Annotated in this window: 195 protein-coding genes, 1 tRNA gene, 1 riboswitch and 1 other annotated feature (1 of these 198 cut by a window edge); of the genes, 80 read left to right on the forward strand and 116 right to left on the reverse strand. The window is 55.2% G+C overall.

All coding sequences use genetic code 11. The annotated features are described in order from the left end of the window. Window positions 1-113: 113 nt before the first annotated feature. The 4 genes from dacD to DD597_RS07305 form a co-directional block, all read right to left on the reverse strand. The gene (gene dacD, locus DD597_RS07295; RefSeq protein ID WP_047740833.1) at window positions 114-1,286 is read right to left on the reverse strand and encodes a serine-type D-Ala-D-Ala carboxypeptidase DacD; all 1,173 of its coding nucleotides are present in this window, start codon (window positions 1,284-1,286) and stop codon (window positions 114-116) included. A gap of 889 nt (window positions 1,287-2,175) precedes the next feature. Further along, window positions 2,176-3,261, reverse strand: a complete 1,086-nt coding sequence (locus tag DD597_RS07300) for a hypothetical protein (RefSeq protein ID WP_129256057.1) — start codon at window positions 3,259-3,261, stop codon at window positions 2,176-2,178. 15 nt (window positions 3,262-3,276) lie between these two features. After that, window positions 3,277-3,693, reverse strand: coding sequence for a hypothetical protein (locus tag DD597_RS25000; RefSeq protein WP_219822831.1), 417 nt, complete (start codon window positions 3,691-3,693; stop codon window positions 3,277-3,279). 19 nt (window positions 3,694-3,712) lie between these two features. Next, a complete protein-coding gene (locus DD597_RS07305; RefSeq protein ID WP_219822832.1) occupies window positions 3,713-4,702 on the reverse strand; it encodes an MBOAT family protein in 990 nt (329 codons plus the stop codon). A 1,147-nt stretch (window positions 4,703-5,849) separates the two neighbouring features. Here DD597_RS07305 and sbcB point away from each other — a divergent pair. Next, a complete protein-coding gene (gene sbcB, locus DD597_RS07310) occupies window positions 5,850-7,274 on the forward strand; it encodes an exodeoxyribonuclease I (RefSeq protein WP_126297258.1) in 1,425 nt (474 codons plus the stop codon). Between the two features lie 122 nt (window positions 7,275-7,396). Here sbcB and plaP read toward each other — a convergent pair whose 3' ends face one another. The 4 genes from plaP to DD597_RS07330 all read right to left on the reverse strand — a co-directional run bounded on the left by plaP (window position 7,397) and on the right by DD597_RS07330 (window position 10,822). Next, complete coding sequence (gene plaP, locus DD597_RS07315; RefSeq protein ID WP_003859499.1) at window positions 7,397-8,755, reverse strand: putrescine/proton symporter PlaP; 1,359 nt, start codon at window positions 8,753-8,755, stop codon at window positions 7,397-7,399. Further along, window positions 8,745-8,807 (reverse strand): membrane protein YoeI, encoded by a 63-nt coding sequence (gene yoeI, locus DD597_RS07320; protein ID WP_099458931.1) that lies wholly within the window; start codon window positions 8,805-8,807, stop codon window positions 8,745-8,747. Before yoeI ends, plaP begins: the two co-directional genes overlap by 11 nt. 219 nt (window positions 8,808-9,026) lie before the next feature. Then, window positions 9,027-9,956 (reverse strand): LysR substrate-binding domain-containing protein, encoded by a 930-nt coding sequence (locus DD597_RS07325; protein WP_003859497.1) that lies wholly within the window; start codon window positions 9,954-9,956, stop codon window positions 9,027-9,029. A gap of 41 nt (window positions 9,957-9,997) precedes the next feature. After that, a complete protein-coding gene (locus tag DD597_RS07330) occupies window positions 9,998-10,822 on the reverse strand; it encodes an SDR family oxidoreductase (RefSeq protein ID WP_058648556.1) in 825 nt (274 codons plus the stop codon). A gap of 172 nt (window positions 10,823-10,994) precedes the next feature. Between DD597_RS07330 and hisL the strand changes: the two genes are divergently transcribed. The 9 genes from hisL (at window position 10,995) to hisIE (ending at window position 18,211) form a co-directional block, all read left to right on the forward strand. Then, window positions 10,995-11,045 carry a his operon leader peptide gene (gene hisL, locus DD597_RS07335; protein ID WP_099516347.1) on the forward strand — a complete coding sequence of 17 codons (51 nt, stop codon included), beginning with the start codon at window positions 10,995-10,997 and terminating at the stop codon, window positions 11,043-11,045. Further along, window positions 11,021-11,144, forward strand: a sequence feature (His leader region). It overlaps the preceding gene by 25 nt. A gap of 45 nt (window positions 11,145-11,189) precedes the next feature. Then, window positions 11,190-12,089 carry an ATP phosphoribosyltransferase gene (gene hisG / locus DD597_RS07340; protein ID WP_003859492.1) on the forward strand — a complete coding sequence of 300 codons (900 nt, stop codon included), beginning with the start codon at window positions 11,190-11,192 and terminating at the stop codon, window positions 12,087-12,089. Window positions 12,090-12,094: 5 nt separating this feature from the next. Continuing rightward, window positions 12,095-13,399 (forward strand): histidinol dehydrogenase, encoded by a 1,305-nt coding sequence (gene hisD / locus DD597_RS07345; RefSeq protein ID WP_003859490.1) that lies wholly within the window; start codon window positions 12,095-12,097, stop codon window positions 13,397-13,399. Further along, the gene (hisC, locus tag DD597_RS07350) at window positions 13,396-14,457 is read left to right on the forward strand and encodes a histidinol-phosphate transaminase (protein WP_032103469.1); all 1,062 of its coding nucleotides are present in this window, start codon (window positions 13,396-13,398) and stop codon (window positions 14,455-14,457) included. Before hisD ends, hisC begins: the two co-directional genes overlap by 4 nt. Continuing rightward, complete coding sequence (hisB, locus tag DD597_RS07355) at window positions 14,454-15,521, forward strand: bifunctional histidinol-phosphatase/imidazoleglycerol-phosphate dehydratase HisB (RefSeq protein ID WP_129256058.1); 1,068 nt, start codon at window positions 14,454-14,456, stop codon at window positions 15,519-15,521. Before hisC ends, hisB begins: the two co-directional genes overlap by 4 nt. Beyond that, window positions 15,521-16,111: an imidazole glycerol phosphate synthase subunit HisH gene (gene hisH / locus DD597_RS07360; protein ID WP_015572396.1), complete on the forward strand. Its 591-nt coding sequence runs from the start codon at window positions 15,521-15,523 to the stop codon at window positions 16,109-16,111. Before hisB ends, hisH begins: the two co-directional genes overlap by 1 nt. Next, window positions 16,111-16,848, forward strand: a complete 738-nt coding sequence (gene hisA / locus DD597_RS07365; RefSeq protein ID WP_032654196.1) for a 1-(5-phosphoribosyl)-5-[(5-phosphoribosylamino)methylideneamino]imidazole-4-carboxamide isomerase — start codon at window positions 16,111-16,113, stop codon at window positions 16,846-16,848. The genes hisH and hisA overlap by 1 nt, the downstream gene beginning before the upstream one ends. Then, entirely contained in the window at window positions 16,830-17,606 is a 777-nt protein-coding gene (hisF, locus tag DD597_RS07370; protein WP_032659326.1) for an imidazole glycerol phosphate synthase subunit HisF, read from the forward strand. The genes hisA and hisF overlap by 19 nt, the downstream gene beginning before the upstream one ends. Continuing rightward, entirely contained in the window at window positions 17,600-18,211 is a 612-nt protein-coding gene (gene hisIE, locus DD597_RS07375; protein ID WP_072139444.1) for a bifunctional phosphoribosyl-AMP cyclohydrolase/phosphoribosyl-ATP diphosphatase HisIE, read from the forward strand. Before hisF ends, hisIE begins: the two co-directional genes overlap by 7 nt. A 38-nt stretch (window positions 18,212-18,249) precedes the next feature. Here the strand turns inward: hisIE and wzzB are convergent, their stop codons facing one another. Next, window positions 18,250-19,230 carry an LPS O-antigen chain length determinant protein WzzB gene (gene wzzB, locus DD597_RS07380; RefSeq protein WP_129256059.1) on the reverse strand — a complete coding sequence of 327 codons (981 nt, stop codon included), beginning with the start codon at window positions 19,228-19,230 and terminating at the stop codon, window positions 18,250-18,252. A 192-nt stretch (window positions 19,231-19,422) separates the two neighbouring features. Here wzzB and DD597_RS07385 point away from each other — a divergent pair, with 192 nt between their 5' ends. After that, the gene (locus DD597_RS07385; protein WP_045896131.1) at window positions 19,423-20,427 is read left to right on the forward strand and encodes an NAD-dependent epimerase; all 1,005 of its coding nucleotides are present in this window, start codon (window positions 19,423-19,425) and stop codon (window positions 20,425-20,427) included. Window positions 20,428-20,476: 49 nt separating this feature from the next. Here the strand turns inward: DD597_RS07385 and ugd are convergent, their stop codons facing one another. From ugd to DD597_RS07545, 32 genes are all read right to left on the reverse strand, one after another. Next, window positions 20,477-21,643: a UDP-glucose 6-dehydrogenase gene (gene ugd, locus DD597_RS07390; protein WP_045343191.1), complete on the reverse strand. Its 1,167-nt coding sequence runs from the start codon at window positions 21,641-21,643 to the stop codon at window positions 20,477-20,479. A 224-nt stretch (window positions 21,644-21,867) separates the two neighbouring features. Beyond that, window positions 21,868-23,274 carry an NADP-dependent phosphogluconate dehydrogenase gene (gene gndA / locus DD597_RS07395; protein WP_045896134.1) on the reverse strand — a complete coding sequence of 469 codons (1,407 nt, stop codon included), beginning with the start codon at window positions 23,272-23,274 and terminating at the stop codon, window positions 21,868-21,870. A 135-nt stretch (window positions 23,275-23,409) separates the two neighbouring features. Continuing rightward, window positions 23,410-24,492, reverse strand: coding sequence for a DUF1972 domain-containing protein (locus DD597_RS07400; RefSeq protein WP_059356479.1), 1,083 nt, complete (start codon window positions 24,490-24,492; stop codon window positions 23,410-23,412). Window positions 24,493-24,525: 33 nt separating this feature from the next. After that, complete coding sequence (locus DD597_RS07405) at window positions 24,526-25,344, reverse strand: glycosyltransferase family A protein (RefSeq protein ID WP_072050905.1); 819 nt, start codon at window positions 25,342-25,344, stop codon at window positions 24,526-24,528. Next, on the reverse strand, window positions 25,341-26,396 hold the full coding sequence (locus DD597_RS07410) for an EpsG family protein (RefSeq protein ID WP_061856585.1): 1,056 nt from the start codon (window positions 26,394-26,396) through the stop codon (window positions 25,341-25,343). The genes DD597_RS07405 and DD597_RS07410 overlap by 4 nt, the downstream gene beginning before the upstream one ends. Before the next feature lie 28 nt (window positions 26,397-26,424). Continuing rightward, a complete protein-coding gene (locus DD597_RS07415) occupies window positions 26,425-27,261 on the reverse strand; it encodes a polysaccharide pyruvyl transferase family protein (RefSeq protein ID WP_049126683.1) in 837 nt (278 codons plus the stop codon). Next, window positions 27,254-28,381 (reverse strand): hypothetical protein, encoded by a 1,128-nt coding sequence (locus tag DD597_RS07420; protein ID WP_126501384.1) that lies wholly within the window; start codon window positions 28,379-28,381, stop codon window positions 27,254-27,256. The genes DD597_RS07415 and DD597_RS07420 overlap by 8 nt, the downstream gene beginning before the upstream one ends. A gap of 47 nt (window positions 28,382-28,428) precedes the next feature. Then, the gene (gene rfbC, locus DD597_RS07425; RefSeq protein ID WP_045896139.1) at window positions 28,429-28,965 is read right to left on the reverse strand and encodes a dTDP-4-dehydrorhamnose 3,5-epimerase; all 537 of its coding nucleotides are present in this window, start codon (window positions 28,963-28,965) and stop codon (window positions 28,429-28,431) included. 3 nt (window positions 28,966-28,968) lie between these two features. Next, window positions 28,969-29,847 carry a glucose-1-phosphate thymidylyltransferase RfbA gene (rfbA, locus tag DD597_RS07430; protein ID WP_045896140.1) on the reverse strand — a complete coding sequence of 293 codons (879 nt, stop codon included), beginning with the start codon at window positions 29,845-29,847 and terminating at the stop codon, window positions 28,969-28,971. Window positions 29,848-29,899: 52 nt separating this feature from the next. Continuing rightward, window positions 29,900-30,799: a dTDP-4-dehydrorhamnose reductase gene (rfbD, locus tag DD597_RS07435; RefSeq protein WP_129256060.1), complete on the reverse strand. Its 900-nt coding sequence runs from the start codon at window positions 30,797-30,799 to the stop codon at window positions 29,900-29,902. Continuing rightward, window positions 30,799-31,884, reverse strand: coding sequence for a dTDP-glucose 4,6-dehydratase (rfbB, locus tag DD597_RS07440; protein WP_045896142.1), 1,086 nt, complete (start codon window positions 31,882-31,884; stop codon window positions 30,799-30,801). The genes rfbD and rfbB overlap by 1 nt, the downstream gene beginning before the upstream one ends. Window positions 31,885-32,242: 358 nt before the next feature. Further along, a complete protein-coding gene (gene galF / locus DD597_RS07445; protein WP_017383282.1) occupies window positions 32,243-33,139 on the reverse strand; it encodes a GalU regulator GalF in 897 nt (298 codons plus the stop codon). A gap of 174 nt (window positions 33,140-33,313) precedes the next feature. After that, window positions 33,314-34,705 (reverse strand): colanic acid biosynthesis protein WcaM, encoded by a 1,392-nt coding sequence (wcaM, locus tag DD597_RS07450; protein WP_129256061.1) that lies wholly within the window; start codon window positions 34,703-34,705, stop codon window positions 33,314-33,316. A gap of 12 nt (window positions 34,706-34,717) precedes the next feature. Beyond that, on the reverse strand, window positions 34,718-35,938 hold the full coding sequence (gene wcaL, locus DD597_RS07455; protein WP_023324940.1) for a colanic acid biosynthesis glycosyltransferase WcaL: 1,221 nt from the start codon (window positions 35,936-35,938) through the stop codon (window positions 34,718-34,720). Further along, a complete protein-coding gene (gene wcaK, locus DD597_RS07460) occupies window positions 35,935-37,215 on the reverse strand; it encodes a colanic acid biosynthesis pyruvyl transferase WcaK (protein ID WP_006811234.1) in 1,281 nt (426 codons plus the stop codon). Before wcaK ends, wcaL begins: the two co-directional genes overlap by 4 nt. Window positions 37,216-37,230: 15 nt before the next feature. Further along, the gene (gene wzxC, locus DD597_RS07465) at window positions 37,231-38,709 is read right to left on the reverse strand and encodes a colanic acid undecaprenyl disphosphate flippase WzxC (protein ID WP_129256062.1); all 1,479 of its coding nucleotides are present in this window, start codon (window positions 38,707-38,709) and stop codon (window positions 37,231-37,233) included. A 1-nt stretch (window position 38,710) separates the two neighbouring features. Further along, the gene (gene wcaJ, locus DD597_RS07470; protein ID WP_032659376.1) at window positions 38,711-40,105 is read right to left on the reverse strand and encodes an undecaprenyl-phosphate glucose phosphotransferase; all 1,395 of its coding nucleotides are present in this window, start codon (window positions 40,103-40,105) and stop codon (window positions 38,711-38,713) included. Between the two features lie 128 nt (window positions 40,106-40,233). Next, entirely contained in the window at window positions 40,234-41,604 is a 1,371-nt protein-coding gene (gene cpsG / locus DD597_RS07475; RefSeq protein WP_003863524.1) for a colanic acid biosynthesis phosphomannomutase CpsG, read from the reverse strand. A 109-nt stretch (window positions 41,605-41,713) separates the two neighbouring features. Continuing rightward, complete coding sequence (gene cpsB / locus DD597_RS07480) at window positions 41,714-43,150, reverse strand: mannose-1-phosphate guanyltransferase (protein WP_003863522.1); 1,437 nt, start codon at window positions 43,148-43,150, stop codon at window positions 41,714-41,716. 3 nt (window positions 43,151-43,153) lie between these two features. Continuing rightward, window positions 43,154-44,377: a colanic acid biosynthesis fucosyltransferase WcaI gene (wcaI, locus tag DD597_RS07485; protein ID WP_129256063.1), complete on the reverse strand. Its 1,224-nt coding sequence runs from the start codon at window positions 44,375-44,377 to the stop codon at window positions 43,154-43,156. Continuing rightward, entirely contained in the window at window positions 44,374-44,853 is a 480-nt protein-coding gene (locus DD597_RS07490; RefSeq protein ID WP_003863519.1) for a GDP-mannose mannosyl hydrolase, read from the reverse strand. Before DD597_RS07490 ends, wcaI begins: the two co-directional genes overlap by 4 nt. Before the next feature lie 2 nt (window positions 44,854-44,855). Beyond that, entirely contained in the window at window positions 44,856-45,821 is a 966-nt protein-coding gene (locus DD597_RS07495) for a GDP-L-fucose synthase (RefSeq protein ID WP_015572377.1), read from the reverse strand. Window positions 45,822-45,823: 2 nt separating this feature from the next. Continuing rightward, window positions 45,824-46,945, reverse strand: a complete 1,122-nt coding sequence (gmd, locus tag DD597_RS07500; protein WP_003863514.1) for a GDP-mannose 4,6-dehydratase — start codon at window positions 46,943-46,945, stop codon at window positions 45,824-45,826. A 24-nt stretch (window positions 46,946-46,969) separates the two neighbouring features. After that, window positions 46,970-47,518, reverse strand: coding sequence for a colanic acid biosynthesis acetyltransferase WcaF (gene wcaF / locus DD597_RS07505; RefSeq protein WP_127675434.1), 549 nt, complete (start codon window positions 47,516-47,518; stop codon window positions 46,970-46,972). A gap of 16 nt (window positions 47,519-47,534) precedes the next feature. Then, window positions 47,535-48,281 (reverse strand): colanic acid biosynthesis glycosyltransferase WcaE, encoded by a 747-nt coding sequence (wcaE, locus tag DD597_RS07510; RefSeq protein ID WP_129256064.1) that lies wholly within the window; start codon window positions 48,279-48,281, stop codon window positions 47,535-47,537. Window positions 48,282-48,297: 16 nt separating this feature from the next. Further along, window positions 48,298-49,518: a colanic acid polymerase WcaD gene (gene wcaD / locus DD597_RS07515; protein ID WP_003863508.1), complete on the reverse strand. Its 1,221-nt coding sequence runs from the start codon at window positions 49,516-49,518 to the stop codon at window positions 48,298-48,300. Beyond that, entirely contained in the window at window positions 49,493-50,710 is a 1,218-nt protein-coding gene (wcaC, locus tag DD597_RS07520; protein WP_129256065.1) for a colanic acid biosynthesis glycosyltransferase WcaC, read from the reverse strand. Before wcaC ends, wcaD begins: the two co-directional genes overlap by 26 nt. Continuing rightward, the gene (gene wcaB / locus DD597_RS07525; protein ID WP_003863505.1) at window positions 50,707-51,198 is read right to left on the reverse strand and encodes a colanic acid biosynthesis acetyltransferase WcaB; all 492 of its coding nucleotides are present in this window, start codon (window positions 51,196-51,198) and stop codon (window positions 50,707-50,709) included. Before wcaB ends, wcaC begins: the two co-directional genes overlap by 4 nt. After that, window positions 51,198-52,040: a colanic acid biosynthesis glycosyltransferase WcaA gene (wcaA, locus tag DD597_RS07530; protein WP_017383272.1), complete on the reverse strand. Its 843-nt coding sequence runs from the start codon at window positions 52,038-52,040 to the stop codon at window positions 51,198-51,200. The genes wcaB and wcaA overlap by 1 nt, the downstream gene beginning before the upstream one ends. A gap of 151 nt (window positions 52,041-52,191) precedes the next feature. Then, window positions 52,192-54,354 (reverse strand): tyrosine-protein kinase Wzc, encoded by a 2,163-nt coding sequence (gene wzc, locus DD597_RS07535; RefSeq protein WP_015572374.1) that lies wholly within the window; start codon window positions 54,352-54,354, stop codon window positions 52,192-52,194. A gap of 2 nt (window positions 54,355-54,356) precedes the next feature. Next, entirely contained in the window at window positions 54,357-54,800 is a 444-nt protein-coding gene (gene wzb, locus DD597_RS07540) for a low molecular weight protein-tyrosine-phosphatase Wzb (RefSeq protein ID WP_003862078.1), read from the reverse strand. A gap of 6 nt (window positions 54,801-54,806) precedes the next feature. Then, complete coding sequence (locus tag DD597_RS07545; RefSeq protein ID WP_129256066.1) at window positions 54,807-55,943, reverse strand: polysaccharide export protein; 1,137 nt, start codon at window positions 55,941-55,943, stop codon at window positions 54,807-54,809. Window positions 55,944-56,636: 693 nt separating this feature from the next. Here DD597_RS07545 and DD597_RS07550 point away from each other — a divergent pair. Next, entirely contained in the window at window positions 56,637-58,220 is a 1,584-nt protein-coding gene (locus tag DD597_RS07550; RefSeq protein ID WP_023314474.1) for a TerC family protein, read from the forward strand. A 113-nt stretch (window positions 58,221-58,333) separates the two neighbouring features. On the opposite strand, the gene asmA is transcribed toward DD597_RS07550, so the two are convergent. From asmA to udk, 3 genes are all read right to left on the reverse strand, one after another. Continuing rightward, a complete protein-coding gene (gene asmA / locus DD597_RS07555) occupies window positions 58,334-60,184 on the reverse strand; it encodes an outer membrane assembly protein AsmA (protein ID WP_032659393.1) in 1,851 nt (616 codons plus the stop codon). 23 nt (window positions 60,185-60,207) lie between these two features. After that, window positions 60,208-60,789: a dCTP deaminase gene (dcd, locus tag DD597_RS07560; protein ID WP_013097886.1), complete on the reverse strand. Its 582-nt coding sequence runs from the start codon at window positions 60,787-60,789 to the stop codon at window positions 60,208-60,210. Between the two features lie 91 nt (window positions 60,790-60,880). Beyond that, the gene (gene udk / locus DD597_RS07565; protein WP_000130320.1) at window positions 60,881-61,522 is read right to left on the reverse strand and encodes a uridine kinase; all 642 of its coding nucleotides are present in this window, start codon (window positions 61,520-61,522) and stop codon (window positions 60,881-60,883) included. Window positions 61,523-61,864: 342 nt separating this feature from the next. Between udk and DD597_RS07570 the strand changes: the two genes are divergently transcribed. Next, complete coding sequence (locus DD597_RS07570) at window positions 61,865-65,194, forward strand: diguanylate cyclase (RefSeq protein WP_129256067.1); 3,330 nt, start codon at window positions 61,865-61,867, stop codon at window positions 65,192-65,194. Here the strand turns inward: DD597_RS07570 and alkA are convergent. Continuing rightward, window positions 65,159-66,031 (reverse strand): DNA-3-methyladenine glycosylase 2, encoded by an 873-nt coding sequence (gene alkA / locus DD597_RS07575; protein WP_047055230.1) that lies wholly within the window; start codon window positions 66,029-66,031, stop codon window positions 65,159-65,161. The two genes, DD597_RS07570 and alkA, sit on opposite strands and share 36 nt — an antisense overlap. A 130-nt stretch (window positions 66,032-66,161) precedes the next feature. Here alkA and yegD point away from each other — a divergent pair, with 130 nt between their 5' ends. The 11 genes from yegD to yegS all read left to right on the forward strand — a co-directional run bounded on the left by yegD (window position 66,162) and on the right by yegS (window position 83,694). Beyond that, entirely contained in the window at window positions 66,162-67,514 is a 1,353-nt protein-coding gene (gene yegD / locus DD597_RS07580) for a molecular chaperone (RefSeq protein WP_129256068.1), read from the forward strand. 216 nt (window positions 67,515-67,730) lie between these two features. Continuing rightward, entirely contained in the window at window positions 67,731-68,933 is a 1,203-nt protein-coding gene (locus DD597_RS07585) for an MdtA/MuxA family multidrug efflux RND transporter periplasmic adaptor subunit (RefSeq protein ID WP_129256069.1), read from the forward strand. Beyond that, entirely contained in the window at window positions 68,933-72,055 is a 3,123-nt protein-coding gene (locus DD597_RS07590) for an MdtB/MuxB family multidrug efflux RND transporter permease subunit (protein ID WP_022651491.1), read from the forward strand. The genes DD597_RS07585 and DD597_RS07590 overlap by 1 nt, the downstream gene beginning before the upstream one ends. Then, window positions 72,056-75,133, forward strand: coding sequence for a multidrug efflux RND transporter permease subunit MdtC (gene mdtC / locus DD597_RS07595; protein ID WP_023324948.1), 3,078 nt, complete (start codon window positions 72,056-72,058; stop codon window positions 75,131-75,133). Beyond that, a complete protein-coding gene (locus DD597_RS07600; RefSeq protein WP_003862087.1) occupies window positions 75,134-76,549 on the forward strand; it encodes an MFS transporter in 1,416 nt (471 codons plus the stop codon). Then, window positions 76,546-77,949, forward strand: a complete 1,404-nt coding sequence (baeS, locus tag DD597_RS07605) for a two-component system sensor histidine kinase BaeS (RefSeq protein WP_006811258.1) — start codon at window positions 76,546-76,548, stop codon at window positions 77,947-77,949. Before DD597_RS07600 ends, baeS begins: the two co-directional genes overlap by 4 nt. Continuing rightward, window positions 77,946-78,668: a two-component system response regulator BaeR gene (gene baeR / locus DD597_RS07610; protein ID WP_015572364.1), complete on the forward strand. Its 723-nt coding sequence runs from the start codon at window positions 77,946-77,948 to the stop codon at window positions 78,666-78,668. The genes baeS and baeR overlap by 4 nt, the downstream gene beginning before the upstream one ends. Before the next feature lie 606 nt (window positions 78,669-79,274). Further along, window positions 79,275-80,636 carry a tRNA 5-hydroxyuridine modification protein YegQ gene (gene yegQ, locus DD597_RS07615; RefSeq protein ID WP_022651495.1) on the forward strand — a complete coding sequence of 454 codons (1,362 nt, stop codon included), beginning with the start codon at window positions 79,275-79,277 and terminating at the stop codon, window positions 80,634-80,636. Between the two features lie 409 nt (window positions 80,637-81,045). Next, window positions 81,046-82,011 (forward strand): hypothetical protein, encoded by a 966-nt coding sequence (locus tag DD597_RS24825; RefSeq protein WP_048210183.1) that lies wholly within the window; start codon window positions 81,046-81,048, stop codon window positions 82,009-82,011. A 7-nt stretch (window positions 82,012-82,018) separates the two neighbouring features. After that, window positions 82,019-82,624 (forward strand): hypothetical protein, encoded by a 606-nt coding sequence (locus tag DD597_RS07625; protein WP_050871419.1) that lies wholly within the window; start codon window positions 82,019-82,021, stop codon window positions 82,622-82,624. Between the two features lie 170 nt (window positions 82,625-82,794). After that, window positions 82,795-83,694 (forward strand): lipid kinase YegS, encoded by a 900-nt coding sequence (yegS, locus tag DD597_RS07630; RefSeq protein ID WP_003859233.1) that lies wholly within the window; start codon window positions 82,795-82,797, stop codon window positions 83,692-83,694. 397 nt (window positions 83,695-84,091) lie between these two features. Here the strand turns inward: yegS and fbaB are convergent, their stop codons facing one another. Further along, window positions 84,092-85,144, reverse strand: a complete 1,053-nt coding sequence (gene fbaB, locus DD597_RS07635) for a class I fructose-bisphosphate aldolase (protein WP_000129585.1) — start codon at window positions 85,142-85,144, stop codon at window positions 84,092-84,094. A gap of 248 nt (window positions 85,145-85,392) precedes the next feature. Here fbaB and DD597_RS07640 point away from each other — a divergent pair, with 248 nt between their 5' ends. The 3 genes from DD597_RS07640 to DD597_RS07650 are packed head-to-tail and all read left to right on the forward strand — an operon-like array spanning window position 85,393 to window position 88,621. Beyond that, window positions 85,393-86,670, forward strand: a complete 1,278-nt coding sequence (locus DD597_RS07640; protein ID WP_003859236.1) for a nucleoside permease — start codon at window positions 85,393-85,395, stop codon at window positions 86,668-86,670. Next, on the forward strand, window positions 86,667-87,671 hold the full coding sequence (locus DD597_RS07645; protein WP_003859238.1) for an ADP-ribosylglycohydrolase family protein: 1,005 nt from the start codon (window positions 86,667-86,669) through the stop codon (window positions 87,669-87,671). The genes DD597_RS07640 and DD597_RS07645 overlap by 4 nt, the downstream gene beginning before the upstream one ends. Continuing rightward, window positions 87,668-88,621, forward strand: a complete 954-nt coding sequence (locus DD597_RS07650) for a PfkB family carbohydrate kinase (protein WP_045337646.1) — start codon at window positions 87,668-87,670, stop codon at window positions 88,619-88,621. Before DD597_RS07645 ends, DD597_RS07650 begins: the two co-directional genes overlap by 4 nt. Here DD597_RS07650 and DD597_RS07655 read toward each other — a convergent pair. From DD597_RS07655 to thiM, 3 genes are read right to left on the reverse strand one after another with little or no spacing between them, the layout of a single operon-like run. Then, on the reverse strand, window positions 88,595-89,341 hold the full coding sequence (locus tag DD597_RS07655) for a GntR family transcriptional regulator (protein ID WP_129256070.1): 747 nt from the start codon (window positions 89,339-89,341) through the stop codon (window positions 88,595-88,597). The two genes, DD597_RS07650 and DD597_RS07655, sit on opposite strands and share 27 nt — an antisense overlap. Before the next feature lie 42 nt (window positions 89,342-89,383). After that, window positions 89,384-90,184: a bifunctional hydroxymethylpyrimidine kinase/phosphomethylpyrimidine kinase gene (gene thiD, locus DD597_RS07660; protein ID WP_129256071.1), complete on the reverse strand. Its 801-nt coding sequence runs from the start codon at window positions 90,182-90,184 to the stop codon at window positions 89,384-89,386. Further along, the gene (gene thiM, locus DD597_RS07665; protein WP_003859245.1) at window positions 90,181-90,951 is read right to left on the reverse strand and encodes a hydroxyethylthiazole kinase; all 771 of its coding nucleotides are present in this window, start codon (window positions 90,949-90,951) and stop codon (window positions 90,181-90,183) included. Before thiM ends, thiD begins: the two co-directional genes overlap by 4 nt. Window positions 90,952-90,986: 35 nt before the next feature. Beyond that, window positions 90,987-91,083, reverse strand: a riboswitch (TPP riboswitch). 615 nt (window positions 91,084-91,698) lie between these two features. Here thiM and DD597_RS25290 point away from each other — a divergent pair. The 4 genes from DD597_RS25290 (at window position 91,699) to DD597_RS07685 (ending at window position 96,555) form a co-directional block, all read left to right on the forward strand. Next, window positions 91,699-92,754, forward strand: coding sequence for a YadA-like family protein (locus DD597_RS25290; RefSeq protein WP_129256072.1), 1,056 nt, complete (start codon window positions 91,699-91,701; stop codon window positions 92,752-92,754). Between the two features lie 184 nt (window positions 92,755-92,938). Then, window positions 92,939-93,382 (forward strand): hypothetical protein, encoded by a 444-nt coding sequence (locus DD597_RS07675; RefSeq protein WP_003859249.1) that lies wholly within the window; start codon window positions 92,939-92,941, stop codon window positions 93,380-93,382. Window positions 93,383-93,693: 311 nt separating this feature from the next. After that, window positions 93,694-95,070: a diaminobutyrate--2-oxoglutarate transaminase gene (locus tag DD597_RS07680; RefSeq protein ID WP_003859250.1), complete on the forward strand. Its 1,377-nt coding sequence runs from the start codon at window positions 93,694-93,696 to the stop codon at window positions 95,068-95,070. An 18-nt stretch (window positions 95,071-95,088) separates the two neighbouring features. Next, window positions 95,089-96,555, forward strand: a complete 1,467-nt coding sequence (locus DD597_RS07685) for an aspartate aminotransferase family protein (protein WP_129256073.1) — start codon at window positions 95,089-95,091, stop codon at window positions 96,553-96,555. Between the two features lie 44 nt (window positions 96,556-96,599). Here DD597_RS07685 and DD597_RS07690 read toward each other — a convergent pair whose 3' ends face one another. Genes DD597_RS07690 through DD597_RS07700 form a run of 3 tightly spaced genes read right to left on the reverse strand, consistent with a single transcriptional unit; the run spans window position 96,600 to window position 100,386 of the window. Further along, complete coding sequence (locus DD597_RS07690; RefSeq protein WP_129256074.1) at window positions 96,600-98,798, reverse strand: polysaccharide biosynthesis tyrosine autokinase; 2,199 nt, start codon at window positions 98,796-98,798, stop codon at window positions 96,600-96,602. Further along, a complete protein-coding gene (locus tag DD597_RS07695) occupies window positions 98,798-99,247 on the reverse strand; it encodes a protein-tyrosine-phosphatase (protein ID WP_003859256.1) in 450 nt (149 codons plus the stop codon). The genes DD597_RS07690 and DD597_RS07695 overlap by 1 nt, the downstream gene beginning before the upstream one ends. Beyond that, window positions 99,247-100,386 carry a polysaccharide export protein gene (locus tag DD597_RS07700; protein ID WP_045331179.1) on the reverse strand — a complete coding sequence of 380 codons (1,140 nt, stop codon included), beginning with the start codon at window positions 100,384-100,386 and terminating at the stop codon, window positions 99,247-99,249. The genes DD597_RS07695 and DD597_RS07700 overlap by 1 nt, the downstream gene beginning before the upstream one ends. A gap of 481 nt (window positions 100,387-100,867) precedes the next feature. On the opposite strand from DD597_RS07700, the gene DD597_RS07705 reads away from it, so the two are divergent. Next, complete coding sequence (locus DD597_RS07705; RefSeq protein WP_003859260.1) at window positions 100,868-101,200, forward strand: RcnB family protein; 333 nt, start codon at window positions 100,868-100,870, stop codon at window positions 101,198-101,200. Continuing rightward, complete coding sequence (locus DD597_RS07710) at window positions 101,151-101,630, forward strand: GNAT family N-acetyltransferase (protein WP_032609688.1); 480 nt, start codon at window positions 101,151-101,153, stop codon at window positions 101,628-101,630. The genes DD597_RS07705 and DD597_RS07710 overlap by 50 nt, the downstream gene beginning before the upstream one ends. An 89-nt stretch (window positions 101,631-101,719) precedes the next feature. Here the strand turns inward: DD597_RS07710 and apbC are convergent, their stop codons facing one another. Continuing rightward, entirely contained in the window at window positions 101,720-102,829 is a 1,110-nt protein-coding gene (gene apbC / locus DD597_RS07715; protein ID WP_003859263.1) for an iron-sulfur cluster carrier protein ApbC, read from the reverse strand. A 137-nt stretch (window positions 102,830-102,966) separates the two neighbouring features. Between apbC and metG the strand changes: the two genes are divergently transcribed. Further along, entirely contained in the window at window positions 102,967-105,000 is a 2,034-nt protein-coding gene (metG, locus tag DD597_RS07720; RefSeq protein WP_015572338.1) for a methionine--tRNA ligase, read from the forward strand. Window positions 105,001-105,109: 109 nt separating this feature from the next. Here the strand turns inward: metG and DD597_RS07725 are convergent, their stop codons facing one another. Genes DD597_RS07725 through DD597_RS07735 form a run of 3 tightly spaced genes read right to left on the reverse strand, consistent with a single transcriptional unit; the run spans window position 105,110 to window position 108,025 of the window. After that, window positions 105,110-105,580, reverse strand: a complete 471-nt coding sequence (locus DD597_RS07725; RefSeq protein ID WP_003859267.1) for a DUF1456 family protein — start codon at window positions 105,578-105,580, stop codon at window positions 105,110-105,112. A 46-nt stretch (window positions 105,581-105,626) separates the two neighbouring features. Further along, window positions 105,627-106,346, reverse strand: coding sequence for a two-component system response regulator BtsR (gene btsR / locus DD597_RS07730; protein WP_003859268.1), 720 nt, complete (start codon window positions 106,344-106,346; stop codon window positions 105,627-105,629). Further along, entirely contained in the window at window positions 106,340-108,025 is a 1,686-nt protein-coding gene (locus tag DD597_RS07735; protein WP_003859271.1) for a sensor histidine kinase, read from the reverse strand. Before DD597_RS07735 ends, btsR begins: the two co-directional genes overlap by 7 nt. A gap of 218 nt (window positions 108,026-108,243) precedes the next feature. Here DD597_RS07735 and mlrA point away from each other — a divergent pair, with 218 nt between their 5' ends. Both mlrA and DD597_RS07745 read left to right on the forward strand, forming a co-directional pair. After that, on the forward strand, window positions 108,244-108,984 hold the full coding sequence (gene mlrA / locus DD597_RS07740) for an HTH-type transcriptional regulator MlrA (protein ID WP_003859273.1): 741 nt from the start codon (window positions 108,244-108,246) through the stop codon (window positions 108,982-108,984). Window positions 108,985-109,053: 69 nt separating this feature from the next. Continuing rightward, window positions 109,054-109,167, forward strand: coding sequence for a protein YohO (locus DD597_RS07745; protein WP_022648678.1), 114 nt, complete (start codon window positions 109,054-109,056; stop codon window positions 109,165-109,167). On the opposite strand, the gene DD597_RS07750 is transcribed toward DD597_RS07745, so the two are convergent. The 5 genes from DD597_RS07750 to bglX all read right to left on the reverse strand — a co-directional run bounded on the left by DD597_RS07750 (window position 109,142) and on the right by bglX (window position 115,327). Next, entirely contained in the window at window positions 109,142-109,879 is a 738-nt protein-coding gene (locus tag DD597_RS07750) for an ABC transporter permease (RefSeq protein ID WP_129256075.1), read from the reverse strand. The genes DD597_RS07745 and DD597_RS07750 overlap by 26 nt on opposite strands. Then, window positions 109,863-110,813 carry an ABC transporter ATP-binding protein gene (locus DD597_RS07755; RefSeq protein ID WP_003859280.1) on the reverse strand — a complete coding sequence of 317 codons (951 nt, stop codon included), beginning with the start codon at window positions 110,811-110,813 and terminating at the stop codon, window positions 109,863-109,865. The genes DD597_RS07750 and DD597_RS07755 overlap by 17 nt, the downstream gene beginning before the upstream one ends. Then, on the reverse strand, window positions 110,806-111,963 hold the full coding sequence (locus tag DD597_RS07760; protein ID WP_003859282.1) for an ABC transporter permease: 1,158 nt from the start codon (window positions 111,961-111,963) through the stop codon (window positions 110,806-110,808). Before DD597_RS07760 ends, DD597_RS07755 begins: the two co-directional genes overlap by 8 nt. Before the next feature lie 12 nt (window positions 111,964-111,975). Next, entirely contained in the window at window positions 111,976-112,893 is a 918-nt protein-coding gene (locus DD597_RS07765; protein ID WP_003859284.1) for an ABC transporter substrate-binding protein, read from the reverse strand. Between the two features lie 136 nt (window positions 112,894-113,029). Continuing rightward, window positions 113,030-115,327 (reverse strand): beta-glucosidase BglX, encoded by a 2,298-nt coding sequence (bglX, locus tag DD597_RS07770; protein WP_003859286.1) that lies wholly within the window; start codon window positions 115,325-115,327, stop codon window positions 113,030-113,032. Window positions 115,328-115,516: 189 nt separating this feature from the next. Here bglX and dld point away from each other — a divergent pair, with 189 nt between their 5' ends. Together dld and DD597_RS07780 are read left to right on the forward strand one after the other, a co-directional pair. Next, the gene (dld, locus tag DD597_RS07775; RefSeq protein WP_003859288.1) at window positions 115,517-117,274 is read left to right on the forward strand and encodes a D-lactate dehydrogenase; all 1,758 of its coding nucleotides are present in this window, start codon (window positions 115,517-115,519) and stop codon (window positions 117,272-117,274) included. 102 nt (window positions 117,275-117,376) lie between these two features. Further along, window positions 117,377-117,931 (forward strand): GNAT family N-acetyltransferase, encoded by a 555-nt coding sequence (locus DD597_RS07780; RefSeq protein WP_003859289.1) that lies wholly within the window; start codon window positions 117,377-117,379, stop codon window positions 117,929-117,931. A gap of 96 nt (window positions 117,932-118,027) precedes the next feature. Here DD597_RS07780 and pbpG read toward each other — a convergent pair whose 3' ends face one another. Then, window positions 118,028-118,951, reverse strand: coding sequence for a D-alanyl-D-alanine endopeptidase (pbpG, locus tag DD597_RS07785; RefSeq protein WP_129256076.1), 924 nt, complete (start codon window positions 118,949-118,951; stop codon window positions 118,028-118,030). A gap of 167 nt (window positions 118,952-119,118) precedes the next feature. Next, window positions 119,119-119,706, reverse strand: coding sequence for a Yip1 family protein (locus DD597_RS07790; RefSeq protein WP_003859296.1), 588 nt, complete (start codon window positions 119,704-119,706; stop codon window positions 119,119-119,121). A 157-nt stretch (window positions 119,707-119,863) separates the two neighbouring features. On the opposite strand from DD597_RS07790, the gene DD597_RS07795 reads away from it, so the two are divergent. Beyond that, window positions 119,864-120,436: a DedA family protein gene (locus DD597_RS07795; RefSeq protein WP_045340718.1), complete on the forward strand. Its 573-nt coding sequence runs from the start codon at window positions 119,864-119,866 to the stop codon at window positions 120,434-120,436. Window positions 120,437-120,492: 56 nt separating this feature from the next. Here the strand turns inward: DD597_RS07795 and DD597_RS07800 are convergent, their stop codons facing one another. From DD597_RS07800 to dusC, 3 genes are all read right to left on the reverse strand, one after another. After that, window positions 120,493-121,257, reverse strand: a complete 765-nt coding sequence (locus tag DD597_RS07800) for an SDR family oxidoreductase (RefSeq protein WP_129256077.1) — start codon at window positions 121,255-121,257, stop codon at window positions 120,493-120,495. A gap of 50 nt (window positions 121,258-121,307) precedes the next feature. Then, on the reverse strand, window positions 121,308-122,726 hold the full coding sequence (gene mdtQ / locus DD597_RS07805) for a multidrug resistance outer membrane protein MdtQ (protein WP_129256078.1): 1,419 nt from the start codon (window positions 122,724-122,726) through the stop codon (window positions 121,308-121,310). 332 nt (window positions 122,727-123,058) lie between these two features. Next, window positions 123,059-123,994 carry a tRNA dihydrouridine(16) synthase DusC gene (gene dusC / locus DD597_RS07810; protein WP_003859306.1) on the reverse strand — a complete coding sequence of 312 codons (936 nt, stop codon included), beginning with the start codon at window positions 123,992-123,994 and terminating at the stop codon, window positions 123,059-123,061. 168 nt (window positions 123,995-124,162) lie between these two features. Here dusC and DD597_RS07815 point away from each other — a divergent pair, with 168 nt between their 5' ends. The 4 genes from DD597_RS07815 to sanA all read left to right on the forward strand — a co-directional run bounded on the left by DD597_RS07815 (window position 124,163) and on the right by sanA (window position 127,101). Beyond that, the gene (locus DD597_RS07815; RefSeq protein WP_003859308.1) at window positions 124,163-124,558 is read left to right on the forward strand and encodes a CidA/LrgA family protein; all 396 of its coding nucleotides are present in this window, start codon (window positions 124,163-124,165) and stop codon (window positions 124,556-124,558) included. Beyond that, a complete protein-coding gene (locus tag DD597_RS07820; RefSeq protein WP_003859310.1) occupies window positions 124,555-125,250 on the forward strand; it encodes a CidB/LrgB family autolysis modulator in 696 nt (231 codons plus the stop codon). Before DD597_RS07815 ends, DD597_RS07820 begins: the two co-directional genes overlap by 4 nt. Before the next feature lie 128 nt (window positions 125,251-125,378). Next, window positions 125,379-126,263, forward strand: coding sequence for a cytidine deaminase (gene cdd / locus DD597_RS07825; RefSeq protein ID WP_003859312.1), 885 nt, complete (start codon window positions 125,379-125,381; stop codon window positions 126,261-126,263). Between the two features lie 127 nt (window positions 126,264-126,390). Further along, entirely contained in the window at window positions 126,391-127,101 is a 711-nt protein-coding gene (gene sanA, locus DD597_RS07830) for an outer membrane permeability protein SanA (protein ID WP_039274159.1), read from the forward strand. Window positions 127,102-127,228: 127 nt separating this feature from the next. Here the strand turns inward: sanA and mglC are convergent, their stop codons facing one another. The 7 genes from mglC to DD597_RS07865 form a co-directional block, all read right to left on the reverse strand. Continuing rightward, on the reverse strand, window positions 127,229-128,239 hold the full coding sequence (gene mglC, locus DD597_RS07835; protein WP_003859318.1) for a galactose/methyl galactoside ABC transporter permease MglC: 1,011 nt from the start codon (window positions 128,237-128,239) through the stop codon (window positions 127,229-127,231). A gap of 15 nt (window positions 128,240-128,254) precedes the next feature. Beyond that, entirely contained in the window at window positions 128,255-129,775 is a 1,521-nt protein-coding gene (mglA, locus tag DD597_RS07840; RefSeq protein WP_109949181.1) for a galactose/methyl galactoside ABC transporter ATP-binding protein MglA, read from the reverse strand. A 79-nt stretch (window positions 129,776-129,854) separates the two neighbouring features. Next, on the reverse strand, window positions 129,855-130,853 hold the full coding sequence (gene mglB / locus DD597_RS07845; RefSeq protein WP_017383382.1) for a galactose/glucose ABC transporter substrate-binding protein MglB: 999 nt from the start codon (window positions 130,851-130,853) through the stop codon (window positions 129,855-129,857). 295 nt (window positions 130,854-131,148) lie between these two features. Beyond that, a complete protein-coding gene (gene galS, locus DD597_RS07850) occupies window positions 131,149-132,171 on the reverse strand; it encodes an HTH-type transcriptional regulator GalS (RefSeq protein WP_003859324.1) in 1,023 nt (340 codons plus the stop codon). 155 nt (window positions 132,172-132,326) lie between these two features. After that, window positions 132,327-133,484 (reverse strand): DUF418 domain-containing protein YeiB, encoded by a 1,158-nt coding sequence (gene yeiB, locus DD597_RS07855; RefSeq protein ID WP_032659578.1) that lies wholly within the window; start codon window positions 133,482-133,484, stop codon window positions 132,327-132,329. Window positions 133,485-133,502: 18 nt separating this feature from the next. Beyond that, the gene (folE, locus tag DD597_RS07860) at window positions 133,503-134,171 is read right to left on the reverse strand and encodes a GTP cyclohydrolase I FolE (protein WP_003859328.1); all 669 of its coding nucleotides are present in this window, start codon (window positions 134,169-134,171) and stop codon (window positions 133,503-133,505) included. Window positions 134,172-134,273: 102 nt separating this feature from the next. Further along, complete coding sequence (locus DD597_RS07865; protein WP_003859330.1) at window positions 134,274-135,422, reverse strand: YbfB/YjiJ family MFS transporter; 1,149 nt, start codon at window positions 135,420-135,422, stop codon at window positions 134,274-134,276. Window positions 135,423-135,559: 137 nt separating this feature from the next. Between DD597_RS07865 and fghA the strand changes: the two genes are divergently transcribed. Both fghA and DD597_RS07875 read left to right on the forward strand, forming a co-directional pair. Then, window positions 135,560-136,387 (forward strand): S-formylglutathione hydrolase, encoded by an 828-nt coding sequence (gene fghA, locus DD597_RS07870; RefSeq protein WP_032659588.1) that lies wholly within the window; start codon window positions 135,560-135,562, stop codon window positions 136,385-136,387. A 268-nt stretch (window positions 136,388-136,655) separates the two neighbouring features. Further along, a complete protein-coding gene (locus DD597_RS07875; RefSeq protein ID WP_060580138.1) occupies window positions 136,656-138,641 on the forward strand; it encodes a ligand-gated channel protein in 1,986 nt (661 codons plus the stop codon). Between the two features lie 57 nt (window positions 138,642-138,698). On the opposite strand, the gene DD597_RS07880 is transcribed toward DD597_RS07875, so the two are convergent. Both DD597_RS07880 and yieE read right to left on the reverse strand, forming a co-directional pair. Then, the gene (locus tag DD597_RS07880; protein ID WP_023324971.1) at window positions 138,699-140,165 is read right to left on the reverse strand and encodes an amino acid permease; all 1,467 of its coding nucleotides are present in this window, start codon (window positions 140,163-140,165) and stop codon (window positions 138,699-138,701) included. A 170-nt stretch (window positions 140,166-140,335) separates the two neighbouring features. Further along, entirely contained in the window at window positions 140,336-141,202 is an 867-nt protein-coding gene (gene yieE, locus DD597_RS07885) for a DNA-binding transcriptional regulator YeiE (protein WP_003859337.1), read from the reverse strand. A gap of 97 nt (window positions 141,203-141,299) precedes the next feature. Here yieE and DD597_RS07890 point away from each other — a divergent pair, with 97 nt between their 5' ends. Next, window positions 141,300-142,346 (forward strand): YeiH family protein, encoded by a 1,047-nt coding sequence (locus tag DD597_RS07890; RefSeq protein ID WP_003859339.1) that lies wholly within the window; start codon window positions 141,300-141,302, stop codon window positions 142,344-142,346. A gap of 64 nt (window positions 142,347-142,410) precedes the next feature. Continuing rightward, window positions 142,411-143,268: a deoxyribonuclease IV gene (gene nfo, locus DD597_RS07895; RefSeq protein WP_003859342.1), complete on the forward strand. Its 858-nt coding sequence runs from the start codon at window positions 142,411-142,413 to the stop codon at window positions 143,266-143,268. Between the two features lie 46 nt (window positions 143,269-143,314). Here nfo and fruA read toward each other — a convergent pair whose 3' ends face one another. The 3 genes from fruA to fruB are packed head-to-tail and all read right to left on the reverse strand — an operon-like array spanning window position 143,315 to window position 147,085. Beyond that, window positions 143,315-145,000: a PTS fructose transporter subunit IIBC gene (gene fruA / locus DD597_RS07900; RefSeq protein ID WP_003859344.1), complete on the reverse strand. Its 1,686-nt coding sequence runs from the start codon at window positions 144,998-145,000 to the stop codon at window positions 143,315-143,317. 16 nt (window positions 145,001-145,016) lie between these two features. Then, a complete protein-coding gene (gene fruK, locus DD597_RS07905) occupies window positions 145,017-145,955 on the reverse strand; it encodes a 1-phosphofructokinase (RefSeq protein ID WP_006811313.1) in 939 nt (312 codons plus the stop codon). Continuing rightward, window positions 145,955-147,085, reverse strand: a complete 1,131-nt coding sequence (gene fruB, locus DD597_RS07910; RefSeq protein ID WP_023314548.1) for a fused PTS fructose transporter subunit IIA/HPr protein — start codon at window positions 147,083-147,085, stop codon at window positions 145,955-145,957. Before fruB ends, fruK begins: the two co-directional genes overlap by 1 nt. Before the next feature lie 75 nt (window positions 147,086-147,160). Between fruB and DD597_RS24830 the strand changes: the two genes are divergently transcribed. Together DD597_RS24830 and setB are read left to right on the forward strand one after the other, a co-directional pair. Continuing rightward, window positions 147,161-147,340: a hypothetical protein gene (locus tag DD597_RS24830; protein ID WP_139152746.1), complete on the forward strand. Its 180-nt coding sequence runs from the start codon at window positions 147,161-147,163 to the stop codon at window positions 147,338-147,340. 103 nt (window positions 147,341-147,443) lie between these two features. Next, the gene (gene setB / locus DD597_RS07915; protein ID WP_045331133.1) at window positions 147,444-148,625 is read left to right on the forward strand and encodes a sugar efflux transporter SetB; all 1,182 of its coding nucleotides are present in this window, start codon (window positions 147,444-147,446) and stop codon (window positions 148,623-148,625) included. Here the strand turns inward: setB and DD597_RS07920 are convergent. Further along, entirely contained in the window at window positions 148,622-148,876 is a 255-nt protein-coding gene (locus DD597_RS07920) for a YkgJ family cysteine cluster protein (RefSeq protein ID WP_003859353.1), read from the reverse strand. The genes setB and DD597_RS07920 overlap by 4 nt on opposite strands. A 164-nt stretch (window positions 148,877-149,040) precedes the next feature. Between DD597_RS07920 and yeiP the strand changes: the two genes are divergently transcribed. Further along, on the forward strand, window positions 149,041-149,613 hold the full coding sequence (gene yeiP / locus DD597_RS07925) for an elongation factor P-like protein YeiP (protein WP_003859355.1): 573 nt from the start codon (window positions 149,041-149,043) through the stop codon (window positions 149,611-149,613). Between the two features lie 116 nt (window positions 149,614-149,729). Here the strand turns inward: yeiP and uxuA are convergent, their stop codons facing one another. Next, window positions 149,730-150,920, reverse strand: a complete 1,191-nt coding sequence (gene uxuA, locus DD597_RS07930) for a mannonate dehydratase (RefSeq protein WP_023324974.1) — start codon at window positions 150,918-150,920, stop codon at window positions 149,730-149,732. 205 nt (window positions 150,921-151,125) lie between these two features. Between uxuA and DD597_RS07935 the strand changes: the two genes are divergently transcribed. From DD597_RS07935 to yejF, 9 genes are all read left to right on the forward strand, one after another. Beyond that, window positions 151,126-152,592, forward strand: coding sequence for a mannitol dehydrogenase family protein (locus DD597_RS07935; protein WP_129256079.1), 1,467 nt, complete (start codon window positions 151,126-151,128; stop codon window positions 152,590-152,592). A 123-nt stretch (window positions 152,593-152,715) separates the two neighbouring features. Next, entirely contained in the window at window positions 152,716-153,702 is a 987-nt protein-coding gene (locus DD597_RS07940) for a GTP-binding protein (RefSeq protein ID WP_129256080.1), read from the forward strand. 33 nt (window positions 153,703-153,735) lie between these two features. After that, entirely contained in the window at window positions 153,736-154,449 is a 714-nt protein-coding gene (locus DD597_RS07945; protein WP_003859363.1) for a phosphatase PAP2 family protein, read from the forward strand. Between the two features lie 415 nt (window positions 154,450-154,864). Continuing rightward, the gene (mepS, locus tag DD597_RS07950; RefSeq protein WP_003859364.1) at window positions 154,865-155,434 is read left to right on the forward strand and encodes a bifunctional murein DD-endopeptidase/murein LD-carboxypeptidase; all 570 of its coding nucleotides are present in this window, start codon (window positions 154,865-154,867) and stop codon (window positions 155,432-155,434) included. Between the two features lie 127 nt (window positions 155,435-155,561). Beyond that, on the forward strand, window positions 155,562-157,115 hold the full coding sequence (locus tag DD597_RS07955) for a cyclic di-GMP phosphodiesterase (protein WP_032609708.1): 1,554 nt from the start codon (window positions 155,562-155,564) through the stop codon (window positions 157,113-157,115). Window positions 157,116-157,190: 75 nt separating this feature from the next. Next, window positions 157,191-158,996 carry an extracellular solute-binding protein gene (locus tag DD597_RS07960; protein WP_032609709.1) on the forward strand — a complete coding sequence of 602 codons (1,806 nt, stop codon included), beginning with the start codon at window positions 157,191-157,193 and terminating at the stop codon, window positions 158,994-158,996. A 9-nt stretch (window positions 158,997-159,005) separates the two neighbouring features. Further along, entirely contained in the window at window positions 159,006-160,100 is a 1,095-nt protein-coding gene (locus DD597_RS07965) for a microcin C ABC transporter permease YejB (protein WP_003859369.1), read from the forward strand. Beyond that, the gene (locus tag DD597_RS07970; RefSeq protein ID WP_003859370.1) at window positions 160,100-161,125 is read left to right on the forward strand and encodes an ABC transporter permease; all 1,026 of its coding nucleotides are present in this window, start codon (window positions 160,100-160,102) and stop codon (window positions 161,123-161,125) included. Before DD597_RS07965 ends, DD597_RS07970 begins: the two co-directional genes overlap by 1 nt. Window position 161,126: 1 nt before the next feature. Beyond that, the gene (gene yejF, locus DD597_RS07975; protein WP_003859371.1) at window positions 161,127-162,716 is read left to right on the forward strand and encodes a microcin C ABC transporter ATP-binding protein YejF; all 1,590 of its coding nucleotides are present in this window, start codon (window positions 161,127-161,129) and stop codon (window positions 162,714-162,716) included. Window positions 162,717-162,719: 3 nt separating this feature from the next. Here the strand turns inward: yejF and DD597_RS07980 are convergent, their stop codons facing one another. From DD597_RS07980 to rsuA, 3 genes are all read right to left on the reverse strand, one after another. Continuing rightward, window positions 162,720-163,064 carry a YejG family protein gene (locus tag DD597_RS07980; protein ID WP_003859372.1) on the reverse strand — a complete coding sequence of 115 codons (345 nt, stop codon included), beginning with the start codon at window positions 163,062-163,064 and terminating at the stop codon, window positions 162,720-162,722. 276 nt (window positions 163,065-163,340) lie between these two features. Beyond that, window positions 163,341-164,540: a Bcr/CflA family multidrug efflux MFS transporter gene (locus DD597_RS07985; RefSeq protein ID WP_129256081.1), complete on the reverse strand. Its 1,200-nt coding sequence runs from the start codon at window positions 164,538-164,540 to the stop codon at window positions 163,341-163,343. 15 nt (window positions 164,541-164,555) lie between these two features. Beyond that, window positions 164,556-165,263, reverse strand: coding sequence for a 16S rRNA pseudouridine(516) synthase RsuA (rsuA, locus tag DD597_RS07990; RefSeq protein ID WP_045896180.1), 708 nt, complete (start codon window positions 165,261-165,263; stop codon window positions 164,556-164,558). A gap of 151 nt (window positions 165,264-165,414) precedes the next feature. Here rsuA and DD597_RS07995 point away from each other — a divergent pair, with 151 nt between their 5' ends. After that, window positions 165,415-167,175 (forward strand): DEAD/DEAH box helicase, encoded by a 1,761-nt coding sequence (locus tag DD597_RS07995; protein ID WP_022651520.1) that lies wholly within the window; start codon window positions 165,415-165,417, stop codon window positions 167,173-167,175. Between the two features lie 125 nt (window positions 167,176-167,300). Then, window positions 167,301-167,585, forward strand: a complete 285-nt coding sequence (gene rplY, locus DD597_RS08000) for a 50S ribosomal protein L25 (RefSeq protein ID WP_003859376.1) — start codon at window positions 167,301-167,303, stop codon at window positions 167,583-167,585. Window positions 167,586-167,636: 51 nt separating this feature from the next. Here the strand turns inward: rplY and yejK are convergent, their stop codons facing one another. After that, window positions 167,637-168,644, reverse strand: a complete 1,008-nt coding sequence (gene yejK, locus DD597_RS08005; RefSeq protein WP_017383403.1) for a nucleoid-associated protein YejK — start codon at window positions 168,642-168,644, stop codon at window positions 167,637-167,639. Between the two features lie 134 nt (window positions 168,645-168,778). On the opposite strand from yejK, the gene DD597_RS08010 reads away from it, so the two are divergent. The 3 genes from DD597_RS08010 (at window position 168,779) to DD597_RS08020 (ending at window position 170,936) form a co-directional block, all read left to right on the forward strand. Continuing rightward, entirely contained in the window at window positions 168,779-169,006 is a 228-nt protein-coding gene (locus tag DD597_RS08010) for a YejL family protein (protein ID WP_001135586.1), read from the forward strand. Between the two features lie 19 nt (window positions 169,007-169,025). Continuing rightward, the gene (yejM, locus tag DD597_RS08015; RefSeq protein WP_003859380.1) at window positions 169,026-170,786 is read left to right on the forward strand and encodes an LPS biosynthesis-modulating metalloenzyme YejM; all 1,761 of its coding nucleotides are present in this window, start codon (window positions 169,026-169,028) and stop codon (window positions 170,784-170,786) included. A gap of 73 nt (window positions 170,787-170,859) precedes the next feature. Further along, a tRNA-Pro gene (locus DD597_RS08020) sits at window positions 170,860-170,936 on the forward strand. Between the two features lie 66 nt (window positions 170,937-171,002). Here the strand turns inward: DD597_RS08020 and DD597_RS08025 are convergent. Beyond that, window positions 171,003-171,263, reverse strand: a complete 261-nt coding sequence (locus DD597_RS08025) for a DUF2534 family protein (protein WP_006811332.1) — start codon at window positions 171,261-171,263, stop codon at window positions 171,003-171,005. A 202-nt stretch (window positions 171,264-171,465) separates the two neighbouring features. Between DD597_RS08025 and eco the strand changes: the two genes are divergently transcribed. After that, window positions 171,466-171,975 carry a serine protease inhibitor ecotin gene (gene eco / locus DD597_RS08030; protein WP_032609713.1) on the forward strand — a complete coding sequence of 170 codons (510 nt, stop codon included), beginning with the start codon at window positions 171,466-171,468 and terminating at the stop codon, window positions 171,973-171,975. Between the two features lie 569 nt (window positions 171,976-172,544). Here the strand turns inward: eco and mqo are convergent. Beyond that, the gene (gene mqo, locus DD597_RS08040; protein ID WP_045345849.1) at window positions 172,545-174,194 is read right to left on the reverse strand and encodes a malate dehydrogenase (quinone); all 1,650 of its coding nucleotides are present in this window, start codon (window positions 174,192-174,194) and stop codon (window positions 172,545-172,547) included. A 187-nt stretch (window positions 174,195-174,381) separates the two neighbouring features. Between mqo and DD597_RS08045 the strand changes: the two genes are divergently transcribed. Further along, window positions 174,382-175,677 carry a SulP family inorganic anion transporter gene (locus DD597_RS08045; RefSeq protein WP_063158808.1) on the forward strand — a complete coding sequence of 432 codons (1,296 nt, stop codon included), beginning with the start codon at window positions 174,382-174,384 and terminating at the stop codon, window positions 175,675-175,677. Here DD597_RS08045 and mgtE read toward each other — a convergent pair. The 6 genes from mgtE to DD597_RS08075 form a co-directional block, all read right to left on the reverse strand. Continuing rightward, window positions 175,640-177,076: a magnesium transporter gene (mgtE, locus tag DD597_RS08050; protein ID WP_006811337.1), complete on the reverse strand. Its 1,437-nt coding sequence runs from the start codon at window positions 177,074-177,076 to the stop codon at window positions 175,640-175,642. The two genes, DD597_RS08045 and mgtE, sit on opposite strands and share 38 nt — an antisense overlap. 140 nt (window positions 177,077-177,216) lie before the next feature. Then, a complete protein-coding gene (locus DD597_RS08055; protein WP_003859392.1) occupies window positions 177,217-178,860 on the reverse strand; it encodes a multidrug ABC transporter permease/ATP-binding protein in 1,644 nt (547 codons plus the stop codon). A gap of 76 nt (window positions 178,861-178,936) precedes the next feature. After that, entirely contained in the window at window positions 178,937-179,587 is a 651-nt protein-coding gene (gene alkB / locus DD597_RS08060) for a DNA oxidative demethylase AlkB (RefSeq protein WP_032609716.1), read from the reverse strand. Next, window positions 179,587-180,645, reverse strand: coding sequence for a bifunctional DNA-binding transcriptional regulator/O6-methylguanine-DNA methyltransferase Ada (gene ada / locus DD597_RS08065; protein WP_129256135.1), 1,059 nt, complete (start codon window positions 180,643-180,645; stop codon window positions 179,587-179,589). Before ada ends, alkB begins: the two co-directional genes overlap by 1 nt. Before the next feature lie 72 nt (window positions 180,646-180,717). Continuing rightward, window positions 180,718-181,773, reverse strand: coding sequence for an FAD:protein FMN transferase ApbE (gene apbE / locus DD597_RS08070; RefSeq protein WP_023300605.1), 1,056 nt, complete (start codon window positions 181,771-181,773; stop codon window positions 180,718-180,720). A 114-nt stretch (window positions 181,774-181,887) separates the two neighbouring features. After that, window positions 181,888-182,982, reverse strand: coding sequence for a porin OmpC (locus tag DD597_RS08075; protein ID WP_003859401.1), 1,095 nt, complete (start codon window positions 182,980-182,982; stop codon window positions 181,888-181,890). Between the two features lie 743 nt (window positions 182,983-183,725). On the opposite strand from DD597_RS08075, the gene rcsD reads away from it, so the two are divergent. Together rcsD and rcsB are read left to right on the forward strand one after the other, a co-directional pair. Beyond that, window positions 183,726-186,398, forward strand: a complete 2,673-nt coding sequence (rcsD, locus tag DD597_RS08080) for a phosphotransferase RcsD (protein WP_003859403.1) — start codon at window positions 183,726-183,728, stop codon at window positions 186,396-186,398. Between the two features lie 16 nt (window positions 186,399-186,414). Next, on the forward strand, window positions 186,415-187,065 hold the full coding sequence (gene rcsB / locus DD597_RS08085; protein WP_003859405.1) for a response regulator transcription factor RcsB: 651 nt from the start codon (window positions 186,415-186,417) through the stop codon (window positions 187,063-187,065). A gap of 111 nt (window positions 187,066-187,176) precedes the next feature. On the opposite strand, the gene rcsC is transcribed toward rcsB, so the two are convergent. Together rcsC and gyrA are read right to left on the reverse strand one after the other, a co-directional pair. Further along, complete coding sequence (gene rcsC, locus DD597_RS08090) at window positions 187,177-190,023, reverse strand: two-component system sensor histidine kinase RcsC (RefSeq protein WP_129256082.1); 2,847 nt, start codon at window positions 190,021-190,023, stop codon at window positions 187,177-187,179. 135 nt (window positions 190,024-190,158) lie between these two features. Continuing rightward, entirely contained in the window at window positions 190,159-192,795 is a 2,637-nt protein-coding gene (gene gyrA / locus DD597_RS08095) for a DNA topoisomerase (ATP-hydrolyzing) subunit A (RefSeq protein ID WP_023324986.1), read from the reverse strand. A 146-nt stretch (window positions 192,796-192,941) separates the two neighbouring features. On the opposite strand from gyrA, the gene ubiG reads away from it, so the two are divergent. From ubiG to yfaE, 4 genes are all read left to right on the forward strand, one after another. After that, complete coding sequence (gene ubiG, locus DD597_RS08100) at window positions 192,942-193,670, forward strand: bifunctional 2-polyprenyl-6-hydroxyphenol methylase/3-demethylubiquinol 3-O-methyltransferase UbiG (protein ID WP_003859413.1); 729 nt, start codon at window positions 192,942-192,944, stop codon at window positions 193,668-193,670. 348 nt (window positions 193,671-194,018) lie between these two features. Continuing rightward, a complete protein-coding gene (gene nrdA / locus DD597_RS08105) occupies window positions 194,019-196,304 on the forward strand; it encodes a class 1a ribonucleoside-diphosphate reductase subunit alpha (protein ID WP_003859415.1) in 2,286 nt (761 codons plus the stop codon). Window positions 196,305-196,412: 108 nt separating this feature from the next. Continuing rightward, a complete protein-coding gene (gene nrdB / locus DD597_RS08110) occupies window positions 196,413-197,543 on the forward strand; it encodes a class Ia ribonucleoside-diphosphate reductase subunit beta (RefSeq protein ID WP_023314567.1) in 1,131 nt (376 codons plus the stop codon). After that, window positions 197,543-197,797, forward strand: a complete 255-nt coding sequence (yfaE, locus tag DD597_RS08115; RefSeq protein WP_023324987.1) for a class I ribonucleotide reductase maintenance protein YfaE — start codon at window positions 197,543-197,545, stop codon at window positions 197,795-197,797. The genes nrdB and yfaE overlap by 1 nt, the downstream gene beginning before the upstream one ends. Before the next feature lie 23 nt (window positions 197,798-197,820). On the opposite strand, the gene glpQ is transcribed toward yfaE, so the two are convergent. After that, entirely contained in the window at window positions 197,821-198,873 is a 1,053-nt protein-coding gene (gene glpQ, locus DD597_RS08120) for a glycerophosphodiester phosphodiesterase (RefSeq protein ID WP_023324988.1), read from the reverse strand. An 11-nt stretch (window positions 198,874-198,884) separates the two neighbouring features. Further along, window positions 198,885-200,237 (reverse strand): glycerol-3-phosphate transporter, encoded by a 1,353-nt coding sequence (glpT, locus tag DD597_RS08125; protein ID WP_003859423.1) that lies wholly within the window; start codon window positions 200,235-200,237, stop codon window positions 198,885-198,887. 250 nt (window positions 200,238-200,487) lie between these two features. Between glpT and glpA the strand changes: the two genes are divergently transcribed. From glpA to glpC, 3 genes are read left to right on the forward strand one after another with little or no spacing between them, the layout of a single operon-like run. Next, window positions 200,488-202,116, forward strand: a complete 1,629-nt coding sequence (gene glpA / locus DD597_RS08135; protein WP_015572285.1) for an anaerobic glycerol-3-phosphate dehydrogenase subunit A — start codon at window positions 200,488-200,490, stop codon at window positions 202,114-202,116. Beyond that, window positions 202,106-203,323, forward strand: coding sequence for a glycerol-3-phosphate dehydrogenase subunit GlpB (gene glpB, locus DD597_RS08140; RefSeq protein WP_129256083.1), 1,218 nt, complete (start codon window positions 202,106-202,108; stop codon window positions 203,321-203,323). Before glpA ends, glpB begins: the two co-directional genes overlap by 11 nt. Next, window positions 203,320-204,510 (forward strand): anaerobic glycerol-3-phosphate dehydrogenase subunit GlpC, encoded by a 1,191-nt coding sequence (gene glpC, locus DD597_RS08145; RefSeq protein ID WP_003859431.1) that lies wholly within the window; start codon window positions 203,320-203,322, stop codon window positions 204,508-204,510. The genes glpB and glpC overlap by 4 nt, the downstream gene beginning before the upstream one ends. A 31-nt stretch (window positions 204,511-204,541) precedes the next feature. On the opposite strand, the gene DD597_RS08150 is transcribed toward glpC, so the two are convergent. The 4 genes from DD597_RS08150 to tctD all read right to left on the reverse strand — a co-directional run bounded on the left by DD597_RS08150 (window position 204,542) and on the right by tctD (window position 208,578). Beyond that, a complete protein-coding gene (locus DD597_RS08150) occupies window positions 204,542-205,741 on the reverse strand; it encodes a nicotinamide mononucleotide deamidase-related protein YfaY (protein ID WP_032609731.1) in 1,200 nt (399 codons plus the stop codon). 94 nt (window positions 205,742-205,835) lie between these two features. Beyond that, complete coding sequence (locus tag DD597_RS08155; protein ID WP_003859436.1) at window positions 205,836-206,378, reverse strand: YfaZ family outer membrane protein; 543 nt, start codon at window positions 206,376-206,378, stop codon at window positions 205,836-205,838. A 129-nt stretch (window positions 206,379-206,507) separates the two neighbouring features. Beyond that, on the reverse strand, window positions 206,508-207,917 hold the full coding sequence (locus DD597_RS08160) for a sensor histidine kinase (RefSeq protein WP_039268979.1): 1,410 nt from the start codon (window positions 207,915-207,917) through the stop codon (window positions 206,508-206,510). Then, entirely contained in the window at window positions 207,904-208,578 is a 675-nt protein-coding gene (gene tctD, locus DD597_RS08165) for a transcriptional regulator TctD (RefSeq protein WP_017693014.1), read from the reverse strand. The genes DD597_RS08160 and tctD overlap by 14 nt, the downstream gene beginning before the upstream one ends. Window positions 208,579-208,730: 152 nt before the next feature. Between tctD and DD597_RS08170 the strand changes: the two genes are divergently transcribed. The 3 genes from DD597_RS08170 to DD597_RS08180 are packed head-to-tail and all read left to right on the forward strand — an operon-like array spanning window position 208,731 to window position 211,680. Then, on the forward strand, window positions 208,731-209,711 hold the full coding sequence (locus tag DD597_RS08170; RefSeq protein WP_003859441.1) for a tripartite tricarboxylate transporter substrate binding protein: 981 nt from the start codon (window positions 208,731-208,733) through the stop codon (window positions 209,709-209,711). A gap of 11 nt (window positions 209,712-209,722) precedes the next feature. Beyond that, window positions 209,723-210,154 (forward strand): tripartite tricarboxylate transporter TctB family protein, encoded by a 432-nt coding sequence (locus tag DD597_RS08175; protein ID WP_003859443.1) that lies wholly within the window; start codon window positions 209,723-209,725, stop codon window positions 210,152-210,154. 11 nt (window positions 210,155-210,165) lie between these two features. Continuing rightward, on the forward strand, window positions 210,166-211,680 hold the full coding sequence (locus DD597_RS08180; protein WP_003859445.1) for a tripartite tricarboxylate transporter permease: 1,515 nt from the start codon (window positions 210,166-210,168) through the stop codon (window positions 211,678-211,680). Here DD597_RS08180 and menE read toward each other — a convergent pair whose 3' ends face one another. From menE to DD597_RS08220, 8 genes are all read right to left on the reverse strand, one after another. After that, window positions 211,681-213,042: an o-succinylbenzoate--CoA ligase gene (menE, locus tag DD597_RS08185; protein WP_048210164.1), complete on the reverse strand. Its 1,362-nt coding sequence runs from the start codon at window positions 213,040-213,042 to the stop codon at window positions 211,681-211,683. After that, window positions 213,039-214,004 carry an o-succinylbenzoate synthase gene (gene menC / locus DD597_RS08190; RefSeq protein WP_045337670.1) on the reverse strand — a complete coding sequence of 322 codons (966 nt, stop codon included), beginning with the start codon at window positions 214,002-214,004 and terminating at the stop codon, window positions 213,039-213,041. Before menC ends, menE begins: the two co-directional genes overlap by 4 nt. Further along, window positions 214,004-214,861, reverse strand: coding sequence for a 1,4-dihydroxy-2-naphthoyl-CoA synthase (gene menB / locus DD597_RS08195; protein WP_003859452.1), 858 nt, complete (start codon window positions 214,859-214,861; stop codon window positions 214,004-214,006). The genes menC and menB overlap by 1 nt, the downstream gene beginning before the upstream one ends. Beyond that, complete coding sequence (menH, locus tag DD597_RS08200) at window positions 214,858-215,634, reverse strand: 2-succinyl-6-hydroxy-2,4-cyclohexadiene-1-carboxylate synthase (RefSeq protein ID WP_022651532.1); 777 nt, start codon at window positions 215,632-215,634, stop codon at window positions 214,858-214,860. Before menH ends, menB begins: the two co-directional genes overlap by 4 nt. Continuing rightward, entirely contained in the window at window positions 215,631-217,301 is a 1,671-nt protein-coding gene (gene menD / locus DD597_RS08205; RefSeq protein ID WP_032609736.1) for a 2-succinyl-5-enolpyruvyl-6-hydroxy-3-cyclohexene-1-carboxylic-acid synthase, read from the reverse strand. Before menD ends, menH begins: the two co-directional genes overlap by 4 nt. A gap of 88 nt (window positions 217,302-217,389) precedes the next feature. Next, a complete protein-coding gene (gene menF / locus DD597_RS08210) occupies window positions 217,390-218,685 on the reverse strand; it encodes an isochorismate synthase MenF (RefSeq protein ID WP_003859458.1) in 1,296 nt (431 codons plus the stop codon). An 86-nt stretch (window positions 218,686-218,771) separates the two neighbouring features. Further along, entirely contained in the window at window positions 218,772-219,077 is a 306-nt protein-coding gene (gene elaB / locus DD597_RS08215; protein ID WP_017693006.1) for a stress response protein ElaB, read from the reverse strand. Window positions 219,078-219,127: 50 nt separating this feature from the next. Continuing rightward, window positions 219,128-219,592, reverse strand: coding sequence for a GNAT family N-acetyltransferase (locus DD597_RS08220; RefSeq protein ID WP_023314583.1), 465 nt, complete (start codon window positions 219,590-219,592; stop codon window positions 219,128-219,130). Window positions 219,593-219,663: 71 nt separating this feature from the next. Between DD597_RS08220 and rbn the strand changes: the two genes are divergently transcribed. Continuing rightward, entirely contained in the window at window positions 219,664-220,581 is a 918-nt protein-coding gene (gene rbn, locus DD597_RS08225) for a ribonuclease BN (RefSeq protein ID WP_003859463.1), read from the forward strand. A 64-nt stretch (window positions 220,582-220,645) separates the two neighbouring features. Beyond that, entirely contained in the window at window positions 220,646-221,650 is a 1,005-nt protein-coding gene (locus tag DD597_RS08230; RefSeq protein ID WP_003859465.1) for a chemotaxis protein, read from the forward strand. A gap of 163 nt (window positions 221,651-221,813) precedes the next feature. Here DD597_RS08230 and nuoN read toward each other — a convergent pair whose 3' ends face one another. The 8 genes from nuoN to nuoG all read right to left on the reverse strand — a co-directional run. Further along, complete coding sequence (nuoN, locus tag DD597_RS08235) at window positions 221,814-223,271, reverse strand: NADH-quinone oxidoreductase subunit NuoN (protein WP_003861500.1); 1,458 nt, start codon at window positions 223,269-223,271, stop codon at window positions 221,814-221,816. Window positions 223,272-223,277: 6 nt separating this feature from the next. After that, a complete protein-coding gene (nuoM, locus tag DD597_RS08240) occupies window positions 223,278-224,807 on the reverse strand; it encodes an NADH-quinone oxidoreductase subunit M (RefSeq protein WP_003861498.1) in 1,530 nt (509 codons plus the stop codon). Between the two features lie 75 nt (window positions 224,808-224,882). Continuing rightward, window positions 224,883-226,724, reverse strand: a complete 1,842-nt coding sequence (gene nuoL / locus DD597_RS08245; protein ID WP_003861497.1) for an NADH-quinone oxidoreductase subunit L — start codon at window positions 226,722-226,724, stop codon at window positions 224,883-224,885. Next, window positions 226,721-227,023, reverse strand: a complete 303-nt coding sequence (nuoK, locus tag DD597_RS08250; RefSeq protein ID WP_003861496.1) for an NADH-quinone oxidoreductase subunit NuoK — start codon at window positions 227,021-227,023, stop codon at window positions 226,721-226,723. Before nuoK ends, nuoL begins: the two co-directional genes overlap by 4 nt. Next, on the reverse strand, window positions 227,020-227,574 hold the full coding sequence (gene nuoJ / locus DD597_RS08255) for an NADH-quinone oxidoreductase subunit J (protein WP_003861493.1): 555 nt from the start codon (window positions 227,572-227,574) through the stop codon (window positions 227,020-227,022). Before nuoJ ends, nuoK begins: the two co-directional genes overlap by 4 nt. A gap of 10 nt (window positions 227,575-227,584) precedes the next feature. After that, entirely contained in the window at window positions 227,585-228,127 is a 543-nt protein-coding gene (gene nuoI / locus DD597_RS08260; RefSeq protein WP_003861491.1) for an NADH-quinone oxidoreductase subunit NuoI, read from the reverse strand. Window positions 228,128-228,141: 14 nt separating this feature from the next. Beyond that, window positions 228,142-229,119 carry an NADH-quinone oxidoreductase subunit NuoH gene (nuoH, locus tag DD597_RS08265; protein WP_003861490.1) on the reverse strand — a complete coding sequence of 326 codons (978 nt, stop codon included), beginning with the start codon at window positions 229,117-229,119 and terminating at the stop codon, window positions 228,142-228,144. Beyond that, on the reverse strand, window positions 229,116-230,686 hold the 3' portion of the coding sequence (gene nuoG, locus DD597_RS08270) for an NADH-quinone oxidoreductase subunit NuoG (RefSeq protein ID WP_063158790.1). The gene runs 1,153 nt beyond the window's last position; the window shows 1,571 of its 2,724 coding nt (coding positions 1,154-2,724); the start codon falls outside the window, past its right edge; the stop codon is at window positions 229,116-229,118. Before nuoG ends, nuoH begins: the two co-directional genes overlap by 4 nt.

Raw genomic sequence — 230,686 nt, forward strand, 5'->3', positions numbered from 1 at the left:
CAACAAGGGAAGACCCATATATATACACTGTAAAGCAGAATCGAGATTATCGGCAATCCAGGAGTGTTTATTATGTGAGCAGACTCGCAACACTGCCAGTCTGCCCGAAAAGGTCAGAGTTTATGATGCAGATAATCGCCAAGACGGGAGAAAAGCCCACCCTTTTCAACGCTTTCCAGCGTAACCAATGGCCAGTGCGCGACCACCTTGTCACGATCGTACAGCTGGATCTCCCCTACCCGCTGATGCGCGGCGATCGGCGCTTCCAGCTCTTTTTTATCCATCACGTATTTCGCCTTGATGTTCGGCACTTCCGATTTGGGTAATGCCAGCCAGAAGTCCTGATCCGTGCCCAGCGCGATCTGCTCTTTATCGCCGTACCAGATGCGCTCGGTTCCCACTTTTTTACCGTTATGCAGGATCTGCACCGTATCAAAATTTTGCTGTCCCCAGTGCAGCAGCTTGCGCGCCTGATCTTCACGTCCTTTCGGGCTGTCTGCCCCCATCACCACCGCAATCAGTCGACGCTGACCGTCCACCGCTGAGGCAATCAGGTTAAAGCCCGCGCCCGAGGTGTGTCCCGTTTTCAGGCCATCCACGTTCATGGTCTTATCCCACAGCAGGCCGTTGCGGTTCTGCTGGGTGATGCCGTTCCAGGTCAGGCTCTTCTCGCTGTACATGTGGTAGAACTCAGGCTCGCCGTGAATGATGGCCCGGGAAAGCACGGCGAGATCGTAGGCGGAGCTGTGCTGACCCGGTGCATCCAGCCCGTGTACGGTTTCGAAGTGGGTATCGCGCAGGTTCAGTTTTTCAACATAGTCATTCATCATCCTGACGAACTGCGGCTGACCGCCCGCCACGTGATCCGCCAGCGCCACGCAGGCATCATTGCCGGAATCAACAATCAGGCCGCGGCTGAGATCGCGCACGGAAACCCGATCGCCCTCCTTCAGAAACATCAGCGACGAACCGTCAAAGACCGGATTGCCTTTTGCCCAGGCGTCACGTCCGACCGTCACAATGTCATCGGGGCTGATGCGGTGGCTATCAATGGCGCGATCGACAACGTACCCCGTCATAAGTTTGGTCAGGCTCGCCGGATTGCGCTGCTGATGTTCGTTGCCCGCCGTTAAGATTTGACCCGTGGTGTAATCCATCAATACCCAGGAGCCAGCCTGGATGGCAGGCGGCTGAGGTGAAAAATCCAGCGGCTCGGCAGCCAGCGCGGATGAAATACTCGAAGCGAGTAAAGAAACAGCAATAAACAGACGGCGTTTCAACGGTATATCCTCAGGTCAGTAAAAATCGATGACCTTTTTACGGGAGTTCTGATGTCGTTACCTGTCTTAATTGCAAAAAAATGTGACAGAACGCAGATTTTTTCGGAACAAATCTCGCAAATTTCTTGCCTGACGGTGCTTTTTGTTCGGACTGCTCACCCCAATCGTTTACCATAGAGACGTCAACTTTTAACAGGATGAGATTACTGGAATAAACACCAGGGATTTATTCCATGCCTTGTTGATTTCCCCCTACTTCATTCATTACAATAAGGTGGTGGATAATTGTGTATCGTTGTAAGAAACCTCTTTTAAACGCTCAATAAATCGGTTCTGGGTTAGCTTTCCTGGTTTTAGTTATCGTTCTACCTGAGAAAAAAGTCAAAAATTATTGATTTCATATTACTATTGTTATTCAGACGTCCAGTTAATTTCAAAATACTTGTTCAACAACTCGTGTATTTAGTGAAAAAAATTAACTTTCCATATCGATTTTGGAACTTTCGATAAGGGCTATGGGAAAATACCACTCGAGATTTAATATCTTTAACCATTCGCCACAAGTGAAGGTTTTTTCAACTAATATTATTTGTTTTATTATCACTTCAGCTATTATGAAGCTGGATAACATTCCCCAAATGAAATAGCTTCATTCTGATATACCTGCCTCACCATAAACTTTACTTACGCTGCGTCCCAATTCGTGCACTTTCAAAACAATGCTCAAGGAGTGCATATACGGAAGTTTATTTTTACCTCGACAACCTGCGTCAAGGTTGAAATTATTATATTTGCTTAACAAACATGTTCACAGTCAGATTTATCAATATTTTTAAGCATACTCCCAACTTAAACTACATTAACAGACGCGGTTATCAAACGCATGGAAAAATATTTACAAAGACTTTCTATAAAATGCTGAAAAAGCATCTCTTTCAACTCCAGTTATAAACACATAATCAGGTCTAAAAGCTTTAACAAGATTTTTTATTGTTGAAGCATCAACTTTTCCATAATGAACCTGGAGCGTTTCCTTAAACGCCTGCACCATAAATGGAGACATCGCTGTGCCAAATGAATCACGTAACCATAGTACTTTTACATTATTTAACGCTCCATTTGAAATAAACAGCACTGGTGATGAAGGAGCGCCAATTTGTGAAAATTTTGATTTTGATATAAGCTTACCCGATTCAAAATCATACTTCTTTATAATTAAATTATCAATAGACTTATCTTTGTGCAAAACAACTTGATCCTCGATAAATTTATTAATACGAAGAAATGCAGCTAAGTCACCGGCCCGGCTATGTTTAAGATAGAAATCATTTTCGGTTGGTTCAGCATGAAAATTAAGATCAGATCCATCAAGAGTTTTAACCAAAGCACTGAATGCAACTACCGCACCTAACTCATTCCAGTGAGTATCGGTATGGAAATACATTGGCATAATGAACTTTGATTTAGCAATTTTGAAAGCATCGTAGGTATTAACAAATAGAAGATTTTGCCCCGCAGTTAATGTTTTTAGTATTTTTTTATCACTTTGCCTATTCCAAGCGGGTGTTTTTTCACTATAAACACTGTCCTTATCGGGTCCAATTATAACTCTAAATTCCTTCACTCCGCATCGCTTAAAGAAATTATTCCACTCATACATATTGTTGTGAATTGCATTTATTGTTGAATTTATTTTATCGTCCACACCCCGGATTTTTGTCGTTATTGGGGATGATATGTCATCCCCCAAAAACAACCAACCGTCATGCCCTACAACCACCTTACCTGGGTCAGATGACATGCCAATTGCATATCCTGCATAACCGATAAATGACTCGATTATATCCAGATTATAGAGTTTTTTGAAGGTTTCCGGGAAAGATTTTGGCATAGCATTTCGCCCAAGCGTTAAATTAATTGCAGGAACGATCAATAGAGAAATAAAAACAATAACCACAAATACCCTCAGCCTACATTTCATTCATAACCACCATCTTTAAAAATTAAAATACAAGAAAACCGCACTAGTTGTGTGTAATGTCATATAAAGACCAAGCACTGTAACAAAAGCTGTTTTCATTACTGTATGGTAGCCCAAGCGCGAAGATGTAAACATTTCGATGGAGTTTTTTCTAGATATAATAAAGAAACCAAATAATATTGCCATCATTTGTGTCACATATGCGGCAACCCCCAGAGGCACAAAATCTGCCATATTATCTGCGAGGACTCCTAACGCGGAAAGGTTTTTAATCGGTATATCATTTATAGGGACAGAACTAATCGAATCAATATCAATCATGGCTTTCAAAATATTAATTGCGTCTTGTATCGATGATGCTCTAAAAAAAACCCATGCTGTATTAACGTACAAGAATGTAACTATCCATGCAAGAGGATTAGGCATGCTCATGCCTAATGTTTTCCAGGCTCTATGAATAGCCAAGGCGAGCCCATGTAAGGCCCCCCAAAACAAATGTTATGAAAAGATTGATGTAAACCCTGAAAGTGGGACATCTATTGCCGCCCAAGGGTATATAGAGATAATCTCTCAGGTAACGCCCCAAGGTAATATGCCAACGTCTCCAAAAATCCTTTATATCAAGAGCTTTATATGGAGAGTTAAAGTTTATAGGCAGCCATATATTAAACAAAAGTGCAGCTCCTACAGCCATATCACAGTAGCCGCTAAAATCAAAATATAGTTGAAATGTGTAAGATAAACTCGCTACCCATGCACTAATGAAGTTGTGTTCAAAACCTGGAGCAAAACCTATGTTGGCTGATATAGCAAAAGTATCAGCAATAATTGTTTTTTTAAAAAGGCCTACACCAAATATCATCACTCCCATTATAATATGTCTGTATCGTATGGCATAGGTCCATTTTGACTTAAACTGACTCATCATTTCTTTGTGATGCAATATCGGACCAGCAATCAGATGCGGAAAAAAAGTCACAAATAAAGTATAATTAATAATATCGAATTCTTTAACATAACCTTTATAGTTATCTACCAAGAAGGCTATTTGTGTAAAGGTATAGAAGCTAATTCCTATTGGCAATATTATCGACATAGTATGGAAATCGCTTCCTGATAAAGCGTTTATATTATCCAGGAAGAAATTCGCGTACTTATAATATCCAAGTATGGCTAGGTTACTAATCACACCTACACTTAAGAAAAACTTTTTAGCTCTCCCAGTTTTACTGGATATTAGGACGCCAACAGAATAATTAAATATAATAGATCCAACCATTAAAGGGAGGTATTCTAAGCTCCAATAACTATAAAAATAGAGACTTGCAAGAACAAGGCTAATTTTGGCCAATTTGTGCTTACGAGCCTTATTCAAAGAAAAATATATCAAGAACGTAACAGGAAGGAAAATGAATATAAATTCAGGAGAGCTAAAAATCATTTTATTTCCCAAGAAATTGTAATTTTTTTGAATATTAGCACTGCAATGCAGCATTTTCAATTTTTTATTAGTAGCCTATCAATACCGAACGACTCCGCCACCAAGCAAAACCAGCTATCCCTTTGATTTAAATCATTTATTATGATTAAAATTGACCAATAGGTTTTCTATTGCTCGCAACCAGATGCATGCTAGTAAAGCCAACACTTGTCGTCTTTACTCATTCTAACGGTCATGTCAATAATATAGATGCTCTGCATTATCTAACTTTGGGGTTAAAACATAACGCATTTTTCTCAAAATATAGTTATCATTTCTGAGCTTAATTTGACACTCACAAAAAGAAGCACATAAAACTAAGGCCATCTGAAATGTTTTTGGCTTTTCTTTGGGAAACCTAAATTTTTACAGGTTATAGAATCTATTTGGATAAAAACAACCCCTTTAATATCAACCGCTAAAATTCAGCCAATGAACTGGCGACTACAGATTGAAATAAGTTGAATTGCTAACGAAAGAAAGATACCGAAAAGAAGCGCTTACTTAGTAAGTAATTTTTACTGAGCTAGATTTTAACCATATTAACTTTATCAATATATCCTCCATTATTTTTCCGTCTTCCGGATATAGCTCTCGATAAAGGTTATTCCTGACTAAATTAGCGGATTATTAACCTTACCATTCAGGTTACATGCTTGATGCCCAGAAGTGCTGGAGTCAAGGCTTATGTAAAGTATAAAAGCCTGCGGGCTAAAAAATCGAACTCAGTATCGTAGCAACCAGCAAGCTTCAATGGCAATCTACAAAATACTAAATGATACAAGATTTAAACACCATGAATGTGTTATATGATAAAAAAAAGATAGAGCAAAAAATGCTAATATTAAATCCAGGAGCACAAGCAACCATATATCAGCTTAAATATAGTTTATTATGAACATATGCTTGTTATGGGTCGCTGGTATCATAAATAATTTTTATACATTTAAAAAAACATTTGGCATACAACTTTAAAAAATTATTAGCTGAACAATATTATACAGTTCAAAACTATCTCACGCTCAAGTAAAAGACCAAATGATAATGTCTTTTTTCTGGTAATCAGACGTTGTAAACTGTTGTAAATTAATGTGGACAAAAATAAGTTATGGCAGACACCGAAAAAAAACCAACCTTCCTGTTCCATGATTACGAAACCTTTGGCACCCATCCGGCGCTGGACCGACCGGCGCAGTTTGCGGCTATCCGAACCGATGACGAATTTAACGTCATCGGCGAACCCGAGGTGTTTTACTGTAAGCCCGCCGATGACTATCTGCCGCAGCCGGGCGCGGTGATGGTGACGGGCATCACGCCTCAGGAAGCGCGGGATAAAGGCGTTAGCGAAGCAGAATTTGCCCGTCGCATCCACGACCTGTTCACGGTGCCCAATACCTGCGTGGTGGGTTACAACAACATCCGTTTTGACGATGAAGTGACGCGCAATATCTTCTACCGCAACTTCTACGATCCGTACGCCTGGAGCTGGCAGAACCGTAATTCACGCTGGGATTTGCTGGATATCATGCGCGCCTGCTATGCGCTGCGCCCGGAGGGGATTAACTGGCCGGAGAACGACGACGGCTTGCCGAGCTTCAGGCTCGAGCACCTGACGCGGGCCAACGGCATTGAGCACAGCAATGCCCACGACGCGATGGCAGACGTTTACGCGACCATCGCAATGGCGAAACTTGTAAAAACCGCGCAGCCGCGCCTGTTTGAGTATCTGTTGAGCCATCGCAGCAAGCAAAAACTGATGACACTGATTGACGTGCCGCAGATGAAACCGCTGGTGCATATTTCAGGGATGTTCGGCGCGTGGCGCGGGAACACAAGCTGGGTGGCGCCGCTTGCCTGGCATCCGGACAACCGTAACGCCGTCATCATGGTGGATCTTGCCGGAGATATCTCCCCGCTGCTTGAGCTCGACAGCGACACCTTACGTGAACGGCTCTATACGCCGAAAGAGGCGCTGGGTGACCTGCCAGCCGTACCGGTAAAACTGGTGCACATTAATAAGTGCCCGGTGCTGGCGCAGGCCAACACGCTACGCCCGGAAGACGCCGACCGGCTGGGGATTAACCGTCAGCACTGCCTCGATAACCTGAAAGTGCTGCGCGACAACCCGCAGGTGCGCGAGAAAGTCGTCGCCATTTTTGCCGAAGCAGAGCCTTTCGTGCCGTCTGAGAATGTGGATGCGCAGCTTTATAACGGCTTCTTCAGCGATGCCGATCGCGCGGCGATGAATATCGTGCTGCAAACCGACCCGCGTAACCTGCCCGCGCTGGATATCACCTTCGCAGATAAGCGCATTGAGAAGCTGATGTTTAATTATCGCGCGCGTAACTATCCCGGCACGCTGGATGAAGCAGAGCAGGAACGCTGGTTACAGCATCGGCGCAACGTGTTTACGCCGGAGTTTCTTAATAGCTACGCCCAGGAGCTGGAGATGCTTTACGGTCAGTATGAAGGGAATGCTGAGAAGCAGGCGCTGCTGAAAGCGCTGTTCCAGTATGCGCAAGAGATTGTCTGAATAGCGGGTACAAAAAAGCCGGAGGCGATGTCTCCGGCTTTTTTTTGCCCGATGGCGCTTCGCTTACGCGGGCCTGCGGGGTATTTAGGTCGGGTAAGACGTAGCCGCCACCCGACGCAGTCTTACGCGACGTCTTCGTACTGAGGAACCGGGTTGCGGAAGCTCTTCGTCACACAGGCCAGGTAAACCAGGCCGATACCTGCCCAAATCAGGCCAAGCACCATTGAGCTCTCTTCCAGGTTAACCCACAGCGCGCCCACGGTCATAGCACCACACATCGGCAGGAACAGATACTGGAAGTGGTCTTTCAGCGTCTTGTTACGCTTTTCACGGATCCAGAACTGAGAGATCACCGACAGGTTAACAAAGGTAAACGCCACCAGCGCACCAAAGTTAATCAGCGCCGTTGCCATCACCAGGTCAAAGTTAATCGCCAGAAGCGCGATCGCACCGACCAGAATGATGTTCATCGCCGGGGTACGCCATGTTGGATGCACGTAGCCGAAGAAGCTTTTCGGGAATACGCCATCGCGGCCCATAACGTACATCAGACGCGCAACGCCTGCATGCGCGGCCATACCGGACGCCAGTACGGTGATGGTGGAGAAGATCAGCGCGCCGACCTGGAACGCTTTACCCGCCACATAGAGCATAATTTCCGGCTGAGAAGCATCCGGATCTTTGAAGCGAGAGATATCCGGGAAGTACAGCTGGAGGAAATAGGTCGAGAAAATAAAGATCAGGCCACCAATCAGCGCCGTCAGGAAGATTGCACGCGGAATTACGCGCTCTGCATCTTTCGTTTCTTCAGACAGGTTGCTGATACCATCAAAACCGGTAAAGGAGAAGCACAGAATCGTCGCCCCGGTAATCATCGGGATCACATGCGCATCACCAGACCAGAACGGCTTGCTGCTCGCCAGAGTGCCCGCGCCTTCACCGTGGAACACACCGTAAATCACCATGCCGAGGATCACGGCAATCAGTACAACCTGAAGCACAACGATAACGGAGTTAAAGTTGGCAACGGACTTGATGCTGCGAAGGTTGAAGGCCGTCATAAAGGCCACCAGCGCCACGACGAACATCCAGGATGGAATCGATGGCACCAGCGCTTCAAAATAAATTTTTGCCAGCAGAATGTTGATCATCGGCGCGAACAGATAGTCGAGCAGCGAAGACCAGCCCACCATAAAGCCCACCGTCGGGCTGATGGATTTCTGGGCATAGGTGTAGGCGGAACCGGCAGACGGATAACGGCGCACCAGTTTACCGTAGCTGAGCGCGGTAAAGAGGATCGCAATCAGTGCAAAGCCGTAAGCCGTCGGCACATGACCGTCCGTGAGGCCTGAAACGATACCGAATGTATCGAACAGCGTCATCGGTTGCATATAGGCAAGGCCCATCATGACAACCGGAATCAACGTAAGCGTTTTACGTAATTCCACGCGAGAGGTGTTTGGAGTTGCGTTATGCGACATAGTTATTCTCCTTTACGGTGATAACCGCCACGTAAGCGAAAAATTGCCCCATTTCTTTCTTCCTCAGCGACAACAACTGTCGGATTTTAGTAAGTATCTATCCGGTACGAAGCCCGGCCTCTTGGTTTTTAGTTTCGTTTCGTACATGCAAAAAAAAATAACCGACGCCTTTTATATCGTCGATTATTTATTTGTTTGCAGCGGCGGCATTTTGCCCTATTCAAGATACAAAAGGCAATACATTGAGAAACCTGCCCATAAAATAATTTTTCTAACTGGTTGATTTACCATCATCTGCCTGAGTGTAAACTGTCGCGATAGCACTATTTGCTAAAATTTCGTCTCGCCACCAGGCGCTGGCAAGCCCGGCGGTCTGTTCATTCCAGCCCACCCATACCGATTCGTTACTGCTCTGCGCTAAAACTTGTTTTTCCACCAGCGCTCCGCTGTCAATAAACCGCTGCGCTAAATAACGGGGAAGGTAACCGCACCCCAGGCCGCTTATTTGCAGCTCCAGCTTGGTTTTAAAATCAAAAACGGTGATGGCCTCCTGCTCATCCAGCATCTGCGATGAAATGCCGCACTCGGGGCGAGAACTGTCTCCAACCACAATGGCACGATAGTTTTTAATGACGCGTCGGGTAACCGGCTCCGGTTCATTCGCCAGCGGGTGATGAGGCGCAACGGCAAAAACCTGCTCCAGAACACCCAGCCGCGCAAAACCAAATTCGCTCAACTGGGGAGGCTCATGCAGCGCGCCAACGATGATATCCGCCCTGCCCTGCGTCAGGGCCTCCCAGGAACCGCCCAGCACGCCATTGATAAAAACCAGCCGGGTGACGCTGTGGCGCTGATAGAACGCCTCAATGAGCGGGGTAAGCAGGGAGAAAGGGAATGTATCATCAACCCCAATCACCAGCTCATTTTCCCAGCCCTGGTGAAGCTTAACGGCCTGTTTTTCCAGCTCGCGAACCGTATGCAGCACGTCACGCCCTTTTTCCAGCAGCATCTGCCCTGTACGGGTGAAACGCGCGCGATGCCCGGTGCGGTCAAGGATTTGGATATTAAGATCGCTCTCGAGCTTTTGCACGGTGTAGCTCAGAGCCGAAGGGGTTTTATAGAGCTTCGCCGAGGCGGCGGCAAAGCTCCCCTCTTTTTCCAGCGCATCCAGAATAACAAGAACATCCAGCAGCGGTTTCATCTTCGCCCCCTTGCGGTGTGCGATTGTCTCCGCCGGCGCAATTATTCCATGGGCATTACCAGCGGATCGGGATACTGATATTCAAATCCCAGTTCATGGCAAATACGATTGCCATCAATAATTTTGCCTTTGCGCTCCCCCTGCGCATCACTGAATACCGGAGGCGCCAGGCCAAGCTGGCGCGCCATCAGCGGATAAAAGGTGCTGCGCGGCGGATGCGAAGGCGCACATATATTATAGATGTGCCCCCCTTTCGGAGCCTGTAAAAGCAGTTCTATGGCGCCGATAACATCCTCAAGGTGCACAAGATTAACCCCGTGCTGGCCATCCGGCGCGGATTTACCGGCAAAGAAGCGCCCCGGATGACGCCCCGGCCCCACCAGCCCGGCCAGACGTAAGATATCCACCTGCGTGCCAGGCAGATTGTGCAGCCAGTCTTCCAGCTCTTTCAGTACCCGTCCGCTGGCGGTCACCGGACTGCGCTCGGTGTTTTCTTTCGCCGTACCGTCGATATCGCCATAGACGGAGGTGGAGCTGGTGAAAATGATGCGCGGGATATGGTGCGCCAGGGCGCTGTCGACAATCTCCTGCACCGCCTGCAAGTAAAACGTCTCGCCCGGGCCGCTGCGCCGCGCCGGTAAGGTAATGACCAGCGCGTCCACATTCATCAGTTCATCCAGCTCGTCGGTATCGCAGATAAGCTCGGGTTCGAGACGCAGCTCGACACCATCAATGCCGCACATGCGTGCCGCTTCAACCCCATCTCGGGTGGTCTTACTCCCTGTCACCTGCCAGCCTTTCGCGGCTAATGACATCGCCAGTGGCATTCCTAACCATCCTAACCCGACAATCGCGACCTTTTTCATTACATTCTCCGCTTAACGATGCCTGTTATAAGGCTACGCCAGCCTGGTGGAACGCACAATTCATACCATCAATATGAAATGAATTAATGATCAAAAAAAGCCCTTGCTTTATGGCGTACAACTGGTTTAGGTTAAAAGACATCAAATGCATAAGCATTCAACGAGAATTTATATGACACGCGTTCCTTTTAAAAACCACCATCATCACCATCATCCTGACTAGTCTTTCAGGCGATGTGTGCTGGAAGACGTTTGGATCTTCCAGTGGTGCATGAACGCATGAAAAAGCCCCCGGAAGATCTTCTTCCGGGGGCTTTTTTTTGGACCGCATTCAGACAGGTTAAAACAGGTTAACGAGGAACACAGAATGTTAGATAACTCACGTTTACGCATAGCTATTCAAAAATCAGGCCGTTTAAGCGACGATTCACGCGAACTGCTGGCCCGCTGCGGGATTAAAATCAACCTGCACACCCAGCGCCTCATCGCCCTGGCTGAAAATATGCCGATCGACATTCTGCGCGTACGTGATGACGATATCCCGGGCCTGGTGATGGATGGCGTCGTTGATCTCGGCATCATCGGCGAAAACGTACTGGAAGAAGAGTTGTTAACCCGCCGCGCGCAGGGCGAAGATCCGCGCTACTTTACCCTGCGTCGTCTGGACTTTGGCGGCTGCCGCCTGTCGCTGGCCACGCCGGTCGATGAAGCCTGGGACGGCCCGGCCGCGCTGAACGGCAAACGTATCGCCACCTCTTACCCTCACCTGCTGAAGCGTTACCTCGATCAAAAAGGCGTGCAGTTTAAATCCTGTCTGCTGAACGGCTCCGTTGAAGTGGCGCCGCGTGCGGGCCTGGCCGATGCCATCTGTGACCTCGTCTCCACCGGCGCCACGCTGGAAGCGAACGGCCTGCGCGAAGTGGAGGTGATCTACCGCTCCAAAGCGTGCCTTATCCAGCGCGACGGCGAGATGGCCGACGCCAAACAGCAGCTCATCGACAAACTGCTGACCCGCATTCAGGGCGTGATTCAGGCGCGTGAATCCAAATACATCATGATGCATGCGCCAACCGAGCGTCTGGAGGAAGTGATTGCCCTGCTGCCGGGCGCTGAGCGTCCAACCATTCTGCCGCTGGCGGGCGATCAGCAGCGCGTGGCGATGCACATGGTGAGCAGCGAAACCCTGTTCTGGGAAACCATGGAAAAACTTAAGGCGCTGGGCGCAAGCTCCATTCTGGTGCTGCCAATTGAGAAGATGATGGAGTAACGACCATGAGCTTTAACACAATCATCGACTGGAATACCTGTAGCGACGCGCAACAGCGCGAGCTGCTGATGCGCCCGGCAATTTCCGCTTCGGAGAGCATCACCCGCACCGTGGCGGAGATCCTCGATAACGTCAAAGCCCGCGGAGACGACGCGCTGCGCGAGTACAGCGCGAAGTTTGACAAGACGGAAGTCGGCGCTTTACAGGTTACCGAGCAGGAAATCATTGATGCCAGCAATCGTCTGGGTGATGACATCAAACAGGCGATGGCCGTCGCGGTGAAAAATATTGATACCTTCCACACCGCGCAGAAATTGCAGGCGGTGGATGTGGAAACCCTGCCCGGCGTGCGCTGCCAGCAGGTGACGCGACCGGTGGCGTCCGTCGGCCTCTATATTCCCGGCGGCTCTGCTCCGCTGTTTTCGACCGTCCTGATGCTGGCCACCCCGGCACGTATTGCCGGTTGTCAGAAGGTGGTGCTCTGCTCTCCTCCACCAATTGCCGATGAGATCCTGTACGCGGCGAAGCTGTGCGGCGTGCAGGCGATCTATAAAGTGGGCGGTGCGCAGGCGATTTCTGCCCTGGCGTTCGGGACAGTATCCATTCCTAAGGTCGACAAAATCTTTGGTCCGGGCAATGCGTACGTAACAGAAGCAAAGCGTCAGGTCAGCCAGCGTCTGGACGGCGCGGCGATTGATATGCCTGCCGGTCCGTCTGAAGTGCTGGTGATTGCCGACAGCGGCGCTACACCGGATTTCGTGGCCTCTGACCTGCTCTCGCAGGCCGAGCACGGCCCTGACTCGCAGGTGATTTTACTGACGCCAGATGCCGACATGGCAAAACGCGTGGGCGACGCCGTTGAGCGTCAGCTGGCTGACCTGCCGCGTGCGGAAACGGCGCGTCAGGCGCTATTGGCCAGCCGCCTGATTGTGGCCCGCGATCTTGACCAGTGCATCGCCATCTCCAACCAGTACGGTCCTGAGCACCTGATTATTCAGACCCGTAACGCGCGCGATCTGGTCGACAGCATAACCAGCGCAGGCTCAGTGTTCCTCGGGGACTGGTCACCGGAATCCGCCGGGGATTACGCCTCCGGCACCAACCACGTGCTGCCCACGTATGGCTATACCTCAACCTGCTCCAGCCTGGGGCTGGCGGATTTCCAGAAGCGCATGACCGTGCAGGAACTCTCCCGCGAGGGATTTGCCTCGCTGGCGTCGACCATTGAAACCCTGGCCGCCGCCGAGCGCCTGACTGCCCACAAAAATGCCGTGACGCTGCGCGTTGCCGCCCTGAAGGAGCAAGCATGAACATCGAAGAATTAGCCCGCGAAAATGTCCGTCGCCTGACGCCCTATCAGTCTGCGCGTCGTCTTGGCGGCAACGGCGATGTCTGGCTGAATGCCAACGAATATCCCACGGCGGTGGCCTTTGAGCTCTCGCAGCAGACGCTGAACCGCTACCCGGAGTGTCAGCCGAAAGCGGTGATCGAGAACTATGCGCAGTATGCAGGCGTAAAGCCTGAGCAGGTGCTGGTCAGCCGTGGGGCGGATGAAGGGATTGAGCTGCTGATCCGCGCCTTCTGCGAGCCGGGTAAAGACGCGGTGATGTACTGCCAGCCCACCTACGGCATGTACAGCGTCAGCGCCGAAACCTTTGGCGTGGCCTGCCGCAACGTGCAGGCGCTGGACAACTGGCAGCTGGATTTGCAGGGCATTGCCGATAACCTTGACGGCGTGAAGGTGGTGTTTGTCTGTAGCCCGAACAACCCCACCGGGCAGATTATTCATCCGCAGGATATCCGCACCCTGCTGGAGATGACGCGCGGCAAGGCGCTGGTCGTCGCTGATGAAGCCTACATTGAGTTCTGCCCGCAGGCGACGCTGACAGGCTGGCTTGAGGAGTATCCGCATCTCGTTGTGCTGCGTACCCTTTCCAAAGCCTTCGCCCTCGCCGGCCTTCGCTGTGGATTTACGCTGGCGAATAAAGCGGTTATCGACCTGCTGCTGAAAGTGATTGCCCCGTATCCGCTCTCAACGCCGGTTGCCGATATTGCGGCACAGGCGCTGGCCCCGCAGGGCATCAGCGCGATGCGCGAGCGTGTGGCGCAGATCCTGGAAGAGCGTCAGTATCTTGTTGATGCCCTTAAAACGATTCCGTGCGTGGAGCAGGTGTTCGACTCGGAAACCAACTACATCCTGGTGCGCTTCACCGCCTCAAGCGCGATATTTAAATCGTTGTGGGATCAGGGCATTATCTTACGAGACCAGAATAAACAACCTACCCTGAGCGGCTGCCTGCGTATTACCGTCGGCACCCGTGCAGAGAGCCAGCGCGTGATTGACGCCCTGAAAGCGGAGAAAGTATGAGTCAGAAGTATCTCTTTATCGATCGTGACGGCACCATCATCTCGGAGCCACCCAGCGATTTTCAGGTCGATCGTTTCGACAAGCTGGCCTTTGAACCCGATGTGATCCCGGTGCTGCTGAAGCTTCAGAAAGCAGGCTATAAGCTGGTGATGATCACCAACCAGGACGGTCTGGGCACCGACAGCTTCCCGCAGGTAGACTTTGACGGCCCGCACAACCTGATGATGCAGGTGCTGACCTCGCAGGGCATCGCCTTCGACGAAGTGCTGATCTGCCCGCATATGCCTGCCGACGAGTGCGACTGCCGCAAGCCAAAAGTGAAGCTTGTTGAACGTTATCTGGCGGAAGAGGCGCTGGATAAAGCCAACAGCTATGTGATCGGCGATCGCGTCACGGATATCACGCTGGCGGAAAACATGGGCATTGCGGGCCTGCGCTATAACCGCGACACGCTAAACTGGGCAATGATTGGCGAGCAGCTCACCAGACGCGACCGCTATTCCCACGTTGAACGCAACACCAAAGAGACGCAGATCGACGTGAAGGTCTGGCTGGACCGCGAAGGCGGCAGCAAGATCCACACCGGCGTCGGTTTCTTTGACCACATGCTGGATCAAATCGCCACTCACGGCGGCTTCCGTATGGAGATCACCGTTAAGGGCGACCTGTATATCGACGATCACCACACCGTGGAAGATACCGGCCTGGCGCTGGGCGAAGCCCTGAAGCTGGCGCTCGGCGACAAGCGCGGCATCAACCGCTTCGGCTTTGTTCTGCCGATGGACGAGTGCCTGGCGCGCTGCGCGATGGATATCTCCGGGCGTCCGCACCTGGAATACAAAGCCGACTTTACCTACCAGCGCGTGGGCGATCTCAGCACCGAGATGGTGGAACACTTCTTCCGCTCGCTTTCTTACACCATGGGCCTGACGCTGCACCTGAAAACCAAAGGCAAAAACGATCACCACCGCGTCGAGAGCCTGTTCAAAGCCTTTGGCCGTACCCTGCGCCAGGCGATCCGCGTGGAAGGTGACGCCCTGCCCTCGTCGAAAGGAGTGCTGTAATGAACGTGGTGATTCTGGATACCGGATGCGCCAATCTGAACTCCGTACAGTCGGCGATTATGCGCCACGGCTACGAGCCGGTGGTGAGCCGCGACCCTGACGTGGTGCTGCGTGCGGATAAACTCTTTCTGCCGGGCGTTGGCACCGCCCAGGCGGCGATGGATCAGATCCATGAGCGCGAGCTGGTAGATCTCATCAAAGCCTGTACTCAGCCGGTGCTGGGCATTTGCCTCGGCATGCAGCTGCTTGGCCGCCGCAGCGAAGAGAGCAACGGCGTTGATCTGCTGGGCATTATTGAAGAAGACGTGCCGAAAATGACCGACCACGGCCTGCCGCTGCCGCACATGGGCTGGAACCGCGTTTATCCGAAGGCGGGCAACAGGCTGTTCCAGGGTATTGAAGATGGCGCGTACTTCTATTTTGTTCACAGCTACGCCATGCCCGTGAATGCCTACACCATCGCCCAGTGCAATTACGGCGAGGCGTTCACCGCCGCCGTGCAGAAAGATAACTTTTACGGCGTGCAGTTTCACCCGGAACGCTCCGGCGCCGCCGGTGCGCAACTGCTGAAAAATTTCCTGGAGATGTGATGATAATTCCCGCTTTAGATTTAATTGACGGCACGGTTGTTCGTCTCCACCAGGGCGATTACGGGCAGCAGCGCGACTACGGCAACGACCCGCTGCCGCGGTTACAGGCTTACGCCGCCGAGGGCGCTGAGGTGTTGCATCTGGTCGATCTGACCGGCGCGAAAGATCCGGCGAAGCGCCAGATCCCGCTGCTTAAAACACTGGTGGCTGGCGTGGACGTCCCGGTGCAGGTGGGCGGCGGCGTGCGTACGGAAGCCGATGTTGCCGCCTTACTGGACGCGGGCGTGGCGCGCGTGGTGGTCGGTTCGACCGCTGTGAAAGATCCTGAGACGGTCAAGGGCTGGTTCCGCCGCTTCGGTGCGGATGCGCTGGTGCTGGCGCTGGATGTACGCATTGACGCGCAGGGTAACAAGCAGGTCGCGGTCAGCGGCTGGCAGGAAAACTCCGGCGTAACGCTGGAAGAGCTGGTCGGGATGTATCTCCCCGTAGGGCTGAAGCACGTCTTGTGCACGGATATTTCACGCGATGGTACGCTCGCAGGCTCTAACGTCTCGCTGTATGAAGAGGTTTGCGCGCGTTATCCGCAGGTGGCGTTCCAGTCCTCTGGCGGTATCGGCGACCTGGCGGATATCGCCGCTCTGCGCGGAACCGGTGTACGCGGCGTGATCGTGGGTCGCGCGCTGCTGGAAGGCAAATTTACGGTGAAGGAGGCGATTCAATGCTGGCAAAACGGATAATTCCCTGCCTGGACGTGCGTGATGGTCAGGTTGTAAAAGGCGTGCAGTTCCGCAACCACGAGATCATTGGCGACATCGTTCCGCTGGCAAAACGCTATGCCGAAGAAGGCGCAGACGAACTGGTATTTTACGATATCACCGCCTCCAGCGATGGCCGCGTGGTGGACAAAAGCTGGGTGGCGCGCGTGGCAGAGGTGATTGATATTCCCTTCTGTGTAGCGGGCGGGATTAAATCTGCTGACGATGCGGCGAAAATTCTCTCTTTCGGTGCGGACAAAATTTCGATTAACTCCCCTGCGCTTGCAGATCCGGCGCTGATTACGCGTCTGGCGGACCGCTTTGGCGTGCAGTGCATTGTCGTGGGGATCGACACCTGGTTTGATACCGCGACGGGAAAATATCACGTTAACCAGTACACCGGCGATGAAAGCCGCACGCGCGTCACCCAATGGGAGACGCTGGACTGGGTGCAGGAAGTGCAAAAACGCGGTGCGGGTGAAATCGTTCTGAACATGATGAACCAGGACGGCGTACGCAACGGTTACGACCTCGAGCAGCTGAAAAAAGTGCGCGCGGTCTGCCAGGTTCCGCTGATTGCCTCCGGCGGCGCAGGCACCATGGAACACTTCCTTGAAGCCTTCCGCGATGCGAACGTGGACGGCGCGCTGGCCGCCTCCGTGTTCCATAAACAGATTATCAATATTGGTGAGTTAAAAACGTACCTGGCCGACCAGGGCGTGGAGATCAGGGTATGTTAACAGAGCAACAACAGGCGCAGCTGGACTGGGAAAAAACTGACGGATTACTGCCGGTGGTTGTACAGCATGCCGTTTCAGGCGAAGTGCTGATGCTGGGATACATGAACCAGGAGGCACTGGCAAAAACGCTCGACAGCGGCAAGGTGACGTTTTTCTCGCGCACCAAACAGCGCCTGTGGACGAAAGGGGAAACCTCGGGTCACTTCCTGAATGTGGTCAGCATTACGCCAGACTGCGACAACGACACCCTGCTGGTGCTGGTCAACCCGATTGGGCCTACCTGCCACAAAGGCACCAGCAGCTGCTTCGGCGAGGCGAGCCACCAGTGGCTGTTCCTCTATCAGCTGGAACAGCTGCTGGCAGAGCGTAAATCAGCGGATCCTGAGAGCTCGTACACGGCGAAACTGTACGCCAGCGGCACCAAACGTATTGCGCAGAAAGTGGGTGAGGAAGGCGTTGAAACGGCGCTGGCGGCCACCGTGCATGATCGGGAGGAGCTGACGAACGAAGCGTCGGATTTAATGTATCACCTGCTGGTACTGCTTCAGGATCAGGAGCTGGATTTATCGACGGTGATTGAGAATTTGCGGAAACGGCATAAATAAAAAAGACCGGGGAAACCCGGTCTTTTTTTGTGTGTAAATCAGGCTCTTGGTTTGTAGTTTCTCAGCGCGTTACGGCCGAGGACGACAGCAGAACCGATGACCCCGCCGAGGAGAACGGCAAGGATGAGGGTAATAGCAATTTTCGGGCTGTCGCGTCGGATAGGAAGGTTCGGCTTCATGACGTAACGATAGACGTGAATAGTGTCTGGGTTAACGTTGAGATTCTGAATATCCAGTAAGTTCTGTTTGGTTTGGTAGTAAGCGCCTGAGAAGACCAGCGGACGTGACGCTTCGTTATCAATCATTGATTTCAGCGCTGCTGTCCCCAACAGGAACATAGTTTCTTGAGTCACATCCTGTGTTTGCTGAATCTGGGGTGTAGTAATCTTCGCGGCTTCCGCATTCTTAAATGACTCAGTAATCTGTTTAATACGCAGATCTTTTTGCTCCTGTGCGACTTTCTCCTGGTTCTGGAGGGAGTCGTTCAGGGTTGTGATCTGCTGCTTGAGATTGTCATTGAGGTCAAGCGTCAGTTCTTTTGCTGTCTGTTCATCGATCTGCTGGATAAATTGCGCAAGCTGCTTTTGTGCCGCTTCAGCTGTCTCCCCCTGGTAGGTTACGGTCAAAGGTAAACCTTGACCTTTTACAGTAGGTTCAATAGTCAGTTCTTCGGGGTCTTCCTGATTCTCAAGTGCTTGTGCCAAAGCAGAGAAAGAAGAGTTGAAACGACTGATAGCTCGAGATTGAATGTCCAGCATTGAGGGAGCAGCACCGCCATAGAGAATATTCAACGCATTGGAATAAGTAGCTATTTGAGCAGCATCAGGTTGAGCGATGATAGCCGATGATGTCCATTTCTCTTTAGCAACAGTGATGTAAACAACGGCGAGAACGATAAAAGCAGCAATAACGGCCCCTATTACCCACTTACCACGCCACAGCTGTAGCACTAAATCCAGTAAATCAATTTGCTCCGGGTCATTGTTGCGTGTGACCAGGTTATCGTTGTTGTGCGTCATACAATCCCTAACAGATGAAAAAGGGCAAAAACAATTTTGTTTCCATAGTGTATCTGTTGCTGGCGATTTTTCTATAAGAATACGATGAGTTATATCGGAAAGATGGGTTATGTAAGTGAAGTGCGACGCGCTATCATAGTCGGATTCTGATGTCCTGGGACATCAACAAGAACACTGTGAATGAGGGAAGCTATGAAATTTCTTGTAACGGGCGCCGCGGGCTTTATCGGTTCTCATGTCAGTAAGCGCCTGCTTGATGCAGGGCATGAAGTTGTTGGGATTGATAATCTGAATGATTACTATGACCCTAACCTCAAGCTCGCTCGCCTTGAACTGCTCAAATCCGAGAGTTTCACTTTCCACAAGCTGGACTTAGCGGACCGCGAGGGCATGGCTGCGCTCTTCGCCAATGAAAAATTTGACCGCGTGATCCATCTTGCCGCCCAGGCGGGCGTGCGTTACTCGCTGGAAAACCCGCATGCCTACGCAGATTCTAACCTGGTAGGTCACCTGAACGTGCTGGAAGGCTGTCGCCACAACAAGGTTCAGCATCTTCTGTATGCTTCATCCAGCTCTGTCTACGGCCTCAACCGTAAAATGCCGTTTTCTACTGACGACTCCGTGGATCACCCGGTATCCCTGTATGCGGCAACCAAAAAAGCTAACGAGCTGATGTCGCATACCTATTCGCATCTGTACAACCTGCCGACCACTGGCCTCCGCTTCTTTACCGTCTACGGCCCGTGGGGCCGACCGGACATGGCGCTGTTCAAATTCACCAAAGCCATGATTGAAGGCAACAGCATCGACGTATACAACTACGGCAAGATGAAGCGCGACTTCACCTATATCGATGATATTGCGGAGGCGATTATTCGCCTACAGGACGTTATTCCTCAGGCCGATGCCGACTGGACGGTCGAAGCCGGTTCGCCAGCAACCAGCTCTGCCCCGTATCGCGTGTATAACATCGGTAACAGCTCACCTGTCGAACTAATGGATTACATCACCGCGCTTGAAGAGGCGCTGGGGAAAGAAGCGGTGAAAAATATGATGCCGATCCAGCCGGGGGACGTGCTGGAGACCAGTGCGGACACCAAAGCGCTGTATGACGTTATTGGGTTTAAACCACAAACCTCAGTCAAAGAAGGCGTGAAAAACTTCGTCGACTGGTACCGCAACTTCTATAACGTTTAAAAACAAAAAACCCGGCACAGTGCCGGGTTTTTTTATATCACGATTTTGATCAGTCGCTGCCGAACAAATCGCGGGTATAGACTTTATCTTTCACGTCCGCCAGCTCTTCCGCCATACGGTTGGAGATAATTACATCCGCTTCTTTCTTAAACGCATCCAGATCGCGGATCACACGCGAATGGAAGAACTCATCTTCCTGCATCGCCGGTTCATAAATAATGACCTGCACGCCCTTCGCCTTAATACGCTTCATGATCCCCTGAATGGAAGAAGCGCGGAAGTTATCGGAACCGCTCTTCATGATCAGACGATAAACACCCACCACTTTCGGCTGACGCGCCAGAATGGAATCCGAGATAAAGTCTTTACGCGTGCGGTTGGCATCCACAATGGCGGAAATCAGGTTGTTCGGCACCGCCTGATAGTTAGCCAGCAGCTGCTTGGTATCTTTTGGCAGGCAGTAACCACCGTAACCGAAGGACGGGTTGTTGTAATGGTTACCGATACGCGGGTCAAGACACACGCCCTCGATGATCTGACGGGTGTTCAGACCTAAGCTCTCGGCATAGCTGTCCAGCTCGTTGAAGTAAGCCACACGCATCGCCAGATAGGTATTGGCGAAAAGCTTAATGGCCTCTGCCTCGGTGGAATCGGTGAACAGGACAGGAATATCTTTTTTGATTGCGCCTTCCTGAAGCAACGCAGCAAAACGCTCTGCACGCTCGGAACGCTCGCCAATCACGATACGGGATGGGTGCAGGTTATCGTATAACGCCCTGCCCTCGCGGAGAAATTCCGGCGAGAAGAAGACATTATCAATACCCAACTCTTCTTTAATTGATTTGGTGAAACCCACTGGAATTGTCGACTTGATGATCATCACTGCGTTCGGGTTGATTGCCGTAACGTCTTTGATCACCGCTTCAACGGTTGAGGTATTGAAGTAGTTGGTTTTAGGATCGTAGTCGGTTGGGGTGGCAATGATGACGAAATCCGCATCGCGATAAGCGTCTTCTTTATCCGTGGTAGCGCGGAAATTAAGCGACTTATTAGAAAGGTAATCCTGAATCTCTTTATCGACAATCGGAGACTTCTTCTGATTGAGCATATCCACTTTGGCCTGCACGATGTCCAGCGCAACCACTTCATGGTTTTGTGCAATCAGAATACCGTTCGAGAGTCCGACATAGCCTGTTCCGGAGATAGTTATTTTCATTCGCTAATGACTTCTTTAAGTTAACTGAACAGATGGTCGCCTGACCATCGCGATAAACTTGGCTGTTGGGCTTTGTACCTCCTGCCCGACAGAACTGTCAAGGCAAACCAGGAGTAATCCCCGCGAGAGGACAAACATTCAGACAACTTCGAAACGAATCGTTATTTTTAGCATAAAAAAACCCGGAGAGGTCTCCGGGTTATATTCACAACGAATCAATCAACTCATTCCAGCCATTCGGTGTGGAACACGCCTTCTTTATCAGTACGCTTATAGGTATGCGCACCGAAGTAGTCACGCTGTGCCTGAATCAGGTTAGCTGGCAGAACGGCAGAACGATAGCTGTCGTAGTATGCCACCGCAGCGGAGAAGGTCGGAACCGGGATACCATTCTGCACCGCGTACGCAACCACATCACGCAGCGCCTGCTGATATTCGTCAGCAATCTGCTTGAAGTAAGGTGCCAGCAGAAGGTTTGCGATACCCGCATTTTCAGCATAGGCATCGGTGATTTTTTGCAGGAACTGAGCACGAATGATACAGCCGGCACGGAAGATCTTCGCAATCTCACCGTAGTTCAGATCCCAGTTGTTCTCGTCTGAAGCTGCACGCAGCTGAGAGAAGCCCTGCGCGTAAGAGACGATTTTACCCAGATACAGCGCGCGACGGACTTTCTCAACGAACTCTGCTTTATCACCAGCGGGTTTGGCCTGAGGACCAGACAACACCTTAGATGCCGCCACACGCTGCTCTTTCAGAGAAGAGATATAACGTGCAAATACAGACTCGGTGATCAGGGACAGTGGCTCACCCAGATCCAGAGAGCTCTGGCTGGTCCATTTCCCGGTGCCTTTGTTCGCGGCTTCATCCAGAATCACATCAACCAAGTATTTACCCTCTTCATCTTTCTTGGTGAAGATATCCTTGGTGATGTCGATCAGGTAGCTGTTCAGCTCGCCTTTGTTCCACTCGGTGAAGGTCTTTGCGAGCTCCTCGTTGGAGAGGTTCAGACCGCCCTTCAGCAGAGAGTAGGCTTCAGCAATCAGCTGCATATCACCATATTCAATGCCGTTGTGAACCATTTTCACGTAATGACCAGCGCCATCAGGACCGATATATGTCACGCATGGCTCGCCGTCTTCAGCAACGGCTGCGATTTTAGTCAGGATTGGCGCAACCAGTTCGTACGCTTCTTTCTGACCGCCAGGCATGATGGATGGACCTTTCAGAGCGCCTTCTTCACCGCCGGATACGCCAGTACCAATGAAGTTAAAGCCTTCAGCAGACAGTTCACGGTTACGACGAATGGTGTCCTGGAAGAAGGTGTTGCCGCCATCGATAATGATGTCGCCTTTATCAAGATACGGTTTAAGTGAATCGATAGCAGCGTCGGTTCCTGCGCCCGCTTTCACCATTAACAGGATACGACGAGGTGTTTCCAGAGACTCAACGAACTCTTTAACCGTATAGAAAGGAACCAGTTTTTTGCCTGAATTCTCAGCGATGACTTCTTCGGTCTTATCACGGGAGCGGTTGAAAACGGAGACGGTATAACCACGGCTTTCGATGTTGAGCGCCAGGTTGCGCCCCATCACTGCCATACCGACAACGCCGATCTGTTGCTTGGACATTACATACTCCTGTCAGGTGTGGTCGCCACGCAAAAGACGTGGCTTGAATGTATCAATTATGTTAACTCAAATTAGCCGCAACTGTGTAGTAAAGTTGTGCCTTAAAGGCTTTTCCGCACTGACATTTTTCATGTATCAGTACAGATCTTCATATTGTTTAGTAACATTAATCCAAGTATATCGTTGGTCCGCAATATGCTTTAATTTATTTGCGCAAATCTCATCTTCAGCTGTGTGGAGCACCTGTGATCGTTGTTCCAACAAGTTAACTAGTTCTTTAGAATTTTTAAAGTAAAAGGCTGAATTCTCAGTGGAATACCTATTGAAATCACAATCAAACGCAAAAATAGCCGTATTGAAATGCATTGCTTCTACTAATGAAGGATTTGTTCCCCCAGCAGAATGACCATGAATGTATCCTCGACACTTACTTCTGTACTCAAAGAGAATGTTGATGTCATATATCGGATCCAGCAATTCAATATTTTTGAAAGGACTATATCGATTTCTTAGTTCACGCCCATACGCGCTTGAATTCCAGTTACCTACCATTTTAAAGCAGCTATTTGTCTGGCTGAATGCTTCAAGGATCATTTCAATATTATTTTCTGGCTCTATGCGACAAACTGTAAAGTAATAATTATCCTTATCTTGAGCCACTACTTTATTCCCGATAGCATGATCGCCACCATAAGCTATCACACTACTTTTAACTCCATATTCTTTTAACACATAGTTTGATATCGCTTCGTTATCTGCAATTATAGTATCAGAATAATGAACCGCAATTTTTTCCGAATATTTCAAGAACCATTTTGCAAATTTCCCCCATTTATCACGTCGCCATTCAAGCCCATCAATATTTGTAATAATCTTAGCTGAAGAAAAGAATTTAAAAAGAGGCAAAAAAATACAACCTGAAACACCTAGCACGAGAACAACATCAGGCTTACAGAACATGGATCTCATCAGTGAGAATATATCATAAGGGATACTCGAACTGCCGTTAGCCTTCAATGGTACATATTTAAGTTGAGCGTCTTTATAATTTTTACTTTTTGACTTATAAGACTTTCCAGAGCAATAAATCGTATAATTAATTTTTTCACTTTGATGATCAACAAGATTTTGAACAAGTGACTCAAAACCACCATAACAAGCCGGCACCCCCACAATCCCAATGATATCGATATTTTTTTTTGCATTCTCATTACGCATATAAAACCTAAATCCTTAGCAAGGATATGCATTTCAATTTGATTTGATAAAGTCTTTGAAATTATATCTTTTTCGTATTAAATCAGATAATACACGAGCACTGACAAAAATTAAAGAAAGGGCATACTGGAAAATATGTGATACGTTGTTTTTCCGAAGTAGATTTTCCTTACCTTTAATTTCACCTTTACGCATTTTAATTAAATTACCAGACACCCCGCCAGTAGTACCAATTGCTCGTGGTACCGTAGTATGCACGCTATCACAATACTTAACCCTAGTTGTGGATTCTACATATGATAAAAGAAATGCATAATCTTCCGAATATCTTAATGTTGGATTAAAAAGGCATTTTTTAACTCTAATCACCACACTAGGCGTTACACATGGATTAAGGAGACATATAAACCAGCGAAAATGGAGTAATTTACCAAAAGTTTTAAACCATAAATTTGAGATTTTATTGTACTTTTCGCAACCATCAACGGCATGATATAAAAGATCAATGTCTTGATTCGCTAAAATTTGTAAAAGCCAGTCAATCTTATCAGGGCTAAAATAATCATCTGAGTCGAGGAACGCAACAAACTCAAATGAAGCACGCCTAATCCCTACATTTCTGGAGACCTGTGGCCCTTTATTTGTGCTATTTTTAAAAATACGAATTGGAATATTATTTTTATTATAACGCTGTAACACCGAATAAATATCAAAATCTGAGCAATCATCTACAACTATAATCTCCACCTTTTCTTTTTGACAAGAATCAATTGAATCTACAGCTCTAAGTAAAGTATCAATTCTATTATAAGATGGAATTACAACAGAGATACCAAATTCTCTTGTTTTCATATTATACTCACAAAAGGTATTGCACGCATATGAGCCGAACCACATAACCACAAAATGGTAATAAAGATGTTACCACATGTCACATATGAAAGAAATTTGTACGATTGTTGACTATACCGTTTAACGCTAATATACGTCATTAATAAAAATAAAGGATATACTCCGTAAACCACTCTAAAGCCTAAATATGGCACGATTGAAACTATTGAGCATATAGCAACTATGTTAATAATAACATTTAATGTAAGGACATCTTTTACTAAGAACTTTCTTGCAAAGGACAAATAAACAAAAAAAGTTAGCATTAAATTTATTAGACTAATTAACCTTACGATAAAATCATCACTGGCATATGGCATATATTTATAAATTGAAGCTTTGAAACTTAATACACCTGGCACAAAATCTAGATATGCCGTTCCAAATAATAAGAATATACCCATTACCATTGATGGAACGATTAACTTATAATTTAACCTTGATATTATAAATATAACAATAATTAGTGCAGATGCCTGATGAAAAAGTAGAGATAGTGCAGCCAGGACTCCAAAAGAAACATAGCGTCGTTTGAAATAAAATGAAAAAGATAAAAAAAGTATTGCAATTGAAAACCCTTGCCTCATGGCATTTGTTAATAATTCAATACCAATAAATGAAGAGAAGAGCGTTATTATTATCAGTTTATCAAGCTTAAATACCAGCGTTGTAATGAAAATAATGCTAATAACAAAATACGGCCATAGCCAAATTATCCAATTCACTTCACATCTTTCGGCCATTAAAAAATTCAAAAGGTTAAAGATTATTTTATAGGTATAGTCTAAGCCAGTGTAAGATTCTGGATTTAAACAATAGTCCGTAAATTCATTTAGATAGTTCTTGGTATCAGCACCAAAATATTCATTTTTGAATAAAAATAGCACCAGAAGTGTAAGAAATACAAAAAATGATAAAAATCTATTTAAAACCTGAGAATTTACTTTATTACCTTCAAGATATAACGAAAGGAATTGTAGTAAAAGTAATATTGCGAGTAGTGCTATTAGCATTTAAAAACTCATCTAAGAAGTAGAACAGTTATCGATATTCAGTAGGAAACGCCTTAAGCAAATCTTCTTTACTACGAGTAAATTGGTTACAACGACACTTTGCTAATAAATCTTCAAGCGAATAATTGCCAGCTCCGCTAACGATACATACCTTCGGCGCATTGTTATCAGTGGTACTATAGTAATCACAGAATTTATATTCACCTCCAAGAACTTTGTCACTAAAAGCAACCCAAAGATTAGGTATGCCATAAGTATCTGCGGCTATCAACCCATGTAGTGAGGAGGAAATAATGAATTCGCACTCATTCATTTTATCAATAAATGGTTCAATATCATTCTGAATATCAACCAAAACACAACCGTTTTTGAGTAATGACTGCACCGCAGGCAATTCTTTATCTTTGTAATGTGGAATTACTCCCACTTTGTATTTTTTGGTTATGTGTTTCGCATCATAGAACAGAGGAAGCAACACAGCAGGATCCCCCAGCACATCTGGGCAATTGATACCAAATTCATTCCTCAGACGATTACGAGTTAAAACACCACGTACAGATCTAATATCTAAATCTTTGGTTTTTAACGGGGCATCCTTGGATATAAAACCACTTCCCCATATTATACTTTTTGACGATGCACTGGACAAAACACTACCGATCGCAAGTATATGAGGTGATTGTTTGAAATTATTTTTTACTACCGTTTTCTTCGTTATTTTCTCAATCAAATATTTGTTAAGCTGATCACCCCAATTATTATGTCGAGTGTAATAATTAACAGGCACTTTATCTTTTCCAATTGCTAACAATCGATCTTTGAACTCAGTCGACAGAGCAAAAAATGCCTCAGTATACTTACCCATGTTGTTTTTCCTTTTTAGAAACGATGATCAATGAGAAAACAAATATTAGGAAATTGGCGAGTGCTATCGACTCTACAATGTATTGGAAATCACTATTGTTTTTATTTAACAAAAGATAAGCAAATGATATAAACAGAGACACTAAGTACAATATTAATATCAGTGTGAGATTATATCTTAACTTCATTATTAAAATTGGCATCCGTGAAAACAAATAAAATAATTGTCCCATAGCAAGATAAAAGGCATATTCAAAAACATCAATGTGAATATAAATGGTTATAGAAAGAAAATAGAGTATTAAGTAATTGACAATGATCAAACCTATAGCAACAAATATAAAATGAAAATATTTTTTCCAGATAAATATTTTCTCATCATTGTTGATATTACTTTTGAGAAATATTGAATCGTACAATGTTATCAACATTGTTACAATGCCGAATACATTTTGAGTAATTCTTAACTTTACTAATTCATTTGCTGGAATTTCATTTTTGAAAAGGATAAAAAAGCCTTGGTTAGTGACCCAATAAATGATCGTGATTATTGAGAATACCCCTCCCAGCTTCAAAGAATCCTGAATTATATGCTTGAAAGGATCATTACACACAGCATGGGCTTTGCTTTTTTCTTTGCTTTTGAAGAAAAACGGAACCACTATTAAAAAAGGGAGAAATTTTGCTAGGCAATAGAAATAAACATAGCTAGTCGAATCGAAAGTTATTATTTTAAACCATGCCAAAAGCATCATTACTGTAAATATCGTGGCTGTTGAGATCATTGCGCAACCAGATATCAATGACTTATCAGTATAATAGCAATAACGTTTAAAAAATTCAGAGACAATACCTATAACAAAAAGTGACAGTATCAGAGGTGACTTGAACCAAACAACAATAATAGCAGCAGTAATAACCACAAAGAATAAAAACAACTTTAACCAATAACTATGAGTTTGGTTTTTATATCTTAGCAAAAGATACTGTGTTGTAAAACAAGAACAAAATAATACACATACTAAGGCAATAGACTGAGCGACAACAACCTTTGCCATCTCTGTCCCACTAAGTAAATTTCCGCCAATTGCGATAAAAAGAAATATAAGACCAGAGTCCATAATCTGGTCCACAGTAAAAATGAGGCTTTGTGCTTTTTTATTGTATGTCATAGATCGATAAAATTCGACTGATTAGCATCTTTTGCTGATAAGCTAGGTTTTTCACTTAAAGGCCAATTAATACCAATCGTTGTATCATCCCATTTTATACCACGATCACTATCCGGATGATAATAGTTGGTTGTTTTATATACGAATTCCGCAGTGTCACTTATCACGTAGAAACCATGAGCGAACCCTTCAGGGATCCATAATTGTCGTTTATTTTCAGCAGAAAGATAAAACCCTACCCAGCTCCCATAAGTAGGTGAAGATTTTCGAATATCAACCGCTACATCAAATACTTCCCCAGCGACACAACGCACCAATTTACCCTGTGCGTACGGTTCCAGTTGATAATGCAGACCACGCAAAACGCCTTTACAAGATTTAGAATGATTATCCTGCACAAACTCGACTTTACGACCTACCGCCTCTTCAAATACTTTTTGGCTGAAACTTTCAAAGAAAAAACCACGATCGTCACCAAATACCTTTGGTTCAAAAATCAGCACATCAGGAATATTAGTTTTAATTACGTTCATGTCTTAATAACCTTTAATCATCTTCAGCAGGTATTGGCCATAGGCATTTTTCTTCAATGGTTCAGCCAGCTTCTTCACCTGCTCAGCATCAATAAACCCTTTGCGATACGCAATCTCTTCAGGGCAGGACACTTTCAGCCCCTGACGCTCTTCAATCGTTGCAATAAAATTGCTCGCCTCGATCAGGCTCTGATGGGTTCCTGTATCCAGCCACGCATAGCCACGCCCCATCATCGCAACGGACAAACGCCCCTGTTCCAGATAAATACGGTTAATGTCGGTAATTTCCAGCTCACCGCGTGCAGAAGGCTTCAGGTTCTTCGCCATCTCCACTACATCGTTATCATAGAAATAGAGTCCCGTTACGGCATAGTTGCTCTTCGGCTCCAGCGGTTTCTCTTCCAGGCTAATTGCCGTGCCATCCTTATCGAACTCCACCACACCATAACGTTCAGGATCATTAACGTGGTAGGCGAATACGGTTGCACCATCACCTTTGTTTACTGCGGCTTCCAGCTGTTTCGGCAAGTCATGACCATAGAAAATATTATCGCCCAGCACCAGCGCACAGCTATCGTCACCAATAAACTCTTCGCCAATGATAAAGGCCTGTGCCAGTCCGTCCGGGCTTGGCTGGACTTTATATTGAAGGTTTAACCCCCACTGGCTGCCGTTACCGAGCAACTGCTCAAAGCGCGGAGTATCCTGCGGCGTACTAATGATCAGAATATCTTTAATCCCTGCCAGCATCAGCGTAGACAACGGGTAGTAAATCATGGGTTTGTCGTAAATTGGCAGTAGTTGCTTGCTAACCGCCATGGTCACTGGGTAGAGACGAGTGCCGGATCCGCCGGCAAGGATAATACCTTTTCGTGTAGCCATTATAATTTCTCTATAAACACGAAATGCCCGTAAACGGGCATTTATTTAATGATTAAATGGATTGCGCCGTGAAAAGCTCAGCCAGCATACGCTTCACACCAACATGCCATGCTGGTAATACCAGGTTGAAGTTCTGCTGGAACTTCATGGTATTTAAGCGTGAGTTATGCGGGCGACGCGCAGGCGTCGGATATGCCGTGGTTGGTACAGCATTCAGCTTTTCAATCGCCAACTCAACGCCTGCCTTTTGGGCTTCCTCAAACACCAGCGCCGCATAGCCGTACCAGGTTGTCGTCTCAGAAGCGACCAGATGATAAAGCCCGGCAACTTCTGGTTTCACCATCGCGATACGAATGGCGTGGGCGGTACAGTCGGCTAACAGCTCAGCGCCTGTTGGGGCACCCACCTGATCGTTAATGACGGAAAGTTCTTTGCGTTCTTTCGCCAGACGTAGCATGGTCTTAGCAAAATTGTTGCCTTTACCTGCATATACCCAGCTTGTACGGAAAATCAGATGATTAGGGCAATTATCCTGCAATGCTTTTTCGCCATCCAGCTTCGTCTGACCATAAACATTCAGCGGTGCCGTCGCATCCGTTTCACTCCAGGGGGTTTCGCCATCACCGGGGAAGACGTAATCCGTGGAGTAGTGAACAACCCAGGCGCCGATTTTTGCAGCTTCTTTCGCGATAGCCTCAACGCTTGTCGCATTCAGTAACTGCGCAAACTCAGGTTCCGACTCTGCTTTATCCACTGCGGTGTGTGCGGCTGCATTGACGATCACGTCAGGTTTAATATTACGAACCGTCTCAGCAATCCCTTCCGGGTTGCTGAAATCACCGCAGTAATCTTTAGAATGCACATCAAGCGCAATCAGATTGCCAAGTGGAGCCAGCGCGCGCTGAAGCTCCCAGCCCACTTGCCCTGTTTTGCCGAACAGAAGAATATTCATTATTGACGTTCCCCGTAGTTCTGTTCGATCCAGGTTTTATAAGCACCGCTTTTTACGTTATTAACCCACTCCTGGTTGCTCAGATACCATTCCACGGTCTTACGAATTCCGCTTTCGAACGTCTCTTCAGGCTTCCAGCCCAGTTCCACCCCAATTTTATGCGCATCAATCGCATAGCGGCGGTCATGTCCTGGGCGATCGGCAACATACGTAATTTGGTCGCGGTACGAGCCTTCTTTCGGGACGATCTCATCCAGCAGATCGCAAATAGTGTGCACAACGTCCAGGTTTTGCTTTTCGTTATGACCACCGATGTTGTAAGTCTCACCCGGTTTGCCCTGAGTCACAACGGTGTAAAGCGCACGCGCATGATCTTCTACATAAAGCCAGTCACGGATCTGGTCGCCTTTGCCGTAAATCGGCAACGCTTTACCGTCAAGGGCGTTCAAGATCACAAGTGGGATCAGCTTCTCAGGGAAATGATACGGTCCGTAGTTATTCGAACAGTTAGTCACGATGGTCGGGAAGCCGTAAGTGCGCAGCCAGGCACGAACAAGATGGTCGCTGGATGCTTTGGAGGCAGAGTACGGGCTGCTTGGCGCGTAGGCTGTGGTTTCAGTGAAAAGCGGCAGGTCTGCGGATGCCGGATGTTCATCCGGGTGCGGCAGATCCCCGTACACTTCATCGGTGGAGATATGATGGAAGCGAAACGCTTTTTTCGCTGCGTCATCGAGGGTTGACCAGTAAGCACGTGCAGCTTCCAGAAGCACATACGTCCCAACAATGTTGGTTTCAATGAATGCCGCCGGGCCAGTAATGGAACGGTCAACGTGGCTTTCGGCCGCCAGATGCATTACCGCATCCGGTTTATGTTCAGCAAAAATACGATCCATAGCCGCTTTATCACAAATATCTGCATGCTCAAAAACATAACGTTCACTGGCGCTGACATCGTTAAGGGACTCGAGGTTGCCGGCATACGTCAGTTTATCCACATTGACGACTTCGTCATGGGTATTAGTAATAATATGTCGTACAACCGCTGAGCCGATAAAGCCGGCTCCACCCGTCACAAGAATTTTCACGTTATCTATTCCGTTTTGTAGATATATCGAGATATTGGCGTTCTAAACCCTGGTATTAATTTAGGATTAGAAATTTTGCACGCTACCGCCCCTGGCTTGACAGCTACCAGTGCACTGAGCGAGTGTTGAATATAAGATTGGCTGTCTGATTTCAGACAAAAACTGGCGTTAATTGTCGTCTTAAATGGTCTCGGAAACAAGCACAAATCGTTACAAATCAGCCCAGATTTGAAGCAGGTAACTCTCTGTTATCATGGGAATTAATAATAAAAAGCGGCAGTCATCATTTTTGTTATGTAACAACATAACTAAAATGATGACTGCCGCGCATGAAGACTTTAAGGCTGCGGAAGAAGTATCAGTCGTTAGCCAGCAACTTCTCAATCCGGCTTCTGAACTTCGCCCCTTCCTTCAGGTTACGCAGGCCATAGTTCACAAACGCCTGCATATACCCCATTTTCTTACCGCAGTCATAGCTATCGCCGGTCATCAGCATGGCATCAACGGACTGCTTCTTCGCCAGCTCAGCAATCGCATCGGTCAGCTGGATACGATCCCAGGCACCCGGCTCGGTTTTTTCCAGCTCAGCCCAGATATCCGCATTCAGCACATAACGGCCGACTGCCATCAGGTCGGAGTCCAGGGTCTGCGGCTGATCGGGTTTTTCGATAAACTCAACGATCCGGCTCACCTGCCCTTCTGTCTCCAGAGGCTCTTTAGTCTGAATAACAGAATACTCGGAGAGATCGCCCTTCATACGTTTCGCCAGCACCTGGCTGCGGCCCGTCTCGTTGAAGCGAGCGACCATTGCCGCCAGGTTATAACGCAGCGGATCGGCGGAAGCGGTATCAATAATGATGTCCGGCAGAACCACGATGAACGGGTTATCACCCACTACCGGACGCGCGCAGAGGATTGAGTGGCCCAGACCCAGCGGCTGCGCCTGACGCACGTTCATGATGGTCACGCCAGGAGGACAGATAGACTGAACTTCTGCCAGAAGCTGACGCTTAACGCGCTGCTCAAGCAGAGCCTCGAGTTCATAAGAGGTGTCGAAGTGGTTCTCAACGGCATTCTTCGAAGAGTGCGTCACCAGAACGATTTCTTTGATCCCCGCAGCAACAATCTCGTCGACGATGTACTGAATCATCGGCTTGTCAACGATCGGCAGCATCTCTTTAGGAATGGCCTTTGTGGCGGGCAACATGTGCATGCCCAGACCCGCTACCGGTATGACTGCTTTCAAATTAATCATTATTTCTTCCACCTTAAAATGGTTGACGAATTATAGCTTTTAAACCTGTTTTCGCCAGCATGTTTTGCCGTAAATATGAAGTAATCCTAGGTCACCCCACCACAAATTACAGTAGTTGTAATCTGAATAGATCGCGATTCTGTTCCAGGAATAGTCGCAAAATAGTCTGTGCGATTACCTGTGCGGCAGCGCAAAATTCAACCGTTCCGTATTCACCACGTGTTGATCGACCCGATCAATAACCACCGAGCTCTGCCCCTTTTCATTAACCGCTTTTATGTTCGCAAGCGACAGCAACGTCTCGTTTTTAGCCATAAACTTCCCGCGCACGTCTTTGCGCAAATCGAAGTTCATCTTCAAAGCCGGCCCCGTCGTTGACTCCTGCATCACGTTGATATTACGTAAGAAAAGGTGCTGGGGTTTGTTATGCAGCTCAAGCGTTGCCCGCTGCATCTCAACGTTGGTGATGGCAACAAACGACGTAGCATTGCCGGAGGAAATCTGTATCCCGCGCAGCTTATAGGCAAGCTGTCGGTTATCCAGGCGAATATCGTTAAGTTTGAAGTTTTGCGGTATCGACAGATAATCGCCCTTGATCACGCCATACCCGATTAACATTCCGGCGCTGTTCACCATATCGATATTATCGATAACGAAATTATCACAACCATAAATAGCTACCGTTGCGTTATCAATTCCGGCCTTTTTACTGAAGTCGGGAGTAATATTGCTGGCCTTGATATTACGGATCACAAAGTGTTTACCGTTTTCAACATGCACCAGCTGCCGACAGTTGCTGCCGGTGATATTCGCCACCACGAAGTTTTTAACGGTCTGCTGTTCCGGATAGTCATTGTCGTACGTGCTGCCAGCCAGCCCAATGCCTATGCCCCAGTTGATCTTGCCGTTTGTGCAGTTGATGTTATCGATCACGTGGTCAGAGATCAGGATATTACGGTCGTTAATCGCCACGTTCCACTCAATCGCGTCACCCTGCAAATGACTGAATTTGCTGTTGGTAATGCGCGCACCGTCCACCTGATTATGGAAACCCTGGCGCAGAATGGCGTAGTTGGCCTGACTCACGGCAATGCGATCGATAAGCAGGTTACGCATCACTCTCGGCTTTTTACCGCCGATGTAGATCTGGGTGACGGGGCCGAAGCCGCTCATCGCCAGCCCTTTAATGACACAGTCGGAGCCACGCACGTCCAGCGTAATGTTATGCGTGCGCCCCTCTCCTTCCCCAATGACCTTACAGCCTTCCTGGAGCACGAACCGCCCGCGCCCGTTGCCCTTCAGCGCGCCGCGGATCAGCAGGGTTTTGCCATCAGGAATGAAAATGCCGGTATTGATGTTTTCACAGGTTAACCCGGCGGGAACAACAACGGTATCGCCCTCGGCAAAGGCCTGCTTAAAGGCGGCGATCCAGTCGTTATTGTTGTAGCGATCGACAGAAACCGTCTTCCCGGTCGCCGCCCGCGCAGCGCGGGGCGACAGCAGCGGCATGGCAGCCAGGACGGATAAAGAAGAGACAAATCGGCGTCGGGTAATCTTTTTCAGCATACAACCTCAGCGTTACAGCGTTTGCAGCAGGCTCGCTAACTGGCGATTAATCACCTGCTGATTGAATTCTGCTTCAACTTTTTGCCGCGCATTTTGCAGCACAGGGATCAGCGTCTGCTGATCGATATCACTGAACGCAGCCAGACGATCCGCCAGCGCCAGCGCATTGTTTTCAGGGACCAGCCAGCCGGAATGCTCAGAGGTGATCAGCTCCGGGATCCCGCTGTGCAGGGTCGAGACCACCGGAATGCCGACCGCCATCGCCTCCATCAGCGCCACGGGAATGCCTTCCATATCGCCGTCGGCGCCGGTTACGGAAGGCAGCAGGAACACATCCGCGTCATCAAGCATGGCTTTCACTTCGTGGCTCGGCTTGAAGCCCGGCATCTCGACCACGTCTTCCAGCTGATACTGTTCAATCAGCGTGCGCAGGCGACGCTCCCACGGCCCGATACCCAGGATGCGGTAGTGGAAGTCCACACCACGCGCCTTCAGCTGGCGACAGGCTTCGATGGCTACGTGCAGCCCTTTCTTTTCGGTCAGGCGGGCAACAGAGATAATTTGCAGCGGCTTGCCCGGCACCTTAACCGGTCGCTGAGTGAAACGTTCCATATCCACGCCCATGCGTGAAACGGTGATTTTCTCGCTCGGGCACCCCATGGTTTTCAGGCGCCCGGCCCACAGGTTGCTTATCGGCAGCATCATGTCGCCACGGCGGAACAGCTGCTGATATTCCGGCGTGTAGTGGTTCAGCACTTCCCGGCTGGAGATGTCGATACCGTGGAAAATGGTCGCGATTTTGCCGTCAATCACCCCCAGCTCACGCAGTTTTGCCGCCGTTACGCCCGCCGGGCCAAAGTGGGCGATAAAGACATCGGCCCGGTACGGCTGGGCCGTTTGCCCGCAAATGGCGGATAAGATCAGGTTGCGGGCCTCCGCCCCATAGCGCGACATATTCAGCGCCCGCCACGTCGAGGCGCGATGCAGGCCGCGCAGCGTCTGTCCGGCGCGATGGCGCAGTTTGTTCATCCGTCCGGCGGGTTCATCTTGCAACCAGCGGGTTTTTGCCTCCAGCCCATACCGGGTATACGCCGCATGGGTGTTTTGCGTATCGCCCTTTTGCAGGGCGATAATCTCCACGTCATACCCCATATCGATAAACGCGGTGATTTGGTTCAGCACAAAAGTTTCAGACGACAGCGGAAATTTCAGTAAGAAGAAACCAACCTTCATTTCCCCTCCCGGACGCGGTCGAGTACGGATTTCACCATGCCAATACCTTTTTCGCGTTCGGCTTTTACCGCCACCGCCAGACGTTCGTTGATCGCAGGCAACTGGCCGAGCGTGTCGCCCACCATCGCACCCAGCGATCCGTCCAGCAGATGACGAATATCGACGGCCATTTCAGGCATACCGAGCTGCTGCATAATGCCCGCGGACTTGTGTTCGTAGTTGATGGCGATGGCTGGCGTGCCGAAGTTCATCGAGATAATGGCCGAGTGCAGACGCGTGCCCACGGTCAGGTCGCAGGCGGAGAGCAGCTTGCCCATCTCCAGATCGTTCAGCTCGTCCATCACCACGTGATAGCGGGACGGATCGTTCACCAGGTTGCGCAGGTTGAGCGCCACCATACGGTCATCTTTGTTGTAGCTGTCGATACCGGTACAGGTGGAAAGCGCCAGCACCTGGTAACCGCTGTCCAGCACGCGGTTCACCACGTCGGCAAAGGCTTTCTCGTACGCCGCCTGGGTCGTGCCGAGGCGTTTATCGAACGGCGCAAGTTCACGCAGGGTAATGGCGACGGTTTTCTGCTTTGCCGCCACGTCCAGCCAGTGCTGTACCGCGTAGCTGGCCTGGAAGCTGTCATCCTGATGATCCACCAGCCAGGCGGTGTCTACACCGTGCTCCACTTTGGTGGTGTCGATTTCGCTGCGCTTCATCATGTCGAGGCTGACCGATTCACGCAGGATCAGCGCGTCGCAGTGGCCGAAGACATAGTTCGCCAGCTGGTTAAACTGCGGATCCTGGAATGGCCCGACGCTGTGGCCAATCATAAACAGCGGCTTTTTCGCCATGAAGGTACAAAGCGCATGCTCAAACTGCGGCACGCCGTACAGATCGACGAAGAACGAACCGCCCACCTGAATAATGGCGTCATAGCCGGACAGCAGACGCACAAAATCGGTAAAGCCCTGCGCAATGGCGATGTTGCGCAGCTTGCCGGTGTCGGTCACGCGAGAAAGCAGCACCTGATGCTGGTAGCGGCGACGCAGCACTTTCTTCACGCGCCCCATCACGCCCGCAGCGTTGTTGTGCTGTTTCATCTGGCTGTAGAGCGGGTCGCCCATCACCGGGCGGTTCAGTAACCAGGATGAGCTGACCGGATAACGGCTCATCACATCCACTTCTGTCTCAGGCTTAAGGGTGTTAATTGCATCCAGTAAACCGCGCAGGATGGCGCTGTCGCCACGGTTGCCGCAGGTATGGTTGCCAAGAATAAGTAATTTCATAATGGCCTCGTAAAATTAGCCTGCGCGAAGCAGCGTTTTCATTTTTTCGTTACGGCAAAACTGGCGCTTCATCTCGACCACCAGCGCATTGCGTGACAGCACAATCATCACGCCGAACGCCAGCGCGCCTGCCGCGACCTGCACCGCAAGCAGCGCCGCCAGCGGCAGATGCCCGTTGAGCACCACGCCCAGGCCGTAGCTCACCGCAAGCGTCGGTAAGGAGAGATAGAACGGCAGCCACAGGCTGAGGATGTACTGACGGTAGCTGGAGCCCAGCACCGGTTTGATCATCACGAAGTAGCTCAGCACGGTATTGACGATTTGCACCAGCAGGAAGCCGAGCGTCACGCCAATGGCACCCGCCATGTGCCCGCCCACAATAATTGCCGGAATAAACAGGAAGGTTTTAAACACGTTGAACTTGAAGCTGATATCCACGCGCGCCTTTGCCATCAGCAGAGAACCAATCGGGTTCCCCACCGAGCGCAGCAGCCCCACGACGCACAGCAGTTGCAGGATTGGGATGATGCTGTTCCACTTCTCGCCAAACACCAGCGGTACGAAATTGCTGGCGACCACCATCAGCCCCAGCAGGACCGGGAAGTTGATGATCCCCACCACGGAGAGCAGCTTGTAAAAATTCACGCGCAGCTTCTCGGTATCGTCCTGAATTTTGGCGAACGCCGGGAACAGGACGCGGGTAATAATCGGGTTGAGCTTCATCGGCGGGACAACCGCGACGTTATACGCCAGGTTGTAGCCACCCGCGACGCTCGCGCCCAGAATGCGCGCCAGCACCAGCGTGGAGAGGTTAGTATTTACGTAGTTGATAATGCTGTCTGCCGTCAGCCACGCGCCGAAGCGCAGGTTGGATGAAACAGACGCCAGCGAAAAATGCAGCCCCGGGCGATAAAACTTACGGCCAAAGAAGCCGAATAGCAGCGTACGCACGGCAGAGTTAACGAGGTAGCCGAGGATGGCGGTCATCGCCAGCGGCCAGAAATGGGCGCTGACCACGGTGAAGGTAAAGCCCGCCAGCACGGCGCTGGTCTCAATCATGCCGATTTTGTTGAACTCCAGCTCTTTCTGCATCAGCGCGCGGAACTGCTGCCCGTGCGGGATCACCACGAAAGCGAACGACAGGGTACGCATCAGCGGCGCCAGGTCCGGGTTATGCAGCACGCCGGCAATCACATCGCTCAGCAGGAACACCAGCACAAAAACGAAGATACCCAGCCCGACGTTCAGCCAGTAGAGGGTGGTCAGCTCCAGATGGCTGATCTCTTTGCGCTGGATAATGGAGTTGGCGATACCAAAGTCCGACAGCGTATCGGCCAGGGCGATAATCACCAGCGAGACGGTCAGCAGACCAAACTGGTGGTTATCGATAATGCGCGCCAGGACCGTCATCTGCACCAGGCCGAGGCCAATGATGACGATGGTGGCCATGGCTGACCATTTCGCACCGCTGATGGTTTTTTCTCGTAAGCTCATCTTAGTACGCCGCTTTGTTCACGAAACCTTTGAAAATGGTCAGAAAAACAATCTTGATATCGAACCAGAGGCTCCACTCGCGGATGTACTCCAGATCGAACTCGATACGTTTTTCCATTTTTTCCAGCGTGTCGGTCTCGCCGCGCCAGCCGTTGATCTGCGCCCAGCCGGTGATGCCCGGCTTCACCTTATGGCGCAGCATGTAGCCTTCAATCAGGGTACGGTACTGCTCGTTATGGGCCACGGCGTGAGGACGAGGCCCGACGATGGACATCCCGCCGGTGAACACGTTGATGAACTGCGGCAGCTCATCGAGCGAGGTACGGCGCAGGAAGTTGCCCACGCGGGTGACGCGCGGATCGTTCTGCGTCGCCTGGGTCACCACCTTGTCGTTCTCCATCACCTTCATGGAGCGGAATTTCCACACCATGATCGGCTTACCGTCCATGCCGTAGCGGGTCTGACGGAAGATGATCGGCCCCGGCGAGCTGAGCTTCACCGCCAGCGCAATGCAGCACAGCACCGGGGAGATGAGCAGCAGGATCAGGGACGAAAGCACGATATCTTCCGCGCGCTTCAGCACGCGGTTAATCCCCGACAGCGGCGTGTCGTACAGCGGAACAACCGGTACCCCGTTCACCTCTTCAATACGGGAGTGGAGAATATTGAAGGTGAAGACATCCGGAATGAGGATCACCGAGCAGGTGGTATCCGCCAGCTCGCGCATCAGTTTCTTGATGCGGGATTCATCTTTCATCTGCATGGCGATGTAGACGTTATGAATTTTGCCGGCTTTCGCATCGTCAATAAGCTGTTCGTAGTTACCAGCCCAGTCGGACGGCACGCCGCCGGGCTTCGCGTCGTGATAAATCCCGACCACTTCAAAACCTAACCACGGCTCTTTGCGGAAGCTGTCGAGCAACACCTGCCCCACCGGCAGATCGCCCGCCACGGCAACGAAGCGACGGTTATACCCGCGGTTGCGCAGCCAGCCCGCGCCAAAGCGGATCAGCGAGCGGCAGACCACCATGCCAATGCTGGTTAACAGATACCAGCAGAGATAGGTCACAAGACGGTTATCAAAATCATGGCTGAACGCCACCAGGCCTGCGCTGAAAACCAGGCTTAAGGTCCAGTTCTGGAGCAGCAGCATCAGTTCGGTGGTCATTTTGACGCCGCGCCATGAACGATAAAAATCGGTCATGCCGCCGATCATCTGAAACACCACCAGCGCAATCAACGCCATCAGCAAGTGCATGTATAAGAACGACTGCCCGCTGACCCAACACACCGCCCACAGTCCGCCGACCATGATGGTGATATCAGAAAAACGCTGCACCATAGAGATTAACGATGCATTCGTTCTCGCTCGTTCGCGCTTTTTTAGATTTGTCATCGTTGTTCCTTTAGTTCTAAACCTTACCCCTCGCCCCTCACCCCGGCCCTCTCCCCAAAGGGGAGAGGGTGTTCAAGTTCCCTCTCCCCTTTGGGGAGAGGGTTAGGGTGAGGGGTAAGGTTTTCTTTTTACTGATTCAACAGCGCCAGAATGTCCTTCGTTCGGGCTTCCATCAGCGCGGTATCGGCGCGGGACTCCACGTTCAGGCGCACCACCGGCTCGGTATTGGACGAGCGCAGGTTAAAGCGCCACTGCGGGAACGCCATGCTGATGCCGTCGGTACGGTCAATCTCCAGCGCATGAATGGCAAAGTGGTGCTCTACGCGGGCAATGGCCTCAGCGGGCTGCGCCAGTTTGCTGTTGATCTCCCCGCTCGCCGGGAACGCCGCCATGCGGTCGCGCACCAGTTCGCCCAGGCTCTGCCCTTTCAGGCACAGCAGCTCGGTCACCAGCAGCCACGGGATCATCCCGCTGTCGCAGTAGGCAAAATCACGGAAATAGTGGTGGGCGCTCATCTCGCCGCCGTAGATGGCGTCTTCCTCACGCATACGCTCTTTGATAAACGCGTGGCCGGTTTTGGACATCACCGGCTCGCCGCCCGCGGCCTTCACCACGTCGACGGTGTTCCAGGAAAGACGCGGATCGTGAATGATTTTCGCCCCCGGGTTTTTCTCGAGGAACGCTTCCGCCAGCAGGCCAACGATGTAGTAGCCTTCGATAAACTGCCCTTTCTCATCGAACAGGAAGCAGCGGTCGAAGTCGCCGTCAAAGGCGATACCCATATCGGCGCCGTGCTCAATCACCGCGTTGCGGGTGTCGTCGCGGCACTCCGGCAGCAGCGGGTTAGGAATACCGTTCGGGAAGTTGCCATCTGGCGTGTTGTGCACTTTGACGAAGGTCACCGGCACGTTCAGCGCCTTAAAGCGGGCTTCAAGTGCGTCTACAACCGGGCCTGCCGCGCCGTTGCCGGAGTTAATCACCAGCTTCAGCGGTTTGAGGTTTGCCACATTGATGTAGCCCAGCAGGTGGTCGATGTACTCTTTTTGCAGGTTAATCTGCTTATAGCTGCCGCGCTTCGCTTCGTTCACCGGCGGGAAGTCATTGGCCTCGGCCAGACGCTGCACGTCACGCAGACCGGTGTCGCCGCTGATAGGACGCGCGCCCTTGCGCACCAGCTTCATGCCGTTGTAGTCCATCGGGTTATGGCTGGCGGTCACTTCGATACCGCCGTCCACGCCCAGGTGGAAGGTGGCAAAATAGATCTCTTCGGTACCGGAAAGGCCAATGTCCAGCACATCGACGCCCGCGTCCTGTAGCCCTTTCGCCAGCGCCAGCTTCAGGGATTCGCTTGTCAGACGCACGTCGCCGCCAAGCACGATAGTTTGTGGTTTCAGGTATTCGCCGTACGCGCGGCCGATGCGCCACGCAATGTCTTCGTTCAGCTCTTCGCCCAGCTTGCCGCGAATATCGTAGGCTTTAAAACAGGTTAATTTTTCCATGATGACCCCTTTTTCAGGCAACAGTTGGCCCTGACCATGTAATGGCCAAATTTATTTTTTTCATTCGTAGGCCCGGTAAGCGCAGCGCCACCGGGCATGATGCGGAGTGCTACACGCGCCCGTAGCGATCCTGGAAGCGGATGATGTCGTCCTCTTCCAGATAGGAGCCGGAACGCACCTCAATTAAGTCGAGCGGAATTTTCCCCGGGTTTTCCAGACAGTGCGTGGCGCCCAGCGGAATATAAATGGACTCGTTTTCACCGAGCAGCTTCACTTCACCGTCGATGGTCACTTTGGCGGTCCCTGCCACCACCACCCAGTGTTCGGCGCGGTGATGGTGCATCTGCACCGACAGCCCTTCTCCCGGCTTCACGGTGATGCGTTTCACCTGATAACGCTCGCCGGCGTCGATGGAGTCATATTTGCCCCACGGGCGGTAGACTTCACGGTGAATATGGTGTTCGTGACGGCCATCGGCCTTGATCTTCTCCACCACTTTTTTAACGTCCTGCACGGCATTACGGTCGGCAATCAGCACCGCGTCTTTGGTCTGCACGACCACCAGATCTTTCACCCCTACCGTGGTGACGAGGCCAGATTCGGCGTAGACGTAGCTGTTTTCCGTTTTGTGGCTGATCACATCCCCGTGATGGACGTTACCCTCCGGGGTATGCGCGCTGATCTCCCACAGTGACGACCAGGAGCCGACGTCGCTCCAGCCCGCATCCATCGGTACCACTACCGCATCTGCCGTACGTTCCATCACCGCATAGTCAATGGACTCTTCCGGACAGGCGAGGAAGGCTTCTTCGTCCACGCGGATAAAATCGAGATCCGGATCCACCACCGCCATCGCTTTTTCGCAGGCGCTTAAGATATCCGGACGATATTTTTCCAGCTCTTCCAGGTAGCGCCCGGCGCGGAACAGGAACATGCCGCTGTTCCAGTAGTATTCACCGCTGGCGACATACGCCTGCGCGGTTTCCAGATTCGGTTTTTCGACAAACTGCGCCACGTCAAAGGCCACGCTGTCGCCTTCACCAGGCGTAACGCTGCCGCGGCGAATGTAGCCATAGCCGGTTTCCGGGAGATCCGGCACGATGCCGAAGGTCACCAGCTTGCCGTTCTCAGCGTAAGGAATCGCGGCGCGTACCGCGTCGCGGAAGGCCTCTTCCTGCTGGATGACGTGGTCAGCCGCCAGCACCAGCATCAGCGGGTCGCAGTCCGGGCTGCTGCGTTTTGCTGCCAGCGCCGCAAGAGCAATGGCAGGCGCCGTGTTGCGTCCGGCAGGCTCCAGAATGATATTTTCGGTCAGTTTGTTCAGCTGGCGCAGCTGCTCGGCAACGATAAAGCGGTGCTGCTCGTTACAGATCACCACCGGGCTTTCACACTCCACGCCGTGCAGACGGTTAACCGTCGTTTGCAGCATGGTGAGGTCGCCTTTCAGGCACAGAAATTGTTTTGGATAAAGCACGCGGGACAGTGGCCACAACCGGCTCCCGGATCCACCCGCCATTACGACCGGATACAAAGTGGTTTGACTCATGATTTATCCCCGTATATCTGCAATAAATTGGCTCAGCACGTTCTCTTTCTCGAGCGTGCGTTCGGCATATTCACGTGCCACCGTGTTCTCTTTTGGCATGGCGAGTGCCTGCTCAATTCCGGTCACCAGCGCAGGAACCGATTCAGGCTCTACGCAAACGGCAATGCCCGGGTAGCTGTTGCACAGCTGGCCTAATTCTGTTGCGGCTTCTGCCGTAATCACCGCATTTCCGCCCACTGCCAGAATGTTGGTCAGCTTGGACGGCAGCACCGCATCCGCCGCGCCGCGTTTTTGCACCACCAGATGGCAGTCCGCCATTTTCAGCAGCGCGGGCAGCGCGTCATAAGACTGAAGCGGGAAGAAGCGGATGTTGGTCAGTCCGCGCTCGCTGGCCATTTTTTCCAGCCGCGCTTTACCACCGCCCTGCCCGACTATTACGAACATCCACGGGTGTTCGCTCAGCTGAAGCGCGGCGTCAACCACGCTCTCCAGCCCCTGTTTTTCGCCGATGTTGCCTGAGTAAAGAATGATTTTTTGCTCAGCAGGCAACCCGAGCTGCGCGCGCAACGCCTGCGCGTCCTGGTCTGTCACATCGCGGAAGCGCGCCACTTCGGACCAGTTCGGAAAGAAGATCACTTTTTCCGCCGGGACGCCCTTCTCCTGCGCCTTGTTCATCATCGAGCGCGAGATGGTCGAGACGTAATCCACGTTGTGCAGGCCGCTGCGCTCAAAGGCGCTGGCGAGCTTCGCCACCTTGCCGCCCTTGCCTTTCCCGGCCATACCCAGCCCGAGCATGGCGTCCACTTCATAATCCTGAATGTGCAGCAGGGTGCGCGCGCCGGAGAGTTTTCCCAGCAGGCGCATGCCTGGCGTGCAGAACAGCGTCGGCACCACGCCGATGATGCGATCCGGCTTCCAGCGACGCTGCGCCATCAGCGGGAAGAAACTGCTCAGGGCAAAGCTGCCCAGATGAATTAAACGTTTCAGCGTCGAGGGCTGTTTCGGCACGTAGAGCGGGCAGCGCCAGACGGTCGCGGCGCCCTCTTCGCGGCGGTAGCGCCAGCTGGAATAGCGTTCGCCTACCTTCCACTCCGGGTAATACGGCGGGGCAGTAATCACCCGCACGTCATGTCCCTGGCTCGCCATCCACTCGACCATCTCGCCGGTGTATTTCCCGATACCGGTAAGCTCCGGCGAGTAGTTAATTCCGTAGACGAGGATTTTCATAGACCTGGCACCTCGGCCTGACGTTCCGCAAGGAAGTACGCCCGACTGTTGTCATGGACGTTGTCGCTTGCCAGCAGCGCCTCTGGCGTTAACCAGCGGTAATCGTCATGCTGAGAATCAGGCAGACGCAGGTCTGCCTCACTCACCTTCAGGCGGAACCCCAGCACGACGTAGTGCGTGGTGAACCCGGTGCCTGAAAAGTTATCGTCATAGAAGTGCTGCCAGACCCCGTAAAACTGGCCCGCTGCCATCGGCAGTTGCAGGCCCAGTTCCGCCAGAGTGAGACGCTCAAACGCATCGGTAAGCGTCTCATCCTTCTGCACGCGCCCGCCGGGCACGAACCAGAAGCCCTGTGCAGGACGATTGGTTCGTTTCCCCAGCAAGAACTCGCCGCGTTCGTTCTCCACGATCAAATCAATTGAGATGAGCGGAGTGGAACGCACTACCGTGGCAAAATCTTCCTGACTTAAAAACATCATTACCCCCGGAAGCGGTGCTGGTTTTCCAGGAACCACTGGTAGGTGCTGGCCAGCCCCTGCTCCAGTGAGACCTCGTGATACCAGCCCAGCTGATGCAGACGGGTCACGTCCAGCAGCTTGCGCGGCGTGCCGTCCGGTTTGGTGGCGTCAAACACCACGCGTCCTTTGTAGCCCACCACCTGCGCGATGGTCTGCGCCAGCTCGCGAATGGTGCAGTCCACGCCGGTCCCGACGTTAATGTGCGACAGCATCGGCTCGGTGTTTTCCTGCCACACTTCGCGATCCAGCTCCATGACGTGAATGCTGGCCGCCGCCATATCGTCCACGTGCAGGAACTCGCGCATTGGCGTACCGCTGCCCCACACGACCACGTCCGGGGCGTTTTCGGCAGTCGCCTCGTGGAAACGACGCAGCAGCGCCGGGATCACGTGGGAATTGCTCGGGTGGAAGTTGTCGTGCGGTCCGTACAGGTTGGTCGGCATCACCGAGCGATAGTCGCGGTTATACTGACGGTTGTAGGATTCACACAGCTTGATCCCGGCAATTTTGGCAATCGCATACGGCTCGTTGGTGGCTTCAAGCGTGCCCTGCAACAGTTCGCTCTCGGCGATCGGCTGCTTCGCCATTTTCGGGTAGATACAAGATGAGCCGAGGAACAGCAGCTTGTTCACGTTGTGCAGATGCGCCGCGTGAATGATGTTGCTCTCAATCATCATGTTCTCGTAGATGAAATCCGCCGGGTAGGTGTTGTTAGCGACGATGCCGCCCACCTTCGCCGCCGCCAGATACACCTGGTCGATACGTTCGCTGGCGAAGAAGTCCTGCACCGCTTTGCTGTCAAGCAGGTTCAGCTCGTCGCGGGTGCGAACAATCACCTCCACGTCACCGCGCTGTTCCAGCTGGCGAACAATCGCGGAACCCACCATTCCGCGATGACCGGCGACAAAAATACGTTGTTTTGTCATTCTCAGGACTCCAGCGCGATGGCAACCTCGTAGCCATGAGACTTGAGCAGGGAGTGTTTTTTCGCTGCTTCAAGATCTTTGGCCACCATCTCGGATACCATTTCTTGCAGGGTGGTTTCTGGTTTCCAGCCCAGCTTCTCGTGCGCTTTGGTTGGGTCGCCCAGCAGGGTTTCCACTTCAGCAGGACGGAAGTAACGCGGATCAACCTGGACAATCACGTCGCCTGGCTTCACGCCCGGTGCGTCATGGCCGGTCACGGAAACAACGATACCCTTCTCTTCCACGCCGGTGCCTTCGAAGCGCAGCTTGATGCCCAGCTGTGCCGCAGCCATCTCAACGAACTGACGTACGGAGTACTGCACGCCGGTCGCAATCACGAAGTCTTCTGGCTGCTCCTGCTGCAACATCATCCACTGCATTTTCACGTAGTCTTTCGCATGGCCCCAGTCACGCAGGGAATCCATGTTGCCGAGGTGCAGGCAAGACTCCAGGCCCTGAGCGATGTTAGCGATCGCGCGGGTGATTTTGCGGGTCACGAAGGTTTCGCCGCGACGTGGAGATTCGTGGTTGAACAGAATGCCGTTACAGGCGTACATGCCGTAGGATTCACGGTAGTTCACGGTGATCCAGTAGGCGTACAGTTTCGCCACAGCGTACGGAGAACGCGGGTAGAACGGCGTGGTCTCTTTCTGTGGAATTTCCTGCACCAGACCGTACAGCTCAGAGGTGGATGCCTGGTAGAAACGGGTTTTCTTCTCAAGACCCAGGAAGCGAATCGCTTCCAGCAGACGCAGCGTACCCATGGCGTCCACGTCAGCGGTGTACTCCGGGGACTCGAAGGAAACCGCAACGTGGCTCATCGCCCCCAGGTTGTACACTTCATCCGGCTGTACTTCTTGCAGGATACGGGTCAGGTTGGAGGTATCGGTCAGGTCGCCGTAATGCAGGTGGAATTTCGGGTTCGCCGCGTGAGGATCCTGGTAAATATGATCGACACGCTCGGTATTAAATGAAGAGGCACGACGCTTAATACCGTGAACTTCATACCCTTTTTCCAGCAGTAACTCTGCCAGGTAAGAACCATCCTGCCCGGTAACGCCGGTGATGAGAGCGACTTTAGACATGTTTATATTCCTCTACTTATGAATTTAATCAGTTTCAACGCGTTCGCGTATCACCACTGCGGGGTTGCCACGGCAAATTTTATTTGCCGGAAGCGATTTAAAAACGCTGCTGCGGGCACCGACTACCGTGCCATCGCCAACAGAAACACCGGGTGCAACAAAGACGTCTGTTGCCAGCCAGCATTTTTCACCGATCACAACAGGCGAAGCGGTAATATCAAAATGCGGGCTCATAAAATCGTGGCTACCGGTGCACAAATAACACTTCTGTGAAACCACCGAATTTGCGCCAATCGTAATCTCACCAAGGGTATATAACACCGCGTCATCCCCAACCCAGGCGTAATCCCCAAGTGTTAATTTCCAGGGATAAGTAATTTTCACCGAAGGTCGAATGACTACGTTTTTTCCTATTTTTGCGCCAAACAGACGCAGTAAAAATGCGCGCCAGCGGTACAGTATTTGCGGCGACCAGGCAAATAACGTTGCCTGTACAGCCCACCACAGTTGAACTTTAATACCGCTCCTGCCCCGAAAACCTTTCGGTACGGAGAATCCATTTAATTCCTGCATTACGTTTCCTTATATCTCAGGCTTTGTTATATAAGGCTTTCGCTTTACCCGTCGTTTTCAGACGTAAGAAATAAGATAATTCCGCCCAGAACCCTGGCACGCGTAATATTTTACGCTGCACGTTTTTTGCATCCTGGCACAGTTCCAGATTATTTGAGGTTGACACGCCGCCCATTGAAAATTCAGATACCAGTCCTTTAATTCGACGGAACGGGTAGCCAGATTTGTAAAGGCTGGCGGCCAGGGCATAATCTGATGACACTTTATAGCGCAAATCGTAAGGCTGTTTTTTCAGGCCGCTCATTGGGAAGAAAATAGCCTGATGGCTGGCCGGGAGGCTGTGGTAGATATACCAGCCTGGTTTCGCACCGCGCAGCACTTTTTTCCCCTCGCCGAAATCAAGCAGCGCATCACCGATAAACATGGCATCTTCTTTCTGGCGCACCAGCTGACGGGCAAACAGCGCCACATCTTCATGGAACACATCGCCGGAATTGAGGAAGATGGCGTAACGCCCCTGCGCCATGTTGATGCCTTTATTCATGGCATCGTAAATGCCTTTATCTTTCTCGCTGATGTAACGTAAGTTAAACTCATCGTTGAGTTTTTCCAGGAACTCCGCCGTGCCGTCGTTCGAGCCGCCATCGACCACGATCCACTCAAACGTGAGGCTCGGATCGCGCGCCAGGTTGCGCAGCGAGCGCCAGGTTTTTACCACCCCTTCGTAGTTACGAAAGGCGACAGTAATGACGCTAAGAAACATAAATCACCTCATTTCGTCATACGCTCGTAATATTCAGCGCCTTGCGCAAAATAAACGGACATACAATTAAGAATGCATATTCCGGGCTAAATATTGACCCGGTAAAAAACAACGACACCGGTGTGAACAGATAAAGTTGCACGCGAAAGTTCTGGTTATCACCAAACGCGTTAATCATCATTTTGAAAACTTTAAACAGATACCACAGTGTCAACAGTACGGCGAACCAGGAAAAATAGATAATTAACAGATACAGACCATTGTCTATGGTTTTACCGACATCCGCACCGTTAAAGATTCCGAATGATGCAACATATTCATAAAGTGAGCCGAATCTTACTACGCCATCTATATGGGTTAAGGAATAACCCACCATCACCAGTGGACCAATGATGCGATAATAGGACGATGACCCTTCCGTTCCCAAATCACCCAGACGCTCAGAAATGTACGGAAACGCAAATATCACGCCCACTAAAAATACCGTCAGAGAGATTATCGCCAGCGGCAGTTTTTTCTTAATCGCCTCTTTGTTCAGGTACTGGAACGCCCACTCCAGCAGGTAAAACAGAATAAACGTCATTACCCCGGAGAACGACCCTGACAGAACGATTCCTGCAAGAATCATAGCATCGGTCTTGGGGGTTTTGATACCGAACTGTTTGATGCTGAGCCAAATTGAGATTAATGCCAGAGCAAAAAACGCCGGTTCAAAATAGAGCGCGGTTGTACGCTTGCCACCAAACTTAATGAAGTTCAGTACATAGCTGTTACTGTATATAAGATATTTCGAAATTATTTCCATCAGGCTACTGCCGCCTGTGAGAATAATTTGCGCCATCTCCATTGCCGCAAGCACAACAATCAGCCCGACGACAATATAAAAGAACCTGAGGATTTTCCTATAATTGTGCGGAGAAATAGTTTTAAAGCGAATACTCCACACCATGCCAATAATGATAACGATATAAACAAACAGCATGGTGGAGGTGACATATTTGCTGGCGTCCAGCGACTGACCAAAGATGTAGTTAAACGCCGTCAGACCAAACCCGATGCCCAGCGCAATCATCAGCTTTTTGAGGTTAAGCTTGTCAACGTAAAGCAACAGCAGAACCGGCAGGAAGGTGACGATAGTGATCGGGAAGCTTTCACCGAGCTGGGCAATCTTAACGTTGACCAGCAGGTAGATCAGCGGCAGCAGCAGATAACTACAGATTCTGATAGAACGAGACATACTCCTCCAGCATCTGTTGTCCACTGTACGCTTTACGGCTGCGGTTGCGGAACGATTCCAGGTCAGTGCCAAAAACAGCCTGCGCGATATCAGCCTTCGACAACTGCACCAGCGGCAGCACCTCGTTTTCACTGAAGGTTTTACCGCCCGATTTCTCCAGCACTTCCCGCGCGGCGTCGCTGTGGGTGGCAATCACCGGCACGCCGATGGAGAGCGCTTCGCACAGGATCAGCGGGTAGTTGTCCACGCGGGAGCTGAACACCAGCGCGTCCATACCGTTCAGCGCGCTCATCAGTTTGCGTTTGTCGGTTTCAAACCCGTGGTTCACCACGTTAGCGCCTTCAAACGGGGAGAATTTGCCAAAGGTATGCAGCTCAATCTTGTCGCCGAGCGCCATCATGTCGCGCACCAGCTGCTGGTTGGTTTTGCCGTCGTAACGCAGGTCATGGGCGACGACCGCAATTTTCGGCTTACCGGCGGTAACGGCTACGGGCGTCAGTTCGGCCAGGATCGTTTCCGTCGCCACATCAATACCGTTGTTGATGATCTGGCAGCGCCCTGCTCCGTACAGGCTATTAAAAGCATCCGCCACGTGCTGGCTTGGAGAGATGAAGGTGCAGCCGAGCGAGAGCATATCGCGGAACAGCTGACGCTTACCCTCAACCAGCTGATGCGCGCGATCGACCTTCACCGGCGGGTAGTTGCTGAGCGTAGGGCATTTCTGGCAGTTATTTTTCCAGCCTTCGCAGCCGTCGGTAAAGGCGCAGCGTCCGGTCACGCTCCAGTGGTCGTGCAGCGTCCAGACGAATCGGGTATCCGGCTTATGCGCCTTCACCTTGCCACAAAACGCCACCACCTCTTCCAGATTCAGCCAGTAGCTGTGCAGCACGTGAAAGTGCAGCACAACCGGGCCGCGAGTGCGGGTGACGGTGCGGTTGAGATTATTCAGGTTGCCGAACAGGTCGCGGTTGAACAGGCGGAACAGCGCGATATTGGCGATGGAGGTCAGACGTGGCGTCTGCTTCAGCACCTGCGGATAGTTATCATGGCTGACGCTTTTCTTGCCACCTTTGCCGTAACCGTAAACGAAGCGCGACTGTAATCCTTTTTGCAGCGCGCGCTGGTGCAGATCCAGCGCTACGCCTGCCGCCCCGCCCTCTGCGAGGCGTACGTTAAATTGCAGAATGTTCATTTTATCACCTTCACGCGGGCTTTCTCGCCCACCACCAGCGCGTTGTCCGGAATGCTGTCCAGCACCACGCTGCCTGCGCCAATCGTCACGTTATTGCCCACGGTAATGTCCCCGATCATCACCACGTTGGCGCCCAGCTCGACGTTATTGCCGATGACCGGGCAGGCCAGGCTGTCCGGCCCGCGGTTGCCGATCGTCACCCCGTGGCGAATGGTGAAATCATCACCCGCGACGACGAACTTGTTGATGACCACCGCATAACCGTGATGAATGGTAAAGCGGCGGCCAATGGTGGCTGCGGCCTGAATTTCATAGCCAAAAAAGCATTCGGTGATGATGCGGTACAGCACCAGCACCGGCGCGGCCCAGATATTGTTCAGCACATTTTTTTTGCGCCACACCGAGCAAAAGTGCGCAATACGGTAGGCCAGAACCATGCAGCACGGGCGCAGGCTCCAGCTGTTAGCGCGACAATCTTCCAGAAACATTATTTCCCCCGAAGCCCGTCAGCCAGACGCTTGCCGTTACGTACCGACAGCAACGTCAGCAACGTGCGCCAGTTCATGCGCTTGTTACGGATCTGATACAGGGTGAAGAGCTGATACTTCCGGCTGGCACGGTCAAACTTGTCCTTGTGCTTGCGGTAAAAATGGAAGTAGCCCGAGAATTTCTTCGGCGACGAGGTGATTTGCATCTCCCCGTGATTGATGTGCAGGATCTGCGTGGCCTCTTCCACCTTCCACGGCTCGCCGTACTCCACCACCATCCGCAGGAAAATGTCGTAATCCTGCGCGGCCTTCAGCTCGGTATCGAACAGGCACTCCTTAAAGCGCCATGCCCAGGTAAACACCTGGTTGCCGATAATGTTGCGCTTGTAGAACAGGCGGCGGGAATACGGTGATTTCGGATACAGCGGCAGGCTGGCCGGCTGCGAATAGACCTCGCCCTGGCAGACATAGTCATTGGCATACAGAAACGCGTGGGTCACCAGCTGCGCTTTGTGCGACAGGAAGATCGACAGACGGTTTGGCGTCCATTCGTCATCGTCGTCGATACCGGTCAGATACTGCCCTTTCGCCTGCATAATCGCCTGGTTGCGCACCGCACACGCCCCGGAGTTGATGGCGTTGTGGGTGTACACCACGCGCGGGTCGTTCAGGTCTTCAACAAACTTTTGCAGTTGTTCGTAAGAGGAGGAACAGTCATCCACGATAATCAGTTCCCAGTTATCGTAATCCTGACGCAGGACCGATTTAATCGCGCGGATCGCCAGCTGCTGACGATTCCATGTCGGCATATAGATAGAAATCAAAGGGCGTTGTGTGGTCATATTTTCCCCTCACCCCGGCCCTCTCCCCATAGGGGAGAGGGTGAAAGGCATCCAGTGGTTATCATTACGTTCGTCCCCCAAATCCAGCACCGAACAGTCCCCTCTCCCCTTTGGGGAGAGGGTTAGGGTGAGGGGTGTGGGGTGCATTTTGTTATTTACTGTCAGACTTGTATTCGTACTCGTAATAGCCGTAATCCTGATACCCGGTCGCGCGGCGGAAGATGGAGTTCAGAATGACCCCCTTCACCTCAATACCGTTCTGCTCAAAGCGGCTCAGGCTGGTTTCCACTTCCTTCAGGGTGTTCACCGCATAGCGTGCGACCATCAGCGTGGTGCCCGCATGACGCCCTACCACGGCAGCGTCGGTGACCGCCAGAATTGGTGGGGTATCGATCAGCACCAGGTCATAGTTTTTGCTCGCCCACTCAATCAGCTGCGTAAAGCGCTCGCTCATCAGCAGTTCAGACGGGTTCGGCGGCACCTGGCCACGCGGGATCAGGTCAAATTTCGGAATCGACGTCGGCTTGGCGCTCTCGCTGATTTCCCCTTTACCGAGCAGGATTTCCGACAGTCCGTTAACGTTGTTGGTCCCCAGCAGCTCGTGGGTGTAGCCCTTACGCATGTCGCAGTCGATCAGCAGCACGCGCTTGTTGGTCTGGCTCACCACCGCCGCCAGGTTGGCGCAGACGAAGGTTTTACCGATTGATGGGCTAACGCCGGTCATCATCAGGACGTTGTTTTTGGCCTGCATCATGGCGAAGTGGAGGCTGGTACGCAGGCTGCGCACCGCTTCAATCGCCAGGTCAGTCGGGTTACCCACGGCCAGCAGCTGGCTCTGTTTGTAACGCTTGACGCCCTTAACGGTTTTGACGCTGTCACGGGACTTCTGCCACTCGGAGAGCGGGATGCTGGCGTACACGCTGATCCCGTTCTCTTCCAGCACCTGCGGACTTTCGATACCGCGGTTGAACAGCGAGCGCAGCAGCACGCCGACAATGGAAAGCATCAGGCCGAGAATAATGCTGCCGAGGATAATCAGCGCCTTCTTCGGCTTCAGCACGCCCGGCTGGGTAATCGCCGGGTCAACGATACGCACGTCGCCGACGGTGCTGGCTTCGGTGATTTTCAGCTCCTGCTGTTTGTTCAGCAGCTGCATGTAAACCTGCTGGCCGGATTCCACATCACGCGTCAGGCGTACAATTTCCTGCTGCGTCTTCGGCATCGCGGTCACGCGGTCATTCAGCTTCGCCTTCTCTTCTTCCAGGGTACGACGTTTCTCCAGCAAAGTGCGGTACGCCGGGTGACGTTTGGTATAGAGCTTGGAAATCTCCGCCTCTTTGAAGGTCAGCTCGTTCAGCTGCGCATCAATATTCACCATGGAGTCGAGAACCGATTTCGCCTCCAGCGGCAGATCGACGGAATCCTTGTCCTGACGGTACGCGTTCAGCTTGTTCTCAGCGTCATCCAGACGGGCGCGCACCTCCGGCAGCTGTTTACTGAGAAACGCCAGGCTTTTTGCGGCTTCCGCTGACTTGCGCTCAACGTTCTGCTCCAGATAGTTGCGGGTGATGCTATTGAGGATGTCGCGAATTTGATCCTTGTCTTCACCGGTGAAGGTCATGCTCAGAACGCCGGTGTCCTTGCCGTTTTCGGTGACGGTCAGGTTGTTTTGCAGGTTGTTGATCATCCCGAGCGTCGAGAATTTGGTGACCGTAAACTCCCCGCCCTCATGCGCCTGAATTGCGCTGACCTTGATGCTGACGCCCTCTTTAGTCAGCATCTGCCCCACCTCGCCGCGCGCGCTGAAGCCCGCGTCGCTGGTCAGCTGATACTGTTTTGGTCCCAGCACGGTCAGGGTAAAGGTTTGGTCCCCTGCCCCTTTTGGGATCACGAAGTCGGTCACTTTTACCGTATCGTTACTGCGCCCCATCAGGCGATCCCAGCCTGCGCCAAACACCGGGAAGGTGTTTTTGGTGACCGCGATATCCAGCCCCAGGTCGTGAACCGTTTTGCCCAGTACCAGGCGCGACTGAATCAGCTGAATTTCGGCTTCCGATGCCGGCGGCTTGTTGGCCAGCGCCGAGCCGATATCCTGAACCAGCGAATTACCGGTATTTTGTTCGATCTGCACCAGCGCGTCGGCGCTGTAAATAGGCGTCGCGAACAGCGTATAAACGATCGCCGCCACGGCAAAGATGGCGGTAATACCCAGCACCCACCATTTCGCTTCAATAACGGTCCCGACCAGGCGACCGATATCGATTTCATCACTGCCCGACGTCGGGGCGGCAGAAGGTCTTGTTTTTTCTGTCATTGTTATCCCTGCTGAGCTTTCAGTGCCTGCGCCCACTGACGGGCAGACTGGTCTAGTAAGGTGTATACCGCCTCAAAGGCCTCGCGGCTCTTGCGATACGGATCGGGAATTTCGCGCTCACCATCCCAGTGACCAAACAGCATCACCTTGCCGCGCATCTCCGGTGCGATATCGCACAGCGCGTGAATGTGGCGTTTTTCCATCGCGAGGATCAGGTCATATTCCCGGCACATCCGGCCAGAGACCTGACGGGCAACGTGCCCGTCGAGTGAGAGGTTATGCTCAAGGGCAACGCTTGCGGCACGTTCGTCGGCACCTTTTCCGACCAGCGCGCCCAGCCCTGCGGAGTCGACCGTTAACGCAGGCTGGTAATTTTTCAACAGCCTTTCAGCCGTGGGGGAACGGCAAATGTTCCCCACGCACACCACCAGAATTTTGTTAAACATCGCGGCTTACCAGTTATGAACGTCGCTCGCCGTATCCGTCATGTAGCGAACGCCACTGATGGTAGGCAGCAACTGGTTGATCAGACGGTTCCAGCGGGCAACCGGCGCGGTGGTGACATAGACCACATCGTACGGCTGGAGACGGAACGACGTTGCCATGACCAGGGACGTCGCGTCGGACATATCCAGCTGGTAGATGTTGGCAATCTTGCCCTTCGCGTTCTCGCCTTTGATAGGACGGATCACGAAGATACCGCTGGCGTTGGAGGCAGTCAGATCGATGCCTTCCGCATTGCCCAGCGCTTCGGTCAGGGTCATACCGCTGAAGTCCATCTTGAGGGTGCTCTGTTTCTTCACTTCACCCATCACGAACACTTTCAGATCGTCATTGCGCGGCACGTACAGAATGTCGCCCGGATTGAGGAGGCGGTTCTGGGTCAGGTCACCGTTTTGCATCAGCGCCTGAAGCGAAATGCGCTGCTCTTTGCCGTTGTGGGTTAGCACCACGTTGCGCCAGTCAGCGCCGTCGGTTAAGCCGCCTGCGGCATTGATCGCATCGAGAACGGTGAGCGGGACGTTAGTGATGGCCTGCTGGCCGGATTTATTGACCTGGCCAGAGATATAGGCTTTCTGGGATCGGAACGCGGCGATATTAACGTCCACCTGCGGGTCAGCAATGTACTGCGCCAGGCGGCCGGTAATATCACTACGGATCTCAGCAAGCGTTTTACCCGCGACGTGCACTTTGCCAATGTAGGGATAGAACATGGTGCCATCGGACTGTACCCAGTTACCGGTGTCGCTTGAGCTACGGTACTGGCCCGCAGGCGTGGTCAGCTCCGGGTGATCCCAGACGGTCACGTTAATGACGTCACCCGGACCCACGCGATACTGGTAAGAGGCAATTTCCTGGTCCAGAGACATATTTGGCTGAGCAACATTTGGACGTGGGCGTAATTGTTCCACCAGACGTGGGGTTAATGGATACACATTCACCATTTTGTCGAGATCAAAATCAGCATCCTGCTGTTTAATCACATCCTTGCCCATTGTCGACATATTGCTGCCGGGAAAGACCGTGCAACCACTCATCAAGGTCACAGACACCAATAATGGCATCAATTTCATTTTGGATTTCATCATTGATTATTTATCACTTTGGCAGAGTAATTATCCTGTGCAATTAAAATAAGCGCGGGTCGTGGTGACAATCAGAATGCAGTTAATCATTTAGCAATATAACTGGCATCAGTCCTAAAAAAAGCTTATTCATCCATTGGCTATTGACAGAATAATTGAGGCTGATTCACACGCTTTCAGGCACGCTACCGCCCTTGGCTTTCAGTTACCAATCCACTGACTAAACAATGCGTTATGGTTGGACACCCTCTTGGATAAGGCCTTTTGCGAAATATATCAAACGCCTCACAGGGGCGATTGATAATGTATAACCTTCACCAAAGACCGAAACAAAAATAGCAACAAGGAGTTTTAACATTTGATGCTGGAAGAATTGTTGCAGCTAACCTAATAGCAGGCAAGGAGACAACCGTCCTAATATTCGTTTTTAAGATTAATATTAAGAGCAAAGTTTTAAGGTTTTCGGATTTTCTTTATATTGACAAAATAGATCGCCGGACCATTTATTGCGATATTTCCTAAATAACGACTTCTGTAATTAAATCTTCGCAATTAACTTATTTACACCGCCGGGCAAATGGGGTTTACCTGAGTGTAGCATTAAGAGAAATCTCACCCCGGCATTGCAATTTCCGTCGGCTTTATCCATGATCGAAGTGTGACATTAGTCATATAACAGAAGGTATTGCATTTACTATGGAATGGATTGCCGATCCATCAATCTGGGCCGGGCTGGTGACGCTGGTCGTCATCGAATTAGTGCTCGGCATTGATAACCTGGTGTTTATCGCCATCCTTGCCGATAAATTACCCCCTTCACAACGCGACCGCGCCCGCGTGACGGGTCTTCTGCTCGCCATGGTGATGCGTCTGCTGTTACTGGCCTCAATCTCGTGGCTGGTGACGCTGACCAAACCCTTATTCAGCGTGCAGGGTCTGAGCTTTAGCGCCCGCGACCTGATCATGCTTTTCGGCGGATTGTTCCTGCTGTTCAAAGCCACGGTTGAGCTTAATGAGCGGCTGGAAGGTAAAGACAGTGAAAACCCCACCCAGCGACGCGGCGCTAAATTCTGGCCGGTGGTCGCACAGATAGTGGTGCTGGATGCCGTCTTTTCTCTCGACTCCGTGATCACGGCCGTCGGGATGGTTGACCATCTGGCGGTGATGATGGCCGCCGTGATCATCGCCATCACCCTGATGGTGCTCGCCAGTAAAGCCCTGACGCGCTTCGTGAACAGTCACCCGACTATCGTCATCCTCTGTCTGAGCTTCCTGCTGATGATTGGCTTTAGCCTGGTAGCGGATGGTTTTGGCTTCCATATCCCGAAAGGGTATCTGTACGCCGCCATTGGTTTCTCGGTGCTGATTGAATTTCTCAACCAACTGGCCATTTTCAACCGTCGCCGTTTTCTCTCCGCGAACCAGACATTACGTCAGCGCACCGCAGATACGGTGATGCGCCTGCTGAGCGGCAAAAAAGAGGATGCCGAGCTGGATGCTGAATCCGCGGCGATGCTTGCCGACCACAGCGACGGGCAGATCTTCAACCCGCAGGAACGCCGGATGATAGAGCGCGTGCTTAACCTCAACCAGCGCACAGTGAGCAGTATCATGACCTCCCGCCATGACATTGAGCATATTGACCTGACGGCGCCGGAAGAGCAGATCCGTGCCCTGCTGGATAAAAACCAGCACACCCGCGTGGTCGTGACCGGCGGTGAAGAGGAAGAAGAGCTGCTGGGCGTGGTACACGTGATTGACCTGCTGCAACAGCAGCTTCACGGCGAGCCGCTAAACCTGCGCGCGCTGGTGCGCCAGCCGCTGGTCTTCCCGGAAGCGCTGCCGCTGCTCTCCGCGCTGGAGCAGTTCCGCAACGCGCGCACCCACTTCGCGTTTGTCGTTGATGAGTTTGGTTCTGTGGAAGGGCTGGTGACGCTCAGCGACGTGATGGAAACCATCGCTGGTAATCTGCCTAATGAGGTGGATGAGATCGATGCGCGCCACGATATTCAGAAAAACGCCGACGGCAGCTGGACCGCCAACGGCCACATGCCGCTCGAAGATCTGGTGCAGTTCGTTCCGCTTCCGCTGGACGAGAAGCGCGAATATCACACCATCGCCGGTTTGCTGATGGAAAATCTGCAACGTATTCCGCAGCCGGGGGAAGAGGTTCAGGTGGGGGATTACATGCTCAAAACCTTGCAGGTAGAGAGCCATCGCGTGCAGAAGGTGCAGCTGATACCGCTGCGCGGTGAAGATGAGATGGATTTTGAGGTGTAGGTAAAAAGCAAAACGGCAACCTCGTTGCCGTTTTTAGTGTTTGCTCCCTCTCCCCGTCGGAGAGGGCCAGGGTGAGGGCATCAGGCCGTACATGCCACCCGGCACAACAGGCATCACAGCTTATCGAGCAGTTTTTTCACGTCCTTACCTGACTGAGTCTCTTTATTGCGGTCCGCCCAGTCATTCAGCCGACGTTTCGCTTCATCCTGAAGGTGCTTACGCAGGATCTGATCGACCTGCAAACTGTAATTCAGCGCCTGCCATTTTCCGTAAACGCGCAGCGGTATCGGCGTCTCTTTCAGGAACTCTACAAGCTGGCCTTCGCCTTCCCAGCCAGCCTTCACGCGGACGTTGAAGCGGGTGTCTGCCGTCTCTTTCACCAGATCCAGCGCGCCGGTTCCGGTCAGCGCCAGCAGTGACGAAGTGCCCTGCATGTCGTCAAGCGAGAGCTGACCGTTGTCGAGGGCAAGCTCACTGGTAAAGCTGTCGAGACGGGTTGCGCTGTCGTAGTTTTCATTCGCTTTCACGCTGCTGCTGCGCTCTACCGCCTGCTGCACCAGCTGCTGGAAGTTCAGCCCTTCCATGCGCGTATCTTTCAGCTCAACGTGCGCCTGCCCCTGCCAGCTACGACGGAAGGCATCCGCATCAATCTTCGTGCCAGAGAAATCCCCTGCCAGCGACAGCTGCCCCGTGAGGGCAATTGGGTAATTAAAGGCTTTCAGGATGGTGCCAATTTCAACGTTTTCCAGACGCGGCTGGAACGCGGCGCTGGCAACGTCTTTGCGTACATCCAGCGTGCCCGGCAGCGAGAGGTTCCCTGCTCCCATTTTTCCGCTGAGCTCGGAGATGACCAGCAGGCCGTTGTGGTTGAACATCTGGCTGCTGACGTCGGTAAAATCAATTCCACGCCAGCGCACGCTGTTCGCTTTCAGCAGAATGTCGGCGGTAAATCCGCGCAGGCCGTTGTAGTCAGGCAGATCGAGATTTGAGGAGATCACCGGACGCGACTGCGTGGCCTGGCTTTGCCCTACCTGCGTGGCTCCCTCATCGGTCGCGTTCACCGGTTGGAGCGGAAGCAGGTTCTCGAGATTCAGCTTGTCGAATTGCAGATCCAGCACCCACTTAGGTTTCTCATCAAGCGTGACGCTCGCCTGCCCCTTCAGGGAACTGTCGTTGGCCTGAAGGTTGAGCGCGTTCAGTTCGAGCTGTTTGCGCTCTTCATGCCACACCGCCTGCATCGTGCCCTGGCCGGCAATCCCCTTCGCGGGTAAATCCGCGCCGGTCAGCTGCCAGTTGAGCTGCTGAACGTCCGCCGTCAGCTGGTGCGGATAGTCAGAAGCGTTCACGTTTGCGTTCATCGACAGGTTGAGATCGCGCTGATTGCGGTTGATCCGCCCGGAGAACTCCATGGTGGCGTGATGATTGGCGTCCTGCTCCATCCTGAGATTGATATTGCGTACGGTGATCTGTTCGTCATCCTCATGCTGGAAAACCAGCACGCTGTCAGCAACTTTCAGATTACCAATATCGAACGACCAGCCGGTATCAGAGGGGACGTCAGGCAAGGTGTTTTCACGCGGTGCGACCGGCGCATCCGCCTGACGAACGGCTTCGGTTTGCGGCGTAAGCTGAATCACCGCCCCTTTCAGCATCACCTGTTCAACCTGGAGCTGATGGGATAAGAGCGGGATGAGCGCAACATCAAGACGCATGTTATCCGCCGTCACCAGCGGCTGCGCGGCGCCCGGCGCGGTGAGCGACATACGTCCGGAGAGAATGCTGAGCTGCGGCCAAACGTGCCAGCGCAGGGGCCCGTCCAGCTTGAGTTCATACCCGCTGCGCGCTTCCACCTGCCGCACCATGTAGGCCCGGAAGTCATTCGGGTTAACCAGCAGCACCAACGCTGAAAGGCCAGCCACCAGCACCACCAGCAAAATCATCAGCGTTGTCAGAACTCTTCTCATGGCTTCCTCAGTGAACTCACAGATCAGTCTTTATCGATACGACTGGCAACCGCACCCTGCTGGTCGCGATATTTTGCGTCCTGACGGCGGTTATAAGGACGGTCTGCCGGGCCGGTCAGCGGTTCGAAGCTCAACGCACCAATCATCATTCCCGGACGAAGCGCCAGCGGCAGTTTACCGGCGTTAAAGAACTCCAGCACGATACGGCCCGACCAGCCCGGATCGATACGGTGCGCGGTGACGTGCACCATCAGGCCCAGACGCGCCAGGGAAGAGCGTCCGTCAAGCCAGCCGACCAGATCCGCAGGCAGCGTGACCGATTCAAAGGTCACCGCCAGCGCCAGTTCGCCAGGATGGAGATAAAACGCCTCTCCTTCGTCGATGACGATTTCGTCGCTCATGACGCGATCCAGCGCCGCGCTGACTTCGTCTTTCGGCCCGCTGAGGTCGATAAACGGTGCCGTGTGGCCGCTGAAGGTGCGGAATTTATTCCCCAGACGCACATCGACGGTCACGCCGTTAATACGCTCAACCGGCGGACGCGGGGTGATAGACAGGCGGCCTTCATCCAGCCAGGCTTCTATATCGCGGTCACAAAGACGCATGGCACTTTCTCCTTTCGTGCATCGCGCCCTGAAGCCTTACGGCGTCAGGGCAAAACCAGGTTATCTCTGAACGGTACACAATTCACACGGCTTATTCAAAAAACTGACTGATTTTCGCTTTTAAGATATCAATGGCAATACGGTTTTTACCGCCACGAGGCACGATAATATCGGCGTATTGTTTCGAAGGCTCAATAAATTGCAGGAACATCGGGCGAACGGTTTTCTGATATTGCGCCATCACCGAGTCCATGGAGCGGCCGCGTTCATTAACGTCGCGTTTGATACGCCGCATCAGGCAGATATCCAGAGGAGTGTCGACGAAAATCGAGAAGTTCATTGATTCGCGCAGACGGGCGTCGGTGAGCAGCAAAATCCCTTCAAGGATAATCACCTTCTTGGGCTCGATACGGATCGTTTCCTGGGTGCGAGTATGTTCCACGTAGCTGTAGACGGGCAGCTCAATTGCCTCGCCGCGCTTTAGCGCTTCCAGATGCTGGAACAGCAGGCTGTGATCCATCGCACTGGGGTGGTCGTAGTTGGTTTTTACGCGCTCTTCCATCGAAAGATGGGATTGATCTTTGTAATAGCTATCTTCGGGAATAACACCGATATGCTCATCACCCACTTGTTCACGCAGTTCGCGATAAAGGGTACTGGCAATAAGACTTTTACCTGAAGCCGATGCGCCGGCGATGCCTATGATGACGCACTGATGAGACTTATCAGTCATAAATTTAGCGACCTGATTAACCTGGATGTAAGGAAGGACGACGCCGGAGCGTCAAACGCGGCAATTATAGGGATTTCGGGGGCGTGATACCAGTCGAATGCGCAGGTTATGCGAGGCGGGCTGAAAAGCGACGTTTCACGCCTTTAGCGAAATTTTTACGCGCGGATTTTCACCATTTCATCACCATTCTTCGCAGAGTAACTATTTTATAAGTCTATGAAGTCAAAATCTGAGCACTCGGCATATGAATTGTAAAATGTTTGTACTAGCATAAACCAAATTATTAATTTCACGCGTCCGGACCTGGCTCCTGACAACATGGCGTCCCTGGATAGAGCGGTAATGAATAAACAATACCAGCGGGTTTTGGATACTACCCCACATCCTTTACTGCGGCTTGTCTGTCTGGGTCTGGTCACGTTCATCTTCACCTTATTTTCCCTCGAACTGACTCGCTTCGGTACGCTGCTGGCGCCATTGTGGTTCCCGACTTCAATAATGATGGTAGCGTTTTACCGCCACGCGGGAAAAATGTGGCCCGGCATTGCCCTCGCCTGCTCTTTTGGCAATATCTTTGCCTCGTGGATGCTCTTCTCATGGGAATCGCTCAACATCACCTACACGGCGATTAATATCATTGAGGCCACGGTTGGCGCGCTGTTACTGCGTAAACTGCTCCCCTGGTATAATCCGCTGCAAAACCTCAACGACTGGGTCCGGCTTGCCCTCGGCAGTGCCCTTGTGCCGCCGCTGGTGGGGGGCGTTCTGGTTCATTTTCTGGTGCCGAGCGCGGAGCCGCTGCGTAATTTCCTTGTCTGGGTACTTTCAGAGGCCATTGGCGCGCTGGCGCTGGTGCCTTTAGGTCTGCTGTTTAAACCGCATTACCTGCTGCGCCACCGCAATCCGAAACTGCTGCTGGAAACGCTGGTGACCCTGGTCGTTACGCTGGTTCTTTGCTGGACGGCAATCACCTGGCTGCCGTGGCCATTCACCTGCATCATCGTTCTGCTGATGTGGAGCGCGGTTCGTCTGCCGCGTATGGAAGCGTTCCTGATATTTTTATTCACCATCATGATGGTGTCCCTGATGATGGCGCGAAATCCGCTCTCCATGACGCCCTCCTCCATGATCGTCACCTTCAACGCGCCGTGGCTCCCCTTCCTGATGATGCTGCTCCCCGCCAATATTATGACGATGGTGATGTATGCCTTCCGGGCCGAGCGTAAACATATTACGGAAAGCGAAGAACGTTTTCGTAATGCGATGGAATATTCCGCGATTGGTATGGCGCTGGTGGGCATTGAGGGCCAGTGGCTCCAGGCCAACAAGGCGCTGTGCAATTTCCTCGGTTACAGCCAGTCTGAACTCCAGTCGCTCACGTTTCAGCAGTTAACCTGGCCAGAAGATTTAAATACCGACCTGGAGCAGTTGGGACAGCTGATTAACGGGGAGATCAATAGCTACAGCCTCGAAAAACGCTACTACACTCGCAGCGGAGAGGTGGTGTGGGCGCTGCTGGCCGTCTCCGTTGTGCGCCATGCCGACGGCACCCCGCTCTACTTTATTGCCCAGATTGAAGATATCAACGACCTGAAACAGACCGAGTGGGTCAATAAGCGTCTGATGGAGCGTATCACCCTCGCGAACGAAGCCGGTGGCATCGGGATATGGGAGTGGGATCTCGAGCCGGACGTGATCAGCTGGGATAAGCGGATGTTTGAGCTGTACGAGATCCCCCCGCACATTAAACCCACCTGGCAGCTCTGGCATGCGGCCATGGTGCCTGAAGATCGCCCCCACGCCGAACAGGTGCTGCGAGAATCCCTTCAGGCCAGGGTGCCTTTCAAGCTGGAATTTCGCATTCGCGTCAAGGATGGCATCCGCCACATTCGTTCGCTGGCGAACCGGGTACTGAACAAACAGGGCGAAGTGGAGCGGCTGTTAGGGATCAACATGGATATGACCGAGGTGAAGCAGCTGAACGAGGCGCTGTTCCAGGAAAAAGAGCGCCTGCATATCACCCTCGACTCCATCGGCGAAGCGGTGCTGTGCACCGATATCGACATGAACATCACCTTTATGAACCCGGTCGCCGAGAAGATGAGCGGCTGGTCGCAAAGCGAAGCGCTGGGTCAGCCCGTTCTGAAGGTGCTGCACATTACCTTTGGCGAGAACGGTCCGTTAATGGAAAACATCCACAGCGGCGATATGTCCCGTACCGATATCGAACAGGACGTGGTGCTTAACTGCCGCAATGGCGGCAGTTTCGACATTCATTACAGCATTACCCCCCTCAGCACTCTGGAAGGTAACACCATCGGCTCGGTGCTGGTGATTCAGGACGTGACCGAGTCGCGCAAAATGCTGCGCCAGCTGAGTTACAGCGCCTCACATGACGCCCTAACCCACCTGGCGAACCGAGTCAGCTTTGAAAACCATCTGAAGCGTCTGTTGCAGACAATACAGGAGACCCATCAGCATCACGCGCTGGTCTTTATCGATCTTGACCGTTTTAAGGCGGTGAACGATACGGCAGGCCACGCGGCGGGCGACGCGCTCCTGCGCGAACTCTCTTCGCTGATGCTGACCATGCTGCGCTCCAGCGACGTGCTGGCGCGTCTGGGCGGCGACGAGTTTGGCCTGCTGCTGCCGGACTGCAACGTCGAAAGCGCACGCTACATTGCGGGCCGGTTGATCGACGCCATCAACAACTATCATTTTTCCTGGGAAGGACGCCTGCACCGCATTGGTGCTAGTGCGGGGATTACGCTGATTGACGACACCAATTATCAGGCTGCGGAAGTGATGTCTCAGGCCGATATCGCCTGCTACGCCTCGAAAAACAGCGGGCGCGGTGTAGTCACCGTCTACGAACCCCAGCAGGAGCGGATCCACAGCACGCGCAGCATGATGTCGCTGGATGAGCAGTGGCACATGATTAAAGATAACCATCTGCTGATGATCGCCCGCAGCGTCGCCTCGCCGCGCATTCCCGAGAGCAGTAGCTTCTGGCTGATTTCCTTGCGGCTGTGGACCAGCCAGGGGGAAGTGCTGGAAGAGCATGCCTTCCGCGCCGGGCTGGCGGAGCCGGAGCTGCTGCACGCCCTGGACCGACGTATCTTCAGCGAATTCTTCCGTACCTATGCCGCACAGGTGGCGGCCAAAGGAATGGGCGTCGCGCTGCCGCTCTCAGAAGCGGGTTTAGCCAGCGTCACGCTGGTGGATGAGCTGCTCGACCTCATTACCAAAGGTCCGCTGCCGGCGCGGCTGCTGCATCTGGCGATCGCCGCTGATGTGCTGAGCAATACGGATGAAAACGTGCAGCAGGGTCTGCAAAAGCTTCGTCAGGCTGGCTGTCGCGTGGTGCTGACGCGGGTTGGACGCGATATGAACGTCTTCAGCCAGCTCAGCGCCAACACCGCTGATTATCTGCTGCTGGATGCAGACGTGGTGACCAACGTCCACGGCAATCTGATGGACGAGATGATGGTGACCATCATTCAGGGCCATGCCCAGCGTCTGGGCATAAAAACCATTGCCGGGCCATGCCATCAGTCGATCATGATGAATACGCTGTCGGGCATCGGCGTTGACTTTATCTACGGCGACACCATTGGGGAAGCGCAGCCGCTCGATCTACTGCTGAATACCAGCTATTTCGCCATCAACTGATGGCGACCAGCCGTCGGTGTACCAAATATGTAACAGCGCATACGAGCGCCACGGCTGCCAGCGCTCGGCGTAGCGACGGATCTGCGCGGGCGTCATACCGGCAAAGCGCTGTTTGATCAGATAATCATCCGGCAGGAAAACATCCTTCGCCTGCCAGCCGCGCAGGGCCAGATAATTCGCGGTCCAGCGCCCGATGCCGGGGCGCTGCTGTAGCGCCTTCATCCCGTCCTCAACGTTCGCGGGCGGGAACAGCGGGAATTCACCGTCCACCACCGACTGCGCCAGATGAATCAACGACTCCGCACGCTTGAGCGGCATCCCGAGTGCTTTCAACGCCAGCGGATCCACCGCGGCCAGTACCTCTGGCGGAGGAAAGCAGAGGTAGCCCGGCGCGTCCTGGATGGGTTCACCGCACAGCGCCACCACCCGTGACGCCAGTTTAGCCGCCATCGCCACGCTTACCAGTTGTCCAAGAATGGCGCGCACGCCCTGCTCGTAAGCATCCATTGCGCCGGGCAAACGTAACCCCGGCCGCGCCGCGCCGAGATCGCCGAGGGTCTGTGCAATGTGCTGCGGGTCGCAATCGAGGTCAAAAAGGCGGGCGATGCGGTCCAGGCAGATATCCGCCACCGGGATCAGGCCAGGGCTAAGCGACACCGCAAGCGTATGGGTTGCGCTGTCTGGCGTAACCCGGAAAACGCCCTGGTGCCCGGCATAGCCAAAACTGCGCTCGTAGTAATCCTTCGTAACGGTCTCAACCCCCGTGACCGCACGCGCGGCAAGAAAGCCAAACATCCACGACCAGTCGTAAGGCGGTTGCCAGTTCAGGGTGTACATTGTCTCTCCTTTTGTATTTACCTCAGCATAAACCGAAAGATCGCGTTGCGCCTTGCTTTCATATTCCTGTTGTCGCCTGGCAGACATTTCGCTAAAGTCTCGCCCCTTCTCACCGGCATGGGGATTTATTGTGTTTATTGGATTCGACTACGGCACCGCAAACTGCTCGGTTGCGATAATGCAAAACGGACAACCGCAGCTCCTGAAAATGGAAAACGGCAGTACGCTGTTGCCGTCAATGCTCTGTGCGCCGACGCGTGAAGCGGTGAGCGAGTGGCTGTTCCGCCATCATCAGGTTCCTGCTACCGCAGCGGAAACCCAGGCGCTGCTGCGCCGTGCGGTCAGCTTTAACCGCGAGGAAAATATCGACGTTACCCCTTCCAGCGTGCAGTTCGGCCTCTCTTCCCTCGGGCAGTACATTGAAGATCCGGAAGAGGTCTACTTCGTTAAATCGCCGAAATCCTTCCTCGGCGCCAGCGGCCTGAAGCCACAGCAAGTGGCGATGTTTGAAGATCTGGTCTGCGCGATGATGCTGCACATCCGCAATCAGGCGCAGTCCCAGGTGCCGGATGCCATCACCCAGGCGGTAATTGGCCGTCCGATCAACTTCCAGGGGCTGGGCGGCGACGAAGCCAACCAGCAGGCGCAGGGGATCCTTGAGCGTGCAGCGCACCGGGCTGGCTTCCGTGACGTGGTATTCCAGTATGAGCCGGTTGCAGCGGGACTGGATTTTGAAGCCACGCTGACGGAAGAACAACGGGTGCTGGTAGTGGACATCGGCGGCGGAACGACGGACTGCTCATTACTGCTGATGGGTCCGAAGTGGCATCACCGTCGCGATCGTGAAAATAGTCTGCTGGGGCACAGCGGCTGCCGAGTGGGCGGTAACGATCTGGATATTGCCCTGGCATTCAAGAGCCTGATGCCGCTGCTCGGCATGGGCGGTCAAACCGAGAAAGGCATCGCCCTGCCGATCCTGCCGTGGTGGAACGCGATTGCCATCAACGACGTCCCTGCCCAGAGTGATTTTTACAGCACCGCGAATGGCCGTTTCCTCAACGATCTGGTGCGTGATGCACAGGATGCAGAGAAGGTCGCGCTGCTGTATAAGGTGTGGCGTCAGCGCCTGAGCTACCGCGTGGTGCGCACCGCCGAAGAGAGCAAAATCGCCCTTTCCGATCGTCCTGAGCATGCGGTTTCGCTGCCGTTTATCAGTGACGATCTGGCTACGGCTATCACCCAGGAAGGGCTGGAAATGGCGCTGACTCAGCCGCTTCAGCGTATTCTGGAGCAGGTGCAGCTGGCGCTTGAGAATGGCAAAGTGAAGCCGGACGTGATTTACCTGACCGGCGGTAGCGCCCGTTCGCCGCTGATCAAGAAAGCGCTGGCGCAACAGCTGCCGGGGATCCCGATTGCCGGCGGCGATGACTTTGGCTCCGTTACAGCAGGGCTGGCGCGCTGGGCGCAGGTGGTGTTTAGCTAATGGAGTTGTGCCGGGTGGCGGCTTCGCCTTACCCGGCCAACAAGATCCTCCAACCGTTGGCCGGGTAAGCGCAGCGCCACCCGGCGAAGGCGAAACCGCGGCACCACACTCAGACCATTCCTGACAGTCTTCCATATTTCCTCCATTTTTCCACTGTGTTACCTGACTAAACTAGTATCATTCCCCGAAAGAGTTTCAGGATGAGAACGTATAACGATGAAAGGCAGTAACAAATCCCGCTGGGCAATCGCCGCTGGTCTGATTGTGGTGGTCCTGGCCGCCGCCTGGTACTGGCACAGCCAGTCCGCGAACTCCACGGCACCTGCTGGCGCCAGTAGCCCCTCACAACGCCCAACGGGCGGCGGGCGCCACGGTATGCGCGGCGGTGCGCTGGCACCGGTGCAGGCGGCAACGGCGGTGAATGAAGCGGTGCCTCGTTATCTCTCCGGGCTGGGAACCATCACTGCCGCCAACACCGTGACGGTACGTAGCCGCGTAGACGGTCAGCTGATGGCCATCCACTTCCAGGAAGGTCAACAGGTGATAGCGGGCGATCTGCTGGCGGAAATCGATCCAAGCCAGTTTAAGGTGGCCCTGGCGCAGGCGCAGGGGCAACTCGCGAAAGACAAAGCCACCCTCGCCAATGCCCGCCGCGATTTAGCCCGCTATCAGCAGTTGGTAAAAACCAACCTCGTGTCGCGCCAGGAGCTGGATACCCAGCAATCTCTGGTCAGTGAATCTCAGGGCACCATCAAGGCCGACGAAGCCGCGGTCGCCAGCGCCCAGCTCCAGCTCGACTGGAGCCGGATCACCGCGCCGATTGACGGCCGCGTGGGCCTGAAACAGGTTGATATCGGGAACCAAATCTCCAGCGGCGATACCACGGGCATCGTGGTGATCACCCAGACGCACCCTATCGATCTCGTCTTTACCCTGCCGGAAAGCGACATTGCGACGGTGATACAGGCGCAGAAGGCCGGAAAATCGCTGGTGGTTGAAGCCTGGGATCGCACCAACAAGCAGAAGCTGAGCGAAGGTTCGCTGTTGAGCCTGGATAACCAGATCGACACCACCACCGGCACCATCAAGCTAAAAGCACGCTTCAACAATCAGGACGATGCCCTGTTCCCGAATCAGTTCGTCAATGCGCGAATGCTGGTCGCGACCGAAGAAAACGCCGTGGTGATCCCGACGGCGGCCCTGCAAATGGGCAGTGAAGGCAACTTTGTCTGGGTGCTGAACAGCGAAAACAAGGTCAGCAAACACCTGGTGAAAACCGGGATCCAGGACAGTCAGACGGTGGTGATCAGCGCCGGGCTGTCCGCAGGCGACCGCGTCGTAACCGACGGTATTGACCGGCTGACCGAAGGGGCGCAGGTCGAGGTGGTGGAAGCGCAGAATACAGGAGCAAAAGCCTGATGCAGGTGATGCCGCCGAGCTCTACAGGTGGGCCATCACGCCTGTTTATTTTACGACCGGTTGCGACGACCCTGTTGATGGTGGCGATCCTGCTGGCCGGGATCATTGGCTACCGTTTTCTGCCCGTGTCGGCGCTGCCGGAAGTGGACTACCCGACTATTCAGGTTGTCACCCTCTATCCGGGCGCCAGTCCAGATGTGGTGACGTCCGCCATCACCGCCCCGCTGGAGCGTCAGTTTGGCCAGATGTCTGGCCTGAAGCAGATGTCCTCCCAGAGCTCGGGCGGTGCCTCGGTCGTCACGCTTCAGTTCCAGCTCGCACTGTCGCTGGACGTCGCGGAACAGGAGGTGCAGGCCGCCATTAACGCCGCCACCAACCTGCTGCCGTCTGACCTGCCGAACCCGCCGGTTTACAGCAAGGTGAACCCGGCAGACCCGCCGATCATGACGCTTGCCGTCACCTCCTCCGCCATGCCGATGACGCAGGTGGAAGACATGGTCGAAACCCGCGTGGCGCAGAAGATTTCGCAGGTGACAGGCGTCGGGCTGGTGACGCTCGCAGGGGGACAACGCCCCGCGGTGCGCGTTAAGCTCAATGCCCAGGCCATTGCCGCGCTGGGGTTAACCAGCGAAACCATTCGCACCGCCATCAGCAGCGCCAACGTTAACTCAGCGAAGGGCTCGCTGGACGGCCCGACCCGCGCGGTCACGCTCTCCGCCAACGACCAGATGCAGTCCGCCGATGAATACCGTCAGCTGATCATTGCCTACCAGAACGGCGCACCGATCCGCCTGGGCGACGTGGCAACCGTCGAACAAGGCGCGGAAAACAGCTGGCTCGGGGCGTGGGCTAATAAGCAGCAGGCGATTGTCATGAACGTTCAGCGCCAGCCGGGCGCGAACATTATTGATACCGCCGACAGCATTCGCACCATGCTGCCGCAGCTGGTGGAAAGCCTGCCAAAATCGGTCAGCGTGAAAGTGCTCTCTGACCGCACCACGAATATTCGCGCGTCAGTGACTGACACCCAGTTCGAGCTGATGCTGGCGATTGCGCTGGTGGTGATGATCATCTACCTGTTCCTGCGCAACGTTCCGGCAACCATTATTCCCGCCGTTGCCGTGCCGCTCTCGCTGGTCGGGACGTTCGCGGTAATGGTATTTCTCGACTTCTCGATTAACAACCTGACGCTGATGGCGCTCACCATCGCCACCGGGTTTGTGGTGGACGACGCCATCGTGGTAATCGAAAACATCTCGCGCTATATCGAGAAAGGTGAAAAGCCGTTAGCCGCCGCGCTGAAGGGCGCGGGGGAGATCGGCTTTACCATTATTTCGCTCACCTTCTCGCTGATTGCGGTGCTGATCCCGCTGCTGTTTATGGGCGATATCGTCGGGCGGCTGTTCCGCGAGTTTGCCGTGACGCTGGCGGTCGCCATTCTGATCTCTGCCGTGGTGTCGCTGACGCTGACGCCGATGATGTGCGCCCGCATGCTGAGCCACGAATCTTTGCGCAAGCAAAACCGCTTCTCCCTCGCCTCCGAGCGGATGTTCGAGCGCATTATTGCCGCCTACGGCCGCGTGCTGGCGAAAGTCCTGAACCATCCCTGGGCGACGCTCGGCGTGGCCCTCGGCACGCTGGCGCTCAGCGTCATGCTGTGGATTTTCATTCCGAAAGGCTTCTTCCCGATTCAGGACAACGGCATTATTCAGGGCACGCTTCAGGCGCCACAGACGGTCTCCTTCGCCAACATGGCGCAGCGCCAGCAGCAGGTGTCTGAGATCATCATGAAAGATCCGGCGGTGGAAAGCCTGACTGCCTACGTGGGCGTGGACGGCACCAACCCGTCGCTTAACAGCGCGCGCCTGCAAATTAACCTTAAACCGCTCGATGACCGTGACGATCGCGTCAACGCGGTTATTGAGCGTCTGCAAAGCGCTGTGGCGCGCGTACCGGGCATTGAGCTGTATCTGCAACCGATCCAGGATTTAACCATTGATACGCAGGTGAGCCGCACGCAGTACCAGTTTACGCTCCAGGCCACCTCGCTTGATGCACTCAGCACCTGGGTGCCGCAGCTGGTGGACAAGCTGAAAGCACTGCCGCAGATTTCTGACGTAAGCAGCGACTGGCAGGATAAAGGGCTGGCGGCGTACGTAAACGTCAACCGCGACACCGCCAGCCGTCTGGGCATTACCATGTCCGACGTGGATAACGCGCTGTATAACGCCTTTGGCCAGCGCCTTATCTCCACCATTTACACCCAGGCGAACCAGTATCGCGTGGTGCTGGAACATAACACCGAGAACACGCCCGGGCTTGCCGCGCTGGACTCGATACGCCTGACCAGCAAAGACGGCGGGATTGTGCCGCTCAGCGCCATTGCCAGCGTGGAAGAGCGTCACACCCCGCTGTCGATTAACCATCTCGATCAGTTCCCATCCACCACCATTTCGTTCAACGTGCCGGACGGTTATTCCCTGGGCGAAGCGGTGGAGGCCATTCTGGGTGCGGAGAAAGAACTCAGCTTCCCGTCCGATATTCAGACCCAGTTCCAGGGCAGTACTCTGGCGTTCCAGGCCGCGCTGGGCAGCACCGTCTGGCTGATTGTCGCGGCGGTGGTGGCGATGTATATCGTGCTTGGCGTGCTGTATGAAAGCTTTATCCACCCGATCACCATTCTCTCCACCCTGCCGACGGCGGGCGTGGGGGCACTGCTGGCGCTGATGCTGGCGGGGAGCGAACTGGACGTGATTGCGATCATTGGCATCATTCTGCTTATCGGCATCGTGAAGAAAAACGCCATCATGATGATCGACTTTGCGCTGGCCGCCGAGCGCGAGCAGGGTATGGCGCCGCGCGAGGCCATTTACCAGGCCTGTCTGCTGCGTTTTCGCCCGATCCTGATGACCACCCTCGCCGCCCTGCTGGGCGCGCTGCCGCTGATGCTGAGCACCGGCGTGGGGGCCGAACTGCGCCGTCCGCTGGGCATCGGGATGGTCGGCGGCCTGCTCGTAAGCCAGGTGCTGACGCTGTTTACCACGCCGGTTATCTACCTGCTGTTTGACCGTCTGGCCCTGTGGACGAAAAGCCGCTTCCCGAAACGTGAAGAGGAGGCGTAAGTGAAGTTTTTCGCCCTCTTCATTTACCGTCCGGTGGCGACGATTTTACTCTCCGTCGCTATCACCCTGTGCGGCGTGCTGGGCTTCCGGCTGCTGCCGGTGGCCCCGCTGCCGCAGGTCGATTTCCCGGTGATCATGGTCAGCGCCTCGCTGCCGGGTGCCTCGCCGGAAACCATGGCCTCATCGGTGGCGACGCCGCTTGAGCGCTCGCTTGGTCGAATTGCCGGGGTTAACGAGATGACCTCCAGCAGTTCGCTGGGCAGCACGCGCATCATTCTGGAATTCAATTTCGACCGGGACATCAACGGCGCGGCGCGTGACGTGCAGGCCGCGATTAACGCCGCCCAAAGCCTGCTGCCGAGCGGCATGCCGAGCCGTCCAACCTATCGCAAGGCCAACCCCTCCGACGCGCCGATCATGATCCTGACGCTTACGTCAGAGACCTACTCCCAGGGCGAGCTGTACGATTTTGCCTCCACCCAGCTGGCGCAAACCATCGCCCAGATTGACGGCGTGGGCGACGTGGACGTCGGCGGCAGCTCCCTGCCCGCCGTGCGCGTGGGGCTGAATCCGCAGGCGCTGTTTAACCAGGGCGTGTCGCTGGACGACGTGCGTTCCGCCATCAGCAACGCCAACGTGCGTAAGCCGCAGGGCGCGATTGAGGACAACAGCCACCGCTGGCAGATCCAGACTAACGACGAGCTGAAAACCGCCGCCGAGTATCAGCCGTTGATTATTCACTACAACAACGGCGCGGCGGTGCGCCTGAGCGACGTCGCCAGCGTCACCGATTCGGTGCAGGACGTGCGTAACGCCGGGATGACCAACGCCAAACCGGCGATTTTGCTGATGATCCGCAAGCTGCCGGAAGCCAACATCATTCAGACGGTGAACAGCATCCGCGCGCGCCTGCCGGAGCTTCAGGAAACGATTCCGGCGGCCATCGATCTCCAGATTGCGCAGGACCGCTCCCCCACCATCCGCGCCTCGCTTGAGGAGGTAGAGCAAACGCTGATCATCTCCGTCGCGCTGGTGATCCTGGTGGTGTTCCTGTTCCTGCGCTCGGGGCGCGCGACGCTGATCCCGGCGGTGGCGGTGCCGGTATCGCTGATAGGCACCTTTGCCGCCATGTACCTGTGCGGCTTTAGCCTTAACAACCTGTCGCTGATGGCGCTGACGATTGCCACCGGGTTTGTGGTGGATGACGCCATCGTGGTGCTGGAGAATATCTCGCGCCATCTGGAAGCGGGCATGAAGCCGCTCCAGGCGGCGCTTCAGGGGACGCGCGAAGTGGGCTTCACGGTCCTGTCCATGAGCCTGTCGCTGGTGGCGGTATTCCTGCCGCTGCTGCTGATGGGCGGCCTGCCGGGGCGACTGCTGCGCGAATTTGCCGTCACGCTCTCCGTCGCCATTGGTATCTCACTGGTGATTTCGCTGACGCTGACGCCGATGATGTGCGGCTGGATGCTAAAGCGCAGCCAACCGCACTCGCAGCCGCGCAGGAAAGGCTTTGGCCGCGTCCTGATGGCGATGCAGTCCGGCTACGGCAAATCGCTGAAATGGGTGCTGAACCACACGCGTATTGTCGGGCTGGTGCTGATCGGCACCATCGTCCTCAACGTCTGGATGTATATCACCATCCCGAAAACCTTTTTCCCGGAGCAGGATACCGGGGTGCTGATGGGCGGTATTCAGGCGGACCAGAGCATTTCGTTCCAGGCGATGCGCGGCAAACTGCAAGACTTTATGAAAATCATCCGGGAAGATCCGGCCGTGGATAACGTCACCGGCTTTACCGGCGGCTCGCGCGTTAACAGCGGGATGATGTTTATTACCCTTAAGCCGCGCGGTGAACGTCACGAAACGGCGCAGCAGATCATTGACCGCCTGCGGCTGAAGCTTGCCAAAGAGCCGGGGGCAAATCTGTTTTTGATGGCCGTTCAGGATATCCGCGTCGGCGGACGACAGGCTAACGCCAGCTATCAGTACACCCTGCTCTCGGATGACTTAGCCGCCCTGCGCGAGTGGGAGCCGAAGATCCGTAAAGCGCTGGCCGCGCTGCCGCAGCTGGCGGACGTGAACTCTGACAGCCAAAACAACGGTGCGGAGATGGCGCTCACCTACGATCGTGAAACCATGGCCCGCCTGGGCATTAACGTGGAGGCGGCCAACAGCCTGCTGAACAACGCCTTCGGGCAGCGTGAAGTCTCTACCATCTATCAGCCGATGAACCAGTACAAGGTGGTGATGGAGGTGGATCCGCGCTACACCCAGGACATCAGCGCGCTGGACAAGATGTTTGTGATCAATGATGACGGTAAGGCGATTCCGCTGTCGTACTTCGCCAGCTGGCAGCCGTCGAACGCCCCGCTGTCGGTGAACCACCAGGGGCTTTCCGCCGCCTCGACCGTCTCGTTTAACCTGCCAACCGGCTCGTCGCTGTCTGAGGCCAGCGATGCCATTAATCGCGCCATGACCCAGCTCGGGGTGCCCTCCTCGGTGCGCGGCAGCTTTGCCGGTACGGCGCAGGTGTTCCAGGACACCATGAACTCGCAGGTTATTTTGATTCTGGCGGCCATTGCCACGGTTTATATCGTGCTGGGCGTGCTGTACGAAAGCTACGTGCACCCGTTGACCATTCTCTCCACGCTTCCCTCTGCGGGCGTGGGGGCGCTGCTGGCGCTGGAGCTGTTCGGTGCCCCATTCAGTCTTATCGCGCTTATCGGGATCATGCTATTGATTGGCATCGTGAAGAAAAACGCGATAATGATGGTCGACTTTGCCCTGGACGCCCAGCGCAACGGCAACCTGACGCCGGACGAGGCGATATTCCAGGCCTGTCTGCTGCGTTTTCGCCCGATCATGATGACCACGCTGGCCGCGCTGTTCGGCGCGCTGCCGCTGGTCATATCCGGCGGTGACGGCTCTGAACTACGCCAGCCGCTGGGGATCACGATCGTTGGCGGCCTGGTGATGAGCCAGCTGCTGACGCTCTACACGACGCCGGTAGTCTATCTGTTCTTTGACCGCCTGCGGCTGCGTTTTTCGCGTAAAAAGAGAACCACGGTGACCGAGTAAATGACCGACCTACCCAGTAACGTTCGCTGGCAATTGTGGATCGTCGCGTTCGGCTTCTTTATGCAGTCGCTGGACACGACTATCGTGAACACCGCCCTCCCCTCGATGGCGAAAAGCCTGGGGGAGAGCCCGCTGCACATGCATATGGTGATTGTCGCCTATGTGCTGACGGTCGCCGTGATGCTGCCTGCCAGCGGCTGGCTGGCGGATAAAGTCGGCGTGCGAAACATCTTCTTCACCGCCATTGTGCTGTTTACCACCGGGTCGCTGTTTTGCGCCCAGGCCAATACCCTCGACCAGCTGGTGATGGCGCGCGTGCTACAGGGCGTCGGCGGCGCGATGATGGTACCCGTCGGGCGGTTAACGGTGATGAAAATTGTTCCGCGCGCGCAGTATATGGCGGCGATGACCTTCGTCACCCTGCCCGGTCAGGTCGGCCCGTTGCTTGGCCCGGCGCTGGGCGGGATTCTGGTGGAGTATGCCTCCTGGCACTGGATCTTCCTGATCAACCTGCCGGTCGGTATTATCGGCGCGATTGCCACCCTGACGCTGATGCCGAACTATAAAATGCAGACCCGGCGCTTTGATTTCTTTGGCTTCATCCTGCTGGCAGCTGGCATGGCGACGCTTACCCTCGCGCTCGACGGGCAAAAAGGGCTGGGGATCTCCTCCCTGTCGCTCGCCCTGCTGGTAGCGCTGGGTGTCACCGCCATTCTCTGGTATCTGTGGCATGCCAGAGGTAACGCTAACGCGCTGTTCAGCCTAAATCTGTTCAAGAATCCCACCTACCGTCTTGGTCTGTTCGGCAGCTTTGCCGGACGCATCGGCAGCGGCATGTTGCCGTTTATGACGCCGGTATTTTTACAGATTGGGATGGGCTTCTCGCCGTTCCATGCCGGGCTGATGATGATCCCGATGGTACTTGGCAGCATGGGGATGAAGCGTATTGTGGTGCAGGTGGTGAACCGCTTTGGCTATCGCCGCGTGCTGGTGGCCGCCACGATCGGGCTGGCGTTGGTCTGCCTGCTGTTTATGGCCGTGGCGCTGCTGGGCTGGTACTACATCCTGCCGCTGGTGCTGTTCTGCCAGGGGATCATCAACTCCATGCGCTTCTCGTCGATGAACACCCTGACGCTGAAAGATCTGCCGGACGAGCTGGCAAGCAGTGGTAACAGTCTGCTGTCGATGATCATGCAGCTCTCCATGAGCGTGGGGGTCACGGTTGCCGGATTGCTGCTCGGCATGTACGGTCAGCACCATCTCAGCGCCGACACCCCCGTCGCGCATCAGGTCTTTTTATACACTTACCTCAGCATGGCGGTAATTATCGCTCTGCCCGCTTTTATCTTTGCCAGAGTGCCGAATGACACGACCAAAAACGTCGTGATCCGACGCGGCAAAAGGAGTGCACCATGAAATTCTGGCGTCCGGGGATCACCGGTAAGCTTTTTGTGGCGATTTTCGCCACCTGTATCGTCCTGCTGATTACTATGCACTGGGCGGTGCGGGTCAGCTTTGAGCGCGGCTTTATTGACTACATCAAGCACGGTAACGAACAGCGTTTACAGGGCTTAAGCGACGCGCTGGGGGAACAGTATAGCCTGCACGGTAACTGGCGTTTTCTGCGCAACAACGATCGCTTTATATTTCAAATTCTGCGCTCGCTGGAGCACGATAATGACGACGACCGTCCGGGACCGGGCATGCCGCCGCACGGCTGGCGCACCCAGTTCTGGGTGATTGATCAGGAGATGCGCGTGCTCGTTGGCCCACGCTCTCCGGTACCGCCGGACGGCACAAAGCGCGCCATTACCTCGAACGGCGCCACGGTGGGCTGGGTTATCGCCTCCCCGGTCGAGCGGCTGACGCGCAACACCGACATCAACTTTGACCGCCAGCAGCGTCAGACCAGCTGGTTGATTGTCGCGCTTTCTACCCTGCTTGCGGCGCTCGCCACCTTCCCGCTGGCGCGCGGCCTGCTGGCGCCGGTTAAGCGCCTGGTGGAAGGCACGCACAAGCTGGCGGCGGGTGATTTCTCGACCCGCGTGGACACCCGCAGCCAGGATGAACTGGGCAAGCTGGCGCAGGACTTCAACCAGCTCGCCAGCACGCTGGAAAAAAACCAGCAGATGCGCCGCGATTTTATGGCCGACATTTCGCACGAGCTGCGCACCCCGCTGGCGGTGCTGCGCGGCGAGCTGGAGGCGATTCAGGACGGCGTGCGGCAGTTCACCCCCGAGTCGGTGGCCTCGCTTCAGGCGGAAGTCGGTACGCTGACCAAACTGGTGGACGATCTGCATCAGCTTTCCATGTCCGACGAAGGCGCCCTGGCTTACCAGAAAGCACCGATCGATGTGATCAATATCCTTGAAGTCGTGACCGGCGCATTCCGCGAGCGCTTCGCCAGCCGTGACCTGAAAATCAACCTTTCGCTGCCGGACAGTGCGGTGGTGTTCGGCGACAGAGATCGCCTGATGCAGCTGTTCAATAATCTGCTGGAGAACAGCCTCCGCTACACCGACGGCGGCGGCGCGCTGCATATCTCCGGCAGGCAGGAAAACGGGCGCTTTGCCCTGACCTTTGCGGACTCCGCCCCTGGCGTGAAGGATGCGCAGCTGGAAAAACTGTTCGAGCGCTTCTATCGCACCGAAGGTTCACGCAACCGCGCCAGCGGCGGTTCCGGCCTTGGGCTGGCCATTTGCGTTAACATTGTGGAGGCCCATGGCGGCACCATCCGCGCCGCCCATTCGCCTTTTGGCGGGGTTAGCATTACAGTAGAGTTACCTCTGGAACGGGATTTATCGAGGGAAGCATGACCGAGTTACCGATTGACGACAACACACCGCGTATTTTGATCGTGGAAGACGAGCCTAAACTTGGGCAACTGCTGATCGACTATTTGCGCGCTGCGAGTTACGCGCCAACGCTTATCAGCCACGGCGACCAGGTGCTGCCCTACGTGCGCCAGACGCCGCCGGATCTGATCCTGCTGGATCTGATGCTGCCGGGTACCGACGGCCTAACCCTGTGCCGCGAAATTCGTCGTTTCTCCGATGTGCCCATCGTGATGGTGACGGCCAAAATCGAAGAGATCGATCGTCTGCTGGGGCTCGAAATCGGCGCCGACGATTACATCTGCAAGCCTTACAGCCCGCGGGAGGTGGTCGCTCGCGTGAAAACCATCCTCCGCCGCTGTAAGCCGCAGCGTGAATTGCAGGTGCTGGATGCGCAAAGCCCGCTGATCGTCGACGAAAGCCGTTTCCAGGCGAGCTGGCGCAGCAAACTTTTGGATCTCACCCCCGCAGAGTTTCGCCTGTTGAAAACGCTCTCCCACGAGCCGGGCAAAGTGTTTTCCCGCGAGCAGCTGCTTAACCATCTGTATGACGATTACCGCGTGGTGACCGACCGCACCATCGACAGCCACATCAAAAACCTGCGCCGCAAGCTGGAGGCGCTGGACGCCGACCAGTCGTTTATTCGCGCGGTGTACGGCGTGGGGTATCGCTGGGAAGCGGATGCGTGCAGGATTGCCTGAATAACCCCCCTCACCCTGCCGTCTCCCCAAAGGGAGAGGGTTCCCCAGCAATTTGAAAGCAAAAGCTATAACGTTGCCTCAGAATAACTGAGGGCTTTCAGCGATGCCTCGGTCCGGCTGTAAATCGCTGAGGCGTTTCCTGTAGGCCGGGGCGAGGCGCAGGGATGCGCCGAGAGGGCGGGCTTTACAGGGATGTTACCTCCGCCCGTCCCCGATAAGCCGGAAGGAATAAGCCGAAGGCACCGCGAAGCGGCGATTTACCGCCGGAAGCCCGGGTCGCCAGGGTGGTGGCGACTGAGCCACCCTGGCACGTTCACCGGCCATGTCGTGACAGAGTAGCAAGGAACATAACGTGAACGGAATGACCACCAGAGCCGTATGTTCCCCCTCACCCCAGCCCTCTCCCTCAAGGGAGAGGGGGCCGTCTGTGCAGGCATTATTTTGTGGGGAACCCTCAGCCCCAAAGGGGAGAGGGTTAGGGTGAGGGGCAAAGCTTTACCTCTCTTCCCCGCAGCGCTACAATGCCCGCCCTTAAAGTGGGGGATCTCCCCTTACCGCTGCATCAGGTGCATGCGGATCTGACCTGTCATCAGAACGAGAACAAACATGTTTAAACCGGAACTCCTTTCCCCGGCGGGAACGCTGCAAAATATGCGTTACGCTTTCGCCTATGGCGCCGACGCCGTCTACGCGGGCCAGCCGCGCTACTCGCTGCGCGTGCGTAACAACGAATTCAACCACGAGAATCTTCAGCTCGGCATCAATGAAGCGCATGCCCTGGGCAAAAAATTCTACGTGGTGGTGAACATCGCGCCGCACAACGCCAAGCTGAAAACATTCATTCGTGACCTGAAGCCGGTCGTGGAGATGGGGCCGGACGCGCTGATCATGTCGGACCCGGGTTTAATCATGCTGGTTCGGGAGAATTTCCCGGAGATGGACATTCACCTCTCAGTGCAGGCTAACGCCGTCAACTGGGCAACGGTGAAATTCTGGAAACAGATGGGGCTGACCCGCGTCATTCTGTCCCGCGAGCTGTCCCTCGAAGAGATCGAAGAGATCCGCACCCAGGTGCCGGATATGGAGATCGAAATCTTCGTTCATGGCGCACTGTGCATGGCCTACTCCGGCCGCTGCCTGCTCTCTGGCTATATCAACAAGCGTGACCCGAACCAGGGCACCTGCACCAACGCCTGCCGCTGGGAATATAACGTTCAGGAAGGCAAAGAGGATGACATCGGTAACATCGTGCATAAACACGAGCCGATTCCGGTCACCAACGTTGAGCCAACGCTGGGAATTGGCGCGCCTACCGACAGCGTGTTTATGATCGAAGAAGCCAAACGTCCGGGTGAGTACATGACCGCCTTCGAAGACGAGCACGGCACCTACATCATGAACTCTAAAGATCTGCGCGCCATCGCGCACGTCGAGCGTTTAACCAAGATGGGCGTACACTCCCTGAAAATTGAAGGCCGCACCAAGTCTTACTACTACTGCGCCCGTACCGCACAGGTATATCGCAAAGCCATCGACGATGCCGCTGCCGGTAAACCGTTCGACACCAGCCTGCTGGAAACGCTGGAAGGTCTGGCGCATCGCGGCTATACCGAAGGTTTCCTGCGTCGTCACACTCACGACGACTACCAGAACTACGAGCATGGCTATTCGATTTCCGAACGCCAGCAGTTTGTAGGCGACTTCACCGGCGAGCGTAAAGGCCCGCTGGCCGCCGTCGCCGTAAAAAACAAATTCACTAAAGGCGACAGCCTGGAGCTGATGACGCCGCAGGGCAACATGAACTTCCGACTGGAGCACCTGGAAAACAAAAAAGGTGAGGCGATTGAGGTCGCACCTGGCGACGGCCATGTGGTCTGGCTGCCGGTTCCTGAAGAGGTGGAGCTGGAGTTTGCGCTGCTGATGCGTAATTTTGAAGGTGAAAATACCCGAAATCCACACGGCAAATAGTCAATCAACGGGATTTTTTCACGCTGGGATAATTCTTAGAATCGGATCACATACCGCTTCGTTCAATACGGGTATTATCCCCCCCGCTGAAAAACATAACCCATAAATGCTAGCTGTACCAGGAACCACCTCCTTAGCCTGCGTAATCTCCCTTACGCGGGCTTATTTTTTTGTTAACTCCTGAAATTTTTCCCCCTGATAAATATGGCGTTGCATTGACCCGGGAAAGGTTGTGTCAGCATTAGGCGTATCATCTAAGCAAATCGAACGAACAAAGGATCCTAATCACATTTTTTAATGGATTTGAGAGGGATGAACACTATTCGGAACATTCCTAATTTTAAGTGTTAACAGGACCTTTACTCTTGTTTTATTAACAATCAACATTTCACACGGACGGAGAGATGAAGTGACATTCACAGGACAATTTTCAAAGGATCTTCCAGATTACGCACTCGCACGCAGTCTTGGTCTTGCCTCTGGCGGCGATATAAATTTCACAGCACTTGCAGGTCAACTGGACTGTAGCAGAAATTTTAGCCAGGCCGGGATTATCTACTCAGACGGTACACGTCAGTGGCTAGTACGGCCATCAAGAAGGATTGCTACACCAAACGAAAGCTCGGTTAGTCATGTAGTCATAACCAAAGTAAATGCCTCATTAGTTAACCCTGTTCAGGCAACAACGGCGACGATTAATTCCCCTTCCCTGGCAACTGAAATTGGTTCAACGGCCATTTCCTGCGGAGCCGCAATTCTTACTGTTGTACTTGCGGCAGGGGCCGGTATGGCTATACCTCTCACTGCAGGGTCTTCCGGTGCTATAGCCGCTGTGATTTTAGCCGGTGGTGTAGCAACTGGAATTCAATGTGCAAATGGGCTTGGCCGACTATCGTTGATTGCTATGAATCATGATGATTACGTTGCGTGGATGGATTCCCAGGAGTGGTATACAGCAACCAACACAGCCCTGGATGCGATTTCTCTTGCCGGGGCTGCTGCGGGTTTAAAAAGCGCTGCATTAACATATCGCCTTCTTAACCGTTCATCGTCTGAGAGTTTGCTCTCCTTATTACAAAAAATGAGCCGGGCCGACCGTACGCGATTAACAGAGGAGATTATTCGTATCCGCAATCCCGGCATCTCGAATTCAGGTGTAAAAGCAGCAATGAAGGCAGGCGTGTATCCCAAACGTTATCCGTCAGAAGCGTTGCAGTTGCTCTTACAGCGTGAGTTGCTGAATACCATTTCAAATTCTTCTGCCTTCGTTGGAAGTGCCATCTCAGGAAATATCAGAAATCCACAGAATGTTGCACAAACGGGTAAATACATTTTTGGTTTAATTCAGTCTTTTTCATTTACAGGAAATTATTGACCCGTCCATGATGAAATACATTAGAGATAGCCTTGCATTAAGTGCTTTGGTTAAAAGTAAAATGGCGACCGATGATCTCAACCAGCTTGAAACATTAAAAGAACAGTTAAAAGATCGGTTCGGCGTTCCTGTGGGCGTCCATATGACAGGAATTCCTTTGGCAGTGAGCACGTTACTGGCTATTTTTTGCTACGCCATGCTGCAAGTGTCCCTCTGGTTGTTGCTGTTTCGCTGGCTCGGCTTACCCGAATTTAAGGTTATGATGGGAGTATTCATTGCAGCGATTGTGTATTGTCTGGTAGTGATGAGCACGATGTTTCTGACTACACGAGGTTCTTTACCTGGATATAAACTGCATATTTTCGTCATTACGCTGACAGGCATAATGAGCATCATTTATTTCATCTGGACGGGGATTTCGCTTTTATTCGGCCCTGTTGAGAACTACACACCGCAAATAACCTCTTTGCTGGGGCTGGGATTTTTCTTTCTGAACATTATGTGGATGAATTCATCGATTTTTTACCGCTCCATTGCGCTAACGCTACATAATCGGGTCTGGCGTAAGCAGCTCAAAATCGAGGCAAGGCCAATGTCACACCTCAAACGTTGACCACAATAGTCAATTGAGCGGCAGTAGTATGCACTGTAAGCGCTACGGGGTTCTTTAGTCGATTTCAAAGCCCTTACGCGGGCTTATTTTTTGCCTTTCATCCTGTTCTTACCCGCTTTTTCCCTCTCTGGGATACACTCTTTCTATAGCTAAAAAAGGGAGCAACCCGGATGGCAACCTATCCAGACAGTTTATTAATTCTTAACGGCAAGAGTGCAGGCAACGATCTGTTGCGCCAGGCGATTACCGAATTGCGTGAAGACGGAGCATGCATACACGTGCGGGTAACGTTTGAAAAAGGCGATGCGGCGCGCTACATCGATGAGGGCATCAGGTTAGGTGTTCAGACCATCATTTCCGGCGGCGGCGACGGAACGATCAACGAGATCGCTGGCGCGCTTATTGATCTCGACACAGCCCATCGCCCGGCGATGGGGATTTTACCGCTCGGTACCGCCAACGATTTTGCCACCAGCGCTGGTATTCCGGAGGATGTAGGAAAAGCGCTACAGCTGGCTATCCTCGGGAAAGCGACCGCCGTCGATATTGCGCAGGTGAATGAAAGAACCTGCTTTATCAATATGGCAACGGGCGGTTTCGGCACGCGGATCACCAGCGAAACACCGGAAAAACTGAAAGCCGCGCTGGGCGGCGTTTCGTATCTCATCCATGGCCTAATGCGCATGGACACCCTCAAGCCCGACAGCTGTGAAATTCACGGTGAGAACTTCCACTGGCAGGGCGACGCGCTGGTGATTGGTATCGGCAACGGGCGGCAGGCGGGGGGCGGTCAGCAGCTTTGCCCGGAAGCATTGATCAACGACGGTCAACTACAGCTGCGTATTTTTACCGGCGACGGGCTGCTGCCTGCGCTGTTTACGACGCTGACGCAGCCAGAGGAGAGCCCCAATATCATCGACGGGAAATCCGCGTGGTTTGAAGTGATCGCCCCACACGGCATGACCTTTAACCTCGACGGAGAGCCGCTCAGCGGCGAGCGATTCCGCATTGAGGTGTTGCCCGGGGCGTTGCAGTGCCGATTGCCGCCGGACTGCGTGCTGTTGCGCTGATTTTTTACAGCGTGCGCGATAATGCCCTCTCCCCACAGGGCTGAGGGTTCCCCAGTAATTTGAAAGCAAAAGCGATAACGTTGCCTCAGAATAACTGAGGGCTTTCAGCGATGCCTCGGTCCGGCTGTAAATCGCTGAGGCGTTTCCTGTAGGCCGGGGCGAGGCGCAGGGATGCGCCGAGAGGGCGGGCTGTACAGGGATGTTACTTCCGCCCGTCCCCGATAAGCCGGAAGGAATAAGCCGAAGGGACCGCGAAGCGGCGATTTACCGCCGGGAGCCCGGGTCGCCAGGGTGGTGGCGACTGAGCCACCCTCTCCCTCAAGGGAGAGGGGGCCGTTTGTGCAGGCATTATTTTGTGAGGAACCCTCAGCCCACGGGGGAGAGGGATACGGTGGCGTCAGGCAATCGTGACTTTACTGTCCAGATAGACATCCTGAACCGCATTAATCAGCTTCACGCCGTCGGCCATGGATTTTTTAAACGCCTTACGGCCCAGGATCAGCCCCATACCGCCCGCACGTTTGTTAATGACCGCCGTGCGCACCGCGTCGGTCAGGTCGGTTTCACCGCCTGCCGCACCGCCGGAGTTAATCAGCCCGGCGCGGCCCATGTAGCAGTTCGCCAGCTGGTAGCGCACCAGATCGATCGGGTTGTCGCTGGTCAGCTTGCTGTACACGCGGTCGTCGGTATAGCCAAAGTTCACCGCTTTATAGCCGCCGTTATTCTCGGCCATTTTCTGCTTCACGATGTCCGCGCCGATGGTTGCCGCCAGGTGGTTTGCCTGACCGGTCAGATCCGCTGATACGTGGTAATCCACGCCGTCTTTCTTGAATGACGCGTTACGCAGATAGGCCCACAGCACGGTTACCATGCCCAGCTCGTGGGCACGCTCGAACGCCGCGGAGATTTCTTCAATCTGACGTCGCGACTGTTCAGAGCCGAAATAGATGGTTGCCCCGACCGCCACCGCGCCCATGTTGAACGCCTGCTCGACGCTGGCGTACAGCGTCTGGTCATATTCGGTTGGGTAGCTCAGGGTTTCGTTGTGGTTCAGCTTGACGAGGAACGGAATGCGGTGAGCATAGCGGCGAGAAACGGAGGCCAGCACGCCATACGTCGATGCCACACAGTTACACCCTGCTTCAATCGCCAGCTCGACAATGTTTTTCGGGTCAAAGTAGAGCGGGTTAGCAGCAAACGACGCTCCCGCCGAGTGCTCTACGCCCTGGTCAACGGGCAGAATGGAGAGATAGCCGGTCCCGCCCAGACGGCCGGTATTGTAAAGCGTCTGCATGTTTCGCAGTACGGCAGGCGGACGGTTGTTGTCGACCATGACCCGGTCTACGTAATCATGGCCAGGCAGATAAAGCTGGTCGGCTGGAATGGTCATACAACGATGCTGTAAAAGGCTGTCGGCGTCTTTGCCAAGCAGCTGCGCAATATCAGTCATAGTGATGCTCCCGTAAGTCCGACATGATGTCGGAGCGTGTGATCCAAGCCCACGTTTTTGCAGGCAGACTAAGCCTGGTACCGACTTAACCTATTTTCCACCATTTGCAACTTTTTTAAGCACAATCTGCTGGCTCGTTTCGTGTACAACATTTTTGTTACACTGATCAAACAATCGCCTTAAAGGTATTTAAAAGGTATTATCACATGGTATGTTACATGCGTACCTCTGACATGCAGGATTAAAAAATGAAAACGAAAGTCCAACTGTCATTCATGATGTTCGTTGAATGGTTTATCTGGGGCGCATGGTTTGTGCCGCTGTGGCTGTGGCTGAGTAAGAGCGGGTTTACCGCCGGGGAAATTGGCTGGTCGTATGCCTGTACCGCGATTGCCGCGATCCTCTCTCCTATCCTGGTCGGCTCGCTGACGGACCGTTTCTTCGCCGCCCAGAAAGTGCTGGCCGTGCTGATGTTCGCTGGCGCGATTCTGATGTATTTCGCAGCGCAGCAAACCCAGTTCAGCACCTTCTTCCCGCTGCTGCTGGCCTACTCCCTGACCTATATGCCGACCATCGCGCTGACCAACAGCATCGCCTTCGCGAACGTCGATGACGTAGAGGCTGATTTCCCGCGCATCCGCGTGATGGGCACCATCGGCTGGATTGCCTCCGGCCTGGCGTGCGGCTTCCTGCCGCAGATGATGGGCTATAGCGACATCTCTGACACCAATATCCCGCTGCTTATGACCGCTGCCAGCTCCCTTCTGCTTGGCGTCTTCGCGCTGTTCCTGCCGAATACCCCGCCGAAGAGTACCGGCAAGCTGGATTTCAAAGTGATGCTGGGGCTGGATGCGCTGATCCTGCTGCGCGATAAAAACTTCCTGGTGTTCTTCTTCTGCTCGTTCCTGTTCGCCATGCCGCTGGCCTTCTACTACATCTTTGCCAACGGCTATCTCACCGAAGTGGGGATGAAAAACGCCACCGGCTGGATGACCCTCGGCCAGTTCTCTGAAATCTTCTTCATGCTCGCTCTGCCGTTCTTTACCAAACGCTTTGGTATTAAGAAGGTCTTGCTGCTGGGTCTGATCACCGCCGCCATTCGCTACGGTTTCTTTGTTTACGGCGGCGCCGAGCAATACTTCACCTACGCCCTGCTGTTCCTCGGCATTCTGCTGCACGGCGTAAGCTATGACTTCTATTACGTCACCGCGTACATCTACGTGGATAAAAAAGCGCCCGTGCATATGCGCAACGCGGCGCAGGGCTTGATCACGCTGTGCTGTCAGGGCTTTGGTAGCCTGCTAGGTTACCGTCTCGGCGGCGTGATGATGGAAAAAATGTTCGCATATAAAGAGCCGGTGAATGGGCTGACCTTCAACTGGGCCGGAATGTGGACGTTTGGTGCAATCATGATTGTGGTGATTGCCGTGCTGTTTATGCTGTTTTTCCGCGAATCGGATAAAGAGATCACCGCAATTGAGGTGGTTGATGGCGATACCGCGCTGACACGAGGGGAAGTTAAATGAAACAAGACCGTATTCTCGGTGCTCTTTACGGGCAGGCGTTAGGGGATGCGATGGGGATGCCGTCGGAGCTGTGGCCGCGCAAGCGGGTGAAAGCGCACTTCGGCTGGATCGACCGTTTCTTACCCGGCCCGGCTGAGAATAATGCCGCCTGTTACTTTAAGCAGGCCGAATTTACGGATGATACGTCGATGGCGCTGTGCCTGGCCGATGCGATTATCGAATGCGAGGGGGAAATTAACCCTGACGTTATCGGTAAGCATATTCTGGACTGGGCGCTGGATTTTGACGCGTTCAATAAGAATGTGCTCGGCCCGACCTCCAAAATTGCCCTGAACGCCATCCGTGACGGCAAGCCGGTGAGCCAGCTGGAGAACAACGGCGTCACCAACGGTGCGGCGATGCGCGCCTCCCCGCTGGGATGCCTGCTGCCGGCCACGCGTCTGGCGCACTTTGTGGAACAGGTTGCGTTAGCCTCCAGCCCGACCCATAAATCGGATCTCGCTATCGCCGGTGCGGTGGTGATCGCCTGGGCGGTTTCACGCGCTATCGACGGCGAGCGCTGGCAGAACATCGCCGATGCCCTGCCGGGTATTGCCCGTGCGGCACAGGAGGCGAACACGACCACCTTCAGCGCATCGCTTTCCGCTCGTATTGAGCTGGCCCTGAAAACCGTGCGCGAAGCCAACGGTACCGAGACCGCCAGCGAGCAGATCTATCAGCTTATTGGCGCAGGCACGAGCACCCTTGAGTCCGTTCCGGCGGCGATTGCGATGGTCGAACTCGCGGGTACCGATCCGAACCGCTGCGCGGTGTTATGCGCCAACCTGGGCGGTGATACTGACACTATCGGCGCGATGGCAACAGCCATCTGCGGCGCGCTGCACGGTGTACAGGCCATTGATCCGGCACTCAAAAACGAACTTGATGCCGTAAACCGGCTCGATTTCGGCCACTACTGTGAAAAACTGCTGCACTTCCGGGAGCACAGGGAGGGCGTATGAGTGCTTTTGCCCGCCGTCTCGAAACCCTTCACGCCACGCGTCCCGTAACGGTGCTCGGCGCGGCGGTCATCGACGTGATTGCCGACGCCTACGCTCTGCCCTGGCGCGGGTGTGATATCGAACTGAAGCAACAGGGAGTGAATATTGGCGGCTGCGCGCTGAATATCGCCATCGCCCTGAAGCGGCTCGGCATTGCTGCGCAAAACGCGCTTCCTGTCGGCCACGGCGTGTGGGCCGATATTATCCGTAACGCCATGGCGAAGCAGGATCTGCACAGCGCCGTGGAAGCGGAAACGGGCGATAACGGCTGGTGCCTGGCGCTGGTGGAGCCTGACGGTGAACGGACCTTTATGTCGTTCAGCGGCGTGGAGAATCAGTGGCAGCAGCGCTGGCTGGACGGGTTAAGCGTGCCGGCAGGGAGCCTGATCTCTTTGTCCGGCTACCAGCTGGCGTCCCCCAGCGGTGAGCTGCTGACGGCCTGGCTGGAAAGTCTTCAGGATGCGACGCTCTTTATCGATTTCGGTCCGCGCATCGCGGATATTCCCGACCCGCTGATGGCAAGGATTATGGCCTGCAAACCGATTGTCTCGCTTAATCGTCAGGAGGCGGAACTTGCCGCAGAATGGCTTGGCGTAAGCGTGGAAGAGCTCGGCACACGGTGGCAGCAGAGGTTTGGCGCTGCGCTGATCGTACGCCATGATAAAGACGGGGCGGTCTGGTATGACGGTGACGCTTCCGGACACGTTCCGGCGTTTCCTGCTACCGTGGTCGATACCATCGGCGCGGGTGACAGCCATGCGGGAGGTACCCTTGCCGGTCTGGCCGCGGGATGGTCACTGCCAGAGGCGGTGCAGCTTGGCAATGCCGTAGCCGCCTGGGTAGTCAGCCATCGCGGTGGCGACTGCGCCCCCACGCGCGAGGCCCTACTCCTCGCACACAAAGACGTATAGGTCGCTGCGGCAGTAGCTGATGCTGTACTCAATTGGCCGGTGCTGTTGATCGAGCGCGACTTGCTTGATCACCAGCACCGGTATCTTATCGTCCATCTTGATATGCGCCTGAAACTCGCTGTCCGGCATCCGGGCGCTGACGCGGGACCGGGTGCGCTGCGGAAAGATATTCTGGCTGCGGAAGTAATCATAAAGCGAGACGCCAATGTCGTCCGGGTTGGGAATTAATCCTACTGGTACCCAGGACTCCTCTATCGATACTGCATCGTCATCCACATAGCGGATGCGCTTAAGCAGAAATACATCACTGTCTGGCGCAAGGGAAAGGTGGCGGGCGATCTCCTCCGGACATTTCACGACGCGTTTATTAACCCACAGCGTGTTGGGCGTTTTGCCCCGCAGCACCACCTGCTGAGAAAACCCGCGCGCCTCTTTTAGCGAATATTCAAAGATATTGTTGATTTGCGTCCCGTATCCACGCGCGCGGGTGACGACGCCAGCCTCTTCCAGCGCCTGCATCGCTTTACGCACCGTAATGCGCGACACACCGGCCAGCTGGCTCAGATCGCGCTCGCCAGGCAAAATATTACCGTGCGCGAGCACGCCGCTGCGTACCGCGTTTTTAACCGTTTCGGCAAATTTCAGGTACAACGGCGTGTTGTCCGGTGCGGCAATTCGTTCCTTGAGTTGAGTAATTAACCGGGTATGCGCTTGTTCCATCTCTGTTTTTCTCTGGCATAAGGTTTTATGCCAGTATACGGCTTACCACCATGCATGAAAATGGTGAACCGGCCCAATACCGTGACCCACTTCCAGAGAATCGGCTTTTGCCAGCGCGTCCGAGAGCCAGATCTTCGCCTCCTGTACCGTATCCGCCCAGTTCGCGTTTCGGGGACGCAGCACCGCCAGCGCCGCCGAGAGCGTACAGCCCGTGCCGTGGGTGTTTTTGGTCTGTACGCGCGGGGCGGTGAAACGTTGCGCACCATCGTGGGTGAAGAGCCAGTCCGGGCTTTCTGCATCATCAAGATGGCCGCCTTTCATCAGCACCGCGCGACACCCCATCGCCAGCAGCGCATTGCCCTGCTCTTTCATTTCACGTTCGTTTTGCGCGTGTGGCGCATCCAGCAGCGCGGCGGCCTCAGGCAGGTTTGGCGTGATCAGCGCCACCTGCGGCAGCAGCTTTTTACGCAGGGTGTCGACGGCCGAGGCGGAGAGCAGCGGATCGCCGCTTTTGGCCAGCATCACGGTATCGAGCACCACGTTTTTTATCTGATAACGTTTGAGACGTTCAGCAACAGCTTCAACAATGTCCGCCTCTGCGAGCATGCCAATTTTGGTGGTGTCGATACGTACATCGCTGAATACCGAATCCAGCTGTGCGGCGACAAAATCCGGCTCAATGCGATACACCGACTGTACACCGCGCGTGTTTTGCGCCACCAGCGCGGTGATAACCGAACATCCGTAAGCGCCGAGCGCAGAGAAGGTTTTCAGGTCTGCCTGGATCCCCGCTCCGCCGCTGGGATCGGTTCCCGCAATAGTCAGGGCATTTATGCGTGTCATACCTGTTCCTCCAGCGCGTAAAGCGCGTCCAGAAACGCGGAGGAAAAGCTGCCGGGCCCCCGGCTTTGAGTCAGGGCAACTGACCCTGCGCGCTTCATGAAGCCGCAGGCAGCCGTCGCGTTATCAAGCCTGTCGCCAGGCAGCGAGCAGCAGGCAGCGACGACCGCCGAGAGCGCACAGCCAGTTCCTACCACGCGGGTCATCAGCGGGTCGCCGCCCGCGACCGTACGGGTTCGCTGACCATCAGTGATATGATCCACTTCTCCTGTGACGACCACAACGGCATGGGTCTGACGGGCGAGCGTCTGCGCAGCGGTCAACGCGCTCGCTGCCGTATCGGTGGAATCAACCCCGCGCCCGCCCGCACTCATTCCGGCAAGGGCGAGGATTTCGGAGGCGTTTCCACGAATGGCCGCAGGTTTAAGGGATAATATTTGCTGGCAAAAACGGGTGCGGAACGCCAGCGCGCCAACCGCAACCGGATCCAGAACCCAGGGTGTGCCCGCGGCTACAGCGCTCTCAATAGCCCGACGCATCGACTGGGCGCGCGGTGCGGTGAGTGTACCCACGTTGATGAGCAGAGCATCGGCAAGCGCGGCAAACTGTTCCGCTTCCTCGGCTTCGATCACCATTGCCGGGGAAGCGCCCAGCGCGAGCAGCACGTTGGCGGTGAAGGTCTGCACGACATCGTTGGTCATACAGTGCGTGAGCGGGGAACGGGTTCGGAATTGATGTAAAACGTGTGAGTCGAGCAGGTCAGGCTGCATGGTTTCGCTCCTGCCGTGCGTGAAGAAGCGATGACCGGGTAGGCATCTGACTTCCCTACGCTGGCATTATCCAGATCAGGTAATACGGGTATTTCTCAGCCTTCACAAAGAAGGGCACCCCGAGTCAAATTACTTATAAAACAGTTACTTACAAAATGGCATTTCGTAGTCATGTAGTGTAACCGGGGGGTAACCCGGGTGCAAGGAGTTTTGGGCTGTCCGTTAACCCCCTGTAACGAACAATAAACGACAAGATATTAACTACGCTCAATATGTATACATTATTGTTCAGTTAATTATCCCGCCATATTTGTTAAGAACTCATTAAATATAATATTCACTTTCTGTGCTGAGAAATTTTATTTTTATCCATAATGACTCACCGGGAGTGATTTTATAAGACAGCCCACCTGCTTTCGTATGAAATAAACTCAGGCATCAATGTAAACATTTATTTTGCAGAAATTTATTTCTGTCAATTACTTAATCTGACCCTCTCATTTCCCTCGTCATTTTCACTTTAATGTTTACATTAATAACAACCGCAAAATGACTTTTACGCCCTCGGAACTATTCATAGTATTTATGACTTAGATCAACATCATTGATCTGCGTTTAATTGATAGTTCACTCGCGTTACTAAATAAGATTTAGACAACCTTCAACCGTTTTTTAAATCCAAAAAATAAAGCTGTTCAGCTTCAGTATTTTCGATAATTAATGATGTGAGCTTTTTAAATGAAATCTATGAATAAAAACTTTACTGCTATTTTTGTAATGGGCATTGTCTTAGCGGGTACAATGAGCCAGGCTGAAGCCGCGAATACGGTTTGGGACGATCAGCAAATCACTAATATTGTAAATGACCATCAGGATCAAATTACACAAAACAACGCTGATAGTATTAACCGTGATAGCGCAACGGATAACCGCTTAACGCAGGTTAACGACGACCTTCAGTCCACAAAACTGGGCGTGTTAGTCGTGGATAAAATGGCTAACGACGCACATCAGAAAGCGTTGCTTGCTGGCGCACTTGCCGATACCGCCAGTCTGAAAAGTGAGACGGCCTTACAGGGTGTGGCGACTAACGGCACAGCCATTATCAACCTTCAACACGTCGATAATATTCAGGATAGCCGCCTTACTGCTCTCGAAAATGCACCTAAACCCATCAACGGTGCAGATGGAGCGAAAGGTGATAAAGGGGATACCGGCGCGACTGGCGCAAAGGGCGATAAAGGGGATACCGGTGTAACTGGCGCGAAGGGTGAAAAAGGCGATGCTGGCGCGACAGGTATGAAAGGTGATAAGGGTGATACTGGCGCACAAGGCATTGCGGGAAGAAACGGTCGCGACGGTGCAGACGGTCATAACGGTAAAGATGGTGTGACAACCACCGTGACACAACGACAGCTGGATACGGCTACCCAGGCGAAGGTCGCTAAAAATAGCCTGGCTGTTACTGCCGCCACGCAGGATCTGCAAGCCACCAGGCAGTCATTACAGGCAATGAATACTAACATCAGCCAGCAATTTAAATCTCTGCGTGATGAAGTGGACAAGAATAAGAAGCAGGCTAATGCCGGTATTTCAGGGGCGATGGCGATGGCGGGTTTGCCACAAGTGCAAACCAATCAGCGCGTCATGTTCTCTGCTGGTGGTGCGACTTACAACGGTGAGAGCGCGCTTGCTGTCGGTGCGTCCGTTAACTTTAATTCCCATGTCATCGCGAAAGTGAGCTTCTCAGATGACACTGCGAATAATATGGGCGCTTCGGTTGGGATTGGTATGGGCTTTTAAAGCGTAAAAAAATCGTCGGGACAAGTATAAAGCCTCATTTTGCGGATGAGCATTTCGTTGATACAAAAAGATGTCTAAATATATTTTTATTTCGGTAGCCCTGTATCTAATGCTGATTTCGGTCGGGATCTGGATCGGCGTGATGTATGTCTCCTGGTATTTGTGTCGTTTTTAAGGCAATAAAATGAAAAAATTAATGATGTTAGTCATAAGTGGTACCGTGCTTGCAGGTTGTGTCTCGCCTGCGCACGCCATAAACGCCCATTATCGCGCTCAATTAGAACGTTCGGGATGCACGCAAATTAGCGCTGGCGATGGCTCTTGCGATGTCAGCAAAACCAAAGCGGAAAACACGGCACAACACGAACCAACGGCATCCGTTCACGATCCCCTGCGTGAAGCCTCGTTCTCGTCGGATACGGTTAACGCCACGCTTTCTAACGGCTTTTTTAGCGCTACCGTGAACGGCAAAAAAGCCAGCGTTAAACGTCTGAATGCGAATTTCTATGAGATCCATGGTAACGGTTTTGTGATATCGATAAGCTTGGATGAAAACGGTATTACGGACGCGTCATGGAATAAAACGAAGGGACGCGAACACGGCGTTTTACGCGTTAGTCAGAAATAAACAGCGTAAGGAGGCTCTCTGCCTCCTTTTCGCCTGCCAATCGCACGATTTGTCACACTCTTTTGTCTGATTTTACAATGCTGACAAATCATACGTAAGCTGCTGTTTTTATTTAGCATAAAGTGCAATCTTCCCCATACAAACGGCGTTCTTCCCTGCCCTGTGCCCTGTGTCACAAAACAGTAAACAAATTAACCATTGAGCCCGGTGACAAAAGGCTCTATATTGGCGGCGTTTTTTTCAGGCCCCATCTGTTTTTTAACTTTTTATTCAATCGTGGCTCATAACGAAGCGGCGGTTGTAGGAGTGATATGATGACGGATAAAGTCCGTATTGACACCGTAGATGCCCACAAAAGCAACGAAACCTATCTGGCCCGTCAGGCCGAATTTGAATCTAACGTCAGGAGTTATCCGCGCAAACTGCCTTTAGCGATCACAAAAGCAGAAGGCGTGTGGATCACCGATGCAGATAATAAAGAATACCTTGACTGTTTAGCAGGCGCAGGCACCCTCGCGCTTGGACACAATCATCCTGATGTGCTGAAAAGCATCCAAAATGTCATTACCAGCGGCTTGCCGTTACATACCCTGGATCTGACCACGCCGCTGAAAGACGCGTTTTCAGAATACCTTCTCTCTCTGTTGCCTGGTCAGGGCAAAGAGTACTGCCTGCAATTCACTGGCCCGTCCGGGGCTGACGCCGTTGAAGCGGCGCTGAAGCTGGCGAAAAAAGTGACCGGTCGTAGCGGTATCATCAGTTTCTCTGGTGGTTACCACGGTATGACCCACGGCGCACTGTCCGTCACCGGCAACCTGTCTCCTAAAGAAGCGGTTGACGGTATGATGCCAGAAGTCCAGTTCATGCCTTACCCACACGAGTACCGTTGCCCACTGGGTATCGGTGGTGAAGCGGGCGTGAAGGCGCTGACCTACTACTTCGAAAATCTGATTAACGACGTTGAAAGCGGCGTGCGTAAACCTGCCGCGGTGATCCTCGAAGCCGTTCAGGGTGAAGGTGGCGTGAACCCGGCACCTGTTGAGTGGTTGCAGCGCATCCGTAAAGTCACTCAGGAACACGGTATCCTGCTGATCCTCGACGAAGTCCAGGCTGGCTTTGCCCGTACCGGTAAATTCTTTGCCTTCGAACACGCAGGTATCGAGCCAGACATCATCGTGATGTCTAAAGCAGTCGGTGGCGGTCTGCCGCTGGCCGTGCTCGGTATCAAAAAGCAGTTCGATGCATGGGCGCCAGGCCACCATACCGGTACCTTCCGCGGCAACCAGCTGGCGATGGCAACCGGTCTGACGACGCTGAAGATCCTGAAAGACCAGAATATCGCGAGCAAAGTGGCCGCACAGGGCGAATGGCTGAAAGGCCAGCTGAAAGAGATGGCGAAACGCTATCCGGTTATCGGTCACGTTCGCGGTCTGGGCATGATGATCGGTATTGAGATCGTTAAGCCGCACGAAGCCGCTGACCACATGGGTTGCTTCCCGGGCGACGGCGAGCTGTCTGCACTGATTCAGAAGAAGTGCTTCGAAGCAGGCTTGATTCTGGAGCGTGGCGGCCGTAACGGTATCGTTCTGCGTCTGCTGCCTTCTCTGCTGATCAGCGATGACGAGCTGAAAGTCTTCCTGGATAAATTCGAGCAGGCACTGCTTGCTGCGGGCGTTAGCCCGGCGTAACCGGAGTTATTGATTACGATGTCTGATTCAAACCCAATTTTGTTCTCCTCTGCGCAGAGCATTGAAGCTTACCAGCAGGCGATTGAACAAAGCACTCAGGCTGTGATGCAGTGGCTGAAACAGCCTGAGATGTACCAGGGCAAAACGGTCGCGGAGCTGCGCGACCGTATTAAGCTGGATTTCAACCCGAAAGGGCTGGGTAACGAAGCGGCGATTGAACGCGCCGTGGAGTTCTTCCTGAAAGACAGCTTGTCCGTTCATCACCCGCAGTGCGTGGCGCATCTACACTGCCCAAGCCTGGTGGTTAGCCAGGCGGCGGAAGTACTGATTAACGCCACCAACCAGAGTATGGACTCCTGGGATCAAAGCCCGTCCGCAACCATCATCGAGATCAAACTGATCGAGTGGCTGCGTACCCGCGTGGGTTATCAGGCTGGCGACGCAGGCGTCTTCACCAGCGGCGGTACCCAGAGTAACCTCATGGGGCTGATGCTGGCGCGTGACGCGTTCTTTGCGCGTCAGGGCCATTCTGTTCAGCAGGACGGTCTGACAGGCGATCTGCGTAAGATCCGCGTTCTGTGCTCGGAAAACGCACACTTCTCCGTGCAGAAAAACATGGCGCTGATGGGTCTGGGCTACCAGTCCGTGGTGCAGGTGAAAACGGACGAATTCTCCCGCATGGATCTCACCGATCTGACGGCGAAAATCGAACAGTGCAACGCGAACGGCGAGCAGATCCTGGCGATTGTGGCCACGGCCGGTACGACCGATGCGGGTGCTATCGATCCGCTGCGTGCTATTGCTGAGCTGGCTGCGAAACAGAATATCTGGGTGCACGTTGATGCGGCCTGGGGCGGCGCGCTGCTGATGTCTGAGCAGTATCGTCACTACCTGGACGGTATCGAGCTGGTGGATTCCGTCACCCTGGACTTCCACAAGCAGTTCTTCCAGACCATCAGCTGCGGTGCGTTCCTGCTGAAGGAAGCGCGTCACTATGAGCTGATGCGCTATCAGGCGGCCTATCTGAACTCTGAGTTCGATGAAGAAGCAGGTGTACCTAACCTGGTCTCCAAATCTCTGCAAACCACGCGCCGTTTCGACGCGCTGAAACTGTGGATGAGCCTGGAAGCGCTGGGTCAGGAGCAATACGCGGCAATCATCGATCACGGCGTGACGCTGGCACAGCAGGTTGCGGCTTACGTGAAAGAGCAGTCTGCTCTGGAACTGGTGATGCAACCCCAGCTGGCAAGCGTGCTGTTCCGCTTCCGTCCGCAGGCGCAAATGGATGACGCCGGTATTGCCCTGCTGAACCAGAAAATTGGCGATGCGCTGCTGGAGTCTGGCCGTGCAAACGTCGGTGTGACCGAGCATAACGGTATCACCTGCCTGAAGCTGACTCTGCTGAACCCAACCGTGACGCTGGAGGATGTTAAAGTCCTGCTGTCTCTGGTTGAGCGTACCGCGCAGGAAGTGATGGCGAAGTAATGCTTATCCCTCTCCCACCCGGGAGAGGGATTGTTTTTCCCGCGCTAACGCCTGTCTCCTTTTTTCCTCGAAGCATAACCGTAATCACACTGGCTGTACCCCGAGCTGTAAAACAGCGCTGCGGATTTAACAATATCGTTGAGGATTGTGCCGCTGACCTTCACACCAACATGCTGGAGACGTTTAACAGTATTCTCCATCTCTTTCACGCTGGTTTTATCGAAACGGGCAACCATTAGCGTTGTTCCGGCTGCTCTGGCGACCAGCGAGGCATCGGTGACGGCCAGGACCGGCGGAGTATCAATGATGACAATGTCATATTGCTCGTTAACCCAGGACATGATGTCAAGGAAGCGTTCGCTTAACAGCAATTCTAACGGACGCAGGGGTTCCGGGCCGCAGGTGATGACGTCAATTCCCGCTTTTTCAGCATGCTGAATGACCTCTGTAAAGTCGCATTTCCCTTCGAGCAGGCAGGACAATCCGTAGCGGTTCTCCAGGCCAAAAATATTATGAACATAGCCCTGGCGCATATCCGCATCAATAAACAGCACCCGCTGACCGCTCTGCCCGGCGACGGCCGCCAGATTCGTCGCCACCAGCGTTTTTCCGCAGTCCTGAGTGGGGCCAGAAATCATCACAATGCGGTTCTCAGCCTCCATCATGGCGAAATACAGACTGGTTCGCAGCCCGCGTACCGCTTCAACAAACATATCAGCAGGGCGATCGACGGGCAGGAAAGGCACATCCGAGGTTTTGTGTTTCCAGCGACGAGAGAACGGATTTTTTCTGCGCAAATGCGTTTTACTCCACAGCCACTGGGAACGTGGCAACGTAGCCAGAACCGGCAGCCCCTGCGCTTCCAGCTGCTCGGAAAGCGTGATCCCACGTTTGAACGCCTGGCGTACCAGCACGGTCCCCATTGCGAGCATTAGGCCGAACAGCGCGCCAAGAATGATGATTAACGCTTTTCGCGGCTTTATCGGATCCGGGTGCGTAACCGCCTCATCAATGATCCTCACGTTCCCGACAGCGCTGGAGCGGGAAATATTCAGCTCCTGCTGACGCGTCAATAGCTGTAAATAAATGGTGCGGCCCGACTCAACATCGCGGCTCAGGCGTAAAATCTCCTGCTGCGTGGAGGGCATAGCTGACACACGGTTATTCAGGCGATCCCGTTCCCGCTCAAGGGTCTGTCTCTTTTCATGCAATGCACGATAGGTAGGGTGACTCTTTTTAAAGAGCTGGGAGATCTCTGCCTCCCGGAACGTCAGCTCATTTAGCTGGTTCTCAACGTTCACTACCTGATCCAGTACGGATTTTGCCTCTAAAGACAGATCCACCGAGTCACGCTGCGCCCGATAAGCATTCAGCCGTGCTTCAGCGTGATCCAGATCCGCTCTGATTTTCGGCAACTGCTCTTGTAAAAAATCCAGACTACGAGAATCCTGAGCCTCCTGGCGCGCGATATTTTGCTGAAGATAATTGTCAGCAATCGCATTCAGCACCCGGGCGATGTTGTCAGGATCTTCACCCGTCAGGGTTAAGGTCACGATACCACTCTGTTTCTCCGACTCCGCAACCGTGAGGCTCTTCTTCAGGGCGTTGATCGTCTCCAGCCGCGTCAACGATTTAAGCGAAAATTGCGTGCCTGACGTCGCCTCAATCGACGTCACCAGCAGAACGATCCCTTGCGTGACCAGCGTTTTCCCAACCCGACCGTCTGCCTCAATGTTTTCGCCCGTCAGGTGATATTTTCCCGCTTCCTGTACGGTCAGCGTGAGCTCTTGCGCCTTGCCTTCCACCTGCGGGATCTGGAGTTCGCCTAACGTGATCTTACCCTGCCCACGCCCTTGCAGACGCTGCCAGAGACGCCCCACCACAGGCAAAACGCGCTGCTTTGCCTGCTGCGTCAGACCTAATTTGTCGACGGTCTCGCCGAGGATCATGCGTGATTTCAGCAGTAAAATTTCAGGGGCAACATCCGGCGAAACATCGGTGCCCAGCTGACTCAACCCTTTAAGCAGACTGTTATCCTGTTTGCTTTCTATTTGCACCATGGCATCCGCCTGATAAACAGGGGGCGTAACCCAGGCATAGAGACCGGCGCATAGAGTGAACAGGAATGTTACGCACAGAATCATCGTGCGGTGGTCGATCATCTCGACGAGCAAACGAACGAGATCGACTTCATGTTGTTGGGGTGCCGCTGCACCATAATTGTCTGTTGTGTAAGACGACATTAATGCTTCATTCCTTTCTGACCTAAACGACGTGCCCATTCCTGGCTGGCTTTACCCAATAGCCCGAACACATATTCAAACGCTTCCCGGCTTTTACGGTAGGGATCGGGGATATCCTGCGGCTCCAGCCATTGCCCAAAAAGCAGCGACTTTCCCCTGCTCTCCGGCGCCATGGCCGCAATGAAGCGAAGATGTTCCGGCTCCATCACCAGGATAAGATCGGATCCCTGCATCAGATTGCGTGTCAGCCGGCGCGCCACATGACCGTCGAGGGAGATCCCATGCCGCCAGGCGACGTCCTGGGCGCTGTCATCCGCCGGGCACCCCTCAAGCCCGTATATCCCCGCCGAGGCGATATGTCTGTCGGGCAGGTGCTGGCGTAAAAGCCGCTCCCCAATCGGAGAACGGCAGATATTTCCGGTGCAAACCACGAGTATTGATTTGAACATTATTGCGGCCACGATCTGATGTAACGAACCGTTTCGGTAAGGTCATGCACCCCGCTGATGGTCGGAACAAGCTGTGATATCACGCGATTCCAGCGGGACAGTGGTGCAGTGGTGACATAGACAATGTCATAAGGCTCAAGCTGAAACTCGGTGCCTAACACCATGGCTGATGCGTCCTGAGCATTGAGCTGGTAGATGTTGGCAATTTTCTCTGAACGCTCGCTTTTCGGCAGCGAACGAATGACAAAAATTCCGGTGGCATCGGCCATATTCTGGTTCAGCCCACCCGCATTGCCCAGCGCTTCGGCCAGGGTCATGCCGCTGCGATCCATTTTCAGCGTGCTCTGTTTAACGACCTCGCCCATGACGAACACTTTCAGCGCATCGTTACGGGGGACAAACAGAATATCGCCGGGATAGAGCAGCTTATTTTGGGTGAGATCGCCATGCTGCATCAGCGCATATAGCGAGAGGCGCATATCCTTCCCATTATGCGTCAGCACGACATTGCGCCAGTCCGCGTCGGCAGAGAGCCCCCCTGCGGCGTTCACGGCATCCATTACCGTTAACGGAATATTGGTGATAGCCTGCTGCCCCGACTTCACCACCTCGCCCGTCACATAGGCTTTTTGCGAGCGGAAAGAGGCGACGCTGACGTCCACCTGCGGACTTTCAATGACATTGTTCAGCCGGGCCGTGATCTCCTCGCGTACCCGTGCGACCGTTTTGCCTGCCACCTGCAATTTACCGACATAAGGATAGAAAAGCGTACCGTCGGCATTAACCCAGTTACCGGTGTCACTGGCGCTGCGATACTGCCCTGCCGGGGTTGTCAGTTCAGGGTGATCCCAGACGGTGACGGTCAAAATATCCCCAACGCCGATACGGTATTCCCAGTTTTTGACCTGTTCATCCAGCTTAGGATTTGCCTGAGATTTCAGGGCCGATGGTCGCAATTTTTCAATTAACGAAGGCGTAAGAGGATAAACATCAATCCGCTTCTCCAGACGATCGTTTGCATTTTCTGTGGCCATCACCTGTTTTCCAGCAAGATCCAGATGCTGACCCGGTGAAAATACGCAGCCAGATAATGGCGTAATAATTAAAAACAATATCGAAAAGACTGTTGTGTTTTTCATTGAGTAAAAATATCTTTTTATAGTATTGATTATCGAATACGTACCGAAATGATTCTTTCCATTCTAAAACAACCCCTTACCGCTAAATTAATTAACAGTGATGGCAGTAATATTTAAAAAAACCACAGCATTCCTGCGGCCTGGCTTTTACAGCCATGCATCGTCTGACTTACGGATTAGGAAAGAGGGTTTCGGGCAATCTTAAATGTTCTATTCGTTTAATGCATGCCTGGATCTTTGTAAATTTGCTTTGAAAAAGTTTTTTCAGAATTAATTAATAAACCCATAATTATGTTATCTGCGTAAGCCAATATTTATTCATCGAAGAAATAATTAATGACGGTTGCGACTACACAAAACCGTGCGCTTTTGTTACATTTTTTGCAAACTCACCCTGTGAGGATACTTAAAATGAACTGTCTGCCATCCGTTTGCGGATCTGCACACAAAAAGTATCAGTAACGATATGACTGGAGAAAAAATGGCTAAGCGTAAATTGTTGCTTCTGGGTGTATTAGTGTCACTGGCGGGGGCCGCGCACGCTGCACCGCAAGCGTCGACAGCGCCTTCCGGCATCAAGGCCTACGAAGAACAAGAGTTTATTGCCGATTTTACGAAGTTCAAAATTGGCGACACCGCGCCCGCGCAGTATCAGACGCCCGAGTACACCATCAAACAGTACCAGCTACGTAACCTTCCTGCGCCCGATGCCGGCACACACTGGACCTACATGGGCGAGAATTATGTTCTGATTGGCGATGCCGATGGCAAAATCTACAAAGCCTATAACGGAGATATTTTCTATCACCGCTGATACGATCCTAATCCGTCCGTGGCAGGAGAGCGATCGCCCTTTCCTGCGCACGCTGTTCCTCCACGCCCGGCGTGAAGCCTGGCCGTGGCTGGACAGTTCTGCGTGGCAGCTTGAAGATTTTGACGCGGCAACCCTGGACGAAGAGATTTGGGTGGCGGAGCAGGATGGGCACCGACTTGGCTTTGCCTCAGTCTGGACGAACGATAATTTTCTGCACAACCTGTTTGTCGATCCGCAGTATCAGCGTCTGGGAGTGGGTCATTTGTTACTGGAACAGGTACAGAAGACGTTTACCAGTACAGGCGCGCTGAAGTGTCTGGTGAAGAATGAACGGGCTATTGCGTTTTACCATCGCCACGGCTGGCACATTGAAGCGACGGGAGATTCTCCGGACGGGGAGTATTATTTGATGCACTATCGGCTTGGGTAAAGTCAGGTGGCGCTATGCTTACCTGACCTACAAAATCGAGGTAGGCCGGGTAAGGCAAAGCCGTCACCCGGCACTAACGCGCAGAGGCGTTACACCGCGCGGAAGGCGATTTCACCCGGGATCACTTCCCCCTGCCAGTAGAGCTGCGCCGCAACGCGCCCTGCAAGCTGGCGATACATCTGGGCAAATTCGCTGTCCGGGCGGCTGACCACCGTTGGTTTCCCGCTGTCCAGGTCTTCACGCAAGGAAATATGCAGCGGCATCTGCCCCAGCAGCTGGGTGTGATACTGCGCAGCCAGCTTCTCCGCACCGCCGGTACCAAAGATGGGCTCATGGTGCCCGCAGTTGCTGCAAATATGCATGCTCATGTTCTCGACGATACCCAGTACCGGCACCTCTACCTTCTCGAACATGACGATGCCTTTTTTGGCGTCGATCAGCGCGATATCCTGCGGCGTGGTGACTACGACGGCGCCGGTAACCGGAATGTTCTGCGCCAGCGTCAGCTGGATATCACCGGTGCCCGGCGGCATGTCCAGCACCAGATAATCGAGGTCAGGCCACATTGTCTCCTGCAACATTTGCAGCAGCGCTTTGCTGGCCATCGGGCCACGCCAGACCATCGCGTTATCGTCAGTAACCAGATATCCAATGGAGTTGGTCGCCAGACCGTGCGCCACGATTGGCGCCATGTGGGTGCCGTCCGGCGAAGTTGGACGCTGGTTTTCCGCCCCCAGCATGTTTGGAATGGACGGGCCATAGATATCCGCATCCAGAATGCCGACCTTCGCCCCTTCTGCCGCCAGTGCAAGCGCCAGATTCACGGCGGTAGATGATTTACCCACCCCGCCCTTGCCAGAGCTGACGGCGATGATGTTCTTCACGCCGTTAACGCCCGGCTGATTTTTCACGCGCTTGAGCGTGGCGATGCTGTGGCTTAGCTTCCAGTCAATTGCTTTTGCGCCGGTAATGCGCAGCAGCTCAGAGCTGGTTTGCTCTTTCAGGGCATCAAAGGCGCTGGTCCAGACGAACGGCATCTGTAGCTCGATGTGAAGCGTATCGTCCAGCCATGCGACGTGATGAAGCGCTTTCAGCGTCGTGAGATTGTGCTTCAGGGTTGGATGCTGAAAATTAGCCAGCGTCCCGGCGACCATTGCTCGTAAGGCTTCCGGTGATTTGGCCTGGGATTGAGAACTCATCCCGACTCCTTTGTTCTTGTGAATAAGACCTTAGACAAACAAGTTTACCTGAAAGGCCGCGGTTTGTGCTTACTTAATAATGCCCCTTTTGGTAATATCGAAAACCCTTTTCACAGTTAAAAGAAGTAATGCCTACTATGACTCAAGTCGCGAAAAAAATTCTGGTAACGTGCGCCCTGCCGTACGCCAACGGCTCAATCCACCTCGGCCACATGCTGGAGCATATCCAGGCTGATGTCTGGGTCCGTTACCAGCGAATGCGCGGCCACGAGGTGAACTTTATCTGTGCGGACGATGCCCACGGCACGCCGATCATGCTGAAAGCGCAGCAGCTGGGCATTTCCCCGGAACAGATGATCGCCGAAATGAGTCAGGAGCATCAGACCGATTTTGCTGGCTTTGACATCAGCTATGACAACTATCACTCCACACACAGCGACGAAAACCGCGAGCTGTCAGAGCTGATCTACACCCGTCTGAAAGAGAACGGTTTCATTAAAAACCGCACCATTTCTCAGCTGTACGATCCGGAAAAAGGCATGTTCCTGCCGGACCGTTTCGTTAAAGGCACCTGTCCGAAATGTAAATCCCCGGACCAGTACGGCGATAACTGCGAAGTGTGCGGCGCGACCTACAGCCCCACCGAGCTTATCGAACCGAAATCCGTGGTTTCCGGCGCGACGCCGGTGATGCGTGACTCCGAGCACTTCTTCTTCGACCTGCCGTCGTTCAGCGAAATGCTGAAGGCGTGGACCCGCAGCGGTGCATTGCAGGAGCAGGTCGCGAACAAAATGCAGGAGTGGTTCGAATCCGGTCTGCAACAATGGGATATCTCCCGCGATGCGCCATACTTTGGCTTCGAAATCCCGAACGCGCCGGGCAAATATTTCTACGTCTGGCTGGATGCGCCGATTGGCTACATGGGCTCCTTCAAGAATCTGTGTGACAAGCGCGGCGACACCGTAAGCTTCGACGAATACTGGAAGAAAGATTCCGATGCCGAGCTGTATCACTTCATCGGTAAAGACATCGTTTACTTCCACAGCCTGTTCTGGCCAGCAATGCTGGAAGGCAGCAACTTCCGCAAGCCGACCAACCTGTTCGTACATGGCTACGTAACGGTGAACGGCGCGAAGATGTCTAAATCTCGCGGGACGTTTATTAAGGCCAGCACCTGGCTGAACCACTTCGACGCGGACAGCCTGCGCTACTACTACACCGCGAAGCTCTCTTCCCGCATCGACGATATCGACCTGAACCTGGAAGATTTCGTGCAGCGCGTGAACGCGGACATCGTCAACAAGGTGGTGAACCTGGCGTCCCGTAACGCAGGTTTTATCGCCAAACGCTTTGACGGCGTGCTTTCTGCCGAACTGGCCGATCCTGAGCTGTATAAAACCTTCACCGACGCCGCCGCTGCGGTTGGCGAGGCCTGGGAAAGCCGCGAATTCGGTAAAGCCATTCGCGAAATCATGGCGCTGGCAGACGTGGCCAACCGCTATGTGGACGAGCAGGCGCCGTGGGTGGTGGCGAAACAGGAAGGTCGCGACGCCGACTTGCAGGCGATCTGCACCATGGGTCTGAACATGTTCCGCGTGCTGATGACCTGGCTGAAGCCGGTTCTGCCGCAGCTGGCAGCCCGCGCGGAAGCATTCCTGAACACCGAACTGACCTGGGATGCCATCCAGCAGCCGCTGCTCGGCCACAAGGTGAACACCTTCAAGGCGCTGTATAACCGCATCGAGATGAAGCAGGTTGACGCGCTGGTGGAAGCATCCAAAGAAGAGGTGAAAGCGGCTGCCGCACCGGTGACCGGCCCGCTGGCGGACGATCCGATTCAGGAGACCATCACCTTTGATGATTTCGCTAAAGTCGACCTGCGCGTGGCGCTGATCGAAAACGCGGAGTTCGTGGAAGGCTCTGACAAACTGCTGCGTCTGACGCTGGATCTGGGCGGCGAGAAACGTAACGTCTTCTCCGGCATTCGTTCCGCGTACCCTGATCCGCAGGTGCTGATCGGTCGTCAGACCGTGATGGTGGCAAACCTGGCGCCGCGTAAAATGCGCTTCGGCATCTCCGAAGGGATGGTGATGGCCGCAGGCCCGGGCGGAAAAGACATCTTCCTGTTAAGCCCTGACGAAGGCGCGAAGCCGGGTCAGCAGGTGAAGTAATAAAAAAGCCGGATGAGAATCCGGCTTTTTTTTGCCTGGCGGCGCTACGCTTGCACGGGCCGACGGGTTTTGTAGGCCGGGTCAGGCGAAGCCGCCATCCGGCTAAAAATCACCCCTTCTGGTTATGCACCCGCTGCGTCAACCCACGCAGGAAATAACGCAGAAATTGATCCCCACACTCGCGGTAATTCTTATGATCCGGCGCGCGCATCATGGCGGTGATTTCCGGCATCGACACGCGAAATTTCTGCTCGGTCATGATCGCCAGAATGTCGTCAGTTTTCAGGCAGAAAGCAATACGCAGCTTTTTCAGCACCGTGTTGTTATTCACCCGACGCTCCAGCGCCAGCTCAGGAGCAGATTCATCTTTGCCGCGCTTGTCGTAGATCAGGCCGTTCAGAAAGCCCGACAGAATGATGTCCGGGCAGCGAACAAAACCCTCTTCATCTTCTTTAGTCATCCAGGTGTCGAACCCGGCGGACGTGGATTCCATGTCGGAGAGCGCAAGAATGCGCACCATGTCATTATTGTTCGCTTTCAGGGTGTAGCGCAGGCTACGAAGAATATCGTTACTTAGCATAGAGCCTTCGAATGTCGATGATGCAATGGCGCGCAGTGTACCAGTTTTACAGCCCTATCGCCTCTTTCAAACTTTTCAGGTAGCGACGACTGACGGGAACGGTTTGCCCGGCACGTAACACCAGCTCGGCCTGGCCGTTATCTTCCAGGCGGATCTCCTTCAGGTGCGCCATGTTCACCAGATACTGACGATGGCAGCGGATCAGCGGCGTGCGGCTCTCCAGCGTGCGCAGGGTCAGCTCGGTAAAGCCTTCGTTGCCTTCGGCGCTGGTGACGTATACCCCGCTCAGACGGCTGCTGACAAAAGCAACGTCGTCCATTTGCAGAAGGTAAATCCGGCTGTGCCCGGTACAGGGGATAAACTTCAGGGGCTGCTGATGCTCCGGCAGCAGCGTCACGTCCTGCGCGGTACGCTCCTGGCGCAGACGGGTCAGGGTCTTTTCAAGCCGTTTCTCTTCAATCGGTTTCAGCAGATAATCAAACGCGTGCTCTTCAAACGCCTTTACCGCGTACTCATCAAAGGCCGTCAGAAAGACGATATAGGGACGGTGCTCTGGGTCGAGCATGCCGACCATCTCCAGCCCGCTGATGCGCGGCATCTGAATATCGAGGAACAACACGTCAGGGCGCAGTTTATGCACCGCACCGATGCCTTCAATGGCATTGGCACATTCCCCCACAACCTCGATATCATTCTGCTCCTGCAACAGGACACGCAGGTTTTCCCGTGCTAACGGCTCATCATCAACAATCAGCACTCTTAACATGCGTTCTCCTCCAGCGGCAATCGTAAGGTAATTCGGGTATAGCGGTCTGGCTCACAGGCGACGGTGATACCGCAGTCGTCACCAAAATGCGCGCGCAGGCGTTTATCCACCAGGCTCATGCCCAGACCGCCTGACGCGGAAGCTTCATACAGCCCCGCGTTGTCTTCAATATCCAGCACCAGATGGTGGTTAAAACGGGACGCGGAAATCATGATTTCTCCGGTACCCAGCAGCTGCGAGGTCCCATGCTTAATGGCGTTCTCTACAATCGGTTGCAGGGTAAAGGCCGGAAGATGCTGATACGCCAGCTCATCCGGGACGGATAACGACACCTGTAAACGTGACTGGAAGCGCGCTTTTTCAATTTGCAGATAGGCGTTTACATGCTCAATCTCGTCCGCGAGGGTGACGATCTCCGAGGGACGCTTCAAATTTTTGCGGAAAAAGGTCGACAGAAATTGCACCAGCTGCGCGGCCTGATCGCTGTCGCGGCGGATCACTGCCTTCAGCGTGTTAAGCGCGTTAAACAGGAAATGCGGATTCACCTGAGCGTGCAGGAGCTTAATTTCTGACTGCGTCAGCAGCGCTTTTTGCCGTTCATACTGCCCCGCCAGGATTTGCGCCGAAAGCAGCTGGGCGATCCCCTCCCCCAGCGTGCGGTTGATGGAGCTGAACAGGCGGTTTTTGGCTTCGTAAAGCTTAATGGTGCCCATAACGCGCTGATTTTCGCCCCGCAGGGGAATGACCAGCGTAGAGCCGAGTTTGCACTGCGGATGCAGGGAACAGCGGTACGGCACTTCATTCCCGTCGGCATACACCACTTCACCCGTTTCAATAGCGCGCAGGGTATAGGCCGATGAGATCGGTTTGCCCGGCAGATGGTGGTCGTCGCCGGTGCCGGTAAACGCCAGCAGCTTTTCGCGATCGGTAATCGCCACGGCCCCGATATCCAGCTCTTTATACAGCACCTGCGCCACCTTCATGCTGTTCTCCTCGTTGAATCCCTGCCGCAGGATCCCTTCCGTCGACGCCGCAACTTTTAAGGCGGTGGCAGAAAATGCCGAGGTGTATTTTTCGAACATGGCGCGTTTGTCGAGCAGAATGCGCATAAACAGCGCCGCACCTACGGTATTGGTGACCATCATCGGTGCGGCAATACTGCTGACCAGATGTAACGCATCGTCAAACGGGCGCGCGATCAGCAGGATGATCGCCATCTGCGCCATTTCCGCCACGAAGGTGATCGCCCCGGCGGTAAGGGGACTGAACACTTTATCCGGCCGTCCGCGCTTAATCATATAGCTGTGGACGAGACCACCGAGCAGCCCTTCGACAATGGTGGAGATCATGCAGCTTAGCGCCGTCATACCGCCCATCGAATAGCGGTGCAGGCCGCCGGTTAACCCCACCAGACCGCCGACAACCGGGCCTCCGAGCAGCCCGCCCATTACCGCGCCGATGGCGCGCGTATTGGCGATGGAATCCTCAATATGGAGACCAAACCAGGTCCCCATAATGCAGAATATGGAAAATACGACGTAGCAGAGGAATTTGTGCGGCAGACGGACGGTGACCTGCATCAGCGGGATAAACAGGCGCGTTTTGCTCATCAACCAGGCGATGACAAGGAACACGCACATCTGCTGAAGCAACAGCAGCACCAGATTAAACTCGTACATACTCACAAACCGCACATTCTAAAAACGCGTAACATACACTGATAGCGGTTAACTTTCTTTGAAACGTGCCAAAAAAGCGATAAATCGTGTCCGTCATCACACCTTTTGCCGGAGATAACCTGTCTTTCGTATAATTTGTACAAAAAAGAATCAAATCTTCCTGGTTCCGCAAAGTGGGTCTACAGTTAAGCTGGGGACGCGCAAGCCTGGGGGCGAAAATGGCGCTTTACACAATAGGTGAAGTGGCACTCCTGTGTGATATCAATCCCGTTACGCTACGGGCGTGGCAGCGACGGTATGGATTGCTTAAGCCGCAAAGAACGGACGGCGGGCACCGCCTGTTTAACGATGCGGATATTGACCGGATCCGCGAGATCAAAAGCTGGATCGACAACGGCGTACAGGTCGGCAAGGTAAAATCGCTTCTAAGCCAGGACGATCCTGATACGCAGCATCTCTGGCGCGAGCAGCAGGAAACCCTGCTGAGGCTGTTGCAGAGTGGCAATTTGCAGCGTCTGCGCGGCTGGATCAAAGAACAGGGTCGAGACTACCCGGCGCAAACCCTGATCACTCATCTTTTTATTCCCCTACGGCGTCGGCTTCAGTGTCAGCAAACCACCTTACAGGCGCTGCTCAGCATGCTTGATGGCGTGCTGATTAACTATATTTCCGTCTGTCTTGCCTCAGCGCGGAATAAAAACAGCAAAGATGCACTGGTGATCGGCTGGAACGTACACGATACCACCCGGCTGTGGCTCGAAGCCTGGATTGCCACCCAGCAGGGCTGGCGCGTTGACGTGCTTGCCCACTCCCTGGCCCAGCTCAGGCCGGAACTGTTTGAGGGACAGACGCTGCTGGTCTGGTGCGGCGAAGTCCCCTCCGCTTCCCAGCAGCAGCTCCTTACGGAGTGGCGCGAACATGGTTATCCCGTTTACTCACTGGGTCCAAATGCGTCGTAACGGCATTTAATGGTTCATTAACAGCTGCGCTTCACCGTATAATTGTTCCGTTAACAACAGGAGCACATGATGAAGGCAACGAAACTGGCCGTAATTACCCTTTTTGCACTGATGGCTGTCAGCGGTATCGGTGGCGTTATGCTTGCAGGTTATTCATTTATTGTTCGCGGCGGTGTTGGCTGAGGTATCCGGCCAGGCGTTCAAACAGGCGATCCACCACAATTGCCGCCAGCGCAACCAGAATCGCCCCCTGAATAATGTAAGCCGTATTAAACCCGCTTAACCCGATAATGATCGGCGTTCCCAGCGTATTGGCTCCGACCGTCGAGGCGATGGTTGCCGTACCAATGTTGATTATCACGGACGTTCGCACGCCAGCGATAATCACCGGAGCGGCCAGCGGCAGTTCGACCTTCACCAGCCGCTGCCAGGCGCTCATCCCCATTCCTTCCGCTACGCTCAGCACCGATGCAGGCACCGCCGCAATCCCTGCCAGCGTCCCTTGCAGAATGGGCAACACGCCGTACAAAATCAGCGCAATGATGGCAGGCTCCTGCCCAAAACCGATCGCCGGCACGGCAATCGCCAGCACGGCCACCGGCGGGAAGGTCTGCCCCGTTGCGGCGATGGTCTCCACCAGCGGACGGAACTCCCTGCCCGCAGGCCGCGTCACCGCAATACCGGCGCCTGTGCCCAGCACGATAGCAATCACGCTTGACACCGCCACCAGCCAGAAGTGCGCCAGGGTGAGATTAACAAAGCTCTCCTGCTGGTATACCGGACGTGGCAGCCCGGGAATAAGCGCATTAAACAGCGCCGCGCTGTGCGGCATCAGGTAGAGTAAGGCGATAAACAGCCCTATCAGCCAGAGTAACGGATCACGGACCCACTTCACGCGTCACCTCCCCCGCCAGCAGATCGCGAAAATGGATCGTCCCGCATGGTGTCCCCTGCCCGTCCGAAACGGGTAACACCTCACACTGCCGGGCGACAAACGCCGACAGGGCATCGCGCAGGCTCATCCCATCGTGCAGCGGTTCACCACCGATTTGCGCATCCTGCGGACGCAGATAGTCCCTGACGGTGCGCAGCGAGAGCAGCCTGACGCCCAGCTCGCTGCGGCCAAAAAATTCACGCACAAAATCATTCGCCGGCGAGGTTAACAGCTCAAGCGGCGTACCCTGCTGGACGACTTCGCCGTGATCCATCAGTACCAGACGATCGGCCAGCCGCAGTGCTTCGTCGATATCATGCGTCACCAGCACGATGGTGCGCCCGAGAATACGGTGGATGCGGCTCATCTCGGCCTGAAGTGCGCCGCGGGTGACCGGATCCAGTGCGCCGAAGGGCTCATCCATCAGCAGTACCTGCGGGTTAGCGGCCAGCGCGCGCGCCACCCCGACCCGCTGCTGCTGTCCGCCGGAAAGCTGGTGCGGATAGCGGTTACGAAGCGACGCGTCCAGGCCCAGCAGCGCCATCAGTTCGTCGACACGCTCATTGATCTTCCCCCGGGACCATTTTTCCAGCTGTGGCACGGTGGCAATGTTCTGCGCCACCGTCCAGTGGGGAAACAGGCCGATGGACTGAATGGCGTAGCCCATACGCCGCCGCAGCTCCAGCACCGGCAGGCTGCGGATCTCCTCTCCGGCAAAGCGAATCGTCCCGCTGTCGTGTTCCACCAGCCGATTGATCATCTTCAGCGTCGTGGATTTTCCCGACCCCGATGTCCCGATCAATACCGAGAACGCCCCCTCGGCAAAATGCAGATTAAGGTGGCTTGCCGCCGGACGGCCCGCAAAGGTTTTACTCACATCATGAAATTCAATCATTGGCTCTTCTCCTGAGCAGCGCGAGCCACAGGGCAAACAGGGCATCCAGTACGACCGCCAGCGCAATTGTGGGCACGACGCCCAGCAACACCAGATCCAGCGCGCTACTGAGCAGCCCCTGGAAGACCAGTGCCCCAAAGCCGCCCGCCCCGATCAGCGCGGCAATCACCGCCATCCCCACGGTTTGCACTGTCACCACCCGCAGGCTGCGAACCAGCAGCGGAAGCGCAAGCGGCAGCTGTATTTTCCAGAAACACTGGCGCGCGCTCATCCCCATCGCATGGGCGCTTTCCAGCACGTCGGGCGGAACCTGGCTTAACCCCGCCACCACGCCGCGCACCAGCGGCAGCAGCGCATACAGCACAAGGGCAATCAGCGCTGGCGTCAGCCCGGTTCCGGCAATGCCTGCCGCAGCCAACGCAGGGAAGGATTTCACCAGACCGGCGAGGGGGGCAATCAGCAGGCCAAACAGGGCGACGGAGGGGATGGTCTGAATAACGTTGAGCACGGTAAAGACGGCGCCCTGGCGGCTGGTATGTCGGTAGCACCACATGCCCAGCGGCACGCCCAGCAGCAGCGCCGGGATCAGCGTCCCGAACAGGATCGTCAGATGTTGCGCCAGCGCGTTGTCAAATACCTCCTGGCGGTTGACGTACTCTTTTAACAGCGAGAGCTGATTCAGATCGCCGCTGAAGAGGATCAGCAGAGGGATAACCCAGAATTGCGCGTTCAGCAGCCAGCGCCAGACGGGTTGCGGCGTCAGACGGCGAATGGCATCGCTACAGACCAGCAGACAAAGTGCCAGCCACAGCCACAGCCCGCTACCAACCGACGTGCGCGCCAGCGGGCTTTCAACCGCGGCCATCTGCGTTGCCGCCTGTCCCGCGCTCCAGAACAGTACGATAAACAGCGCTTCGCTGAGCAAAAACGTCAGCCACAGGGCGGTTCGCCCCGGCCAGAAGGCTAAAGCAACAGTACTCGCCAGCGCCGCGCCCAGCAGCAGCGGCGTAAATGCCCAGATCTGCCAGAGCGCGCGCGGTTCGCCCGACACCAGACGGTTTGGCGCGACATTCACAAAAGGTAACGCGACCGCCGCGATGGCCACACAGGCCAACAGCAGCAGGACGCGGTTATGGCATTTTATTGGCACAGCCTTATCCCGTTACTTCACAAGCCCTTGTTGTTTCAGGAAGTCGGCAGCCACTTTTTTGGCATCCAGCCCCTCAACGGCAATGCTGGCATTCAGCTGTTGCAGCGTTTTCGCATCCAGTTTTTCAAATACCGGTTTGAGCCATTCCGCAATATCCGGGTAGGCTTTCAGCACCGCCTCGCGCACGACCGGGGTTGGGGCGTAAATAGGCTGAACGCCTTTCGGGTCGGTCAGGGTTTGCAGGCCAAGCGCCGCGACCGGGCCGTCTGTGCCGTAGGCCATCGCCGCGTTGACGCCGGAGGTTTGCTGCGCCGCCGCCTTAATGGTCACTGCCGTGTCGCCGCCTGCCAGAGAGAGCAGCTGTGCCTGATCGAGCTTGAAATCATAGGCTTTTTCAAACGCTGGCAGGGCATCAGCGCGCTCGATAAACTCTGCCGAGGCCGCGAGCTTAAACTCGCCCTTCTCTTTCAGGTAGCGGCTGAGATCGTCAAGCGAGGTGAGCTTGCCTTTCTCGGCGATATCTTTGCGCACCGCGATGGTCCAGGTGTTGTTGGCCGGTGCCGGCGTTAGCCAGACCAGCTTATTTTTTTCTGCGTCCAGCTTTTTGACTTTTTCGTACCCGGCTTTGGCATTTTTCCAGGCCGGATCGTTTTCATCCTTGAAGAAGAATGCCCCGTTGCCGGTGTATTCCGGGTAGATATCCAGCTCGCCGGAAGTGATGGCACCGCGCACGACAGGCGTGGTGCCAAGCTGTACTTTATTGACCGTTTTCACGCCGTGGCTTTCGAGTACCTGCAAAATGATATTGCCGAGCAACGCGCCCTCGGTATCAATTTTGGAACCCACCTTAACCGGCTCTGCGGCCTGTAACGGCAGGCTCAGCGCCGCCAGAAGCACCGCCGACCCTGTTATCCCCTTAATCATCGTCATTCTGCTTTCCTCATTATTTTGTGGCCTTTTTCATAGGCTTGAGAGAAAAGCGTAGCTTAAAACAGTGAATTTAACCGTTTTTCGTACAAGATGAGAGGCATCCCCCGCCAGGCGGGGGAAAGGGAGAAAGGTAAGATTATTGCAGTTCGAACTCGGCTTTGTTCACGCGGGCGGAATCCACGCCGATGAAGACGTTGAATTTGCCAGGCTCAGCATCGTATTTCATCTGCTGATTCCAGAACTTCAGCGCATTTACGTCAATCGGGAAGCTGACCGTTCTGGTTTCGCCCGGTTTCAGGTTGACCTTTTCGAAGCCGCGCAGCTGTTTCACCGGACGGCTCATGGAGGCCGTGACGTCCTGAACGTACATCTGGATCACCGTCGCGCCTTCGCGTTTGCCGCTGTTGGTCACCTCTACGCTGGCGGTCACTTTGCCGTCACGCTTCAGGGTCGGCGCCGACATTTTGACGTCAGACACCTTGAAGGTGGTGTAACTCAGGCCATAGCCAAACGGATAGAGCGGGCCGTTAGCTTCGTCGAAGTAACGGGACGTGTACTTGTTCGGCTTGTCGGCGTTATACGGACGACCGGTGTTCAGGTGGCTGTAGTAAACCGGGATCTGCCCGACGGAGCGCGGGAAGGACATCGGCAGCTTGCCGGACGGGTTGTAATCGCCAAACAGCACGTCGGCAATGGCGTTACCGCCTTCGGTTCCGGCGAACCAGGTTTCCAGAATGGCGTCAGCCTGCTGATCTTCTTTCACCAGCGCCAGCGGACGCCCGTTCATCAGCACCAGCACCAGCGGCTTGCCGGTGGCTTTCAGGGCCGCGATCAGATCGCGCTGGCTCTGCGGAATGGTAATATCGGTACGGCTGGAGGCTTCGTGCGCCATCCCCTGCGCTTCACCCACCACGGCGACCACCACGTCGGACTGCTTCGCGGCGTTAACCGCTTCGTCGAGCATCTCTTTCGGCGTGCGCGCATCCACCTTCACCGCTTCCTCATACTGGTTGAGGAAGGTCACGATGTCTTTATCGTCGGTGACGTTCGCACCTTTGGCGTAAACCACTTTTGCGTTATCACCCACGGCGCTCTTAATGCCGGTCAGCACGGTAACGGACTGATCCGCCACGCCTGCGGCGGACCAGCTGCCCATGACGTCGCGCTTGCTGTCGGCCAGCGGACCGACCACGGCAATGGTGCCGGATTTTTTCAGCGGCAGCGTGTCGAGACGGTTTTTCAGCAGCACCAGGCTTTCGCGAGCTACTTCCCGGGCTTCTTTACGGTGCAGACGGCTTTCGGCATTGGTGTCCGCCGGGTCTGAATCCTTCGGCCCCAGATGGCTGTAAGGATCGTTAAACAGTCCCATGTCATATTTCACGTTCAGCACGTGGCGAGCAGCGTCGTCCAGCTCTGCCATCGTCACCTTGCCGCTCTTCACCAGCCCCGGCAGGTATTTGCTGTAGTACTCGTCGCTCATGCTCATGTTGATGCCGGACTTGAGCGCCACGCGTACCGCATCTTCCGGGTCAGACGCCGTGCCGTGTTTGATCAGCTCTTTAATCGCGCCGTGGTCAGAAACGGTGATGCCCTTGAAGCCCCACTGGTCGCGCAGCACGTCTTTCAGCAGCCACGAATCGGAGGTGGCAGGCGTGCCGTTGAGAGAGTTCAGCGCTACCATCACCGCCCCGCTGCCCGCGTCCAGCCCTGCCTTGTATGGCGGCATGTAGTCGTTAAACAGGCGCTGCGGGCTCATGTCGACGGTGTTGTACTCTTTACCGCCCTCCACCGCGCCGTAGGCGGCGAAGTGCTTGACGCTGGTCATCACCGAGTAACGATCTGCCGGACTTTTGCCCTGCATCGCTTCCACCATGGTTTTGCCCATCGTGGCGGTTAAATAGGTGTCTTCTCCAAAGCCCTCCGAAGCGCGGCCCCAGCGCGGATCGCGAGAGACGTCAACCATCGGCGCCCAGGTCATGTTCAGGCCGTCGTCTGCGGCTTCATATGCCGATACGCGCCCGACGGTTTTCACCGCATCAAGATTAAAAGAGGAGGCTAAGCCGAGGCTAATCGGGAAGACGGTACGCTGGCCGTGCACCACGTCATAAGCGAAGAACAGTGGGATTTTCAGGCGGCTCAGCTCCATCACCTGATCCTGCATCTTGCGGATATCCTGGCGGGTAACGGTGTTAAAAATGGCGCCTACCTGCCCGTCTTTGATCATCTCGCGAATGGCTTCTTTCGGGTTATCCGGGCCGACGCTGATCAGGCGCAGCTGGCCGATTTTCTCATCGACCGTCATTTTTTTGAGTAAATCCGTGACAAAGGCGTCGCGGGCTTCGGGCGTGAGCGGGTGATTACCAAACAAATCCTCTGCCAGCGCAGGTTGCAGCGCCAGGCTGACGGCGACACCTACAGAACATAGCCATTTCATGTTGTTATTCTCTCTCATCAATAACCGCGGGAAGCACCCGGCCAGACCGTGCGAAAAGCGCAGTGTGCCACAAAGCCTGAAAACCTTGCAGGGTTATTCTCTGATTTTTCTCATGAATACCCGACCGCTCAACGGCTAATCGCGCTATGCTTTACAGCGAGAAATTTGCCCCACCACAAGGAGTGGAAGATGTCTTCTGTTCGAACTGACGATAACACTACATTTATTAACGAACTGTCGCGCCTGGTTGGTCACTCTCACCTGCTTACCGACCCGGCTAAAACCGCCCGCTACCGCAAGGGCTTCCGCTCCGGTCAGGGCGAGGCACTGGCGGTGGTCTTCCCCGGTACGTTGCTCGAACTGTGGCGCGTGCTCAGCGCCTGCGTTGCGGCAGACAAGATTATTTTAATGCAGGCTGCTAACACCGGCCTGACTGAAGGCTCCACGCCGAACGGCAACGATTACGATCGTGACATCGTGATTATCAGCACCCTGCGCCTCGACAAACTGCACCTGCTGGACAAGGGCGAACAGGTACTCGCCTTCCCCGGCACCACGCTCTACTCGCTGGAAAAGGCGCTTAAGCCGCTGGGTCGCGAACCGCACTCGGTGATCGGCTCGTCGTGCATTGGCGCCTCGGTGATCGGTGGGATCTGCAATAACTCCGGCGGCTCGCTGGTGCAGCGCGGCCCGGCCTACACGGAGATGTCGCTGTTTGCCCGTATCGATGAAAACGGCAAGCTGACGCTGGTTAACCATCTGGGGATCGATCTGGGCGTAACGCCAGAGCAGATCCTCAGCAAACTTGACGATGACCGCGTGAAGGACGAAGACGTTCAGCACGATGGCCGTCACGCGCATGACCACGATTACATCACCCGCGTGCGCGATATCAATGCCGATACACCGGCGCGCTATAACGCCGATCCGGATCGCCTGTTTGAATCCTCCGGCTGCGCGGGCAAGCTGGCCGTTTTTGCGGTGCGCCTCGATACCTTCCCGGCAGAGAAAAAGCAGCAGGTGTTTTACATCGGCACCAATCAGCCGGAGGTGCTGACGGAGATCCGCCGTCATATTCTGGCCGAGTTCACTCACCTGCCGGTGGCGGGCGAGTATATGCACCGGGACATTTACGACATCGCCGAGCGCTACGGCAAAGATACCTTCCTGATGATCGACAAGCTCGGCACCGACAAAATGCCGTTCTTCTTCACCATGAAGGGCCGCACCGATGCGATGCTGGAGAAAGTGTCGCTCTTCAAGCCGCACTTCACCGACCGCTTTATGCAGAAGCTGGGCAACGTCTTCCCGGCGCATTTACCGGAGCGGATGAAGACCTGGCGCGACAAGTATGAGCACCATCTGCTGCTGAAAATGGCCGGGGACGGAATTGACGAAGCGCAGAGCTGGCTCACCGAATTCTTCAAAACCGCCGACGGGGATTTCTTTGCCTGCACGCCGGAAGAAGGCAGCAAAGCCTTCCTGCATCGTTTCGCCGCGGCGGGTGCCGCTATCCGTTATCAGGCGGTGCATTCCGAAGAAGTGGAGGATATTCTGGCGCTGGATATCGCCCTGCGTCGCAACGATACCGAGTGGTTTGAACATCTGCCGCCGGAGATCGACAGCAAGCTGGTGCATAAGCTCTATTACGGCCACTTTATGTGCTATGTCTTCCACCAGGATTACATCGTGAAAAAAGGGGTTGATGCACACGCGCTGAAAGAACAGATGCTGGCGCTGCTGCACGAGCGTGGCGCGCAATATCCTGCCGAGCACAACGTGGGACACCTGTATAAAGCGCCGGAGACGCTTAAACAGTTTTATCGCAAAAATGACCCTACAAACAGTATGAACCCCGGCATTGGTAAGACAACGCGGAAGAAATACTGGAAAGAGAGTGCCGAATCAGAGCAGCACAATACGCAAGCCTCTGATGAACTCATATAGCCAAATTTAAGAGATTGTTAAGCTCTCCTCAAACGTACTAGAGTATCTGCCTGTTGCCAGAGAAACGTTTCTCTGGCTTTCCAAACAAGGAGCGGGCAGAACATGTCGGCTGTAGAAACTTTCCCCGAAACTGAAATCGAGGTGCGCGACGCCCTTCCTGACGATGCGCATGCCATCTCGGCGATATACGCCTGGCATGTGCTTCATGGCCGTGCGTCCTTCGAGGAAGTTCCCCCCACCGTCGATGAGATGCGTCAGCGGATGAAGAGCGTGACCGACAGCGGTTTACCGTGGCTGGTTGCGCTGTATCGCGGCATTGTTGTCGGCTACTGCTACGCCACGTTTTATCGTCCACGCCAGGCTTATCGCTATACCCTTGAAGAATCCATTTATGTGGATGCCAGCACCACCGGCCGCGGGTTTGGCTCGGCCTTACTCCAGGCACTGATCGCCCGTTGTGAACAAGGACCGTGGCGGCAGATGATTGCCGTGGTCGGCGACGGGCAAAATAACCCCGGGTCGTTGCGGCTGCATAAAAAGCACGGTTTCGAAATTGTGGGTCAGCTCAGAAGTGTGGGATATAAAAAAGGCGACTGGCGGGACACGGTGATGATGCAGCGCCCGCTCAACGACGGGGACTGGACGCTGCCGGAATAAACGCAGTGCGGTCTGGTGCCCTCACCCCGGCCCTCTCCCACAGGGAGAGGGAGAAAACATAAAAAACGGTAACATGCGTTACCGTTTTGCTTTTTCCTAATCGTTCTGCGCCGTCGCCATCTGTTCCGCTTTCTGCTTTTTATACGCCAGCGCTGAAGCCGGCACCGGCTGCACTTTCCCGGTTTCAATCCAGGTACGCAGGCGGCTGGCATCCGCGAAGTGGGTATATTTGCCGAAGGCGTCCATCACCACCAGCGCCACTGGCTTACCGTTAAATACGGTGCGCATCACCAGGCAGTGTCCTGCCGCATTGGTGAATCCGGTCTTGGTTAACTGAATATTCCAGTTATCGCGATACACCAGATGGTTAGTGTTGCGGAACGGCAGCGTATACGCCGGGTTCGAGAATGTCGCCATCTCCTCACGCGTGGTGCTGAGCTGACCAATCAGCGGGTATTGCTTACTGGCGATCAGCAGCTTTGTTAAATCACGCGCCGTCGAGACGTTATGGATCGACAGACCGGTTGGCTCCACGAAATGGGTATTTTTCATCCCCAGCGCTTTGGCTTTGGCGTTCATCGCGCGGATAAACGCGTCGTAACCGCCAGGATAATGGTGGGCAAGGCTCGCCGCCGCGCGGTTCTCTGAGGACATCAGCGCCAACAGCAGCATATTTTTACGGCTGATTTCACTTTTCAGACGCACACGAGAGTAGATCCCTTTCATCTCTGGCGTGTGGCTGATATCCACTTTTAGCTTTTCGTCCAGCGGCAGTCGTGCATCAAGCACCACCATCGCGGTCATGACTTTGGTTATGGAAGCGATCGGGCGCACCAGATCCGGATGACTGGCGTAGATCACCTTGTTGGTATTCAGGTCAACGATCATCGCGCTGCCGGACGCAATCTGGGGTTGCGCAGCAGCGGTGGCGACTGCGGTCGTTTTGGCGATGGCTGGCGCGGTAGCGTAGACGCCCAACAGCAGCGCAAGACTAAGGAGTGACACTCGAAATTTCAGCATGATGAGACTTCTGATAATGATTCACGCACGTTATGACGTACACCGCCTGTGTCGACGGATAAACACAGGCTGGCTTCGGCATCATAGCGGTCACCGTGCGTTGTCGCCAGCGGAGAATCATAACCAGATGCTGCATTGCTGGCATTTACGCCAGCAATGCAGGGAACTTAGAAGAGACGGTATCCATAACCCCAAAGAATAACTGTCAGGGCCAGTAGCGCCTCCAGGACCAGTACGCCGATGGCAAGCGTAGAGCTGGAGAAGCTCAGGCCCTCTTCTTTATTGATATTGAGGAAGGTTGGCACCCCTACATACAGCAGATAACCGGTATAAAAGAGGGCAACCGTACCGATCAGCGCGCACAGCCAGACCAGTGGATAGAGCGCGACAATACCGCTTAAAAACAGCGGGGTCGCGACGTATCCGGCGAAGACCATACAGTGTGCCAGCGACGGGCGCTGCGGATAGTTGCGCGCCATCCAGTGGATGACCCGCCCCATCACCGCCACCCCGGCCAGCATCAGGCCATAAAACAGAATGGCCAGGTACAGTCCGGTGAACCAGGAAAGCTGAACCACGGTGCCGTCACCAAAGTTCCAGCCTATCTGCGTAGTACCAATAAATGCGCAGACCACCGGCACCGCTGCCATCAGCAGGACATGGTGGGTATAGTGATGCGCGACCGTTTCGTTCTCGTTACGGATGACCTGCATTTCACGATCGGGATGGGAGAAAAGTCCCCAGACATGGTTCATAACGCCCCCTTGTTGTCGGCCCGTCAGCGATAGCTTAAGTATAATGCAGGCTTTAGATTATTTTATGTACAGTGGGAAATTTCCGTTGATTGCCGCGCGGTTAATGGATGGGGTATATGATTAACGCAGGCAAAGTAAGGGAGACGACGTTTACGTAATGGATATCAACGGTCTTATTGAACAATATGGATACGCCGCGCTGGTGATCGGCAGCGTGGCGGAAGGCGAAACTATCACGCTGCTGGGCGGGGTGGCCGCACACCAGGGATTGCTGAAATTCTCGCTGGTGGTCGCCGCCGTCGCGTTGGGCGGTATGATTGGCGATCAGCTGCTCTATTTTCTGGGGCTGCGCTTTGGCCCGACGCTTTTGCAACGTTTTGCCAGGCATCAAAAGAAAATTCGCCGTGCTCAGCGGCTTATCCAGCGACGTCCCTGGCTGTTTGTGATTGGCACCCGCTTTATGTACGGTTTTCGCATCATTGGGCCGATACTGATTGGCGCGAGTCGTTTACCACCGAAAATTTTCCTGCCGCTGAACATTCTCGGGGCGATTGCCTGGGCGTTGATTTTCACCACGCTTGGCTACGCGGGTGGCGAAGTGATTGGCCCATGGCTGCATAATCTTGACCAGCACCTGAAGCACTGGGCGTGGTTGATCCTGGTGGTTGCGGTGGTGATTGGGGTACGGCTGTGGCTGAAGCATCGTGAAAAGCGGCGGGATGAAGAGTGAGTTCGGCCTGCTGCCCTCACCCCGCCCCTCTCCCACAGGGAGAGGGAGAAGGGTATCTACCCTTCCGGCTTAAACTGCGGATTCGCCAGCATAAAACCGCCGTCAACGATAAACGACTGCCCGGTGGTGTAGCTGGCGTCACTGTCACACAGCCACGCCACCAGGCTGGCAATTTCTTTGGTATGCCCTGGCCGTGCCAGCGGGATTTCCGGCATTGAGCCTTCTTTCACTTCACTGTCGTCCATATCATTCATCGGCGTGGCGATCGCACCGGGCGCAACGGCGTTCACCAGAATCTTATGTTTAACCAGCTCCAGCGCCATCGACTTGGTTAACCCGCCCAGCGCATGTTTGGCCGCCGTATAGGCGCTGGCGTCCGGCAATGGCGTATGTTCATGCACCGAGGTGATGTTCACGATCCGCCCCCCTTCCCCCTGCCTCACCATCTGACGCGCCGCGATTTGCGAGCAGAGAAACGCGCCGTCCACGTCAACGGTGAATATGTGCCGCCAGTCGTCAAACGACAGGTCCAGAAATGGCGCTTTATTCATCGCCCCGGCATTGTTAACCAGCACATCCAGCCGCCCGAAACGCGTAATCAGGGTTTCAATGGCCTTTGCGCCTTCCGGTAAATGGCTTAAGTTGAGTTGAATGGCCTCGGCACGCTGCCCGCGCGCTTCAATTTCACGGCAGGTTGCCAGCGCCCCTTCCTCATCTGAGTGCCAGGTCACCCCGATATCAAACCCGCGCTCGGCCAGCATCAGGGCCGTCGTTTTGCCAATTCCTGAATCCGATGCGGTAACAATTGCGACTCGCGTCATACTCACCTCCTGAAAATCTGCAAAGAGGTAAGTATAGATAATGCGCAATGTTAGCCGTGATGATATCCGCCACCCAGCGCGGAGGTGAGCTGGAGCGTGGCATCCACGTACTGACCTTTCAGCATCAACCCGGCAATACGCTCTTTGAGCGCCGGAATTTTTGCTTCACTCACCCGGGAGCCGGCAATGATCCCCGCCCTGAAGCGCGCCTGCGCCAGCGCGACGACGCGCGCCGCATCTTTTTCGATCTGCTGCTGGTGCTGATTTTTGGCGGTCAGCGTTTCCACTTCGCTGGCCGTCCGGGCGACCTGGTTTACGGCATCTACCACGGCCTTGTTGTAGTTCGCCACGGAGAGGTTGTTTTGCGCCTGGGCGATATCCAGGTTCGCATTCAACCGACCGCTGTCAAAAATTGGCAGCGTCAGCCCCGCGGTTACGCCCATTTGCTGCGCAGATGAGCGGAACAGGTCGCTCAGGTGCAATGCATCCTGCTGCAAAAACGCCATCAAATTGATGTCAGGGTAGAACGCGGCTCTGGCGGCATCGACTTCGCTCATGGATGCTTCGATATACCAGTGCGCCTCCTGCAAATCCGGGCGCCGAGCCAGCAGTTCATAACCGAGCGTTGATGGCAGCGATGCCTTTGCGTCAGGTAAGGCATGCCGTGCGAGCGTGACTGAAGGGGTATTGGTCAACGCATTCAGACGCGCCTCAATGGCCTTCATTTTGCCGTGCACGTCAGCGAGCTGTTCATCGGTTTTGCTGGCACTGATATCCGTTTCAACCCCTTCCACCGAGGAGGTAATGCCGTGCTGATAAAGCTCCCGATCGGCACCGATGATATTTTCCTGCTCCCGTTTGATCTGCGCGAGCACGTCACCCACCGCGGCCTCGGTCTGCCAGTCCCAGTACAGCCGCGCGACGCTGCTGGCGAGCAGCTGGCGGGTCTGCTCCAGCTCCGCTTTTTGCGCATTCACCTTACCGATGCGGGCCTCAATTTGGGCGCGGTTTTTACCCCATAAATCCAGATCCCAACCCGCCGTCAGACCAAAGGTGCCGTTGGTATACCAGGGGCCGGTGGTCCCCGCTGCCGGGTCGGTCAGTGCAAATGGCCCCATCAACCCCTCTGCCGACATCTTTTGCCGTTCCACATCTGCGGAAAAATCCAGTTGTGGACCCTCAGCAGCGACAGCGGCTTTCGCCTGTGCTTCCGCCAGGGTGATACGCTGACGGGCAATTTGCATATCCGGCGCATCCGCCAGCGCTTTGTCGATCAGCGCGTTGAGCTGGGGGTCGTTAAAGTCTTTCCACCATTCGCTTTTTGGCCAGTCGGCATGACGCAGTTGGGTATTTACAGTTGCGGCGGCGGCTTGCGTTTTTACTGGAGACACCGTGGCATGTTCCGGCGCGCAGGCGGCCAGCATAAAAACAAGAGGAGCACTCAGAGATAAAGTAAGAGAACGTTTCATTACGCCATGAACTCAAAAAAAATAAAGGCGCAACTTACGCTTACTGACGTTCCGTTTTTTAGTAACGCGTGGCAATCCGCATATTGTTATACATTTTCATATCCGGAAATTTATTCCCCAAGACAATGAGTTAATTTCATGTATTCATGCTAATTATGAATTGACTGCTACACTTACTTCGACAGACATACGCAGGAGAGGCGAATGAAAATATTATTGTGGGTTATTTTGATTATATTTCTGATAGGGCTGCTGGTGGTAACCGGCGTATTCAAGTTGATTTTCTGATTCCGTTGCCCGGCTCCGCGCCGGGCAAACTCTTCACACTTCGCTCAGGACTTCGACTGGATCACCCGGGCAATATCCGCAGACGTCTGTAGGGTACGGATCTCCTGAAATAATCCCAGCGCGTCGTCGTACTCCTTACGCAAATAACTCAGCCACTGTTTAATGCGCGCGACGTGATACAAGCCGGTATCGCCCTGCTTTTCCAGCCGCGTGTATTTTTGCAGTAGTTTCACCACATCCGCCCACGGCATCCGCGGCTCATTATATTTCACCACCCGGCTGAGGTTCGGCACGTTCAGCGCACCGCGGCCAATCATCACGGCATTACAGCCGGTCTCTTTGAGGCAGGCCTGCGCGCTCTCGTAATCCCAGATTTCGCCGTTGGCAATCACCGGAATCGTAAGCCGTTTGCGGATCTCGCCAATCGCCTGCCAGTTAATGCGCTCGGCTTTATAACCATCCTCTTTGGTTCGCCCGTGCACCACCAGCTCGGTGGCGCCCGCCTGCTGCACCGCGTCAGCAATTTCAAACTGCTTATCGCCGCTGTCCCATCCCAGACGGACTTTGACCGTCACCGGCAGATGCGATGGCACTGCCTCACGCATGGCCTTTGCGCCGCGATAAATCAGCTCCGGATCTTTAAGTAGCGTCGCCCCCCCGCCGCTGCCGTTGACCAGCTTTGACGGACAGCCGCAGTTAAGATCGACGCCGTACGAACCAAGCGCTACCGCGCGGGCGGCGTTTTCAGCCAGCCACTCAGGATACTGGCCGAGCAGCTGGACGCGCACCAGCGTACCGGACGGCGTGCGGCTCTGACGATGCAGTTCCGGACAGAGACGATAAAATGATTTTTCTGGCAGCAACATATCGACCACGCGCAGAAACTCCGTCACGCAGAGATCGTAATCGTTCACCTCGGTAAGCAGCTCGCGCACGAGAGAGTCGAGCACGCCTTCCATCGGGGCCAGTAAAACACGCATTCTGAGTACCTGTGAAAAAAGACGCGCTATAGTAGCTGCTCTCTATGTATGTTGAAAGCCCGGCGTTCCATTCCGGAATGTCTGGTATGCCCAAAATTCATGATGTGATCCGTGGCACATTTTCAGGTTTAATTGTATGATGAATACGTCTCAGCAAGGACTTTCACCATGAGCAAATCACTGAATACTATCTGGCAATACCTTCGCGCCTTCGTCCTCATTTATGCCTGCCTGTACGCCGGCATTTTTATCGCTTCGCTGCTGCCGATTACGATACCCGGCAGCATTATCGGCATGCTGATCCTGTTTGTACTGCTGGCATTACAGGTGCTGCCCGCAAAATGGGTCAACCCAGGGTGCTTCGTTCTCATTCGCTACATGGCCCTGCTTTTTGTGCCTATCGGCGTTGGGGTTATGCAGTATTACGATGTGCTTAAAGCGCAGTTCGGCCCGATTGTGGTCTCCTGCGCCATCAGTACGCTGGTGGTTTTCCTCGTCGTCAGCTGGAGTTCACACATTGTGCATGGCGAACGTAAGGTCGTCGGGGAGAAAACAAAAAAATGATGGCGAATATCTGGTGGTCCCTGCCGTTAACCCTGGTGGTGTTCTTTGCTGCGCGTAAGCTTGCGGTGCGTTTCAAAATGCCGTTGCTCAACCCGCTGCTGGTCGCCATGGTGGTGATTATTCCTTTTCTGCTGCTCACCGGCATTTCTTATGAGCGTTACTTCGCCGGGAGCAAGATCCTTAACGATTTGTTGCAGCCTGCCGTGGTGGCGCTGGCGTTTCCTTTATATGAGCAACTGCATCAGATCCGCGCGCGCTGGAAATCCATCATAACCATCTGCTTCGTGGGGAGCCTTGTTGCGATGATCACCGGCACCTCGGTGGCCTTAATGATGGGCGCATCGCCGCAGATCGCCGCCTCTATCCTGCCTAAATCCGTCACCACGCCGATTGCCATGGCCGTGGGCGGCAGCATCGGGGGCATTCCGGCCATCAGCGCCGTGTGCGTGATTTTCGTCGGTATCCTGGGCGCGGTGTTTGGTCATACGCTGCTGAATATCATGAAAATTCGTACCAAAGCGGCACGCGGTCTGGCGATGGGTACCGCCTCGCACGCGCTGGGCACCGCACGCTGCGCGGAACTGGATTATCAGGAAGGGGCATTCAGCTCGCTGGCGCTGGTGATCTGCGGGATTATCACTTCCCTGGTCGCGCCGTTTATCTTCCCGATTATTCTGGCAGTAATGGGCTAAAATTTGCGATGCGTCGCGCAAATTTCATTTTCATTTCATAAGTTGCACACATAATGAGATTTGGATCACATATAAAGGCCGTACGGCTCCGTACACTACCGATCCATTAACCTTGATGAGGCAACGTCATGCATCCACGTTTTCAAGCTGCTTTCTCTCAGCTTGCAGAGAATTTGCAATCAGCCCTGGCTCCGGTTCTGGCGGATGCGCATTTCCCCGCCCTGCTGACGGCAGATCAGGTCACGACGCTTAAACAGGCAACGGGGCTGGACGAAGACGCGCTGGCTTTCGCCCTGCTGCCCCTGGCGGCTGCCTGCGCCCGCGCTGACCTTTCCCATTTTAACGTAGGCGCAATTGCGCGCGGTGTGAGCGGGACCTGGTACTTCGGCGGAAACATGGAGTTTCTCGGTGCGACCATGCAGCAAACCGTCCATGCGGAGCAGAGCGCCATCAGTCACGCCTGGCTACGCGGCGAAAAAGCCCTGCGCGCCATCACCGTCAACTATACCCCTTGCGGCCACTGCCGCCAGTTTATGAATGAGCTGAACAGCGGTCTTGAACTGCGTATCAACCTGCCGGGACGCGCACCGCATACGCTGCGTGATTACCTGCCGGATGCTTTCGGCCCGAAAGATCTTGAGATCAAAACCCTGCTGATGGACGAGCAGGACCACGGTTATGCGCTCTCAGGGGATGAGCTGAGCGAAGCGGCCATTGCCGCCGCCAATAAAAGCCACACGCCATACAGCAAATCTCCAAGCGGCGTCGCCCTTCAGTGCCGCGACGGCCGCATCTTCACCGGCAGTTACGCAGAGAACGCCGCGTTTAACCCGACGCTGCCTCCGCTTCAGGGCGCCCTGAACCTGCTTAGCCTGAACGGGTATGACTACCCGGATATTCAGCGCGCAATCCTGGCTGAAAAGGCCGATGCGCCGCTGATCCAGTGGGACGCGACCGCAGCCACGCTGAAAGCGCTGGGCTGTTCAACCATTGACCGCGTGCTGCTGGCATAATCTGTTCGGCGGGCAGAGTTGCCCGCCAGTCTGACGAAAAACCCCTCAGTTGAATCGCTGTTTCTTGCGCTAACCAGGCGGGTACAGTAGCCTGAGGGAAATTTCATCATCGGTACGAGCCATCTGCATGTTAAAGCGCGTGTTTTACAGCCTGTCTGTCCTGGTCGGCATACTGCTGTTGATCGTGCTGGGTCTCGACCGCTGGATGAGCTGGAAAACAGCCCCCTACATTTTTGATGACCTACAGGACCTCCCCTACCGTCAGGTTGGCGTGGTGCTTGGCACCGCCAAGTATTACCGCACCGGCGTCATAAATCAGTATTACCGGTATCGTATTCAGGGCGCGCTGAACGCCTATAACAGCGGCAAGGTGAACTATCTGCTGTTGAGCGGCGATAACGCGCTGCAAAGCTATAACGAGCCGGTGACGATGCGCAAAGATCTGATTGCCGCAGGCGTCGACCCGGCCGATATCGTGCTCGACTACGCCGGATTCCGCACGCTTGATTCCATCGTGCGTACCCGCAAGGTGTTCGACACCAATGATTTCATCATCATTACCCAGCGTTTCCACTGCGAGCGGGCGCTGTTTATCGCCCTGCATATGGGCATTCAGGCGCAGTGTTATGCGGTGCCATCGCCAAAAGATATGCTGAGCGTGCGCGTGCGTGAGTTTGGCGCCCGTTTCGGCGCGCTGGCTGACCTGTACCTGTTCAAACGTGAACCGCGCTTTTTAGGCCCGCTGGTGCCGATCCCAACGATGCACGAAGTGCCGGAGGATGCGCAGGGTTATCCGGCGGTAACGCCAGAGCAGCTGCTGGAAATGCAGAAGAAGTAATAACTGATGTCGGGTGGTGGCTTCGCCTTACCCGACCTACGATCGCGATTTTGTAGGCCCGGTAAGCGTCGCGCCGCCGGGCAAAAAAAGGCCCGCTACGTGAGCGGGCCTTTTCATTCTGAAGAACTTACTTCTTACGCGCGTACTTCAGTGAATCCAGGGCAACCGCGAAGATGATGATCGCACCCTTGATAATGTACTGCCAGTACGGGTTCACACCGATGTAGGTCAGGCCGTAGTTGATAACGGTGAAGATGATCACACCGGTCACCACGCCCAGCACGGTACCCACGCCGCCGCTGAAGGAGACGCCGCCAACCACGCAGGCCGCAATCGCATCCAGTTCGTACATAAAGCCGAGGTTGTTGGTTGCAGAGCCGATACGGCCTGCTTCCAGCATCCCGCCGAAGGCGTAGAAGACCCCGGACAGGGCATAAATCATCAGCAGGTTCAGAGCCACGTTGACCCCGGAGACCTTCGCCGCTTCCGGGTTACCGCCGATAGCAAAGATGTTTTTACCGAAGCGGGTTTTGTTCCACAGGATCCAGACGAATGCCACCGCAATCAGAGCATAGAAGGTGATATAGGAGAGACGGAAGCTGCCGAGCGCAACAAACCCCTGCGTGAAGGTCGAGAAGCCGCTGTCGAAGCCAGAGATTGGAGACGCGCCGACGAAATCGTAGTACAGGGAGTTGATACCATAAACGATGATCATCGTGCCAAGCGTAGTGATGAATGGCGTCACGTTCAGGTAAGCAATAATGATGCCGTTAATCAGGCCAATTACCGCGCCGATGGCACACACGATCAGGATCACCACGAAAATCGGCATGGTCGCCATCTCCGGGAATACCTTGTTGGCGTTTTCCATCGACTGCAACAGGGTCGCCGCAATGACCGCCGCCAGACCCACCTGGCGCCCTGCCGAAAGGTCAGTCCCCTGAGTAACGATAAGCCCCGCCACGCCAAGCGCGATAATAATACGGACGGAAGACTGGGTCAGAATGTTACTCAAGTTCAGCAGACTTAAGAACGTAGGGTCCTGGAAAATAATAATCGCCAGCAAGACTAAAAGAACAACGTAAATACCGCCTTCTTTCAGATAAGTGAGAAAACTTTTTTTATTTAACGCACTCATGAGGAGCCCCTGATCTTAAAGGTGCAAAGACGCAAGACGCAAAATTTCGTTTTGCGTTGTCGTTTTGGTTTCAACAATACCGGCAACGAGACCATTGCTCATAACCAGAATACGGTCTGTGATCCCTAACAATTCCGGCATTTCGGAAGAAATAATAATGATCCCTTTATCTTTTTTCGCCAGCTCTGCGATAAGCTGGTAAATCTCGAATTTTGCACCCACGTCGATACCGCGCGTAGGTTCATCCAGCATCAGAATTTCAGGCTGGGTTAATAGCCAGCGACCAATAATGACTTTCTGCTGGTTTCCTCCCGAAAGTGAGCCAATTTGCGTGCGGTGGCCCGGCGTTTTCACGCGCATGGAGTCAATCACCCACTGGGTATCGCTCTTCATGCGGGAATTATCCAGCAGCCCGACCTTGTTTTTGTAATTGCGAATATTAGAAATTAACGAGTTAAAGTTAATATCCAGATAAGCGTAAATACCGGTGGAACGACGCTCTTCCGTCACCAGCGCAAAGCCATTATTAATGGCTTCGTTGGCGTTGTGGTTGTTGATCTTCTTACCGTGCAGCGTAATGGTGCCTTCGGCTTTCTCACGGATACCAAACAGGGTTTCCACGATATCGGTGCGCTTAGCGCCCACCAGCCCAGCGATGCCAAGGATCTCCCCCTTGTGCAGATCGAAAGAGACATCGCGGATAGACGGCTGACGCAGCGAGGTCAGGTTACGCACCTCCAGAATCACTTCGCCTGGCTTGTTTTCTTTATCCGGGAAGCGCTGGTTCAGAGAACGGCCAACCATCATGGCGATGATCTTGTCCATGTCCAGCCCTTCCAGCGGCTGGGTGGCAATCCACTGACCGTCGCGCAGGATGGTGATTTCATCGCACAGCTGGAAGATCTCTTCCATTTTATGTGAGATATAGACAATGCCACAGCCGCGATCTTTCAGCTTACGAATAATGGTAAAAAGGTGGTTAACCTCTTTTTCCGTTAATGACGATGTAGGTTCATCCATGATCACAATTTTCGCATCATATGAGAACGCTTTGGCAATTTCGATCATCTGCATCTGGGAAACGGATAATGTCCCGACGCGGGCGCGCGGGTCGATATCAATATCCAGCTCATCAAAAATGGCTTTGGTGTCGCGATACATTTTATCCTGATCGACAAAGACACCTTTGGTTGGATAACGACCCAACCACATATTATCCATAACTGAACGTTGCAGGACCAGGTTTAATTCCTGGTGTACCATCGAGATACCGTTCTCCAGCGCTTCTTTCGCTGAATGGAAGTCGATCTCTTTTCCCAGAAAAAGAATGCTGCCAGAATCTTTTTGATAGATCCCAAAAAGGCATTTTAATAATGTTGATTTACCCGCACCGTTTTCACCCATTAATGCATGAATAGAGTGAGGACGAACTTTTAAATTAACATTATCGAGCGCCTTAACACCGGGGAATGACTTATTGACACCGGTCATTTCCAACAAGTATTCACCGGACGACTGAGTAGTTGTGCTGACCATAATTATACCTTGTTGGCCTCGCATATCGCGTTATAAAAGGGCGCAACGAATTGCGCCCAGTGAAGACAATGCAGATAACTTATTTACCGATAAACTCAGCCAGGTTGGACTGGTCTACGCCCACGTAAGGAACGCGAACGATTTTGTTGTCAATTTTCCAGTTAGTCCCGTCAGCGGCACCTTTACCATCGGCCAGATTTTTCGCCAGATCGAAGGTGGCTTTCGCCTGGTTGTTGGCATCGTTCAGCACGGTACCGGCCATAGCGCCAGATTTCACCAGCGCCAGCGCTTCTGGCAGGGCATCCACACCGAATACAGGAATGGCGGATTTGTTGTGTGCTTTCAGCGCTTCTACCGCACCCATTGCCATCGCATCGTTGTTGGCAATGACCACTTCAATTTTGTTGGCGTTAGGGCCGGACAGCCACGCGTCCATCTTATCTTTCGCCTGAGCGGTATCCCACATTGCGGTGTCTAACGCCAGCTGCTGGGTTTTAAGGCCCTTGTCGTTCAGCTCTTTAATAACGTAGGTGGTACGTGCTTCAGCATCTGGATGGCCCGGTTCGCCTTTCAGCAGAACGAACTGAATCTGACCATCTTTGTTCAGATCCCAGTTTGGGTTCGCCGCCCAGTGTTTCGCAATCAGATCGCCCTGGATAATCCCGGACTCTTTGGAGTCGGTACCCACGTAATACGCTTTGTCGTAGCTGTCCAGCGCTTTACGGGAAGGTTCTTTGTTGAAGAAGACAATTGGCACGTTCTGGCCGCGCGCTTTCTCGATCACCGTGCCTGCCGCAGCCGGGTCAACCAGGTTAATAGCCAGCGCTTTCACGCCTTTTGCCAGAAGAACGTCAATCTGATCGTTCTGTTTGGACTGGTCATTCTGGGAGTCATTCATCAGCAGTTGCACGTCTGGCGCTGATTTAGCATCTTTTTCAATTGCTTTACGCACAACGGACATGAAGTTATCGTCGTATTTATAGATAGTCACGCCAATACGGGTATCCGCTGCGTGTGCTGCTGCGCCAAAAAGCATGCTTGCCATGACAGCAGACAGAGTCAACACCTTCTTATTCATGGTATCTCCGGTTTTTTTTATGCAGGGTAGTTCTTGTGAAAAACGGTCGGCGGGCAGATGTTAATAAAACGTTACTGATCGCCGAAGTTCACTTATAAAATGTCCAGCTTCCGTGTTCGGTAACGCTCCAGAAATGCGTTTTATTCGTTGTTTGAGGCATTGTGATAACGGTAAAAGTGAATAATCACCGTTACATTGTGTTTCAGCCCCTAAAACGCTGACATCATAGACAGCGGCTTGTTAAGATACTGTGAATTTACTCACAGATTGAAAACGGTTACATCACGTGATGTTATCAGTTAGTGATCGGAGCCACAGTTTGCCGGATAGCGACCGAATGGCGGCGTACTAAAGTCGGCATAAAACAATGCGTTGCGTCAGGATCTAACAGCCCAGCCGCCCCCTGTAACGCCAGCTCTGTCGCCAGTTTCGCCATCGACGCAATAGGGTAACGCACCGTTGTCAGCTGCGGATCGGTGTAACGGGCAATGGGGATATCATCAAAACCGATCAGCGATAAATGCTGCGGTACCGCAATGCCATTATCTTTCAGCGCGGTAAGCGCACCTGCCGCCATGCTGTCGTTATAGGCAAACACGGCCGTCAGCTGAAGATTACGCCCCAGCAGTTCAACCATTGCCGCTTCACCGCCCTGCATGTCCGGCGAACCGGTACCTACCCAGCTCTCCAGCGGCGCAATGCCCTGCTCTTTCAGCGCGTTTTGCCAGCCCTCGCGGCGCATCATGTCGTCTTCAATACCGTGGCTGGAAGCCAGATAACCTATGCGCTGATGGCCGTTGCTGATGAGCATCCGCGTCGCCATCATCGCGCCGCTGATGTTATCCAGACCGACGCAGCGATGCGCGTAGCCGGGGACGATACGGTTGATCAGCACCATGCCGGGGATCTGCTCCATAAACCCGGCCAGCTCTTCATCGCTCAGGGCTTTTGAGTGCACAATCAGGGCGTTACAGCGCTGGCGGATCAGTACCTCAATGGCATAACGCTCTTTTTCAGCCTCGTGATAGCTGTTGCCAATCAGCACATATTTCTGGTGCTGCTGGGCAACCACATCCACCGCTTTGACCAGCGCGCCGAAGAAGGCGTCCGACACGTCCATCACCACTACGCCAATGGTATCGCTGACCTGCGTCGCCAGCGCCTGGGCATTGGCGTTTGGCCGGTACCCCAGCTGGGTCACGGCTTTCATTACGGTTTCACGCGTTTCAGGGCTGACCAGCGCACTGTTGTTCAGCACACGGGAGACAGTAGCAACAGAAACACCCGCCTGGCGGGCGACGTCACGAATGGTGATCATATTCACCACCCTTTAAAGGATTGCAGCAACTCACAGACACCCCCTGTGTTTAGCAAGGTGGCTATTCTGGCAGCGAGATAGAGGAGACTACGTGAAGAAGCTCACACAGATGAAAACGCTTACATCCGTTTTGTTAATGATTGTGATCCAGATCGTTATCTGGATGTATTACGCAATGACACGCCCGAAGCACGAGCGGTTAACTGTCGCCATGCCCATTCCAGCGGGCCCTGACGGAAAAAACGCAGCCAGACAACTGAAAACACCACGTTAACAATCCAGACCGGAATAACAAACGCCAGCAGCGTCAGGCGATCGAATTTCATAAACAGGCCGAATCGGTAGAAAAGCGTGGTGCATATCAGCGTTTGCAGGATGTAATTGCTTAACGCCATCCGCCCGACGCAGGCCACCGCACTGACGATCCACAGGCGAGAAAGCTGGGGCCAGAAGCCATAGATCAGCGCCGCATAGCCAATGGTCTGGAACGGCGCGCTCAGTTCGCGCGGCACCTGCAACAGGAACGCACACCAACGGTAATCCCATTGTAGATGCCACTGCATCATCACCGCCGGGAGGTTGATGATCACGCCGAGCAGCACCAGCCCTGCACCCGTACGACGATAGTGTCGCAGGCTAAATTCCCCTTTCAGCCAGCCGGTGCGCATCAGGGCTGCACCCATCAGCATCATCCCCGCCAGCTGCCAGCCGTATTGCGCGCCCAGCGCCAGCAGGTTATCGCCGAGCATATCGGCCCGGTTGCCGATCGCTTCCATGCCGCCTTTCAGCTTCCAGAACTGCTCATATTGCAGGTTGGCCGCATCCGGGATCCATGAACGACTGGTGGAATCATCGGCAATCATGCCAAGCAGCAATAACACGGCCAGTCCCATGACATAGAGCATCACGCCGGTGTTAAACAGGCTTTTCACACCGGGTGCGTCGCGGATCAGCCGCCAGCAAATCAGGCCCACCAGACCATACGCGAGCAGAATATCGCCGTCCCAGAAAAGCAGCCCGTGAATAAAACCGAGGATAACCAGCAGCGTTAAACGCGACTGGATCCAGCGCGTACCGCGTTTGAGCAGAAGCTGAAGTCCCGCGCCAAACAGAAGCGCAAAGAGGGTCAGGAATTTCACCTGTGCAAAGAGATCGAGGATTGCCCACGTCCAGGCGTCGCTACGCGTGATGTCGCCATACCACGCAGGATTCAGATAGGCGGCCTTCGGCAGACCGAAGGCGCTGATATTCAGCAGCAGGATACCGAGAATGGCGACGCCGCGAACAAAATCGAGCGTGACGTTTCGCTCCATGGTCCCTGCCCTGTCTGATTAGTTGTGGTGACGCACGGCGCGCAGGAACTCCTGGCGGGTGTTCTGGCTCGATTTGAACAGGCCGCCCAGCGAAGTGGTGGTGGTTGCGCTGGTAGCATCACGCACGCCGCGCGCTTTCACGCAGTAGTGCACCGCGTCGATAGACACCGCCACATTGTTAGTCCCCAACAGGGTTTGCAGTGCGGTCAGGATCTGCTGCGTCAGACGTTCCTGCACCTGCGGACGCTGGGCAAAGAACTGCACAATGCGGTTGATCTTGGACAGGCCAATGACCGTATCTTTTGGAATATAGGCCACCGTTGCTTTACCATCGATGGTCACAAAGTGATGCTCGCAGGTGCTGGTCAGCGTGATATCGCGTACCGTCACCATCTCATCGACCTTCATCTTATTTTCAATGACGGTGATTTTCGGGAAGTTCGCGTAATCCAGGCCGGAGAAAATTTCGTCGACGTACATCTTCGCGATGCGGTGCGGCGTCTCCATCAGGCTGTCGTCGCTCAGATCGAGATTCAGCAGTTGCATGATCTCCGTCATATGGCCGGCGATCAGACGCTTGCGGGTAACATTGTCCAGCTCCTGCACGGGCGGGCGCAGTGGCGTTTCAAGACCGCGCGCAACCAGCGCTTCATGGACAAGGGCTGCTTCTTTACTGAGTGATGACATTCTTTTCTCCTGCAGGTGTGGCGTCTTTTGCCCTCGTTGTGGCAAAAGTATGCGCTCATTGTGCGTGAGGCGACGCACATAATCCAGTATTCACGACGATAATTATTGCAATTGCTGTTGCCTTTCAGCCTGACGGTTCCAGACTAACGCTCCGCCAACGAACAGCGCGATCCCCGCCAGCCCCAGCGCAGGTTCCAGACGGTGCGTGAGCCAGGTCGACAGAGCCGACGTGACCGGACCCACCAGCTGACCAATGGCATACCCGGTGGTGAGCAGTCCCGCCATGTAACGCGTGTGGTCTGGCGCCAGCTCGCGACCATACAGAAGAGAGAGCTGCACGGCGCAGAGGAACCCGCCGCCCACCAGCAGCCCACCCGTCAGCAAGCCGCCTATGCCCGGCAGCAACCAGGCCGCCAGCACGCCAATCCCCTGTAACCAAAGAACAATCGCCAGCCTGCGGTTAGCGCTTGATGTATGCCGCAGGGCAATGCTCAGCGCAATCCCCACCACCGAGGCGGCGCCAAATATTGGCCAGACAAACTGGGCAAACAGGCTGCCGGGAAAACGCACCGCCGCCATTTGCGATAAAAAGGTCGCCGGGAGGATATAGCCGAACCCTGCCAGGCTGTAGCTCCAGACCAGACGCCGGAGATCCGCAGTCAGCAGCAACGGCTCAGGCGCGGTACCAGGGCGATGAAGCTGACCTGCGCGCGGCAGGTAGCGCGCCACCAGTACGATCAGCACCAGCGCCAGTACGCCGTAGATTTGCCATGCCGCCCCGGCGGACAAGGATTTCGCCTGAATATAGACCGCCAGCAGGCCGCTCAGGGCGATGCCGGCCCCGGGTCCGGCAAAGACGGCCGCACTGAGTCCCGGTTTGCCCAGCTGCCCCAGCCGCTCGTTGGTCCAGGCGGCAATCAGCACCATCGACCAGCCGCTCATGCAGCCGATCACAAAGCGCAGCAGACCGTGAACAACGGCATTCTCTGCCGCCGCGGAGAGCAGCGTCAGCGCCACCGCACCGGTGATGCCAAGCCAGAGACGTGTTTCAACGAAGCGATGGGCGCGCATGGCATCCCATGCCCCTACCAGATAGCCCAGATAGTTCATTGCCGCCACCAGCCCCGCGCTGGTAAGCGTGAGTTGCCCGGCGGCTATCATCAGCGGCACCTGAGGTGTGAAGGCGAAGCGTCCTATCCCCATCGCCACGACCAGAACCACAAATCCGCTGAGCGCGATACGCAGCGCCATGATCGCTCCAATTGTTAAAGAAAAGTAAATTTATGATGCAACATCTCGCCGTCCTGCGAAAGTGAAAGTTGCTCACAGGTCAATGAAAACTCTGTATTATGCGTTGTATGAATAGTCTTTCGTATAAGGAGCCCTGCATGGAACTGCTCGAAGAGCATCGTTGTTTTGAAGGTCGACAGCAGCGCTGGCGGCACGACTCCACCACGCTGAATTGTGCTATGACGTTCAGCATTTTCCTGCCCCCTGCGGACAATCCACCGGTGCTGTACTGGCTTTCAGGCCTGACCTGCAACGACGAAAACTTCACCACCAAAGCGGGCGCCCAGCGTATTGCCGCCGAACTGGGCATTGCGCTGGTGATGCCAGATACCAGCCCGCGTGGCGAGGACGTGGCCGACGATGCCGGATACGATTTGGGTAAAGGCGCTGGCTTCTATCTCAACGCCACGGAACAACCGTGGGCGAGCCATTACCGCATGTATGACTACATTCGCGATGAACTGCCTGCCCTGGTGCACTCTCAGTTCGCGGTCAGCGAGCGCTGCGCGATAAGCGGACATTCGATGGGTGGCCACGGGGCGCTGATAATGGCGCTGAAAAATCCGGGGAAATACACCAGCGTGTCCGCATTTGCGCCGATTGTGAACCCAACGCAGGTGCCTTGGGGGCAAAAAGCCTTTAGGCACTATCTGGGTGAAGATGTAAAGAAATGGCAGGAATGGGATAGCTGCGCGCTGATGCTGGCGAGCCAGTCAGAAGACGCTATCCCGATGCTGGTGGATCAGGGTGATGCCGATCAGTTCCTCGCCGGGCAGTTACAGCCTGCGGTGCTGGCGGAAGCCGCGCGCCAGAAGGACTGGCCGCTAACGCTGCGCATTCAACCGGGATACGACCACAGCTATTACTTCATGGCGTCCTTTATTGAGGATCATCTCCGCTTCCATGCGGAACATCTGTTCAGGTAAGTTCCGCCTTTTACCCGGTAGCGCCTCCTGCCTGCCGGGTCTTTCCCCTCCCCCTCTTTACATACTTCTATCCGCTTGAATCCAGCCTGTTTTCCGTCGTCATCACTCAAACACAAATGATTTCAATTATCATTTGTGTTTACAATTCTACATTCTTTTGTACAATTCCAGGCTCTTCTCCATCTCAAAGAGTTCTTACAAGACAAAAACATACAGTTCTCAGGGTTATCCCGATGGAGTTTTTTTCATTTTTATACGGAATGTACAAATGACAATACCACGCATTAAGCTCCTGGCCGTCGCCATTGGCGCTGCCACATGTTCCCCCTTCGTTCACGCAGCCGATCAGGACACCGTTGTCGTCACTGCAACGGGTTTTGAACAAAAGATCCAGAATGCCCCCGCCTCCATCTCTGTGATTTCAAAACAGCAGATTGAAGATAAAGCCTACCGTGATGTTACCGATGCCCTGAGAGATGTCCCGGGTGTTGTCGTCACTGGCGGCGGGAGCAGCAGTGATATCAGTATTCGCGGCATGGCCTCTCAGTACACCCTGTTCCTGGTGAACGGCAAACGCGTCAGTACGCGAAGCACCCGCCCCAACAGCGACAACTCGGGTATTGAACAAGGCTGGCTGCCGCCGCTGGAGTCCATTGAGCGCATCGAGGTCATCCGCGGCCCGATGTCCTCGCTTTACGGCTCCGATGCGATGGGTGGCGTCATTAACGTCATTACCAAAAAAGTCTCGAACACCAAAGCCTGGACCGGTTCGTTGCATGGCGATGCAACCTTCCAGGAAAATCATGATTCCGGCGATATCTTCCAGACCAACGCCTACGCCTCTGGTCCCCTGATCGACGGACTTCTGGGCGCAAAGGTGACGGGGCTGTTGTCACGCCGCGCAGAAGATAAAATCGTGAACGGCTATAACGAGCAGAAAATGCGTAACGGTGGCATTACGCTGAACTTCACGCCGGACGAGAAGAACGATTTCGACCTCGACTTTGCTCGCGAACTTCAGGACAGAAACAGCACCCCGGGGATGTCGAAAGCGGCTGAAACCTGCCGGGGAACAACCTGTACGCCAAATACTAAAAGCGACTCGCGCTATGAACACACGACCTACTCGTTAACCCACAGTGGTTATTACGAAGACTTCAATACCACCAGCTATATCCAGCAGGAAGAGACCAATAATCCAGGTCGCGAAATGCGCTCCTATAACACCACCTTCAACAACCAGAACCAGATTTTCCTCGGCGATCATACGTTGACCCTCGGCGGGCAGTATCGCTATGAGAAACTGCGCGACAACGGTAATCAGCTGGAAGCTGCTGACGGCCTGAACAAACTGACGCGCTGGAGCTGGGCCCTGTTTGCCGAAGATGAATGGTCAATGACGGAAAGCTTTACGTTGACCGGCGGCCTGCGTATGGACAAAGACCAAAACTACGGTACTAACTGGACGCCGCGCGGTTACGGCGTATGGCACCTGGCCGATCAGTGGACGTTGAAAGGCGGGGTTTCTGCTGGCTATCGTGCGCCGGATCTGCGTCAGTCGTCTGCCAGCTGGGGCCAGGTGACAGGTGGCGGCCGTCTTGACGGTATCATCGTCGGCAACCCGGATCTGAAACCAGAGAAGAGCCTGAGCGAAGAGCTCGCCCTGCTCTGGGATAACAACGATAACCTGAATGCCGGCGTAACGCTGTTTAATACCGACTTCAAGGACAAAATTACGGAAGTTCGCCGCTGTAACAGCAGCGCCGATCCCGCCTGTACGATTGGCGGTCACAGCTATGATTTCGTCAGCGATCGCGTCAACGTGGACAAAGCCAACATGCGCGGTGTGGAGTCCTCCTTCGGGTGGAAGATCACGCGTGATGTGAACTGGACTGCAAACTACACCTATACAGAGTCCGAGCAGAAGAGCGGCCAGTTCTCCGGCAAGCCGCTGAACAAAATGCCGAAACACATGTTCAACACCACCCTGGACTGGCAGGCGACGCCAGACGTCGGGTTCTGGAGCCGTCTGAACCTGCGCGGTAAAACGTCTGAGTACCTGAGCCGCACGTCAATGTCCCAGGGTACGCCGTCCTACACTCAGATTGATGTCGGTATGCGCTACAACGCCAACAAAAACCTGCTGGTTACTGCCGGTGTGTATAACGTGCTCGATAAGCAGATTGATTACGATACGTATGACACCGTGCTGGATGGCCGCCGCTATACCGTTGGCATGACCTACAGCTTCTGATCTGCCCATAAAAAAGCCCGCTCAACTGAGCGGGCTAAAAGAGAGGAAGTGCGGTTATTATTTAAATCGTTCCGGGAAATCCATTTCACTGTAGCGAACGAAGCGTGTTCCTTTCGTCAGTTTGTAGCCAAACCAGATGATCAGGAACAGCGGAATGCCAATATAGGTGGCCGTGACGGCGCCCCAGTCAATGGTGTCCGCAAGGAAGGCCTCATAGTTCTGACCCAGGGTAATAATCAGGCACAGAACGAAGGCGAAGATCGGCCCCAGCGGGAAGAATCCTGACCGGTACGGCAGGTTATTCAGATCATTCCCCTGCTTGACGTACCCGCGACGGAAACGGTAGTGGCTGATGGCAATGCCCAGCCAGGCAATGAAGCCCGTCATACCAGAGGTGTTCAGCAGCCACAGGTAGACCGTCTGGTTGCCGAACATGGAGGTCAGGAAACAGAGACCCGCAATCACCGTGGTCGCATACAGCGCGTTGCGTGGCACGCCACCGCGAGACAGTTTCGAGAAAATACGCGGCGCTTTACCGTCGCAGGCCAGGGTGTAGAGCATGCGGGTGGAGGCGTACATCCCGGAGTTACCCGCAGACAGTACCGCCGTCAGGATCACCGCGTTCATCACCGCCGCCGCTGAGAGCAGACCCGCGTGCTGGAAGACAAGCGTGAACGGGCTGACGCTGATGTCTTTTACGTCGTTACGCAGCAGGCTTGGGTCGGTATACGGAATGATCAGGCTGATAATCAGGATCGCGAACACATAGAACAGCAGGATACGCCAGAACACCTGACGCACCGCGCGCGGAATATTCTTCTCCGGGTTTTCGGATTCACCGGCCGCGATACCAATCAACTCGGTACCCTGGAAGGAGAAGCCGACAATCATCGCCACGCCAATCATCGCCGAGAAGCCCCCGGCAAACGGCGCATCGCCTATTGTCCAGTTACTCCAGCCCGCCGGTTCAGCCCCTTTGAAAATACCAACGATCATCGCCACACCGACGACGATAAAGATGATGACGGTTGCCACTTTAATCAAAGAGAACCAGTATTCCGCTTCGCCGAAACCGCGCACGGAGATGTAGTTCAGCAGGAAGATGACCGCCAGGAACAGGGCGCTCCAGATCCAGCCGGGCGTGTCCGGGAACCACCAGGTCATTACCAGCTGTGCCGCGACGAGGTCAACGGCGATGGTCACCGCCCAGTTGTACCAGTAGTTCCAGCCCAGCGCGAAGCCGAAGCCTTCCTCAACGTATTTTTGTCCGTAGGTCGAAAACGAACCAGACACCGGCATGTATGCCGCCAGTTCGCCCAGGCTGGTCATCAGGAAGTAGACCATCAGGCCAATCAGGATATAAGAGAATAATGCCCCACCCGGGCCGGCTGCCGAAATTGTTGCGCCAGAGGCAACGAAAAGACCCGTACCGATGGAGCCGCCAATGGCGATCATCGTCAGGTGACGCGCCTTAAGTGCGCGACGTAGCGCGGGCGCTTGTGTGGTTTTAGTTTCTGAAACCATGTGAAAATGCTGTCCATTCAATAAATGAGGCGCGATTGTAGCAGACGATCTGCGTTGCTTCCGGCAGAAATACTCAGTTATAAGAGAGCTTCATGACTCGGCCAGGATTATAAGTAAAGCATAATTTTTCCCTCTCCCCTTTGGGGAGAGGGCCAGGGTGAGGGGCGCTTTTACATCTCGCAGTAGCGCAGAAAACGCTGGAGCGAGCTGGAAAGGTGTTTCTGACGATGATGGATGCACCACAGCGTGCGCACCAGCTTCGGCAGCGGAACGGGGATCTCAACCAGTGAGCCGGTTTCCAGCTGTTCGGCAATCACCCGTCGGGAAAGACAGCTAATGCCCAGACCATGGCGTACGGCATGCTTAATGGCCTCGGAGTTACCTAATTCCATCCCTAACTGGAACTGCGGTAGATGGGACAGCAGCAGATAATCGACAATCTCACGCGTGCCGGAGCCCTGCTCTCGCAGGATCCACTGCGCTTGCGCCAGCCGCTCCAGCGTGACCTCGCCCTGGAGTAAAGAAGAGGCCGGAGAGGCAAACACCACCAGCTCATCCTCCAGCCAGGGCTCCGCAATGATATCCACGTTGTGGCACGGCCCTTCGATAAGCCCGATGTCCACGCGGAAATCAATCACCGCGTTGATCACGTCCTGGCTGTTGCCGACGCTCATCTCCAGCGGCAGGGTCGGAAAATCCCGGCGGTAGCGGGCAATCACTTCCGGCAGGATGTAGTTACCGATCGTGCTGCTGGCGTAGACGCGAATAGCGCCGTTGTCCTCGCGGAACAGCTGTTCGATCTCCGTCGCCTGCTCCAGTAAAGCCAGGGCACGCGGATACAGCAGGCGGCCATGTTCGTTCACCACCAGCCGCTTCCCTACCCTGTCGAAAAGCTGGACGCCCAGTTGCCCTTCAAGATCGGTCAAGGCCGCGCTAACGGCGGACTGCGAGAGCGCCAGCATTTGTGACGCCTGGGTTGTCGAGCCGCTTTTCAGCACCTCGGCAAAAACTTCCAGCTGACGCAATGTAATGTGCATGGTTGCTTACCACTTATAAAGATTGATTATAAATATATAATCAATTTTATTTTTAAGCCAGAGCGCCGTAACCTTTAGCCAGACAAAGGAGAAGGTTATGTCAGAAATCACCTTACAACATCATCGTACAGTGTGGCACTTCGTGCCGGGTCTCGCGCTCAGCGCCGTGGTTACCGGCGTGGCCTTATGGGGCGGCAGTATACCGGCGGTTGCCGGTGCAGGGTTCAGCGCCCTGACGCTGGCCATTCTGCTCGGCATGGTGGTCGGGAACACCGTTTACCCGCACATCTGGAAATCCTGCGACGGCGGCGTGATTTTCGCCAAGCAGCATTTATTACGTCTCGGGATCATCCTTTATGGCTTCCGTCTCACCTTTTCGCAGATTGCGGATGTGGGGGTCAGCGGGATTGCCATTGACGTCCTGACCCTTTCGAGCACCTTTTTACTGGCGTGCTTTATCGGCCAGAAGATCTTTGGGCTGGACAAACAGACCAGCTGGCTGATCGGTGCGGGTAGCAGCATCTGCGGCGCGGCGGCGGTACTGGCAACAGAACCCGTCGTTAAAGCCGAAGCCAGTAAAGTCACGGTTGCCGTCGCGACGGTAGTTATCTTCGGTACGCTGGCGATCTTCCTGTATCCGGCCATGTATCCGCTGGTGGCGCACTGGTTTAGTCCGGAAACCTACGGCATTTATATCGGCTCAACCATGCACGAAGTGGCGCAGGTGGTGGCGGCAGGTCACGCCATTAACCCGGAAGCGGAAAACGCGGCGGTCATCGCCAAAATGCTGCGCGTGATGATGCTGGCCCCGTTCCTGATTTTCCTCGCGGCGCGGGTTAAACAGCTTGCTCCGGCAGGCGGCAGCGAGAAAAGCAAAATCACCATTCCGTGGTTTGCGATCCTGTTCATCGTGGTCGCTGTCTTCAACTCTTTCCACCTGCTGCCAAAAGCGATGGTGGATATGCTGGTCACGCTGGATACGGTCCTGCTGGCGATGGCAATGGCGGCGCTGGGCATCACCACGCACGTCAGCGCGCTGAAAAAAGCCGGGGCGAAACCGCTGCTGATGGCGCTGGTGCTGTTCATCTGGCTGATAGTTGGCGGCGGTGCGATTAACCTTGCGGTACACAGCCTGTTGGCATAAACCATCTCGTCCTTCTCCTGTTAACCCGTTATCATAGGCATTTCGGGTTAACAGGAGTCTTTTTATGAAATATGTTGGAGCGCACGTCAGCGCTGCCGGTGGCCTTGCGAATGCCGCCATTCGCGCCGCCGAAATCGAGGCGACCGCTTTCGCCCTGTTCACCAAAAACCAGCGCCAGTGGCGCGCAGCTCCCCTCACCGCGGAAGTGATTGATGACTTCAAAGCCGCCTGCGAGAAATACGGCTACGGGCCTGGCCAGATCCTTCCCCATGACAGCTACCTCATTAACCTCGGTCACCCGGTTGCCGAGGCGCTGGAAAAATCCCGCGAAGCGTTCCTGGATGAGGTTCAGCGCTGTGAGCAACTGGGGCTAACGCTGCTGAATTTCCATCCCGGCAGCCATCTGATGCAAATTGACGAAGACGCCTGTCTGGCGCGCATCGCCGAGTCAATTAACATGACGCTGGATAAAACCCAGGGCGTGACGGCGGTGATTGAGAATACCGCCGGTCAGGGCAGCAACCTCGGCTTTAAGTTTGAGCATCTGGCGGCGATCATCGACGGCGTGGAAGACAAATCCCGCGTGGGCGTGTGCATTGATACCTGCCACGCGTTTGCGGCCGGTTATGACCTGCGCACAACCGAGGCCACAAAAAATACCTTCGAGGAGTTCGAGCGTATTGTTGGTTTTAAATATCTTCGCGGTATGCACTTAAACGATGCGAAAAGCGCCTTTGGTAGCCGCGTTGACCGCCATCACAGCCTGGGCGAAGGCAACATCGGCCACGATGCGTTCCGCTTTATCATGCAGGACGCTCGCTTCGACGGTATTCCGATGGTGCTGGAAACCATCAATCCGGACATCTGGGCAGAAGAGATTGCCTGGCTGAAGGCACAGCAAACCGCTGAACAGGCGGCATAAAAAAAGCCGGGTTGCATTAGCACCCGGCTTTTTTATTGCTTACCGCTTACGCTGCTTTCGCCACAACTTCCGCTTCCGGACGTTTCAGCACCGCGTAAGAGAGGCCCGCCACCAGCGTACCGGCAACAATCGCCAGCAGATAACCCAGCACCGGCGTGATGGCGCCAGGGATCAGCAGGACAAACAGACCGCCGTGCGGCGCCATCAGTTTCGCACCTACGGCCATGGAGATAGCCCCCGTCACCGCACCACCCACGATACAGCACGGCAGAACACGCATTGGATCGCGCGCCGCAAACGGAATTGCGCCTTCGGTGATGAAGCACAGGCCCAGCACCAGCGCAGCTTTACCGCCTTCCTGCTGCGCTTTATCGAACTTACGACGGGCAATGATCGTCGCCAGGCCAAGCGCCAGCGGTGGCACCATACCTGCCGCCATGATCGCCGCCATCGGCGCGTAGGTCTGGGTACTCAGCAGGCCAACGCCAAACGCATATGCCGCTTTGTTCACCGGACCACCCATGTCGGTACACATCATACCGCCGAGGATTGCGCCCAGCAGCACCGCGTTCGCCGTCCCCATGGTTTGCAGCCAGTGGGTCAGACCTTCCAGAATGCCCGCGACCGGCTTACCGATCAGGTAAATCATCGCCAGACCGACCACCAGGCTGGAAATCAGCGGGATGATCAGGATAGGCTTCAGCGCTTCCATGCTCTGCGGCAGCTTCAGCTTCGAGCTGATCAGCTTCGCCACATAACCGGCGAGGAAACCGGCAATGATACCGCCGATAAAGCCAGAACCGGTGCTCACGGCCAGCATACCGCCGATAAGACCCGGCGTCAGACCCGGACGGTCAGCAATGGAGAAGGCGATAAAGCCCGCCAGCACTGGCACCATCAGCGCAAACGCGGAGCCGCCGCCAATCTGCATCAACGCGGCCGCCAGCGTGCCCGGCTCTTTAAACGCCTCGATACCAAAGGCGAAGGAGAGCGCAATACACAGGCCGCCCGCCACCACCATCGGCAGCATGTAGGACACGCCGGTCAGCAGGTGACGATACGCACCCGCAGACTCTTTTTTCCCTTCAGTCGCAGTTTTAGCCGCACCGGTTGCCTGATACGGTTTGGCTTCTGCCAGCGCCTTATCAAACTCCTGCGCGGTCTTCTTCAGCGCCAGGCCGGTAGAGGTACGGTACATCGGCTTGCCGGCAAACTTCGCCAGATCCACTTCGATATCCGCCGCCACAATCACCAGATCGGCTTCCGCCACCTCTTCAGGCGTGATGGCATTGCCCGCGCCAACAGAGCCGCGAGTTTCAACCTTCACCCACCAGCCACGTTTTTTCGCTTCGGTTTCAATGGCTTCAGCCGCCATAAAGGTGTGCGCCACACCTGTCGGGCAGGCCGTTACCGCAACAATGCGTTTCGGCCCAACGGCGGCAACCGGCGCCGCCTCAACAGGTGCGCTGTAAACCGTCGCATGACCTTTTGCTTCGCTCAGAAACAGTTCAGGATGTGCCACCGCGCGATTAATATCACCCAGCCACACTTTTTTGCCGTTCAGGGCGCTGTCAGCGGGGATTTTGTCGCCCAGAACAATCGCCATTTCAGCATCACCCGGGTTATCAATGATATCCAGGTGCGCTTTTTGTGCCGCCGCGCCCAGCAGGGTCTTCGCCATATAGGCACGAGCCTGTCCGAGACCGGAGTCAATGATCAGCAGCGTTTTCATTATTCCTCTCCTGCTGTTAGTTAAAAGGTTTTAAGTCAACGCGCGCCATCATCGCGGCTAACTGGGTACGATCGGTAATACCGACATTGCTCTGGCTCACGGCCAGGGCCGCAACGGCGGTAGCAAGACGTAAGGTATGTTCACTGGATTCGCGCATCAGCAGACCGTAGATCAGACCGCCAACCATCGAATCCCCGGCACCCACGGTGCTGACCACCTCCATTGAAGGCGGTTTGGCAATCCATTCCCCGGAGGCGTTAACCCACAGGGCACCTTCTGCACCCAGCGAAATCACCACGTGAGCGATACCCTGCTCGCGCAGCGCATGGGCAGCGTCAATCACATCCTTTAATTCTGGCAGCTTACGGCCCGCCCAGATCTCCAGTTCGCGGCGATTAGGCTTAACCAGCCACGGAGAGGCTTTCAGACCGGCGACCAGCGCGTCGCGGCTGCTGTCGAAAATAATGCACGGGCACTGGCTGCGCAGGCGCGTCATCCAGTCGGTGAACGCTTCCGGGCTGACGCCGGAGGGCAGACTGCCGCTGACGCACACCATGTCAAACTGGCCCAGCCAGCTCAGGGAATCGGCAACAAAGCGCTCCCAGTCAGCCGGGGTCACTTCGAAGCCGGAGAAGTTCAGATCGGTCACTTCACCGTCTTTCTCGGTCAGCTTAACGTTAATGCGGGTACGGCCCTGCACAACCTGAAAACGGTTGGCGATGCCCAACTCGCTGAACAGCTGCTGAAAACCGTCCTGGTTGTCTTTACCGAGGAAACCGCCAACGGTGACGTCGATGCCGAGATCTTTCAGCACCTTCGCCACGTTAATCCCTTTTCCTGCGGCATGCAGGCCGGTCGTCCGCACCAGGTTAACTTCGCCACGCTCAATTTCCGGGCAGAAGCCCACCAGATCGTAAGCCGGGTTCAGCGTAATGGTCGCAACACGTCTGCTCATTATGCGCCCTCCCCCAGACCGGCCGCGATGGCGTCGCCAATCGCTTTCAGCGCCTGTTCAGCATCCGCACCCTGCGCGGTAAAGCGCAGACGATGGCCTTTCTTCACGCCCAGCGCGACAACTTTCATCAGGCTGCGCCCGTTGGCTGGTTTACCCGAACCGTCCAGATTGGTCACGGTGATCTCACTTTCAAATTGTTTAATGGTATTCACCAGCATGGTGCCCGGACGGGCATGCAGGCCATGTTCGTTACGCACCACGTACTCTGCGCTCAGCAGGTCATCCGTCAGCGCATCGTCGCTGGTCAGCAGAGCCAGCACCGTCGCCGCGTCTGCGTTCAGCAGTTTTTCAGCTTTATTGTTCAGCAGCAGATCGCCCAGACGCTTCAGCACGGAAACCGGCTGATCGTCAGTCATGGCAACCGTTACCAGCATCGCGGCGCGTTCGCCGTCTGTCTCAAAGGCAACCGCAGCACGGCTGACCGCGATAGCGCTACGCAGGTTACCTTCAGCACTGTCGTTCAGCCAGATGCCCTGACCCAGGTTTAATGGCTTATCATTGATTGCGCGCGTCACAAAAGCGGAATCTGCCGCACCGACCTCTTTCAGGCGAGCCGCATTCAGCGCCTGGAGCGTTACCAGATCGGACGCAACGACGTCCAGCGTCAGGGTTTCATTATCCAGCTTCAGCGCTTCGCTCTGTTTTTCGCCCATCAGCAGGGCACGCAGTTCTTCAGCAGTGGTGGCGGATTTAAGCTGTTCCGCGACGGCATCATCACTCAGTACGTGCGTCAGCTGACGCAGCAGGCCCAGGTGTTCGTCACCGCTGGCCGCGATGCCGATCGCCACATAAGCCACCTGACCCTCGCCCCACAGCACGCCCTGCGGGAACTGAAAGACCTGCACACCGGTTTTCAGCACCTGATCGCGGGTGTCCGTGGTGCCGTGCGGAATTGCAATACCGTTACCGAGGAAGGTGGAGGTCTGCTGTTCACGCGCCAGCATGCCGTTGACGTAGCCGTCAGCCACGTTGCCAGCCTGCACGAGCGCAGCGGCGACCTGGCGAATAGCCTCTTCTTTATTCCCGGCCTGTTCGCCCGGGTGAATATCCTGAACAGATAACTGGAACATGATTCTCCTCTCCTGCTGAAATTGAATCGTTTCAGCTTAACTGAGAAAATAGGCGCTAACCTGCTTCTTCAGGACATGCAAGATAGCGCTGAAACGTTTCAAGAAGTCTTGTCTTTTCTACAAAAGGTTGCAAGAAAAGTTACATTTCTTGTTGCAGAATTTAGAAGTGCAGCACATTTCTTCTTCAGTCGGGAGGTTTTTGCTGATGTTCAGCAAACAGGTTCAGCACGCTTCAGCGAAACGGCGATAAACTGAAATGCTATTTTGATTTATTGTGGCAATCTTGATTTTGCCCTCTGTTTATTTAATGACGGGCGGCGTAAACTCCGCCTCTCTCTGTTACTCGCAAAGACTGAACATGCATAACACCCCCGCTGCCGCCTCACCAAAGCCTTTTGATTTGACGTCAACGGCGTTTTTGATCGTTGCTTTCCTCACCGGTATTGCCGGTGCGTTACAAACGCCTACGCTGAGCCTCTTTCTGACCAACGAAGTCCACGCCCGCCCGGCGATGGTTGGCTTCTTCTTTACCGGGAGCGCCATCATTGGCATTTTTGTCAGCCAGTTTCTTGCCGGTCATTCAGACCGCAAAGGCGATCGCAAAAGCCTGATCGTTTTTTGCTGCCTGCTCGGGGTATTTGCTTGCCTGCTGTTTGCCTGGAACCGTAACTACTTCATTCTGCTGTTCGTGGGCGTCTTCCTGAGCAGTTTCGGCTCGACCGCCAACCCGCAGATGTTCGCCCTTGCCCGCGAGCACGCCGACCGCACCGGGCGGGAAGCGGTGATGTTCAGCTCGATACTGCGCGCGCAGGTGTCGCTGGCGTGGGTGATTGGCCCCCCGTTAGCCTACGCGCTGGCGATGGGTTTTGGCTTTACGGTGATGTACCTCAGCGCAGCCGTGGCCTTCGTTGTGTGCGGCGCAATGGTCTGGTTCTTCCTGCCCTCCATGCGCAAAGAGCCGAAAGTGGCGACTGGTACGCTGGAAGCTCCGCGACGCAACCGCCGCGACGCGCTGCTGTTATTCATTATCTGTACGCTGATGTGGGGAACGAACAGCCTCTATATCATTAATATGCCGCTGTTTATTATTGATGAGCTGCATCTGCCGGAGAAGCTGGCCGGGATCATGATGGGAACCGCTGCGGGGCTTGAGATCCCCACCATGCTGATTGCGGGCTATTACGCGAAGCGCTTCGGCAAGCGCTTTTTGATGCGCGTCGCCGCCGTAGCCGGGCTGCTGTTTTATGTCGGTATGCTGACGGTTCATACGCCAGCCCTGCTTCTGGCTTTACAGCTGCTGAACGCCATTTACATCGGTATTCTGGCCGGTATCGGCATGCTCTACTTTCAGGACCTGATGCCGGGTCAGGCAGGCTCTGCCACCACCCTTTATACGAATACCACCCGCGTGGGCTGGATTATTGCAGGCTCACTGGCGGGCGTTGTGGCTGAAATCTGGAACTATCATACAGTGTTCTGGATTGCGCTGGTGATGTGCGTCATGACGCTGAGCTGCCTGACGCGAATCAAAGACGTTTAAGGCGCGGTGAGCGCTTCCAGCTCAAGCAGATAAGTGATGGCCTGCTGGCGCGTACTGCCGCACATTTCGGCGGTTGGCTGGAGCCCGGAGCACACCTTCGGGCGTAAAGGCGAGCCAAAGATCATGCACAGGTTAGTGTCAGAGAGCTGAACGCAGCGGGTATTGGCAGGCTTGCCCTCCGGCATGCCTGGAATGGGGCTTGAGATGGACGGTGCGGTACAGCACGCGCCACAGTCGGAACGACAATCCATACATGCTCTCTGTTGGTGGCAGATGCCCGCGCAGTCGGGCATTGCGCGCACAGTAACACCTTTTATGTATTGATAGCAAAACCCACGAATTCCGCTTGCCTGAAAGGCCGCGCGCGAGTAATTTGGCGCGATATTTTTTACCTCCCGTAAACAGGATTACTGCAATGCCAAGAGCGAACGAAATTAAGAAAGGTATGGTACTGAATTACAACGGCAAACTGCTGATTGTGAAAGATATCGACATTCAGGCACCCAGCGCCCGTGGCGCAGCAACGCTGTACAAAATGCGTTTCTCCGATGTCCGCACCGGCCTGAAAGTGGAAGAACGTTTTAAAGGCGACGATATCGTCGATACCGTAACCCTGACCCGTCGCTACGTTGATTTTTCCTACATTGACGGCAACGAATACGTGTTCATGGATAAAGAAGATTACACCCCGTATATCTTCACCAAAGATCAGATCGAAGAAGAGCTGCTGTTTATTCCTGAAGGTGGGATGCCGGACATGCAGGTGCTGACCTGGGATGGCGTGCTGCTGGCGCTGGAACTGCCGCAGACCGTTGATCTGGAAATTGTTGAAACGGCACCGGGCATCAAAGGCGCGTCTGCAAGTGCGCGTAACAAACCGGCTACCCTGACTACCGGTCTGGTCGTACAGGTGCCAGAGTACCTGTCGGCGGGCGAGAAAATCCGTATCCATATCGAAGAAAAACGCTATATGGGTCGTGCTGACTGATTGTGGCATTTGCCGGGTGGCGGCTACGCCTTACCCGGCCTACAAAAACACAAAAACCGGCCTCAGAGCCGGTTTTTCGTAGGCCCGGTAAGCGTAGCGCCACCGGGCAATGAGACTTAAAGAAGTTCAGGATACTTCGTCATTTTCAGCGCCAGCTCGATACCGCGCACTTCCGCCATCCCTTTCAGACGGCCAATCGCCGAATACCCTGGATTCGTTTTCTTGCGCAGATCGTCCAGCATCTGGTGCCCGTGATCCGGACGGAACGGGATAGGACGAACATCTCCTGCCTGCTTACGACGAACCTCTTCAGAGAGAATGGCATCCACCACCGCAACCATGTTCACGTCGCCGCCAAGATGGGCTGCTTCGTGGAAGGTTTTTGGATTCTCTTCACGGCAGGTTGCACGCAGGTGGGTGAAATGAATGCGATCGCCGAAGGTTTCGATCATCCGCACCAGATCGTTATCCGCCCGCACCCCATACGAGCCCGTACACATGGTAAAGCCGTTGTAGATGCTATCCACCGTCTCTTTTAGCCACTGCATATCTTCAATCGTAGACACAATACGCGGCAGGCCGAGGATAGGACGCGGTGGATCGTCCGGATGAACCGCCAGCCGCACGCCGACTTCTTCTGCCACCGGCACGATAGCGCGCAGGAAGCGCGCCATGTTTTCACGCAGCTGGTTTTTATCGATATCGCCATATTCCGCCAGGCGCGCGCGGAACTGATCGAGGGTATAGCCCTCTTCCGCCCCCGGCAGGCCCGCGATGATATTGCGAACCAGCTTCTCAATGTCCGCTTCACTGGCGGCATTGAACCACGCCAGCGCCTGCTGCTGCTCTTCGGCGGTGTAGTCTGCTTCCGCACCCGGACGCTTCAGAATGTGCAGCTCGAAAGCCGCAAAAGCGATTTGATCGAAACGCAGCGCCTTCGAACCATCGGCCATTACATATTCCAGGTCGGTACGCGTCCAGTCCAGAATCGGCATAAAGTTGTAGCAGACGGTATCAATACCGCAGGCTGCCAGGTTACGAATGCTCTGCTGATAATTCGCAATCCAGGTATCACACTCACCGGAGTGGGTTTTGATATCTTCGTGAACCGGAATACTTTCCACAACAGACCAGGTTAACCCCTTCTCTGCCAGCTGAGCCTGACGCTTTTGGATTTCCTCCACCGGCCACACCTGACCGTTCGGAATATGATGCAGCGCCGTGACCACACCCGTTGCGCCAGCCTGACGCACATCATCAAGAGAAACCGGATCGTTCGGCCCGTACCAACGCCAGGTTTGTTCCATTGCCCCACCCTCTCAAGTTGTTATACCAATATGTGTTACCTCAATGACGACTACCATACATGTTTAATCGAAGTGGTCAATACAGCGCGTGACATTGATTGATCAAACTCACATAACAGGGATATTTACGGCTTACCAATTTAATTTGTTGTCATATAACTTTACACTGGCATTGTTAATTAATGGTTAATCAGGTGTGTACTACATGAAGACTATTGCCTCCACCGCGCTTCCTGCTCATGTCCAGCAGCCCCGCTACGATCGCGAGCAGTTACGCTCCCGCATCGTCCATTTCGGTTTTGGCGCGTTCCACCGGGCGCATCAGGCGTTGTTAACAAACCGGGTACTAAATGCCAGAGGAGGCGACTGGGGAATTTGTGAGATTAGCCTCTTTAGCGGCGATGTCCTTATGCGCCAGCTCCGGGCGCAGGATCATCTGTTTACCGTTCTGGAGAAAGGTGCCGAAGGCAATCAGCCCATTATTATCGGTGCAGTAAAAGAGTGCCTGAACGCCAAACTCGACTCGCTGGCAGCCATTATTGAGAAGTTCTGCGAACCACAGGTGGCAATTGTCTCCCTCACCATTACCGAAAAAGGCTACTGCATCGATCCGGCGACGGGAAAACTGGATATGCAGAACAGCCGCATCCTGCACGATCTCGAGCATCCGTCTGAACCACATTCCGCACCGGGTATTCTGGTCGAAGCGCTTCATCGCCGCCGCGAGCGTGGCCTGCCGGCGTTTACCGTGCTCTCCTGCGACAATATTCCCGACAACGGCCACGTGGTGAAAAATGCTGTTCTCGGCATGGCCGGAAAGCGTTCCGCAGAGCTGGCCGCATGGATCGAGGCACACGTGAGCTTCCCTGGCACCATGGTCGACCGGATCGTGCCCGCCGCCACCGACGCCTCACTCGCGGAAATCACCCAGGAACTTGGCGTTGAAGATCCCTGCGCCATCAGCTGTGAACCGTTCATTCAGTGGGTAGTGGAAGATAACTTTGTCGCCGGACGTCCGGAGTGGGAGGTGGCAGGCGTACAGATGGTTGAGGATGTCCTGCCCTGGGAGCAGATGAAGCTGCGGATGCTGAACGGCAGCCACTCCTTCCTGGCGTATCTGGGCTACCTTGCCGGCTACGCACACATAAATGAATGTATGCAGGACGACAGCTTCCGCGAGGCTGCCCGCAGGCTGATGCTGAATGAGCAGGCCCCTACGCTGCGCATCACCAACGTTGATCTGACAGCCTATGCTGACAGCCTGCTTGACCGCTTCGCCAACCCGGCCCTACAGCATCGTACATGGCAAATCGCCATGGACGGCAGCCAGAAGCTGCCGCAACGCATGCTGGATGGGATCCGCATGCATCTTGAGCGTAACACCGCCTGGCCATTACTGGCGCTGGGGGTGGCGGGCTGGATGCGCTACGTCAGCGGGACGGACGAACAGGGCAACGCCATTGACGTCCGCGATCCGCTGAGCGACAAGTTCCAGGCCATTGTCGCCACCAGCAGCGACGCAGAACGCGTTAGCGCCCTGCTGACGTTAAATGAAATCTTTGGCGACGACCTGCCGCAAAACCCTGTCTTTGTCGAGGCAATTACCGGCGCGTACCAGCGCCTCGTCCGGCTCGGCGCGCACCAGGCCGTTATCGAAACGTTAAAAATTTAGCGATTATTGCGTTTATGGCGAACGGCATTACGCTCCGTTCGCCCTCCCTCTTCTCAATGCCCGATTTTTTCGTCAGGATGATAGGTAGTTGTTACTACATCACAATTATTTATCGGAGCGCACGTGACCAAAACCAACCTGATCACCGGTTTTCTCGGCAGCGGTAAAACTACGTCCATTCTGCATTTGCTGGCCAATAAAGATCCGGCGGAAAAGTGGGCCGTGCTGGTCAACGAATTTGGCGAAGTCGGCATCGACGGCGCGTTGCTCGCCGACAGCGGCGCGATGGTGAAAGAGATCCCGGGCGGGTGTATGTGCTGCGTGAATGGTCTGCCGATGCAGGTCGGGCTGAATACGCTGCTGCGTCAGGGCAAGCCGGACCGGTTGCTGATTGAGCCTACCGGGCTGGGTCATCCTAAGCAAATCCTTGATTTACTGACCGCCCCGGTCTACGAGCCGTGGCTTGAGCTGCGTGCGACGCTTTGCCTGCTCGACCCCCGCCAGCTGCTGGATGAAAAAACGATCAACAACGACAATTTCCGCGACCAGCTCGCCTCGGCAGATATTATCGTGGCGAATAAATCCGATCGCGCGACGGCTGAGAGTCAGGCCGCGTTCGAGTCCTGGTGGCAGCAGGCTGGCGGTGGACGTCAATACGTGCAGACCACCCAGGGCAACATTGATGGCGCCCTGCTCGATCTTCCCCGCCTCAACCAGACGCAACTGCCTGCCAGCGCAGAGCATTCGCATAGCCACGGCGCGAAGCAAGGCCTGGCTGCACTGAGCCTGCCGGAACATCAGCGCTGGCGTCGAAATTTGAACAGCGGTCAGGGGCACCAGGCCTGCGGGTGGATCTTCGATGCCGATACGGTTTTCGACACCATTGGTATACTGGAATGGGCGAGACTGGCGCCGGTTGAGCGGGTAAAAGGGATCATGCGCACTCCGGATGGTCTGGTGCGCATTAACCGTCAGGGCGAGGATTTCTTTATTGAAACCCAGAATGTCGCGCCACCCGACAGCCGGATAGAGTTAATTAGTGCGGTTAAAACCGACTGGAATGCTCTCCAGTCAAGCCTGTTGAAGCTTCGTTTAAGTTTGGGCGGCTAACGTTGCCCCTGATTTCACACATTGCTGAAGACTATGACGACTCGACTTCCTGCTATTTTATTGCTCAACGCTGCCGGTCTGGCGCTCTTTTTCTCCTGGTATATCCCGGCGGATCACGGTTTCTGGTTCCCGCTGGATTCCGGGCTGTTCCACTTCTTTAACCAGGCGCTGGCGAAGAGTGAAGCCTTCCTGTGGCTGGTGGCGATCACCAACAACCGCGCGTTTGACGGCTGTTCGCTGCTGGCAATGGGCTGTCTGATGCTCTCCTTCTGGCTGAAGGAAGACAAAACGGGTCGTCGCCGTATTCTGATTATCGGCCTGGTGATGCTGCTGACGGCCGTGATTATCAACCAGCTGGCGCAGCATCTGATGCCGGTTAAACGCGCCAGTCCGTCGCTCTTTTTCCCGAATATTAACCGCGTCAGCGAGCTGCTTCATATTCCAACCAAAGATGCCTCGAAGGACAGTTTCCCGGGCGACCACGGTATGATGCTGCTAATTTTTGCAGGCTTCATGCTGCGCTATTTTGGTAAAAAAGCCTTCGCCATCGCCCTGGTTATTGTGGTGGTATTTGCATTCCCGCGAGTGATGATTGGTGCTCACTGGCTGACAGATATCGCCGTAGGCTCCCTCACGGCGGTGTTAATTGGTTTACCGTGGGTGCTGATGACCCCACTGAGCGATCGCGTAATAGGTATTTTTGATCGCTATCTTCCCGGTAAATTTAAACAAGTCAGAAACAAATAAATAACGCAAATTAACACCATTCATCGGGGATCGTTTTCGGTCCCTGAGTCTCTTCTTTCCGGCGTCATTCAACGCTGTCATCATCCTGTCATACAATTCGTGATAAAAATGAAGCAATTGCAGGGATTATCGGTATGAATGGCGGCATTTTGAGCAATTCCGCGCTGTAACTTTGTGTATCACATTTTCTTATAAAAAATCGGACTTTTTTGCTCGCAATACCCCGTGCAATCGGTTAACCTCGAACTCGTTTTGCCCCACTGAGATAATTATTATCATGGTGAATAATTTTGTGCGTTGAGCCACAGTTTTCACCATAAAGAATTGTCTCATTGTGAACAGATAATTAGTCTCGTCACGGTTGGCATTTTTATAACGATATTTTCGTTAAGGACTTCAAGGGAAAACAAACAAAATGGTCAAATCTCAACCAATCTTGAGATATATCTTGCGGGGGATCCCGGCGATTGCAGTGGCGGTTCTGCTTTCGGCATGTAGTACGACGAATACCGCGAAGAATATGCATCCTGAGACGCGTGTTGTGGGAATGGAAGATTCCTCTTCACTGCAAGCCTCTCAGGATGAATTTGAAAATATGGTACGTAATCTCGACGTTAAGTCGCGTATTATGGATCAGTATGCTGACTGGAAAGGCGTGCGTTACCGTCTGGGCGGCAGCACCAAGAAAGGCATCGATTGTTCCGCTTTCGTACAGCGTACGTTCCGTGAGCAGTTTGGGTTAGACCTTCCGCGTTCTACCTATGAACAGCAGGAAATGGGCAAGTCCATTTCGCGTACTAAACTACGCACGGGCGATTTAGTCCTGTTCAGAGCAGGTTCAACCGGTCGACACGTTGGCATCTATATCGGTAACGATCAGTTTGTCCATGCTTCCACCAGCAGCGGTGTGACGATTTCCAGCATGAACGAACCTTACTGGAAGAAACGCTACAACGAAGCTCGCCGCGTTCTGAGCCGTAGTTAATATTGTTGTCGTATCGTTGGTTATCCCTTGGCTGGCGATACGATAAAAAAAGCACTGCTCCGGCAGTGTTTTTTTTTGCCCGTTACACTGATAACTATCCAGCGGCATTTCAGGAATCACGACATCTATGTTAACCCGCTACTTCTCCAGCAACCGCAAGATACTGTTTATCAGTTTCCTTACAGGGTTATTCACTGCCCTGCTTCTGGGAGCATTACAGTTTTACTGGAGTTATCACAAGCGAGACGTCAGATTCGATACTCTCATTACCGATTTAAGCGTTTACATGGAGAGCTATTTCGATGAGCTCAAAATGTCGATTGATACGCTCCAGCCACTCACGCTGAACAGCTGCGAGGAAGTGAGTGCCGCCCTGACCTCCCGGGCGGCCTTTAGCATCAACGTGCGCGCCTTTTTGCTGGTCAGGGATAAACAGGCCTTCTGCTCCTCGGCAACAGGCCCGATGAATACCCCGATGGAAAAGCTTATCCCTCAGCTACATATCAGCAAACCTGTTGATATCGCGCTCCTGCCGGGCACGCCAATGCTGCCGGATAAGCCCGCGATCGCCATCTGGTATCGCAATCCGCTGGTGAAAGACGGCGGCGTGTTTACGTCCGTCAACCTCAACCTGTCGCCTTATCTTCTCTATACGTCACGTCAGGATGAATTTGCCGGGATATCGATCGTCATTGGCGATTCCGCGTTATCTACACAGTCCGGAATGCTGATCCAGGCGCGGGATTTGCCTGACGTCCCTGCCCGTAGCGCCACGCTGAAAAATATTCCATTGACCGTTAACGTTTATGCGCAAGCCTGGACAACCGATGAACTGCTCTACGCGGTGTTTTTCGGCCTGGTCTGCGGTATCGCGGCGGGCCTGTTGAATTTCTATATTCTTACTATCCGTCTCAATCCGGGAAAAGAGATCCTCACGGCCATCAAGCACGACCAGTTTTACGTGGTCTATCAACCCGTCGTGGATGCGCAGTCGCTCAGAATGACCGGGCTGGAAGTCCTGATGCGCTGGAAGCATCCGGTGATGGGCGAAATTCCACCGGATGCCTTTATTAACTTCGCTGAAGCGCAGAAGCTGATTGTCCCGCTGACGCTGCATCTTTTTGACCTGATTATCCGCGATGCCCCTGTTCTGCAAACGGTGCTCCCGCCTGGGGCCAAGTTTGGGATCAACATCGCGCCCGGGCATCTGCATGCGGAAAGCTTTAAAGGTGATATGCGCGCGTTTCTCGCCGCCCTTCCGCCCGATCACTTCCAGATTGTGCTGGAAATAACCGAGCGCGACATGATTAACCACCGCGAGGCAAATCAGCTGTTCGAATGGCTGCACAATGAAGGTTTTGAAATCGCTATCGATGATTTTGGCACTGGCCACAGCGCGCTGATCTATCTGGAACGCTTCACGATGGATTACCTGAAAATTGACCGTGGCTTCGTGAATGCCATCGGGACTGAAACCGTCACCTCGCCAGTGCTTGACGCGGTGCTGACGCTGGCAGAACGTCTGAATATGATAACCGTCGCCGAGGGTGTTGAAACGCCCGAGCAGGCGGCGTGGCTGCGCGAGCATGGCGTAAACTATCTTCAGGGCTACTGGATTGGCCGCCCGATGCCGCTGGAGCAGTTCAGGACGTGGCAACCCGATATCACGCTCGGGGAATAATTTCACAATCACGGCGCTGTCCCTTATTATTCTGTTCAACCGAGCCTGTCTGTGAACAAAGGGATCCGCCGCACTATGATTATGCGCGTTGTGTTGACGCTGTTGGCGCTGGTGAGCCTGTCGAGCCAGGCGCAGACCATCAAAGAGAGCACGGCCTTTGCCGTCATTGGCGAGCCGAAGTACGCGGTTAACTTTAACCACTACGATTACGTCAACCCAGCCGCCCCGAAAGGCGGAAACGTGACGCTTTCCGCCACGGGAACATTTGACAACTTTAACCGCTTTGCCCTGCGCGGCGTAGCGGCAGCGCGTACCGAATCCCTCTATGACACGCTGTTCGTCACCTCCGACGACGAGCCCGGCAGCTATTATCCCCTGGTCGCCGAGAACGTACGTTACGCCGAAGATTTCAGCTGGGCAGAAATCGCGATTAATCCGCGGGCGCGTTTTCACGACGGTACGCCGGTTAGCGCCCGCGACGTGGCGTTCACCTTTCATAAATTTATGACCGAAGGCGTGCCACAGTTTCGTCTGGTGTACAAGGGCACCACGGTGAAAGCCATCGCCCCGCTGACCGTGCGAATCGAACTCCCTGAGGCGAACAAAGAGAATATGCTGAGCCTGTTCTCCCTGCCCGTCATGCCCGAATCCTTCTGGAAAAACCATAAGCTGAGCGATCCCCTCTCTACCCCGCCGCTGGCCGGAGGGCCGTATCGCATTACCGACTGGCGAATGGGCCAGTATGTGATCTATTCCCGTGTGAAAGATTACTGGGCAGCCACGCTGCCGGTAAACCGGGGCCGCTGGAACTTCGATACAATCCGCTACGACTACTACCTGGATGATAACGTGGCCTTCGAGGCATTTAAGGCAGGCGCATTTGATTTACGTGTCGAGAACAGCGCCAAAAACTGGGCGACCCGCTATATCGGAAAAAATTTCGCGAAAGGCTATATCGTTAAAGACGAACACAAAAACGAATCCGCGCAGGACACGCGCTGGCTGGCGTTTAATATTCAGCGCCCGTTTTTTTCCGATCGTCGGGTGCGTGAAGCCATTACCCTGGCGTTTGATTTCGAATGGATGAACAAAGCGCTGTTTTACGGAGCCTACAGCCGGGCGAACAGCTATTTCCAGAATACTGAATATGCCGCCCGTGATTATCCCCACGCGGACGAGCTGGTTTTGCTGGCGCCAATGAAAGCGGAGCTACCGCCGGAGGTGTTCACCCGCATATTTGAACCGCCCAAATCCGACGGAAACGGGTTCGACCGGGACAACCTGCTGAAAGCCAGCAACCTGCTGGATGACGCTGGCTGGGTGCTGAAAAATCGGCAACGGGTTAATGCGCAAACCGGTAAACCGCTCAGCTTCGAACTGCTGATTGCCTCTGGCGCAAACGATCAGTGGGTGCTGCCGTTTAAGAAGAACCTTGCCCGGCTTGGCGTCACTATGAATATCCGCCAGGTCGATATGGCCCAGTTGACTAACCGCAAGCGCAGTCGCGATTACGATATGATGCAGACCCTGTGGGCCGCCCAGCCGTGGCCGAGTTCAGATCTGCAAATCTCCTGGGCATCGGGGTATATCGACTCCTCCTACAACGCCCCGGGCGTAAAGAGCCCGGTGATTGATGCGCTGATTGCAAAAATTGTGGCCGCTCAGGGCGATAAGAACAAGCTTCTGCCGCTTGGCCGCGCGCTCGATCGGGTATTAACCTGGAACTATTACATGCTGCCGATGTGGTATATGGGCGAAGATCGCGTGGCCCGCTGGGATAAATTCTCCCTGCCTGCCGTTCGCCCGGTTTACACCCTCGGCTTTGACACCTGGTGGTATGACGTGAATAAAGCCGCAAAATTGCCCGCAGAGCGGCGTTAAGGAGTGACGATGGGCGCTTATCTTATCCGCCGGCTGCTGTTAGTGATCCCGACGCTGTGGGCCATCATTACCATTAACTTTTTTATCGTCCAGATCGCCCCCGGCGGTCCGGTGGACCAGGCGATTGCGGCAATAGAATTTGGTCACGCTGGCGGCATGCCGGGCGGCGGCGGCGAAGGAATGGGGGCCAGCCATGCCCGGACGGGCGTGGGCAACATCAGCGAAAGCCACTACCGGGGCGGTCGGGGACTGGATCCGGAGGTGATCGCCGAGATCACCCATCGCTATGGTTTTGACAAGCCGCTGCACGAGCGCTATTTCAGGATGCTATGGGATTATGTCCGTTTCGATTTTGGCGACAGCCTGTTTCGCAGCGCCTCGGTGTTAACCCTGATCAAACAAAGCCTGCCGGTTTCCATCACGCTCGGACTGTGGGGGACGCTGATTATTTATCTGGTCTCCATTCCGCTGGGGATAAGGAAAGCGGTCTACAACGGTAGCCGTTTCGATATCTGGAGCAGTACGTTTATTATCATCGGCTACGCTATTCCGGCGTTTCTGTTTGCCGTGCTGTTGATTGTGTTTTTCGCAGGCGGCAGTTATTTCGACCTCTTCCCGCTGCGCGGGCTGGTCTCCGCGGATTTCAGCACGCTGCCGTGGTATCAGAAAATCACCGATTACTTCTGGCACATCACGCTGCCGGTGCTGGCGACGGTCATCGGCGGTTTTGCGGCGCTTACGATGCTGACCAAAAACGCCTTTCTTGATGAGATCCGCAAACAGTACGTCGTCACCGCGCGCGCCAAAGGCGTCGGTGAAAAGCAGATCATGTGGAAGCACGTTTTTCGTAACGCCATGCTGCTGGTGATTGCAGGTTTCCCCGCCACGTTCATCAGTATGTTTTTTACCGGCTCGTTGCTGATAGAAGTGATGTTCTCGCTCAACGGATTAGGGCTGCTGGGCTATGAGGCCACCGTCTCCCGTGATTATCCGGTGATGTTTGGCACACTCTACATTTTCACCCTGATCGGCCTGCTGCTGAACATCATCAGCGATATCAGCTATACGCTGGTCGATCCCCGTATCGATTTTGAGGGCCGCTGATGTCGCGTTTAAGCCCCGTCAATCAGGCCCGCTGGGCGCGCTTTCGCCACAACCGTCGCGGCTACTGGTCGCTGTGGATCTTCGCCGTCCTGTTCGCTTTAAGTATGTGTTCGGAACTGATTGCCAACGATAAACCCCTGCTGGTGCATTTCAAAGACCGCTGGTATGTACCGGTGCTTACTACCTATAGCGAAAGCGATTTTGGCGGCCCATTTGTGACGCCAGCCGAGTACCAGGATCCCTGGTTACGTGAGCAGATAGCGCAGCACGGCTGGGCTATCTGGGCACCGATTCGTTTTGGCGCGAACAGTATTAACTTCGCCACGTCTACCCCCTTCCCTTCGCCGCCTTCCGCGCAAAACTGGCTGGGAACGGACGCCAACGGCGGCGATGTGCTGGCGCGTATCCTCTATGGCACCCGCATCTCGCTCCTGTTTGGGCTGATGCTGACGCTCTTTAGCAGCGTAATGGGCGTTGTGGCGGGCGCCGTGCAAGGCTATTACGGGGGTAAAATAGATTTATGGGGACAGCGCGTGATTGAAGTCTGGTCCGGTATGCCAACGCTGTTTCTGATTATCCTGCTGTCCAGTGTGGTACAGCCTGGCTTCTGGTGGCTGCTCGGGATCACCGTCCTGTTCGGCTGGATGGCGCTGGTCGGCGTGGTGCGCGCGGAGTTTCTGCGCACGCGGAATTACGACTATATTCGCGCCGCGCAAGCGTTAGGCGTGAGCGATCGCGCAATTATCTTCCGCCACATGCTTCCCAATGCGGTGGTGGCGACCCTCACCTTCCTGCCATTTATTTTGTGCAGCTCCATTACCACCCTGACGTCGCTTGATTTTCTTGGTTTCGGTTTGCCACTGGGCTCACCGTCCCTTGGCGAACTGCTGTTGCAGGGCAAAAACAATCTCCAGGCCCCCTGGCTGGGCATCACCGCATTCCTCTCCGTGGCGGTGCTGCTTTCCCTGCTGATTTTTATTGGCGAAGCCGTGCGCGATGCCTTCGATCCCAACAAGGCGGTATGACATGACCCGGCCTCTTCTGAGCATAGAAAACCTGTCGATTGCGTTTTCAAAGCAGGGCGAATCACGCACGGTAGTGACGGATTTATCGTTGCAGATCCAGCGCGGAGAGACGCTGGCGCTGGTCGGGGAATCCGGTTCCGGTAAAAGCGTCTCGGCACTTTCGGTGCTGCGCCTGCTCCCCTCCCCGCCGGTCAGCTATCCGCAGGGGGATATTCTGTTCCATGGACAATCGCTGCTGAACGCTGACGAGCAAACCCTGCGCGGCATTCGTGGCAATAACATCGCCATGATTTTTCAGGAGCCGATGGTGTCGCTCAACCCTCTGCATACGCTGGAAAAACAGCTCTATGAAGTGCTGTCCCTTCATCGGGGAATGCGTAAAGAGGCAGCGCGGGGTGAAATTCTGGACTGCCTTGAACGCACCGGTATTCGTCATGCGGCGAAACGGCTGAACGATTTCCCGCACCAGCTTTCCGGCGGCGAGCGCCAGCGCGTGATGATCGCAATGGCCCTGCTCACACGCCCCGAACTGCTGATTGCCGATGAACCCACCACCGCGCTGGACGTCACGGTGCAGGCGCAAATTCTGCAACTGCTGCGCGAGCTTCGCGACGAGCTGAACATGAGCCTGTTGTTCATTACGCACAACCTGAGCATCGTGAAAAAGCTTGCTGACACGGTGGCCGTGATGCAAAACGGCCGCTGCGTGGAACAGAACCGGGCATCCGCCCTGCTGAGCGCGCCTCAGCACCCGTATACACAGCGCCTGCTCGATAGCGAACCCGCTGGCGACCCGGTTCCGCTTAACGCTGACTGCGCGCCGTTGCTGAGCGTTGAGGGGCTGTCGGTGTCATTCCCGATCCGCAAAGGCATTCTCCGTCGCGTGGTCGATCACAATCATGTCCTGAAAGACATGAGTTTCGCTCTGCGTCCGGGTGAGTCGCTTGGGCTTGTGGGCGAATCCGGCTCGGGCAAAAGCACCACCGGCCTGGCGCTGCTGCGCCTGATCGCCTCTCAGGGAAGCATTGTCTTTGACGGCATGCCGCTGCAAAACCTGAATCGCCGGATGATGCTTCCTGTCCGCCCGCGGATGCAGGTGGTATTTCAGGATCCAAACTCTTCGCTTAACCCGCGCCTGAGCGTATTACAGATTATTGAAGAGGGCCTGCGCGTCCACCAGCCGACAATGACGGCGCAACAGCGTGAAATCGACGTGAAGCGGGTGATGGAGGAAGTGGGTTTAGATCCCGAGACCCGGCACCGGTATCCGGCTGAGTTTTCTGGCGGACAGCGCCAGCGTATAGCGATTGCCCGCGCGCTGATCCTGAAACCGGAGCTGATCGTGCTGGACGAGCCAACCTCTTCCCTGGACCGCACCGTGCAGGCGCAAATTCTGGCGCTGCTGAAGGGGCTACAGGAAAAGCATCGGCTGGCCTATATCTTTATCAGCCACGATTTACAGGTGGTGCGTGCGCTTTGCCATCAGGTGGTGGTATTGCGGCAGGGAGAAGTCGTGGAGCAGGGAGAGTGCCAGCGCGTATTCACCGCGCCGACGCAGGATTACACGCGCCAGCTATTGTCCGCTGACTAGCACTCAGAAAGGGTATTGACCGGAGAACGGCTCGGCAATGGCCACGCCGAAGTTTTTCAGACGACAGGTGGCGGCAAACTCATCCTGGCTGTTAACAAACAGGCACGGCTCACCTTCGCATTCCAGCACGGAGCTGTCCACTTCGATGTCCGTCAGCGCCTGGCTGAGACGTTCCATAACCGGCCACGCATTTTCATCGCTCGGGCTGAGCAGTTTGAGCGCCACCAGGCAATTATCCTCCCCGGCAACGCTTTGCGGAATCGGTTCAACTTTCGAACCTGCAAAACCCGTCGACCAGCGATAGCTCTGGGGCAAGCGATGGACAATGGAGAGTTGTAATGTATTCACGTTCAGATCCCCGGAAGCAAATTTACTTCACAATTTATTTACATTTATAGTAACACATCATCGACAACCTGCACTGTTTAGCGGATTTTATAGGCGTTGCAGGCTCGCGTCGGCGCTATATGTACCCGTTTCTGCGATCTAACTCAACCTTTTTAAATACAATGATGTGACTTTTTACATAAATAGATTTTACATAAAAGAAACAAACACAGGGTAAACGAACGTAGGGTTGGTTGATATGGGTCAACAAAAAGGCCCGTATCGGGCCTTAAGTGGTCATTTATGCGCCGTCTTTCGCGGCCGGCTGGCGTAAAGATAAAAAAGAATGGAGCAGGTCGCGCAGAGGGCAATCGCCCACAGCATCGGCCAGGCGGTATTAAACGTTGCCGTCGAGAGCAGCGCCCCGACTATCGCGCCTATCCCGAAACGGAACGTTCCTGCCAGCGACGAGGCGGTGCCCGCCATATGCGGGAATTCGTCGAGGATCACCGCCATCGCGTTGGATGAAACCATCGACACGCAGCCGACAAACGCCGCCACGCCCACCACCAGCGCCCAGAAACCGACGCCCAGCAACGCGCTCAATACCAGCCAGATAGCCATCACGAACTGGATCCACAGCCCGGCGCGGAACATATTCAGCGCCCCAACCCGCCGGACAAAGCGGCTGTTGATAATGGTCATCACAAACAGGAACACAATATTCAGCGCGAAGTAGTAACCAAAATGCTGGGGTGACACATGGTTCAGTTCGATGTACACAAACGGCCCCGCACTCAGGAACGAGAACATTCCGGCAAAGCTGAAGCCGCTGGCAAGCATATAACTGAGCACACGCTTATGGCGAAACAGCGAGGCAAAGTTGCCAAGCGTGGTGCGAACGTGGAACTTCTGACGTCGCTCGACCGGCAGCGTTTCATCGATAAAGACGAAGATCATCACCGAGGCCAGCAGCGCGGCAATCGCCAGGATCCAGAAAATCGCATGCCAGCTGAACCAAACCAGCACCGCCCCGCCCGCCATGGGGGCGACCAGCGGCGCAATTGTCGTGACCAGCATGACGAACGACATCATGCGTGAGAACTCTTCCTTCGGGTAGACGTCGCGCATCAGCGCGTTAATTACCACGCTTGCCGCAGCCGCCGCCAGGCCATGGAAGAAACGCATCACAATCAGCTGATCGATACTCTGCGCCAGCGCGCAGGCCACCGCCGCCGCGGCAAATATCAATGTCCCCCCCAGAATAACTGGTTTACGCCCCAGGCTGTCTGCCATTGGGCCATAAAAGAGCTGGCCGAGCGCAAAACCAAGAATGTAGGTGCTGAGCGTCATCTGTGCGCTGCCTGCCGGTACGCCAAACTGCGCGGAAATCACCGGCAGCGCGGGCAGATACATATCGATAGACAGCGGCATCAGCATGGCCAACAGGCCAAGGATAAATACGATTTTAAACGACGAGTGTGGCCTGGTGGTCACAGGGTTCTCCTGAATTTAGCGTGAAGGCAGCCCGACGCTGGCAATCTCTTCTTCCGTCAGCGGGCGATATTCCCCTGGCGCCAGGTCTGGATCGAGTGCAATCGCGCCGATACGTTCACGATGCAGCCCCACAACGTGGTTGCCCACGGCGGCAAACATCCGTTTCACCTGGTGATAGCGGCCTTCACTGATGGTCAGGCGCACGTCGGTTGGAGTGATGATTTCCAGCACCGCCGGTTTGGTCAGATCTTTTTCATTATGCAGCTGAACGCCTTTTGCGAACTGCTCTGCCGTGTCATCCGAGACCGGAGACTCAAGCGTCACCCGATAGGTTTTCTCACAGTGATGGCGCGGGGAGGTGATGCGATGCGACCACTGGCCGTCATCGGTCATCAGCACCAGGCCGGTGGTATCAATATCCAGTCGCCCTGCCGCATGCAGCTTGTGCGCCACAGGTTCGTCGAGGAAGTAGAGCACCGTCGGGTGATCCGGATCGTCCGTTGAACAGACGTAACCTTCCGGTTTGTTGAGCATGAAGTAGCGCGGGCCATTCTGCTGGGTCAGCGGGTTGCCGTCATACTCCACCTGGTGCTCAGGCTGGAGTTTAAAAGCGCTGTCTTTCACAATGTCGCCGTCCACGGTTACGCGGCTGGCGCGAATTTCACGCCCGGCAATAGCGCGGCTTACGCCGAGTTGCTGAGCGATAAACTTATCAAGTCGCATGAAATCTTTTTAGCCTTAATGGTGCTGGAAGTCGGACTACGCGTCCGAAAAAGAAGCAGTCAGAAACAGTTCAGTATAATGGTCTGGTTGCGCCACTCAAGGGAAAAAGTTTCGTGGCATACTATATGCGAGTTAACTGAATAGAGAAGCCATGACGTTCACATTACGCCCCTATCAGCAGGAAGCCGTTGATGCCACCCTCGCCTGGTTTCGCAAGCATCGGGAGCCCGCCGCCATCGTACTCCCGACCGGAGCCGGTAAAAGTCTGGTGATTGCCGAACTGGCGCGCCTGGCCCGCGGACGCGTGCTGGTGCTGGCGCACGTCAAAGAGCTGGTGGCGCAAAACCACGCCAAATATTGCGCGCTCGGCCTGGAGGCCGACATTTTTGCCGCCGGACTGAAGCGCAAAGAGAGCCACGGAAAAGTGGTGTTTGGCAGCGTACAATCCGTTGCGCGCAACCTGGAACTGTTTCGCAGCGAGTTTTCCCTGCTGATTGTCGATGAGTGTCATCGCATCAGCGATGACGACGACAGCCAGTATCAGCAAATCCTCACTCATCTGAAAAAGGTGAATCCTCACCTCCGTCTGCTTGGCCTCACCGCCACGCCGTTTCGTCTGGGCAAGGGCTGGATTTATCAGTTTCATTATCACGGCATGGTGCGTGGCGATGAAAAGGCCCTGTTCCGCGACTGTATCTATGAGCTTCCGCTGCGCTACATGATCAAGCACGGCTACCTGACGCCGCCGGAGCGGCTGGATATGCCCGTCGTTCAGTACGATTTCAGCCGCTTACAGGCGCAGAGCAACGGGCTGTTCAGCGAGGCAGATCTTAACCATGAGCTGAAAAAACAGAAGCGGATCACGCCCCATATCATCAGCCAGATTGAAGAGTTCGCACAAACGCGCAAAGGGGTGATGATTTTTGCTGCCACTGTCGAACACGCGCGCGAAATTACGGGGCTGCTGCCCGCCGACGACGCGGCGTTAATTACCGGTGAAACCCCCGGCCCGGAGCGCGACAGCCTGATCGAGGACTTCAAAGCTCAGCGGTTCCGCTATCTGGTGAATGTCTCCGTACTAACCACCGGCTTTGACGCCCCGCACGTCGACCTGATTGCGATTCTTCGCCCGACGGAATCCGTCAGCCTGTATCAGCAGATTGTTGGCCGCGGGCTGCGTCTGGCGCCGGGCAAAACCGACTGTCTGATCCTTGATTACGCCGGTAACCCGCACGATCTCTATTCGCCAGAAGTAGGCACGCCAAAAGGCAAGAGCGACAACGTTCCCGTTCAGGTTTTTTGCCCTGCCTGCGGGTTTGCCAACACCTTCTGGGGGAAAACCACCGCCGACGGCACGCTGATTGAACATTTTGGCCGCCGCTGTCAGGGCTGGTTTGAAGACGATGAAGGCCATCGCGAACAGTGTGATTTCCGCTTCCGCTTCAAAAACTGCCCGCAGTGCAACGCTGAAAACGACATTGCCGCCCGCCGCTGTCGGGAGTGCGACACGGTCCTGGTCGACCCGGACGACATGCTGAAAGCAGCGCTGAAACTAAAGGATGCGCTGGTGCTGCGCTGTTCCGGCATGGCCTTACAACCCGGCGCGGATGAAAAAGGCGAGTGGCTAAAAATCACCTATTACGACGAGGATGGCGCAGACGTCAGCGAGCGGTTCCGGGTCCAGACGTCCGCCCAGCGCACCGCGTTCGAGCAGCTCTTTATCCGCCCGCATACCCGCACGCCTGGCGTACCGCTGCGCTGGCTAACCGTTGCCGATATCGTGCGCCAGCAGGCGTTGCTGCGGCATCCTGATTTTGTTGTCGCCCGCAAAAAAGGGCAGTTCTGGCAGGTACGTGAGAAGGTCTTTGACTATGAAGGACGCTTTCGCCGGGCAAACGAATTGCGCGGTTAACGGGACTTTTCGTTGATGCGCGAGCCATTTGAGTATAAAATGCCGCCCGCTTCACATCCGTGAGGCAGAACACTCACCTGCTGCTGGGTCGCCTGTAGTAGGGTTTTAAATACAGAGAGAAATCAATGTTCACTATCGAAGCAGAAGTACGTAACGTGCAGGGTAAGGGTGCGAGCCGCCGCCTGCGTACCGCAAACAAGTTCCCGGCTATCGTTTACGGTGGCGAAGCTGCTCCAGTTGCTATTGAACTGGATCACGACAAAGTATGGAACATGCAGACCAAAGCTGAGTTCTACAGCGAAGTTCTGACCATCGTTGTTGGCGGTAAAGAAGAAAAAGTGAAAGTTCAGGCTGTTCAGCGTCACGCGTTCAAGCCAAAACTGACTCACATCGACTTCGTTCGCGCGTAATCGCAAACCTGTCGAGAAAAACCCCGCGTTTGCGGGGTTTTTTTATGGCTGTTACTTACCGCCTGAGGTGCGACGCTGAAGCTGGTCGCGCAGATTCGGCGGCGTGCCTTTAATGGTCAGCGTGTCGGTGGCCGGGTCCCAGAAGATACGTTCCCCGAGCAGCATGGCATCAAAGTTAATGGTTAACCCACCGCCGCTACCGGCAAATTTCGTCAGCTGACGCAGCGTACTGCGATCCGCCGGGAAGCTCTCTTCCAGCTCATAGCCTTTTTCCGCGGTAAATTCCTGGAAGCTGACTTCGCTGACGCCTGCCAGCTCTTTGGACAGCGACTCCAGCTCAATCTCTTCCCCGGCCTGTAACTGCTCGTTGCAGTAGCTGTAAACCTGCTGACGCACGTTTTGACGCTCAGATTTATCAAGCTGCGCCTCAGCCGTAAAGTCATCCACCGCCTGGAGGAGACCTTTGTTCTGCGCTTTGGCATTCAGCCCTTCGCTGGCACCGAGGAAGTCCATAAAGAAATCGGCCACTTTGCGGCCCACGCGACCTTTAAGGAAGGTCAGGTAGCGCGTCGATTCCGGGTTGGTTTCCCATTCGGTTAAATCGATACGCGCCACAATATCCGCATGGTTGATATCCAGGTAGTGCGTTGAGCTGATATCCAGCTGCTCGTTCACGCGCATGCTGCTTAAGTTATTCAGCACGGTGACCAGGAGATACTCTACCGCCAGATAGCGGTAGTGGCAGAACAGGACGATACCGCCATCGGCGAAGGGATATTTCGCCAGTTCGTCACGCAGACGGCCAGTAGCAGCGCGGCTGAATGCCAGGAAATCCTCTTCGCCCTGACGTTGCAGGCGCAGGCTATCCGCCAGTTCGCTCTCTTCGCTGAACAAGCCATAGGCTTTATTTTTCGCGCTGTAGACGCGATGCAACTCCGCCATCATCTCGACAACGGTAGGCGTTGGTTCCAGTAACGAATCGCGCAGCACCACTTCAAGGGTTTGCTCATCACGCTTGATAAGCTGGTGCAAGGCAATCTGGTTGATTTCCAGACTCATGATAAACTCTCCTTTTAGACCGGGCGGTATTCAACCACCACCAACGCATGTGTGCAACAGAAGATAAAAAAGGGGAAAAAAAGCTGTTGCTACGGTAATATGTCGCCCTTCTCCCAACAAACTGATTTTGATTTATGCCACAACATTCCCGCTACAGTGACGAACACGTTGAACAACTGCTCAGTGAGCTGGTCAACGTACTGGAAAAACATAAAACGCCAACCGATCTCTCCCTGATGGTTTTGGGAAATATGGTTACCAACCTGATCAATACCAGCGTTGCTCCGGCTCAGCGTCAGGCGATCGCCAAATCTTTCGCCCAGGCTTTGCAGTCCTCCGTTAGCGACGACCAGGCACACTAAGGGAAACGAACAACAGTTTATGGTGACGAATCGTCAGCGCTACCGTGAAAAAGTCTCCCAGATGGTCAGCTGGGGGCACTGGTTTGCCCTGTTCAACATTCTGTTGGCGATGGTGCTCGGCTGCCGTTATCTGTTTGTGGCGGACTGGCCAACCACATTAACCGGGCGCGTCTACTCGTGGATGAGCCTTGTGGGTCACTTTAGCTTTCTGGTCTTCGCCACCTATCTGCTGATCCTGTTCCCACTGACGTTTATCGTCATGTCGCAGCGGCTGATGCGCTTCCTGTCTGCCATTCTTGCAACGGCGGGCATGACGCTGTTGCTGATCGACAGCGAAGTCTTTACCCGATTCCACCTGCACCTGAATCCTGTCGTCTGGGAGCTGGTGATTAACCCGGATCAGAACGAGACCGCGCGCGACTGGCAGCTGATGTTTATCAGCGTGCCGATTATCCTGCTGATCGAAATGCTGTTCGCCACGTGGAGCTGGCAAAAACTCCGCAGTCTGACCCGACGCCGCCATTATGCGAAGCCCGTCGCGGCGCTCTTTTTCGCCTCATTTATCGGTTCGCACCTGATGTATATCTGGGCAGATGCGAACTTCTACCGCCCGATTACCATGCAGCGCGCAAACCTGCCGCTCTCCTATCCGATGACGGCGCGTCGTTTCCTCGAAAAACACGGCCTGCTGGACGCGCAGGAGTATCAGCGTCGTCTGGTCGAACAGGGTAATCCGGAAGCGGTCAGCGTGCAGTATCCCCTGAGCGATCTGAAATATCGCGACATGGGGCGCGGTCAGAACGTGCTGCTGATTACCGTCGATGGCCTGAACTATTCCCGCTATGAGAAGCAGATGCCAGCGCTGGCTGAATTCGCTGAGAACAATATCGTATTCACTCAGCATATGAGCTCCGGTAATTCGACCGACGCGGGTATTTTCGGCCTGTTCTATGGCATTTCACCGAGCTATATGGACGGCGTGCTGTCGGCCCGTATTCCGGCGGCATTGATTACCGGGCTTAATCAGCAGGGCTACCAGCTGGGGCTGTTCGCCTCTGATGGTTTCAACAGCTCGCTGTACCGCCAGGCGCTGCTGTCTGATTTCTCACTGCCCGCCGCGCAGAGCCAGTCTGACGATCGGACCGCTGACCAGTGGATAGACTGGCTGAAGCGCTATGCGCAGGAAGATAACCGCTGGTTCTCCTGGGTTGCGTTTAACGGCACAACGCTTGATGACAGCAATCAGAAAGGCTTCGCGCGCCGCTATAGCCGTGCGGCGGGCGATGTTGATGCGCAGATCGGCCGCGTGCTGACCGCCCTGCGCGACGCGGGCAAGCTGGATAATACGGTCGTGATTATCACGGCGGGGCATGGCGTGCCGCTCGGCGACGAGGCGAAGGGCATGGAGTGGTCGCGTCCGAACTTGCATGTTCCCCTGGTGATCCACTGGCCAGGCACTCCCGCGCAGCGCATCAACATGCTGACCGACCATAAAGACGTCATGACCACGTTAATGCAGCGGCTGCTGCACGTCAGCACACCGGCAATTGAGTACTCGCAGGGCCAAGACCTCTTTAGCGCCACGCGGCGTCATAACTGGGTCACGGCTGCTGGCGGAAACACGCTGGTGGTGACCACACCGACGTTGTCCCTGGTGTTGAACAGCAACGGCAATTACCAGACGTATAGCCTCGAAGGTGAGAAGCTGAAAGACCAGAAACCGCAGCTCAGTTTGCTGTTGCAGGTGCTGACAGACGAGAAGCGCTTTATCGCTAACTGATTATTTATGAATCAGTTAGCGTTGCTTGCCCCTTGCATTCAAAAAGGAATAGAGTAGTATTCCTTTTATGCGTCGGCACGTAGCGCAGCCTGGTAGCGCACCGTCATGGGGTGTCGGGGGTCGGAGGTTCAAATCCTCTCGTGCCGACCAAAACTACACAAAAAAACCAGCCGCTTATGGCTGGTTTTTTATTGCCTGTCTCCGCATGCGCAATGCTTAGTGTTTTTCACGCCCACCGAGAAAGAAAATCCCCAGCGGAATCGCCAGCAGCACGGTGAACACCAGGCTGTAAACAAAGATCATCGCCGATTGCAGGACAAACATGCTGGTTGTCCAGGCAGAGAGCGGGATGTTGTACTGCTCAATCACACCGACAATGGTTGCTCGCCCCACGCATGCAGCAGCAATCATAAACACAACCAGTAACGCCAGCAGGAACTTGCGGCCTTCAGGTGTCTTCAGTTTTTCCCGTACCATCTCTCCTCCCTTTACAGATAAATAACAATAATTAACACGTAAAATAACACGATCGCCGCATCGACTCCACTACAGCATTAAACACCAATAAAAGAACACAAAAGCAGTTCATTACTCCGTTTAAAATGAAAATGTGAGTAAATTACGCCAACCATTCACGTATATTATGTTAGTCTTTCCAGGATCGTTTTAACAAAAAGGAATGACAGTGAAAAACGCACCTAAATTTGCCATCGCCCTCATCGCCGCTGCGTGCGCCAGCAGCAGTGCTTTCGCCAGCGAAACCCAGAAAGAGCAGCCGCTGGAAAAAGTTGCTCCGTATCCGCAAGCGGACAAAGGGATGAAGCGCCAGGTTATTCAGCTCCCGGCTCAGCAGGATGAAGCAAATTTCAAAGTTGAGCTGTTAATCGGCCAGACGCTGGAAGTGGACTGCAACCAGCATCGTCTGGGCGGCCAACTGGAAAGCAAAACGCTGGAAGGCTGGGGCTATGACTACTATGTCTTCGACAAAGTAACCTCGCCAGTCTCCACCATGATGGCGTGCCCGGATGGCAAGAAAGAGAAGAAATTTATTACCGCGTATCTGGGTGATAACAGTCTGCTGCGCTATAACAGCAAGCTGCCGATCGTCGTATATACGCCGGAAAACGTGGATGTGAAATATCGCGTATGGAAGGCGGATGAGACGGTAGGACAAGCGGTAGTTCGTTAAAAATAAGTCGGGTGGCGCTCTCGCTTACCCGACCAGGAAAGGGTGCGTTCTGGTGCCCTCACCCCAACCCTCTCCCACCGGGGAAAGGGGTCCCCAGTAATTTGAAAGCAAAAGCGATAACGTTGCCTTCAGAATAACTGAAGGCTTTCAGCGATGCCCTGGTCCGGCTGTAAATCGCTGAGGCGTGTCCTGTAGGCCGGGGCGAGGCGCAGGGATGCGCCGAGAGGGCGGGCTTTACAGGGATGTTACCTCCGCCCGTCCCCGATAAGCCGGAAGGAATAAGCCGAAGGCACCGCGAAGCGGCGATTTACCGCCGGAAGCCCGGGTCGCCAGGGTGGTGGCGACTGAGCCACCCTGGCACGTTCACCGGTCATGTCGTGACAGAGTAGCAAGGAACATAACGTGAACGGAATGACCACCAGAGCCGTATGTTCCCCCTCACCCCAGCCCTCTCCCTCAAGGGAGAGGGGGCCGTCTGTGCAGGCATTATTTTGTGGGGAACCCTCAGCCCACCGGGAGAGGGAGAAAACACTAGAAACGGTAACGGATGTTACCGTTTTGCGTTTATCTTACAGCGCGATATCCGCTACCGGCTTGCTTTCCGCCTGAGGCTTCAGCTCTGCCTTTGGCGCAGCATCCGCAGCCTGCGGTTTGACGTATTGCAGTTGCAGAACGCGGCTGGTGTATTCCAGCTCTTGTTCCGTGGCCTCAACGTTACCGTTCAGCTTCGTACCGTAGGATGGAATAATGGTTTTCAGCTTCGCCTGCCATTCCGGGCTGGATACTTTGTCCTTAAACACTTTTTCCATCAGGTGCAGCATGATTGGCGCAGCGGTAGACGCCCCCGGAGATGCCCCCAGCAGCGCGGCAATGGTGCCTTCCTTATCGCTTACCACTTCGGTACCCAGACGCAGCACGCCGCCCTCTTTCGGATCGCGTTTGATGATCTGCACACGCTGACCTGCCTGCCACAGACGCCAGTCTTCTTTCTTCGCCTGCGGATAGTACTCTTTCAGCGCCTCGAAGCGTTCTTCATCAGAGAGCATCACCTGGCTAATCAGGTATTTCACCAGATCGAAGTTATCCAGCCCCACGTCCATCATTGGCTTGACGTTTGACGTTGTGGTCGCGCTCAACAGATCCCACAGGGAACCGTTTTTCAGGAACTTGGTGGAGAATGTGGCGAACGGCCCGAACAGCACTACACGCTTACCGTCCAGCATGCGGGTGTCGATATGCGGAACGGACATCGGTGGTGCGCCCACAGAGGCCTGACCGTACACTTTTGCCAGATGACGGTTAACCACTTCCGGGTTTTCCGACACCAGGAACTGGCCGCCAACCGGGAAGCCGGCGTAGTCGTCCGCTTCCGGAATACCGGACTCCTGCAACAGTTTCAGCGCCGCGCCGCCCGCACCGATAAACACGAACTTGGCCTTAATCACATGTTCGGCTTCGTTGTTTTTCAGATCGGCAACGGTCACGCTCCAGCTGTTATCCGCATTGCGCTTGAAACCACGCACTTCGGAGCTGAGTTGCAGGTTAAAGTTCTCTTTTTTCTTCAGAGAGGACACCAGCTGACGGGTGATTTCACCGTAGTTAACGTCAGTACCAATTTCAGTGCGGGTCGCCGCCACTTTCTGGTTCGGATCGCGGCCTTCCATGACCAGCGGCGCCCACTCTTTGATTTGAGCGTGATCTTCAGAGTATTTCATCCCGCGGAAAAGCGTGCTCTGTTGTAGGGCAGCGTAGCGCGCGCGCAGGAAGTTGACGTTTTGATCGCCCCACACAAAGCTCATGTGCGGTACGGTGTTGATGAAGGAGTGCGGATTGTGCAACACACCGCTGTTCACCTGGTGAGACCAGAACTGACGTGAGATCTGGAACGCTTCGTTGATCTCTACCGCCTTCTCGATACTAATGGAACCGTCCTTTTTCTGCGGCGTATAGTTCAGTTCCATGAGTGCCGAGTGCCCCGTCCCGGCGTTGTTCCAGCCGTTAGAGCTTTCCTGTGCCACGCCATCGAGGCGCTCGACCATGGTCATGGACCAGTTCGGCTCTAATTCCTGAAGATACGTTCCCAGCGTGGCGCTCATGATGCCGCCACCAATTAAAAGGACATCCGTTTCCTGCTCTTTTGGTGCGTCAGCCTTCGCCGCCAGCGAGACGGCGTTCAGCCCCACGGCCAGAGAAAAGAGCACGGCAGTCATTTTTTTCATCATTTATGCCTTAGTTGAATAGTGCTTGATGCGTGGAAATTACAGGTGAAACACGCTGCGGTGGCACGGTAGCAACTTTTAAATATTGTTTAAAGGTTACGAAATTATTGTAATTGTGAAATTTAATGATGGATTGTTTGTAGGGTTTTGGCAGACAGGCTGGCACCCGACGATTTTCCTGGCTATGATGCTGCACTTTGTGATCGCGCGCACGGAAGCCTGCCCCTACCAGCGAATTGTTATGTCATTACCCCACTCGTCTGTACCTCAAGAAGGCCATGTCGCCACTGTTTTACGTTCGCCTCACCGTCTGATGCGCGAAACCCTGGCCGGTGTGATTACCGCGCTGGCGCTGATCCCGGAAGTGATTTCGTTTTCCGTGGTCGCGGGCGTGGATCCGAAAGTGAGTCTTATCGCCTCCGTGGTGCTCTGTTTCGCCCTTTCCCTGCTCGGCGGGCGTCCGGCCATGGTGACGGCGGCGGCAGGTTCCGTCGCGCTGGTGATTGGCCCGATGGTCCATCAACACGGCGTACAGTACATTCTGCCCGCGGTGGTGATGGCAGGCATGATTCAGATCCTGTTCGGCGCGCTGGGTATGGCGCGGCTGATGCGCTTTATTCCCCAGTCGGTGATGACCGGGTTTGTTAACGCCCTTGGCATCTTGATTTTCTTTGCCCAGGTGCCCCATTTCTGGAGCCGAAGCCCGCTGATTGTGGGCCTGTTCGTGCTGACGCTGCTGATTGTGCTGTGGGTGCCACGCTATATCAAAAGCGTGCCCTCCCCGCTGATTGCCATTGTGCTGCTGACTTTGTTCACCGTCACCAGCGGGCAAATTCTGCCGACGGTAGGGGATGAAGGCTCCATGAGCGGCGGTTTGCCGGGCTTTACGCAACTGCTGGTGCCGCTCAATCTGGAAACCCTGAGCATTATCTGGCCGTGCGCGCTAAGTATCGCTTTCGTTGGCCTGCTGGAATCCTTGCTGACGGCAAAACTGGTGGATGAACTGACCGCGACCCCCTCCAGTAAGCGTCGCGAGAGCATCGGTCTGGGCGTGGGGAATATTATGGCCGGGTTCTACGGTGGCATTGCGGGCTGCGCGATGATTGGGCAGACCATCGTAAACGTGGAGATGGGGAAAGGCAGAAGCCGTATCTCCACCCTTGCGGCGGGTATCGTACTGCTGGTGCTGGTTACGGCGCTCAGCGAGGTGATGGCCAAAATCCCGATGGCGGTACTGGCGGGTATTATGGCCATTGTGGCCGTCAAGACCTTTAGCTGGCATAGCGTTCAGCCCGGAACGCTGAAAAACGCGCCGGTGGCTGAAACCGTCGTGATGCTGGTGACGGTTGTGGCAACGGTTTACACCGGCAACCTGGCGATTGGCGTGCTGGGCGGGATTGTGATGATGTTCATCCTCCCTGCCCGACTTAAGCAAAAAGCACTGGCTAGAGAAGAAAAATCGTCGCCAGTCCAAGAAAAATAAAGAAACCGCCGGTATCGGTAATGGCGGTGATCATCACGCTCGACCCCACCGCGGGGTCGCGCCCCAGCCGGGTCATCGTCAATGGGATAATCACGCCCATCATCGCCGCCACCAGCAGGTTCAGCACCATCGCCAGCATCATGACCCCGCCCAGCGCCATATCATCGTACAGCCACCAGGTAATGCCGCCCATGATGCCGCCCCAGACCAGGCCGTTAATCAGCGCGACGCCCATCTCCCTGAAAATCAGCCACGAAAAATTACCCGGCTGAATGTTTTCCAGCGCCAGGGCGCGAACGATCATGGTGATAGTCTGGTTGCCGGTGTTCCCGCCGATCCCCGCCACAATCGGCATCAGCGACGCCAGGGCCACCAGCTGGGAAATGGTATGTTCGAAGCCGTCAATAACGCGGGACGCCACGAACGCGGTGCATAAATTGATGGCGAGCCACGCCCAGCGGGTTTTGACGGCCTTGCCGACGGAGGCATGAACATCGTCTTCGGCACTGATCCCGCCAAGGGCACGCAGGTCGTTATCGGTCTCTTCATAGACCACGTCAACGATCTCATCGATGGTCAGACGCCCCATCAGCTTGCCCACCGAATCCACCACCGCCGCGCTCACCAGGTCATCACGTTCGAAAGTACGCGCCGCTTTTTCGGCATCGTCTTCCGGCGAGAAGACCATCGGCTCGGTTTCCATGACCTCACTCACCCGCTGCTGGGTGCTGTTCAGCAGGATCGTTTTCAGCTCCAGCTCCCCGAGCAGGGTTTTATCCCGCGAGGTGACGAACAGTTTATCGGTGTTGTCCGGCATACTGCCCAGGCGACGAAGATAGCGCTGCACCGTACCCAGGGTGACGTCCGGACGCACGGTGATGACGCCAAACTCCATGATCGCGCCGACGCTGTTTTTCTCGTAGTGCATCACCTGACGCACGCGCGCCCGCTCTTCGGCAGGCAGGGAAGCCAGCAGGCGTCCGGTCAGGTTGCGCGGAAGATGCTGAACGAGGTAAATCTGCTCATCGATATCCAGCGTTTGCAGTGCGTCAAGAATGTCCCGGTCGCTCATCTCATCGATAAGGTCATCCCAGACGTTTTCCGAGGCTTCCAGCAGCACCTGACCGCGCTCGTGATCCTGCACCAGCCGCCACAGGGCGTGGCGCTCCTCGGAAGGCAATGCCTCCAGGGTGTCCGCCAGATCCGGAGGTGGTAAATGTGCAACCAGCGCACCTACCTCAGCAATATCGTCGGCCAGCGTGCCGACATCATATTGCTCAGCCAGGGTTAGCTTACCCAATAACGTTGACGTGACCGCTTTATCGGTCGTCAGGAGCCAGATGAGCCGCGCACGCTCCTGGTCACGCTGCCTGGCGCTGTTTTTCTTTAATACCGACATCAATCATAAATCCATTAAATGAGTTGGCGTTAAGCATAGCGCGGGGATATGTAAATAAGAATAAACGGCGGGTCGGGATGGAGAAAAAAACGGCATATATGAAAAATTAGTGTGCCGGGGTTCACCCGGCACAATTGCAATCAGGCCGTACGCGCCACCGCGTCCCGTGACGCCGCATCGCGCTCATCGCCGGTCAGCTCGCTCAGCTTGCCGTCGCGCATCTCCAGCAGACGGTCGGCGTGAATGAAGTAGTGATCGTCATGGCTGATGGCAAAAATGGTTTTTCCCATCGCCTGCATCAGCGGCAGCAGGACCTGATAAAACTCGCGACGGAAGTGCGGGTCCTGATCGGCGGCCCATTCATCCAGAAGGATGATGTCGCGCTCTTCGGCCAGCGCCAGCAGCAGCGCCACGCGCTTCTTCTGCCCTTTCGACAGCTTGAGATTCAGGATTTTGCCATCCTGAAGCTCCAGCTTGTGCGACATTTGCAGGTGCGCAAGCCACTTCTCCACCAGCGCCGGATCCGCCTGCTGCCCTTCCGGTCCCAGCAGCCGGTCGAACAGCCAGACGTCGGTAAATACCGCCGAGAAGAGCTTGCGGTAGTCCTCCGGTTTCTCCGCGCTCAGCGCTTTACCATCCAGCAAAATTTCACCCGACTGCGGCTGGTAGAGGCCCGTCAGCAGCATCGCCAGCGTGGATTTGCCGCTGCCGTTACCGCCGATCAGGAACAGCAGTTCGCCGCGGTGAATGGTCAGGTTGATCGGCCCCACTGAGAAGGCGTTATCCTGATAGCGGAAGGTAACGTTACGCAGCTCCAGCGTTTGCCAGTTCGGGAAGGCCTGCGGGCGCGGGAACTCAGCCTTAAACGGCGCAAGGTCGAACTTCTTCAGCTTGTTGAAGGCCACCTGTGCGCTCAGCAGCGTCGGCAGTGCGCCAACGGCCGACAGCAGCGGCGTGCGTAAAAACAGCAGCGTCAGGGAGTAGGTTGCCGCCACGTTGGTATCGGCCCACCCCAGGCTGTTCGCCATCCAGAACACCAGGCCAATCGCGCCCAGCATCATGATGTTGGACCAGTTCACGGCGCTCAGGTGGAACGTATCGGCGCGAATAATGTGATGACGATATTCGTGCGCATCCGGGATATAGAGATGGTTGAAGATATGTTCGGCGCGCTCGCGGTTCAGCGTCAGCTCTTTACGCCCTTCCAGCACCGTCTGGTAATCGTTATAGAGCTTGTCTTCCGTTTCGCGCAGCACCGCCATGTGCTTATAGACGCGTGATACCAGCAGGAACCCGCCCCAGATGGTAATAACAATCCACAGCGCCGTTACCGCCAGCATTTTGCTGGAGAGCCAGGCGAGATAGGCTGCCGAGCCAAAGGTCAGGATGATCCCCTGCACCAGCTCCGGCAGGCGCACAAAGGCGATGGTAATGGCGCGCACATCGCTGGTCAGCCCCGCCAGCAGAGAAGCACTTCCCAGCTGTTCGATGCGTTCCACTTGAGTATCAAGGATCCGTTTGATGAACTCACTGCGCAGACGGAAAACGAAGTGGTGGCCGAGCGCGGTCAGCGCCAGCTGTGACCCGAGCGTGACTGCCATCAGCAGCAGCAGTAAACCCAGAAATTCCGGCAGGACGGAGAGTGACGTGTCGACCATTTCGATCAAACGCACGTTAATGAAGGCAATCAGGCCGATCCCCAGCGCCGCGCTGGCAAGGCTTAACGCCATCACCGCGATAAAAGGCCAGCGATACTGCCGCCAGACAAGAAGAAGTAGTTGCATGCAGAGCAATCCGGACAAGAAAAATCAGCCAGCAGTGTAAACTGCCTTTCACACACATCAAGAATAATTCTTATTTTTATTCTCTGTACGCTGCCTGGCGGAACGTGAGGTTGTAGCGAAACGCCCCCGCCACCGGGTGATCGCCTGGTTTAAGCGGCTGAATACCGTGATAAAAAAGCCGTGATTCCCCGCCCCAGACCACCACATCGCCATGCTCCAGCATCAGCCGTTTGAGCGGGTCGTTGCGCCGCAGGCCGCCAAACTGAAAGACAGCGGGAAGCCCAAGGGATACCGAGACAATCGGCGCGCGCAGGTCCGGCTCGTCCTTATCCTGATGCAAGGAGAGCTTTGCCCCAACGGCATAGCGGTTAATAAGACAGGCATCGGGTCGAAAATCAGGATAGCCGGCCGCCACGGCGGCATCATGACACAGCGCCTGAAACGCCTCCGGCATCGGCGGCCACGGCTGATCCGTCAGCGGATCGTACGCGGCATATACATAGCCCCGCTCATTCGTCGCCCATCCCAGTTCGCCGCAGTTGGTCATCGCCACGGACATGGTATACCCGCCCGGCGTAACCATATGGCGAAACGGCGAACGGGCGGTGACGGCTTTAATGCCGTCGAACAGCGCCGCCGCGCGGGAAAGCGCGAAGCGTCTCAGGATCGTCGCCCCCGGCGCGAGCGACTCCTGCCAGGGTTCAGCATCAGCAAAAAGATCGAGCATTATTCCTCCGGGTTGTTCGCCTCACGTTTCAACAATAGCACCTTACGCGCTGCGCCCCAGCGATAACCCGACAGCGCGCCGTCGTTACGCACCACGCGGTGACAGGGGATGACTATCGCCAGTTTGTTGGCACCGCAGGCCCCCGCCACGGCACGTACGGCATTGGGTTTACCAATGGCCTTTGCCACCTGCTGATAGCTTGCCGTTTCTCCGCAGGGGATAGTCCGCAGCGCCTGCCAGACCTGCTGCTGGAAGGCGGTACCCCGGATATCCAGCGGCAGCGTCAGCGGCGTCGCGCGGCTGTCGACAGAGGCAATCACCTGACGTACACGCCCGGCAAATGCGCCTTCCATCGGTTCACGGACGGCAAGCGGAAACAGTGACAGCAGCTCAGCCGTCAGCCCGGCGTCGTCATCACCCAGCAGTATTGCGCAGATCCCGCGCTCGCTTTCCGCCACCAGACAGCGGCCCAGCGAGCAGTCACTGATGGCATAGCGGACCGCAGCCTCTCCGTTGCGGTACTGTTTTGCCGTCATGCCCAGCGCGCCGTTGGCTTTACGGTAGTAACTGCTGCCGTCCGGAAAGCCAGCGGCCAGTACGGCGTCGGTGATTTTACCGCCCTGTGCAAGCAGGGTGCGCAGGCGTTGTTCACGCGCGGCCTGCTGCCATGCTTTCGGCGTCATGCCGGTGACGGATTTAAACAAGCGGTGGAAATGGAACGGACTCATGGCAACCTGCTGCGCCAGTGCCTCCAGGTTCAGCGAGGCATCCTGTTCAAGCAGTCGACAGGCCAGCGCAATGTTGGCCTTTTTCTGCGCCATAGGGTCGCCCTGGTCCGGCCTACAGCGCTTACAGGGGCGGAAACCCGCCTGCGCGGCCTGGTGAGCATCAGGATAAAAGCAGACATTTTTACGCAGCGCGTGGCGGGCGCGACAGGACGGACGACAATAAATGCCGGTCGTCTGCACGGCAAAGACAAACTGGTTATCCGCACGCGGATCGCGGGCCAGTACGGCCTGCCAGCGATCCTCATAGGTAAGATAGGTTGTGTTTTTCATCATCGGCTCCTCTCACAAGCATACGCTCAGCTTGCCTGAACGCCACCGAACAAAAACCCGCAACCTTGCTTTTTAATTTTTTTCGCTCACCAGGAAGCTATTGAACTGCGGCGAACTCCAGGTTTTAAACCCGTCAGCCTCTTTAGTGATCATATAGACGGCCAGCCCTTCCTGACGCACTACCTCTTTGGCCTTCTCCGTGCCGAGCACCATCAATCCGGTATCCCAGGCATCCGCCTCCAGCGCGGTTGGGGCTATCACCGTCACGGACACCAGGTTATGGGTAATCGGGCGTCCGGTTTGCGGATCAATCACGTGCGAGATACGTTTTCCATCCAGCTCGTAATAGTTGCGGTAGCTTCCGGAGGTGCTGATACCATGCCCGTTGATGTCGACAATCGCCTGCACCGCGTTCTGCTGATCGGTTGGTTTTTGGATGGCCACTCGCCACGGCCTGCCGCTGGCGTTCATGCCCCGGCTGACGAGCGCGCCCCCGACGGAAACCAGATAACGGGGAATGCCTTCCTGCGCCATCAGGGCCGCGAGATGATCCGCAGCATACCCCTCGCCTACCGTGGAGAGATCCACAAACAGGTCGGGAATATCTTTTTGCAGGTATTGCTGACCATACTGGGAGATCACCGCCAGATGCTGTAACCCTGTACGCGCGCGGGCGTCGTCGATGGCGGCTTGATCGGGTGTAGTCACCGGCTGCTTGTTGGGGCCAAATCCCCACAGGTTCACCAGCGGCCCCACGGTCACATCCATTGCGCCGTTGGTTTTGTAGCCCACGCGCATGGCTTCCGTGACGATATCGGCCATTGCTTCGCTCACCGGCCACAGCGAGGTGCTGCTGGAGCGATTGAAACGCATCAGCGCTGAGTCATTTTTATAGGTAGAGAGTAGCTGATCGTCGGCATCCAGCTGCGCCTGAATTTTACCGCGTAATTCTTCAGCGCGGGATTTATCAATATCCATCACGCTGACGCGCCAGAAGGTCCCCATGGTTTTCCCTTCCAGCACCGTCGCGGCGGGTGCGTCGATTTTTGCGGGCTGTGTGGAAGAGTCACACGCGGTCAGGAGTAAAAAAGTCGCCAGAACGCTGGCGCGTAAAAAAGTCATATCCATTGGTTATTATCCTCATGCCAGGGCGGCAAGAGTACACTAAAACAGCGTATTTGTAAGACCCTAAAAAAGCATGAAAAAAGGGGCCTAATGGCCCCTTTGTCGCTGTATGAGCAATTAGAACTGGTAAACCAGACCCAGCGCGACGATATCGTCAGTACCGATACCTGCTGCGCGAGTGAAGTCGTTCTCATCAACCAGGTTGATTTTGTAATCAACGTAGGTGGACATGTTTTTGTTGAAGTAGTAAGTCGCGCCAACATCAACATATTTCAGCAGATCCTGGTCGCCGTAGCCGTTTTCCAGGTCCTTACCTTTAGATTGCAGGTACGCCACGGATGGACGCAGACCGAAGTCGAACTGATACTGCGCAACCACTTCGAAGTTCTGCGCTTTGTTAGCCCAGCCCAGGTCGCCCGCACGGGTCGCGTTGTAAGTCTGAGTATACTGTGCAGCCAGGTAGATGTTGTTCGCGTCATATTTCAGACCACCGGTGTAGGTCTCTGCGCGATCGCCTTCACCGTAGTAGCCCGCAGCGTTCTGGTCAGCAGTACGTTTAGAACTGGTGACTGCCGTACCGATAGCGAAGCCTTCGCCCAGATCATAGGTCAGAGAGCCGCCGTAGCCATCACCGTTCTGACGCAGTGCCTCACGACCGTTGTTGGTCTGGCCTTCGCCGCTTGCGCTGCCGTTTTTACCCTGGTACTGCAACGCGAAGTTCAGACCATCAACCAGACCGAAGAAGTCCTGGTTACGGTAGGTCGCGAAGCCGTTACCACGCTGCTGCATGAAGTTGTCAGAACCGTAGGTATCGCCGCCGAATTCCGGCAGAACGTCGGTCCAGGAAGTTACATCGTAAACAACGCCGTAGTTACGACCATAGTCGAATGAACCCGCATCAGCGAATTTCAGACCTGCGAACGCTACACGCGTCCATGAGTTGTTTTCGTTCTCACCAGAGTTACCCTGGATCTGGTATTCCCACTGGCCGTAACCGGTCAGCTGGTCGTTAACCTGAGTTTCGCCTTTGAAGCCCAGACGCATGTAGGTCTGGTCGCCGTCTGCACTGTCGTCATCAGAGAAATAGTGCAGGCCATCCACTTTACCGTACAGATCTAATTTGTTGCCGTCTTTGTTATAAATTTCAGCCGCATTTGCTGCGCCTGCCACCAGCAGAGCTGGTACCAGGAGGGACAGTACTTTAACTTTCATTTTATTAACCCTCTGTTATATGCCTTATTATTTACCACTGCTTACTGGTCAACCCTCTTAACCAGTCGGCAAGTTCATTCTCCTCAAAAATGCAGAATAATCCAACAGGAATATGATACGAAAACTTTGAAGATGTTTCACTTTGCCATCAAGATGTTTCAATTTGTAAATTTGGAGGAACTTTTACAGAGCATTAATAGTTTAAAAATATAGCACGGATAATCAAAACAAAAATATATCGCATTAAATTCAGCAAATTGCCGTAAAAAACAGTACAGCACTGAATGACAAAAAAATTCCCTTCAATACCACTAAAATAACCCTCGCTATCATCATTAACTTTATTTATTACCGTCATTCAGTTCTGAATGTCTGTTTATCCCTAATTGAACCGGATGCTTCGCATTCGGTTTTTTTTTACCTTTCTTTACGTCAACCTACATTTTATGTGCTACCGCTTGGTAATGATAACGACTATTAACTAAATCCCGAATACGGCTTGCACTTAATTGTTTTTATGCTATAGAAATTAATTTCTTGTTTATTCGTGCTATTTTTCTGCCGGTGCGACGGCGTATTTATACATTTCATGTGGTTTTGTACACCTTTCACCCGGGGACGTTGAAGCCGGTTACCCGGATAAAAAGTCAAGGTTATACCGATAACGACGCTGGAAATTCAGTTATTACCCTTTATACTGCCCTATCCCATTACCGCGCGGCCATTACGGGTTAAACACATCGATGAGTCAGACTGAAACTACCGCCCCGAGCAAATTCTCCCTTCTACCGGGCAGCATCACCCGTTTCTTTCTTCTGTTGATCGTTGTGCTGTTAGTCACAATGGGAGTGATGATCCAGAGCGCCGTTAACACCTGGCTTAAAGATAAAAGCTATCAAATCGTCGATATCACCCATGCGGTGCATAAGCGCATTGATACGTGGCGCTATGCGACCTGGCAAATCTACGACAATATCGCTGCCGCGCCCGCCACCTCATCAGGCGAAGGGTTGCAGGAAACGCGCCTTAAGCAGGATGTGTATTACCTTGAAAAACCGCAGCGTAAGACGGAAGCCCTGATTTTCGGCTCGCACGACAGCGCAACGCTTGAGATGACGCAGCGGATCTCCTCCTATCTGGACACCCTGTGGGGCGCCGAGACCGTACCGTGGTCCATGTATTACCTGAACGGTCAGGACAACAGCATGATCCTGATCTCGACCCTGCCGCTTAAGGATCTCTCGTCGGGCTTTAAAGAGACCACCGTTGGCAGTATTGTCGATTCCCGTCGGGCAGAAATGCTGCAACAGGCCAACGCGCTGGACGAGCGCGAAAGTTTCTCGTCATTACGCCGTCTTGCCTGGCAGAATGGTCACTACTTTACGCTGCGAACCACCTTTAACCAGCCGGGCCATCTGGCGACCGTGGTTGCCTTCGACCTGCCGATTAACGATCTCATCCCACCGGATATGCCGCTGGACAGCTTCCGTCTGGAGCCAGACAACAGCACCCAAAATATGCGCTCGCCGTCGGATAAAGAAGGCGCGGACAGCGTAGCCATCTCATTTAATGGCTCAAAGATTGAGATTGCCTCATCGCTCAACTCAACCGGTATGCGTCTGGTGTGGCAGGTGCCTTTTGGCACCCTGATGCTTGATACTCTGCAAAACATTCTGCTGCCGCTGCTGCTGAATATCGGCCTGCTGGCGCTGGCGCTGTTTGGTTACAGCACCTTCCGTTTCCAGTCGGGCCGCCAGAGCGACTCGACATCGGTATCAGCCGGGACCAGCAACGAGCTGCGCATTCTTCGTGCCCTGAATGAAGAGATTATTTCCGTGCTGCCGCTTGGGGTGCTCGTTCACGATCAGGAGGCAAACCGCACGGTAATGAGCAATAAAATTGCCGATCACCTTCTGCCGCATCTTAACCTGCAAAATATTACGGCCATGGCGGACCAGCATCAGGGCGTCATCCAGGCCACCATTAATAATGAACTGTATGAGATCCGTCAGTTCCGCAGTCAGGTCGCGTCGCGCACGCAAATCTTCATCATTCGCGATCAGGATCGCGAAGTGCTGGTGAATAAAAAGCTCAAGCAGGCGCAAAGGCTGTACGAGAAAAACCAGCATGGCCGCGCCGCGTTTATGCAAAATATTGGCGATGCCTTTAAACAGCCGTTGAAGTCACTCGCCACGCAGATTGCTGATCTGAGCACGCCAGAAAGCCGACAGCTAAGCAGCCAGGCCGATTCACTGGTTCGTCTGGTGGACGAAATCCAGCTTGCGAACATGCTGGAGAATGACATCTGGAAGGGCACCCCTACGCTCTTCTCCATCCAGGACCTGATTGATGAGGTGGTGCCGGAAGTCCTGCCGGTGATCAAGCGCAAGGGACTCCAGCTGCTGATCAACAACCATTTACCGGCCAACGACGAACGTCATGGCGATCGCGATGCCCTGCGTCGCATCCTGATGATGTTGATTCAGTATGCCGTCACCACGACGCAGATCGGCAAGATCACCCTTGAAGTCAGCACCGATGAGTCCACCGACGATCGTCTGACGTTCCGCATCCTTGATACGGGTGAAGGCGTGACCGTGAGCGAAATTGATAACCTGCACTTCCCGTTCCTGAACGATACCCAGCGCGACCACTACGGTAAGGCGAATGCCCTCACCTTCTGGCTTTGCGATCAGCTGGCGCGTAAGCTGGGCGGTCATCTGAACATTAAGGCGCGCGAATCCCTCGGCACCCGCTACTCTTTACACGTTAAAATGGCGGCGAATCCACAGGAAGAGGATGAAGAGCGTCTGCTGGACGATGTGGTGGTGATGGTGGATGTGACCTCCAGTGAGATCCGAAATATCGTCGTACGTCAGCTGGAAAACTGGGGTGCGTCCTGCATTACCCCGGACGAAAGGCTCGCGAGTCAAGAATTTGATCTATTTTTAACTGATAATCCGTCTAATCTTACTGCCTCAGGCTTGCTTTTAAGCGATGATGAGCCAGGCGTGCGGAAAATCGGCCCTGGGCAGCTGCGCGTCAATTTTAATATGAGCAATGCAATGCAGGAAGCTGTATTACAACTGATTGAAGAGAATCTGGCGCAGGAAGAGATCCTGGAGTCACCGTTAGGCGGCGATGAAAATGCCGAACTCCATGCCAGCGGATATTATTCGCTCTTCGTTGATACAGTACCAGATGATGTTAAGCGGTTGTATACTGAGTCCGCTGCGCAGGATTTTGCAGCGCTGGCACAGACAGCACACCGGCTTAAAGGGGTGTTTGCCATGCTTAATCTGGTTCCCGGCAAGCAGTTATGTGAAACGCTGGAACATCTAATTCGTGAGAAAGATGCCTCTGGCATTGAAAAATACATCAGCGACATTGACGCTTACGTCAAGAGCTTGCTGTAGCAAGGTAGCCTTATACATGAACAATATGAACGTAATTATTGCCGATGACCATCCGATTGTACTGTTCGGTATTCGCAAATCACTTGAACAGATCGAGTGGGTGAATGTAGTCGGTGAATTTGAAGATTCCACAGCCCTCATTAACAACCTGCCTAAACTTGATGCGCACGTGCTCATTACCGATCTCTCCATGCCTGGAGATAAATACGGTGATGGGATCACGCTCATCAAATACATTAAACGCCACTTCCCGGACATTTCGATCATTGTTCTGACCATGAACAATAACCCGGCGATCCTGAGCGCCGTTCTGGATCTCGATATTGAAGGGATTGTGCTGAAACAAGGCGCACCTACCGATCTGCCAAAAGCGCTGGCGGCGCTACAGAAAGGGAAGAAATTCACTCCTGAGAGCGTCTCACGCCTGCTTGAAAAAATCAGCGCGGGTGGTTATGGCGACAAGCGTCTCTCGCCTAAAGAGAGTGAAGTTCTGCGTCTGTTCGCTGAAGGTTTCCTGGTCACTGAAATCGCCAAGAAGCTGAACCGCAGTATTAAAACCATCAGTAGCCAGAAAAAATCCGCGATGATGAAGCTGGGTGTGGATAACGATATCGCCCTGCTGAACTATCTCTCTTCCGTGACGCTGAGCGCAACGGACAAAGACTGATCTTCGCTGTCTATGCCGGGTGGCGCTCGCGCTTACCCGGCCTACAAACCCCGCAGGCCCGCGCAAGCGCAGCGCCGCCGGGCACATAAAAAAGGCCCTTTCGGGCCTTTTTTATTGTCTCGCTTTTCGTACCCGCTCCGCATAGACGGATAGCGTCTGCTTCAGTACATCCAGCGTGACCGGCTTCGACAGGCAGCTGTCCATTCCCGACTCCAGACAGCGCTGCTTCTCCTCCGCCAGCGCGTTGGCTGTCACCCCCACCACCGGCAGCGTCAGCCCCAGCTGTCGGATACGCTGCGTCAGACGGTAGCCGTCCATGTTAGGCATGTTCACATCGCTGAGCACAATATCAATATGGTTCTTACTTAAGACATTCAGGGCATCCACGCCATCATTGGCCGTTTTACACTGATAGCCCAGAGAGCCAAGCTGGTCTGCGAGCAGACGACGGTTAATCGGATGATCGTCGACGACCAGAATCATCATATCGTCGTTCACCGACGCCAGCTCATCAGGGGAAGCCAGCACGGTGGCGCCGTCGCTGTCTTCAAGCTGCACGCTGTAAATGCGCGCCAGCAAGCCCAGCAGCTCGTGCGGTGTCGCCACGCTGTGCACCCATACTCCAGGCGAACGCTCAAGCGGAATACCGATATGACGGCGGCAGAACATCACCACGCCGCGCCCCGCCCACGCCTGTTCCGGCTCAACGTCGGTGATCAGCATGTCATCCGCGCCCGGCGTCTGGCCTTCGTAGCGCGAAACCCGCACGCCGCTGCTGGTCAGCATTGAGGTCAGGAAATCATGTAAGGAGGCGTTGTGCACCGCCAGCCAGCAGTGCTTATCGCTCAGGCCGTCGACCGTGGTTTTCGCCGGATAATGCGCCGAATAGAGCGGAATACGAATGGTGAACTGGCTGCCCATACCCGGCTCAGTATCGACAGAGATATCCCCGTCCATCATGCTGATAAGCTTCTCGCAAATAGCCAGACCAAGCCCGGTCCCCTGGAAATTACGCTGGACGCCGGTTCCCACCTGGAAGAACGGATCGAACAGGCGAACAACTTCTTTCGCCGGAATCCCCACCCCCGTGTCGCGCACGCGAATGGTCAGGTACTCCCCTTCCCGACAGACGTGCAGCACAATACAGCCGATATCGGTGAATTTGATGGCGTTGCTCAGCAGGTTTGAGATGACCTGTTGCAGACGCATCGGATCGCCATGCAGCGTCAGGGGCACATCCGGCTCGATAAAGCAGTACAGCCCAAGCTGTTTACGCACCACCAGCGGCAGATAGTTGGCGCAGATATGGTTCATCACCTCGCGCGGGGAGAACTCGCGCGGCTCTATTTTCAACTGCTCGGATTCAATTTTAGAGAAGTCGAGAATATCGCTGATGATTTTCAGCAGCAGGCTGGACGAGTTGTTCATGGCCGTCACCAGCCGGTCGACCCCTTTCGGCAGCTCTTTGGTCTGGAGCAGATCGAGGTTACCGATAATACCGTACAGCGGCGTACGCAGCTCATGACTGACGGTCGCGAGGAACATCGATTTCGACTGACTGGCCTGCTCCGCCGCCTGCGCCATATCCTGCAACGACTCTTCCATTTTCACGCGCGCAGAGACGTCCACCAGCACGCAAATGGCCACGTTTTCATTGCGGTAGCGAGAATGGACGAAGCTGATTTGCAGGTTGGTGTGGGTGCTGGTCAGCACATCCACAAAGTTAACCTGCTGACCGCAGATGATCTGCGTTAACCGCTGGCGGTCTTCATGCGTGAGCATGTTCAGGTAGTTATGGGCAAGCTCGTTACTGAGGATATTTGTCCCGTCCTGAGTACGCAGGATGCAGATCCCTACCGGTGCCGAGGCGACAATTTTACGGTTAAACTGCTCGTGCTCCTCCAGACGCTGAGCATCCGCCTCCGCCGGAATAAAGATCCGCCGCTCATACATTCTCGCCAGCATAAACAGCGCGACACCTACCGCGATGTTCAACAAAATGGCGTTAAGGATCAGGATGCGAATGCGCTCCAGCACCTTATCCACCGGCAGCGAGTAGACAATGCTCAGCGACGATGGCGGTAAACTTTTCTTGAGCACCAGCTCGCGGAACCCGGAGGTATAGCCAAACCATGACCGCTCCTGCATCCAGCTGGGTTCCACCTTCAGGCGGTTTTCAGGCCCGGTAAGGGAGATGAGCGGATGGCCGTTTTCATCCAGAATGGTCACGCCCATCGGCAGACTGCCCGGCGTGAAGAAGTTTTCCATGCGGATGGTTTGTTCAATCCCCAGCAGCGCTTGCAGGCGGTTTCCGAGGTAAACCGGAGTCAGGGCATAGAAATAGCCGACCCCCATGCGCGGCCCCTGGCTTATCCAGAAGATGTTGTTCCCGCGCTCTTCCTGAGGCGCATTGCGATATTTCACTATGCGCTCATGCAGACTTTTCAGCGCGTCTTCACGTTCGACGGGCATATCCCGCAGGCCGAAATCTGCCATGCAGAGATTTTCGTTGCTAATCAGATAGACGCGGTTCAGATCGTAAGCGGCCGAGAAGTTATCGCGCCAGTAGCGCATAAACCATGACAGGGACTCCAGTGAACCACGCCAGGCTTTGCCCATGGCGGAACAATCGGAATCCGGGAAGAGCGGTTCGAAATCAGGCACTTCGGTTTTTTCATCCCGACCGCGGATGGCAAGAATGCCGTTCTCCGCCGTCAGTCGATTCTCAGCAATATACTTAAGCTCTTTCATCACGTCAGACGTACGCTGGATATAGCGCTGAGCCTGATCCGAGCTCAAATTAAACTCCTGGCGGATCTCCGCTTCTTTCTGGTGTAACGCGTTAACGATGTAAAACACCGAGAGCAGTGCCACCAGCAACCATAGCAGTAGCGCAAGCGCCCGAAACAGATAGCGGGAGACTTTTAACGTGGTACGAAAGGAGACGAGGTATTTCAAAGGGGCGAGGCTCCGCCGTCGGGGTCAAAAAGAATGTGGTTAAGGTAGCGGTAAACGCGGCTTGTCGCAACGTTCACTTGTCTGCTTGCGCAAAACAAAAGGGCCGGAAACCGGCCCTTTATGCGTCAGGAGACGTTACTCGTCAGCGTCATCCGCTGCTTCATCATCGATGTCCGCTTCCGGGGCGATTTCATCATCCCCTTCCGCGACGCTGCCGTCGATAGAGTCGAGCTCTTCGTCATCCACCGGCTCAGCAACGCGTTGCAGACCGACGACGTTTTCATCTTCCGCAGTGCGGATGAGGATAACGCCCTGGGTGTTACGACCTACCACGCTGATCTCTGACACGCGGGTACGCACCAGCGTACCGGCATCGGTGATCATCATGATCTGGTCCGCGTCGTCCACCTGCACCGCGCCAACAACGGAACCGTTGCGCTCGGTCACTTTGATGGAGATAACGCCCTGCGTGCCGCGTGACTTGGTTGGGTATTCACTTTCCGCCGTACGTTTACCGTAGCCGTTCTGGGTGACGGTCAGGATTGCGCCTTCGCCACGAGGAACGATCAGGGAAACAACGGAGTCTTCACCCGCCAGCTTGATACCACGCACGCCGGTCGCCGTACGACCCATTGCGCGCACGGCGTTCTCTTTAAAGCGCACCACTTTACCGGCGGCAGAGAAGAGCATCACTTCATCAGAACCGGACGTCAGATCCACGCCGATCAGTTCGTCGCCTTCGTTCAGGTTCACCGCGATAATCCCGGCAGAACGTGGACGGCTGAACTCGGTCAGTGCGGTTTTCTTCACGGTACCGCTCGCGGTCGCCATAAAGACGTTCACGCCCTCTTCGTACTCGCGTACCGGCAGTATGGCGGTGATACGTTCGTTCGCTTCCAGCGGCAGCAGGTTGACGATTGGACGTCCACGCGCGCCACGGCTTGCTTCCGGCAGCTGATAGACTTTCATCCAGTACAGACGGCCCCGGCTGGAGAAGCAGAGGATCGTGTCATGGGTGTTCGCCACCAGCAGACGATCAATGAAGTCTTCTTCTTTAATACGCGCCGCAGATTTGCCTTTACCGCCCCGACGCTGAGCTTCGTAGTCGGTCAACGGCTGATACTTCACGTAGCCCTGGTGAGACAGCGTCACTACCACGTCTTCGCGGTTGATCAGATCTTCAATGTTGATATCAGAGCTGTTGGCCGTGATTTCGGTGCGACGCTCATCGCCGAACTGATCGCGAACCAGCTCCAGCTCTTCACGGATCACTTCCATCAGGCGCTCTGCGCTACCCAGGATATGCAGCAGCTCGGCAATCTGCTCCAGCAGCTCTTTGTACTCGTCGAGCAGTTTTTCATGCTCAAGGCCGGTCAGTTTCTGCAAACGCAGATCCAGAATCGCCTGGGCCTGCTGTTCAGTCAGGTAGTACTGACCGTCACGCACGCCGAATTCCGGCTCCAGCCACTCAGGACGCGCAGCGTCATCGCCGGCACGTTCCAGCATCGCCGCCACGTTGCCCAGATCCCATGAACGCGCAACCAGCGACGCCTTCGCTTCTGCTGGCGTCGGCGCACGGCGGATCAGCTCGATGATCGGGTCGATGTTCGCCAGCGCAACGGCCAGTGCTTCAAGGATATGGGCACGGTCGCGCGCTTTGCGCAGTTCGAAGATGGTACGGCGAGTCACCACTTCACGGCGGTGACGCACGAACGCGCTCAGGATCTCTTTCAGGTTCATGATCTTCGGCTGGCCATGGTGCAGCGCAACCATGTTGATACCGAAGGAGACCTGAAGCTGAGTCTGGGAGTAAAGGTTGTTCAACACAACTTCACCCACCGCGTCGCGCTTGATTTCAATCACGATGCGCATACCGTCTTTGTCAGACTCGTCACGCAGCGCGCTGATGCCTTCAACGCGTTTTTCTTTTACCAGCTCGGCGATTTTTTCAATCAGTCGCGCTTTGTTCACCTGATACGGGATCTCGTGAACAATAATGGTTTCACGGCCGGTTTTGGCGTCCGCTTCCACTTCGGCGCGGGCACGGATGTAAATCTTGCCGCGACCGGTACGGTACGCTTCTTCAATACCGCGACGGCCATTGATGATTGCCGCCGTCGGGAAGTCCGGGCCCGGGATGTGTTCCATCAGCCCTTCAATGCTGATGTCTTCATCGTCAATGTAGGCCAGGCAGCCGTTGATCACTTCCGTGATATTGTGCGGCGGAATGTTGGTTGCCATACCGACGGCGATACCGGACGAACCGTTCACCAGCAGGTTTGGGATCTTCGTTGGCATGACGTCAGGAATTTTTTCCGTGCCGTCGTAGTTATCAACGAAATCAACCGTCTCTTTTTCCAGGTCAGCCATCAGCTCATGGGCAATCTTCGCCAGACGGATTTCCGTATAACGCATTGCCGCGGCGGAGTCGCCGTCGATAGAACCAAAGTTACCCTGACCATCTACCAGCATGTAACGCAGCGAGAAGGGCTGCGCCATACGGACAATGGTGTCGTACACCGCGGAATCACCATGAGGATGGTATTTACCGATTACGTCACCAACGACACGGGCAGATTTTTTGTAGGCTTTATTCCAGTCATTGCCCAATACGTTCATGGCGTATAGTACGCGACGGTGTACCGGCTTCAGGCCATCGCGGACGTCCGGCAGCGCACGGCCAACAATGACCGACATCGCATAGTCCAGATAGGAGCTTTTCAGCTCTTCCTCGATGTTAACCGGTGTAATTTCTCTCGCAAGGTCGCTCATCTAACCGCTATCCCTCTACTGTATCCCGGATTCAAAGGTCGCAAATTATAACACAGCCGCGGTGATACAGGTAAACCTATACGCTTTATTCACAGGGATTGCCTGATATACTCATTTGTCTTGCTAAATAAGGAGTAAAAGCGCCCATGAATGCCGAAAAATCCCCGGTGGCTCACAACGTTGACCACGAAGAGATTGCCAAATTTGAAGCGGTGGCGTCCCGCTGGTGGGATCTCGAAGGTGAGTTCAAACCTCTGCATCGTATTAACCCGCTGCGTCTGGGCTATATCGCGGAGCGTTCCGGCGGTCTGTTCGGTAAGAAAGTGCTCGACGTCGGCTGCGGCGGCGGCATCCTGGCGGAAAGTATGGCGCGTGAAGGGGCCACCGTCACCGGTCTGGACATGGGCTTCGAACCTCTACAGGTTGCGCGTCTTCATGCGCTGGAGTCCGGCATACAGGTAGAATACGTTCAGGAAACCGTGGAAGAGCACGCGGCAAAACATGCGCACCAGTATGACGTGGTGACCTGCATGGAGATGCTGGAGCACGTTCCCGATCCGCAGTCGGTCGTCAGCGCCTGTGCAAACCTGGTTAAACCGGGTGGACAGGTCTTCTTCTCGACCATCAACCGCAACGGCAAAGCCTGGCTGATGGCCGTGGTAGGCGCGGAATATGTGCTGCGCATGGTGCCGAAAGGGACGCACGACGTGAAGAAGTTCATCAAGCCTGCCGAACTGCTGGGCTGGGTTGACCAGACATGGCTTAAGGAGCAGCACATGACGGGCCTGCACTACAACCCGTTGACCGATAAATTCAAACTTGCCCCGGGCGTGGATGTTAACTATATGTTGCACACAACCGCCAAAAACGACTAACGTCATTCGTTATTCTTATAAAGATTGCGCGACATCATGTTGCGCAATTCTGACCTCCCGTTGAAGAAATCAGCACTCGATCAAATTTTGAATTTTTTTTCTTAATTATTGACATCTCTTCCAGGCCTTACGGCACGAGGACTTAGCCTTTTATACCCTTTCACAACCTCAATTTAACGTCAAAATCAACCCTTGTACTGAAAAGAATCCTTACTAGAATACTCACCATATAGCGTTCTTCTTATCGCAAAACCCCTATATGTAGTATTTATCCACAGAGTTAGTCACAAGACGGGTCTGTGGATAAGCGGGGGATATTTTTTATTTCACGGACAGGTAAAAACCCACATGAATCAGAGTCTGCTGGTGACAAAGCGCGACGGTACCACCGAGCGTATCAATCTGGACAAAATCCATCGAGTTCTCGACTGGGCAGCAGAAGGACTGAACAACGTATCTATCTCCCAGGTTGAACTGCGTTCTCACATTCAGTTCTACGACGGCATCAAAACGTCTGATATCCACGAAACCATTATCAAAGCAGCGGCAGATCTGATCTCCCGCGACGCACCGGATTATCAGTACCTCGCTGCGCGTCTGGCGATTTTCCACCTGCGTAAAAAAGCCTACGGTCAGTTCGAGCCGCCGAAGCTTTACGATCACGTAGTGAAAATGGTTGAGCTGGGCAAATACGACACGCATCTGCTGGAAGACTATACGGAAGAAGAGTTCGAGCAGATGAACGGGTTTATCGATCACTGGCGCGACATGAACTTCTCCTACGCGGCGGTGAAGCAGCTCGAAGGCAAATACCTGGTTCAGAACCGTGTAACCGGTGAGATCTACGAAAGCGCCCAGTTCCTCTATATTCTTGTGGCCGCCTGCCTGTTCTCTAATTATCCACGCGAAACCCGTCTGGACTACGTGAAGCGTTTCTACGATGCGGTGTCGACGTTCAAGATTTCTCTGCCTACGCCAATCATGTCTGGCGTGCGCACCCCTACCCGTCAATTCAGCTCCTGCGTGCTGATCGAGTGCGGTGACAGCCTGGATTCCATCAACGCGACCTCCAGCGCCATCGTGAAATACGTTTCCCAGCGTGCCGGTATCGGCATCAACGCCGGTCGTATCCGTGCGCTTGGCAGTCCAATCCGCGGCGGTGAAGCGTTCCACACCGGCTGTATCCCGTTCTACAAGCACTTCCAGACGGCAGTAAAATCCTGCTCTCAGGGCGGCGTGCGCGGTGGCGCTGCGACCCTGTTCTACCCGATGTGGCACCTGGAAGTGGAAAGCCTGCTGGTTCTGAAGAACAACCGCGGCGTGGAAGGCAACCGCGTGCGTCACATGGACTACGGCGTGCAGATCAACAAGCTGATGTACACCCGCCTGCTGAAAGGGGAAGACATCACCCTGTTCAGCCCATCCGACGTCCCGGGCCTGTATGACGCGTTCTTCGCCGATCAGGATGAGTTCGAGCGTCTGTACACCAAATATGAAAAAGACGACAGCATCCGTAAGCAGCGCGTGAAGGCGGTCGATCTGTTCTCCCTGATGATGCAGGAACGTGCTTCTACCGGCCGTATCTACATCCAGAACGTTGACCACTGCAACACCCACAGCCCGTTCGATCCGGTGGTTGCCCCAGTGCGCCAGTCCAACCTGTGCCTGGAGATCGCCCTGCCGACCAAACCGCTGGACGATGTGAACGACGAAAACGGCGAAATCGCGCTGTGTACGCTCTCTGCGTTCAACCTGGGTGCGATTAAGAGCCTGGACGAGCTGGAAGAGCTGGCGGTGCTGGCTGTTCGTGCCCTCGACGCCCTGCTGGACTACCAGGATTACCCAATCCCGGCCGCGAAACGCGGTGCGATGGGGCGTCGTACCCTGGGTATCGGCGTGATCAACTTCGCCTACTGGCTGGCGAAAAACGGCAAGCGTTACTCCGACGGCAGCGCCAACAACCTGACGCACCAGACGTTCGAAGCGATTCAGTACTACCTGATGAAAGCGTCCAACGAGCTGGCGAAAGAGCAAGGCGCGTGCCCGTGGTTCAACGAAACCACCTACGCGAAAGGCATTCTGCCAATCGACACTTACAAGAAAGACCTGGATGCGATCGTCAGCGAGCCGCTGCACCTCGACTGGGAAGGCCTGCGCGAGTCCATCAAGACTCACGGCCTGCGTAACTCCACGCTCTCTGCCCTGATGCCGTCCGAGACCTCTTCGCAGATCTCCAACGCCACTAACGGTATTGAGCCACCGCGCGGGCACGTCAGCATTAAAGCGTCGAAAGACGGCGTGCTGCGTCAGGTGGTACCGGATTACGAAACGCTGGGTGACAACTACGAGCTGCTGTGGGAAATGCCAAACAACGACGGCTACCTCCAACTGGTGGGTATCATGCAGAAGTTTATCGACCAGTCGATCTCTGCCAATACCAACTACGACCCGACGCGCTTCCCGTCCGGCAAGGTACCGATGCAGCAGCTGTTGAAAGACCTGCTGACCGCCTACAAATTTGGCGTGAAAACGCTGTACTATCACAACACCCGTGATGGTGCGGAAGACGCCCAGGACGACCTGGCGCCGTCAATTCAGGACGATGGCTGCGAAAGCGGCGCATGTAAGATCTAATAAATTCCCTCACCCTAACCCTCTCCCACAGGGAGAGGGAACTCTTTCCCCCTCTCCCTGTGGGAGAGGGCCGGGGTGAGGGGAAATAACACCACAGGACTCACCGCAATGGCATATACCACCTTTTCACAGACGAAAAACGACCAGCTCAAAGAGCCGATGTTCTTCGGCCAGCCGGTCAACGTGGCACGCTACGATCAGCAAAAATATGACATCTTCGAAAAGCTGATTGAAAAGCAACTCTCCTTCTTCTGGCGTCCGGAAGAAGTTGACGTTTCCCGCGACCGTATCGATTTCCAGGCGCTGCCGGAACACGAAAAGCACATCTTCCTCAGCAACCTGAAGTACCAGACGCTGCTGGACTCTATTCAGGGACGTAGTCCGAACGTGGCGCTGCTGCCGCTAATCTCGATTCCTGAGCTGGAAACCTGGGTAGAAACCTGGGCGTTCTCCGAGACGATCCACTCCCGCTCTTACACCCACATCATCCGCAACATTGTGAACGATCCGGCGGTGGTGTTTGACGATATCGTCACCAACGAACAGATCCAGAAGCGCGCCGAAGGCATTGCGCACTACTACGACGAGCTGATCGAGATGACCAGCTACTGGCATCTGCTGGGCGAAGGCACGCATAACGTGAACGGCAAAACCGTTACCGTAAACCTGCGGGCCCTGAAAAAGCAGCTCTATCTGTGCCTGATGAGCGTCAACGCGCTGGAAGCAATCCGCTTCTACGTGAGCTTCGCCTGCTCCTTCGCGTTTGCCGAGCGCAAGCTGATGGAAGGTAACGCCAAAATTATCCGTCTGATCGCCCGTGACGAAGCCCTGCACCTGACCGGTACCCAGCACATGCTGAACCTGCTGCGCAGCGGTGCGGACGACCCGGAGATGGCGGAAATCGCCGAAGAGTGCAAACAGGAGTGCTACGACCTGTTCTTGCAGGCCGCCCAGCAGGAGAAAGAGTGGGCAGACTACCTGTTCCGCGACGGCTCCATGATTGGCCTGAACAAAGACATTCTGTGCCAGTACGTGGAGTACATCACTAACATCCGCATGCAGGCTGTGGGTCTCGATCTGCCATTCCAGACGCGCTCTAACCCAATTCCGTGGATCAATACCTGGCTGGTGTCCGATAACGTGCAGGTTGCGCCGCAGGAAGTGGAAGTGAGTTCTTATCTGGTCGGTCAGATTGATTCTGAAGTCAACACCGACGACCTGAGCGACTTCCAGCTCTGATGAGCCGCGTAACGCTGAGCCTTTCTGGTACAGAGGTGTTGTGCCAGGAAGAGCATCCTTCTCTGCTGGTGGCGCTTGAAGCGCATCAGGTGGAGGTAGAGTACCAGTGTCGTGAAGGCTATTGCGGTTCGTGCCGCTGCCGTCTGGTCGCAGGCCAGGTGGACTGGCTGACCGAACCGCTGGCCTTTATCAATGAAGGGGAAATTTTGCCCTGCTGCTGCCGGGCAAAAGGCGATATTGAGATCGAGATGTAAAAAAGGGCCTTACGGCCCTTTTTCTATTTTAAGAACGTCACCGCTTTATCCGGGAAATCCGTAAACAGCCCGTCCACGTCCGCCTGCTTATACAACACCTCGTAAAGCTGATTCACATCGGTGGCATATGGCGGCAGCTGATCGGCACGCACCGTGTACGGATGCACCTGCATCTTGCTGGCGTGCGCCTCTTTCACCATCGCCGTCAGCTTCACGTGGCCAGGCGTTGAGCCTTCCGCCACCAGCATGTGATAATCCGGCCCGATGCCGTCAGCGTACTGCGCAATCTGCTTCATCGCGCCCGGCTTGAACATCCAGTCGTAGCTGTAATTCATCCACTTCCCGTCCGGCTGTTTCTCCTGGGTTTCATTCCAGTCGGTATAGGCAATCAGCTGCACCAGATTGAGATCCATCCCCATCTTCGGCTCCAGCTCGGTTTTGATGCGCTTCAGCTCGGCGGCGTCAAAACACTGCAGGAAAACCTTATCCTGCTTGCTGGTGTAGCCGTACTTTTTCAGTACCTCCAGCGTCTTCGCGGCAATGTCCTTCCCTTCCTGATGGTGGAACCATGGGGCTTTGATTTCCGGGTAGATGCCGATGTTTTTACCGGTGGAGTGGTTCAGTCCCTGAACAAACTCAATCTCTTCCTGGAAGGTATGGATCCGGAAGTCAGATTTGCCCATCGGGAAACGTCCCGGATAGACCTGCACCTTCTTGCCGTTTTCAATCTCGAAGCCTTCGGTGAACTTCAGGGAGCGGATCTCCGCCAGCGTGAAGTCGATAGCGTAGTAGCGACCATCTTTACGGGCGCGATCCGGGAAACGCTCTGCCACGTCCGTCACGCGGTCAAGATAATGGTCGTGCAGGACGACCAGCTGGTCGTCCTTCGTCATCACCAGATCCTGCTCCAGATAATCCGCGCCCTGGGCATAGGCCATCGCTTTTGCCGGCAGCGTATGCTCCGGCAGATAACCGCTGGCGCCACGGTGGGCGATCACGATCTTATCTGCCGCCAGCGCGGAGCCTGTCATCAGGCCCGCCAGCAGCAGGCCGGTTGCTAACTGAGTTAATTTCATCGCAATGCTCCTTATTGACGACGCGCCAGCACTTCGGCGTGGTGACGTTTTTCACCAATCATCACAACAACCAGCAGCAGTACCGCCAGCACGCTTCCGCCGATCATCACCATAAAGCCGCCGTCCCAGCCGAAGAAGTCAACGGTATAGCCCACAATGGCGCTCGCCGCGACCGAACCGCCGAGATAGCCGAACAGACCGGTAAAGCCCGCAGCCGTGCCTGCCGCTTTCTTCGGTGCCAGCTCCAGCGCGTGCAGGCCGATCAGCATAACCGGACCATAAATCAGGAAGCCGATGACGATCATACAGGCCATATCCACACCCGGATTACCCGGCGGGTTAAGCCAGTAAACGACCGTCGCGATGGTCACCAGCGTCATAAAGAACACGCCCGTTGCCCCACGGTTGCCCTTAAACACTTTGTCCGACATCCAGCCGCAGATCAGCGTGCCGGGAATGCCCGCGTATTCATACAGGAAATAGGCCCAGGAAGATTTATCCAGCGCGAAATGCTTCACCTCTTTCAGGTAAGTCGGGGACCAGTCGAGGATGCCGTAACGCAGCAGGTAGACAAACACGTTCGCCACCGCGATGTACCACAGCAGCTTGTTCGGCAGCACGTACTTCATGAAGATTTGCTTCGCGGTCAGCTCTTCTTCGTGCTTCTCGCTGTAATCATCCGGATAGTCATTTTTGTACTCTTCAATCGGCGGCAGGCCGCAGGACTGTGGGGTGTCGCGCATCAGAGCGAAGGCGATAATCGCCACCAGAATGGCGCCAAAGGCAGGCATATAGAGCGCCGCGTGCCAGTCGTTGAACCAGGCCATCCCCAGCAGGAACAGCAGCGGCGGAAGCCCGCCCCCGACGTTATGCGCACAGTTCCAGACCGATACAATTCCACCACGCTCTTTCTGTGACCACCAGTGAACCATGGTGCGTCCGCATGGCGGCCATCCCATCCCCTGGAACCAGCCGCAGAGGAACAGCAGCACGAACATGATGGCAATGCTTGAGGTCGCCCACGGCACAAAGCCCATGAACAGCATCACCGCTGCCGCGAGGATCAGACCGGCGGGCAGGAACACGCGCGGATTCGAACGATCCGACACCGACCCCATAATGAACTTTGAAAAACCGTACGCGATGGAGATCCCCGACAGCGCAAATCCCAGATCGCCGCGAGAGAAGCCCTGCTCCACCAGGTACGGCATGGCGAGCGCAAAGTTTTTACGTACCAGATAGTACGCCGCATACCCGAAGAAGATCCCGAGGAAGATTTGCCAACGCAGACGGCGGTAGAGAGGATCAATCTCTGCCTCTGGCAGTCGCGCCCGATGTGGCGCAGGTTTAAAGATACTGAGCATAACAGCCTCCGTGGCCTTTCAAAAAATGACCGGGCATCTCGCGCCCGGCTACAGAGGCGGCGATGTTAAGAAATCACGGTGAATGTTACTGTGAATCAACGCACAGATTGTTACAGAAATATGACAGAATGCGCAAAAAAGCGCATGAAATCACGTTTCACTTTCGAATTTCGCGCGTTTATGTTCGAAATCAAACAAACCACACGATCAATGTGGCTAAATGCAAAAAAACGAACATAGAGGAAAGGCAATGACAATTCACGATCCACGCTTCAGCGATGTGATTATCATTGGCGGTGGCGCGACGGGTGCCGGCATCGCACGCGACTGCGCCCTGCGGGGATTGAGCGTCACGCTTCTGGAACGCCACGATATCGCCACCGGCGCGACGGGACGTAACCACGGTCTGTTGCACAGCGGCGCCCGCTATGCGGTCACTGACGCTGAGTCAGCGCGCGAGTGTATCGCTGAAAACCAGATCCTCAGGCGCATCGCCCGCCACTGCGTTGAACCGACCAACGGTCTTTTTATCACCCTTCCAGAAGACGACCTCGGCTTTCAGCAAACCTTTATCACCGCCTGCACGGCGGCAGGCATTCAGGCCGAGGCGATCGATCCTGCGCAGGCGCGCCGTCTTGAACCCTCGGTAAACCCGGCGTTACTGGGCGCGGTAAAAGTACCGGACGGAACCGTTGATCCTTTCCGCCTGACCGCCGCCAATATGCTCGACGCGCGGGAACATGGCGCCCAGATCCTGACCGGGCATCACGTCACCGGGCTTATTCGCGAAGGGAATACCGTGCGCGGAGTGCGCGTGTTTGATGCGCAGTACAACGAACACCGCGAGCTGTATGCCGCCGTCGTGGTCAACGCGGCGGGGATCTGGGGCCAGCGCATCGCGGAATACGCGGACCTGTCGGTGCGCATGTTCCCGGCGAAAGGCTCGCTGCTGATCCTCGACCACCGCATCAATAACCATGTCATCAACCGCTGCCGTAAACCGTCTGACGCCGATATCCTCGTGCCGGGGGACACCATTTCGTTAATCGGCACGACCTCAATGCATGTGGACTACAGCGAAATTGATTACAACCGCGTCACCGCTGAAGAGGTGGATATCCTGCTGCGCGAAGGGGAAAAGCTGGCCCCGGTGATGGCGCAGACGCGTATTCTGCGTGCCTACGCGGGCGTGCGTCCCCTCGTCGCCAGCGATAACGATCCGAGCGGGCGTAACGTCAGCCGCGGCATCGTGCTGCTCGATCACGCCGAACGCGACGGCATGGACGGGTTTATCACCATTACCGGCGGCAAGCTGATGACCTACCGGCTGATGGCCCAATGGGCCACCGATGCCGTCTGCCGTAAGCTCGGCAACACCGCGCCGTGCGTGACGGCGGAACAGGCCCTGCCCGGCTCGCAGCAATCGACAGAAAAAACGCTGCACAAAATCATTTCACTCCCTGCCCCGCTTCGCGGTTCGGCTATTTACCGCCACGGCGACCGCACCCCGACCTGGCTCGGTGAAGGGCGACTCAGCCGCAGCCTGGTGTGCGAATGCGAAGCCGTGACCGCAGGCGAGGTGCAGTATGCCGTGGAAAACCTGACGGTGAACAACCTGCTCGATTTACGCCGCCGCACGCGCGTCGGGATGGGCACCTGTCAGGGCGAGCTGTGCGCCTGCCGTGCCGCCGGGCTGCTGCAACGTTTTCACGCCACCACGTCAACCCAGTCGCTTGCCCAACTCAGCGATTTTTTAAACGAGCGCTGGAAAGGCATTCAGCCCGTCGCCTGGGGCGATGCCCTGCGCGAAAGCGAATTTACCCGCTGGGTCTATCAGGGGCTTTGCGGTCTGGAGAAGGAGCACAACCATGAAATTTGATACCGTGATTGTGGGTGGGGGGCTGGCGGGCCTGCTGTGCGGCCTCAAACTGACGCAGCGGGGTCTGCGCTGCGCCATTGTCACTCGCGGTCAGAGTGCTCTGCACTTCTCCTCCGGCTCGCTGGATTTACTGGGCGCGCTATCGTTCGCCGATCTGCCGCCTGAACATCCCTACCGCCTGACGGGCGCAGAGAATATGGCCCGCTTTGCCTGCGAAACCGAACACCTGCTCACCACCTGCGGTGCACGCATGCAGGGTGACGCCGAGCAAAACCATCAGCGCGTCACGCCACTCGGCACCCTGCGCGCCGCCTGGCTTAGCCCGGAAGAGGTGCCTGTCGCTCCCATCGCTGCCGAGCGCGTGCGGGTGGTGGGGATCAGCGGCTTCCTCGATTTCCAGCCACATCTGGCCGCCGCGTCTCTCAGACAGCAGGGTGTTCAGGTGGATACGGCGGAGATTGTTCTCCCCGAACTCGACGTGCTGCGCGAAAACCCCAGCGAGTTTCGTGCGGTGACCATTGCCCGCCTGCTGGATAATGAAAGTTACTGGCCGCAGCTGTACGCGGCGCTTCAACCGCTCGGCGAGACCTGCGACGCCCTGTTTATGCCCGCCTGTTTTGGCTTAACGGACAACCGGCTCTGGCGCTGGCTCTCGGCGCGCCTGCCCTGTACGCTCGGTTTACTGCCGACGCTCCCCCCTTCCGTGCCCGGCATTCGTCTGCACACCCAGCTTCAGCGTCAGTTTGTTGCCCAGGGTGGCGTCTGGATGGCAGGCGACGAGGTGAAAAAAATCACCCTGGCTGAGGGCGCGGTAAGCGAAATCTGGACCCGCAACCACGGCGACATCCCGCTTCGCGCACGCTTTACGGTGCTGGCAAGCGGCAGTTTCTTCAGTAACGGTCTGCTGAGCAGCCGGGATGGCGTGCGTGAGGCAATACTCGGGCTGGATGTCCGGCAAAGCGCTTCCCGCGCGGACTGGTATCAAAGCGATTTCTTCACCCCGCAGCCCTGGCAGCAGTTCGGCGTGATCGTCGACAGCCAACTGCGCCCGCGGCTGGGCGGGGAACCGGTTGAAAATCTTTACGCCATCGGCTCGGTTCTGGGCGGGTACGATCCCGTGGCGCAGGGCTGCGGTGGCGGCGTCTGCGCCGTCACCGCGCTGCATGTCGCGGAGCAGATTATCCAGCGCAGGGAGAGAGCACAATGAACGACACCCGATTTGAAAGCTGTATCAAATGCACGGTCTGCACCACGGTTTGCCCGGTCAGCGGCGTCGATCCGCGCTATCCCGGCCCGAAACAGGCCGGTCCCGACGGGGAGCGTCTGCGCCTGAAGGATGGCGCGCTCTACGACGAGGCGCTGAAATACTGCATCAACTGCAAACGCTGCGAAGTTGCCTGCCCGTCGGACGTGAAAATAGGCGATATCATCCAGCGCGCCCGCGCCCGCTACAGTACGAAAAAACCGACGCTGCGTGACGCGATACTGAGCCACACCGATCTAATGGGCAGCCTCTCGACGCCTTTCGCACCGGTCGTCAATGCCGCCACCGCCCTGAAGCCGGTGCGCAGGCTGCTGGATGCGACGCTCAAAATCGACCATCACCGCAGTCTGCCGAAATATTCTCACGGCACCTTCCGCCGCTGGTATAAATCCGTGGCGGCAGAACAGGCGCAGTTCGCTGAGCAGGTCGCCTTCTTCCACGGCTGCTACGTGAACTACAACCATCCGCAGCTGGGAAAAGACCTGCTGAAAGTGCTGAACGCCATGGGGACGGGCGTTCAGCTGCTGAGCAAAGAAAAGTGCTGCGGCGTTCCGCTGATTGCCAACGGTTTCATCGACAAAGCGCGCAAGCAGGCGAGCAGCAACGTCACCTCTTTACGTGAGGCGATCGTCGACAAAGGGATACCGGTACTGGCGACGTCATCAACCTGTACCTTCACGCTGCGCGATGAATATCCGCATCTGCTGGATGTGGATAACACCGGCCTGCGCGAGCACATTGAGCTGGCGACCCGTTTTCTCTGGCGCAAGCTGGACAGCGGGCAGACGTTACCGCTGGGCAAATTGCCGCTGAAGGTGGTGTATCACACGCCATGTCATATGGAGAAGATGGGCTGGTCGATCTATACGCTTGAGCTGCTGCGGCTGATCCCGGGGCTGGAGCTGACGGTGCTGGACTCACGCTGCTGCGGCATCGCTGGCACCTACGGATTCAAGCGTGAAAACTACCCAACGTCACAGGCCATTGGCGCGCCGCTGTTCCGGCAGATTGAAGAGAGCGGCGCAGATATCGTGGTGACGGACTGTGAAACCTGCAAGTGGCAGATCGAGATGTCCACCAGCAAACGCTGTGAACATCCCATTACCTTGCTGGCAAAAGCGCTGGCGTAACCGTTGCCGGGGACACTGCCCCGGCACACTCTCACTCTACGAACAGCGATTCCACGACGTTGATCCAGCCGTGCTCACTGGCGACCTCTTTCCCGTTCAGCCAGCGGCGCAGCATGTTCAGCGCCATCATCGCGCACACCTCCTGACGTACGGCCAGGCTGTGGCGGGTAATGCTCATCCTGACGCGCAGGGCGTGCGTTCCTTCCGGCGTTGCCAGGGCAAAGTTGAGGTGCTCCTCATCCAGCCCGCCCACAAACAGCGCCAGTCCGGCGAAATGCTTCACTCTGCGCTCGGATGCCCAGCGCGCCGTCTGCGCCAGCGTCTCCTGCTGGAACGGCACCACTTCACTGGCCAGCAGCGGCGCACCCGCCCGGGTAAGCTGAAGCGCCAGAAGCCCACCGGTAAACTGCTCGCTTAACGTCACGCTCAGCTGGCGGGACTGCAAATGCGCTGCGATCTGCGCCGGTAGCCCTTCCGTGCCTTCGAAAATCAGGCTTTCCCCGGCGACGCGCCGCACTTCCGGCCACAGTGCCAGCATAGCGGCTTTCTCTGACGCCGGTCCGGTCAGCTTCAGTTCAATAATCGGCATGGAGGAGCGATAGCCCATCGACACGCCGGGAGGCAGTTGCAGGTGATCGAGGCTCTGAGCAAGATCGCTTTCCGAGCGACCAAAGGTGGTCAGACGCAGGCACAGCGGCGGTTCAGGCAGCGTAAAGCGCGCGCGCAGGCGCGGCAGGATCTGCTGCTCGACCATCACTTTAAATTCCGACGGCACGCCCGGAGTGAAGAACATCAGGCAGCGGTTCAACTGAACGGCAAACCCGCAGGCGGTGCCGACCGGGTTATCAATCAGTTCCGCGCTGGCGGGAATTTCAGCCTGCTTGCGGTTGCTGGGGGCCATCACGCGGCCACGCCCGGAGAAAAAGCGCTCCATCTGCGCCAGCCACGCCTCGTGCAGGACCAGGCCTTCGCCTTTGGCCGTGGCGGCGGCCAGCGCGCTGAGATCGTCGCTGGTGGGTCCCAGCCCGCCGTTCACAATCAGCACGTCGCAGCGTTCGCTGCGCTCGCGCAGAACGTTGACCAGCGACTCAAGGTTGTCACCTACGGTGTTGCGGCGCGTTAACGGTAATCCTTGCTCAAAGAAGAGATCGGCGAGCCAGGCGGCATTGGTATCAATGATTTGCCCATGAAGCACTTCGTCGCCAGTGGATAACATTTCCACGTTTATCATTGTGTTCTCCCATTTCAATGGTCAAAACACTATAGCGCAATCAAAGACTGGGGGAAGAGAGAAACTGGCGCGACTGAACGCCGCGCCGAGAGGATTAGAAACCGGCGCTAACGCCAACGTACGGGCCGTCTGCCAGGGCGTTGTCGCGGTTGCCGTCTTTACCGGCCAGGTTCAGATAGCGATAACCCGCTTCGATGGTGATTGGACGCATGATGGTCCAGCGCGCGCCGGCGTTAGCTTCCTGATAGCTGTCGATGCCGCTGGAGAGGGAATCAGGAGAGTAGTAGTACTCACCGAACAGGCCAAAGCTGTCGCCAATTTTCCACTGCAAGCCGCCGCCCACTGCCGCCGCGTAGCCTTCGTCGCCGTCGTTCGGGTTGGTGTAAATGCCTTTACCGCCGACGGTCGCCAGGAAGGGACCCAACGGCACGTTGAAGCCGAGGCCCAGGCTTGCCGCATCGCCGTCGTCGTCGTTATGCGTCCAGCCGCCGGTCATTGCCAGGCCTGCGCTGTCCGTGCCAAGACCGAAGCCCAGATGGGTATAATCTTGTCCCGCCGAGCCGTTGAAGGAAATTGCGTTTGCCGCTGCTGAAACAAACATCAGGCCGCTTAAGCCCATTAATGCCACTTTTTTCATTGTCGTGATCCCGCACAATTTATTCAGAGATGTCCAAAAACCGCGAGATTTTAACCTGCCTGCCTGTGTGATCAATGGACTCCGCGTGCGGCAGGCAATTAGTTTGTAACGATTTGATAATATCGGCATTTATATCAGCATCAGAAAGCGCATTTTCACGCTCAGCCCACCCAGATTTTCACTGGGCATCAGCTGAAGATGGCTGCGGTGCAGGCGGGCAATATCGTTAGCCAGCGCCAGGCCAATGCCGGACCCGGCGGCATCACCCACGTTTTCCAGACGATGAAACGGCAGCATGGCCTGGGAGATCTGGTCTTCAGCAATACCCGGTCCGCTGTCCTCCACGCTCAGCTCAACGGCATCGTTAGCCGTGCGCAGGTACACCGTCACGATGCCCTGCTCCGGCGTGTATTTGATCGCGTTCTCCAGCAGGTTGGCGCAGAGTTCACCCAGCAGCACGTCATCACCCTCAATCATTACCGGCTGCTGTACGCCGTCATAACCGAGATCGATACCCTTGCTGCGCGCCTGCGTCAGCCGGGAAAAGCAGCAGTTTTGCACCACCTGCACCAGATCGACAGGGGCAAACTGTCGCTCCCCCTGCTCTTTTCGCTTCACCGCTGAAAGCTGCAACAGCCTTTCCGTCAGCACGATGGTGTTATCCAGCGTGACGTTCATCGCCCGTAAGCTCTCCTGCCACAGGGCCGGATCGTTACGCGTCAGGGCAACCGATACCTGGGTTTTCAGCACCGCCAGCGGCGTTTTGAGCTGGTGTGAGGCGTCAGCATTAAAGCGCGCCTGTCGCGAAAGCACGCCGCGTAACCTGTCGATATAGCGGTTAAATGCCACAATCAGCAGCCGCGTTTCCGACCAGGGCAGCAGCTCCGGCAGCGGGGCCAGTAGCCCGGGCTCACGGCGCACCATCAGCGAAGAGAGCTGCCGCATCGGGCGCAGCACGCGACGCAGCAGCCACGCGGTCAGGACCAGCGTCAGCAGCACCAGCAGCCCCTGCGACACGAGCGAGGAAAACAGCAGCTGAGTGGCCAGATAGCGCCGCGACTGCAACGTTTCGGCGACGTAGATTTCCGCCATGCCGAACACACTCTCCTCGTTAACCGGCTGGAGCAGCTTCGCCACGCGGATCGCCTGCCCGCGATACTCGGTATGATAAAACCACGCCAGCGCCGGATAGTGGGAGGTCCGCGACGTGGAGGGGGGCATATTCGGCAGATCGTCATAGCCGGAGATCGTCCGCCCGTCAGGGTCCACGACCTTGTAGTAGAGGCGATCGTTCATGTTCAGCTCGAAGCTGTCGAGCACGACCCACGGCACGTTCACCTGGAGCTTGCCGTTGTGCACCACCAGCCGCTCTGACACCGTGCGCGCCGAGGATAACAGCGTGCGGTCATAGGCCTGCGTCGCCGCCTGTAGCGCGCTAACGTAGCTGTTAAAGGCTGACAGCCCCCATAACAGCAGCAGCGGCAAACCCAGAAAAAGCAAAAGTTGCAGGTAAAGCGACTGCGGCTTAACCCACTTCATCGCCGCACTCCAGCACGTAGCCCAGCCCCCGGAGGGTGGTGATCCGCACGCCGCTGCCGGTCAGCTTCTTACGCAGGCGGTGAATATAGAGATCGATGCTCTCGGGGCTGACGTCGTCGTTCAGGCTGAATACCTGGTCGAAAAGCTGTTGCCGGGAGACGGGACGGGTCCGGCGGTGCATCAGCACCTTCAGCAAAGAGAGTTCGCGCGGCGTGAGGGAAAGGGGTTCATCGCGCAGCAGAAAAAAGCCTTCATCATCGTACTCCAGCTCTCCCAGCCGCTGGCGCTCCTGGGTTCGCCCTTCACTGCGGCGCAGCAGCGCACGCAGGCGGGCATCAAGCTCCTCCAGCTCGAACGGTTTCGGCAGGTAGTCATCCGCCCCGGCATTCAGCCCCTTAACCCTGTCTGCCACGTTGCTGCGGGCGGTAAGAAACAGCACGGGCAACGTCTGCCCGCGCTTTCTCAGCCGATGCACCACCTCCAGCCCGTCGAAACCGGGCATGCCGATATCAAGGATCGCGACGGCATAGTTTTCTCCCTGCAAAAGATGATCGGCCGCCCGTCCATCGTTGACGCAATCCACGGCAAATCCGTTTTGTACCAGCGCTTTTTCCAGCCAGTGAGCCAGCTCACGATTATCTTCCGCGAGTAAGAGACGCATATCACATCCTGTAAAGTTGGTGTCGCAGTGAAAGGGAAATGAAAGGTTATTGTTTTAACAATCACGCAACGGAACCGCTACAAGGTGGTTCACATAATCAGAAAAAAGACACCCGTACCCGTACTCCCGGTTCTCCGGCGTGAGGATAAACGATGAAAAAACAATTACTTTCTACCCTTGCTGCAAGCGTATTGCTGTTGAGTGCCTCTGTCGTCCAGGCGCAGGACGCGCCATCCCGTACCGAATGTATCGCCCCGGCCAAACCCGGCGGCGGCTTCGACCTGACCTGTAAGCTGATTCAGGTCAGCCTGCTAGAGACGAAGGCCATTGAGAAACCGATGCGCGTTACCTACATGCCCGGCGGCGTGGGCGCGGTAGCCTATAACGCCATCGTCGCCCAGCGCCCTGCCGAAGCGGGCACAGTGGTGGCCTTCTCCGGCGGTTCGCTGCTGAATCTGTCACAGGGGAAATTTGGCCGTTATGACGTGGACGACGTGCGCTGGCTCGCCACCGTAGGCACCGATTACGGCATGATCGCCGTGCGCGCGGACTCTCCGTGGAAATCCCTGAAAGATCTGCTGACCGCCATGGAAAAAGATCCGAACAGCGTGGTCATTGGCGCAGGCGCCTCTATCGGCAGCCAGGACTGGATGAAAGCCGCGCTGCTGGCGCAGCAGGCCAAAGTGGATCCGCACAAGATGCGTTACGTGGCCTTTGAAGGCGGCGGCGAGCCGGTGACGGCGCTGATGGGCAATCACGTCCAGGCGGTATCGGGCGATCTCAGCGAAATGGTGCCCTACCTGAGCGGGGATAAGATCCGTGTGCTGGCGGTCTTCTCAGAAAACCGTCTGCCGGGCCAGCTGGCAGACGTCCCAACCGCCAAAGAGCAGGGTTATAACCTGGTCTGGCCGATCATCCGCGGCTTCTTCGTCGGGCCAAAAGTGACCGACGCCGAATACCAGTGGTGGGTGGATACCTTCGCAAAACTTCAGCAAACCGAGGAGTTCAAAAAACAGCGCGATCTGCGCGGGCTGTTTGAGTTCAACCTGAACGGCAAGCAGCTGGACGAGTATGTCAAAAAACAGGTGAATGACTACCGCGAACAGGCGAAAGCCTTTGGCCTGGCGAAATAACCGGAGGCGCTATGAGCGATCGCATTTTTGCCGGGATATGGCTGCTGCTCTGCATTGGCGGCATGTTCGTCGCCTGGCAGATCCACAGCGAATACAGCTATGAACCCGTGGGGCCACGCCCCTTTCCCGTCGGCATTGTCGGCCTGATGCTGCTCTGCTCGGTAGCGCTGCTGCTGCGCCATCCGGATACCGTGGAGTGGCCGCCACGCCGAACGCTGCAACGTCTGCTGGTAATGGTGATTGTCCTGCTGATGTACGCGTGGGGCTTTGAATGGCTCGGCTTCCCGATTGCCACCGCCCTGCTGACGATGGTGATTGGCATACTATTTAACGCCTCGCTGCCTGCGGCGGGGATCTCCGGGGTCGTACTGGGCATTTTACTCTGGTACGCCTTCGACCGCCTGCTGGACGTGACCCTGCCGCTTGGCGCATGGTTTAACTAACGGAGCACGCTATGGATACCTGGATCTATCTCTCTCAGGGGTTCGCGGTAGCGATGACCCCGGAAAACCTGGTGATCGCCCTGATCGGCTGTTTCGTCGGGACCATCGTCGGCCTGCTGCCGGGCCTTGGACCTATCAACGGCGTGGCGATTTTACTGCCGCTGGCCTTTGCGCTGCACCTGCCTGCGGAATCGGCGCTGATCCTGCTGGCGACGGTTTATATCGGCTGCGAATACGGGGGGCGTATTTCCTCGATTCTGCTTAACGTGCCCGGCGATGCCGCCGCCATTATGACCGCGCTGGATGGCTATCCAATGGCGCAGCAGGGACGCGGCGGCGTGGCGCTCTCTATTTCCGCCGTCAGCTCGTTCTTTGGCTCCCTGATCGCCATTGGCGGCATCATCCTCTTCGCCCCGGCGCTGGCCCAGTGGTCGCTGGCGTTTGGTCCGGCCGAGTATTTTGCCCTGATGGTGTTCGCTATCGCCTGTCTCGGCAGCATGATGGCGCAGAATCCGCTGAAGTCGTTTTTGTCTGCGTTGATTGGCCTCAGTCTGGCCACCGTCGGCGTGGATGCCAACACCGGGGTTTATCGTTTTACCTTCGACAGTGTTCATCTCTCCGACGGCGTGCAGTTTATCGTCGTGGTGATTGGTCTGTTCTCTGTCTCAGAAATCTTACTGATGCTGGAACATACCAGCAGCGGGCAGACGCTGGTGCGTAAAACCGGACGTATGCTCTTTAATGCCAAAGAGGGGGCGCAGTGTGTGGGTGCCACCCTGCGTTCGTCGGTGATCGGTTTCTTCGTCGGCATTCTGCCCGGCGCGGGGGCGACTATCGCCAGCGCCATCACCTACATGACCGAGAAAAAGCTGAGCGGCAACAGCGACAGCTTCGGCAAAGGCGATATCCGCGGCGTGGCGGCGCCGGAGGCGGCGAATAACGCCTCGGCCTGCGGCTCGTTTATCCCGATGCTGACCCTCGGCGTGCCGGGCTCCGGCACCACGGCGGTAATGATGGGCGCGCTGACGCTCTATAACATCACCCCGGGTCCGGCGATGTTTACCGAGCAGCCCGATATCGTCTGGGGTTTGATTGCCGCCCTGCTGATCGCCAACGTGATGCTGCTGGTAATGAACATCCCGCTGATCGGCCTGTTCACCCGCATGCTGACCATTCCCCTGTGGTTCCTGGTCCCGGCCATCGCCGCCGTCTCTGCGGTTGGGGTGTACGCGGTGCACAGCACCACCTTCGACCTGGTGTTGATGGTGCTGCTCGGCGTGCTGGGCTACATTCTGCGCAAGATGCACTTCCCGATGTCGCCGCTGATTTTAGGGTTTGTGCTGGGGGAAATGCTGGAGCAGAACCTGCGCCGCGCCCTCTCCATCAGCAACGGCAACATGGGGATCCTGTGGGAGAGCAGCGTAACGAAGATCCTGCTGGCAATGGCGATTATGGTGATTGTCGTGCCGCCGGTGCTGCGCTGGATCCGCCGACGCCAGCACAAACCGCAGCCGGATATCGGCTGATTAGCCCCTCAACAGGGCATTGACCCACTGCTTTAACGCCTGGCGGGAGATTTTAATCCCGCCATTTTTCAGTTCTGACGGCAGCGCCAGCCAGTGTACCGGCTGCTCAAAGCGCGCCAGCCTGCCCTGAACCCACTCCGGCAGCAGCGTGATATCCGTGCCCGGCTCGCATTCCACCACCGCCACCGGGCGTTGCCCGTACTCGGCATCATCCAGCGGAACGACAAACGCCTGGCTTACCTGCGGATGCGTGGCGATAACGCGCTCCAGCGCTTCCGGCTGGATCCCTTCTCCGCCGCTGAAAAAGAGATTGTCCATTCGGCCCAGAATGGTCAGGCGCCCGTCATGCCACTCGCCGCGATCCCGGGTGGCGAACCAGCCCTGCGCATTGACCAGCGGCAATAATGCGCCGTCTCGCCAGTAGCCCGCCGCCATGCTTTCCGCCCGGATCCAGACTTCACCGTTTACCACCTGAACGTCTCTGCCCGGCAGCGCGCTGCCCACGTCCGGCGCGCCGTCGGCCTCTTTGGCGCAGACGGTGGAGGCGAACTCGGTCAGACCGTAGCCGCAGAATGTACGGATCCCCTGCTCGCGCGCCTGTTCAGTCAGCGCAACGGGGATTTCCGCCCCGCCGAGCAGCACGGCTTTCAGCGCGACGGGATGGTGTGAATTAAGCAGTCGCCACAGCTGCGTTGGCACCAGCGAGGCGTGGGTACAGCCCTGTAGCGCCTGCTCAAGCGGCTGTTTTTCGCGCACGGTGAGACGGCCTCCGCCCTGTAACCAGCGCCACAAAATCCCCTGACCGGAGACGTGAAACAGCGGCAGAGAGAGCAGCCAGTCGTCGCTATCGCCGTAAGGCATCAGCGCCAGCACCCCTTTTGCGCTGGCAAGGTGGGCGGCACAGGTGTGCACCGCCGCTTTTGGCAAACCGGTGGAGCCGGAGGTGAGCGTCATTGAGGCCAGTCGTTCTGCCCGCCACGTCACGCCCCCCTGCCCCTCGCCCTCTCTTAATGCCAGCGCGGGCAGACCGTCATACTCACCGTTAAGCACCAGCGCAAAACGCAGGGTCATCTGCGGCAGGAGGACGTCCAGCAGCGGACGGGGAAGCTGAGGGTTCACCGGCAAAATGCGGGCGCCGCACTGAAGCAGCGCCAGCCAGGCCAGCAGGGTCTGCGGGTGGTTGTGGGCGAGCAGCATGACGCCGTCACCGTCAGCAACGCCCTGAGACTGAAAACCGGCTGCCAGGCGATCGATACGCTCGCCCAGCTGAGACCAACTGAGCGTTACATCGTCTAAACGCAGCGCGGGTTTATCGGCACGCCGGGTGCGCCAGTGCCGCCACGGCCAGTCGGTAAAACTCATCGCAATGGCTCCAGCGCCCCGACGTCGAGGCACGGCAAGGTGCTGCCAGGCCACTGGCGAATCAGCTGGGCCTGCATCAGGTTTAGCGTATCGAGACCGGGAACGGTGTCCGGCGTTAACCATGCAGCGATGCGCGCCAGCTGCGTCAGGCCGAGGCTGGATTCGATGGATGAACTGATCACCGCCGTCAGCCCTGCGGCATGGGCCGCCGCAACCTGCTCGCGCACCTTGTCGAGGCTGCCGGTCAGCGTTGGCTTAATCACCACGGCCCTGACGCCCGGCTCGGCGGCAAACGCGAAATCGGCTTCGCGCAGGCTCTCATCCCAGGCGATGGCGATGCCGGTTTCCCGGGCGAAGGCGCGAGAGTCGTCGCGCGTTTTGCACGGCTCTTCGAGAAACGCGATGCGGCTGCGGTACGCCGGGTTGACGTACTTCGCAAACTGCTGCGCCCTGAGCGGTGTCCAGGCGCGGTTGGCGTCCAGGCGCAGGTACAGATCGGGAATGGCTTCCAGTAACAGATTAACCACCATCCCGTCGCGCACCGCTTCGTACAGGCCGACCTTTATTTTCGCCACCTTCTCGCCAGGCATCGCGGAAAGGAGCGCGAAAAGTTCATCCGGATCGCCAGTACAGAGCGGCGCGGCGCGATAGTTCGCCGCCTCCGGCAAACTGCCGTCCAGCTCTGCCAGCGCGCAGCTGATGCCGAACGCGACGGAAGGAACGTCCGGCAGCGCCGGATCTTCTCCCTCGCGCCAGGCGTGCGTCCAGGCCATCAGCGCGGCCTGCGCCTCGTCGAGCGTTTCCAGGCTAAAGCCCGGAAGCGGGGCGATTTCGCCCCACCCTTCCCGCTCGCTCTGCCGGAGATGCACGCAAAAGCCGTCACGGGTTTTTAACCGCCGTTCACGCAGCACCACGCCCGCGTCCATCGGTATCTGCCAGCGGTAAACCTGCGCGCAACGCATTACGGGTTCCGTTTGTATTTGCTGAAGTCCGGCTGGCGTTTTTCGTTGAACGCGTTGCGCCCTTCCTGACCCTCTTCGGTCATATAGAACAGCATGGTGGCGTTACCTGCCAGCTCCTGAAGGCCCGCCTGACCGTCACAGTCGGCGTTGAGGGCCGCTTTCAGGCAGCGCAGCGCCATTGGGCTGTTTTGCAGCATTTCGCGACACCAGCGCACGGTCTCTTTTTCCAGATCGGCGATCGGCACCACGGTGTTAACCAGCCCCATATCCAGCGCTTCCTGGGCGTTGTACTGACGGCACAGGAACCAGATTTCGCGGGCTTTTTTCTGACCGACAATGCGCGCCATATAGGACGCGCCCCAGCCGCCGTCGAAAGAGCCGACTTTCGGGCCAGTCTGACCGAAAATGGCATTTTCCGCCGCGATCGTCAGGTCACACATCATGTGCAGCACGTGACCGCCGCCGATGGAATACCCTGCCACCATCGCGACCACCGGTTTTGGACAGGTGCGGATCTGGCGCTGGAAATCCAGCACGTTCAGGTGGTGCGTGCCCGCATCATCCTGGTATCCGCCGTAGTCACCGCGGACTTTCTGATCGCCGCCGGAGCAGAAGGCTTTCTCCCCTTCCCCGGTGAGGATGATGACGCCGATAGTGTCATCGTAGCGGGCATCCGCCAGCGCCTGGATCATCTCTTTTACGGTCAGCGGACGAAATGCGTTGCGCACCTGTGGACGGTTGATAGTGATTTTGGCGATACCATCGGCGGATTTGTGGTAACGAATGTCGGTGTAGCCTTCGGAGCAGTCCTGCCATTCAACCGGCGCGTAAAGCATGTGTTCATCAGGATAGATCATAGCGTGTCCTTTGTTCGATAACGCAGTATCTGAGCCAGACTCGCGGCAACAGCTTCCGGGTTGTCCCGGTGGGCGTTGTGTCCGGCGTGAGGGATAGCATGACGCGTGGCGTTAAGTTCAGCGGCGATAGCTGCAAACTTCCCGTCACGTTCGCCATAGAGATAGTCAAAAGAAAAATCACGCGCGATGAGCGCGGGACGTAAATCAGGCTGAACGGCAAGCGAGGTGGCCTCCAGCATCTCTGCCAGCCTCGGGCCGTTGTTCCGGCTGCGCAGCGCGATCAGCGCCCTGCGCTGATCATCCGTAAGTGAGGCAAAGACCGGCTGTTGATACCAGTCGGCAAAGACGGCCTCCAGCGGCTCACTGCGAAACCGTGACGCCCAGCGGCGGTCAGAGATCAGCCGGGCCTGGCGCGCATCGGCGTCTTGCAGGCCCGGGTGTCCACCTTCCACAATCACCCCGTCTAACCCCGCAGGATGCTGGCAGGCATGGAACATCGCAATGCGGCCGCCGAGGGAGTACCCCACGAGCCAGTATCTTAGTATGTTGTAACTAACAAGGGTATGCGAGAGCAATTCACTTACCTCTGCAAACCCCGTCACGCCCGTATCCGCTGAACCACCGTGCCCGGGCAGGTCAATGTAGAGCCGGGGGTAGTCATGCAGCGACGCCCCGACAGCCTGCCACTCGCGACAGTCGCCGGAAAAACCGTGTAGGAAAACCAGCCAGGGGTAGCCTGGTTTTCCTGGCTGGGAGACGCCTGCGAGGATCACAGGTGACTCACCTGCGCAAGCAGATGTTGCAGCTTCTGCGCGCCGTCAGCATCGTTTACCACCAGCTCAATGAGCGTCGCGCCAGGCTGCCGCCAGGCGGTGTTCAGCGCCGTCTCCAGCGCGTCCCAGTTTTCCGGGCGATGGTACTTCAGGCTGAACATGGCGGCGGCGTGTTCGAACTGCACGTTTTGCGGCATCAGATAGAAGCGCTCACGCTCGCTTTGCGGCGTCGGCAGCAACGAGAAAATCTGCCCGCCGTTATTGTTCACAATAATCAGCACGAACGGGGCCGACGCCTGACGCAGGAGCGCCAGCGCGTTGAGATCGTAGAGGGCTGAGAGATCCCCCACAATCGCCAGCGTGGATTTCGCGCTGGCCCTCTGTACGCCAGCGGCGGTGGAGATCAGGCCGTCAATGCCGCTCGCGCCCCGGTTGCTGTACACCGGATAACCCGCCGGCAGCTGCGAAAAGGCGTCAATCAGGCGCACCACCAGGCTGTTACCGACAAAAAGTTGTCCCTGCTCGGGAAGATATTTGCGGATACGGTGCGCCAGCCCGGCTTCACTGAACGCCTCGCACTGCGCTTTGGTGAGTTCCCACGCCTGACGTGACAGCGCCGGGATCTCCACCGCCCAGGGTTTGCGTTTTTCCGCCGGATGCAATTCCAGCCAGCTGTTAATATCGCTCACCAGGCGGCGGCCACGATGGTGCGCCGGGTCAAGGCGTCCTTCGAGCGGGTCCACCAGCCAGTACTCTTCAGGCGTACAGGTGGCCTGCCACTGGAGCAGACGCTTCCCCGTCAGGCTCGATCCCAGCTGGACGACAATCTGCGCCTGCGCCAGCTCGGTGACCGCTTTCGCGTTCCCCAGCCAGAGGTCGGCGCAGGGCAGCGGCTGGCCCGTCTGGGAAAGCACGTCACCAATCAGCGGCCAGCCAAGCGTTTGTGCCCACTCCGCCGCAAGCTTACCTTCCGCCGCACTCATCCGCCCGGCTATCACCACGCCGCGCTTCTGACGCCAGAAGAACCAGTCGCGCTGTTTAGCGCTTTCCAGATGCGTCTGCTCGCGCAGCCAGGGTTTTTCGCTCTCCCACCAGTCTCCCAGCTGCTGTTGCCAGACGAGGCCAGTATCGTTCATTTCACCGTACAGCGGCTCGGCAAACGGGCAGTTAATGTGTAGCCCGCCGCTGCGCAGTGCGTTCATGGCGTGGTCGAGGGTTGAGACCAGCCAGCTGGCGGGAATGTCCTGGGTGGGGCGCGGCAACGAGACCGTCTGTGAAGGATGCGAGGCAAAAATGCCAGGCTGACGAATCGCCTGGTTAGCGCCGCAGTCGATAAGTTCCGGGGGACGGTCGGCGGTGAGTAAAATCAGCTTTTCGCCGGTTAATCCCGCTTCTATCAGCGCCGGATAGAGGTTCGCCACCGCCGTGCCGGAGGTGACGATCACCGCCACGGGCGCTTTACTGACTTTCGCAAGCCCGAGCGCCAGATGGCCCAGACCACGCTCATCAAAATGGGTGTGGTGAATAAAAGCCCGGTTTTCCGCGGCAGCAAGGGTGAGCGGCGTGGAGCGAGAGCCCGGGGCAATACACACATGCCTGACACCATGACGGGTCAGGGCTTCAAGGATCACCGCCGCCCAGCGTCGGTTAAAAGAACTTACTGACATGAGATTGTCCAGTATCAAGAATGCGACACAGTATAAATAATAGAAAAAGTCAGAATTTTGATATGAATCGGGATTGCACGAATCAGTATTAATCCCTTAGGAGAAGGGAACGCAGCCCGGCGGCCTTGTTTTCGATCTCCTGCCACTCCTGCTCAGGATCGGAGCCGCTGACGATGCCCGCCCCCGCATAAAGACGCAGCGCAGCGTTGTGAACGCGGGCGGAGCGTAATGCCACACAGAATTCGCTCTGATCGCGCGATAAATAGCCCGCCGAACCGGCGTACCACTCCCGGTCAAACGGCTCGACTTTCGCAATAAATTCTCGGGCCGCCTGTCGCGGCAGCCCGGCCACCGCCGCCGTCGGTTGCAAAATATGCAGACACTGTTCGTCGTCAGGCTGTTTAAGTTCGGTCCAGATACAGCGGCGTAAATGCTGCACCTTGCGCAGACGCAGCACCTGCGCAGGCAGGATCTCCAGCGTCCGGGTATGGTGCTGAAGACGCTGGCAGATATCTTCCACCACCAGCATATTTTCCCGCTGATTTTTATCGTCGTTCATCAGCCAGTCGCCCAGACGCTGGGCCTGCTTATCGTCAGAATGGCTGGCGACGGTGCCTGCCAGCGCTTCAGTGCGCAGCAGCGTGCCGCGTCGCCGCCACAGGCGCTCGGGCGTCGAGCCGAGGAAGGCATTGCTGGCGTCAAAGACCATACAAAAATGATAGCAGTTGAGGTTTAGCGCGCGGCTTGCAGCCATCAGCGCGATGGCGTTCACGGGCTGCTGGCACTGAACGTCTGTAGCACGTGCGAGCACCACTTTCTCAAAATCACCGCGAGCAAGGGTATCCGTCGCCTGACGAATCAACGCCAGCCAGTCCGGTTTTTCCGGATGATGGGTTTCCTGCACAATCTGCACGGACAACGGGCGGATCGGCGCGGCGTCGCGCAGGTTATCGACAAAATTCAGCGCCTCACGGGCATCTTCCCGCAGCGACGTTTCGCTCCACAGTTGCAGACGCAGCGTGGCGACCCCGCCAGACCGTCGCCAGAGAAGGCGCGGTAAAAACAGCTTGCCCTGCGCCGGGTTGAAGGCGTTCAGGCCGCAGATACGGGTGTCATTGGCTACGTCATGGGCATGCAAAAACCGCGAGGCCGAAGCCAGAGAATCAAACTGGGCGAGGCTTCCGAGCGCGGCAAGTTCTTCATCGCCGCTGCGCTGTTGCCAGTAAAACTGAGGATAGCATCGCTGCACACCCAGCCAGGCCAGCGGATCGAAGGCGTCGTTTAACGGGAAAGAGACATCGAAATGGCGTAAACCGGGTATAGCAGGCAATGCTTGCGCAAGCTGAGTGCGCAGGCTTTGCAGCGCGAGGAAAATCGAGTGCACGCGAACCTCTCCCTGTTAAAGCCTTATATTATACGGGGTACTGACGATAAATAGCAGTACCCACGTGTAGGGAGTGGTTTACCGGCTTAACGACGGGCTAACAGCAGACCCAGCACCAGCCCTACGGCCGCACCGACCCCAATGCCCTGCCACGGTTTTTCATGCACATAATCGTCGGCACGATAAACCGCCTGTTTGGCGCGGTAGTAATAATTGTCGGAGGCGTTACTGACGCGGTTTTTCACGTCATGCAGCGCCTGCTCGGCGCGGGCTTTGAGCTCAATGTACTTCTGATCGGCAGGATCGCCTGAAGAGCGCAGCACTTCTTCCAGCGTTTCGCTTAGCAGCGTCAGGTCGTCGTCGACTCGGGTATCCCAGGATTGAAATGACATTTTTTTCTCCATGTTAGTACACCAGTCCGGTAACTATAGACAACGTCTTGCTATTGCGCCTGTTTCGCTTCGCGTGCCATGCCGATGTGTGGGATGCCATCTTCGTCGTAAATGTCCGTGACCGGGGTAAAACCAAAATGGCCATAGAATGATTGCAAATGCGCCTGCGCGCCCAGGTATAACGCCTTGTCCGGCCACTGTTTCTGGCATGCGTCCAGCGTTTTTTCCATCAGCTGATAGCCCAGCTTTTCACCGCGCGCGCGGCCACTGATAATGACGCGCCCAATGACGACAGGGTCAAATTCCTCTTCGCTTTTCAGAATCCTCGCATACGCCACCAGCTCGTTATCGCGCCAGCCGAGGATGTGCCGGTTCTCGCCGACCAGGTCATCGCCGTCGATATCCTGATACGGGCAGGTTTGTTCAACCACGAAGACTTCACAGCGCAGTTTGAGCAGGGCGTAGAGTGACTGCACGGTCAGTTCGCTGTGGTGTAGATCTTGCCACTGGATCATGTGTTTCTCCTTCCTGGGGTTCATCACGTTATACTAAACCCCTTCCCATTCGGCAAAGGGCTGATTGCGTTATGGAACTGATTTTTCTGGGTACGTCCGCCGGGGTGCCAACCCGCTCACGAAACGTGACGGCGATTCTGCTGGATCTTAAGCATCCTACCCGCGGTGGGCTGTGGCTGTTTGACTGCGGCGAGGGTACGCAGCATCAGCTGCTGCATACCTCATACCACCCGGGGAAAGTGGATAAAATATTTATCACCCATCTACACGGCGACCATCTGTTTGGCCTGCCGGGCCTGCTGTGCAGCCGTTCGATGGCCGGTAACGCTAACCCGCTGACCATTTATGGCCCTGCGGGTATTCAGGAATTTGTTGAAACCACGCTGCGCCTGAGCGGCTCGTGGACCGATTATCCGCTGGAGGTGGTGGAGATCGGCGAAGGTCTGGTGTTCGACGACGGAGATTATCAGGTGCGCGCTTACCCGCTTAACCATCCGGTGGAATGTTACGGCTATCGCGTTGAGGAGCATGACAAGCCCGGTGCGCTGAACGCCGCCGCGTTGCAGGCCGATGGGGTGAAACCTGGCCCGCTGTTCCAGCGTCTGAAGCACGGCGAGACCGTCACGCTGGAAGACGGGCGCGTCATCAACGGTCAGGATTACCTCGCGCCGCCGCAGCCAGGCAAAAAACTGGCTATTTTTGGGGATACCGCCCCCTGCCCTTCGGCGCTCAGGCTTGCCGGGGGTGTGGATGTGATGGTGCATGAGGCGACGCTGGAAGCGGCGATGGAAGAAAAAGCCAACAGCCGGGGGCACAGCTCAACGCGTCAGGCGGCGCAGCTGGCGCGTGAGGCTGGCGTCCGGAAACTGATTGTTACTCACGTCAGCTCACGCTATGACGTCCGCGGCGCTGAAAGCCTGCTGGCAGAGTGTCGGGAAGTATTTCCGGCATGCGAGCTGGCGGAAGATTTTGCTCAGGTCAGCGTTTAGTCCTTCATTTTTCCCTCAGCGTGCCGATAACGATTAAAAGGCCAGCATTTCTCTTGAGGGTAGAATGGATAATTTCCAGAAAGATATTGATGACAGGGCGAACCTGACCCTGTCCAACCGTTTTGAACTGTTGCTGTTCCGTCTTGGCACCTCTCTGAACGAAAATAAATCCGAGCTGTTCGGCATCAACGTGTTCAAATTGCGCGAAATTGTGCCGATGCCGACCTTCACCAAACCGGCGGGAATGAAGTCTCCACTGATGGGGATGGTGAACATTCGCGACCAGGTGATCCCGGTGATCGATCTGGCCGCCGTCGCCGGCTGCAAGCCAGCCACCGGGCTGAACATCCTGCTGATCACCGAGTATGCCCGCAGCGTGCAGGCGTTTGCTGTGGAATCGGTGGAAAACATCATGCGTCTGGACTGGAAGCAGGTGCATGCTGCGGAAACTGCCGTCAGCGGTCGCTACATTACCAGCATTGCCTGCCTGGACGAGAAGACGGATACCAACGATCTGGCGATGGTGCTGGACGTGGAGCAGATCCTGTACGACATCACCCCGGCGAACCACGATCTGCACGCCACCCATCTGGAAACCACCAAATTTAACATCAAGCCTGGCTCTGTCGCGATTGTTGCAGAAGATTCGAAAGTGGCGCGCTCAATGCTGGAGAAGGGATTGCAGGCGATGGAGATCCCGGCCCAGCTGCATATCACCGGCAAAGACGCGTGGGAGAAAATCACTCAGTTGGCCGCGCAGGCTCAGGCTGAGGGCGTCCCCGTTACCGATAAGATTGCCCTGGTATTGACCGACCTCGAAATGCCGGAGATGGACGGCTTTACGCTGACGCGCAAAATCAAAACCGACCCGGTACTGAAAGATATTCCGGTGGTGATCCACTCGTCTCTTTCCGGCAACGCGAACGAAGATCATATTCGCAAAGTGAAGGCGGACGGCTATGTGGCGAAGTTTGAGCTAAATGAGCTATCGTCGGTGATTGAAGAGGTGCTGGACCGCTCGATGAAGAAGATTGAAGGGCCGCTTATAAGCAGGAAGCAGTTAGCTTAGTCGGGTGGCGCTTCGCTTACCCGACCTACAAGACCCGTAGGCCCTGCAAGCGTAGCGCCCTGGGCATATTTTACTCTGTGCGGGCTGGTGCCCTCACCCCGGCCCTCTCCCACGGGGAGAGGGAGAAAACAATAAAAAACCCGCCGAGGCGGGTTTTTTATTTTTACATCAGCGGCATCGCTCGCTGCACGATATCAATCAGCGGCTGCGGATAGATACCGAAGATCAGCACCAGCAGCGCGGAGATTAGCACCACGATACCGCCGGCGCTGTACTGCCAGTTGGACGGCGCATCGCGGTTGAGCTGCTGAGGCGCGCTCAGGTACAGGCTCACCGCTACGCGCAGGTAGTAGTAGAGACCAATCGCGGAGCCGATAACGACACCCGCCGTCAGCCACCACAGACCCGCCTGCACACCGACGGCCAGCACGTAGAACTTACCGATAAAGCCCAGCGTCATCGGGATACCCGCCAGAGAGAGCATCATCACGGTCATTACCGCAGACAGAATCGGACGGTGCCAGAACAGTCCACGGTAGGAGAACAGGGAATCTGCATCCGGGCCACGGTACGGGCTGGACATCAGGCTCACCACGCCGAACGCGCCGAGGCTGCTGAACAGGTAACCGGCCAGATACACACCCACGGTTTCCATCGACATCTCACCGCTTTGCAGCGCAATCAGCGCCACCAGCAGGTAACCCAGATGGGAGATAGAGGAGTAGCCCAGCAGACGCTTGATGTTGGTCTGGCTCAGCGCCATCAGGTTACCGAAGATGATAGAAACGAACGCGATAATGCCCAGCACCACGCGAACCGCTTCGCTGTCACCCACCGGGGCGTACAGGAACAGACGCATAACCACGCCGAAGATAGCGATTTTACTCGCCGTCGCCAGGAAGGTAGAGACCGGTGCAGGCGCACCCTGGTAGACGTCTGGCGTCCACAGGTGGAACGGAACCAGAGAGAGTTTAAAGCCAAGGCCAACAATCATCATGCCCAGACCCGCCAGCAGCAGCGGCTCATGCATCATGCCGTCGCCGAGGCTCTTACCGATGGCCAGGAAGGAGAGGTTACCCGTCTGTGCATACAGCAGCGCGATACCGAACAGCAGGAACGACGACGCGGCAGCAGACAGAATGGTGTACTTGATAGCCGCTTCCAGAGAGCGCTTCTGACGGAAGGCGTAACCAATCAGGCCGAACAGCGGCAGTGAGATCAACTCAATACCAAGGAACAGCGCGGCCATGTGGTTCGCGTTCGCCAGCAGAATGCCGCCCAGTGCAGCAATCAGTACCAGCAGGTAAAACTCTTCTTTGTTGTCGTTGTATCCTTCGAGCCACGGGTACGCAAAGGTACAGGTTGCCAGGCTCGCCAGCAGCACCAGACCGGTGTAGAGCATGGCGTAGCCGTCAACGCGCATCAGCGGCGTGACGTCCATCGCTCCCGCCTGGCCAACAAACCAGAGGGAGACTAACGCAGCGTTCAGACCCAGAACGGACAGGGTCGCATTCAGGAAGTGATTGCGTCGCCACGCAATGGAGAGCATCACAACCACCACCGTCAATCCGACGATCAGCAGCGGTAGCAGCGCGATCAGTTGTTGTGGAGTTATTGTCATGGCGAATTACGGCCTTGTAGTAGAAGCAGAATTAACAAACCACTGCTGGATGTTACCCATCGCGGAGTGCGAGGTATCCAGAATCGGCTGCGGATAGAAGCCCAACAGCACCAGCAGTACGACCAGCAGCAGGATGATGAACAGCTCTCGCAGCGACATCCCCGGCAATTCTTGTGCAGCAATTTCACTCTTCGCTTTACCGAAGTAAGCGCGGTGCAGCATCGCCAGCGAGTACACGGAGGCAAACACCAGACCAAAGGTGGAGATGACGGTGATCGTCGGTACCACGTTGAAGCTGCCGAACAGGATCATAAACTCGCCGACGAAGTTACCGGTACCCGGCATACCCAGAGTCGCCACCGCGAAGAACATGGAGAGCGCCGGCAGCCATTTCATTTTGCCCCACAGACCGCCCATCATACGCATGTCGCGGGTATGGAGACGTTCGTACAGCTGACCACACAGGATGAAGAGACCGGCAGCGGACAGGCCGTGCGCAATCATCTGGATAACCGCGCCCTGGTACGCCAGCTGGCTGCCGGTGTAGATGGCAATCAGCACGAAGCCCATGTGGGAAACGGAGGTGTAAGCAATCAGACGTTTGATGTCGTACTGCGTGAAGGCCATCCATGCACCGTAGAAGATACCGATCACGCCCAGCCACATGGCAATCGGCGCGAACTCTGCGGAGGCGTTCGGGAACAGCGGCAGGGAGAAACGCAGCAGACCGTAAGCCGCGGTTTTCAGCAAGATGCCCGCCAGGTCAACGGAACCTGCCGTTGGCGCCTGAGAGTGCGCGTCTGGCAGCCAGCCATGCAGCGGAACCACCGGCATTTTAACCGCGAAGGCGATAAAGAAGCCCAGCATCAGCAGGTATTCCACGCCGTGGGACATCGGGGTCTTCAGCAGGTCTTCGTAGTTGAAGGTCCAGACACCGGTCGCGTTGTAATGCACAAACACCAGCGCCAGGATGGCAATCAGCATCACCAGACCACTCGCCTGGGTATAGATGAAGAACTTGGTGGCCGCCGTGATACGCGTTTTACCGTCGGATGCCTTGTGACCCCACAGCGCGATCAGGAAGTACATCGGCACCAGCATCATCTCCCAGAAGAAGAAGAACAGGAACATGTCGATGGCCAGGAACACGCCGATCACGCCGCCCAGGATCCACATCAGGTTCAGGTGGAAGAAGCCCTGGTATTTTTCGATTTCTCGCCAGGAGCAAAGTACCGCCAGAACGCCGAGCAGACCGGTCAGCACCACCATCAGCAGCGACAGACCGTCAATCGCGAGGTGGATCGTGATACCGAAACGTGGGATCCACGGCAGGATAAACTCAGACTGCCACTGCGGAAGGCCCGCAGACTGGGTCAGTGAGTAGCCACCCTGCAACCACAGTTGCAGGCCAAGCGCGAGCGTCAATCCCATGGTGATCAGCGCGATCCAGCGCGGCATCTTCACGCCAAAGCGTTCGGTCTGCCAGCACAGGAAGCCGCCGATGAAGGGAATTAATATTAGCCAGGGTAGTAACATGGCGATTTACATTCCTTTTTAAGGCCCCCAGCAGGGGCCTGATTTTCAACGAATCGAATAAAATTCACTTTACGATCAACGCAACACCATCAGCAGCGCCAGCACGACAACCGCACCGATGCTCATGGACGCCACATACCAGCGCAGATAACCGTTCTCGCTAAACAGCAGGCCTTTACCTGCAAAGCGAGAGAGGATCGCCGGGATATTCATCAGGCTGTTCAGTGGATCGCGCTTCAGCAGCCACGCAATGCCCAGGAACGGCTTCACGAAGATCATGTCGTACAGCCAGTCGAAGCCCCACGCGTTGTACCACCAGGTGCCCAGCAGACGGCCCGGCGCGCTGTTGGCAACGGCAGTTACCAGCGTGCGTTTGCCCAGCCACAGCCATGCGGCAATCAGGATGCCCGCTATAGCCACTACGCCGGAGGTGATTTCAAGCGTCAGAACGCGACCGTGCTCAAGCTCGGTTGTTGCCGGCAGTACACCCTGCAACGGTGGCACAATCATCGCGCCAACGAAGGTGGACAGGACCAGCAGAACAATCAGCGGCAGGTGGTGGGTAATCCCCTTCCCTGCGTGAGCGTGAATTTGTTCTTTACCGTGGAAGACGATGAAAATCATACGGAAGGTGTACAGGGAGGTCATGAACGCACCGACCAGACCCGCAACCATCAGATTGATATGACCATTCGCCATGGCGCCCGCAAGGATTTCGTCCTTACTGAAGAAGCCCGCGGTAATCAGCGGCAGTGCCGCCAGCGCCGCGCCGCCCACCAGGAAGCAGACATAGACCAGCGGGATGGACTTACGCAGTCCGCCCATTTTGAAGATGTTCTGCTCGTGGTGGCAGGCCAGGATCACCGAACCGGATGAGAGGAACAGCAGCGCTTTAAAGAACGCGTGCGTCATCAGGTGGAAAATGGCCGCATCCCACGCCTGAACGCCCAGCGCCAGGAACATGTAACCAATCTGGCTCATGGTGGAGTACGCGAGAACGCGTTTGATGTCGGTCTGCACCAGCGCGGCAAAGCCTGCCAGCACCAGCGTAACCGCACCGACAATACCCACCAGATGCAGAATTTCCGGGGTCATCAGGAACAGGCCATGGGTACGCGCAATCAGGTAGACACCGGCGGTAACCATGGTCGCGGCGTGGATCAGCGCGGAGACAGGGGTTGGACCCGCCATCGCGTCGGCCAGCCATGTCTGCAACGGCAGCTGCGCGGATTTACCCACGGCGCCACCCAGCAGCATCAGCGTTGCCCACCACAGCATGTTGTTGCCTGCTTCGAAGTGCGCCGGCGCCAGTTCCACCATTTCGCGGAAGTTCAGCGTGCCCAGTTCGTTGTAGAGAATGAACAGCGCGAAAGCGAGGAAGACGTCACCCACGCGGGTCACGACGAACGCTTTCATGGCCGCTGCGCCATTCTTCGGATCGGTGTAGTAGAAACCGATCAGCAGGTAAGAGCACAGACCCACGCCTTCCCAGCCCAGATACATCAGCAGCAGGTTATCGGCCAGCACCAGAACCACCATGCTGGCGATAAACAGGTTGGTGTAGGCGAAGAAGCGGGAGTATCCCTCTTCACCGCGCATGTACCAGGAGGCGAACATGTGGATCAGGAAGCCGACGCCGGTGACCACGGAGAGCATGGTCAGAGACAGACCATCCAGCACCAGGTTGAAACCGATGTTGAAGTTACCGACCGACATCCAGTTCCACAGCGGTACGCTGTAGGCCTGACGTCCATTGTTAAAGAAGTCGATACCCGCATACGCTGTGACCAGCGCAGCCAGGCCGATAGAGCCAATGCCCACGGTGGCAGACAGATTCTCAGACCAGCGGCCGCGAGAAAACGCCAGCAGCACGAAGCCAATCAGCGGAAAAATAATGGTTAAGGCAAGCATGTTCATCCACGCAACTCACTTACTGAATCGATGTTCAGGTTCTGGCGGCGACGATGGAGCTGTAGCAACAGCGCCAGGCCAATACTCGCTTCAGCAGCCGCGAGGCTGATGGCGAGAATGTACATCACCTGACCATCGGTCTGGCCCCAGTAGCTGCCGGCGACCACAAAGGCCAGCGCGGAAGCGTTGATCATGATTTCCAGACCGATCAGCATAAACAGCAGATTGCGGCGGATAACCAGACCGGTTAAGCCCAGAACGAATAAAATCGCAGCGAGGATCAGTCCATGTGTTAAGGGGATCATGCGCGTTCCTCCGTTTTTCTTTTCGCGCGGTCGTCAGTGCGGTTGCTCAGCACCTCGCCGACACGCTCTTCGCGGCCAACGTGGAAGGCCACAACCAGACCCGCCAGCAGCAGCATCGAGGCCAGCTCAACCGCCAGAACGTACGGACCAAACAGGGTGATACCCACGGCTTTCGCGCTGATTGGCGTCCCGTCGATACCCTGGTCGTTGACGCCCAGAATGGCGTAAACAATCACCGCCAGCATGATGGCCGACAGAATCGCCGGGCCAATCCACACCTGCGGTTTTAACCACTGACGTTCCTGCTCAATTTCAGAGCCGCCCAGGTTGAGCATCATCACCACGAACACGAACAGCACCATGATGGCCCCGGCGTAGACGATGATTTCCAGCGCACCGGCGAAGTGCGCGCCCAGCGCAAAGAACACCCCGGAAATAGCCAGCAGCGAGATGATTAAATACAGCAGCGCATGCACCGGATTGGTGTGCGTGATCACTCGCAGCGTAGCCAGGATGGCGATAAGGCCACAGATATAAAAAGCGAATTCCATTGCCCTCTCCTTACGGTAACAGGCTCTTGACGTCGATAGGCTTAGCTTCGTTCTCTGCTTCGCCTTTATCTTTGCCGTCGATTGCCATACCCGCCATCCGGTAGAAGTTATATTCCGGGTATTTGCCCGGACCGGAAATCAGCAGATCCTCTTTCTCGTACACCAGATCCTGACGCTTGTACTCACCCAGCTCAAAGTCTGGAGTCAGCTGAATCGCCGTGGTTGGGCACGCTTCTTCACACAGACCGCAGAAAATGCAGCGTGAGAAGTTGATGCGGAAGAACTCAGGATACCAGCGGCCGTCTACCGTCTCTGCTTTTTGCAGAGAGATACAGCCCACCGGACACGCTACCGCACACAGGTTACAGGCAACGCAACGCTCGGAACCGTCCGGGTCGCGCGTCAGCACGATACGTCCACGGTAGCGCGGCGGCAGATATACCGGCTCTTCCGGGTACATCCGGGTTTCGCGTTTGGCAAACGCATGCAGGCCGATCATCCAGATACTGCGTACCTGGGTGCCGAAACCTACCAATAATTCTTTTAAGGTCATGATCTCAAAGCCCCTTATGGCTGCTGCCAGAGAATGACAGCCGCCGTTACCAACAAGTTGACGAGCGTCAGCGGCAGGCACACTTTCCAGCCGAAGGACATTACCTGGTCATAACGCGGACGCGGTAACGCTGCGCGAATCAAAATGAACATCATCATGAAGAACGCGGTTTTCAGCGCGAACCAGATGAACGGCGGTAAGAACGGGCCATGCCAGCCACCAAAGAACAGGGTTACCATCAACGCCGAAATGGTGACGATACCGATGTACTCGCCCACGAAGAACAGACCGAACTTCATACCGGAATATTCAATGTGGTAACCGTCGGCCAGTTCCTGTTCGGCTTCTGGCTGGTCAAACGGGTGACGGTGACACACCGCCACGCCCGCGATGGCAAAGGTAATAAACCCAAAGAACTGCGGGATAACGTTCCAGATGTCGGCCTGGTTGTTGACGATGTCGGTCATGTTAAATGAACCGGCCTGCGCCACCACGCCCATCAGGGAGAGACCCAGGAACACTTCGTAGCTCAGCGTCTGCGCGGAAGCACGCATCGCACCCAGCAGCGAGTATTTGTTGTTACTGGACCAGCCTGCGAACAGCACCGCGTAAACCGCGAGGCCTGCCATCATCAGGAAGAACAGAATGCCGATGTTCAGGTCAGCGACCACCCAGGTCGGGCTGACCGGAACGATAGCAAACGCCAGCAGCAGCGAGGTGAAGGCGATCATCGGCGCCAGCGTAAAGATCACGCGGTCCGAGAAGCGCGGAACCCAGTCCTCTTTAAAGAACATCTTGATCATGTCCGCGACCAGCTGGAGTGAACCACCCCAGCCCACGCGGTTCGGTCCGTAACGGTTCTGGAACAGACCGAGCAGACGACGTTCACCAAAGCTCATGAACGCGCCGCAGGTGACCACCACCAGCAGAATCACAACCGCTTTCAGAATGCTCAGCAGGATGTCGATAAGATCCGGCGTTAACCAACTCATGCTTTTGCCTCCTGAAGGTTATCAAGATGCGCACCCGCCAGGACCGGCGCGATGCCAGGCATACCCATCGGCAGACCCACCTGCCCTGCTGACAGGCGTTCAGAAATAATCAGCGGCAGGCTGATTGTCTGGCCGTCGTAGCTAAAGGCAATGTTCGCACCCGCGTTAACGCCAAGCTTCGCGGCATCCGCCGGGTTGAGCTTGATGTACGGCTGCGGCATACGCTGCTGGAATACCGGAGAACGCTGGGACATTTCGTCGCTACCGAACAGATGGTAGTACGGTGCAATACGCCAGTGACCTTCCTGCGCCTGGAAGCTCGCCGGAACGGTGGTGAAGAAGTCCAGACCGGTTTCGGAGGCTTCAATCAGACGCACGCCCGGATCGCCGTGGCGCAGGTGACCGCCCACTTCAGCCTGGAATTTGTTCCATGCCTGCGGGGAGTTCCAGCCCGGTGCCCATGCAAACGGGATTTGCGAACGCGGCGCAGACGGCTGGTTGTTCCCTTCCATCGAGAAGGCGAACATGGTGTCTTTATCCTGCGGCTGACGCGGTTCGTGCACGCTGATGTTGGCGCGCATCGCGGTACGACCGCTGTAGCGGTGCGGCTCACGCGCCAGTTTCTGGCCGCGAATGCGGAAGCTTGCGTCCGGCGCGGCATCTTTAATACCCGCCAGCTGAGGCAGTTTCTCAACAACCGCGTCGATAACGTGGTCGAGCTGCGTCCAGTCAACTTCACGGCTCTGCACGGTGCTGTGCAGAGAGTGCAGCCAGCGCCAGCTTTCCAGCATCACGGTGTTGCTGTCGTAGTAGGCCGGGTCATAAACCTGGAAGAAACGCTGGGCGCGACCTTCGTTGTTGATCACCGTCCCGTCGCTTTCTGCGAAGCTTGCCGCAGAGAGAACGAGATGCGCTTTGTCCATGATCGCGGTGCGCTGATGGTCGATAACCATCACCAGCGGCGCTCTGGAGAGCGCGGCGTCAACGCGAGCGGCAGAAGCATGGCGATGCAGGTCATTTTCCAGCACCACAACGGCGTCAGCGGCACCGGATTCCAGTTCGCTTAACGCGTCTTCCAGCGAGCCGCCGCCAATCATACCCAGACCGATGCTGTTCACCGCACGGGCAATCATGGTCACACCAACGTCAGCGCCGCGTCCCTTCAGGGCTTTGGCAACGTTCGCTGCGGCCTGAATGATTTCAGCGCTACCGGCGTTGGTACCGGAAATAATCAGCGGTTTCTTCGCACCGGCCAGGGCCTGAACAATCACGTCAACCTTGTTTTGCAGGTCGCGATCCAGCTCAACGGCCGGTGAGTTGCTGTCCAGCGCGTGGGCAATGGCAAAGCCAAGACGCGCCTGATCTTCAACCGGCGCGCAGTAGGTCCACGCCGCAATATCGTCCAGACGGGTGTTGTCGATGTTAGTCACAAACAGAGGATGCTTCGCGCGCTGGCCGATGTTGAGGATCGCCGCAATCTGCCAGTCAGCCACTTTCTGCGCCGCTGCCATTTCACGTGCTTTGCCTTTCACCGCCTGGCGAACCGCCAGAGCCGCGCGTGCGCCGG

The sequence above is a fragment of the Enterobacter cloacae complex sp. 677-3DZ2D5B genome (assembly GCF_004136695.1).
Lineage (GTDB): Bacteria > Pseudomonadota > Gammaproteobacteria > Enterobacterales > Enterobacteriaceae > Enterobacter > Enterobacter hormaechei_C.

Coding starts and splice junctions, on each gene's coding strand:
- DD597_RS07300 (WP_129256057.1), bottom strand. CDS start 3,261: ATGAAATGTAGGCTGAGGGTATTTGTGGTTATTGTTTTTATTTCTCTA.
- DD597_RS25000 (WP_219822831.1), bottom strand. CDS start 3,693: ATGAGCATGCCTAATCCTCTTGCATGGATAGTTACATTCTTGTACGTT.
- DD597_RS07305 (WP_219822832.1), bottom strand. CDS start 4,702: ATGATTTTTAGCTCTCCTGAATTTATATTCATTTTCCTTCCTGTTACG.
- sbcB (WP_126297258.1), top strand. CDS start 5,850: ATGGCAGACACCGAAAAAAAACCAACCTTCCTGTTCCATGATTACGAA.
- plaP (WP_003859499.1), bottom strand. CDS start 8,755: ATGTCGCATAACGCAACTCCAAACACCTCTCGCGTGGAATTACGTAAA.
- DD597_RS07325 (WP_003859497.1), bottom strand. CDS start 9,956: ATGAAACCGCTGCTGGATGTTCTTGTTATTCTGGATGCGCTGGAAAAA.
- DD597_RS07330 (WP_058648556.1), bottom strand. CDS start 10,822: ATGAAAAAGGTCGCGATTGTCGGGTTAGGATGGTTAGGAATGCCACTG.
- hisG (WP_003859492.1), top strand. CDS start 11,190: ATGTTAGATAACTCACGTTTACGCATAGCTATTCAAAAATCAGGCCGT.
- hisD (WP_003859490.1), top strand. CDS start 12,095: ATGAGCTTTAACACAATCATCGACTGGAATACCTGTAGCGACGCGCAA.
- hisC (WP_032103469.1), top strand. CDS start 13,396: ATGAACATCGAAGAATTAGCCCGCGAAAATGTCCGTCGCCTGACGCCC.
- hisB (WP_129256058.1), top strand. CDS start 14,454: ATGAGTCAGAAGTATCTCTTTATCGATCGTGACGGCACCATCATCTCG.
- hisH (WP_015572396.1), top strand. CDS start 15,521: ATGAACGTGGTGATTCTGGATACCGGATGCGCCAATCTGAACTCCGTA.
- hisA (WP_032654196.1), top strand. CDS start 16,111: ATGATAATTCCCGCTTTAGATTTAATTGACGGCACGGTTGTTCGTCTC.
- hisF (WP_032659326.1), top strand. CDS start 16,830: ATGCTGGCAAAACGGATAATTCCCTGCCTGGACGTGCGTGATGGTCAG.
- hisIE (WP_072139444.1), top strand. CDS start 17,600: ATGTTAACAGAGCAACAACAGGCGCAGCTGGACTGGGAAAAAACTGAC.
- wzzB (WP_129256059.1), bottom strand. CDS start 19,230: ATGACGCACAACAACGATAACCTGGTCACACGCAACAATGACCCGGAG.
- DD597_RS07385 (WP_045896131.1), top strand. CDS start 19,423: ATGAAATTTCTTGTAACGGGCGCCGCGGGCTTTATCGGTTCTCATGTC.
- ugd (WP_045343191.1), bottom strand. CDS start 21,643: ATGAAAATAACTATCTCCGGAACAGGCTATGTCGGACTCTCGAACGGT.
- gndA (WP_045896134.1), bottom strand. CDS start 23,274: ATGTCCAAGCAACAGATCGGCGTTGTCGGTATGGCAGTGATGGGGCGC.
- DD597_RS07400 (WP_059356479.1), bottom strand. CDS start 24,492: ATGCGTAATGAGAATGCAAAAAAAAATATCGATATCATTGGGATTGTG.
- DD597_RS07405 (WP_072050905.1), bottom strand. CDS start 25,344: ATGAAAACAAGAGAATTTGGTATCTCTGTTGTAATTCCATCTTATAAT.
- DD597_RS07410 (WP_061856585.1), bottom strand. CDS start 26,396: ATGCTAATAGCACTACTCGCAATATTACTTTTACTACAATTCCTTTCG.
- DD597_RS07415 (WP_049126683.1), bottom strand. CDS start 27,261: ATGGGTAAGTATACTGAGGCATTTTTTGCTCTGTCGACTGAGTTCAAA.
- DD597_RS07420 (WP_126501384.1), bottom strand. CDS start 28,381: ATGGACTCTGGTCTTATATTTCTTTTTATCGCAATTGGCGGAAATTTA.
- rfbC (WP_045896139.1), bottom strand. CDS start 28,965: ATGAACGTAATTAAAACTAATATTCCTGATGTGCTGATTTTTGAACCA.
- rfbA (WP_045896140.1), bottom strand. CDS start 29,847: ATGGCTACACGAAAAGGTATTATCCTTGCCGGCGGATCCGGCACTCGT.
- rfbD (WP_129256060.1), bottom strand. CDS start 30,799: ATGAATATTCTTCTGTTCGGCAAAACAGGGCAAGTGGGCTGGGAGCTT.
- galF (WP_017383282.1), bottom strand. CDS start 33,139: ATGATTAATTTGAAAGCAGTCATACCGGTAGCGGGTCTGGGCATGCAC.
- wcaM (WP_129256061.1), bottom strand. CDS start 34,705: ATGCTGAAAAAGATTACCCGACGCCGATTTGTCTCTTCTTTATCCGTC.
- wcaL (WP_023324940.1), bottom strand. CDS start 35,938: ATGAAGGTTGGTTTCTTCTTACTGAAATTTCCGCTGTCGTCTGAAACT.
- wcaK (WP_006811234.1), bottom strand. CDS start 37,215: ATGAAATTACTTATTCTTGGCAACCATACCTGCGGCAACCGTGGCGAC.
- wzxC (WP_129256062.1), bottom strand. CDS start 38,709: ATGAGCTTACGAGAAAAAACCATCAGCGGTGCGAAATGGTCAGCCATG.
- wcaJ (WP_032659376.1), bottom strand. CDS start 40,105: ATGACAAATCTAAAAAAGCGCGAACGAGCGAGAACGAATGCATCGTTA.
- cpsG (WP_003863524.1), bottom strand. CDS start 41,604: ATGGAAAAATTAACCTGTTTTAAAGCCTACGATATTCGCGGCAAGCTG.
- cpsB (WP_003863522.1), bottom strand. CDS start 43,150: ATGAGTCAAACCACTTTGTATCCGGTCGTAATGGCGGGTGGATCCGGG.
- wcaI (WP_129256063.1), bottom strand. CDS start 44,377: ATGAAAATCCTCGTCTACGGAATTAACTACTCGCCGGAGCTTACCGGT.
- DD597_RS07490 (WP_003863519.1), bottom strand. CDS start 44,853: ATGTTTTTAAGTCAGGAAGATTTTGCCACGGTAGTGCGTTCCACTCCG.
- DD597_RS07495 (WP_015572377.1), bottom strand. CDS start 45,821: ATGACAAAACAACGTATTTTTGTCGCCGGTCATCGCGGAATGGTGGGT.
- gmd (WP_003863514.1), bottom strand. CDS start 46,945: ATGTCTAAAGTCGCTCTCATCACCGGCGTTACCGGGCAGGATGGTTCT.
- wcaF (WP_127675434.1), bottom strand. CDS start 47,518: ATGCAGGAATTAAATGGATTCTCCGTACCGAAAGGTTTTCGGGGCAGG.
- wcaE (WP_129256064.1), bottom strand. CDS start 48,281: ATGTTTCTTAGCGTCATTACTGTCGCCTTTCGTAACTACGAAGGGGTG.
- wcaD (WP_003863508.1), bottom strand. CDS start 49,518: ATGTCTCGTTCTATCAGAATCTGTAGTTATCTGCTGCTGCCGCTGATC.
- wcaC (WP_129256065.1), bottom strand. CDS start 50,710: ATGAACATTCTGCAATTTAACGTACGCCTCGCAGAGGGCGGGGCGGCA.
- wcaB (WP_003863505.1), bottom strand. CDS start 51,198: ATGTTTCTGGAAGATTGTCGCGCTAACAGCTGGAGCCTGCGCCCGTGC.
- wcaA (WP_017383272.1), bottom strand. CDS start 52,040: ATGACCACACAACGCCCTTTGATTTCTATCTATATGCCGACATGGAAT.
- wzc (WP_015572374.1), bottom strand. CDS start 54,354: ATGACAGAAAAAACAAGACCTTCTGCCGCCCCGACGTCGGGCAGTGAT.
- wzb (WP_003862078.1), bottom strand. CDS start 54,800: ATGTTTAACAAAATTCTGGTGGTGTGCGTGGGGAACATTTGCCGTTCC.
- DD597_RS07545 (WP_129256066.1), bottom strand. CDS start 55,943: ATGATGAAATCCAAAATGAAATTGATGCCATTATTGGTGTCTGTGACC.
- DD597_RS07550 (WP_023314474.1), top strand. CDS start 56,637: ATGGAATGGATTGCCGATCCATCAATCTGGGCCGGGCTGGTGACGCTG.
- asmA (WP_032659393.1), bottom strand. CDS start 60,184: ATGAGAAGAGTTCTGACAACGCTGATGATTTTGCTGGTGGTGCTGGTG.
- dcd (WP_013097886.1), bottom strand. CDS start 60,789: ATGCGTCTTTGTGACCGCGATATAGAAGCCTGGCTGGATGAAGGCCGC.
- udk (WP_000130320.1), bottom strand. CDS start 61,522: ATGACTGATAAGTCTCATCAGTGCGTCATCATAGGCATCGCCGGCGCA.
- DD597_RS07570 (WP_129256067.1), top strand. CDS start 61,865: ATGAATAAACAATACCAGCGGGTTTTGGATACTACCCCACATCCTTTA.
- alkA (WP_047055230.1), bottom strand. CDS start 66,031: ATGTACACCCTGAACTGGCAACCGCCTTACGACTGGTCGTGGATGTTT.
- DD597_RS07585 (WP_129256069.1), top strand. CDS start 67,731: ATGAAAGGCAGTAACAAATCCCGCTGGGCAATCGCCGCTGGTCTGATT.
- DD597_RS07590 (WP_022651491.1), top strand. CDS start 68,933: ATGCAGGTGATGCCGCCGAGCTCTACAGGTGGGCCATCACGCCTGTTT.
- DD597_RS07600 (WP_003862087.1), top strand. CDS start 75,134: ATGACCGACCTACCCAGTAACGTTCGCTGGCAATTGTGGATCGTCGCG.
- baeS (WP_006811258.1), top strand. CDS start 76,546: ATGAAATTCTGGCGTCCGGGGATCACCGGTAAGCTTTTTGTGGCGATT.
- baeR (WP_015572364.1), top strand. CDS start 77,946: ATGACCGAGTTACCGATTGACGACAACACACCGCGTATTTTGATCGTG.
- yegQ (WP_022651495.1), top strand. CDS start 79,275: ATGTTTAAACCGGAACTCCTTTCCCCGGCGGGAACGCTGCAAAATATG.
- DD597_RS07625 (WP_050871419.1), top strand. CDS start 82,019: ATGATGAAATACATTAGAGATAGCCTTGCATTAAGTGCTTTGGTTAAA.
- yegS (WP_003859233.1), top strand. CDS start 82,795: ATGGCAACCTATCCAGACAGTTTATTAATTCTTAACGGCAAGAGTGCA.
- fbaB (WP_000129585.1), bottom strand. CDS start 85,144: ATGACTGATATTGCGCAGCTGCTTGGCAAAGACGCCGACAGCCTTTTA.
- DD597_RS07640 (WP_003859236.1), top strand. CDS start 85,393: ATGAAAACGAAAGTCCAACTGTCATTCATGATGTTCGTTGAATGGTTT.
- DD597_RS07645 (WP_003859238.1), top strand. CDS start 86,667: ATGAAACAAGACCGTATTCTCGGTGCTCTTTACGGGCAGGCGTTAGGG.
- DD597_RS07650 (WP_045337646.1), top strand. CDS start 87,668: ATGAGTGCTTTTGCCCGCCGTCTCGAAACCCTTCACGCCACGCGTCCC.
- DD597_RS07655 (WP_129256070.1), bottom strand. CDS start 89,341: ATGGAACAAGCGCATACCCGGTTAATTACTCAACTCAAGGAACGAATT.
- thiD (WP_129256071.1), bottom strand. CDS start 90,184: ATGACACGCATAAATGCCCTGACTATTGCGGGAACCGATCCCAGCGGC.
- thiM (WP_003859245.1), bottom strand. CDS start 90,951: ATGCAGCCTGACCTGCTCGACTCACACGTTTTACATCAATTCCGAACC.
- DD597_RS25290 (WP_129256072.1), top strand. CDS start 91,699: ATGAATAAAAACTTTACTGCTATTTTTGTAATGGGCATTGTCTTAGCG.
- DD597_RS07675 (WP_003859249.1), top strand. CDS start 92,939: ATGAAAAAATTAATGATGTTAGTCATAAGTGGTACCGTGCTTGCAGGT.
- DD597_RS07680 (WP_003859250.1), top strand. CDS start 93,694: ATGATGACGGATAAAGTCCGTATTGACACCGTAGATGCCCACAAAAGC.
- DD597_RS07685 (WP_129256073.1), top strand. CDS start 95,089: ATGTCTGATTCAAACCCAATTTTGTTCTCCTCTGCGCAGAGCATTGAA.
- DD597_RS07690 (WP_129256074.1), bottom strand. CDS start 98,798: ATGTCGTCTTACACAACAGACAATTATGGTGCAGCGGCACCCCAACAA.
- DD597_RS07695 (WP_003859256.1), bottom strand. CDS start 99,247: ATGTTCAAATCAATACTCGTGGTTTGCACCGGAAATATCTGCCGTTCT.
- DD597_RS07700 (WP_045331179.1), bottom strand. CDS start 100,386: ATGAAAAACACAACAGTCTTTTCGATATTGTTTTTAATTATTACGCCA.
- DD597_RS07705 (WP_003859260.1), top strand. CDS start 100,868: ATGGCTAAGCGTAAATTGTTGCTTCTGGGTGTATTAGTGTCACTGGCG.
- DD597_RS07710 (WP_032609688.1), top strand. CDS start 101,151: ATGGCAAAATCTACAAAGCCTATAACGGAGATATTTTCTATCACCGCT.
- apbC (WP_003859263.1), bottom strand. CDS start 102,829: ATGAGTTCTCAATCCCAGGCCAAATCACCGGAAGCCTTACGAGCAATG.
- metG (WP_015572338.1), top strand. CDS start 102,967: ATGACTCAAGTCGCGAAAAAAATTCTGGTAACGTGCGCCCTGCCGTAC.
- DD597_RS07725 (WP_003859267.1), bottom strand. CDS start 105,580: ATGCTAAGTAACGATATTCTTCGTAGCCTGCGCTACACCCTGAAAGCG.
- btsR (WP_003859268.1), bottom strand. CDS start 106,346: ATGTTAAGAGTGCTGATTGTTGATGATGAGCCGTTAGCACGGGAAAAC.
- DD597_RS07735 (WP_003859271.1), bottom strand. CDS start 108,025: ATGTACGAGTTTAATCTGGTGCTGCTGTTGCTTCAGCAGATGTGCGTG.
- mlrA (WP_003859273.1), top strand. CDS start 108,244: ATGGCGCTTTACACAATAGGTGAAGTGGCACTCCTGTGTGATATCAAT.
- DD597_RS07745 (WP_022648678.1), top strand. CDS start 109,054: ATGAAGGCAACGAAACTGGCCGTAATTACCCTTTTTGCACTGATGGCT.
- DD597_RS07755 (WP_003859280.1), bottom strand. CDS start 110,813: ATGATTGAATTTCATGATGTGAGTAAAACCTTTGCGGGCCGTCCGGCG.
- DD597_RS07765 (WP_003859284.1), bottom strand. CDS start 112,893: ATGACGATGATTAAGGGGATAACAGGGTCGGCGGTGCTTCTGGCGGCG.
- bglX (WP_003859286.1), bottom strand. CDS start 115,327: ATGAAATGGCTATGTTCTGTAGGTGTCGCCGTCAGCCTGGCGCTGCAA.
- dld (WP_003859288.1), top strand. CDS start 115,517: ATGTCTTCTGTTCGAACTGACGATAACACTACATTTATTAACGAACTG.
- DD597_RS07780 (WP_003859289.1), top strand. CDS start 117,377: ATGTCGGCTGTAGAAACTTTCCCCGAAACTGAAATCGAGGTGCGCGAC.
- pbpG (WP_129256076.1), bottom strand. CDS start 118,951: ATGCTGAAATTTCGAGTGTCACTCCTTAGTCTTGCGCTGCTGTTGGGC.
- DD597_RS07790 (WP_003859296.1), bottom strand. CDS start 119,706: ATGAACCATGTCTGGGGACTTTTCTCCCATCCCGATCGTGAAATGCAG.
- DD597_RS07795 (WP_045340718.1), top strand. CDS start 119,864: ATGGATATCAACGGTCTTATTGAACAATATGGATACGCCGCGCTGGTG.
- DD597_RS07800 (WP_129256077.1), bottom strand. CDS start 121,257: ATGACGCGAGTCGCAATTGTTACCGCATCGGATTCAGGAATTGGCAAA.
- mdtQ (WP_129256078.1), bottom strand. CDS start 122,726: ATGAAACGTTCTCTTACTTTATCTCTGAGTGCTCCTCTTGTTTTTATG.
- dusC (WP_003859306.1), bottom strand. CDS start 123,994: ATGCGTGTTTTACTGGCCCCGATGGAAGGCGTGCTCGACTCTCTCGTG.
- DD597_RS07815 (WP_003859308.1), top strand. CDS start 124,163: ATGAGCAAATCACTGAATACTATCTGGCAATACCTTCGCGCCTTCGTC.
- DD597_RS07820 (WP_003859310.1), top strand. CDS start 124,555: ATGATGGCGAATATCTGGTGGTCCCTGCCGTTAACCCTGGTGGTGTTC.
- cdd (WP_003859312.1), top strand. CDS start 125,379: ATGCATCCACGTTTTCAAGCTGCTTTCTCTCAGCTTGCAGAGAATTTG.
- sanA (WP_039274159.1), top strand. CDS start 126,391: ATGTTAAAGCGCGTGTTTTACAGCCTGTCTGTCCTGGTCGGCATACTG.
- mglC (WP_003859318.1), bottom strand. CDS start 128,239: ATGAGTGCGTTAAATAAAAAAAGTTTTCTCACTTATCTGAAAGAAGGC.
- mglA (WP_109949181.1), bottom strand. CDS start 129,775: ATGGTCAGCACAACTACTCAGTCGTCCGGTGAATACTTGTTGGAAATG.
- mglB (WP_017383382.1), bottom strand. CDS start 130,853: ATGAATAAGAAGGTGTTGACTCTGTCTGCTGTCATGGCAAGCATGCTT.
- galS (WP_003859324.1), bottom strand. CDS start 132,171: ATGATCACCATTCGTGACGTCGCCCGCCAGGCGGGTGTTTCTGTTGCT.
- yeiB (WP_032659578.1), bottom strand. CDS start 133,484: ATGGAGCGAAACGTCACGCTCGATTTTGTTCGCGGCGTCGCCATTCTC.
- folE (WP_003859328.1), bottom strand. CDS start 134,171: ATGTCATCACTCAGTAAAGAAGCAGCCCTTGTCCATGAAGCGCTGGTT.
- DD597_RS07865 (WP_003859330.1), bottom strand. CDS start 135,422: ATGGCGCTGCGTATCGCGCTCAGCGGATTTGTGGTTCTGGTCGTGGCG.
- fghA (WP_032659588.1), top strand. CDS start 135,560: ATGGAACTGCTCGAAGAGCATCGTTGTTTTGAAGGTCGACAGCAGCGC.
- DD597_RS07875 (WP_060580138.1), top strand. CDS start 136,656: ATGACAATACCACGCATTAAGCTCCTGGCCGTCGCCATTGGCGCTGCC.
- DD597_RS07880 (WP_023324971.1), bottom strand. CDS start 140,165: ATGGTTTCAGAAACTAAAACCACACAAGCGCCCGCGCTACGTCGCGCA.
- yieE (WP_003859337.1), bottom strand. CDS start 141,202: ATGCACATTACATTGCGTCAGCTGGAAGTTTTTGCCGAGGTGCTGAAA.
- DD597_RS07890 (WP_003859339.1), top strand. CDS start 141,300: ATGTCAGAAATCACCTTACAACATCATCGTACAGTGTGGCACTTCGTG.
- nfo (WP_003859342.1), top strand. CDS start 142,411: ATGAAATATGTTGGAGCGCACGTCAGCGCTGCCGGTGGCCTTGCGAAT.
- fruA (WP_003859344.1), bottom strand. CDS start 145,000: ATGAAAACGCTGCTGATCATTGACTCCGGTCTCGGACAGGCTCGTGCC.
- fruK (WP_006811313.1), bottom strand. CDS start 145,955: ATGAGCAGACGTGTTGCGACCATTACGCTGAACCCGGCTTACGATCTG.
- fruB (WP_023314548.1), bottom strand. CDS start 147,085: ATGTTCCAGTTATCTGTTCAGGATATTCACCCGGGCGAACAGGCCGGG.
- DD597_RS24830 (WP_139152746.1), top strand. CDS start 147,161: ATGCAAGATAGCGCTGAAACGTTTCAAGAAGTCTTGTCTTTTCTACAA.
- setB (WP_045331133.1), top strand. CDS start 147,444: ATGCATAACACCCCCGCTGCCGCCTCACCAAAGCCTTTTGATTTGACG.
- DD597_RS07920 (WP_003859353.1), bottom strand. CDS start 148,876: ATGGATTGTCGTTCCGACTGTGGCGCGTGCTGTACCGCACCGTCCATC.
- yeiP (WP_003859355.1), top strand. CDS start 149,041: ATGCCAAGAGCGAACGAAATTAAGAAAGGTATGGTACTGAATTACAAC.
- uxuA (WP_023324974.1), bottom strand. CDS start 150,920: ATGGAACAAACCTGGCGTTGGTACGGGCCGAACGATCCGGTTTCTCTT.
- DD597_RS07935 (WP_129256079.1), top strand. CDS start 151,126: ATGAAGACTATTGCCTCCACCGCGCTTCCTGCTCATGTCCAGCAGCCC.
- DD597_RS07945 (WP_003859363.1), top strand. CDS start 153,736: ATGACGACTCGACTTCCTGCTATTTTATTGCTCAACGCTGCCGGTCTG.
- mepS (WP_003859364.1), top strand. CDS start 154,865: ATGGTCAAATCTCAACCAATCTTGAGATATATCTTGCGGGGGATCCCG.
- DD597_RS07955 (WP_032609708.1), top strand. CDS start 155,562: ATGTTAACCCGCTACTTCTCCAGCAACCGCAAGATACTGTTTATCAGT.
- DD597_RS07960 (WP_032609709.1), top strand. CDS start 157,191: ATGATTATGCGCGTTGTGTTGACGCTGTTGGCGCTGGTGAGCCTGTCG.
- DD597_RS07965 (WP_003859369.1), top strand. CDS start 159,006: ATGGGCGCTTATCTTATCCGCCGGCTGCTGTTAGTGATCCCGACGCTG.
- DD597_RS07970 (WP_003859370.1), top strand. CDS start 160,100: ATGTCGCGTTTAAGCCCCGTCAATCAGGCCCGCTGGGCGCGCTTTCGC.
- yejF (WP_003859371.1), top strand. CDS start 161,127: ATGACCCGGCCTCTTCTGAGCATAGAAAACCTGTCGATTGCGTTTTCA.
- rsuA (WP_045896180.1), bottom strand. CDS start 165,263: ATGCGACTTGATAAGTTTATCGCTCAGCAACTCGGCGTAAGCCGCGCT.
- DD597_RS07995 (WP_022651520.1), top strand. CDS start 165,415: ATGACGTTCACATTACGCCCCTATCAGCAGGAAGCCGTTGATGCCACC.
- rplY (WP_003859376.1), top strand. CDS start 167,301: ATGTTCACTATCGAAGCAGAAGTACGTAACGTGCAGGGTAAGGGTGCG.
- yejK (WP_017383403.1), bottom strand. CDS start 168,644: ATGAGTCTGGAAATCAACCAGATTGCCTTGCACCAGCTTATCAAGCGT.
- DD597_RS08010 (WP_001135586.1), top strand. CDS start 168,779: ATGCCACAACATTCCCGCTACAGTGACGAACACGTTGAACAACTGCTC.
- yejM (WP_003859380.1), top strand. CDS start 169,026: ATGGTGACGAATCGTCAGCGCTACCGTGAAAAAGTCTCCCAGATGGTC.
- DD597_RS08025 (WP_006811332.1), bottom strand. CDS start 171,263: ATGGTACGGGAAAAACTGAAGACACCTGAAGGCCGCAAGTTCCTGCTG.
- eco (WP_032609713.1), top strand. CDS start 171,466: ATGACAGTGAAAAACGCACCTAAATTTGCCATCGCCCTCATCGCCGCT.
- mqo (WP_045345849.1), bottom strand. CDS start 174,194: ATGAAAAAAATGACTGCCGTGCTCTTTTCTCTGGCCGTGGGGCTGAAC.
- DD597_RS08045 (WP_063158808.1), top strand. CDS start 174,382: ATGCTGCACTTTGTGATCGCGCGCACGGAAGCCTGCCCCTACCAGCGA.
- mgtE (WP_006811337.1), bottom strand. CDS start 177,076: ATGTCGGTATTAAAGAAAAACAGCGCCAGGCAGCGTGACCAGGAGCGT.
- DD597_RS08055 (WP_003859392.1), bottom strand. CDS start 178,860: ATGCAACTACTTCTTCTTGTCTGGCGGCAGTATCGCTGGCCTTTTATC.
- alkB (WP_032609716.1), bottom strand. CDS start 179,587: ATGCTCGATCTTTTTGCTGATGCTGAACCCTGGCAGGAGTCGCTCGCG.
- ada (WP_129256135.1), bottom strand. CDS start 180,645: ATGAAAAACACAACCTATCTTACCTATGAGGATCGCTGGCAGGCCGTA.
- apbE (WP_023300605.1), bottom strand. CDS start 181,773: ATGGATATGACTTTTTTACGCGCCAGCGTTCTGGCGACTTTTTTACTC.
- DD597_RS08075 (WP_003859401.1), bottom strand. CDS start 182,982: ATGAAAGTTAAAGTACTGTCCCTCCTGGTACCAGCTCTGCTGGTGGCA.
- rcsD (WP_003859403.1), top strand. CDS start 183,726: ATGAGTCAGACTGAAACTACCGCCCCGAGCAAATTCTCCCTTCTACCG.
- rcsB (WP_003859405.1), top strand. CDS start 186,415: ATGAACAATATGAACGTAATTATTGCCGATGACCATCCGATTGTACTG.
- gyrA (WP_023324986.1), bottom strand. CDS start 192,795: ATGAGCGACCTTGCGAGAGAAATTACACCGGTTAACATCGAGGAAGAG.
- ubiG (WP_003859413.1), top strand. CDS start 192,942: ATGAATGCCGAAAAATCCCCGGTGGCTCACAACGTTGACCACGAAGAG.
- nrdA (WP_003859415.1), top strand. CDS start 194,019: ATGAATCAGAGTCTGCTGGTGACAAAGCGCGACGGTACCACCGAGCGT.
- nrdB (WP_023314567.1), top strand. CDS start 196,413: ATGGCATATACCACCTTTTCACAGACGAAAAACGACCAGCTCAAAGAG.
- yfaE (WP_023324987.1), top strand. CDS start 197,543: ATGAGCCGCGTAACGCTGAGCCTTTCTGGTACAGAGGTGTTGTGCCAG.
- glpQ (WP_023324988.1), bottom strand. CDS start 198,873: ATGAAATTAACTCAGTTAGCAACCGGCCTGCTGCTGGCGGGCCTGATG.
- glpT (WP_003859423.1), bottom strand. CDS start 200,237: ATGCTCAGTATCTTTAAACCTGCGCCACATCGGGCGCGACTGCCAGAG.
- glpA (WP_015572285.1), top strand. CDS start 200,488: ATGACAATTCACGATCCACGCTTCAGCGATGTGATTATCATTGGCGGT.
- glpB (WP_129256083.1), top strand. CDS start 202,106: ATGAAATTTGATACCGTGATTGTGGGTGGGGGGCTGGCGGGCCTGCTG.
- glpC (WP_003859431.1), top strand. CDS start 203,320: ATGAACGACACCCGATTTGAAAGCTGTATCAAATGCACGGTCTGCACC.
- DD597_RS08150 (WP_032609731.1), bottom strand. CDS start 205,741: ATGATAAACGTGGAAATGTTATCCACTGGCGACGAAGTGCTTCATGGG.
- DD597_RS08155 (WP_003859436.1), bottom strand. CDS start 206,378: ATGAAAAAAGTGGCATTAATGGGCTTAAGCGGCCTGATGTTTGTTTCA.
- DD597_RS08160 (WP_039268979.1), bottom strand. CDS start 207,917: ATGAAGTGGGTTAAGCCGCAGTCGCTTTACCTGCAACTTTTGCTTTTT.
- tctD (WP_017693014.1), bottom strand. CDS start 208,578: ATGCGTCTCTTACTCGCGGAAGATAATCGTGAGCTGGCTCACTGGCTG.
- DD597_RS08170 (WP_003859441.1), top strand. CDS start 208,731: ATGAAAAAACAATTACTTTCTACCCTTGCTGCAAGCGTATTGCTGTTG.
- DD597_RS08175 (WP_003859443.1), top strand. CDS start 209,723: ATGAGCGATCGCATTTTTGCCGGGATATGGCTGCTGCTCTGCATTGGC.
- DD597_RS08180 (WP_003859445.1), top strand. CDS start 210,166: ATGGATACCTGGATCTATCTCTCTCAGGGGTTCGCGGTAGCGATGACC.
- menE (WP_048210164.1), bottom strand. CDS start 213,042: ATGAGTTTTACCGACTGGCCGTGGCGGCACTGGCGCACCCGGCGTGCC.
- menC (WP_045337670.1), bottom strand. CDS start 214,004: ATGCGTTGCGCGCAGGTTTACCGCTGGCAGATACCGATGGACGCGGGC.
- menB (WP_003859452.1), bottom strand. CDS start 214,861: ATGATCTATCCTGATGAACACATGCTTTACGCGCCGGTTGAATGGCAG.
- menD (WP_032609736.1), bottom strand. CDS start 217,301: ATGTCAGTAAGTTCTTTTAACCGACGCTGGGCGGCGGTGATCCTTGAA.
- elaB (WP_017693006.1), bottom strand. CDS start 219,077: ATGTCATTTCAATCCTGGGATACCCGAGTCGACGACGACCTGACGCTG.
- DD597_RS08220 (WP_023314583.1), bottom strand. CDS start 219,592: ATGATCCAGTGGCAAGATCTACACCACAGCGAACTGACCGTGCAGTCA.
- rbn (WP_003859463.1), top strand. CDS start 219,664: ATGGAACTGATTTTTCTGGGTACGTCCGCCGGGGTGCCAACCCGCTCA.
- DD597_RS08230 (WP_003859465.1), top strand. CDS start 220,646: ATGGATAATTTCCAGAAAGATATTGATGACAGGGCGAACCTGACCCTG.
- nuoN (WP_003861500.1), bottom strand. CDS start 223,271: ATGACAATAACTCCACAACAACTGATCGCGCTGCTACCGCTGCTGATC.
- nuoM (WP_003861498.1), bottom strand. CDS start 224,807: ATGTTACTACCCTGGCTAATATTAATTCCCTTCATCGGCGGCTTCCTG.
- nuoL (WP_003861497.1), bottom strand. CDS start 226,724: ATGAACATGCTTGCCTTAACCATTATTTTTCCGCTGATTGGCTTCGTG.
- nuoK (WP_003861496.1), bottom strand. CDS start 227,023: ATGATCCCCTTAACACATGGACTGATCCTCGCTGCGATTTTATTCGTT.
- nuoJ (WP_003861493.1), bottom strand. CDS start 227,574: ATGGAATTCGCTTTTTATATCTGTGGCCTTATCGCCATCCTGGCTACG.
- nuoI (WP_003861491.1), bottom strand. CDS start 228,127: ATGACCTTAAAAGAATTATTGGTAGGTTTCGGCACCCAGGTACGCAGT.
- nuoH (WP_003861490.1), bottom strand. CDS start 229,119: ATGAGTTGGTTAACGCCGGATCTTATCGACATCCTGCTGAGCATTCTG.